Origin of the sequence: Actinomadura parmotrematis, assembly GCF_019458805.1 — a bacterium.
Taxonomy (GTDB): Bacteria; Actinomycetota; Actinomycetes; order Streptosporangiales; family Streptosporangiaceae; genus Spirillospora; species Spirillospora parmotrematis.
Genome location: NZ_JAIBOA010000001.1, coordinates 168662 through 396439, shown reverse-complemented (window position 1 = coordinate 396439; position 227778 = coordinate 168662). Strand labels below are relative to the sequence as shown.

The 227778-nt window shown below is 75.7% G+C and carries 205 protein-coding genes and 1 riboswitch (2 of these 206 only partly in view); of the genes, 70 read left to right on the top strand and 135 right to left on the bottom strand.

Annotated elements, in window-relative coordinates; genetic code table 11:
- From gltB to K1Y72_RS01725, 16 genes are all read right to left on the bottom strand, one after another.
- On the bottom strand, positions 1–4156 hold the 5' portion of the coding sequence (gene gltB / locus K1Y72_RS01800) for a glutamate synthase large subunit (protein ID WP_220162514.1). 401 nt of this gene lie to the left of the window's left edge; only the first 4156 of its 4557 coding nucleotides appear in the window; the start codon lies at positions 4154–4156; the stop codon falls past the left edge of the window.
- Between the two features lie 261 nt (positions 4157–4417).
- Entirely contained in the window at positions 4418–5323 is a 906-nt protein-coding gene (locus K1Y72_RS01795) for a hypothetical protein (protein WP_220162512.1), read from the bottom strand.
- 11 nt (positions 5324–5334) lie between these two features.
- Complete coding sequence (locus tag K1Y72_RS01790) at positions 5335–6111, bottom strand: hypothetical protein (RefSeq protein ID WP_220162511.1); 777 nt, start codon at positions 6109–6111, stop codon at positions 5335–5337.
- A gap of 56 nt (positions 6112–6167) precedes the next feature.
- Positions 6168–7400, bottom strand: a complete 1233-nt coding sequence (gene lgt / locus K1Y72_RS01785) for a prolipoprotein diacylglyceryl transferase (RefSeq protein ID WP_220162509.1) — start codon at positions 7398–7400, stop codon at positions 6168–6170.
- A gap of 43 nt (positions 7401–7443) precedes the next feature.
- Positions 7444–8223: a DsbA family protein gene (locus tag K1Y72_RS01780; protein ID WP_220162507.1), complete on the bottom strand. Its 780-nt coding sequence runs from the start codon at positions 8221–8223 to the stop codon at positions 7444–7446.
- A 185-nt stretch (positions 8224–8408) separates the two neighbouring features.
- Positions 8409–9221: a DsbA family protein gene (locus K1Y72_RS01775; RefSeq protein ID WP_220162505.1), complete on the bottom strand. Its 813-nt coding sequence runs from the start codon at positions 9219–9221 to the stop codon at positions 8409–8411.
- 34 nt (positions 9222–9255) lie between these two features.
- Positions 9256–9918, bottom strand: coding sequence for a MauE/DoxX family redox-associated membrane protein (locus tag K1Y72_RS01770; protein ID WP_308286836.1), 663 nt, complete (start codon positions 9916–9918; stop codon positions 9256–9258).
- A 130-nt stretch (positions 9919–10048) separates the two neighbouring features.
- Positions 10049–10861, bottom strand: coding sequence for a tryptophan synthase subunit alpha (gene trpA, locus K1Y72_RS01765; RefSeq protein WP_220162503.1), 813 nt, complete (start codon positions 10859–10861; stop codon positions 10049–10051).
- Entirely contained in the window at positions 10858–12096 is a 1239-nt protein-coding gene (gene trpB / locus K1Y72_RS01760; protein WP_220162502.1) for a tryptophan synthase subunit beta, read from the bottom strand. Before trpB ends, trpA begins: the two co-directional genes overlap by 4 nt.
- 127 nt (positions 12097–12223) lie before the next feature.
- Entirely contained in the window at positions 12224–13030 is an 807-nt protein-coding gene (gene trpC / locus K1Y72_RS01755) for an indole-3-glycerol phosphate synthase TrpC (RefSeq protein WP_220162500.1), read from the bottom strand.
- Between the two features lie 118 nt (positions 13031–13148).
- Positions 13149–13604, bottom strand: coding sequence for a DUF2752 domain-containing protein (locus tag K1Y72_RS01750; protein WP_220162499.1), 456 nt, complete (start codon positions 13602–13604; stop codon positions 13149–13151).
- A gap of 63 nt (positions 13605–13667) precedes the next feature.
- Positions 13668–14321, bottom strand: coding sequence for a winged helix-turn-helix transcriptional regulator (locus K1Y72_RS01745; protein ID WP_220162498.1), 654 nt, complete (start codon positions 14319–14321; stop codon positions 13668–13670).
- Positions 14318–14926, bottom strand: a complete 609-nt coding sequence (locus K1Y72_RS01740) for a Trp biosynthesis-associated membrane protein (RefSeq protein WP_220162497.1) — start codon at positions 14924–14926, stop codon at positions 14318–14320. Before K1Y72_RS01740 ends, K1Y72_RS01745 begins: the two co-directional genes overlap by 4 nt.
- Positions 14923–15306, bottom strand: coding sequence for a phosphoribosyl-AMP cyclohydrolase (gene hisI / locus K1Y72_RS01735; RefSeq protein ID WP_220162496.1), 384 nt, complete (start codon positions 15304–15306; stop codon positions 14923–14925). Before hisI ends, K1Y72_RS01740 begins: the two co-directional genes overlap by 4 nt.
- Before the next feature lie 79 nt (positions 15307–15385).
- Positions 15386–15592, bottom strand: coding sequence for a cold-shock protein (locus tag K1Y72_RS01730; protein ID WP_030144886.1), 207 nt, complete (start codon positions 15590–15592; stop codon positions 15386–15388).
- 240 nt (positions 15593–15832) lie between these two features.
- Positions 15833–16486 (bottom strand): TIGR03085 family metal-binding protein, encoded by a 654-nt coding sequence (locus tag K1Y72_RS01725; protein ID WP_220162495.1) that lies wholly within the window; start codon positions 16484–16486, stop codon positions 15833–15835.
- Between the two features lie 137 nt (positions 16487–16623).
- Between K1Y72_RS01725 and K1Y72_RS01720 the strand changes: the two genes are divergently transcribed.
- The 9 genes from K1Y72_RS01720 (at position 16624) to K1Y72_RS37520 (ending at position 26041) form a co-directional block, all read left to right on the top strand.
- Positions 16624–18477: an ABC transporter ATP-binding protein gene (locus K1Y72_RS01720; RefSeq protein ID WP_220162494.1), complete on the top strand. Its 1854-nt coding sequence runs from the start codon at positions 16624–16626 to the stop codon at positions 18475–18477.
- A complete protein-coding gene (locus K1Y72_RS01715; RefSeq protein ID WP_220162493.1) occupies positions 18474–20255 on the top strand; it encodes an ABC transporter ATP-binding protein in 1782 nt (593 codons plus the stop codon). The genes K1Y72_RS01720 and K1Y72_RS01715 overlap by 4 nt, the downstream gene beginning before the upstream one ends.
- Positions 20256–20365: 110 nt before the next feature.
- Positions 20366–21598, top strand: coding sequence for a hypothetical protein (locus K1Y72_RS01710; protein ID WP_220162492.1), 1233 nt, complete (start codon positions 20366–20368; stop codon positions 21596–21598).
- A 101-nt stretch (positions 21599–21699) separates the two neighbouring features.
- Positions 21700–22080: a hypothetical protein gene (locus K1Y72_RS01705; RefSeq protein ID WP_220162491.1), complete on the top strand. Its 381-nt coding sequence runs from the start codon at positions 21700–21702 to the stop codon at positions 22078–22080.
- Positions 22081–22216: 136 nt separating this feature from the next.
- The gene (locus tag K1Y72_RS01700; RefSeq protein ID WP_220162490.1) at positions 22217–22549 is read left to right on the top strand and encodes a hypothetical protein; all 333 of its coding nucleotides are present in this window, start codon (positions 22217–22219) and stop codon (positions 22547–22549) included.
- A 42-nt stretch (positions 22550–22591) separates the two neighbouring features.
- The gene (locus K1Y72_RS01695; RefSeq protein ID WP_220162489.1) at positions 22592–23764 is read left to right on the top strand and encodes a winged helix DNA-binding domain-containing protein; all 1173 of its coding nucleotides are present in this window, start codon (positions 22592–22594) and stop codon (positions 23762–23764) included.
- A 17-nt stretch (positions 23765–23781) separates the two neighbouring features.
- Positions 23782–24933, top strand: a complete 1152-nt coding sequence (locus K1Y72_RS01690; RefSeq protein WP_220162488.1) for an acyl-CoA dehydrogenase family protein — start codon at positions 23782–23784, stop codon at positions 24931–24933.
- A 38-nt stretch (positions 24934–24971) separates the two neighbouring features.
- On the top strand, positions 24972–25583 hold the full coding sequence (locus K1Y72_RS01685; RefSeq protein ID WP_220162487.1) for a hypothetical protein: 612 nt from the start codon (positions 24972–24974) through the stop codon (positions 25581–25583).
- 134 nt (positions 25584–25717) lie between these two features.
- Positions 25718–26041 carry a GNAT family N-acetyltransferase gene (locus tag K1Y72_RS37520; RefSeq protein ID WP_372452811.1) on the top strand — a complete coding sequence of 108 codons (324 nt, stop codon included), beginning with the start codon at positions 25718–25720 and terminating at the stop codon, positions 26039–26041.
- Between the two features lie 218 nt (positions 26042–26259).
- On the opposite strand, the gene K1Y72_RS01675 is transcribed toward K1Y72_RS37520, so the two are convergent.
- Complete coding sequence (locus K1Y72_RS01675) at positions 26260–26925, bottom strand: hypothetical protein (protein WP_220162485.1); 666 nt, start codon at positions 26923–26925, stop codon at positions 26260–26262.
- A gap of 253 nt (positions 26926–27178) precedes the next feature.
- Between K1Y72_RS01675 and K1Y72_RS01670 the strand changes: the two genes are divergently transcribed.
- The 4 genes from K1Y72_RS01670 to K1Y72_RS01655 all read left to right on the top strand — a co-directional run bounded on the left by K1Y72_RS01670 (position 27179) and on the right by K1Y72_RS01655 (position 29720).
- On the top strand, positions 27179–28351 hold the full coding sequence (locus K1Y72_RS01670) for a Fic family protein (RefSeq protein ID WP_220162484.1): 1173 nt from the start codon (positions 27179–27181) through the stop codon (positions 28349–28351).
- Between the two features lie 88 nt (positions 28352–28439).
- Positions 28440–28973 (top strand): hypothetical protein, encoded by a 534-nt coding sequence (locus K1Y72_RS01665; RefSeq protein ID WP_220162483.1) that lies wholly within the window; start codon positions 28440–28442, stop codon positions 28971–28973.
- A gap of 138 nt (positions 28974–29111) precedes the next feature.
- The gene (locus tag K1Y72_RS01660) at positions 29112–29282 is read left to right on the top strand and encodes a hypothetical protein (protein ID WP_220162482.1); all 171 of its coding nucleotides are present in this window, start codon (positions 29112–29114) and stop codon (positions 29280–29282) included.
- A gap of 207 nt (positions 29283–29489) precedes the next feature.
- The gene (locus tag K1Y72_RS01655; protein ID WP_220162481.1) at positions 29490–29720 is read left to right on the top strand and encodes a hypothetical protein; all 231 of its coding nucleotides are present in this window, start codon (positions 29490–29492) and stop codon (positions 29718–29720) included.
- Positions 29721–29943: 223 nt separating this feature from the next.
- On the opposite strand, the gene K1Y72_RS01650 is transcribed toward K1Y72_RS01655, so the two are convergent.
- Positions 29944–30408 carry a MarR family winged helix-turn-helix transcriptional regulator gene (locus K1Y72_RS01650; RefSeq protein ID WP_220162480.1) on the bottom strand — a complete coding sequence of 155 codons (465 nt, stop codon included), beginning with the start codon at positions 30406–30408 and terminating at the stop codon, positions 29944–29946.
- An 84-nt stretch (positions 30409–30492) separates the two neighbouring features.
- On the opposite strand from K1Y72_RS01650, the gene K1Y72_RS01645 reads away from it, so the two are divergent.
- The 5 genes from K1Y72_RS01645 (at position 30493) to K1Y72_RS01625 (ending at position 35166) form a co-directional block, all read left to right on the top strand.
- Positions 30493–30906: an organic hydroperoxide resistance protein gene (locus K1Y72_RS01645; RefSeq protein WP_220162885.1), complete on the top strand. Its 414-nt coding sequence runs from the start codon at positions 30493–30495 to the stop codon at positions 30904–30906.
- 63 nt (positions 30907–30969) lie between these two features.
- Positions 30970–32094, top strand: a complete 1125-nt coding sequence (locus K1Y72_RS01640; RefSeq protein ID WP_220162479.1) for an acyl-CoA dehydrogenase family protein — start codon at positions 30970–30972, stop codon at positions 32092–32094.
- On the top strand, positions 32095–33003 hold the full coding sequence (locus K1Y72_RS01635; RefSeq protein WP_220162478.1) for an acyl-CoA dehydrogenase family protein: 909 nt from the start codon (positions 32095–32097) through the stop codon (positions 33001–33003).
- 46 nt (positions 33004–33049) lie between these two features.
- A complete protein-coding gene (locus K1Y72_RS01630; protein WP_220162475.1) occupies positions 33050–34759 on the top strand; it encodes a CocE/NonD family hydrolase in 1710 nt (569 codons plus the stop codon).
- Positions 34756–35166: a PPOX class F420-dependent oxidoreductase gene (locus tag K1Y72_RS01625; RefSeq protein WP_220162473.1), complete on the top strand. Its 411-nt coding sequence runs from the start codon at positions 34756–34758 to the stop codon at positions 35164–35166. Before K1Y72_RS01630 ends, K1Y72_RS01625 begins: the two co-directional genes overlap by 4 nt.
- A gap of 28 nt (positions 35167–35194) precedes the next feature.
- On the opposite strand, the gene hisF is transcribed toward K1Y72_RS01625, so the two are convergent.
- The 8 genes from hisF to K1Y72_RS01585 form a co-directional block, all read right to left on the bottom strand.
- On the bottom strand, positions 35195–35956 hold the full coding sequence (hisF, locus tag K1Y72_RS01620; protein ID WP_220162471.1) for an imidazole glycerol phosphate synthase subunit HisF: 762 nt from the start codon (positions 35954–35956) through the stop codon (positions 35195–35197).
- Positions 35953–36681: a bifunctional 1-(5-phosphoribosyl)-5-((5-phosphoribosylamino)methylideneamino)imidazole-4-carboxamide isomerase/phosphoribosylanthranilate isomerase PriA gene (priA, locus tag K1Y72_RS01615; protein ID WP_220162469.1), complete on the bottom strand. Its 729-nt coding sequence runs from the start codon at positions 36679–36681 to the stop codon at positions 35953–35955. The genes hisF and priA overlap by 4 nt, the downstream gene beginning before the upstream one ends.
- A gap of 34 nt (positions 36682–36715) precedes the next feature.
- Positions 36716–37360 carry an imidazole glycerol phosphate synthase subunit HisH gene (gene hisH, locus K1Y72_RS01610; RefSeq protein ID WP_308286834.1) on the bottom strand — a complete coding sequence of 215 codons (645 nt, stop codon included), beginning with the start codon at positions 37358–37360 and terminating at the stop codon, positions 36716–36718.
- Positions 37357–37527 (bottom strand): CG2302 family histidine operon protein, encoded by a 171-nt coding sequence (locus K1Y72_RS01605; protein ID WP_220162466.1) that lies wholly within the window; start codon positions 37525–37527, stop codon positions 37357–37359. Before K1Y72_RS01605 ends, hisH begins: the two co-directional genes overlap by 4 nt.
- A gap of 2 nt (positions 37528–37529) precedes the next feature.
- Positions 37530–38123 carry an imidazoleglycerol-phosphate dehydratase HisB gene (gene hisB / locus K1Y72_RS01600; RefSeq protein ID WP_220162464.1) on the bottom strand — a complete coding sequence of 198 codons (594 nt, stop codon included), beginning with the start codon at positions 38121–38123 and terminating at the stop codon, positions 37530–37532.
- Positions 38120–39211, bottom strand: a complete 1092-nt coding sequence (locus K1Y72_RS01595) for a histidinol-phosphate transaminase (protein WP_220162462.1) — start codon at positions 39209–39211, stop codon at positions 38120–38122. The genes hisB and K1Y72_RS01595 overlap by 4 nt, the downstream gene beginning before the upstream one ends.
- A complete protein-coding gene (gene hisD / locus K1Y72_RS01590) occupies positions 39208–40515 on the bottom strand; it encodes a histidinol dehydrogenase (protein WP_220162461.1) in 1308 nt (435 codons plus the stop codon). The genes K1Y72_RS01595 and hisD overlap by 4 nt, the downstream gene beginning before the upstream one ends.
- 110 nt (positions 40516–40625) lie before the next feature.
- Positions 40626–40781 carry a hypothetical protein gene (locus K1Y72_RS01585; protein WP_220162460.1) on the bottom strand — a complete coding sequence of 52 codons (156 nt, stop codon included), beginning with the start codon at positions 40779–40781 and terminating at the stop codon, positions 40626–40628.
- A 259-nt stretch (positions 40782–41040) separates the two neighbouring features.
- On the opposite strand from K1Y72_RS01585, the gene K1Y72_RS01580 reads away from it, so the two are divergent.
- Positions 41041–41703, top strand: a complete 663-nt coding sequence (locus K1Y72_RS01580; RefSeq protein ID WP_220162459.1) for an LON peptidase substrate-binding domain-containing protein — start codon at positions 41041–41043, stop codon at positions 41701–41703.
- A gap of 22 nt (positions 41704–41725) precedes the next feature.
- Positions 41726–42223, top strand: coding sequence for a Cys-tRNA(Pro) deacylase (ybaK, locus tag K1Y72_RS01575; RefSeq protein ID WP_220162458.1), 498 nt, complete (start codon positions 41726–41728; stop codon positions 42221–42223).
- Here ybaK and K1Y72_RS01570 read toward each other — a convergent pair.
- Positions 42107–42685 (bottom strand): hypothetical protein, encoded by a 579-nt coding sequence (locus K1Y72_RS01570; protein WP_220162457.1) that lies wholly within the window; start codon positions 42683–42685, stop codon positions 42107–42109. The genes ybaK and K1Y72_RS01570 overlap by 117 nt on opposite strands.
- Positions 42686–42839: 154 nt before the next feature.
- On the opposite strand from K1Y72_RS01570, the gene K1Y72_RS01565 reads away from it, so the two are divergent.
- Positions 42840–43562, top strand: coding sequence for a DUF6882 domain-containing protein (locus K1Y72_RS01565; RefSeq protein ID WP_220162456.1), 723 nt, complete (start codon positions 42840–42842; stop codon positions 43560–43562).
- 87 nt (positions 43563–43649) lie between these two features.
- Here the strand turns inward: K1Y72_RS01565 and K1Y72_RS01560 are convergent, their stop codons facing one another.
- Positions 43650–44828, bottom strand: a complete 1179-nt coding sequence (locus K1Y72_RS01560; RefSeq protein ID WP_220162455.1) for an AI-2E family transporter — start codon at positions 44826–44828, stop codon at positions 43650–43652.
- Between the two features lie 109 nt (positions 44829–44937).
- Here K1Y72_RS01560 and K1Y72_RS01555 point away from each other — a divergent pair, with 109 nt between their 5' ends.
- Both K1Y72_RS01555 and K1Y72_RS01550 read left to right on the top strand, forming a co-directional pair.
- Positions 44938–45378, top strand: a complete 441-nt coding sequence (locus K1Y72_RS01555; RefSeq protein ID WP_220162453.1) for a GNAT family N-acetyltransferase — start codon at positions 44938–44940, stop codon at positions 45376–45378.
- 55 nt (positions 45379–45433) lie between these two features.
- Entirely contained in the window at positions 45434–45802 is a 369-nt protein-coding gene (locus K1Y72_RS01550) for a chorismate mutase (RefSeq protein ID WP_220162451.1), read from the top strand.
- Here the strand turns inward: K1Y72_RS01550 and K1Y72_RS01545 are convergent.
- From K1Y72_RS01545 to K1Y72_RS35870, 4 genes are all read right to left on the bottom strand, one after another.
- On the bottom strand, positions 45750–47282 hold the full coding sequence (locus K1Y72_RS01545; protein WP_220162450.1) for an amino acid permease: 1533 nt from the start codon (positions 47280–47282) through the stop codon (positions 45750–45752). The two genes, K1Y72_RS01550 and K1Y72_RS01545, sit on opposite strands and share 53 nt — an antisense overlap.
- Positions 47283–47368: 86 nt before the next feature.
- Positions 47369–48298, bottom strand: coding sequence for an RluA family pseudouridine synthase (locus K1Y72_RS01540; RefSeq protein WP_220162449.1), 930 nt, complete (start codon positions 48296–48298; stop codon positions 47369–47371).
- On the bottom strand, positions 48298–48900 hold the full coding sequence (lspA, locus tag K1Y72_RS01535) for a signal peptidase II (RefSeq protein WP_220162448.1): 603 nt from the start codon (positions 48898–48900) through the stop codon (positions 48298–48300). The genes K1Y72_RS01540 and lspA overlap by 1 nt, the downstream gene beginning before the upstream one ends.
- 59 nt (positions 48901–48959) lie before the next feature.
- The gene (locus tag K1Y72_RS35870; protein WP_258571816.1) at positions 48960–49340 is read right to left on the bottom strand and encodes a TraR/DksA family transcriptional regulator; all 381 of its coding nucleotides are present in this window, start codon (positions 49338–49340) and stop codon (positions 48960–48962) included.
- 843 nt (positions 49341–50183) lie between these two features.
- On the opposite strand from K1Y72_RS35870, the gene ileS reads away from it, so the two are divergent.
- Both ileS and K1Y72_RS01520 read left to right on the top strand, forming a co-directional pair.
- On the top strand, positions 50184–53363 hold the full coding sequence (ileS, locus tag K1Y72_RS01525) for an isoleucine--tRNA ligase (protein ID WP_220162446.1): 3180 nt from the start codon (positions 50184–50186) through the stop codon (positions 53361–53363).
- A 91-nt stretch (positions 53364–53454) separates the two neighbouring features.
- The gene (locus tag K1Y72_RS01520; RefSeq protein ID WP_308286833.1) at positions 53455–54240 is read left to right on the top strand and encodes a DUF1707 SHOCT-like domain-containing protein; all 786 of its coding nucleotides are present in this window, start codon (positions 53455–53457) and stop codon (positions 54238–54240) included.
- Positions 54241–54278: 38 nt separating this feature from the next.
- On the opposite strand, the gene K1Y72_RS01515 is transcribed toward K1Y72_RS01520, so the two are convergent.
- The 19 genes from K1Y72_RS01515 to mraZ form a co-directional block, all read right to left on the bottom strand.
- On the bottom strand, positions 54279–55730 hold the full coding sequence (locus K1Y72_RS01515; RefSeq protein ID WP_220162445.1) for a hypothetical protein: 1452 nt from the start codon (positions 55728–55730) through the stop codon (positions 54279–54281).
- Positions 55731–55880: 150 nt separating this feature from the next.
- Entirely contained in the window at positions 55881–56801 is a 921-nt protein-coding gene (locus K1Y72_RS01510; protein WP_220162444.1) for a DivIVA domain-containing protein, read from the bottom strand.
- Between the two features lie 58 nt (positions 56802–56859).
- Positions 56860–57144 (bottom strand): YggT family protein, encoded by a 285-nt coding sequence (locus K1Y72_RS01505; RefSeq protein WP_220162442.1) that lies wholly within the window; start codon positions 57142–57144, stop codon positions 56860–56862.
- Between the two features lie 22 nt (positions 57145–57166).
- Entirely contained in the window at positions 57167–57712 is a 546-nt protein-coding gene (locus tag K1Y72_RS01500; RefSeq protein ID WP_220162440.1) for a cell division protein SepF, read from the bottom strand.
- 117 nt (positions 57713–57829) lie between these two features.
- Entirely contained in the window at positions 57830–58567 is a 738-nt protein-coding gene (locus tag K1Y72_RS01495; protein ID WP_220162438.1) for a YggS family pyridoxal phosphate-dependent enzyme, read from the bottom strand.
- Positions 58564–59301 (bottom strand): peptidoglycan editing factor PgeF, encoded by a 738-nt coding sequence (pgeF, locus tag K1Y72_RS01490; protein ID WP_220162436.1) that lies wholly within the window; start codon positions 59299–59301, stop codon positions 58564–58566. The genes K1Y72_RS01495 and pgeF overlap by 4 nt, the downstream gene beginning before the upstream one ends.
- On the bottom strand, positions 59298–60713 hold the full coding sequence (ftsZ, locus tag K1Y72_RS01485) for a cell division protein FtsZ (protein ID WP_220162434.1): 1416 nt from the start codon (positions 60711–60713) through the stop codon (positions 59298–59300). Before ftsZ ends, pgeF begins: the two co-directional genes overlap by 4 nt.
- Positions 60714–61102: 389 nt before the next feature.
- Complete coding sequence (locus K1Y72_RS01480) at positions 61103–61864, bottom strand: cell division protein FtsQ/DivIB (RefSeq protein ID WP_220162432.1); 762 nt, start codon at positions 61862–61864, stop codon at positions 61103–61105.
- A gap of 102 nt (positions 61865–61966) precedes the next feature.
- Positions 61967–63367 carry a UDP-N-acetylmuramate--L-alanine ligase gene (gene murC / locus K1Y72_RS01475; RefSeq protein WP_220162431.1) on the bottom strand — a complete coding sequence of 467 codons (1401 nt, stop codon included), beginning with the start codon at positions 63365–63367 and terminating at the stop codon, positions 61967–61969.
- Positions 63364–64464: an undecaprenyldiphospho-muramoylpentapeptide beta-N-acetylglucosaminyltransferase gene (gene murG / locus K1Y72_RS01470; protein ID WP_220162430.1), complete on the bottom strand. Its 1101-nt coding sequence runs from the start codon at positions 64462–64464 to the stop codon at positions 63364–63366. The genes murC and murG overlap by 4 nt, the downstream gene beginning before the upstream one ends.
- Before the next feature lie 39 nt (positions 64465–64503).
- Positions 64504–65760: a putative lipid II flippase FtsW gene (gene ftsW / locus K1Y72_RS01465; protein ID WP_220162429.1), complete on the bottom strand. Its 1257-nt coding sequence runs from the start codon at positions 65758–65760 to the stop codon at positions 64504–64506.
- Positions 65761–65771: 11 nt separating this feature from the next.
- Positions 65772–67172: a UDP-N-acetylmuramoyl-L-alanine--D-glutamate ligase gene (gene murD / locus K1Y72_RS01460; RefSeq protein WP_220162428.1), complete on the bottom strand. Its 1401-nt coding sequence runs from the start codon at positions 67170–67172 to the stop codon at positions 65772–65774.
- The gene (gene mraY, locus K1Y72_RS01455) at positions 67154–68215 is read right to left on the bottom strand and encodes a phospho-N-acetylmuramoyl-pentapeptide-transferase (protein ID WP_220162427.1); all 1062 of its coding nucleotides are present in this window, start codon (positions 68213–68215) and stop codon (positions 67154–67156) included. The genes murD and mraY overlap by 19 nt, the downstream gene beginning before the upstream one ends.
- A complete protein-coding gene (locus K1Y72_RS01450; protein WP_220162426.1) occupies positions 68212–69624 on the bottom strand; it encodes a UDP-N-acetylmuramoyl-tripeptide--D-alanyl-D-alanine ligase in 1413 nt (470 codons plus the stop codon). Before K1Y72_RS01450 ends, mraY begins: the two co-directional genes overlap by 4 nt.
- Positions 69621–71168, bottom strand: coding sequence for a UDP-N-acetylmuramoyl-L-alanyl-D-glutamate--2,6-diaminopimelate ligase (locus K1Y72_RS01445; RefSeq protein ID WP_220162425.1), 1548 nt, complete (start codon positions 71166–71168; stop codon positions 69621–69623). The genes K1Y72_RS01450 and K1Y72_RS01445 overlap by 4 nt, the downstream gene beginning before the upstream one ends.
- 81 nt (positions 71169–71249) lie before the next feature.
- A complete protein-coding gene (locus tag K1Y72_RS01440; RefSeq protein WP_258571812.1) occupies positions 71250–72968 on the bottom strand; it encodes a peptidoglycan D,D-transpeptidase FtsI family protein in 1719 nt (572 codons plus the stop codon).
- 382 nt (positions 72969–73350) lie between these two features.
- Positions 73351–74070 (bottom strand): cell division protein FtsL, encoded by a 720-nt coding sequence (gene ftsL, locus K1Y72_RS01435; RefSeq protein WP_220162421.1) that lies wholly within the window; start codon positions 74068–74070, stop codon positions 73351–73353.
- Entirely contained in the window at positions 74067–75119 is a 1053-nt protein-coding gene (gene rsmH / locus K1Y72_RS01430; RefSeq protein WP_220162419.1) for a 16S rRNA (cytosine(1402)-N(4))-methyltransferase RsmH, read from the bottom strand. Before rsmH ends, ftsL begins: the two co-directional genes overlap by 4 nt.
- A gap of 244 nt (positions 75120–75363) precedes the next feature.
- A complete protein-coding gene (gene mraZ, locus K1Y72_RS01425; RefSeq protein ID WP_220162417.1) occupies positions 75364–75795 on the bottom strand; it encodes a division/cell wall cluster transcriptional repressor MraZ in 432 nt (143 codons plus the stop codon).
- 543 nt (positions 75796–76338) lie between these two features.
- Between mraZ and K1Y72_RS01420 the strand changes: the two genes are divergently transcribed.
- The 3 genes from K1Y72_RS01420 to K1Y72_RS01410 are packed head-to-tail and all read left to right on the top strand — an operon-like array spanning position 76339 to position 81081.
- Complete coding sequence (locus K1Y72_RS01420; RefSeq protein WP_220162880.1) at positions 76339–77283, top strand: AAA family ATPase; 945 nt, start codon at positions 76339–76341, stop codon at positions 77281–77283.
- Between the two features lie 10 nt (positions 77284–77293).
- Positions 77294–78553 carry a DUF58 domain-containing protein gene (locus K1Y72_RS01415; RefSeq protein ID WP_220162415.1) on the top strand — a complete coding sequence of 420 codons (1260 nt, stop codon included), beginning with the start codon at positions 77294–77296 and terminating at the stop codon, positions 78551–78553.
- On the top strand, positions 78550–81081 hold the full coding sequence (locus tag K1Y72_RS01410; RefSeq protein WP_258571740.1) for a transglutaminase TgpA family protein: 2532 nt from the start codon (positions 78550–78552) through the stop codon (positions 81079–81081). Before K1Y72_RS01415 ends, K1Y72_RS01410 begins: the two co-directional genes overlap by 4 nt.
- Positions 81082–81774: 693 nt before the next feature.
- Here the strand turns inward: K1Y72_RS01410 and K1Y72_RS01405 are convergent.
- The 6 genes from K1Y72_RS01405 to K1Y72_RS01380 all read right to left on the bottom strand — a co-directional run bounded on the left by K1Y72_RS01405 (position 81775) and on the right by K1Y72_RS01380 (position 86659).
- Positions 81775–82185 carry an SCO2097 family morphological protein gene (locus K1Y72_RS01405; protein WP_220162413.1) on the bottom strand — a complete coding sequence of 137 codons (411 nt, stop codon included), beginning with the start codon at positions 82183–82185 and terminating at the stop codon, positions 81775–81777.
- 134 nt (positions 82186–82319) lie between these two features.
- Positions 82320–83597: a DNA polymerase IV gene (locus K1Y72_RS01400; RefSeq protein WP_220162411.1), complete on the bottom strand. Its 1278-nt coding sequence runs from the start codon at positions 83595–83597 to the stop codon at positions 82320–82322.
- The gene (locus K1Y72_RS01395) at positions 83594–84376 is read right to left on the bottom strand and encodes a class I SAM-dependent methyltransferase (protein ID WP_258571739.1); all 783 of its coding nucleotides are present in this window, start codon (positions 84374–84376) and stop codon (positions 83594–83596) included. Before K1Y72_RS01395 ends, K1Y72_RS01400 begins: the two co-directional genes overlap by 4 nt.
- A 66-nt stretch (positions 84377–84442) precedes the next feature.
- Positions 84443–84859, bottom strand: a complete 417-nt coding sequence (nusB, locus tag K1Y72_RS01390) for a transcription antitermination factor NusB (RefSeq protein ID WP_220162409.1) — start codon at positions 84857–84859, stop codon at positions 84443–84445.
- Positions 84860–84977: 118 nt separating this feature from the next.
- Entirely contained in the window at positions 84978–85535 is a 558-nt protein-coding gene (gene efp / locus K1Y72_RS01385) for an elongation factor P (RefSeq protein WP_220162407.1), read from the bottom strand.
- A gap of 44 nt (positions 85536–85579) precedes the next feature.
- Positions 85580–86659, bottom strand: a complete 1080-nt coding sequence (locus K1Y72_RS01380) for a M24 family metallopeptidase (protein WP_220162405.1) — start codon at positions 86657–86659, stop codon at positions 85580–85582.
- A gap of 153 nt (positions 86660–86812) precedes the next feature.
- Here K1Y72_RS01380 and K1Y72_RS01375 point away from each other — a divergent pair, with 153 nt between their 5' ends.
- Positions 86813–88300: a flavin monoamine oxidase family protein gene (locus K1Y72_RS01375; protein WP_258571738.1), complete on the top strand. Its 1488-nt coding sequence runs from the start codon at positions 86813–86815 to the stop codon at positions 88298–88300.
- A gap of 81 nt (positions 88301–88381) precedes the next feature.
- Here K1Y72_RS01375 and K1Y72_RS01370 read toward each other — a convergent pair whose 3' ends face one another.
- The 3 genes from K1Y72_RS01370 to K1Y72_RS01360 all read right to left on the bottom strand — a co-directional run bounded on the left by K1Y72_RS01370 (position 88382) and on the right by K1Y72_RS01360 (position 90663).
- Positions 88382–89428: an LLM class F420-dependent oxidoreductase gene (locus K1Y72_RS01370; protein ID WP_220162403.1), complete on the bottom strand. Its 1047-nt coding sequence runs from the start codon at positions 89426–89428 to the stop codon at positions 88382–88384.
- A 78-nt stretch (positions 89429–89506) separates the two neighbouring features.
- Complete coding sequence (locus K1Y72_RS01365) at positions 89507–90172, bottom strand: enoyl-CoA hydratase-related protein (protein ID WP_220162401.1); 666 nt, start codon at positions 90170–90172, stop codon at positions 89507–89509.
- A 35-nt stretch (positions 90173–90207) separates the two neighbouring features.
- Positions 90208–90663: a PaaI family thioesterase gene (locus tag K1Y72_RS01360; protein WP_308286832.1), complete on the bottom strand. Its 456-nt coding sequence runs from the start codon at positions 90661–90663 to the stop codon at positions 90208–90210.
- Between the two features lie 99 nt (positions 90664–90762).
- On the opposite strand from K1Y72_RS01360, the gene K1Y72_RS01355 reads away from it, so the two are divergent.
- Positions 90763–91335: a TetR/AcrR family transcriptional regulator gene (locus K1Y72_RS01355; protein ID WP_220162397.1), complete on the top strand. Its 573-nt coding sequence runs from the start codon at positions 90763–90765 to the stop codon at positions 91333–91335.
- A 12-nt stretch (positions 91336–91347) separates the two neighbouring features.
- On the opposite strand, the gene aroQ is transcribed toward K1Y72_RS01355, so the two are convergent.
- From aroQ to K1Y72_RS01305, 10 genes are all read right to left on the bottom strand, one after another.
- Positions 91348–91803: a type II 3-dehydroquinate dehydratase gene (gene aroQ / locus K1Y72_RS01350; RefSeq protein ID WP_220162395.1), complete on the bottom strand. Its 456-nt coding sequence runs from the start codon at positions 91801–91803 to the stop codon at positions 91348–91350.
- Between the two features lie 115 nt (positions 91804–91918).
- Positions 91919–92995, bottom strand: a complete 1077-nt coding sequence (gene aroB / locus K1Y72_RS01345) for a 3-dehydroquinate synthase (protein WP_220162393.1) — start codon at positions 92993–92995, stop codon at positions 91919–91921.
- On the bottom strand, positions 92992–93498 hold the full coding sequence (locus K1Y72_RS01340) for a shikimate kinase (protein ID WP_220162392.1): 507 nt from the start codon (positions 93496–93498) through the stop codon (positions 92992–92994). The genes aroB and K1Y72_RS01340 overlap by 4 nt, the downstream gene beginning before the upstream one ends.
- On the bottom strand, positions 93495–94673 hold the full coding sequence (aroC, locus tag K1Y72_RS01335) for a chorismate synthase (protein ID WP_220162391.1): 1179 nt from the start codon (positions 94671–94673) through the stop codon (positions 93495–93497). Before aroC ends, K1Y72_RS01340 begins: the two co-directional genes overlap by 4 nt.
- Before the next feature lie 77 nt (positions 94674–94750).
- Positions 94751–95098, bottom strand: a complete 348-nt coding sequence (gene mnhG / locus K1Y72_RS01330) for a monovalent cation/H(+) antiporter subunit G (protein WP_220162390.1) — start codon at positions 95096–95098, stop codon at positions 94751–94753.
- Complete coding sequence (locus tag K1Y72_RS01325) at positions 95095–95367, bottom strand: MrpF/PhaF family protein (protein WP_308286848.1); 273 nt, start codon at positions 95365–95367, stop codon at positions 95095–95097. The genes mnhG and K1Y72_RS01325 overlap by 4 nt, the downstream gene beginning before the upstream one ends.
- Before the next feature lie 5 nt (positions 95368–95372).
- Positions 95373–95939: a Na+/H+ antiporter subunit E gene (locus K1Y72_RS01320; RefSeq protein WP_220162388.1), complete on the bottom strand. Its 567-nt coding sequence runs from the start codon at positions 95937–95939 to the stop codon at positions 95373–95375.
- The gene (locus K1Y72_RS01315) at positions 95940–97538 is read right to left on the bottom strand and encodes a Na+/H+ antiporter subunit D (RefSeq protein WP_220162387.1); all 1599 of its coding nucleotides are present in this window, start codon (positions 97536–97538) and stop codon (positions 95940–95942) included.
- A complete protein-coding gene (locus K1Y72_RS01310) occupies positions 97535–98086 on the bottom strand; it encodes a Na(+)/H(+) antiporter subunit C (RefSeq protein ID WP_220162386.1) in 552 nt (183 codons plus the stop codon). Before K1Y72_RS01310 ends, K1Y72_RS01315 begins: the two co-directional genes overlap by 4 nt.
- The gene (locus K1Y72_RS01305) at positions 98083–100932 is read right to left on the bottom strand and encodes a Na+/H+ antiporter subunit A (protein WP_220162384.1); all 2850 of its coding nucleotides are present in this window, start codon (positions 100930–100932) and stop codon (positions 98083–98085) included. The genes K1Y72_RS01310 and K1Y72_RS01305 overlap by 4 nt, the downstream gene beginning before the upstream one ends.
- 104 nt (positions 100933–101036) lie before the next feature.
- Here K1Y72_RS01305 and K1Y72_RS01300 point away from each other — a divergent pair, with 104 nt between their 5' ends.
- Complete coding sequence (locus K1Y72_RS01300) at positions 101037–102062, top strand: DUF2332 domain-containing protein (RefSeq protein WP_220162382.1); 1026 nt, start codon at positions 101037–101039, stop codon at positions 102060–102062.
- Positions 102063–102095: 33 nt separating this feature from the next.
- The gene (locus K1Y72_RS01295; RefSeq protein ID WP_220162380.1) at positions 102096–102848 is read left to right on the top strand and encodes an SCO6745 family protein; all 753 of its coding nucleotides are present in this window, start codon (positions 102096–102098) and stop codon (positions 102846–102848) included.
- Here the strand turns inward: K1Y72_RS01295 and K1Y72_RS01290 are convergent.
- On the bottom strand, positions 102845–103540 hold the full coding sequence (locus tag K1Y72_RS01290; protein ID WP_220162378.1) for an SseB family protein: 696 nt from the start codon (positions 103538–103540) through the stop codon (positions 102845–102847). The two genes, K1Y72_RS01295 and K1Y72_RS01290, sit on opposite strands and share 4 nt — an antisense overlap.
- A gap of 162 nt (positions 103541–103702) precedes the next feature.
- Between K1Y72_RS01290 and K1Y72_RS01285 the strand changes: the two genes are divergently transcribed.
- Entirely contained in the window at positions 103703–104098 is a 396-nt protein-coding gene (locus tag K1Y72_RS01285) for a hypothetical protein (RefSeq protein ID WP_220162375.1), read from the top strand.
- On the opposite strand, the gene K1Y72_RS01280 is transcribed toward K1Y72_RS01285, so the two are convergent.
- Positions 104095–105261: a pyridoxal phosphate-dependent aminotransferase gene (locus tag K1Y72_RS01280; protein WP_220162373.1), complete on the bottom strand. Its 1167-nt coding sequence runs from the start codon at positions 105259–105261 to the stop codon at positions 104095–104097. The two genes, K1Y72_RS01285 and K1Y72_RS01280, sit on opposite strands and share 4 nt — an antisense overlap.
- 34 nt (positions 105262–105295) lie before the next feature.
- Here K1Y72_RS01280 and K1Y72_RS01275 point away from each other — a divergent pair, with 34 nt between their 5' ends.
- Positions 105296–106087 (top strand): carbon-nitrogen hydrolase family protein, encoded by a 792-nt coding sequence (locus tag K1Y72_RS01275; RefSeq protein WP_220162371.1) that lies wholly within the window; start codon positions 105296–105298, stop codon positions 106085–106087.
- 19 nt (positions 106088–106106) lie between these two features.
- On the opposite strand, the gene K1Y72_RS01270 is transcribed toward K1Y72_RS01275, so the two are convergent.
- The gene (locus tag K1Y72_RS01270) at positions 106107–106742 is read right to left on the bottom strand and encodes an NAD(P)-dependent oxidoreductase (RefSeq protein ID WP_220162369.1); all 636 of its coding nucleotides are present in this window, start codon (positions 106740–106742) and stop codon (positions 106107–106109) included.
- An 82-nt stretch (positions 106743–106824) separates the two neighbouring features.
- On the opposite strand from K1Y72_RS01270, the gene K1Y72_RS01265 reads away from it, so the two are divergent.
- Positions 106825–107445: a TetR/AcrR family transcriptional regulator gene (locus tag K1Y72_RS01265; protein WP_220162367.1), complete on the top strand. Its 621-nt coding sequence runs from the start codon at positions 106825–106827 to the stop codon at positions 107443–107445.
- A gap of 36 nt (positions 107446–107481) precedes the next feature.
- Entirely contained in the window at positions 107482–107880 is a 399-nt protein-coding gene (locus K1Y72_RS01260; RefSeq protein ID WP_220162365.1) for a hypothetical protein, read from the top strand.
- A 21-nt stretch (positions 107881–107901) separates the two neighbouring features.
- On the opposite strand, the gene K1Y72_RS01255 is transcribed toward K1Y72_RS01260, so the two are convergent.
- From K1Y72_RS01255 to K1Y72_RS01245, 3 genes are read right to left on the bottom strand one after another with little or no spacing between them, the layout of a single operon-like run.
- On the bottom strand, positions 107902–109164 hold the full coding sequence (locus K1Y72_RS01255) for a YncE family protein (protein WP_220162362.1): 1263 nt from the start codon (positions 109162–109164) through the stop codon (positions 107902–107904).
- 9 nt (positions 109165–109173) lie between these two features.
- Positions 109174–110568, bottom strand: a complete 1395-nt coding sequence (locus K1Y72_RS01250; protein ID WP_220162360.1) for an acyl-CoA synthetase — start codon at positions 110566–110568, stop codon at positions 109174–109176.
- Positions 110568–111728 (bottom strand): CaiB/BaiF CoA transferase family protein, encoded by a 1161-nt coding sequence (locus K1Y72_RS01245; RefSeq protein ID WP_220162358.1) that lies wholly within the window; start codon positions 111726–111728, stop codon positions 110568–110570. Before K1Y72_RS01245 ends, K1Y72_RS01250 begins: the two co-directional genes overlap by 1 nt.
- A 684-nt stretch (positions 111729–112412) precedes the next feature.
- Here K1Y72_RS01245 and K1Y72_RS01240 point away from each other — a divergent pair.
- From K1Y72_RS01240 to K1Y72_RS01220, 5 genes are all read left to right on the top strand, one after another.
- On the top strand, positions 112413–112787 hold the full coding sequence (locus tag K1Y72_RS01240) for an FKBP-type peptidyl-prolyl cis-trans isomerase (protein ID WP_220162872.1): 375 nt from the start codon (positions 112413–112415) through the stop codon (positions 112785–112787).
- A 98-nt stretch (positions 112788–112885) separates the two neighbouring features.
- Complete coding sequence (locus tag K1Y72_RS01235) at positions 112886–113914, top strand: ABC transporter ATP-binding protein (protein WP_220162356.1); 1029 nt, start codon at positions 112886–112888, stop codon at positions 113912–113914.
- Positions 113911–114744: an ABC transporter permease gene (locus K1Y72_RS01230; RefSeq protein WP_220162354.1), complete on the top strand. Its 834-nt coding sequence runs from the start codon at positions 113911–113913 to the stop codon at positions 114742–114744. Before K1Y72_RS01235 ends, K1Y72_RS01230 begins: the two co-directional genes overlap by 4 nt.
- Positions 114745–114748: 4 nt before the next feature.
- Positions 114749–115387 (top strand): Pr6Pr family membrane protein, encoded by a 639-nt coding sequence (locus K1Y72_RS01225; RefSeq protein WP_220162352.1) that lies wholly within the window; start codon positions 114749–114751, stop codon positions 115385–115387.
- Positions 115388–115535: 148 nt separating this feature from the next.
- Positions 115536–116876, top strand: a complete 1341-nt coding sequence (locus K1Y72_RS01220; protein WP_220162350.1) for a cation:proton antiporter — start codon at positions 115536–115538, stop codon at positions 116874–116876.
- A 46-nt stretch (positions 116877–116922) separates the two neighbouring features.
- On the opposite strand, the gene K1Y72_RS01215 is transcribed toward K1Y72_RS01220, so the two are convergent.
- From K1Y72_RS01215 to K1Y72_RS01155, 13 genes are all read right to left on the bottom strand, one after another.
- On the bottom strand, positions 116923–117606 hold the full coding sequence (locus K1Y72_RS01215; protein WP_220162348.1) for a hypothetical protein: 684 nt from the start codon (positions 117604–117606) through the stop codon (positions 116923–116925).
- Between the two features lie 151 nt (positions 117607–117757).
- Entirely contained in the window at positions 117758–118591 is an 834-nt protein-coding gene (locus K1Y72_RS01210) for an ABC transporter ATP-binding protein (RefSeq protein ID WP_372452810.1), read from the bottom strand.
- Positions 118584–119633 carry a FecCD family ABC transporter permease gene (locus K1Y72_RS01205; RefSeq protein ID WP_220162346.1) on the bottom strand — a complete coding sequence of 350 codons (1050 nt, stop codon included), beginning with the start codon at positions 119631–119633 and terminating at the stop codon, positions 118584–118586. The genes K1Y72_RS01210 and K1Y72_RS01205 overlap by 8 nt, the downstream gene beginning before the upstream one ends.
- Positions 119630–120652 (bottom strand): FecCD family ABC transporter permease, encoded by a 1023-nt coding sequence (locus tag K1Y72_RS01200; RefSeq protein ID WP_220162344.1) that lies wholly within the window; start codon positions 120650–120652, stop codon positions 119630–119632. Before K1Y72_RS01200 ends, K1Y72_RS01205 begins: the two co-directional genes overlap by 4 nt.
- Positions 120652–121473 carry a siderophore-interacting protein gene (locus K1Y72_RS01195; RefSeq protein ID WP_220162342.1) on the bottom strand — a complete coding sequence of 274 codons (822 nt, stop codon included), beginning with the start codon at positions 121471–121473 and terminating at the stop codon, positions 120652–120654. Before K1Y72_RS01195 ends, K1Y72_RS01200 begins: the two co-directional genes overlap by 1 nt.
- A 2-nt stretch (positions 121474–121475) precedes the next feature.
- Entirely contained in the window at positions 121476–123212 is a 1737-nt protein-coding gene (locus K1Y72_RS01190; RefSeq protein WP_220162340.1) for an ABC transporter ATP-binding protein, read from the bottom strand.
- Positions 123205–124863 carry an ABC transporter transmembrane domain-containing protein gene (locus K1Y72_RS01185; protein WP_220162338.1) on the bottom strand — a complete coding sequence of 553 codons (1659 nt, stop codon included), beginning with the start codon at positions 124861–124863 and terminating at the stop codon, positions 123205–123207. Before K1Y72_RS01185 ends, K1Y72_RS01190 begins: the two co-directional genes overlap by 8 nt.
- Complete coding sequence (locus K1Y72_RS01180; RefSeq protein WP_220162336.1) at positions 124860–125066, bottom strand: MbtH family protein; 207 nt, start codon at positions 125064–125066, stop codon at positions 124860–124862. The genes K1Y72_RS01185 and K1Y72_RS01180 overlap by 4 nt, the downstream gene beginning before the upstream one ends.
- The gene (locus K1Y72_RS01175; RefSeq protein ID WP_220162334.1) at positions 125063–134983 is read right to left on the bottom strand and encodes a non-ribosomal peptide synthetase; all 9921 of its coding nucleotides are present in this window, start codon (positions 134981–134983) and stop codon (positions 125063–125065) included. The genes K1Y72_RS01180 and K1Y72_RS01175 overlap by 4 nt, the downstream gene beginning before the upstream one ends.
- Positions 134980–147138 (bottom strand): non-ribosomal peptide synthetase, encoded by a 12159-nt coding sequence (locus K1Y72_RS01170; RefSeq protein ID WP_220162332.1) that lies wholly within the window; start codon positions 147136–147138, stop codon positions 134980–134982. The genes K1Y72_RS01175 and K1Y72_RS01170 overlap by 4 nt, the downstream gene beginning before the upstream one ends.
- Before the next feature lie 79 nt (positions 147139–147217).
- Entirely contained in the window at positions 147218–148171 is a 954-nt protein-coding gene (locus K1Y72_RS01165) for an ABC transporter substrate-binding protein (protein ID WP_220162329.1), read from the bottom strand.
- Positions 148172–148195: 24 nt separating this feature from the next.
- On the bottom strand, positions 148196–149695 hold the full coding sequence (locus K1Y72_RS01160) for a tryptophan 7-halogenase (RefSeq protein WP_220162327.1): 1500 nt from the start codon (positions 149693–149695) through the stop codon (positions 148196–148198).
- 40 nt (positions 149696–149735) lie between these two features.
- On the bottom strand, positions 149736–149966 hold the full coding sequence (locus K1Y72_RS01155; protein WP_220162325.1) for a phosphopantetheine-binding protein: 231 nt from the start codon (positions 149964–149966) through the stop codon (positions 149736–149738).
- A 546-nt stretch (positions 149967–150512) separates the two neighbouring features.
- On the opposite strand from K1Y72_RS01155, the gene K1Y72_RS01150 reads away from it, so the two are divergent.
- A complete protein-coding gene (locus tag K1Y72_RS01150; protein WP_220162323.1) occupies positions 150513–151343 on the top strand; it encodes a polysaccharide deacetylase family protein in 831 nt (276 codons plus the stop codon).
- On the opposite strand, the gene K1Y72_RS01145 is transcribed toward K1Y72_RS01150, so the two are convergent.
- Together K1Y72_RS01145 and K1Y72_RS01140 are read right to left on the bottom strand one after the other, a co-directional pair.
- Entirely contained in the window at positions 151304–152770 is a 1467-nt protein-coding gene (locus K1Y72_RS01145; RefSeq protein ID WP_220162321.1) for a uracil-xanthine permease family protein, read from the bottom strand. The two genes, K1Y72_RS01150 and K1Y72_RS01145, sit on opposite strands and share 40 nt — an antisense overlap.
- A gap of 150 nt (positions 152771–152920) precedes the next feature.
- The gene (locus K1Y72_RS01140; RefSeq protein WP_220162319.1) at positions 152921–154609 is read right to left on the bottom strand and encodes a PucR family transcriptional regulator; all 1689 of its coding nucleotides are present in this window, start codon (positions 154607–154609) and stop codon (positions 152921–152923) included.
- 186 nt (positions 154610–154795) lie between these two features.
- Between K1Y72_RS01140 and K1Y72_RS01135 the strand changes: the two genes are divergently transcribed.
- Together K1Y72_RS01135 and K1Y72_RS01130 are read left to right on the top strand one after the other, a co-directional pair.
- Complete coding sequence (locus K1Y72_RS01135) at positions 154796–155725, top strand: oxamate carbamoyltransferase subunit AllH family protein (RefSeq protein ID WP_220162317.1); 930 nt, start codon at positions 154796–154798, stop codon at positions 155723–155725.
- Between the two features lie 85 nt (positions 155726–155810).
- Entirely contained in the window at positions 155811–157028 is a 1218-nt protein-coding gene (locus K1Y72_RS01130; RefSeq protein ID WP_220162314.1) for a DUF6986 family protein, read from the top strand.
- A 20-nt stretch (positions 157029–157048) separates the two neighbouring features.
- On the opposite strand, the gene K1Y72_RS01125 is transcribed toward K1Y72_RS01130, so the two are convergent.
- Genes K1Y72_RS01125 through K1Y72_RS01110 form a run of 4 tightly spaced genes read right to left on the bottom strand, consistent with a single transcriptional unit; the run spans position 157049 to position 160806 of the window.
- Positions 157049–157636, bottom strand: coding sequence for a nucleotidyltransferase family protein (locus K1Y72_RS01125; RefSeq protein ID WP_220162312.1), 588 nt, complete (start codon positions 157634–157636; stop codon positions 157049–157051).
- A gap of 9 nt (positions 157637–157645) precedes the next feature.
- Positions 157646–158785, bottom strand: a complete 1140-nt coding sequence (locus tag K1Y72_RS01120; protein ID WP_220162310.1) for an XdhC family protein — start codon at positions 158783–158785, stop codon at positions 157646–157648.
- The gene (locus tag K1Y72_RS01115) at positions 158778–159875 is read right to left on the bottom strand and encodes a vWA domain-containing protein (protein ID WP_308286831.1); all 1098 of its coding nucleotides are present in this window, start codon (positions 159873–159875) and stop codon (positions 158778–158780) included. Before K1Y72_RS01115 ends, K1Y72_RS01120 begins: the two co-directional genes overlap by 8 nt.
- A gap of 4 nt (positions 159876–159879) precedes the next feature.
- The gene (locus K1Y72_RS01110) at positions 159880–160806 is read right to left on the bottom strand and encodes an AAA family ATPase (protein WP_372452817.1); all 927 of its coding nucleotides are present in this window, start codon (positions 160804–160806) and stop codon (positions 159880–159882) included.
- Between the two features lie 91 nt (positions 160807–160897).
- Here K1Y72_RS01110 and K1Y72_RS01105 point away from each other — a divergent pair, with 91 nt between their 5' ends.
- The 6 genes from K1Y72_RS01105 (at position 160898) to K1Y72_RS01080 (ending at position 166560) form a co-directional block, all read left to right on the top strand.
- The gene (locus K1Y72_RS01105) at positions 160898–162139 is read left to right on the top strand and encodes a sulfite oxidase (RefSeq protein WP_220162308.1); all 1242 of its coding nucleotides are present in this window, start codon (positions 160898–160900) and stop codon (positions 162137–162139) included.
- A 13-nt stretch (positions 162140–162152) separates the two neighbouring features.
- Entirely contained in the window at positions 162153–163553 is a 1401-nt protein-coding gene (locus K1Y72_RS01100) for a selenium-binding protein SBP56-related protein (RefSeq protein WP_220162307.1), read from the top strand.
- Between the two features lie 4 nt (positions 163554–163557).
- Positions 163558–164193, top strand: coding sequence for a hypothetical protein (locus tag K1Y72_RS01095; RefSeq protein ID WP_220162306.1), 636 nt, complete (start codon positions 163558–163560; stop codon positions 164191–164193).
- Between the two features lie 82 nt (positions 164194–164275).
- Positions 164276–165202 (top strand): D-alanyl-D-alanine carboxypeptidase family protein, encoded by a 927-nt coding sequence (locus K1Y72_RS01090; protein ID WP_220162305.1) that lies wholly within the window; start codon positions 164276–164278, stop codon positions 165200–165202.
- 99 nt (positions 165203–165301) lie between these two features.
- Positions 165302–166195: a D-alanyl-D-alanine carboxypeptidase family protein gene (locus K1Y72_RS01085; RefSeq protein WP_258571736.1), complete on the top strand. Its 894-nt coding sequence runs from the start codon at positions 165302–165304 to the stop codon at positions 166193–166195.
- Positions 166195–166560, top strand: coding sequence for a hypothetical protein (locus tag K1Y72_RS01080; protein ID WP_220162304.1), 366 nt, complete (start codon positions 166195–166197; stop codon positions 166558–166560). Before K1Y72_RS01085 ends, K1Y72_RS01080 begins: the two co-directional genes overlap by 1 nt.
- Before the next feature lie 21 nt (positions 166561–166581).
- On the opposite strand, the gene K1Y72_RS01075 is transcribed toward K1Y72_RS01080, so the two are convergent.
- The 15 genes from K1Y72_RS01075 to K1Y72_RS01005 all read right to left on the bottom strand — a co-directional run bounded on the left by K1Y72_RS01075 (position 166582) and on the right by K1Y72_RS01005 (position 182573).
- A complete protein-coding gene (locus K1Y72_RS01075) occupies positions 166582–167169 on the bottom strand; it encodes a Uma2 family endonuclease (RefSeq protein WP_258571735.1) in 588 nt (195 codons plus the stop codon).
- A gap of 284 nt (positions 167170–167453) precedes the next feature.
- Entirely contained in the window at positions 167454–169031 is a 1578-nt protein-coding gene (locus K1Y72_RS01070; RefSeq protein WP_308286830.1) for an MDR family MFS transporter, read from the bottom strand.
- 174 nt (positions 169032–169205) lie between these two features.
- A complete protein-coding gene (locus tag K1Y72_RS01065; protein ID WP_258571734.1) occupies positions 169206–169652 on the bottom strand; it encodes a PH domain-containing protein in 447 nt (148 codons plus the stop codon).
- Positions 169645–170520 carry an ATP phosphoribosyltransferase gene (gene hisG / locus K1Y72_RS01060; protein WP_220162302.1) on the bottom strand — a complete coding sequence of 292 codons (876 nt, stop codon included), beginning with the start codon at positions 170518–170520 and terminating at the stop codon, positions 169645–169647. Before hisG ends, K1Y72_RS01065 begins: the two co-directional genes overlap by 8 nt.
- 50 nt (positions 170521–170570) lie before the next feature.
- Positions 170571–171083, bottom strand: coding sequence for a 6,7-dimethyl-8-ribityllumazine synthase (ribH, locus tag K1Y72_RS01055; protein WP_220162301.1), 513 nt, complete (start codon positions 171081–171083; stop codon positions 170571–170573).
- Positions 171084–172319, bottom strand: a complete 1236-nt coding sequence (locus K1Y72_RS01050; protein WP_258571793.1) for a bifunctional 3,4-dihydroxy-2-butanone-4-phosphate synthase/GTP cyclohydrolase II — start codon at positions 172317–172319, stop codon at positions 171084–171086.
- Between the two features lie 32 nt (positions 172320–172351).
- Entirely contained in the window at positions 172352–172999 is a 648-nt protein-coding gene (locus tag K1Y72_RS01045; protein WP_220162299.1) for a nicotinamide mononucleotide transporter family protein, read from the bottom strand.
- Positions 172996–173604, bottom strand: coding sequence for a riboflavin synthase (locus K1Y72_RS01040; RefSeq protein WP_220162297.1), 609 nt, complete (start codon positions 173602–173604; stop codon positions 172996–172998). The genes K1Y72_RS01045 and K1Y72_RS01040 overlap by 4 nt, the downstream gene beginning before the upstream one ends.
- A gap of 99 nt (positions 173605–173703) precedes the next feature.
- A riboswitch (FMN riboswitch) is annotated at positions 173704–173834 on the bottom strand.
- Between the two features lie 139 nt (positions 173835–173973).
- Positions 173974–174657, bottom strand: coding sequence for a ribulose-phosphate 3-epimerase (gene rpe, locus K1Y72_RS01035; RefSeq protein WP_220162295.1), 684 nt, complete (start codon positions 174655–174657; stop codon positions 173974–173976).
- A gap of 11 nt (positions 174658–174668) precedes the next feature.
- A complete protein-coding gene (locus K1Y72_RS01030; RefSeq protein ID WP_220162293.1) occupies positions 174669–175616 on the bottom strand; it encodes a phosphatase PAP2 family protein in 948 nt (315 codons plus the stop codon).
- Between the two features lie 116 nt (positions 175617–175732).
- A complete protein-coding gene (locus K1Y72_RS01025) occupies positions 175733–177148 on the bottom strand; it encodes an RsmB/NOP family class I SAM-dependent RNA methyltransferase (RefSeq protein WP_220162291.1) in 1416 nt (471 codons plus the stop codon).
- The gene (fmt, locus tag K1Y72_RS01020; RefSeq protein WP_220162289.1) at positions 177148–178074 is read right to left on the bottom strand and encodes a methionyl-tRNA formyltransferase; all 927 of its coding nucleotides are present in this window, start codon (positions 178072–178074) and stop codon (positions 177148–177150) included. The genes K1Y72_RS01025 and fmt overlap by 1 nt, the downstream gene beginning before the upstream one ends.
- Positions 178075–178620 (bottom strand): peptide deformylase, encoded by a 546-nt coding sequence (gene def / locus K1Y72_RS01015; protein WP_220162287.1) that lies wholly within the window; start codon positions 178618–178620, stop codon positions 178075–178077.
- Positions 178621–178662: 42 nt separating this feature from the next.
- The gene (locus K1Y72_RS01010) at positions 178663–180471 is read right to left on the bottom strand and encodes a hypothetical protein (RefSeq protein ID WP_220162285.1); all 1809 of its coding nucleotides are present in this window, start codon (positions 180469–180471) and stop codon (positions 178663–178665) included.
- A gap of 17 nt (positions 180472–180488) precedes the next feature.
- Positions 180489–182573, bottom strand: a complete 2085-nt coding sequence (locus K1Y72_RS01005) for a primosomal protein N' (RefSeq protein WP_220162283.1) — start codon at positions 182571–182573, stop codon at positions 180489–180491.
- Between the two features lie 135 nt (positions 182574–182708).
- Between K1Y72_RS01005 and K1Y72_RS01000 the strand changes: the two genes are divergently transcribed.
- A complete protein-coding gene (locus K1Y72_RS01000) occupies positions 182709–184415 on the top strand; it encodes a DUF8823 domain-containing protein (protein ID WP_308286829.1) in 1707 nt (568 codons plus the stop codon).
- A 72-nt stretch (positions 184416–184487) separates the two neighbouring features.
- On the opposite strand, the gene metK is transcribed toward K1Y72_RS01000, so the two are convergent.
- The 13 genes from metK to pyrR all read right to left on the bottom strand — a co-directional run bounded on the left by metK (position 184488) and on the right by pyrR (position 198854).
- Positions 184488–185693 (bottom strand): methionine adenosyltransferase, encoded by a 1206-nt coding sequence (metK, locus tag K1Y72_RS00995; protein ID WP_220162281.1) that lies wholly within the window; start codon positions 185691–185693, stop codon positions 184488–184490.
- A gap of 192 nt (positions 185694–185885) precedes the next feature.
- Complete coding sequence (gene coaBC / locus K1Y72_RS00990; RefSeq protein WP_220162279.1) at positions 185886–187166, bottom strand: bifunctional phosphopantothenoylcysteine decarboxylase/phosphopantothenate--cysteine ligase CoaBC; 1281 nt, start codon at positions 187164–187166, stop codon at positions 185886–185888.
- A gap of 65 nt (positions 187167–187231) precedes the next feature.
- Positions 187232–187489, bottom strand: a complete 258-nt coding sequence (rpoZ, locus tag K1Y72_RS00985; RefSeq protein WP_220162277.1) for a DNA-directed RNA polymerase subunit omega — start codon at positions 187487–187489, stop codon at positions 187232–187234.
- A 21-nt stretch (positions 187490–187510) separates the two neighbouring features.
- Positions 187511–188110, bottom strand: a complete 600-nt coding sequence (gene gmk / locus K1Y72_RS00980) for a guanylate kinase (RefSeq protein ID WP_220162275.1) — start codon at positions 188108–188110, stop codon at positions 187511–187513.
- Positions 188111–188204: 94 nt separating this feature from the next.
- Positions 188205–188531, bottom strand: coding sequence for an integration host factor, actinobacterial type (gene mihF, locus K1Y72_RS00975; protein WP_220162274.1), 327 nt, complete (start codon positions 188529–188531; stop codon positions 188205–188207).
- Positions 188532–188775: 244 nt separating this feature from the next.
- The gene (gene pyrF / locus K1Y72_RS00970; protein ID WP_220162272.1) at positions 188776–189555 is read right to left on the bottom strand and encodes an orotidine-5'-phosphate decarboxylase; all 780 of its coding nucleotides are present in this window, start codon (positions 189553–189555) and stop codon (positions 188776–188778) included.
- A complete protein-coding gene (locus K1Y72_RS00965; RefSeq protein WP_220162270.1) occupies positions 189552–190664 on the bottom strand; it encodes a dihydroorotate dehydrogenase in 1113 nt (370 codons plus the stop codon). Before K1Y72_RS00965 ends, pyrF begins: the two co-directional genes overlap by 4 nt.
- Complete coding sequence (locus K1Y72_RS00960) at positions 190661–191551, bottom strand: iron-sulfur cluster-binding protein (RefSeq protein ID WP_220162268.1); 891 nt, start codon at positions 191549–191551, stop codon at positions 190661–190663. The genes K1Y72_RS00965 and K1Y72_RS00960 overlap by 4 nt, the downstream gene beginning before the upstream one ends.
- Positions 191552–191612: 61 nt before the next feature.
- Positions 191613–194951, bottom strand: a complete 3339-nt coding sequence (gene carB, locus K1Y72_RS00955; protein ID WP_220162266.1) for a carbamoyl-phosphate synthase large subunit — start codon at positions 194949–194951, stop codon at positions 191613–191615.
- Positions 194951–196075: a glutamine-hydrolyzing carbamoyl-phosphate synthase small subunit gene (gene carA, locus K1Y72_RS00950; RefSeq protein WP_220162264.1), complete on the bottom strand. Its 1125-nt coding sequence runs from the start codon at positions 196073–196075 to the stop codon at positions 194951–194953. The genes carB and carA overlap by 1 nt, the downstream gene beginning before the upstream one ends.
- A complete protein-coding gene (locus K1Y72_RS00945) occupies positions 196072–197358 on the bottom strand; it encodes a dihydroorotase (RefSeq protein WP_220162262.1) in 1287 nt (428 codons plus the stop codon). The genes carA and K1Y72_RS00945 overlap by 4 nt, the downstream gene beginning before the upstream one ends.
- A complete protein-coding gene (locus tag K1Y72_RS00940; protein WP_220162260.1) occupies positions 197355–198296 on the bottom strand; it encodes an aspartate carbamoyltransferase catalytic subunit in 942 nt (313 codons plus the stop codon). Before K1Y72_RS00940 ends, K1Y72_RS00945 begins: the two co-directional genes overlap by 4 nt.
- Positions 198297–198854 (bottom strand): bifunctional pyr operon transcriptional regulator/uracil phosphoribosyltransferase PyrR, encoded by a 558-nt coding sequence (gene pyrR / locus K1Y72_RS00935; RefSeq protein WP_220162860.1) that lies wholly within the window; start codon positions 198852–198854, stop codon positions 198297–198299. It abuts the gene before it with no gap.
- A gap of 450 nt (positions 198855–199304) precedes the next feature.
- On the opposite strand from pyrR, the gene bldD reads away from it, so the two are divergent.
- A complete protein-coding gene (bldD, locus tag K1Y72_RS00930; RefSeq protein ID WP_220162258.1) occupies positions 199305–199799 on the top strand; it encodes a transcriptional regulator BldD in 495 nt (164 codons plus the stop codon).
- An 85-nt stretch (positions 199800–199884) separates the two neighbouring features.
- Here the strand turns inward: bldD and K1Y72_RS00925 are convergent, their stop codons facing one another.
- Together K1Y72_RS00925 and K1Y72_RS00920 are read right to left on the bottom strand one after the other, a co-directional pair.
- Complete coding sequence (locus tag K1Y72_RS00925; RefSeq protein WP_220162256.1) at positions 199885–200922, bottom strand: lysylphosphatidylglycerol synthase transmembrane domain-containing protein; 1038 nt, start codon at positions 200920–200922, stop codon at positions 199885–199887.
- 190 nt (positions 200923–201112) lie between these two features.
- Positions 201113–201616 carry an SAV_6107 family HEPN domain-containing protein gene (locus K1Y72_RS00920; protein WP_220162254.1) on the bottom strand — a complete coding sequence of 168 codons (504 nt, stop codon included), beginning with the start codon at positions 201614–201616 and terminating at the stop codon, positions 201113–201115.
- Positions 201617–201972: 356 nt separating this feature from the next.
- Between K1Y72_RS00920 and K1Y72_RS00915 the strand changes: the two genes are divergently transcribed.
- The 5 genes from K1Y72_RS00915 (at position 201973) to K1Y72_RS00895 (ending at position 204785) form a co-directional block, all read left to right on the top strand.
- A complete protein-coding gene (locus tag K1Y72_RS00915; RefSeq protein WP_220162252.1) occupies positions 201973–202437 on the top strand; it encodes a YbaK/EbsC family protein in 465 nt (154 codons plus the stop codon).
- Between the two features lie 128 nt (positions 202438–202565).
- Complete coding sequence (locus K1Y72_RS00910; protein WP_220162250.1) at positions 202566–202922, top strand: arsenate reductase family protein; 357 nt, start codon at positions 202566–202568, stop codon at positions 202920–202922.
- Positions 202923–202970: 48 nt separating this feature from the next.
- Positions 202971–203822 carry a hypothetical protein gene (locus tag K1Y72_RS00905; RefSeq protein ID WP_220162248.1) on the top strand — a complete coding sequence of 284 codons (852 nt, stop codon included), beginning with the start codon at positions 202971–202973 and terminating at the stop codon, positions 203820–203822.
- Between the two features lie 2 nt (positions 203823–203824).
- Positions 203825–204157, top strand: a complete 333-nt coding sequence (locus K1Y72_RS00900) for a hypothetical protein (protein ID WP_220162246.1) — start codon at positions 203825–203827, stop codon at positions 204155–204157.
- Positions 204158–204167: 10 nt separating this feature from the next.
- A complete protein-coding gene (locus tag K1Y72_RS00895) occupies positions 204168–204785 on the top strand; it encodes a GNAT family N-acetyltransferase (RefSeq protein ID WP_308286828.1) in 618 nt (205 codons plus the stop codon).
- Here K1Y72_RS00895 and metF read toward each other — a convergent pair.
- Complete coding sequence (gene metF / locus K1Y72_RS00890) at positions 204707–205657, bottom strand: methylenetetrahydrofolate reductase [NAD(P)H] (RefSeq protein WP_220162244.1); 951 nt, start codon at positions 205655–205657, stop codon at positions 204707–204709. The genes K1Y72_RS00895 and metF overlap by 79 nt on opposite strands.
- Before the next feature lie 151 nt (positions 205658–205808).
- Between metF and K1Y72_RS00885 the strand changes: the two genes are divergently transcribed.
- The 4 genes from K1Y72_RS00885 (at position 205809) to K1Y72_RS00870 (ending at position 210605) form a co-directional block, all read left to right on the top strand.
- A complete protein-coding gene (locus tag K1Y72_RS00885; RefSeq protein WP_220162242.1) occupies positions 205809–206864 on the top strand; it encodes a polyprenyl synthetase family protein in 1056 nt (351 codons plus the stop codon).
- Between the two features lie 105 nt (positions 206865–206969).
- Positions 206970–207506: a carboxymuconolactone decarboxylase family protein gene (locus K1Y72_RS00880; RefSeq protein WP_220162240.1), complete on the top strand. Its 537-nt coding sequence runs from the start codon at positions 206970–206972 to the stop codon at positions 207504–207506.
- Positions 207503–209644: a beta-glucosidase family protein gene (locus K1Y72_RS00875; protein WP_220162238.1), complete on the top strand. Its 2142-nt coding sequence runs from the start codon at positions 207503–207505 to the stop codon at positions 209642–209644. The genes K1Y72_RS00880 and K1Y72_RS00875 overlap by 4 nt, the downstream gene beginning before the upstream one ends.
- Positions 209645–209795: 151 nt before the next feature.
- Positions 209796–210605 carry a protein kinase domain-containing protein gene (locus K1Y72_RS00870; RefSeq protein ID WP_258571733.1) on the top strand — a complete coding sequence of 270 codons (810 nt, stop codon included), beginning with the start codon at positions 209796–209798 and terminating at the stop codon, positions 210603–210605.
- Positions 210606–210636: 31 nt separating this feature from the next.
- Here the strand turns inward: K1Y72_RS00870 and K1Y72_RS00865 are convergent, their stop codons facing one another.
- From K1Y72_RS00865 to K1Y72_RS00850, 4 genes are all read right to left on the bottom strand, one after another.
- On the bottom strand, positions 210637–210804 hold the full coding sequence (locus K1Y72_RS00865; RefSeq protein ID WP_220162236.1) for a hypothetical protein: 168 nt from the start codon (positions 210802–210804) through the stop codon (positions 210637–210639).
- Positions 210801–211478, bottom strand: coding sequence for a thiamine phosphate synthase (gene thiE, locus K1Y72_RS00860; RefSeq protein WP_220162234.1), 678 nt, complete (start codon positions 211476–211478; stop codon positions 210801–210803). Before thiE ends, K1Y72_RS00865 begins: the two co-directional genes overlap by 4 nt.
- A gap of 160 nt (positions 211479–211638) precedes the next feature.
- Entirely contained in the window at positions 211639–212013 is a 375-nt protein-coding gene (locus K1Y72_RS00855; RefSeq protein WP_220162855.1) for an Rv2175c family DNA-binding protein, read from the bottom strand.
- 47 nt (positions 212014–212060) lie between these two features.
- Positions 212061–213260, bottom strand: coding sequence for an NAD(P)/FAD-dependent oxidoreductase (locus tag K1Y72_RS00850; RefSeq protein WP_220162232.1), 1200 nt, complete (start codon positions 213258–213260; stop codon positions 212061–212063).
- Positions 213261–213448: 188 nt separating this feature from the next.
- Between K1Y72_RS00850 and thiO the strand changes: the two genes are divergently transcribed.
- The 6 genes from thiO to K1Y72_RS00820 all read left to right on the top strand — a co-directional run bounded on the left by thiO (position 213449) and on the right by K1Y72_RS00820 (position 219545).
- Positions 213449–214576: a glycine oxidase ThiO gene (gene thiO / locus K1Y72_RS00845; RefSeq protein WP_308286827.1), complete on the top strand. Its 1128-nt coding sequence runs from the start codon at positions 213449–213451 to the stop codon at positions 214574–214576.
- Positions 214573–214773, top strand: a complete 201-nt coding sequence (thiS, locus tag K1Y72_RS00840; protein WP_220162228.1) for a sulfur carrier protein ThiS — start codon at positions 214573–214575, stop codon at positions 214771–214773. The genes thiO and thiS overlap by 4 nt, the downstream gene beginning before the upstream one ends.
- Entirely contained in the window at positions 214770–215567 is a 798-nt protein-coding gene (locus K1Y72_RS00835) for a thiazole synthase (protein ID WP_220162226.1), read from the top strand. Before thiS ends, K1Y72_RS00835 begins: the two co-directional genes overlap by 4 nt.
- Before the next feature lie 111 nt (positions 215568–215678).
- Positions 215679–216662, top strand: coding sequence for a DMT family transporter (locus tag K1Y72_RS00830; RefSeq protein WP_220162224.1), 984 nt, complete (start codon positions 215679–215681; stop codon positions 216660–216662).
- Positions 216663–216672: 10 nt separating this feature from the next.
- A complete protein-coding gene (gene pknB / locus K1Y72_RS00825; protein WP_220162222.1) occupies positions 216673–218619 on the top strand; it encodes a Stk1 family PASTA domain-containing Ser/Thr kinase in 1947 nt (648 codons plus the stop codon).
- Positions 218620–218684: 65 nt separating this feature from the next.
- A complete protein-coding gene (locus tag K1Y72_RS00820) occupies positions 218685–219545 on the top strand; it encodes a deoxyribonuclease IV (protein ID WP_220162220.1) in 861 nt (286 codons plus the stop codon).
- Between the two features lie 367 nt (positions 219546–219912).
- Here K1Y72_RS00820 and K1Y72_RS00815 read toward each other — a convergent pair whose 3' ends face one another.
- The 5 genes from K1Y72_RS00815 to K1Y72_RS00795 form a co-directional block, all read right to left on the bottom strand.
- Entirely contained in the window at positions 219913–221643 is a 1731-nt protein-coding gene (locus K1Y72_RS00815) for a sodium/solute symporter (protein WP_220162218.1), read from the bottom strand.
- Positions 221640–222053 carry a hypothetical protein gene (locus K1Y72_RS00810; RefSeq protein ID WP_220162216.1) on the bottom strand — a complete coding sequence of 138 codons (414 nt, stop codon included), beginning with the start codon at positions 222051–222053 and terminating at the stop codon, positions 221640–221642. Before K1Y72_RS00810 ends, K1Y72_RS00815 begins: the two co-directional genes overlap by 4 nt.
- The gene (locus K1Y72_RS00805; RefSeq protein ID WP_220162214.1) at positions 222046–222897 is read right to left on the bottom strand and encodes a LytR/AlgR family response regulator transcription factor; all 852 of its coding nucleotides are present in this window, start codon (positions 222895–222897) and stop codon (positions 222046–222048) included. The genes K1Y72_RS00810 and K1Y72_RS00805 overlap by 8 nt, the downstream gene beginning before the upstream one ends.
- 103 nt (positions 222898–223000) lie before the next feature.
- Positions 223001–224302 carry a sensor histidine kinase gene (locus K1Y72_RS00800; protein ID WP_220162212.1) on the bottom strand — a complete coding sequence of 434 codons (1302 nt, stop codon included), beginning with the start codon at positions 224300–224302 and terminating at the stop codon, positions 223001–223003.
- An 80-nt stretch (positions 224303–224382) separates the two neighbouring features.
- The gene (locus tag K1Y72_RS00795) at positions 224383–225006 is read right to left on the bottom strand and encodes a sulfite oxidase-like oxidoreductase (RefSeq protein WP_220162210.1); all 624 of its coding nucleotides are present in this window, start codon (positions 225004–225006) and stop codon (positions 224383–224385) included.
- Positions 225007–225244: 238 nt separating this feature from the next.
- On the opposite strand from K1Y72_RS00795, the gene aroF reads away from it, so the two are divergent.
- The 3 genes from aroF to K1Y72_RS00780 form a co-directional block, all read left to right on the top strand.
- Positions 225245–226297, top strand: coding sequence for a 3-deoxy-7-phosphoheptulonate synthase (gene aroF, locus K1Y72_RS00790; protein ID WP_220162207.1), 1053 nt, complete (start codon positions 225245–225247; stop codon positions 226295–226297).
- Positions 226298–226489: 192 nt separating this feature from the next.
- Positions 226490–227416, top strand: a complete 927-nt coding sequence (locus K1Y72_RS00785) for an EamA family transporter (protein ID WP_258571776.1) — start codon at positions 226490–226492, stop codon at positions 227414–227416.
- 54 nt (positions 227417–227470) lie between these two features.
- Positions 227471–227778, top strand: partial view of a DUF5954 family protein gene (locus K1Y72_RS00780; protein ID WP_220162203.1) — the 5' end (the start) only. Its footprint extends 595 nt past the window's final position; 308 of the gene's 903 nt are visible here — the first part of the coding sequence; it begins with the start codon at positions 227471–227473; its stop codon lies off the right edge, out of view.

The following is a 227778-nucleotide window of genomic DNA, read 5'->3' as shown; positions in this document are numbered from 1 at the left end:
CGCCGGAGTTGCGGACGCAGAACCGCTCGCCGACGACGCCGGAGGCGAACAGCTCGCCGGAGGTGGCGCCGTACAGGATGACGTTGCCGCCGATGATCTGCTCGTCGGCGGCGAAGGCCGCGCGGTCCTGCGGGCGGACGGTGAGGCGGCCGCCGGACAGGCCCTTGCCGACGTAGTCGTTGGCGTCGCCGACGAGGCGGAGGGTGATGCCGCGGGGCAGGAACGCGCCGAAGGAGTTGCCCGCCGAGCCGGTGAAGGTGACGTCGATGGTGTCGTCGGGCAGGCCCTCGCCGCCCCACTTGCTGGTGAGGCGGTGGCCGAGCATCGTGCCGACGGTGCGGTTGACGTTGCGGATCGGCAGGTCGAGCGTGACCTTGTCGCCGAAGGCGAGGGCGCCCTCGGCGAGCTGGATGAGGGTGTTGTCCAGGGCCTTGTCCAGGCCGTGGTCCTGGCCGGTGGTGCGGCGCAGCGCGGCGCCGTCGGCGACGGCGGGGCGGGCCAGGATCGGGGCGAGGTCGAGGCCGGCGGCCTTCCAGTGGTCGACGGCCCTGCGGGCGTCGATCATCTCGACGTGGCCGACGGCCTCCTCCAGCGAGCGGAACCCGAGGGCCGCCAGGTACTCGCGGACCTCCTCGGCGATGAACTCGAAGAAGTTGACGACGAACTCGGGCTTGCCGGCGAACCGCTCGCGCAGCACCGGGTTCTGGGTGGCGACGCCGACGGGGCAGGTGTCGAGGTGGCAGACGCGCATCATGATGCAGCCCGACACGACCAGCGGCGCGGTCGCGAAGCCGAACTCCTCGGCGCCGAGGAGCGCGGCGATGACGACGTCGCGGCCGGTCTTCATCTGCCCGTCGGCCTGCACGACGATGCGGTCGCGCAGCCCGTTCAGCAGCAGCGTCTGCTGGGTCTCGGCGAGGCCGAGCTCCCAGGGGGCGCCGGCGTGCTTGAGGGAGGTGAGCGGGGACGCGCCGGTGCCGCCGTCGTGGCCGGAGATCAGGACGACGTCGGCGTGGGCCTTGGAGACGCCGGCGGCGACGGTGCCGACGCCGACCTCGGCGACGAGCTTGACGTGGACGCGCGCCGCGGGGTTGGCGTTCTTCAGGTCGTGGATGAGCTGGGCGAGGTCCTCGATCGAGTAGATGTCGTGGTGGGGCGGCGGCGAGATGAGGCCGACGCCGGGCGTGGAGTGGCGGGTCTTGGCCACCCACGGGTACACCTTGTGGCCGGGGAGCTGGCCGCCCTCGCCGGGCTTGGCGCCCTGCGCCATCTTGATCTGGATGTCGTCGGCGTTGGTGAGGTACTCGGAGGTGACGCCGAACCGGCCGGAGGCGACCTGCTTGATCGCCGAGCGGCGCAGGTCGCCGTTCTCGTCGGGGGTGAAGCGCCGCGGGTCCTCGCCGCCCTCGCCGGTGTTGGACTTGCCGCCGAGGCGGTTCATCGCGATGGCGAGGGTCTCGTGGGCCTCGGCGGAGATGGAGCCGTAGGACATCGCGCCGGTGGAGAACCGCTTGACGATGTCGGCGACCGGCTCGACCTCCTCGATGGGGACCGGGGGCCGCTCGCCGGCGCGCAGCTCGAACAGGCCGCGCAGCGTCATGAGCCGCTCGGCCTGGGAGTCGACCCGCGCGGTGTACTCCTTGAAGATCTCGTAGCGGCGGGTGCGGGTGGCGTGCTGGAGCTTGAACACCGTGTCGGGGTTGAACAGGTGCAGCTCGCCCTCGCGGCGCCACTGGTACTCGCCGCCGACCTCCAGGGTGCGGTGCGCGGCGTCGTTGCCGTTGGCGGGGTAGGCGCGGCGGTGCCGGGCGGCGGCCTCGGCGGCGAGGACGTCGTAGCCGACGCCGCCGAGCCGGGAGGCGGTGCCGGTGAAGTGGCGCGCCACGACCTCGTCGCCGAGGCCGATCGCCTCGAAGATCTGCGCGCCGGTGTAGGACGCCACGGTGGACACGCCGATCTTCGACATGACCTTCAGGACGCCCTTGCCGTACGCCTTGACCAGGTTGCGGACGCCCTTGGCGGGGTCCAGGTCGCCGATCACGCCGGTGCGGATCAGGTCCTCGACGGTCTCGATCGCCAGGTAGGGGTTGATCGCCGAGGCGCCGTAGCCGACGAGCAGCGCCATGTGGTGCGCCTCGCGGGCCTCGGCGGTCTCGATGACCAGGCCGACGCGGGTGCGGGTCTTCTCCCGGATGAGGTGGTGGTGCACGGCGCCGGTGAGGAGCAGCGAGGGGATCGGGGCCTTCAGCGGGTCCGAGCCGCGGTCGCTCAGCACGATGATGCGGGCGCCGGCGGAGATGACCCGCGACACCTCGGCGCAGATCTCCTCCAGGCGGGCGGCGAGGGCGGCGCCGCCGCCGGCGACGTCGTACAGGCCGTGCACGACGTGGGCCTGCAGGTGCGGCAGGGAGCCCTCGTCGTTGATGTGGATGATCTTGGAGAGCTCGTCGTTGTCCAGGATCGGCGTGGGCAGCACCAGCCGCCGGCAGGAGTCGGGGCCCGGCTCCAGCAGGTTGCCCTCGGGGCCGAGGGTCGACTGCAGGCTGGTCACCAGCTCCTCGCGGATGGCGTCCAGCGGCGGGTTGGTGACCTGCGCGAATAGCTGCTTGAAGTAGTCGAACAGCAGCCGGGGCCGCTCCGACAGCACCGCGATGGGGGTGTCGGTGCCCATCGACCCGATCGGCTCGGCGCCGGTCCGGGCCATGGGGGTGAGGATGATGCGCTGCTCCTCCAGGGTGTACCCGAAGGTCTGCTGGCGCTTCACCAGCGTCTCGTGGGTCGGGACCTCGCGCTCGCGCTGCGGCAGCTCCTCGAACCGGACGAGGCCCTCGTGCAGCCACTCGCCGTAGGGGTGCTCGGCGGCGAGCTCCGCCTTGACCTCGTCGTCCTCGACGATGCGGCCGGCCGCGGTGTCCACCAGGAAGATCTTGCCAGGCTGCAGGCGGCCCTTGCGGACGACCTTGTCGACCGGGATGTCCAGGACGCCGGCCTCGCTGGCGAGGACGACGAAGCCGTCGTCGGTGACCCAGTACCGGCCGGGGCGCAGGCCGTTGCGGTCCAGCACGGCGCCGACGACGGTGCCGTCGGTGAAGGTGACGCTGGCGGGCCCGTCCCAGGCCTCCATGAGGGTGGAGTGGAACTCGTAGAAGGCCCGGCGCGCCGGGTCCATCTCGGTGTGGTTCTCCCACGCCTCGGGGATCATCATCAGGACGGCGTGCGGCAGCGACCGGCCGCCGAGGTGCAGCAGCTCCAGGCACTCGTCGAAGGAGGCGGTGTCGCTCGCCTCGATGTCGATGACGGGGAAGATGCGCGCCAGGTCGCCGGGGATGAGGTCGGACTTCAGCAGCGCCTCGCGGGCCCGCATCCAGTTCCGGTTGCCCTTGACGGTGTTGATCTCGCCGTTGTGGGCGATGAACCGGTAGGGGTGCGCCAGCTCCCACGCCGGGAAGGTGTTGGTGGAGAACCGCGAGTGCACGAGCGCGATCGCGCTGGTGAAGCGCGGGTCGGACAGGTCGGGGAAGAAGGGCTCCAGCTGCGGGGTCGTCAGCATGCCCTTGTAGACGAGGGTCCGGCTCGACAGGCTCGGGAAGTAGACCTTGACGTCCTGCTCGGCGCGCTCGCGCATGCAGAACACCGCGCGGTCCAGCTCCAGGCCGGTCTTGCCGGTGTGCAGGCCGCGGGCGGCGGGGGCGACGAAGAACTGCGCGAAGTAGGGCATCGCGCGGCGGGCGGCGGGGCCCGCGAAGTTGGTGTCGACCGGCAGCCGGCGCCAGCCGAGCGGGACGAGGCCCTCCTCGGCGCAGAGCTTCTCCACGTGCGCGACCGCGGCGGCGCGCTCCTCGACGTCGGTCGGCAGGAACGCCAGGCCGGCGGCGTAGGACCCGGCCGCGGGCAGCTCGAAGCCGCAGACCTCGCGGAAGAAGGCGTCGGGGATCTGGACGAGGATGCCGACGCCGTCGCCGTCGTCCGGCTCCGCGCCCACGGCGCCGCGGTGGTCCAGGTTCTTCAGGACCGTCAGCGCGTTCTGGACGATGTCGTGGCTCTTGCGGCCGTGCATGTCGGCGACCATGCCGACACCGCAGGCGTCGTGCTCGTTCGCCGGGTCGTAGAGCCCCTGGTTCTGAGGCAGGCCCGGCGTGAGGGCAGCAGCAGCCATCAACCCTCCCGTCGTCGTCGTGTCACTGCTTCGATGTCAGTGCAGTCCGGGACGACTTTGGCCCTGCTGCGGTGTCATGACATTACATCACTGCCGGGATCATGCCCGACTCGACCAGATCGCGAAACTCAACCGCGTGGGCATCTTCGCCGGACGCGAGCGAACGGTACAGACCATCATAACGGGCCTATCGAACCCCGAAACGGCCCCGACCTGGTGATCAACGTCACCGGGGGGCGGGGTTTGGGCGCCGGCCGGGCGCTACTCGGCGGCGGCCGCGGCCCGGCCGAGCACCGCCGGGGGCTTGCCGCCCTCGATCAGCAGCGACAGCAGGGTGTCGTCGGTCGCGGTGCCCTTCCCGTCGGTGCGCGCCGCCCACACCAGCACCGCGTAGTGGCCCATCGCGAGGCCGCGGGCGGTGCTGAAGCCCTGCCCGAAGCGGTCCAGCGGGGCGGCGGCGGGCAGCGGCAGCATGAACCCGCCGCCGTCGCCCTGCAGCGACCCGACGAGGCCGCCGGCGGCGTCCGCCGAGTCCAGGTTGAACACCCCGACCTCCAGCGCGTACCCGGCGCGGGTGTCGGCGAACAGGCCGCGCGCGGCCTGCGTGCAGCCGGCCCGCGCCAGCCGCGCCCCGACCTCCCCGCCCCACACCGCGCGCGTGCAGTCGGCGTCCAGGCGCTGCTGCTTCAGGGCGAGGCGGGCCCGCCCGGCGGTGATCGTGCGGGCGTCCTCGGGGAACAGCTCCGCGGCGGTCAGCGGAGCCTTGTCGGTGGCGCGCCGCGCGATCGCCGCGAACGCCTTGGTCGACGGCGAGCTGGAGTAGGTCTCGGGTGAGGGGCCGTTCGCGGCCGCGTGGCCGCCGGAGGGCGCCTTGACGGTGCGGTGCCCGGTACGGTCGTCGCCCAGCAGCAGCACCGCCCCGGCGGCCGCCGCCACGAGCACCAGCACGAGGGCCGCCAGGTAGTACGGCCGCGCGCCGGGACGGCGGCGCCCGCGAGCGGGGGCGGGCGGCGCCGGCGTCGCGGCGGGGCGCGGGGCCGGGCGGGCGGAACGGCCGCGCCCCGGCGGGACGCGCCGGGCGGCGGGGCGGGCGGCGGAGCGGCCGCCCGACCGGCGCCCGCGGCCGTCGCGGACCGCCGGCGCCCGCCGCGGCTCTCGGGGATCCACGGCGGTGCCGCCTACCGGGCGGCCATCTGGAGCCGCGCCCACACGAAGTCGGCGGGGTTCTCGATCGGCAGGCTCGCCTTGATCGCCTCGTTCAGGTTGGCGGGGTTCGCGCCGCCCGCCCGCTGCACCCAGCTGACCACCGCGTAGTGCCCGAACGTGCGGGCGTAGGCGGCGCTGAAGCCCTTGGCGAACGCCGGCGCGCCCGCGGCCTGCAGCGGCAGCACGAACCCGGCGCCGGTCGCCGGGTCCAGCGTCCGCAGGATCTGCTGGACGCCCGCCTGGTCGGCCATGTTCAGCACCGCGAACTGGCCGATGTAGCGGCCGTCGGCGCTGACGTAGGCGCCGCGCCCGACCTGCGTGCAGCCGTACTTCGCGAGCTCGCCCTGCAGCCGGGCGCCCCAGGTCGCCGCCTTGCAGTCGCCCGACACCTGCGAGCCCTTCAGCGCGTAGGTGTACCCGCCGCCCTTCAGGGTCCTGGCGTCGGCGCCGAACACCTCGTCGGCGGTGAACGGGCGGGCGTCGGCCGACCGCTTGGCGATCTTGCCGAGGCCCTGCCCGTCGTAGTCGGGGGTGTAGGCGACCGGCAGCAGCCGCGCGCCGTTGGACGGCGCGTCCGCCGCGCTCTTCTCGTCGTCGCCGCCCGCCAGCAGGACGGCGGCCACCGCCGCCACCAGCACCACGACCAGCACGGCCGCGCCGATCAGCAGCTTGGGGCCGGGCCCCCTGCGGGAGCGGCCGCCGCCTGCGGCCGGGGGCCGGGGCCTACCCGTGTCACGCGCCTCGATCACAGCCGGGAGCTTATCGGGCCCCGCCGCCGCCCCGCGCCCAAACGGACGTTTCGTCACTATTCACTGGCGGGTGCGGCGGTACGCGGCTTCGGGCCGGCGTCATCCTCGACGGGCTTCACCACGGGCTCGCCGGCGGGCTCGTCCGGGGTCTCGGCGGCGGGCTCGGCGGGGGTCTCGTCCGCCGGCTCCTCAGCGGCGGGAGCGTCCTCCGCAGGGGCGTCCCCGGCGGGCTCCCGCGGCTCGGAGACGGGTTCGGCGGGCTCCGCCGCACCGCCGGCCCCAGCGGCCTCCTCGGCCTGCGCCACGGGCTCCTCAGCGGGCTCGGCGGGCCCCTCCCCCGTCTCGTCGCCGGTGTCGTCGCCGGTGTCGTCGCCGGTGTCGTCGCCCGCGTCCGTCCCGGCGGCCTCGGCGGCGGCCGCCTCGGCGACGGGCTCGTCCACCGGGACGCCCTGGCCGACGTTCTCCGGGCCCGTCCTGTCGCGCGCCCAGTACAGGTAGGCCACCGCGCCGATGAACACCACCAGGCACGTCCAGTCGTTCAGGCGCAGCCCGAGGATGTGGTGGGCGTCGTCGATGCGCAGCCACTCGATCCAGGCGCGGCCGACGGTGTAGGCGGCGACGTAGAGCGCGAACGCGCGGCCGTGGGTGAGCTTGTAGCGGCGGTCGGCCCACAGCACCAGCAGGGCGACGCCGAGGCACCACAGCGACTCGTACAGGAACGTCGGGTGGTAGGTGGCGACGTCGGCGTAGCGGGGGTCGGGCGCGCCGCTCGGCAGCGCCGGCCGGTGACTGGAGTCGATCTTCAGGGCCCAGAAGGCGTCCAGCGGGCGCCCGTACAGCTCCTGGTTCCAGTAGTTGCCCCACCGGCCGACGGCCTGGCCGAGCGCGATGCCGGGCGCGATCGCGTCGCCGAGCGCGAGCACCGACACCCCGTGCCGGCGGCAGCCGATGACGGCGCCGACCGCGCCGAGCACGACCGCGCCCCAGATCCCGAGGCCGCCCTCCCAGATCTTCAGCGCGTTGACCGGGTCGCGGCCCGCGCCGAAGTAGCGCTGGTAGTCGGTGATGACGTGGTACAGGCGGCCGCCGACCAGGCCGAACGGCACCGCCCACACCGCGACGTCGATGATCACGCCGGGGTTGCCGCCCTTGGCGGCCCAGCGCCGCTCGCCGAGCCAGACCGCGAGGACGATACCGATGATGATCATGATGGCGTAGGCCCGGATGGGGACCGGTCCGAGGTGCCAGACGCCCTGGGAGGGACTGGGGATGAAGGCCTGCGGCTGCATGAGCGATGAGGTTAGCGCGTCCGGGCCGCCGCCGGGACCGCCGTCAGCGCGCCCGCCGGACCGCCTCGCGCAGCGCGTCCGGGTCCAGGAGCCGGTCCTGCAGGTCCAGCGGCTTGCCGTCCAGGACGACGGTCGGGGTGCCGGTCACCCCGCGGTCCCGCTCCGCGTAGGCGGTCATGGCCGCGACCTGGGCGCTCTTGGCGTCGGTCCGCACGCAGGCGGCGAAGTCCTCGCCGGTGATGCCGGCCTGCCGCCCCCACGCGACGAGGTCGTCGGCCGCGAAACCCTTGTCGCCCTCGTCGGGCTGGTGGGCGTAGAGGGCGTCGTGGTAGGCCACCCAGTGCTCGGCGGGCGCGCAGAGCGCGGCGTTGGCGGCGCGGTGGCTGTTGGACGACAGCGGCTCGCGCTGCGCCCCCTGGAACAGCTGGAACGGCCGGTAGACGACGCGGGCCTCGCCCTTGGCGGCCATCTCCTTGATGGCCGGGCCGGAGGCGTGCTCGACCTCCTTGCAGATCGGGCACTGGAAGTCCTCGAAGATCTCCAGCACGGGCCGGGTGACGCCCGCCTTCGCCATCAGCACCGACCCGTCGCCCTGCCGCGACACCGGCGCGAGCGCCCCGGTGTAGGCGGGCGCCTCGTCGTCGCCGCCGCTGCGGGCGACCACGACGGCGAGCACCGCGACGGCGGCGACCGCGACGGCCCCGACCCCCACGACGATCCCCCTGGTACGGCGCTTGTCCGCGCGCTCCTGCCGCGCCCGCGTCTCCGCGAGCCGCTCGCGCGCGTCCGTACCGCCGTCCGTGCCGCCCTGCCTCTCGGCCATCTGGACCCCCCGATCCGGGTGGGCGCCGCGCCCACCCCGGGAGACGCTACTGGCGGCGTCCACCAGAACCGGTCGGCTGCGGGCGAAGAGAAGGGAAAGGACGAGGGCGCGGCCCCCCTGCGGGGACCGCGCCCTCACCGGCGCCGCCGGCGGCCGGTCAGGCCGCCGCCGTCACTTCCGCGCCGTCACTTCTTCGCCGTGGCCGACGCCGACGGGCTCGCGCTCGGGCTGGCGCTGGAGGGGCCGGAGGCCGCCGCCAGCAGGGCGCGCTCCAGCGCGCTCGGCTCGAACATGGTGTTCTGGCTGATCGGCTCGCCGTTCACCAGCATCGACGGGGTGCCGGCCTGCTGGCCGTACTTGGCCGACAGCAGCTTCAGGCCCTCGGTGGTGTTCTTCTGCACCTGCGGCGCGAACGCCTGGTCGGTCACGCACTTGTCGTAGGTGCCGGTGATGCCGGCCTTCTTCCCGAAGCCCTTCAGGTCGTCGAGGGTGAGCGCCGTCCGCTCGTCCGGCTGCTCCTTGTAGGCCACGTCGTGGAACTGGGTGAACCTGCCGAGGTCGGCGGCGCACTTGGCGGCGGCGCCGGCGCGCACCGAGCCCTGCTGGTTCACGAAGCCGAGCACGTGGTACACGACCTTGATCTTGCCCTGGCCGGCCAGCTTCTTGACCGTGGCGCCGGACTTCTCCTCGAACTCCTTGCAGATCGGGCACTGGAAGTCCTCGTAGAGGTCCACCGTCGGCCCGGTCGCGGTGGGCTGCGCCATCGTGACGGTGCCGTCGGCGGCGACCGTGGTCGGCGCGAGGGGGCCGGTGTAGCCGGACGCGGCGCTGTCGTCCTTGTTCTTGAACAGCACCGCCCCGGCGACGACGACCGCGATCACCACGACGGCGGCGACCCCGACCAGCAGGGTGCGGGTGCGCTTCTGCTTGGCGGCCTGGCGCTTGCGCTCCTCGGCCAGCCGCTCCCGGGCGGTCCGCTCCCGCGCGGCCTTGCTCATGTCCATCGCTCCTTATAGGGGGTCGGTCCTCGCGTCAGTCCTCGTGGAGGCCGAGGACCCGGTCCACCGCGAACCTGCCAGGGGGGAACGCCGCGATCCACGCCGCGAGGGCGAGGAAGCCGGTGTCGCGCAGGATCTCACCAAGATAGTGGGGGTTCGCGGCCGCCCCGCCACCGCCGAAGCAGCCGCAGTCGATCTTCAGGCCGCGCACCCACGCCTGCGCGATGCCCACGATGAAGACCACCATGAGCAGCGCCGACAGGGCGCCGGTGACCCGGGTGGCGAACCCCGCGACCAGCAGCGCGGCCAGCACGATCTCCAGGATCGGCAGCGCGCTGCCGACGACCGACGCGGCGCCGTCGGGCATCACGTCGTAGCCCTTGACCGCGATCTTCTGCAGCGCGGCCGGCTCGTCGATCTTGGCCAGGCCGGCCCAGCCGAGCACGACCGCGAGGCCCGCCCGCGCCGCCGTGGTGATCCACGGGTCGCGCAGCCGCGCGCGGGCGGCGTACAGCAGCACCGCGACGATGCCGAGGCCGCCGGCGACGCCGATCCACTCCTGGTCGATCTTGGCGTAGGCGGTCCAGGCGAGCATGACCGCGAGGCCCAGGGCCACCGCGGCCACGATCCAGGGCAGGCCGCCCCGGGCCGGGCCGGACGGCCCGCCCGGAGCCGTCGTCGCCTTCTCGGTAAGCACCGGTAACCTCACATCCTCGCTGGTCGTGGGGGCCGCGCGGACGGCCGCCGCGCCCACCCTAGGGGGTCGCGGATAAGCGGGCCGTCAGAACGCGGCCCCCATCCTGTCACGAGTGCGGGCCCGGGAGGGCTCACCGGCCGGAGCGGACCCCGGCGGCGAGGTCGGCGGTGAGCTCGCGCAGGTCGGCGAGGCCCTCCTCCAGCGTCGACCCGTCCAGCAGCCGGCGGACGAACGCCGACCCGACGATGACGCCGTCGGCGAACCCGGCGACCTCGGCGGCCTGCCGGCCGTCGCCGACGCCGAGGCCGAGGCCGACGGGCAGGTCGCGGCCCTGCGCGGCGATCGCGGCCCGCGTGCGCTCGACCAGCCGCGGCGCGCCGGTGTCCACGGCGGTGCGGGCGCCGGTGACGCCCATCAGCGACGCCGCGTACACGAACCCCCGGCTCAGCCTGGTGATCTTGTCGATGCGCTCGTCGGTGGAGCTCAGCGCGACCAGGAACACCCGGTCCAGGTCGTGGGCGTCGGACGCCTCCACCCAGGGCCCGGCCTCCTCGGGGGTGAGGTCGGGGGTGATGAGGCCGCTGCCGCCCGCCGACGCCAGGTCGCGGGCGAACGCTTCCACGCCGTAGCGGTCGACGGGGTTCCAGTAGGTCATCACCAGGGCGGGGACGCCGGTCGCGGCGACCGCCTCCACGGCGGCGAACACGTCGGCGACGCGGGCGCCGCCGACCAGGGCGTGGTGGACGGCGTCCTGGATGGTGGGGCCGTCCATCATCGGGTCGGAGTAGGGCAGCCCGATCTCGATGACGTCGCAGCCGGCCTCCACCATCGCGGTGACGGCGCGGATCCCGCCCTCCCGGGAGGGGAACGCGGCCGGCAGGTAGCCGACGAGCGCCGCGCGGTCCTCGGCGCGGGCCTTGTCGAACGCGGTCTGGACGGTCATGCGGACGCCTCCCCGGCGGGCATGAGGCCGAAGTACTCGGCGGCGGTGTGCATGTCCTTGTCGCCGCGGCCCGACAGGCAGACCACGACGACGGCGTCCGGGCCGAGCTCGCGGCCGACCTTGAGCGCGCCGGCCAGGGCGTGCGCGGACTCGATCGCCGGGATGACGCCCTCGGTGCGGCAGAGCAGCGCGAACGCCTCCATCGCCTCGGCGTCGGTGATCGGCGCGTAGACGGCGCGGCCGCTGTCGTGCAGCCAGGAGTGCTCGGGGCCGACGCCGGGGTAGTCCAGGCCCGCCGAGATCGAGTGCGACTCGATGGTCTGGCCCTCGGCGTCCTGCAGCAGGTAGGTGCGCATGCCGTGGATGACGCCGACCGAGCCGCCGGTGATGGTCGCGGCGTGCCGGCCGGTCTCGATGCCGTCGCCGGCCGCCTCGAAGCCGTACAGGCCGACGCCCTCGTCGGGGACGAAGGCGTGGAAGGCGCCCATGGAGTTGGAGCCGCCGCCGACGCAGGCGACGACGGCGTCGGGCAGCCGCCCGGTGAGCTCCAGCACCTGGGCGCGGGCCTCCACGCCGATGACGCGCTGCAGGTCGCGGACCATCGTCGGGAACGGGTGCGGGCCCATCGTGGAGCCGACGCAGTAGTGGGTGTGGTCGACGGTGGCGACCCAGTCGCGGAACGCCTCGTTGCAGGCGTCCTTGAGGGTGCGGCTGCCGGTGCCGACGGGCACGACCGCGGCGCCGAGCATCCGCATCCGCGCCACGTTCAGGGCCTGGCGCTCGGTGTCGAGCTCGCCCATGAACACCGTGCACTCCAGGCCGAGGAGCGCGGCGGCGGTGGCGGTCGCGACGCCGTGCTGGCCGGCGCCGGTCTCGGCGATGAGGCGCCGCTTGCCCATGCGGCGGGCGAGCAGCGCCTGCCCCAGCACGTTGTTGATCTTGTGGGAGCCGGTGTGGTTGAGGTCCTCGCGCTTCAGCAGGACGCGGGCGCCGCCCGCGTGCTCGGCGAAGCGCTTGGCCTCGGTCAGCAGGCTCGGGCGGCCGGCGTAGTTCGCCAGCAGGTCGTTCAGCTCGCCGGTGAAGGCGGGGTCGGCCATGGCGGCGGCGAACTCGCGCTCCAGCTCGGCGAGCGCGGCCATGAGGGCCTCGGGGGCGAAGCGCCCCCCGTAGATGCCGAAGTGCCCTTCGGAGTCGGGCAGGGGCGTGGACGTACCACGCGCGGCGTCGATGGTCATGGGAGAGCTCGTCCTGTTCTAGGAGAGGGCTTATCCGGTCAGTGAGACGTCGGACAAGCGCGCCATCGTTCGCGCAATGGTTCCATCAGCATGGCCGCACCTTACCGGTCCCGCCGCGTGCGCGGCGTCATTTGCCCTGGCGGAGGGCGGGGTGGGCGCCCGCGGCGACCAGGTCGGCGACGGCGGTCCGCGGGTCCTTGCCGATCACCAGGGACTCCCCGACCAGCACCGCGTCGGCGCCCGCCGAGGCGTAGGCGAGCAGGTCGTGCGGGCCGCGCACGCCGGACTCGGCGACGCTCACCACGTCCTTGGGGACGAGCGGGGCGAGGCGCGCGAAGGTGTCGCGGTCGACCTTGAGGGTCTTCAGGTCGCGGGCGTTGATCCCGACGACCCTGGCGCCGGCGGCGACCGCGCGCTCGACCTCCTCCTCGGTGTGCGCCTCCACCAGCGGCAGCAGGCCGATCGACTCGGCCCGCTCCACCAGCGACACCAGGGCGTCCTGGTCGAGGGCGGCGACGATGAGCAGGGCGAGGTCGGCGCCGTACGCGCGGGCCTCCCACAGCTGGTAGGAGGTGACGATGAAGTCCTTGCGCAGCACCGCGATGTCGACGCTGGCGCGGACGGCGGCCAGGTCGTCCAGGCTGCCGCCGAAGCGGCGCCGCTCGGTCAGCACGCTGATGACCTTGGCGCCGCCGGCCGCGTAGTCGCGGGCGAGCGCGGCCGGGTCGGCGATGGCGGCGAGCGCGCCCTTGGAGGGGCTGCTGCGCTTCACCTCGGCGATGACGCCGACGCCGAGGCCGCGCAGCGCGGCGAGCGCGTCGCGCGGCGGCGCCGCGGCGGCGGCCCGCTCCTTGAGGGCCTCCAGCGGCACCTCTCGCTGCCTTTCGGCGAGATCGGCCCGCACGCCTTCGATGATCTCGTCGAGCACACTCACGCGGTCGGCCCCCTGTGTCAACGTCGGCCGGATCTGCGGTCGATCCGTGGTCCCGATGCTATCGGCACCCGCGGCGCGCCCTCCCCACCGGACCGGCGACAGGCCCGGACATACCAGGTCAGGGTGCCAGGACATGGGCGAACGGCAGATTGCGCACGATCCCGAAGACGGCGACGGCGGCGAGGACGGCCCAGGCGACCCAGGGCCGGAACAGCCGGGACCGCATCGGGCGGTCGCGCGCCGCCAGCCACGTCCACCGCGCCCACAGGTAGACCGGCAGCGCCAGCAGCACGAGCAGCAGCGGGTTGGAGCCGAGCGCGGCGCCGGGATGCCCGTTGACCAGGGAGTTCACCATGCGCAGGCCGCCGCACCCCGGGCAGTACCAGCCGGTGACCGCGAGGAAGGGGCAGGTCGGGTAGTGGCCGGGCTCGTGCGGGTCGACCAGCCCGACGACGGCGGTCGCGGCCGCGAGCGCCGCCGCGGCGGCGGCCGGGCCGGCGAGGGCGCGCGCCCGGCCACGTCCGGCCATCCCGGACGCGGCGGCGGGCTCGGCGGGCGCGGGCGCTCGGGTCATACCGCCAGCGTAGACGAGGCGCGGCCGCCGCCCGCGGACGGCGGGCCGGTCGGGGGCCCGGGGTCAGGCGTCGAGGACGTAGCCGACGCCGCGCACGGTGCGGATCGGGCTGTCGCCGCCGAGCTTGGCGCGCAGCTGCGCGACGTGCACGTCCACGGTGCGGCTCCCGGCCCCCGTGCCCGGCCCCCACGCGCCCGCCAGGAGCTGCTCGCGGGTGAAGACGCGGCCGGGGTTGCCCATGAGGAACTCCAGCAGGTCGAACTCGGTGCCGGTGAGGGCGACCGGCGCGTCGCGCAGGCGGGCGGCGCGGCCCGCCGGGTCCAGCACGACCGCGCCCGCGCGCAGCGGCCCGGCGCCGGGACCGCCGTCGCCGCGCACCGCGAGCAGCACCGCCGCGACGAGGTCGCGGGGACCGAAGGGGCGCGCCACCCGGAACGGGGCGCGGGGGGCGTCCTCGGGACGGGCGGCGACCGCGACGACGGGCGCGGGCCGGGCGGCCTCGGCGACCCGCCGGTACAGGTCGGCGGGCAGCGGCGCGGTGGACAGGTCCAGGACGACGGCGGCGGGGCGGAGCCGGGCGGCGGCCGCGGCGGCCCGCCCGGGATCGGCCTCGATCTCCACCTCCAGGCCCTCGCGGGCCAGGTAGCGGCGGGCCAGCTCGGCGACGGCCGCCTCGTGCTCGGCGATCAGGACGAGCCCGCCCCCGCCGCCGCTCACCGGCGGGGCTCGGCGGGCCGGTCGTGGTCGGTCGGGTCCTCGCCGCGGTCCAGGGACTTCCAGAGGCCCGCCGCGTCGTCCGCGGGCGCGGCGGGCGCGGACGCCGCGGCGGGCGCCGTCTCGCGCTCGTAGCGGGCGGACATGCCGGGCCAGCGGGCGCCGCGCACCAGGACGACCAGGCCCGCGGCGGCCAGCAGGACGCCGCCGGTGACCGACACCATCCACCACAGGTTCACGTCCATCTGCGGGGACGCGCCGAGCTTCAGCAGCGCGCGCTTGTCGCCCGCGACGTCCACCACGTGGGAGCGCTGCACGCTGACGACGGTGCCGTAGACGATGCCGGCGCCGAACGCCGCGATGAGGGCGCCGACGGCCTGCCGGACGCGGCCGCGGGTGGCGAACAGCGCGGCGAGGCCGGCGAGCCCGGCCCAGCCGAGCGCGGACGCGGTGCCGCCGAGGTCGCGGCCGGTGACGCTCTCGGTGAAGGGGGTGATGGCGCCGGCCGCGCGGACCGTCGCCCACACCCGGCCGGCGGCGAGCAGGGCGAGCCCGGCGCCCGCCGCGCAGGCCAGCGCGGTGAGGCCGCGCTCGCGGGCGGGGGTCATGACGACTGCTTCGGGCGCTCTCCGGCGACCGCGTCCAGCACGTCGGCGTCCCAGCAGGTGCGGTCGCCGGTGTGGCAGGCCGCGCCCACCTGGTCGACCTTGACCAGGATCGCGTCGGCGTCGCAGTCCAGCGCGACCGACTTCACCCACTGCTGGTGCCCGGAGGTCTCGCCCTTCACCCAGTACTCGCGGCGGCTGCGCGACCAGTAGGTGCAGCGGCCGGTGGTGAGGGTGCGGTGCAGCGCCTCGTCGTCCATGTAGCCGAGCATGAGCACCTCGCCGGTGTCGTACTGCTGGCAGATGGCGGGGACGAGGCCGTCGGCGTCCCGCTTGAGGCGGGCGGCGATCGTGGGGTCCAGGTCGGACGGGCGAGCGGGCATGCCCCCATTGTGCCGCCCGGGCGGACACGAAAGGACCCGCACCCCGGGTAGGGCGCGGGTCCTGCCGTACGACTGGGTCTTACAGGGGGACGACCTGGTCGGCCTGCGGGCCCCGGTTGCCCTGCGTCACCTCGAACTGGACGCGCTGATTCTCGTCCAGGCTGCGGTAACCCGACGACTGGATCGCCGAGTAGTGCACGAAGACGTCCGGCCCGCCGCCGTCCACGGCGATGAAGCCGAAGCCCTTCTCGGCGTTGAACCACTTCACGGTGCCCTGCTGGGGCATGTCTTTCTCCTTGCGGCAAAACATGGACCCACACCTCGCGGGTCCGGCCGGTCACGGCGGAACGCCCTCGCCCCCCGTACGGTCCCGGAAAAGCCAAAACGCCCGCTGCCATCAGTCCGCGGGCGTCCGTACAAACGATCGAGAACCACGACTGCAACCGACGGCCCCACAGTATCACCGGTTCCGGCTAAAGCGGAGGAGCCGCAAGCCCGATCATTCCCCGCCGCGAGAAGTGGCCGGTTAAAGACTCCAACCGCTCTCGTCCAGGGTCTTGACAGCCGCCGTCGCGCCGGTGATCTGAACGCGCGCGACATCGGTGCGGCCGAGCGTCCAGAGGACCAGTTCGCCGACCGGGCCGTGCACGCGAGCCCCGCCCGCGGAGCGCCTCCCGCCGCCCGTGACGCGCGCCGCGCGGCCGTCGGGGCGCACCAGGGTGAGTTCCACCGGAACTTTTCTCAGGACAAAACGGGCAATTTTTATCCGCCGCCACAGCGTTTCCTCCAGGGCGGCGCCGAGCTCGCGCGGCTCCCAGTCCGGACGGGCGCGCCGGACGTCCTCGTGATGCACAAAGAACTCGACACCGTTGGCGTTTTCGTCCACGCCGGGAAGGGCGTACGGCGAGAACTTCGGCGGACCCCCGCGAAACAGCGCGACGAGCTCGGCGAAGGTGCGCTCGCGCAGCGTCCGGCGCCGCACGAACTCGGTGTAGAAGGCGAGCGGCGGCAGGAGTATTCCCGGTCCGGCGTCCAGGCGCCGCTCCCGGGCGACCAGGTGGGCGGCGAGGTCGGCAGCCGTCCAGCCCGCGCAGCCGGTGGGCGCGTCCGGGCCGGCCTGCTCCAGGGCGTCGCTCAGCGCCGCGCGCTCGGCCCGGACCGGATCGCTCGAAGGGCTCATCCCGGGATCGTAGGCGGCGGCCGGGCGGCCGGGAATAGCGGGCCCGCGCCGATGGTAGGCATAAACCGGACCGTCCGCCCGAGACGCCCCGAAGGCGGACACGCCGGTCCCGTCATCGTCGAGCGAGGAGCAGCACCGTGCCAGCAGACCCCCCGTCAGGCCCCTCAGCAGGCCCTCCACGGGTGAACCCGCACGTCCTGAGGGAGGGGGCGGGGGTCCTCGCGGTCGCGATCCGCGCCGAACCCCGCGTCTTCGCCGTGTCCGTGCTCGGGAGCGCCCTGTACGCCGCGACGACGGTCGGCACCGCCGCCGTCCTCGGCCGGGTGACCGAGCAGGTCGTGCTGCCCGCCTTCCGCGAGGGCCGCACCACCGCCGGGGCGCTGACCGGGGCGGCCGCCGCGATCCTCGGCGTCGCCTTCCTCAAGGCGCTCGGCGTCGCGGGCCGCCGCTTCTACGCCGGGCTCATGCAGTACCGGATGCAGGCCGCCTACCGGCGCGCGGTCACCCGCCAGTACCTGCGGCTGCCGCTCGCCTGGCACCACCGCCACCCGACCGGGCAGCTGCTGTCCAACGCCAACGCCGACGTCGAGGCGGCCTGGGCGCCGCTCGCGCCGCTGCCGATGGCGGTCGGCGTGGTGTTCATGCTGGTCATCGCCGCCCTGTCGATCCTGCTGACCGACGTGACGGTCGCCCTCGTCGGGTTCCTGGTCTTCCCCGCCATCGCCCTGCTGAACGTCGCCTACCAGCGGCGCCTCGCGCCCGTCGCGACCCGCGCGCAGCAGCTGCGCGCCGAGGTCAGCGAGGTCGCGCACGAGAGCTTCGAGGGCGGCCTGGTCGTGAAGACCCTCGGCCGCGAGCAGGCCGAGACCGAGCGGTTCGCCGCGGCCGCGGACGCGCTGCGCGACGCCAACATCGCCGTCGGCCGCATCCGCGGCCTGTTCGACCCGATCCTGGAGGCGCTGCCGAACCTCGGCGTCCTCGCGGTGCTGCTCATCGGGTCGATGCGGCTGCAGTCGGGCGCCATGGACGCCGGCGACCTCGTGCACGTCGCCTACCTGTTCACGCTGCTGGCCTGGCCGATCCGCGCCCTCGGCTGGGTGCTGGCCGAGGTGCCGCGCAGCGTCGTCGGCTGGCGCCGGGTGCGCGGCGTCCTGGACGCGGGCGGCTCCCTGCCGTTCGGCGACGCCGAGCTGCCCGCCGAGGGCGCCGCGGGCCTGGAGGTCCGCGCGGTCCGCTTCGGCTACGAGGACGGCCGGCACGTCCTGCACGACGTGTCGTTCGCCACCGGGCCCGGCCGCACCGTCGCGGTCGTCGGCCCGACCGGCGCCGGCAAGTCCACCCTGACGAACCTGCTAGTGCGGCTGGTGGACCCCGCCGACGGGTCGGTGCTGCTGGACGGCGTGGACGCCCGCGACGTGCGGCGCGGCGGCGTCGCCGCGACCGCCGCGCTCGTCCCCCAGCAGACGTTCCTGTTCGACGACACCGTGCGCGGCAACGTCACCCTCGGCCTCGACCTGCCCGACGAGCGGGTCTGGGAGGCGCTCCGCCTCGCCCAGGCCGAGGGGTTCGTCGCGGCGCTGCCGACCGGGCTGGACACCCGCGTCGGCGAGCGCGGCACCACCCTGTCGGGCGGGCAGCGCCAGCGCCTCGCGCTCGCCCGCGCGCTGGTCCGCCGCCCCCGCCTGCTGATCATGGACGACGCGACGTCGGCGGTGGACCCGCAGATCGAGGCGCGCATCCTCGCCGGGCTGCGCGAGTCGGGCGCGGGCGCGACCGTCCTCGTCGTCGCCTACCGCAAGGCGACCATCGCGCTCGCCGACGAGGTCGTCTACCTGGAGCACGGCCGCGTCGCCGCGCGCGGCACCCACGCCGAGCTGCTGGAGCGCTCGGCGGGCTACCGCAACCTCGTCAACGCCTACGAGGAGGCCGAGGCCCTCGACGGCGGCGGTCTGGACGACGTCCTGGACACCGGTGAGGAGGCGCTGCGATGACGGCGCTCAGCGAGACCGCGGCGCGCGAGGGCGCGCTCAGCACCCTGCGGCGCGGGCTGCGCCTGTCCCCCGAGTTCCGGGCCGGGCTCGCCGGGACGCTCGCGCTCGCGCTCGTCGCGACGGCCGGGCGGGTCGTCGTCCCGGTCGCGGTCCAGCAGACCCTGGACAAGGGCATCGGCGCGGACGGCCGCTACGACATCGCCTTCATCCGCGGCGCCGTCGCGCTCTGCGCCCTCGCGGTGCTGGCCACCGCGGTCTGCGCCTACCTGATGAACGTCCGCCTCTACAAGACCACCGAGGGCGGCCTCGCCAACCTGCGGGTGCGGGCGTTCCGGCACGTGCACGACCTGTCGATGCTCACCCAGAGCGGCGAGCGGCGCGGCGCCCTGGTGTCCCGGGTGACCGGCGACGTGGACCAGATCAGCCAGTTCATGCAGTGGGGCGGGCTGATGATGATCGTCTCCTGCGGGCAGCTGGTCGTGGCGAGCGTGCTGATGGCGGTCTACTCCTGGGAGCTCACCCTGCTGGTGTGGGCGGCGTTCCTGCCGCTGGCGTTCGTGCTGCGCCGCTTCCAGCGGGTGGTGTCGGCCGCCTACACGCGGGTCCGCGAGCGCACCGGCGACCTGCTCGCCGTCGTCAGCGAGTCGGTCGTCGGCGCCCCGGTGATCCGCTCCCACGCGGCCGAGGAGCGCACCGCCGCGCGGGTGGACCGCACCGTGGAGGAGACGCGGCGGGCGCAGACCCGCGCGCAGGGCCTCGTCGCGCTGACGTTCCCCTCCAGCGAGCTGGTCGCCGCGCTCGCCACCGCCGCCGTCGTCGTCGCCGGGACGCTCCTCGGCGTCGGCGGGCGGCTCAGCGCGGGCGAGCTGGTGGCGTTCCTGTTCCTGGTGACGCTGTTCGTCAGCCCGATGCAGACCGCCACCGAGGTGCTGAACGACGCCCAGAACGCCATCGCCGGCTGGCGGCGCGTCCTCGGCGTCCTGGACACCGAGCCCGACGTCGCCGACCCCGGCGCGGACGGCGCGGTGCTGCCGCGCGGCCCGATCGAGGTGGAGTTCGCCGGCGTCGGCTTCGCCTACCCCGGCGGGCCGCCGGTGCTGCACGACGTCGACGCGCGCATCGCGCCGCGCACCCGCGTCGCGATCGTCGGCGAGACCGGGTCGGGCAAGACGACCTTCGCCAAGCTGCTGACCCGCCTGATGGACCCGACGTCGGGGCGGGTGCTGGTGGACGGCGTGCCGCTGGACCGCGTCCGGTTCTCCTCGCTGCGCGAGCGGATCGTCATGGTCCCCCAGGACGGGTTCCTGTTCGACGCGAGCCTCGGCGACAACATCCGCTACGGGCGGCCGTCCGCGTCCGACGCCGACCTGCGCCTCGCCCTCACCGAGCTCGGCCTCGCCGACTGGCTGGAGGGGCTGCCCGCCGGGCTGGACACCCCGGTCGGGCAGCGCGGCGAGTCGCTGTCGGCGGGCGAGCGGCAGCTCGTCGCGCTCGCCCGCGCCTACCTCGCCGCGCCCGACCTGCTGGTGCTGGACGAGGCGACGTCGGCGGTCGACCCGGCGACCGAGGTGCGGCTCCAGCGCGCCCTGGACGGGGTGACGCGCGGCCGCACCGCGCTCTCGATCGCGCACCGGATGTCGACGGCCGAGGCCGCCGACGAGGTGATCGTGTTCGACGCGGGCCGCATCGTGCAGCGCGGCCCGCACGCCGAGCTGCTGCGGCAGGGCGGGGTGTACGGCGACCTGCACGCGTCCTGGATCGCGCAGCGGGCGATCTGACCGGCCGGGCCGAGCACCCCTCTCCCGATGATCGACTTCGCAGGTCAGGGGTAAAGCACTTGCCCGTAATCTGGTCCAGTGCGCATTCTGCAGAGGTGAGCATTGATGTCGTGAGGGAAGCGGCGGGCACGCTGCACGGTCAGCTGCAGCGTGGCCTCGGCCGGGCGGCCCGGCGGGCCGCCGACCGGCCGGGCGCCGGAGAGTACGTGTACGACTGCGTGCGGCGCGATCCGCGCTGGGACGTCCGGTGCGAGTCGCGGTCGCTCTACTACGCCCGCTTGATGGTCGACCTGGAGCTGCCGGTCGGGCCGGTGGCCGACCACCTGTTCGCGCCCGCGGACGCCACCGACGAGGACGACGGCCGGGTGGCGCTCGCGCTCGGGGTGCTCGGCGACCTCGTCCGGCTGAGCCGCCGCGAGGCGGGGGCGGTGCTGCGCGAGTACGCCGAGGACGGCATGCACTGGTTCGACGCCCTGTACGCGCTGGCGTGGGCGGGGGACGCGTCGCTGACCGGCGGCCTGGAGGACCTGGTGACCGCCTACTGCGACGACTCCGCGCTGGCCTTCCTGGTCGCCGGCCCGCGCAATCCGGTGATCGACGGCTGGGCGGCGCGGCAGCCGCGGATCGCCGAGGCGGCGCGCCGCCACCGCGAGCGCGAGCGACCGCCGAGGCCCGCCGCGCGGGCCGCCGAGCGGTCGGAACCGGACCTGGCCGAGCTGCTGGCGCTGGCGCGGGGCCGCGACGACGCCGCCATGTCGGCGATCTTCGAGCTGGGGCGGCGGAGATCGCCGGAGCTGCTGGACCTCGCCGTGCCGCTCGCCGCCGGCGAGGCCCGCTGGCGCAGCGTGCTGCGCAAGGCGCTCGGGCTGTACGGGGCGGACGCGCTGCCGCGGGCCCGCACCTGGGTCGCGGGCGGCGGCGCGCTCGCGGAGCTCGGGCGCGAGGTGATCGCCGCCCACGGGACGCGCGCCGACATCCCCGTCCTCATGGACACGCTGAACCGCGCTTTGGACGACCGCGACTGGCACCGCGCCGCCGACCCCATCGCGGGCCTCGGCCGGCTGCGGGCCGGGGAGGCCGTCCCGCTGCTGAAGGCCGCTTGGACCGAGACGCCCTACTCCTACCTGCGGCCGCGCGTGCTGGCCGCGCTGACGCGCACCGCGCCGCACACCGCCGAGACGTTCTGCACCGAGGCCCTGTGGGACTGCGAGGAGGAGGCGCGGCTCGTCGCCGCCCGCTCGGCGCCGCTCACCGAGGACACCTCCGTCCGCCTGCAGCGCCTGGAGCACGACGCCGCCGAGACGCCCGGCGTGCGCGCTGCGGCGGGAGCCCGGCCCGTGTGAGCCCGCCCGTGTGAACCGGTCCGTGTAGCGCGCCCGTTTGAACCCGGTGGCGGCGCCGCGCCGTACCCCCGTCCGAATCTCCCCCGGCGAGAGGACGGGCCATGCTTGATCTGAGAGCCGCGCTGTTCGGGACCGCCGTGCTGGCGCTCGCGGCGGGCTGCGGAGGCGCCGCCGGCATGACGCACGCGGCGGCCGAGCCCGCCACCATCGAGCAGCTCGCCGCCAGGACGGGGTGCTCGCTGTCGGGCACCCGCAGCGCCGAGGAGCTGCGGCAGGGCGCCTGCCAGACCGCCCGGGGCCGCTACACCCTGGTCGGGTTCAGCAGCGGCGAGGGGCGGCGGCAGTGGCTGGAGGAGGCCCGCCCGTGGGGCGGGTCCTACCTGGTCGGGCCGAACTGGGTCGCGGTCGGCACCCAGCCGGTGCTGCAGGCCCTGAAGAAGGACCTCGGCGGCGACATCCTCGACGGCGAGATGCACCACTGACGCCCCCGCGCGCCCCTTCTCGCGCCCCCTCCGCCGCGCGGCGGGGGCGGGTCGCCCTGCGGGATGACGGCGGGCGCCGCGAGACCCGCCGCGCGGATGGGGCGCCGGGCCGCCCGGCGTCCCTAGACTCCCGGGCATGACCATCTCGACGCCCCGCCGGCTGGCCGTCCTCGCCCTCGCCCTCCTGCCGCTCTCGGCGGCCGCCGCGTGCGGGGGCGAGCACAGCTCGACGCGGTGCGGCGGGAACGCCTGCACGGTGACCTTCGACCGGGGCGTGGACGCCAGCGCGTCCATCCTCGGGGTGAAGGCCGAGCTCGTCGGCGTGCAGAACCAGACCGTCACCGTCAGGATCGCCGGGCAGCGGGTGGACGTGCCGGTCGGCGCCTCCGAGGAGGTCGCGGGGTTCGGCGTGGCGGCCCAGTCGGTCACCAAGGACCACGTCGTGGTCCGTATCACCGCGCCGAACTGAGCCGTCGGCCGGAATGTCGTACCCGCGCCGTAGGCTGCGCGCATGCGCGACATCGGCGCCGCGGAGCGGCGCGCCCGGCTGGCCCGGCGGCACCGCCTGGACGCCGCCGGGCGCACGGAGGACGTTCTCGCCATCGTCCGGTCGCTGGTGGTGCTGCACGCCACCGACCCGGCGTCGGTCTACCTCAGCGCCGCCGCGCGCGGCGTCACCGCGCCCGGCGCGGTCGGCGCGGCGCTCTACGACGACCGGACGCTGCTGCGCCTGCTGGCGATGCGCCGCACCATGTTCGTCGCGCCGCTGGAGCTCGTCCCGGCGCTGCAGGCGTCGTGCGCCGACGACCTCGCCGCTGTGCAGCGCCGCACGTACGCCCGCATGATCGAGCGCGGCAGCGAGCTCACCGGCGCCGAGTCCTGGCTCGCCGAGGTCGAGGCCGAGACGCACGACGCGCTGCTGGAGCTCGGCGAGGCGACCGGCGCGCAGCTGTCGGCGGCCGTGCCGCGCCTGCGCACCCGGGTCGACCCGGCGCCCGGCAAGCCCTACTCCCGGCCGACGAACGTCACCACGTGGGTGCTCGTCGTGCTCGGCGCCGCCGGGCACATCGTGCGGGGCCGCCCGAACGGCGGGTGGACGAGCAGCCAGTACCGGTGGGCGCCGGTCGAGAAGTGGCTGCCCGGCGGCGTCCCGCGCGTCCCGGCGGCGCGGGCCCGCGCCGACCTCGTCGCCGCCTACCTGCGCGCGTTCGGCCCCGCCTCGCCCGCCGACGTCAAGTGGTGGACGGGCTGGACGGCCGCGCGGGTCGCCGCCGCGCTGGAACCGCTGGACACCGCCGAGGTCGCCATGGACGGCGCGCCCGGCCTCGTCCTCGCCGACGATCTGGGCCCGGTGGCGCCGCCCGCCCCGGCGGCGGCGCTGCTGCCCGCCCTGGACCCCACCCCGATGGGCTGGCAGGAGCGCGGCTGGTTCCTCGGCCCGCACCGCGAGGCGCTGTTCGACCGCAACGGCAACGTCGGCCCGACCGTCTGGTGGGACGGCCGCGTCGTCGGCGGCTGGGCGCAGCGCCCCGACGGCGAGGTGCGCGTCCGCCTGCTGGAGGACGCCGGCGCCGAGGCCGCCGCCGCGATCGACGCCGAGGCCGCCCGCATCGCCGCGTTCTGCGGGGACGTGCGGGCCGTCCCGCGCTTCCGGACCCCGCTGGAGCGCGAGCTGTCCGGCTGATCGGCGAAGATGGGGGCATGCCCGCAGATCGCATGCTTCCCACCCCCGAAGCCGAAGAGCTCGTCGCCCTGACCCGCGACATCGTCCGCAAGGAGCTGGCGCCCCGCGCCGCCGAGGCCGAGGAGAACGCGGCCTTCCCCCGCGAGGTGTTCCGGCTGCTCGGCCGGTCCGGGCTGCTCGGCCTGCCCTACCCCGAGGAGCACGGCGGCGGCGGCCAGCCCTACGAGGTCTACCTCCAGGTGCTGGAGGAGATCGCGGCGGCGTGGGCGTCGGTCGCGGTCGGCGTCAGCGTGCACACCCTCGCCTGCTTCCCGCTGTTCACCTACGGCACCGCCGAGCAGAAGGAGCTGCTGCCGGACATGCTCGGCGGCGAGCTGCTCGGCGGCTACGCCCTGTCGGAGGCGCAGGCCGGGTCGGACGCCGCCGCGCTCGCCACCAGGGCCGTCCGCGACGGCGACGCCTACCGGATCACCGGCACCAAGATGTGGATCACCCACGGCGGCGAGGCCGACTTCTACGTGCTGTTCGCCCGCACCTCCGGCGACGGCGGGCGCGGCATCTCCTGCTTCCTCACCGAGGGCGCCATGGACGGCCTGTCGTTCGGGCCGCCCGAGCGCAAGATGGGTCTCACCGGCTCCACCACCGCGCAGCTCCACTTCGACGGCGCGCTCGTCCCGGCGTCGCGGCGCCTGGCCGAGGAGGGCCGCGGCTTCCCGATCGCGCTGTCGGCCCTGGACTCCGGCCGCCTCGGCATCGCCGCCTGCGCCGTCGGCCTCGCCCAGGGCGCCCTCGACCAGGCCGTCGCCCACGCCGCCGACCGCCGCCAGTTCGGCCGCCCGATCATCGACAACCAGGGCCTGCAGTTCCTGCTCGCCGACATGGCCGCCGCCGTCGACGGCGCCCGCGCCGCCTACCTGGACGCCGCCCGCCGCAAGGACCGCGGCCTGCCGTTCGCGCGGCAGGCGTCGGTCGCCAAGCTCCTCGCCACCGACGCGGCGATGAAGGTGACCACCGATGCCGTCCAGGTCCTCGGCGGCTACGGCTACACGCGCGACTTCCCCGTCGAGCGGTACATGCGCGAGGCGAAGGTCATGCAGATCTTCGAGGGCACCAACCAGATCCAGCGCATGGTCATCGCCCGCCACCTCGCCAAGTCCGCCACCGCCTGACGCCCGAAACCGGTTGACCGCGCTGGGACGATACCGGCATGGGTACCGACATCCACGGCGTCCTCGAATGCCGCCGCCCGTACGGCGCGGAGCCCCGGCCCTGGCTCCCCGCCATCGACCTCGGCCTCCTCTACGGGGACCGCGACTACGACGCCTTCGGGTGCCTGTTCGGCGTGCGCAACTACGCCTCGTTCCGGCCGCTCGCGGCGTACCGGGGGCTCCCGGGCGACGTCTCCGACGCCGTCCGGGAGGCCGCCGCGGACGAGGACGCGCACGGCCGCACGTGGATCTCCTGGGCCGAGGTGGCGGCGGTGGACTGGGACGAGCCCGCCGAGGAGGCCGACCTGCGCCTGCACCAGTACCGGCCCGGCCCCGACGGCGCGCTCGCCTACCAGGGCAAGAGCCTGTGGTCGGCGGGCCTCGCCGAGGCGGCCGGCGTCTCCTTGCGGGACGTCCACGGCGGCGTCGCGTGGGAGGAGGGCCGGGAGTACACCGACGGGACCACCGTCTTCCGCGCCGAGCGGATGCTGCGCCGGCACGCGGTGCCGCCGGACGGCGCGTGGCGGGCCGTCTGGACGGTCCTGGAGGTCCTCGCCGGGCGCGGCGGGAGCCCCGACGACGCGCGCCTCGTCGTCTGGTTCGACTCCTAGACGCCCCCTACAGGGCGAGGGGGCCGAGTTCGGTCACGACCTCGGTAAAGGGGCCGGCGGCGTCGTTCGCGGCGTCGGCGCGCCGGACGAGCGCCCAGCGGGCCAGGGGCGCGTCGCCGATCGGCACGTAGGCGATGCCGGGCCGGTTGCAGGTGCACGTCCACCCGGCCCACCGGGGCCGCGGCGCCGGCGGGCGGCTGGCGGCCGCCCTGGCCGCCGAGGCCCGCGACCGCGCCCCGCCCGGCGTCGTCGTCGCCGTGCCGGCGGCGGGACCGGGGACGCCCTCCGCGCGCGGCGCGGCCTCACCCGCGTCCGCACGCTGCACCATCTGCTGCTGTCGCTGCGCGAGCCGGGCCCCCGCCTGCTGGAGGACCTGGCCGCCTCCGAGCATCCCGGCTACCGGACGGCCGGCTGGATCGCGCCGCCCGGCCGCGCCGTCCCCGGGGACGTGCTGCTGACCGTCGCCGCCGAGCACGGGCGCGGGGTCGTCGGCTGCACCGAGGTCGTGGTCCCGGGGAGCGGCGGTCCCCGGCGCGGCCGGCCGGCGGAGGGCCTCGGGCCCGACCCGTGGGTGAAGGCGGCGATGCTGCGGCTGATCCACGAACGGTGCCCGGGGGTGCGGCTGCACCACCGCGTCAACGAGTACCGCCTCGACGTCGCCGGGCCGGCGGGGCGGTCAGCGCGGCGCGGCCTCGTCGCGGCCGCGGCGGGAGCCGGCGTAGGCCAGGGACCGGATCGTGCGTAGCGGCGGAGCCGGGTGCAACTCCGGCAGGCTGTTGAGCTGCGGATCGTAGGAGTCCGGGCGCTCCCCCTCCGCCGGGCGCAGCACCCGCAGGAGGCCGAGGTTCCGCCAGCGCCCGAGGGCGCCCGCGCCGACGAGGACGAAGTCCACCGGCGCCTCCGCCACGCAGGCGTCCAGGCCGGCGGCGGTGGCGGGCGCCCTCCTCGCGTCCACCGGGACCAGGCCCAAGACCTGCGTGATGCCGCCGACGCGGTAGGGCACGAGGGTGCTGTAGAAGCCGCGCGTGTAGAACGCCCGGGGCACCGGCAGGTGCCGCAGGCCCAAGGGGCGCGCGGACGAGGCGAACAGCAGGTCGACCGTGCCCCGCCCGGTCTCCACCCGCAGCGCGAGACCGAGGACGTCGGGCAGGGCACCGGGCGTGGAGGCGCCCTTGGACACCCGCACGACCACCTCGCGCGGGCCGTCGCCGCCGATGCCCGCGACGGCGTCGCTCGTCCGGAGCGTCGCGGCGTAGGTGCGCCCGCGCGGATGCAGCACCCGCCGCCCGCCGCGCAGCCGCGCGCCCCTCTCGAACAGCGCGACGACGGACTCTTTCAGCACGATGCCCCTCCCTCATGGCCGCAGGAACCACCGCCTACCCTCGTTCTCCGCGCTAATTCGGTTGTGCGTGCGACGTGCGGAAGTCCAGGCTGGCCCGATGGCGTACGATCTGTCTCCCGTCGGTCTGACCTGGGACGAGGTCGATCCGGGGCGTCATCCCTTCGATGGCGCGTCGGCACGGCAGGTGGTGAACGCGCTCGGCACCGCCCAACGGATTCCGCTCCGGCCCGACGCCTCCGTCCCGGACACGGCGATGAGCGCGTGGACGCAGAACGTGGCCGAGCCCTGGGCCGATGCCATGTCGTACGCCCTCGCGCACCGCTACGGTCGGTGGGCGCTGGGCTGGCGCTGGGCGCTCGGCGAGGGCGACTTCGACGGTGGCCCGGTCGGGAGCTGGTGCTGCCCGAGCCATTCGGTCACCACGACGGAGGAGACGCTCGACCGTGTCGTCGCGGCGCTGCTCGAATGGCGCGGATGGCTGGAGTCCCTCGCCGGGTGGTTCGCGGTGCACCCCCTGGAAGCGGACGCGCTCGACGATCGGCGCGTCCTGTGGGAGCGCACCGCCCGGTGCCTGATCCTGCACGTGGCCGACCGCACCGGCTGTGACAGCGGCTGGTACGGGCACTGCCGCCAGGTGCTCACCTGGTTCCTCGACAGTCGCGGGGTCGCGCCCGGCACGGCGCGGGAGCTGGTCGACCGGGCGATCGGCGGGCGCTTCGAGAGCTGGGTCGCCCCCGACACGGCCGTCGTGGACGGCGTCGCCGAACGGCTCGCGCTGTCGCTCCGCCCCGCCGACCTGGCGGACCGTCCCGCCGCTCCCCCACCGGACCATCTGGAGTGCTGGCTCGCCGTCCGCGCGACCGTCCCCTGGCACACCTGCCCGGACGGGAGCAGCGGCGGACCCGCCGGCCCGCCGCGCGACGGCGCGGTGGAGGACGTCCGCGCCTTCGACGCCGCCATCGACCCCGCCCGCGCCCGCGGGCTCCTCGCCGCCCTCGGACTGGTGCGGGCCGACGCGGCGCGCGGCGCGGCGCTCGACGTCGACCTGCTCCGCGGGTGGCAGCGGCACGTCCTCGGCGCACTGCGACCGCCGCCGTTCCGCACCCTGCCCGCCTTCGCCAAGCAGGGCCGGGAGCGCTACGGCATCGCCCCGGACACCCGCGACCGCCTCGACGCCTGCCTCGCCGAAAGCGCCGGGCCCCTCCTCCCCCTGCCCGCCCGCGCGGCCCGCGCCCACCTCGACGTCTGCTTCTTCCACCCCTTCGACGACGGCAACGCCCGCGCCGCCTTCCTCGCGCTCGTCTTCGTCCTCGCCCGCGAAGGCGTCGCCCTCCGCGAGACCGGCCTCCTGCGCCGCATCGCCTTGAGCGCCGACTCTCCCGAGGACGCCCTGACCCTCGCCCGGCTCATCTCCCACTGCCTCTGAAGGGAGCGCAGGGCGGGCGGTTGATCGGGGAGGAAACGGGCACGGGACGGGGTCCGGGCCGTCCGTCCTCGCGATCGTTGGAGTCCACGTGCGCTGGTTCACCCCCCTCGGCAAGGTGCTCGCCCTCGGGGCGGTGGGGCTGTCGCTCGGCGGCGCCGCCGGGTGCGGGGCGGGTGAGGACGCGACGGCGGCGACGGCGCCGGCGGGCGCGGTGCCCGCGGCCGCCGCGAGGGGCGCCGTGCTCGGGCCGGACGGGCTCGGCGCGCTGCGGCTCGGGATGAGCGTGCGGGACGCCGAGGGCACCGGCCTCATCCGGGTGACGGGCGCCGAGGGCGGCTGCACCGACTTCGAGCCCGCCCGGCGCGGGGCCGGCGGCTTCGCCTCGGCCCGGTACGGCGTGGAGTACCTCGGCGCCGACGCCGGGGTGCGGACGCCGCAGGGCGTCGCGATCGGCTCGCCGCGCTCGGCGGTCGCCCGGGCCTACCCGCGGCTGACGGCCGCGGCGGACGACGTCGCCGCCGCCGTCCCGGGCAACCCGAGGGCGCGCTACGTCTTCTCCTTCGACGGCGGCGCGGTCTCCAGCATCGTGCTCGCCCTCGCCACGAGCGCCTGCGCCGCCTGACGCGGGCGGCCGTTCGGACCGCCGGGCGCGCGTTCGGGACCGTTCCGAACGGTGAAAGGCCTGGTCGAACGGGGGCCGAGGGGCTGGAGTTGCTCCTGAGCGGCTCCGGTGGCGGAGCCCGAGACCAGGAGGGCCTCGATGTCCACGACCCTGTCGCGCAGGACGACGTTCGCCGCGTCGGCGGCGGCGCTGGCGTTCGGCACCGTGCTCGGTGCGCCGGCCGCGCACGCGGCGCCGGCCGCGCCGACGGCGCCGGTCGCGCCGGTCAACCCCGGCCCGCCGGAGCCGGGCGACTGCCCGAAGGGCTAGGCCGAGGCGCTCGCCTACAGCGGGTGGGCGGGCGCCCCCGGCGGCGGCACCCAGACCGGCACGATCAAGGCGTACTGGGAGGTCGTCGGCGTCGGCTGCTTCAAGCGCACCGCCAAGACCAAGGCCAAGGTCACCTTCGCGTGGGGCGGCCCGAAGCTCTACAGCGCGTCCTTCGCCTACCAGCTCTACGACTGCAAGACCGGCAGGGTGCCGGCCGGGCTCACCAAGTACATGACCTACCCGAAGGGGACCTCCAAGGGCGGCTCCAGCGCGAAGAAGACCTTCACCGTGACCAGCGGCCACAAGTACCGGATGCGGATCTACGGCGACGGCCAGTTCAAGCGGGCCTCCAACGGCGGGCAGGGCCTCCTCGGCTACTTCGCCCGCCACTCCCCGAAGAGCATCAAGGACTGGTACGCCTGGACCGGCTGCCACTGATCGGCGCCCGGCCAGGCGGCGCCCGGGAGGGCGAACGCCTGGCCGGGGCCGGGGACGGCAGGGTGCGGCGGGACAGGGCCGTGGCCAGGGCGGCGGAGCGCAGGTCGCCGCCGGGGAGGCGCTCGATGCGGCGGAAGGTCGGGCCGCTGCGCTCGCGCAGCCGGGCGAGCGCCGCCGCGAGCGCCCCGGCGGGGTCGCCGATCGCGGCGCCGGGCTCCGCCTCCTACGGGCGCCGGGCGGCCGTGTCGAGGGCGGCGGTGAGGTCGTCGAGGGTGCGGCGCAGCTCGATCAGTTCGGCGGCGCCGAGGCCGGTCGCCTCCATGATGCGGTGCGGGACGGCGCCGGCGCGCTCGCGCAGGGCCGCGCCGGCGTCCGTCGGGGCGACCGTCACCGAGCGCTCGTCGCGGGGGTCGCGGGCGCGGCGGACGAGGCCCGCGGCCTCCAGGCGCTTCAGCAGCGGCGACAGGGTGCCCGAGTCCAGGCGGAGGGCGCGGCCGAGCTCCTTGACGGTGAGGGCGCCGCGCTCCCAGAGCGCCAGCATCACCAGGTACTGCGGGTAGGTGAGGCCGAGCTCGCGCAGCAGGGGGCGGTAGGCGGCGTCGAAGGCGCGCGCGGTCGCGTGCAGGGAGAAGCAGACCTGGAGGTCGAGCTTCAGCAGGTCGGCGGCGTCGGCGGCGGTGCGGTCCATGCCGCCATCCTACCTTTGGTTGTACACAACTGAATTGTGCTACGTTGAATGGACCGGATCATCCCCGCCGCGCAGGAGGCTCCCATGGACGCCCTGTACACCGCCGTCGCCACCGCCAACGGCCGCGAGGGCCGCGCCGTCAGCTCCGACGGCCGCCTCGACGTGACGCTCGCGCCGCCGCGCGAGATGGGCGGCTCGGGCGAGGGCACCAACCCCGAGCAGCTCTTCGCCGCCGGCTACGCCGCCTGCTTCGCCAGCGCCCTGTCGGCCGTCGCCCGCCAGACCGGCACCGACGTGCGCGACGTGTCGGTGACCGCCGAGGTCGGCATCGGCGGCGACGTGAAGGCCGGCTTCGGGCTCGCCGTCGCGCTCCGCGTCGAGCTGCCCGACGCCCTCCAGGACGGCACCGGCAAGGACCTCGTCGAGAAGGCCCACCAGGTCTGCCCCTACTCCAACGCCACCCGCGGCAACGTCCCCGTCGACCTCGTCATCGAGTAAGGGGCCGCCGGCGCCCCGGCGGGCGCGGGCGGATAGCCTCCTTGCGATCGCGAGGAGGCGCCCGTGGCCGCACTGCCGGAGCTGGAACCGGGGACGCTTCCGCCCGAGGCCGCCGCGCTGCGCGCCGAGGTGCGGGCGTTCCTGGCCGCGGCGGACTTCGAGCCGCGCGCCGACTGCTGGCTCACCGGCGCCGACCCCGCCTTCAGCCGCGCCCTCGGCGCCCGCGGCTGGCTCGGCATGACGCTGCCCGCCCGCTACGGCGGGCACGGCCGCTCCCCGCTGGAGCGGTTCGTCGTCGTGGAGGAGCTGCTCGCCGCCGGCGCGCCGGTCGGCGCGCACTGGATCGCCGACCGGCAGATCGGGCCGAGCCTGCTCCACCACGGCTCGGAGGAGCAGAAGCGCCGCTTCCTCCCGGCGATCGCGCGCGGCGAGTGCTTCTTCGCGATCGGCATGAGCGAGCCCGACGCCGGGTCCGACCTGGCCTCCGTCCGCACCCGCGCCGAGCGCGACGGCGACGGCTGGCGCCTCACCGGCACCAAGGTCTGGACGAGCGGCGCGCACCTCGCGCACGCGATCTGCGTCCTGGCCCGCAGCGAGCCCGGCTCCGAGCGGCACGCCGGGCTCACCCAGTTCCTCGTCCCGCTGCCCGCCGACGGCGTGACGGTCCGCCCGATCCTTTCGCTGTCGGGCGACCACCACTTCAACGAGGTCGTGCTCGACGGCGCCCGCGTCCCGGACGCGCTGGTCCTCGGCGCCCCCGGCAACGGCTGGGCGCAGGTCACCGCCGAGCTCGCCTACGAGCGGAGCGGCCCCGAGCGCGTCCTCAGCACCTTCCCGCTGCTGCGCCTCGCGCACGAGCGCGGCGCGCTGCCCGCCGCCGCGCTCGGCCGCCTCGCCGCCCGCCTCTGGGCGCTGCGGCAGGCGTCCCTCGGCGTCGCCGCCGCCTTGGACGCCGGCCGCACCCCGGCCGCGGAGGCGGCCCTGGTCAAGGATCTCGGCACCCGCTTCGAGTCCGAGATCACCGCCGCCGTCCGCGAGCACGCCGGGATCGAGCCCGACCCCGGCTCCCCCGACCCGCTCGCCCGCGCCCTCGCCCAGGCGGTCGTGCAGGCGCCCGGCTTCACGCTGCGCGGCGGGACCAGCGAGATCCTGCGCGGCATCGTCGCGCGCGGCCTGGGAGTGCGCTGAATGGACGACCTGCTCGCCGCCACCGCCGACCGCATCTTCGCCGGAGGCGGTGACGTGTGGGCCGCCCTCACCGCCGCCGGGCTCACCACCGTCGGCGTCCCCGAGGACGCCGGGGGCAGCGGCGGCACCCTGGAGGACGCCGCGGCCGTCCTCCGCACCGCCGGGTACCGGGCCGCCGCCGTCCCGCTCGCCGAGACCGGCTGGCTCGCCGGGCGGCTCCTCGCCGAGGCGGGCCTGCCCCTGCCGGACGGTCCGCTCACCGCCGCCGCCGCGGACGACCTGGCCCGCGTCCCCTGGGCCCGCGACGCCCGCGGCATCGCCGTCGTGAACGGCGACCGCCTCGACTACTACGAGCGCGGCCGGTTCGACGCCGCCCCCGGCGCGAACCTGGCGGGCGAGCCCCGCGACCGCGTCGTCCTCGGCCCCGAACCGACCGCGTCCGGCCCCTGCACCGCCGACCTGCGGACGCGCGGCGCCCTCGCGCGCGCCGTCCAGCTCACCGGCGCCCTGCGCCGCGCGCTGGACCTCACGGTCCGCTACGCGGGCGAGCGCGAGCAGTTCGGCCGCCCGCTCGGCCGCTTCCAGGCCGTCCAGCAGGCCGTCGCCGAGCTGGCGGGCGAGGCGGTCGTCGCCGACGTCGCGGTCCGCGCCGCCGTCCGCGCGCCGGACGACCCGGTCGCCGTCGCCGCCGCCAAGGCGAACGCCTCGCGCGCCGCCGGGACCGCCGCCGCCATCGCCCACCAGGTCCACGGCGCCCTCGGCGTCACCGCCGAGCACCCCCTGCACACGGTCACGCTGCGCCTCTGGTCGTGGCGCGAGGAATACGGCAGCGAGCACGCCTGGGCCGCCGAGCTGGGCGGACGCGCCACCGCGGCGTCCCCCCTCTGGCCGTTCCTGATCGGGGCGTGAGCGGCTACCGTGACCACCTGGCAGTAACCCCCGTCCGGGAGACCGCATGGCCCTCAGGAACCGCCTGCCCGTGCCCGCCCCGCTGCGCCGCCGACTCCCCCGCTACACCGTCGAGCGCGACCTGCCGGTCCCCATGCCGGACGGCACGACGCTGCTCGCCGACCTCTACAGCCCCGCCGGCGCGCGCCGCCCGCCGCCGACGATCCTCGTCCGCACCCCCTACGGGCGGCGCGGCCCGGCGGCGGTCCTGAACGGCCTGCCGTTCGTGCCGTTCGGGTTCCGGCTCCTCGTGCAGAGCGCCCGCGGCACCTTCGGGTCCGGCGGCGCGTTCGACCCGCTCGGCGACGAGCGCGACGACGGCCTCGCCACCGTCGCCTGGATGAAGGACCAGCCCTGGTTCGGCGGGACGTTCGGCACCTACGGCGCCAGCTACCTCGGCTACTCCGCCTGGGCGCTCGCCGCCGAGGCCGGCCCCGCCCTCCGGGCCATGTCGCTGCAGATCACCGCGTCGTCGTTCCGCGACGCCGCCTACGTCGGCGGCTCGTTCGCGCTGGAGTCCACCCTCACCTGGACCGACCTCACCCACCGCCAGCAGCAGCCGTTGGGGATGCTGACCGGCCCGCTCCTGTCGCGCCGCCGCGCCGTGCGCGCCGCGGCGTCCGGGCGGCCGCTGCCGGAGCTGGACGTGGCGGCGGGCGGCGTCCCGATGCGCTTCTACCAGGACCTCATCGCCCACCACGGGACGGATCCGGGCGCCCCCTCCGCCTACTGGGACCGGCGCGACTTCAGCGCCACCGTCGGGAGCGTCGAGGCGCCCGTCGCGCTCCTCGGCGGCTGGTACGACATCTTCCTGCCCTGGCTGGTCAAGGACTACCTGGCGCTCCGCGCCGCCGGGCACGCCCCGCAGCTCACCATCGGCCCCTGGTGGCACACCGACGCCCGCCACGCCCTGGTGTCGTTCCGCGAGTCGCTCGCCTGGTTCCGCGCCCACCTGCGCGGCGACCCGTCCGGCCTGCGCCCCGACCCCGTCCGCGTCTACGTGACCGGCGCCCGCGAGTGGCGCGACTACCGCGACTGGCCGCCGCCCGGCACCCGCTACGAGCGCCGGCACCTGCACGCCGGCGGCGGCCTCGGCGCCGCCGGCCCGCAGGAGCACCCGCCGTCGCGCTACCGCTACGACCCGCGCCGCCCGACGCCCGCGCTCGGCGGCCCGACGCTGCTCGGCAGCTCCCGGCCGGTCGACAACCGGCCGCTGGAGCGCCGCGACGACGTGCTGGTGTTCTCCTCCCCCGCGCTGGACCGCGCCGTCGACGTCGTCGGCCCCGTGCGGGCCGAGCTGTACGTGCGCTCCAGCCGCCCGGCCGCCGACTTCGTCGTGCGGCTCTGCGACGTCGCGCCCGACGGGACGTCCCGCAACGTCTGCGAGGGCGGCCTCCGGCTCGCGCCCGCCGGCGGCGAGGTACGGCGCGTCCTGGTCGACCTCTGGCCGGCCGGGCACCGGTTCCGGCCCGGCCACCGCATCCGCGTGCACGTGACGAGCGGCGCCTACCCCAAGGTCGCCGCCAACCCCGGCACCGGCGCGCCCCTCGCCGCCGCCGGCGCGATGGTCGACGCCGAGCAGGAGCTGTACCACGACCCCGCGCACCCCTCGGCGATCCTGCTGCCGATCGCCGACCGCACCCCCGAGCACGTCGTCGCCGACCCCGCCGCGGAGTTGACCTCAAGCGCGGTCGAGGATCCAGGATGGCAGGCATGAGCCTCACCGACACCGAACTCGCCTACCTGCGCACCCAGCGCCTCGGCCGCCTCGCCACCGTCGCCGCCGGCGGCGACCCGCAGAACAACCCCGTCGGGTTCCGCTACGACGCCGCGCACGGCACCATCGACATCTACGGCTGGAACATGGCCGCGAGCCGCAAGTTCCGCAACGTCCAGGGCAACCCGCGTGTCGCGTTCGTCGTCGACGACATCGCCTCCGTCGACCCCTGGACGGTGCGCGGCGTCGAGATCCGCGGCCGCGCCGAGGCCGTCGCCGGACACGCGCCGTCCGACGGGCACCTGAGCGGCGACGTCATCCGCGTCCACCCCGAGACGGTGTTCTCCTGGGGCATCGACCCCGACGCGAAGGGCATGACGAGGCGCGTCGTGGAGCCCGCCGGCTAGAGCACCGGCGGGCCCCGTCACGGGCGCGTCACCGGACGACGTTGCCCGCCGCGCGCAGGGCGTCCTTGACCTCGCCGATCTGCACCTCGCCGAAGTGGAACACGCTGGCGGCGAGCACCGCGTCCGCGCCCGTCGCGACGGCGGGCGCGAAGTCGCCGACGGCGCCCGCCCCGCCCGAGGCGATCACCGGGACGGTCACCGCCGCGCGGACCTGCCGCAGCATCTCCAGGTCGAAGCCGTTCTTGGTGCCGTCGGCGTCCATGGAGTTCAGCAGGATCTCGCCGGCGCCGAGCTCCTGCCCGCGCGCCGCCCACGCGACCGCGTCGATGCCGGTGCCCTTGCGGCCGCCGTGCGTGGTGACCTCGTAGCCGGACGCGGTGCCCGGCGCGCGCCGCGCGTCGACCGACAGCACCACGCACTGCGACCCGTAGCGGTGCGCGGCCTCGCGCAGGAACTCCGGGCGGGCGATCGCCGCGGTGTTGATCGACACCTTGTCGGCGCCGGCCCGCAGCAGCCGGTCGACGTCCTGCACGGTGCGGACGCCGCCGCCGACGGTCAGCGGGATGAACACCTGCTCGGCGGTGCGGCGCACCACTTCGTAGGTGGTGGACCGGTCGCCGGAGGAGGCGGTGATGTCCAGGAACGTCAGCTCGTCGGCGCCCTCGGCGTCGTAGCGGCGGGCCAGCTCGACGGGGTCGCCGGCGTCGCGCAGGTTCGCGAAGTTGACGCCCTTGACGACCCGCCCGGCGTCGACGTCCAGGCAGGGGATGACGCGGACCGCGACCGTCACGACGCCGCCCGCACGGCGGCGAGCGCCTCTTCCAGGGTGAACGCCTGCGCGTACAGGGCCTTGCCGACGATCGCGCCCTCCACGCCGTCGCCGGTGAGGGCGGCGAGGTCGCGCAGGTCCCGCAGCGACGACACCCCGCCCGAGGCGATGACGGGCTTGTCGGTGCGGGCGCACACCTGCTTCAGCAGGTCGGTGTTCGGGCCGCGCAGCGTGCCGTCCTTGGTGACGTCGGTGACGACGTAGCGGGGGCAGCCGTCGGCCTCCAGCCGGTCCAGCACCTCCCACAGGTCGCCGCCCTCCTCGGTCCAGCCGCGGGCGGCGAGGGTGGTGCCGCGCACGTCCAGGCCGACGGCGATCCGGTCCCCGTACTCGGCGATGATCTTGCGGCACCAGGCCGGGTCCTCCAGCGCCGCGGTGCCGATGTTGACGCGGGCGCAGCCGGTCGCGAGCGCCGCCTCCAGGGACGCGTCGTCGCGGATGCCGCCGGACAGCTCCACCTTCACGTCGAGGCGGCCGGTCACCTCGCGCAGCAGCTCGCGGTTGGAGCCGCGGCCGAACGCCGCGTCCAGGTCGACCAGGTGGATCCACTCGGCCCCCGCCGACTGCCAGGCGAGGGCCGCCTCCAGCGGCGCGCCGTAGCCGGTCTCGGTGCCCGCCTCGCCCTGCACCAGGCGGACGGCCTGGCCGTCGGCGACGTCGACGGCGGGAAGGAGCGTGAGCGTCATGGGGTCGTGGTCCTCGTTTCTCGGAGTCGGGCGGCTAGGAGAGGGTGGACAGCCAGTTCTTCCACAGCTGGGCGCCGGCGTCGCCGGACTTCTCGGGATGGAACTGGGTCGCGGTCAGCGGGCCGTTCTCCACGGCCGCGACGAACCGGTCGCCGTGCTCGGCCCAGGTGACGAGCGGCGGCGCGAAGTGGCCGGCCGGGTCGGGCTCCAGCTCCCAGCGCCGCACCCCGTAGGAGTGCACGAAGTAGAAGCGGGCGCCGGCGTCCAGGCCCGCGAACAGGGCGCTGCCCCGCGGGGCGTCCACGGTGTTCCACCCCATGTGCGGCAGGACGGGCGCGTCGAGGGACTCCACGGTGCCCGGCCACTCGTCGCAGCCCTCGGTGGTGACGCCGTGCTCGACGCCCTTGGCGAACAGGATCTGCATGCCGACGCAGACCCCGATGACCGGGCGGCCCCCGGCGAGCCGGCGGCCGATGATCTGCTCGCCGCGGATGGCGCGCAGCCCCGCCATGCAGGCCGCGAACGCGCCGACGCCCGGCACGACCAGGCCGTCGGCGCCCAGCGCGGCGTCCCAGTCGGAGGTCACGGTGACCCGCGCGCCCTGGCGGGCCACGGCCCGCTCGACCGAGCGCAGGTTCCCCGACCCGTAGTCCAGCACGACGATGTCCTTGGTGCTCACTGCCACATCACTCCTCCGGCGAAGGCGAGCGCCGCCAGTACCAGCACGATGACCGCCCCCGCCTTCAGGCCCTGCCGCAGCAGGCTGAAGACGCCCGCGAGCAGGAACAGGCCGAGGCCGAACAGCGCGATGCCGGCGTAGGTCAGGTGCAGACCCGCCACGTCCACGGCTACAGGGCCCCCTTGGTGGAGGGGATGCCGTGGACCTTCGGGTCGAAGGCGACCGCGTCGCGCAGCGCCCGCGCCAGCGCCTTGAACTGCGCCTCGACGATGTGGTGGGCGTTGCGGCCGTAGGGCACGTGGACGTGCAGTGCGACCTGGGCGTTGGCGACGAACGACTCGAAGATGTGCCGGGTCATCGTCACGTCGTAGTCCGGGCCGATCATCGGGGCCATGCCGTCGGGCTCGCGGTGCACCAGGTAGGGGCGGCCCGACACGTCCACGGTGACCTGCGCGAGCGCCTCGTCCAGCGGGATCGAGGCGTCGGCGAAGCGGCGGATGCCGGCCTTGTCGCCGAGCGCCCGCCGGAACGCCTGGCCGAGCGCGATCGCGGTGTCCTCGATCGTGTGGTGGCTGTCGATGTGCAGGTCGCCGTCGGTCTTGACGGTCAGGTCGAACGCGCCGTGCTTGCCGAGCTGGGCCAGCATGTGGTCGTAGAACCCGACGCCGGTCGCGACGTCCACGGTCCCGGTGCCGTCGAGGTCGATCTCGACGAGGACGCTGGTCTCCTTGGTGGCGCGCTCGACGCGCCCTTTCCGGCTCACGACAGGGTCTCCTTCAGCGCGGTGCGGAACGCGTTCATCTCTTCGGGGGTGCCGACGCTCACCCGCAACCATGCGGGCGGCCCGACCTCGCGGATCAGCACGCCGCGGTCCAGCAGGCCCTGCCAGACGCGGCGCCGGTCGGGGAACCGCCCGAACAGCACGAAGTTGGCGTCGGAGTCCGCGACGTCCAGGCCCTCGCCGCGCAGCCAGGCGACGAGCCCGTCGCGCTCGCGGCGCAGCGCGTCGACGGTGCCGAGCAGCTCGGCGCCGTGCGCGAGGGCGGTGCGCGCCACCGCCTGGGTGACGGCCGACAGGTGGTAGGGCAGCCGCACGAGCAGCAGCGCCTCGATCACCGCCGGGTCGGCGGCGAGGTAGCCGAGGCGGGTGCCGGCCATCGCGAACGCCTTGGACATCGTGCGGGTGACGATGAGGCGCGGGTGCCCGTCCAGCAGCGTCAGCGCCGACGGCGTGCCGGCCCGGCGGAACTCGGCGTACGCCTCGTCCACCACGACCATGCCGGGCGCGGCGTCCAGGACGGCGGCGAGCACGGCGGGGTCCAGGGCGGTGCCCGTCGGGTTGTTGGGCGAGGTGAGGAACACGACGTCGGGCCGGTGCTCGGCGATCGCGGCGGCGGCCGCGCCCGGGTCGACGCCGAAGTCGTCGTCGCGGGCGGCGTTCACCCAGCGCGTCCCCGACACCCCGGTGATGATCGGGTGCATCGAGTAGGACGGCTCGAAGCCGAGCGCGGTGCGGCCCGGCCCGCCGAACGCCTGGAGGATCTGCTGGAGGACCTCGTTGGAGCCGTTCGCCGCCCACACCCGGTCGACGTCCAGGCCGAGGCCCGGAGTATCGGAGTCGAGGAACGCCGCGAGGTCGGCGCGCAGCGCGACCGCGTCGCGGTCGGGGTAGCGGTTCAGCGACCCCGCGACGCCCGCGGCGGCCTCCCCGATCGCCTTCACCAGCGCCTCGGACGGCGGGTAGGGGTTCTCGTTGGTGTTCAGCGCGTACGGCACGTCCAACTGCGGCGCACCGTAAGGCCTCTTGCCCCGCAGGTCGTCCCTGATGGGCAACTCGTCGAGGGTCGTCACGAGGGGATCTCCCAGTCGAAGCGGGCCTTCAGGGCGGCGCCGTGGGCGGGGAGGTCCTCGGCCTCGGCGAGGGTGACGACGCGGGCGGTGGCGTTGGCCAGGGCATTGCGGTCGTAGGCGACGACGTGGATGCCGCGCAGGAACGACTGGACCGACAGGCCCGAGGAGTGGCAGGCGCAGCCGCCGGTCGGCAGCACGTGGTTGGAGCCCGCCAGGTAGTCGCCGAGCGAGACCGGCGCGTGCGGCCCGACGAAGATCGCGCCGGCGTTGCGGACGCGGGCCGCGACGGCCCCGGCGTCGGCGGTCTGGACCTCCAGGTGCTCGGCGGCGTAGGCGTCCACGACCGCGAGGCCGGCGTCCACGTCGTCGACCAGCACGATGCCGGACTGGCGGCCGGCGAGCGCGGCGGTGACGCGCTCGGTGTGCTTGGTGCGGGCGACCTGGGCGCGCAGCTCGGCCTCGACGGCGTCCGCGAGGTCCGCCGAATCGGTGACGAGGACGGCGGCGGCGAGGACGTCGTGCTCGGCCTGGCTGATGAGGTCGGCGGCGACGTGCACGGGGTCGGCGGTCGCGTCGGCGAGGATCGCGATCTCGGTCGGGCCGGCCTCGGAGTCGATGCCGATGACGCCCTTCAGCAGCCGCTTGGCGGCGGCGACGTAGATGTTGCCGGGGCCGGTGACCAGGTCGGCGCGCGGGCACTCGGCGGTGCCGTAGGCGAACATCGCGACCGCCTGGGCGCCGCCGGCGGCGTACACCTCGTCGACGCCGAGCAGCGCGCACGCGGCGAGGATCGCCGGGTGGGGGCGGCCGCCGAACTCCTTCTGCGGGGGCGAGGTCACCGCGAGCGAGCCGACGCCGGCCTCCTGCGCGGGCACCACGTTCATGACCACGCTGGAGGGGTAGACGGCGTTGCCGCCCGGCACGTACAGGCCGACGCGGCCGACCGGCACCCACCGCTCGGTGACGGTGCCGCCGGGCACGACCCGCGTGGTGGTGTCGGTGCGGCGCTGGTCGCGGTGGACCAGGCGGGCGCGGCGGATCGCCTCCTCCAGCGCGTCGCGGACGGCCGGGTCGAGCGCGGCGAGCGCCTCCGCGACCGCCTCCGCGGGGACGCGGGCGGACTCCAGGTCGACGCCGTCGAACCGCTCGGTGTGCTCCCGTACCGCCGCCGAGCCCCGATGGCGCACGTCCTCGCAGATGGGCCGCACCTTCTCCAGGGCGGCCTCGACGTCGAAGTCGGCGCGGGGCAGCGTTGCGCGCAGGTCGCCCGGGAGCGAGCCGCGCAGGTCGATACGGGAAATCACCCGGCCAGTCTACGGAGTGCCGCCGCCGGGCGCGCATCGTCTCACCTCGCGAGACGTCCGCGCGCCGCGCCGCCCGGGGCCGGGCGGCGGGGCCGCGCGGTCGGACGCGGTCAGACGCGGTCGGCGACGCGCGGCATCGGCGGCAGGTCGCCCGCCGGCTCGTCGAGGTAGCGGGTGTCCCAGCGGCGCGGGCACGCGACGATCCAGCCGAGCACGAAGCCGACGACCAGGCTGGCCGCGCCGAGAATGATCAGATTGAGCCACATCCGGACGGTTCTCCAGGGTCTGTCCAGGGGGCGCACCCCCTGGGGATCGTTCGAACGTAGCGCCGCGGGCGCCGCCGCGTCCGCCGGACCCGCCGGACCGGCACCGGACTGACCCAGGGTGACCAGGCACGACATGGCCCGGGTGGGATCCGCCCTGCCCCGAACGGGCGGGGTGAGATTCTCACGACTCGCCCCATCGGGCACTAGAATGGCGGAACCAGGCAGTGCACGATCATCGAGACCAGGTGAGGGGCCCCCGATGACCGAGCGGCTCGCGCTCTTCCCCCTCGGCACGGTGCTGTTCCCGGGCGCGACGCTGCCGCTGCACCTGTTCGAGGAGCGCTACCGGCTGCTCGCCCGCGACCTGCTGGCGCGGCCCGAGCCCCGCCGCTTCGGGGTGGTCGGCATCGAGCTCGGCCACGAGGTCGGCCCGGGGTCCGCGCAGCGGCTCGCCGAGGTCGGGTGCGTCGCCGAGGTGCGCCGCATCTCCCCGCACCCCGACGGCCGGTTCGACCTCGTCGCGGTCGGCGGCGCCCGGTTCCGGGTGAAGCGGTTCGACCGCTCCCTGCCCTACCTGCGCGGCGACGTGGAGCTGCTGCCCGAGCGGCCCGGCCCGGCCGCCGAGCCGCTCGCCGAGGCCGTCCGCGCCCTGTTCGCGCGCTACCTGAAGCGCCTCGCCGCCGCCGGCGCCCGGCTCGCCGAGCCGCCGCCGCTGCCCGCCGACCCGGTCGCGCTGTCGTACACGATCGCGGCGGCCGCCGTCCTCGACCCGCCCGACAAGCAGCGCCTGCTCGCCGCCGAGGACGCCGGCCGGCGCCTCCGCGCCGAGCTCGCCCTGCTGCACCGCGAGGCGCGGCTGCTGTCGGTGCTGCCGACCGTGCCCGCCGGGCAGTTCCTGGACGGCGGCGTCACGCCGAACTGACCGGCACGGCAGACTGGCCCCCATGAGCTCAGGCAAGGGCAAGGGCGGCAAGGGCACCCCGGCGACGCTCGCCGCCGCGAAGGCGGGCGTCGCCTTCACCCTGCACCCCTACGAGGCCGACCCGGCCGCCGAGTCCTACGGGCGGGCCGCCGCCGACGCGCTCGGCGTCCCCCACGAGCGGCTGTTCAAGACGCTGCTCGCCGAGGTCGACGGGAACCTCACCGTCGCGGTCGTGCCGGTGTCGGCGACGCTGGACCTGAAGGCGCTCGCCGCCGCGGCGGGCGGCAAGCGGGCGCAGATGGCCGAGCCGGCCGACGCCGAGCGCGCCACCGGCTACGTCGTCGGCGGGATCAGCCCGCTCGGGCAGCGCCGCCGGCTGCCAACGGTGCTGGACGCCTCGGCGTCAGGGTTCGCGACGGTCTACGTCTCCGCCGGACGGCGCGGCCTCCAGATCGAGCTCGCCCCCGCCGACCTCGCCCGCCTCACCGCCGCGGCCGAGGCGCCCATCGCCCGCCGGTAGCCGCTTGACCAGCAGCTCCAGCAGCGCGTAGGCGGCGACGGCGAGCAGCGGCCAGAACACCAGCACGCCGGTGGCGCCGAGCGTGGCCGGGCCGGTGACGGTGCGGCCGTCGGCGGCGGTGCGGACCGCGTGTTGGAAGGCGCCGAGGCCGATCTGGTGGCCGGTGCGCCAGGCGAGCAGCGCGGCGGCGGTGCCGCCGGTGGCGAGGCCCGCGACGAGCGGGACGTCGTTGCCGCGGCCGCCGAACAGGTAGGCGGCGCCGCCGCAGGCGAGCCCGGCGAGGGCGGTGATGAGCGCGAAGCGGCCGTCCACCCCGATCGGGCCCTGTCCCTCGGGATCGGCGAGCAGCGCGCGGTGCTGCAGGACGACGTAGTGGACGTGCGGGCTGACCTGGTGCCAGAGCAGCCCGGCGAGCGGTCCGAGCACCGCGAGCGCCGCCGTGGCGACCGCCCAGGTCCGCAAGGCCCTCCCGGCCGGTCCCCGCACCTCGTACGCTCCTAGTGGACGTCCTTCACCGACAGCGGAAGCCTAACCTGCCCGGCTCCATCGATCGACTACCGACGGGTGGTCGGATTCGGCCCCCGACCCGCCGATTTCTTGGGATAATGTGCCCGACATGTCCGGATTCAGCCCCGCGTTCGAACGCCTCGGCGCCGCGCTCGCCGCGGTCGTCCTCCAGCAGCAGGAGACTCTGGCCGAGTTCCTGCCGCGCGAGGACTGGAGCGCCGACCTCACCGCGCGCACCTACGCCAGCGGCGGCGTCACGGTGCGGGTGTCGCTGCTCGGCAGCTACGCGGCGCGCGAGCGGACGTGGCTGTGGGGCTGGGCCAACCCGCAGTTCGGCGAGCGGCACCCCGCCGTCCTGCCGACGCTCGGCATCCGGACCCTCGGCGAGCGCCTCGGCGTCACCGAGTTCGTCACCCCCGAGGTCGACCTCGGCTGGTACGCCGGCCCGGCGGGCCACGGCGGCGAGCTGATCGCGATGGCGGCCGGCGGCGTCCTCGGCGGGGGCGGCTACATCGGCGCCGGCTACGACGGCGGCTCGGCCTACCTGCACGTCGACGACCCGCAGGCGCCGCCCGCCCGCTGGGATCCCGTCCCGGTGCCCCGGCTGCTCGCCGCGGCCGCCGGCCTGTTCCCCCGCGACCCGCGCCTCACCCTCGCCGGGCTGCTCAGCCACCACCGCGTCCCCTACCGCGAGGGCGACGGGTACATCGAGGCGGCGCCGCGGGACGGCGGCACCGTCCGCGCCGACTTCGACGGCCTCGGCCGCTTCGCCGGCTGGGACGCCGCCCTGCGCAGCCCCGGCCCGGGCGCCCCCGTCCCGGCCCGTCCCTGACCGGGCGAGCCGACCACCCGGTCATCCCTCGTCGAGATGCGGCGTGTCGGGCACTTTCGATCTTGAAAGTGCCCGACACGCCGCATCTCAACTTTCGGTGACCGGGTGGTCGCGGTCGGGCGGGGGCGCGGCCGGGTCCTCGGCCGGGGTGTCCCGGTCGGTGCCGCGCAGGGCGGGCCAGGCCCGGTAGACGACGGCGACGAGGGGGACGGCGCCCGCCGCGCCCGGGATGCCGCCGAGGACGCCGCCGACGGTGATCGCGATGATGATCGCCAGCGGGTGCAGGCGGACCCAGCGGCCGACGACCAGGGGCTGCAGCAGGTGGCTCTCCAGCTGGTGCTCCACGATCAGCACGCCGAGGAAGATCAGCGCCGCCGTCCCGCCCTGCGCGCCGAAGGTGACCGCGACGGCGAGCGCGCCGCCGACCAGGATGCCGACGATCGGGATGAAGCTCCCGATGAAGATCACCACGGCCAGCGGGGCGACCAGCGGGACGCCGAGGACCGCCAGCACGATCGCCAGCACCACGGCGTGGATCGCCGCGACCAGCACCGTGCCGTGCACGTACTGCGAGAGCGTCTCCCAGGCGGCGCGCCCGGCGCGGTCGACGCGGGCGCGGTGGCGGCCGGTGCCGCCGATCGTCCAGGCCCAGATGCGGGCCCCGTCCTTCAGCAGGAAGAACGTGACGAACAGGACGAACACCGCGGCGGCCAGCACCTCGGCGGTGAGGGTGCCCGCCTGCAGGGCGGTGCTGGCGAGCTTGCCGCGCCGGTCCTCCAGGTACTTCACGGCCTCGTTCAGCGAGTTCTCGATCTGCGAGTGCTCGATGTGCAGCGGCCCGGTCTCCAGCCAGTGCTGCATCTCGCGCGCGGTGACCTGCACCTCCGAGGCGAGCTTGGGGAACTCGGCGTTGGCCTGCACGCCGACGTAGGTGCCGATGCCGCCGAGGACGGTGAGCGCGAACAGCAGCGTGACCCAGGTCGCCGCGAGCGGCGGCAGCCCGTGCCGCTCCAGCCGGGCGGTGAGCGGGCGGAGCAGCGCGCAGAGGAACAGCGCGATCGCGCACGACAGCACGACGACGCTGAGCGTCGCCATGAGCTGGACGAGGAAGTAGCCGACGACGCCGATCGCGATCAGCCGCCACGACCACGCCGCGGTGACCGCGAGCAGCGGCGGGACGGCGGGCTCGCGGCCGCCGCCCTCGCGGCCGCCGTCCTCGCGCGCGCCGTCCGCGCTCGCACCGTGCTTGCGCAGGTCCACCACCATCGGCCCACCCGTCGTTCGAGGTAGCGCGTCCCTACCCGGCCACCGCGAACTATGCGCGGGCCGGGGCCCGCGGTCAACCGCCGCCCCGGGCCCGTGGTAGGACCGGGGCATGGACACCGAGGTCGCGTCCGCCGCCACCGCGGCGGACCTGGAGCAGGCGCGGGCCGTCCGGCTGCGCGTCTTCGTCGAGGAGCAGGGCGTCCCGCTGGACCTGGAGCTGGACGAGCACGACGCGGCCGCCGACCACTTCGTCGCCCGCGCGGCCGGCCGCACCGTCGGGACCGCCCGGCTGCTCGCGGACGGCGAGGGCGTCCTCGGCCGGCTCGCGGTGCTGCCCGAGGCGCGCGGGACGGGGCTCGGCGCGGCGCTGGTGCGGGCGGTCGAGGACCGGGCCCGCGCGCGCGGGCTGCCGGCGCTCCGGCTGCACGCCCAGACGTCGGCGCGGGGCTTCTACGAGCGGCTCGGGTACGCCGCGTTCGGCCCGGTCGAGGACGAGGCGGGCATCCCGCACATCTGGATGCGCAAGGACCTCCGGCGTCCCGCATCGTGAGACGCGCGTCCCGAGGATCAGCGGCGGCGGCGCGGGCCCGGATAGGGTCGCACGCATGGGACGTCGCTCTTTCGGCTATCCGCGGCCGGCTCCGGACGAGCCGGCCGACGCCGACGTGCTGCGGGTGCTACTCGCCCGCCCCGGCGCGCTGGCGTCGGTCGGGGACGCGCGCGCCGCGATCGACGCGATCGACGCGGCGCTCGCCGTGCTGCTGGAGCGCCGCGCCGAGATCGCCGTCGTCGTGCAGCGGCTGAAGCCGGTCGGCGGGTTCGCCGGGCGGAGCGCCGAGCGGGAGGCGCAGATCGTGGCCGCGATGGCCGCCCGCGCGCCCGCGCTCGGCGCCGCGCGCCTCGCCCGGGTGATGGACGCCGTCATCGAGGCGGGTCTTGAGGTCGCCGAGGAGCGGCGGTCCGCCGGGGCCTGACGTACCGCCAGCCGCCCCAGAGCGCGGCGGCGAGCACCGGGACGGCGTACACCGCCCACCGCTGGTCGGCGTCGAAGCCCATCAGCACGACGACGAGCACGAGGAACGCCAGCGTCGCGTAGTTGGTGTAGGGCGAGCCCGGCATCCGGTAGGACGGCCGCTCGACCTCGCCGCGCTCGGCCGCCCGCCGGAACCGGACCTGGGCGTACAGCAGCGTCGCCCAGGTGGTGAGGACGCCGAGCGAGGCGATCGAGGTGGCGATCTCGAACGCCTTGTGCGGCACGAACACGTTCAGCACGACGCCCGCGACGTACACGACCGAGGTGAACAGGATGCCGCCGTAGGGCACGTGGTGCGAGCTCATCCGGCCGACGAACGCCGGCGCCTCGCGGCGCTGCGACAGCGACCGCAGGATGCGCCCCGTCGAGTACAGGCCCGAGTTGGTCGACGACAGCGCCGCCGTCAGCACCACCAGGTTCATGACGCCGCCGACGGCGGGCACCCCGAGCGCGGCGAACACCGTCACGAACGGGCTCTCGTCGGGGGTGTAGACCGTCCACGGCAGCACCACCACGAGCAGGAACACCGCGCCGACGTAGAACAGCGCGATGCGCCAGACGACGCCGTTGATCGCGCCGGGCAGCACCTCGCGGGGGTTCTCGGCCTCGCCCGCCGAGATGCCGACCATCTCGATCGCGGCGTAGGCGAAGATCACGCCCTGCAGGCTGAGCAGGACCGCCCACCAGCCCTGGGGGAAGAACCCGCCGTAGTCGACCAGGTTGGCGAACTCGGCGCGGTGGCCGCCGACCTCGGCGTGGGTGGTGACGAGCACGATCCCGACGACCAGGAACGCCACGATCGCGACGACCTTGACGAGCGCGAACCAGAACTCCAGCTCGCCGAACAGCCGCACCGACACCAGGTTGACGGTGAGCAGCACCGCGAGCGCGAGGAGCGCCGACAGCCACTGCGGGAAGCCCGGCGCCCAGTAGTGCACGTAGATGCCGATCGCGGTGATCTCCGCGACGCCGGTCATCGCCCAGTTCAGCCAGTACATCCAGCCGCTGGCGAAGCCCGCCCACTCGCCGACGAAGTCGCGCGCGTAGGTGACGAAGCTGCCCGCCGTCGGCTTGTACAGCACCAGCTCGCCGAGCGCCCGCATGACGAACAGCGCCGCGACGCCCGCCGCCAGGTAGGCCAGCACGAGGCCGGGACCGGTCTGGGCGAGCCGCTGGGAGGTGCCGAGGAACAGGCCGACGCCGATCGCGCCGCCCATCGCGATCATCTGGATGTGGCGGGGTTTCAGCGACTGGCGGTAGCCCTCGTCCTCGCCGGCGCCGGAGTCGGGCGCCCCGCCGAGCCCGGCGCGCGAGGCGCGGGCCGCGTCGAGCGCCGCCAGCGCCTCGGCGCGCGCCACGCCGGCCGCGTCGCGGGCGGCGTCCCGCGCCGCCCTCCGCTCCGGCCGCTCGGCCTCGTCCATGCCCACCCCCGTGCCGTCCGGCTACCTGTGGCAGCCATTCGATCACGTCGGGTGGGCGGCGCCCGGCGGCGACGTTCAAGCCGGGGTCAGGACTCGGCGGCCACGATCTCCAGGGCGCGGGCCAGGTCGTCGGGGTAGGCGCTCTCGAACCGCACCCACTCCCCCGTCCCCGGGTGCTCGAACCCGAGCCGGACGGCGTGCAGCCACTGGCGCTTCAGGCCGAGGCGGGCGGCGAGCGTCGGGTCGGCGCCGTAGGCCATGTCGCCGGCGATGGGGTGGCGGATCGCCGACATGTGGACGCGGATCTGATGGGTGCGGCCGGTCTCCAGGTCGACGTCCAGCAGCGTCGCGGCGCGGAACGCCTCGACGGTGTCGTAGTGGGTGACCGACGGCTTGCCGCCCGCCACCACCGCGAACCGGCCGTCGCCCGCCGGGTGCCGGTCGATGGGGGCGTCGACGGTGCCGCGGAACGGGTCGGGGTGGCCCTGCACGAGCGCCTGGTAGCGCTTCTCGATGCGGCGCTCCTTGAAGGCGCGCTTCAGCCGCGAGTACGCGGTCTCGCTCTTGGCGACGACCATCGCGCCGGTGGTGTTGGCGTCCAGCCGGTGCACGATGCCCTGCCGCTCGGACGCGCCGCTCGTCGCGACGGTGTGCCCGGCGCCGAGCAGGCCGCCGAGGACGGTCGGGCCGGTCCAGCCGGTCGTCGGGTGGGCGGCGACGCCGACCGGCTTGTCGACCACCACGATGTCGTCGTCCTCGTAGAGGATGCCCATGCCGGGGACGGCCTCGGGGACCGGCGCGGGCGCCGCGGGCGGCGGCGGGAGGGTGACCTCCAGCCAGGCGCCGGCGTGCAGCCGGTCGGACTTGGCGACCTCCCGGCCGTCCAGCAGGACGTCGCCGGCCGCGATGATGTCGGCCGCGCGGCCGCGCGACAGCCCGAACAGCCGCGACAGGGCCGCGTCGGCGCGCTCGCCCTCCAGGCCGTCGGGGACCGGCAGCGACCGGACGTCGGCCATCAGGACCGCTCCTCGGGGACGTCGGCCTGCGTCTCCGGGGCCTTCACGGGGGCCTCGGCGGCCGCGGCGGGCGCGGGGGCCGCGGCGTCGCCGCCGGCCTCCGCCTCGGCCTCGACGTCCACCGCCGAGTCCTTGTCGTCGCTCAGCCGGGTGCCGTCGATCTGCAGGCCGCGGGAGGCGAGCAGCACGGCGAGGACGCCGCCGCACACGATCGCCGAGTCGGCCAGGTTGAACACCGGCCAGTGCGGCAGCTCGATCCAGTCCACGACGTGGCCCTGGAAGCGGGCCGGGCCGCGGAAGATCCGGTCGATGAGGTTGCCGATCGCGCCGCCGAGCAGCAGCCCGAGGCAGACCGCCCACGGGAGGCTGCGCAGGTTGCGGGCGGTGCGCACGATCGCCACCACCACGCCGAACGCGATCACGGTGAAGATCAGCGTGTAGCCGGTGCCGATCGAGAAGGCGGCGCCGCTGTTGCGCGTCTCGCGCAGCGTCAGCAGGCCGCCGAGCAGCTCGATCGGGTCCTCGCCCTGCAGCGTGGCCACCACGATCATCTTGGAGACGACGTCGAGGGCGAGCGCGGCGACCGCGACCGCCGCCAGCACGCCGACGCGACGCGGCCGGGGCGAGCCGGCCGCGTCCTTGCCTGGGTTCGTTGAGTCGCTCAGCGACGTTCCTCGCGTTGTTTGCATGTCACGCACATCGTCGCACGGGGGAACGCCTGGAGGCGCGCCTTGCCGATCGGCTTGGCGCACGACTCGCAGATCCCGTACGTGCCCGCGTCCATCCGCTGGACGGCCCGCTCGTTCTGTGCGATGAGGTCACGCGCATTGTAGGTCATCGACAGCTCGTGCTCGCGCGCGTAGGTGTTGGCGCCGACGTCGGCCTGGTCGTCGCCCGCGCCGTCGGTGCCGTCGTTGTCGGCGATCTGGCTGGCGGCGGCGGCCACCTCGGCGGTGAGCTGCGCGATCTGGTCCTGGAGGGCGGAGCGGACCTCGGCGAGCTCGGCGTCGGTCCAGCGGTCCTCGCCCTCGCGGACCGGCAGCGTCCCGGCCGCCGCGGCCTCGGCGGCGCGGGGGGCGGTGCGGGCCCGCGGCGGCTTCGCGGCGGCCTTGACGGCCGGCTTGGCCGCGGTTTTCGCGGCGGTCTTGGCGGTGGTCTTGGCGGTGGCCGTGGGCTTGGCCGCGGTCTTGGCGGTGGCCTTCGACGCGGTCCTGGCGGCGGGCTTCGCGGCCGACTTGGCGGCCTTCGGCGCGGCCTTGGTCGCCTCGGCGGCGGGCTCGGCGGCAGGCTTGCGCCCGGCCGTGCGCGGCCGCGCCACGGCCTCCGCCTCGCCGATCTCCTCTACGGGCAGTGCGACCAACGTGATCCCCCCTCGCTCCGGCACGGCCCGTCTGCACGGCGTGCTGCCGGCCCCCGGCCGGCCTCTCCCTGGCATTGCTACACGCCGCATATGCCCGGTCACCCGTCTCGCAGAAACCCGGCGCGGGCGGGAATCTGTGTTTGTGACCCCCGTCACTTCGCGGGGTTGCCAAGGGCCGGTAATGGGAATGGGTTCTGCCCTCGGGTGCGTTACAGTCGTGCAGCACAGCCATGTCGGCAGGCCCTGACGGGGACACCTGCCGCCGCGAGCGGCCATGAGCGACCCGGGGACGGTGCGAGCCCGGGGGCGAGCCCGGCGGTCCCGATCACCCCTGAGCCGCCGGAGGAACCGCCCGGACGCCCCGCGTCCCGGCGCAGTAGAACCGGCAGCCGCGGCTGAACGAAGCGGGCCGCCCCCGGCGACGGGGCGCGGTCAAGGAGGGTGGTACCGCGGGGCCCCGCACGGGCGCCTCGTCCCTCCGGTCCACGTGTTGTCCCCACGCGTCGATCCGGAGGTCCGACCGCCGTGACCCGTCAGTTCCGGCCCCTGCCCGCGCAGGTCGATCTGCCCGCCCTGGAGCGGGACACGCTGCGCCGCTGGCAGGAGGACGATGTCTTCGCCCGGTCCCTGGAGCGCACCGCGCAGGGACCGCGCTGGATCTTCTACGAGGGTCCGCCCACCGCCAACGGCATGCCCGGCGTGCACCACGTCGAGGCCCGCGTCTTCAAGGACGTCTTCCCCCGCTTCAAGACCATGCAGGGCTACCACGTGCCCCGCAAGGCCGGCTGGGACTGCCACGGCCTGCCCGTCGAGGTCGCGGTCGAGAAGGAGCTCGGGCTGTCCGGCAAGAAGGACATCGAGGTCTACGGCATCGCCGAGTTCAACGACCGCTGCCGCGAGTCGGTGCAGCGGCACGTGGACGCCTTCGAGGACATGACCGAGCGGATGGGCTACTGGGTCGACATGTCCCAGGCGTACCGCACCATGGACCCCGACTACGTCGAGGCCGTCTGGTGGTCGCTGAAGGTCGTCTTCGACAAGGGCCTGCTGTTCCGCGACTTCCGCATCACCCCCTACTGCCCGCGCTGCGGCACCGGCCTGTCCGACCACGAGCTCGGCCAGCCCGGCGGCTACGAGACGGTGACCAGCCCGTCGGTGCACGTGCGGATGCCCGTCACCGCCGGGCCGCTCGCCGAGCTCGGCGCGTCCCTGCTCATCTGGACGACGACGCCGTGGACCCTCGTGTCCAACACCGCCGTCGCCGTCCACCCCGACGTCACCTACGTCGCGGCCCGGCCCGCCGGGTCCGAGGAGGTCCTCGTCGTCGCCGAGCCGCTGCTGGAGCAGGCCCTCGGCGAGGGCGCCGAGGTGCTCGCCTCCTGCACCGGCCGCGAGCTGGAGCGCACCCCCTACGCGCGGCCGTTCGACCTCGTCGAGATCCCCGGCGCGCACTTCGTCGTGCTCGGCGACTACGTCACCGTCGAGGACGGCACCGGCCTCGTCCACCAGGCGCCCGCCTTCGGCGCCGACGACATGAGCGTCTGCAAGAACTACGGGCTGCCCGTCGTCAACCCGATCGGCCCCGACGGGCGGTTCCTGCGGACCGTCCCGATGGTCGGCAACCGGTTCTTCAAGGACGCCGACGAGGACCTGACCGACGACCTGCGCGCCCGCGGCCTGCTCTACCGGGGCGGCCACTTCGAGCACAGCTACCCGCACTGCTGGCGCTGCCACACCCCGCTGCTCTACTACGCGCTCCCGGCCTGGTACATCCGCACCACCGAGATCAAGCAGCGGCTGCTGGAGGAGAACGCCCGGACGAACTGGTTCCCCGAGAACGTCAAGGAGGGCCGGTACGGGGAGTGGCTGCGCAACAACGTCGACTGGTCGCTGTCGCGCAGCCGCTACTGGGGGACGCCGCTGCCGCTGTGGGTGTGCGCGGAGAACGACGAGCACCTCACCTGCGTCGGCTCCCTCGCCGAGCTCGGCGACCTCGCCGGGCGCGACCTGTCCAAGCTCGACCCGCACCGCCCCTACGTCGACGACGTCACGCTGCCCTGCCGGGAGTGCGGCGGCGAGGCGCGGCGCGTGCCCGACGTCATCGACGCCTGGTACGACTCGGGGTCCATGCCGTTCGCGCAGTGGGGCGCCCCGCACCGCAACGAGGACGTGTTCGAGGCGTCCTACCCGGCGCAGTACATCTGCGAGGCGCAGGACCAGACGCGCGGCTGGTTCTACTCGCTGATGGCCGTCGGCACGCTGGTGTTCGACCGCTCGGCCTACGAGAACGTGCTCTGCCTCGGCCTGATCCTCGCCGAGGACGGCCGCAAGATGAGCAAGCACCTCGGCAACGTGCTCCGCCCGATCCCGCTGATGGACGAGCACGGCGCCGACGCGCTGCGCTGGTACATGCTGGCGAGCGGCCTGCCGTGGGCGTCGCGCCGCGTCGGCCACAACGCCCTGGAAGAGATCGTCCGCAAGGTCCTGCTGACCTACTGGAACACCGCCTCGTTCTTCGTCCTCTACGCGAACGCGGCAGAGGCCCAAGGAGGCGCCTGGACGCCGGACCGGCTCGCCGAGGCGCCGGCGCCCGCCGACCGGCCGCTGCTGGACCGCTGGGCGCTCGCCGAGCTGCACCGCACCGTCGCCGAGGTCACCTCCGCCCTGGAGGAGTTCGACACCGCCCGCGCGGGCCGCCGCCTCACCGAGTTCGTCGACGACCTGTCCAACTGGTACGTGCGGCGCTCGCGCCGCCGGTTCTGGCAGGGCCCCGAGACGCCCGAGGGCGCGTCGGCGTTCGCGACGCTGTACGAGTGCCTGGAGACCCTCACCCGGCTGATGGCGCCGATGGTGCCGTTCGTCACCGACCACCTGTGGGACGTCCTGCGCCCCGAGGACGGGCCGGCGTCGGTGCACCTCGCCGACTGGCCGAAGGTCGACGAGGCGCTGCTGGACGCCGACCTGACCGCGCGGATGGCGCTCGTGCGGCGCCTGGTCGAGCTCGGCCGGTCGGCGCGCGCCGCGAGCTCGGTGCGCACCCGCCAGCCGCTCGGCCGCGCCCTGGTCGGCGCGCCCGGCTGGGCCGCGCTGCCCGCCGAGCTGCGCGACCAGCTCGCCGACGAGCTGAACGTGCAGGGCTTCGAGGAGCTGGCGTCGGTCGGCGGCGACCTGGTCGAGTACGAGGTCAAGCCGAACTTCCGCGAGCTCGGCAAGCGGTTCGGCAAGGACACCCCGAAGGTCGCCAAGGCCGTCACCTCCGCCGACGCCGCCGCGCTCGTCGCCGCCCTGCGCGGCGCCGGGGCGTCCGTGGCGGCCGAGGGCGTCGGGACGGTCGAGCTCGCCGCCGGCGAGGTGATCGTCACCGAGCGGCCGCGCAGCGGCTGGGCGGTGGAGAGCGCCGCCGGCGAGACCGTCGCGCTCGACCTGGAGCTGACGCCCGAGCTGCGCCGCGGCGGGCTCGTCCGCGAGGTCGTCCGCCTCGTCCAGGACGCCCGCAAGGCCGCGGGCCTGGAGGTCACCGACCGGATCGAGCTGTGGTGGGAGACCGCCGGCGACGACCTCGCCGCCGCGCTCCGCGCCCACGAGGCCGAGATCGGCGCCGAGGTGCTCGCCGTCGCGGTCCGCGAGGGCCGCCCGGACGCCGACCTCCCGCGGCGCTTCGACGAGGGCCTCGCCCTCGGCTTCTGGCTGGACCGCGCGGGCTGACCGCGGCCGGCCGCGGCCGGACCCCTTCGGGCGGGCATCGACCCGCCCGAAGGGGTTCAACGCGACACATCGTGTTTGCCATGATGGGCGGGTGACCGAACCCGAAGACTCCCCCGCCGCCGGCGCGACGCCGCCGGCGGGCCCCGCCCCCGCGCCCGCCGAGGTCGCCGTCCCCACCGGCCGCTCCGCGCTGCGCGCCTCCGACGCCGACCGCGACCGGGTCGCCGAGCGGCTCCGCGAGGCCCTCGCCGAGGGCCGCATCACCCCGGGCGAGCACGCCGAGCGCATCGACGCCGTCTACCAGGCGCGCACCTACGCCGACCTCGAACCCGTCCTCGCCGACCTGCCCGACGAGCACGGCGCGACGCCGCCCGCGCCCGGCATCTCGCTGCGCAAGGACACCGCGCTGCCGGTGCCGGACGGCCGGTCCGCCACCATCGTGGCGATCTTCGGCGGGGCGTCCCGCAAGGGCCGCTGGCTGGCCGAGCCGAGCACCCACGTCGCCTGCGTCTTCGGCGGCGTCGAGCTGGACTTCCGGCAGGCGGTGCTGTCGCAGCGCGAGGTGACCGTCAACGTCACCTGCATCTTCGGCGGCGTCGACATCACCGTCCCGCCCGGCGTGCGGATCGTCAACAACGTCGCCGCGGTGTTCGGCGGCGTGGACGCCCCCGGCGGCGGGGACGTCGCCGCCGACGCCCCCGTGATCAAACTCACCGGGCTGGCGCTGTTCGGCGGCGTCTCGGTGCGGGTCCGCGAGCCCGGCGACAAGAACCGCCAGGACATCGCCCGCGAGCGCCACGACCGCCGCCACGAGCTGCACGCCGAGCGCCGCGAGCTCCGCGACCGCCGGCGCGAGGAGCGCCGGCGCCGCGACTGACGCGCGCCGGCCCGGCGGGCGCCGGCCGCGGCGCCGGGTCAGACGGACGCCCGGTCGGGCTGGCAGACGAGGCAGGGCGTGCAGCCGCGGGACTTGGCCTCCGAGCGCGGCAGCGACTCCAGGTCGTCGGCCTCGTCGCCGATGTCGTCGATCAGCACGCAGTCGGTGCGGTGGTAGCGCTTGGTGCCGCTGATGATCCGGACCTGCGTGTCGTCGCCCGCGTCGCCCGCGGGCTCCTCACGGGCTTCGGCGGCGGCGTCGTCGGCGTCGTCCTCGGGGGCGTCCGGGCGCTCGTCCTGCGGGACGTCGCCGGACTCGCGCGGGCGCGGGGCGCTCGGCACGATCTCCAGCTCGTCGGGGGCCTCGTCCTCGACCGGGGCGGGCTCGGGCGCGGGCGTGCGCTCGGGGACCGCCGGGCCGGGGGCCGGCCAGGCGGACGGCAGCGACGTCGCCGTGGACGGGGACGGCGCCGGGAAACCCGGGTCCTCGGCGGCCTCGTCGGCGGGCGCCGGCTCGGGCGCGGGCTCGTCGAGCGGCGCGGACGGCAGGTCGGTGCGGCCGTGGCGGCGGGAGAACGCCTCGGTCGGGTTCAGCGCCGACAGCGCGTCACCGGCGGGCTCGGGGTCCGCGAGCGGATCCCGCACCGGCTCCGGGGAGAGGGACGGCGCGGGCTCGGGCGCCGGGAAGGCGCCGCCGAGCGGGTCGGAGGTGTCGCGGGCCGCGGTGCGGCCGCTCGCGGGCGCGTCCCCGGTCGCGCCCTTGGCCGTGCCCTCGGTCTTGTCCTCGGTCGTGCGCTCGCCCGTGTCCTCGGTCTTGTCCCTGGCCGGGCCGCCGATCGTGTCCCTGGCCACGCCGTTCGCGGCCGTCGCGCCGGACGCGGCGGGCTTCGCGGCGCCGCTGGAGCGCTCCTCCGCCGGGGCCGCCGGCACCGACACCGCGGCGCGCGCCGCCAGGGCGGTGTCGGGCAGGCAGGCGGTGCAGGGGCTGAAGCCCTCTTCCCGCGCCTCGACGTAGGTGAGCTCCTCGGTCTCGCGGCCGGCGAGCTGGCGGCAGGTGTCGAGGTGGTAGCGCTTGCGCCCGCGGACCACGAACACCAGGGCGTCCTCGGGCACCTCCAGCTGCTGCTGGGGGATCTCGACGTCGTCGTCGGGGGGCAGGGCCAGCGGCGCCGTCGCGGGGACGGCGGGGGCCGTCGCCGCCTTCACGGCCGCGGCGTTCCGCTCCTTGGCCTTGCCGGCCTTCGCGGCCTTCTTGCGCTCCTTGCGGCTGCGCTTCGGGGTCGCCGCACCGGTCCCCCACAGCTCCTTGCGGCGCAGGAACACCCCGATCAGCAGGCAGAGGGCGGACACCGCGCTGACCGCGATCGAAATGTAGATCACGTACAGCGCGTCCACCCCGAAGACCTGGGCGCTGTCCCCGTTCCCGGCCACGATGCCCGCCACCAGCAGGGCGATGGCCAGCACGACTAGTACGCCACTCAGGATGATCACTGGGTCGCTCTCCCTCTACAGGCACGCAACCCGGGCCGTCGTCCCCGGCCCGGGAGGTCGCCGCCGACGTTCCGAAACGTCGCCGGGATGGCGCTGCGGGCCATCCACGGCGCGGCGATCGGGGAAACCCTACCGCCTGCGGCGGCGCCCCTAGCGCCTCTCGTGCGGCGGGTTGTCGCCGCCGGAGTGGAAGGCGCCGGTCGCCGAGTGCTGCACCTGCTGGGCGTGCTGGGCGGGCTCGGGGGCCGTCGGGAAGGGGTTGGCGCCGGTCTGCCCGGAGCCCTGCGCGCCGTTGCGGGTGTCGACGTGCGGGGGGATCGCGGCCTGGGGGCCGGTCGGCTGGCCGACCGGGACGCCGCCGCCGGGGGCGACGGGGAAGGCGCCGCTCTCGGTGCCCGCGGCGTCGAGGTCGCGCAGCTGGCCCTCCAGGTAGACCTTCAGGCGGCTGCGGTACTCGCGCTCGAACGCGCGCAGGTTGTCGACCTCGCGCTCCAGCTCCTCGCGCTGCTGCACGAGCGAGCCCATGACCTGGCGGTGGCGCTCCTGGGCGTCGCGGTCCAGCGCCTCGGCGCGGCCGCGGGCCTCGCTGACGATCTGGTCGGACTGCCGGCGGGCCTTGCCGAGGATCTCCTCGGCCTCGCGGCGGGCGCGGCCGAGCGTCTCGTCGGCCTCCCGGCGGGCGTCGGCGATCGCCTGGTCGGCGGTCTGCTGCGCCAGCGCGAGAACGCGCGCGGCGGTGTCCATGTTGTCCTCGCCGGACGGCGCGGCCGCCATGCCGAGGCCGCCGAGGGCCGGCTCGGGCTCGGGCTGCGGGACGGGCTCGGGGCGCGGCGGCTCGGGCATCTTGGCCATCTCGGGCTTCGGCTCCACGATGGGGGCGGCCATCGCCGGCACCTTGCCGCGCAGGCACTCGGCCAGCTTGGCGCGCAGCTCCTCGTTCTCCTGGATGAGGCGGTCGAGCTCGGACTCGACCTCGTCGAGGAACGCGTCCACCTCCTCCTCGTCGTAGCCCGGCCTCAGCCGGGTCGTGCTGAACTGCTTGTTCCGCACATCGGCGGGCGTGAGCGGCATGTTCGTCTCCTTGGCGCGCTTGGAGTCTGTCCCAAAGGACCGTAGCCGATCAAATCCGTCACAGGCTCTGGACGAATTTGATCATGATCCAGACCACAAGGATGAGGAATGCGAAGCTGAGGTCCAATGCCACGTTACCCAGCCTGATGGGCGGGATGAAACGTCTGAGGAGTTTCAGTGGCGGATCGGTCACCGTGTAGACGGCCTCCGCGATCACCAGCACCACGCCGCTCGGACGCCAGTCACGGGCGAACGACTGCAGGATGTCGAGCAGGAGCCTCCCGATGAGGAACAGGAGGAAGAGGTACAGCAGTGCGACCAGCACCGAACCAACGATCGTCACGGACTTCTCTCACATGTGGCTGTCAGCTTTGGTTGAAGAACCCACGTTCTGCCATCCGGGCCTTGTCCTCGGCCGTCACCTCCACGTTGGCGGGCGACAGCAGGAACACCTTGTTGGTAACACGCTCGATGCTGCCGTGCAGCCCGAACACCAGACCCGCCGCGAAGTCGACGAGGCGCTTGGCGTCGCTGTCGACCATCTCGGTCAGGTTCATGATCACGGGCGTGCCCTCCCGGAAGTGCTCCCCGATGGTCCTGGCTTCGTTGTAGGTCCTCGGGTGCAGCGTAGTGATGCGCGCGAGATCGGTGGTACCGGACTCGTAGAGCGCGACCGAGCGCCGCTCCGGCGCGGCCGGCCCGTGGTGGTCGCGGTCGCGGTCGGGGGCCTCCTCGACTCGGGTAGGCTGACCGCCGGATTCGTCCTCGCGGCGGCGCCCCTGCCCGGGGTCGGCCTCGTCGTCGTAGACCTCGTACTCTTCGTAGTCGTCGTACTTGCCGTACTTGTCGTCGTACCGGTCGTCCTCCACAAGGCCGAGGTAGACCGCCATCTTGCGCATCGCGCTGGCCATACGCCCCTCCGTCGTCTTGTGGCCCCGGCACCGTGGTCCCGGTGCCGCCGACAGACCGCCGCGTCTGCTGTTCTGCTCTTCGGCACCCGCCGTTTCGGCAGGTACCACTGCGGGACATTACCTGACGATTGCCCGTCGGCCGCCGAGCAACGCCGTACCGACACGCACGTGTGTCGCGCCACATGCGATCGCCTGCTCCAGATCGCCGCTCATCCCGGCCGAAACCGTGCCCGCCCCGGGATGGTCGTCCCTGGTCCGGGCCGCGATCTCGGCGAGCCGCTCGAACGCGGCCGCCGGATCGGCGCCGAGCGGCGCCACCGCCATCACGCCGCCGAGCCGGAGGCCCGGCGCGCCGGCGACGAGGTCGGCGAGGGCCGGGACGTCGCCGGGCGCGGCCCCGCCGCGGCCCTCTCCGCCGTCCAGCGCGACCTGCACGAGGCAGCCGAGCGTGCGGCCGGCGCGCTCGGCGGCCGCTGACAGCGCGGTCACCAGGCGGGGCCGGTCGACCGACTGGACGACGTCCGCGTAGGACGCCACCGACCGTACCTTGTTGGTCTGCAGCTGTCCGACGAAATGCCAGGTCAGCGGGAGTCCGGCGGTGGCGGCGGCCTTGGGGGCCGCCTCCTGGTCGCGGTTCTCGGCGACGTCGGTGAGGCCGAGTCCGGCCAGCAGCCGCACGTCCGAGGCCGGCCGGGTCTTGGTGACCGCGATGAGGGTCACCGCGTCGGCGGGGCGGCCGGCCGCCGCGCACGCGGCGGCGATGCGGCCGCGCACCTCGGCGAGGTTCGCGGCGAGCTCCGCCCCGCGGTCCGCCCCGCCCGTGCCGTCCTCGCCCGTGCCGCTCGCATCGGTCACGCGGCGTCCTCGCGGAGCCAGACGTAGCCGGCGAACCGGCCGGTGCGGCCGTCGCGGCGGTAGGAGTACAGGTCGGGGGTCTCGATGGTGCAGCGCAGGTCGATCCGGACGTCGCGGACGCCGGCGCGGGCGAGCTGCCCGGCGATCCCGGCGCGGATGTCCAGGCCCGGGGTGCCCCGGCGGGTCGTCGCGCGGGTCTCGGGGACGAGCGCGGCGACCTCCTCGCGCATCGCCTCGGGGACCTCGTAGCAGGAGCCGCAGGCGGCCGGGCCGATCGCGGCGGCGATGCGCGCGGGGTCGGCGCCGAGCGCGGCCATCCGCTCGACCAGGGCGGGCACGACGCCCGCCGCCGTGCCGGGGCGCCCCGAGTGGGCGGCGCCGACGACGCGGGCGACCGGGTCGGCCAGCAGCACCGGCGCGCAGTCGGCGACGAGCACGGCGAGCGCCACCCCGGGCGCCGCCGTCACGACCGCGTCCACGCCGGGCGCCTCCCCCGCGAAGGGGGCGTCCACCTCGGCGACGTCCGCGCCGTGCACCTGGCGCATCCAGACGGTGCGGCCGGGGTCGACGCCGAGCGCCGCCGCGGCCCGCGCGCGGTTGCCCGCGACGGCGGCGGGGTCGTCGCCGACCGCGCCGCCGAGGTTCAGCCCCGTGTAGGGCGCCCCGCTCACCCCGCCGGCGCGCCCGGTGAACCCGGCGCCGACGCCGGCCCCGAGCGCGACAGCGGTGATCACTTGAGGAAGTCGGGGACGTCGAGGTCGTCGTCCTCGTCGAACACGACGGGGCGGCGGCGCTGCCCGGACGGGGCCGGGCCCGACTCGTTCTCGCCGGCGTGCACCCGGGTGGGCGACGGGTCGGCGGACGGGCGCGGCGCCGGCGGGCGCGGGGCGCTCTCGGCGGCCGGCTCGGCCGCCGGGGCGGGCCGCTCGGACCGCGGCTCGGGCCGCGGCCGGTCCTCCTCGCGGGCGGCGGGCGCCGGGGCGGGCCGCTCGGGCTCGGGGCGCGGCGCCGGCCGCTCGGCCGGCGCGGGCGCCGCGGCGGCCTGCGCCACCGACGGCTGCGCGGGCGGCGGCGTCACCGGCTCGCTCCGCCCGATCCGGCTCGGGATCGGGTTCGGCGCCGGCGGGGCGGGCGGGGTGGGGCGGGGCGGCGGCGCGGGAAGCCTCTTGCTCTCGGGCTCCGTTGCCGCCTTGTTAGGGCGGAGCTCATCGAACCCCGCAGCGATCACGGTGACCCGGACCTCGTCGCCGAGCGCGTCGTCGATGACCGCGCCGAAGATGATGTTGGCGTCCGGCGCGGCCGCGTTGGACACCAGCTGCGCCGCCTCGTTGATCTCGAACAGGCCGAGGTCGGAGCCGCCGGAGATGGACAGCAGCACGCCGTGCGCGCCGTCGATGCTGGCCTCCAGCAGCGGGCTGGAGATCGCCATCTCGGCCGCCGCGACGCTGCGGTCGTCGCCGCGCGCCGAGCCGATGCCCATGAGGGCCGAGCCGGCCCCGGACATGACCGACTTCACGTCGGCGAAGTCCAGGTTGATCAGGCCCGGGGTGGTGATGAGGTCGGTGATGCCCTGGACACCGGACAGGAGCACCTGGTCGGCGGCCTTGAAGGCGTCCAGCACGCTGACCTGCCGGTCGGAGATCGACAGCAGCCGGTCGTTGGGGATCACGATGAGGGTGTCGACCTCGTCGCGCAGCGTCTCGATGCCGGCCTCGGCCTGCATCGCGCGGCGCTTGCCCTCGAAGCTGAACGGGCGGGTGACCACGCCGATGGTGAGCGCGCCGAGCGAGCGGGCGATGTTCGCCACGACGGGCGCGCCGCCGGTGCCGGTCCCACCCCCCTCGCCGGCGGTCACGAACACCATGTCGGCGCCTTTCAGGACCTCCTCGATCTCCTCCCGGTGGTCCTCGGCGGCCTTGCGGCCCACGTCCGGGTTCGCGCCGGCGCCGAGGCCCCGGGTGAGCTCGCGGCCCACATCGAGCTTGACATCGGCGTCACTCATCAGCAGCGCCTGGGCGTCCGTGTTGATCGCGATGAACTCGACGCCCTTGAGTCCCTCTTCGATCATCCGGTTGACGGCGTTGACGCCGCCGCCGCCGATCCCGACGACTTTGATGACCGCGAGGTAATTCTGCGGTGCTGCCACGACGGAGGGGCCTTTCCGCTCTATCCGACCGCGCCGGCGGCCGGGTGGCCGTCCCTCGCGCGGTACTGCTGTCGGTGTTGTGGTGGCGGGTGCGGGACGCCGGCCGGTCGGCCGCCGAACCCTCACCCTCGACTTGAGGCTTACAGTTATGTCAACCTGAGGACTGATACGGACAGTAGGGCGGGCTTACCGCCAGGGTCAACTAACCCCCGGCCAACCGGTCCGGCGTGTCGCGCACGCCCGGACCCGCCCGGGGCCTCGCGGACGCGCACCCGCGGGTGCGCCGCCCGGCCCCCCGGTCCCCTGCGACCGGTCAACTGTGCCCCATCGGGCGCCGTTAATCGCTCCGACACACGGGGGCGGCGGCAGTCGTCCGCGCCGTTCCAAGGTCAACTCGTGGTGACGACGTCGGGAGAGCTCACGTCGATGGTGCGGGCACCCCGGCCTGCGGTGGTGTGTTCGAGTCCGTCCACCAGACGGGCCTTCTCGGCGGTGCGCTCGGGCGCGCCCCATACGACCGTGAGGCCCGACTTCAGCCGCAGCGTCACCGATTCGGGGCTCGGCACCGTCACCTCGGCCAGCCGGCGGCGGAGCCCGTCCGGCAGGTCCCCCACCACCTTCAGCGCCGCGAGCGTGCCCGGGTCGCCGGGCCCGGGGGCGGTCGCGGTGAGCAGCGGCAGCCCGGCGGGCGGGGCCGCGCCGTCGGCGACGGTGACGCCCTCGGCGTCCAGCCGGTAGTAGCGGCCGCCGCGCTGCACGGCGACGACGGGGACGCGCTCGCGCACCACGATCCGCACCGTGTCCGGCCAGGCGCGCTCGACCTCGACGCCGCGGACCTCGCGGACCTTGCGGACCCGGTCGCGGACCGCGCCGGTGTCCAGCCGCACCATCGGGACGCCGAGCCGGATCCCGGCGGCGGCCGCGATCCGGTCCTGCGGCGCCAGGTGCGCGCCGACGACCCGCACGTGCCGCACGACGAGCAGCCGCGACCCGAGCAGCGCCCAGGACGCGGCGCCGAGCACGGCCGCGGCCAGCAGCAGGACGAACAGCGCCCGCCAGCGGCCGCCCCCGCGGCGCCCCGGCGGGCTCCCCGCGCCGCGCTCCCGCCGCGCCGCCGTACCGCTCCGCCGGTCGATCCCCGCCTCCGTCATCCCCCCAGGATGGCGTGCGACGGCCCCGGCGGGCGGCTGCACACGCCCACCGGGGCCGAAATCGGTGCCGGACCGGACGGATCCGGCCCGCGCGCAAGACGGCTAGGACGCCGCGAGCCGCTCCAGGATGAGCGGGGCGAGCCGCGTCACGTCGCCCGCGCCGAGCGTGATGACCACGTCGCCGGGCCGGGCGAGGCCGGCGACCGCGTCCGGGACGTCGTCGCCGGACGGCACGTAGGCGGTCGCGGTGCCGGCCGGCACCGCGTCCGCGACGAGCGCGCCGGTGACGCCGGGCTCGGGGTCCTCGCGGGCGCCGTAGACGTCCAGCACGACGGCGACCTCCGCCGCGCCGAGGGCCGCGCCGAACTCGGCGGCGAAGAAGCGGGTGCGGCTGTACAGGTGCGGCTGGAACACCGCGACGATCCGGCCGCCGCCCTTCTCCGCCAGGTAGTCGCGGGTGGCGGCGAGGTCGGCGGCCAGCTCCGTCGGGTGGTGGGCGTAGCTGTCGAACACCTCGACGCCGCCCGCCTCGCCCTTGCGCTCCAGCCGCCGCATCGCCCCGCCGAAGGCCGCGAGGCCCGCCAGGACCGCGCCGGCGTCGGCGCCCAGCTCGCGGGCCACCGCGATGGCCGCCGCCGCGTTCAGCGCGTAGTGGCGGCCGGGGACGGCCAGCCGGACCGGCCCGGCGCCCGTCACCTCGAACTCCGAGCCGAGGCCGCGCGGGGTGAACCCGGTGACCCGCAGGTCGGCGTCCGGCGCCTCCCCGTAGGTCACCACCCGCAGCCCGCGGCCGCGCGCGTGCCCGGCCAGCTCGCGGACGACCGGGTCGTCCGCGCAGGCCACGAGGGTGCCGCCGGCCTCGACGCGGTCGACGAACGCCGCGAAGTTCTCCTTGACCTTCTCGAAGCCGCCGTAGTTGTCCAGGTGGTCGGCCTCGACGTTGGTGACGACCGCGATCGCCGGGGTGTAGCGCAGGAACGAGCCGTCGGACTCGTCGGCCTCGGCGACGAACACCGGGCCCGCGCCCTCGTCGGCGCCGAGCCCGGTCGTGACGAGCTGCCCGCCGATGCAGTAGGACGGGTCGGCGCCCGCCCGCTGGAGCGCGACCGTCAGCATCGACGTCGTCGTCGTCTTGCCGTGCGTGCCGGCGACCGCGACCGCGCGCCGCCCGGCCATCAGCGCGGCGAGCGCCTCGGACCGGTGCAGCACCCGCAGCCCGCGGGCGCGCGCGGCGGCGAGCTCGGGGTTGCTCTCGCGGATCGCGGTGGACACGACCACGGTGTCGGCGTCGCCGAGGTAGGCCGCGTCGTGGCCGACGTGCACCTTGGCGCCGAGGTCGGCGAGCTGGCCGAGCAGCTCGGACTCCTTGGCGTCGCTGCCCGACACCGCGATCCCGCGCTTCAGCATGATGCGCGCGATGCCGGACATGCCGGCGCCGCCGATCGCGATGAAGTGGACGCGGCCGAGCTCGGCCGCCGGCACGGTCCCGCCGCCCGCGCTCATCGGGCCGACGACCCGGCCGCGCGGACCACGTCGTACACCATCCGGGCGAGCGCGACGTCGGCGTCGCGGCGCCCCATCCGCCCGGCGGCCTCCGACATCCGCGCCACCCGGTTCGGGTCGCGCAGCACCGGCAGCAGCTCGCGGGCGATCCACTCGGCCGACAGCTCGGCGTTGTCGACCAGCATCCCGCCGCCCGCCGCCACGATCGGCTCGGCGTTCAGCCGCTGCTCGCCGTTGCCGATCGGCAGCGGCACGTACACCGCGGGCAGCGCGACGGCGGCGAGCTCGGCGCAGGTCATCGCGCCCGCCCGGCACATCGCCATGTCGGCGGCGGCGTAGGCCAGGTCCATCCGGTCGCAGTAGGGGATGGTGACGTACTGCGGGCCGCCCGGCGGCGCCGGCTCGGGCTGCTCGGTGTTCTTCGGGCCGACGATGTGCAGCACCTGGATGCCGGCCTGCCGGAAGTAGGGCGCGGCGGCGACCGCGGCCTGGTTCAGCGACCGGGCGCCCTGCGACCCGCCGAAGATCAGCAGCGTGGGCAGGTCGGGCAGCAGCCCGAAGTACGAGCGCGCCTTGTCGCCGAGGGCGAGCCGGTCCAGCGTCGCGATCTCGCGGCGCAGCGGGATGCCGACGAACCGGGCGTGCGGCAGCGGCGAGTCGTGGTGGGAGACCGCGACGTGCTCGGTGAAGCGCGAGCCGAGCTTGTTGGCGAGGCCCGGCTTGGGGTTGGCCTCGTGCACGATGATCGGCACGTGCCGCTTGCGGGCGGCCAGGTAGCCGGGCGTCGCGACGTAGCCGCCGAACCCGACCAGCACGTCGGCGCGGGCGGTGTCCAGCACCGACGCCGCGGCGTTGATGGCGCCGCGCAGCCGGCCGGGGACCGTCAGCAGCTGAGGGGTCAGGGTGCGCGGCAGCGGCACCGGCGGGATGAGCGCCAGCTCGTAGCCGCGGGCCGGCACGAGGCGCGTCTCCAGGCCGCGCTCGGTGCCGAGACAGGTGATGCCCACGTTCGGGTCGTTGCGGCGCAGCGCGTCGGCGAGGGCCAGCGCGGGCTCGATGTGTCCGGCGGTGCCGCCGCCGGCCAGGACAACCCTCATGCTCTTCGACAACTCCTCAGCATGTGCTTGCAGAACGATCTATCGCCGTGCCAGGCCCAGCCAGCTTAGGCCCCGCGCCACCGGTCCGGGACCGCGCGCGGCGAGCGCCTGCCGGGCGCCCGGCTCGCGCTTGGCGAAGGCCAGCAGCATGCCGAGCGCGAACAGGGTCGGGATGAGGGCCGAGCCGCCGTAGGAGACGAGCGGCAGCGGGATGCCCGTGATGGGGAACACCGCGATCACCGCCCCGATGTTGACGATCGCCTGGACGAGCAGCCAGGCCGTGCAGCCCGCCGCCGCCATCCGGGCGAACGGGTCGCGCACCCGCCGGGCGATGCGGAGGCCCGCGTAGGCGAGCATGCCGAACAGGGCGAGCACCACGAGCGTACCGACGAGCCCGAACTCCTCGCCGACGATGGCGAAGATGAAGTCGGTCTCGGCGTGCGGCAGGAAGTCCCACTTGGCGCGGCCCTCCCCGAGGCCGGTGCCGAACCAGCCGCCGGAGGCGAGCGCGTAGAGGCCCTGCGTGCCCTGGTAGTTGGTGGTGAGGCGGTTCGCCGTCGGGTCCAGGAAGCCGGTGAGGCGCTGCATCCGGTAGGGCTCGACGATGATGAGGATCGACACCAGCAGCGTGACGAGCCCGGCGATGCCGACGAACAGCCGGCCCGGCGCGCCGACCACCCACAGCAGCGCCAGGAAGATCGTCAGCAGCACCAGGGTGGTGCCGAGGTCGTTGCCGAGCATGACCAGCAGCACGAGCAGGCCGGCGCCGGGCAGCAGCGGCACGAGCAGCGGCCGCCACTCGGTGAGCTGCCCGAACCGCTCCTTGCGGGCCAGCAGGTCGGCGCCCCACAGGACGAGGGCGAGCTTGGCGGGCTCGGACGGCTGGATCTGGATGGGGCCGAGCGCGATCCAGCGGGTCGCCCCGTTCACCGAGCGGCCGAGGCCCGGCACGAGCACGAGCACGAGGGTGACGAACGCCACCAGCAGCAGCGGGTAGGCCAGCGCCCGGAACGTCTTCACCGGCAGCCGCGACGCCAGCCACATGCCGGCGAGGCCGAGCACCATCCAGACCGCCTGCTTCTGGAACAGCGTGTAGGCCGACCCGGTCTCTTGGAGCTGCTTGACGCTGGACGCCGACAGCACCATCGTCAGCCCGAGCGCCAGCAGCATGACCGAGCAGCCGAGCACCAGGTAGTAGGAGGTGAGCGGCCGGTCCAGCAGGCCGACGGCCGCCGCGACCTGCTCGCGCGGGCCGGTCCGCTCCCGGCCCCGCTCCTCCGCGGGAAGCGCGCTCATCCCGGCGCCCGCTAGCGGGTTCCGCCGAGCCGCCGCACCGCCGCGGCGAACGCGTCGCCGCGGGCCCCGTAGCTGGTGAACATGTCGAACGACGCCCCGGCGGGTGCCAGGAGCACCGTGTCCCCCGGCCGGGCGAGCCCTGCTGCTGCGATCACGACGCGGTCCATCGCTCCAGTGTCGGTGCCCGGCTCGTCCACGACCGGGACATCCGGGGCGTGTCGCGCGAGCGACGCGGCGATCCGCGCCCGGTCGGCGCCGAGCAGCACCACGGCGCGCAGCCGGCCGGCCACCGAGCGCACCAGCTCGTCGACGTCGGCGCCCTTCAGCTGCCCGCCGGCGATCCACACCGCCGACTCGCAGGCCGCCAGCGACGACGCCGCGGCGTGCGGGTTGGTGGCCTTGGAGTCGTCCACGTACCGGACGCCGTCGACGTCGGCGACGTGCGCGATGCGGTGCGGGTCGGGCACGAAGGCCCGCAGCCCCGCCCCGACGGCCTCGGGCGCCACGCCGAAGGCGCGGGCGAGGGCGGCGGCGGCGAGGGCGTTGGCGACGTTGTGGGGCGCGAACGGGCGCACGTCCGACAGCGCGCCGAGCTCGACGGCCGTCGTCCGCGGGTCCTCGGTGAACGCGCGGTCCACCAGCAGGTCCTCCACGACGCCGAGCCGGCCGGGCGCGGGGGTGGCGAGGGTGAAGCCGACCGCGCCGGGCGGGGCGAGCGCGGCGGCGGCCGGGTCGTCGGCGTTCACCACCGCGACCGTGCCCGGCGCGAAGATCTTCGCTTTGGCGGCCCCGTAGGCGTCCATCGAGCCGTGCCAGTCGAGGTGGTCGGGCGCCAGGTTCAGCACCGCCGCCGCTCGCGGCACCACGCTGGACGACCAGTGCAGCTGGTAGCTGGACAGCTCGACGGCGAGCACGTCGTGGCCCTCCAGCACCGTCTCCACGATGGGGGTGCCGACGTTGCCGGCGGCGACCGCGTCGAGCCCGGCGGCGGCGAGGATCGCCGTCAGCATCCGCACCACCGTCGTCTTGCCGTTGGTGCCGGTGAGCGCGAGCCACGGCGCGGCGTCCGGGCCGCGCAGCCGCCACGCCAGCTCGACCTCGCCGTAGATCTCGATGCCGGCCGCGGCCGCCGCGAGCGGCAGCGGGGCGTCCGGCCGGTACCCCGGCGACACCACGACCAGCTCGACGCCCTCGGGGAGGGTGTCCCCGTCGCCGAGCCGGACGTGCACCCCGCGCGCCTCCAGCTTCCCGGCGTGCTCGCGGAGGCCGTCGTCGTCGCGGCCGTCGACGACGGTGACGCGCGCGCCCCGGTCGGCGAGGACGCGGGCGGCCGCCCGTCCGGAGAGGCCGATGCCGGCCACGCAGACCCGGCGGCCCGCCCACTGCTCGCCCGTCACTTCTTGGGCATCCATTCCAGGTAGAAGAGGCCGAGCCCGATGCCGGTGAACAGCGCCGACATCAGCCAGAACCGGACGACGATCGTCGTCTCGGCCCAGCCCGACAGCTCGAAGTGGTGCTGGAGCGGCGCCATCTTGAACACCCGCTTGCCGGTCATCTTGAACCCGCCCACCTGGATGATCACCGACAGGGTGATCATGACGATGAGGCCGCACAGGATGGCCAGCAGGAACTGGGTGCGGGTGAGGATGGCGAGGCCGACCAGCACGCCGCCGAGCGCGAGCGACCCGGTGTCGCCCATGAAGATCTTGGCGGGCGGGGCGTTCCACCACAGGAACCCGAACACGCCGCCGAGGACGGCCGCCGCGACGACCGCGAGGTCCAGGGGGTCGCGGACGCTGTAGCAGTTGGGGGCGAGGGCGAAGTCGTAGCAGCTGTTGCGCAGCTGCCAGTTGCCGATGATGACGTAGGCGGCGAGCACCATGCCGGCCGGGCCGGCGGCGAGGCCGTCCAGGCCGTCGGTCAGGTTCACGCCGTTGGACATCGCGGCGATGAGCAGCAGCGCCCAGATCACGAAGATGGGGGCGCCGATCGAGGGGCCGAAGTCGCGGAGGAAGGACAGGTGCGGGGAGGCGGGGGTGATGTCGTAGCCGTTGGGGAAGTTCAGCGAGCCGATCGCGAAGATCACGCCGACCAGCACGATGCCGATCATCTTGGCGCCGCTGCGCAGGCCGAGGCTGCGCTGCTTGAACACCTTGATGTAGTCGTCCACGAACCCGACGAAGCCGAGCCCGGTCATCAGGAACAGCACCAGCAGGCCCGACACCGTGGGGGCGGTGCCGGTCACCAGGTGCGCCACCGCGTACCCGAGCAGCGACCCGACGATGAAGACGGTGCCGCCCATCGTCGGGGTGCCGCGCTTGGTCGCGTGCGCCTTCGGGCCCTCGTCGCGGATCATCTGGCCGTAGCCGAGCCGGTTGACGATGCGGATCCACACCGGGGTGCCGACCATGCCGATGATGAGGGCCACGCCGGCGGCGATCAGGATGTTGGTCATCGGACCCGGCCCCCGTTCGGCGCCCCGCCGTCCGGGGCGGCGAGCAGCCGCTCGGCGACCCGCTCCAGGCCCGCGACGCGGGACCCCTTCACCAGCACGACGTCCCGCGGCCGCAACCGCTCGCTGAGCGCGGCCACCGCCGCGCCGACGTCATCCACCTGTACGCACTCTCCCGTCCATGACGCCACCTGCCCGGCCCCTGCGGCCATGGCGGCGGCGGCCTCGCCGACCGTGACGAGCCCCGCGACGCCGCTCCGCGCGACGTGGCGGCCGATCTCGGCGTGCCCGTCGGCGGAGCCGGCGCCGAGCTCGGCCATCTCGCCGAGCACCGCGAAGGCCCGCCGGCCGCGGGCGATGTGCCCGAGCGTGTCGATGGCGGCCTTCATCGACTCGGGGTTGGCGTTGTAGGCGTCGTTGACCACCGTCACCCCGTCGGGGCGCTCGGTGACCTCCATCCGCCAGCGGCTGGCCGGCACCGCCGCGGCCAGCGCCTCGGCGATCATACGGGTCTCCAGGCCCGCCGCGCGGCCGACCGCCGCGGCCGCCAGGGCGTTGGCGACGGCGTGCGCGCCGAGCAGGCGGAGCGCGACCGGGGCCCGCCCCTCGGGGGTGACCAGCGTGAACCGGGCCCGGCCGGCGTCGTCCAGCGTCTCGTCCTCGGCCCGCACCGCCGCGTCGGGGGACCGCCCGAACGTGACGACGTCCGCGGCCGTGCGGGCCGCCATCGCGCGCACCAGCGGGTCGTCGGCGTTGAGGATCGCGGTGCCGCCGCTCGGCAGCGCCTCGACCAGCTCGCCCTTGGCGCGGGCGATCATCTCCTTGCCGCCGAACTCGCCGATGTGGGCGGTGCCGACGTTCAGCACCACGCCGACGCGCGGCCGGGCGATGCCCGCCAGGTAGGCGATGTGGCCGACGCCGCGGGCGCCCATCTCCAGCACCAGGTGCCGGGTGCCGGCGTCGGCGCGCAGGGCGGTGAGCGGCATGCCGATCTCGTTGTTGAACGATCCGGCGGGCCAGACGGCCGGGCCCGCCCGGCTCACCACCTGCGCGATGAGGTCCTTGGTGGAGGTCTTGCCGGCCGAGCCGGTGACGCCGACGACGGTGGTGCCGGGCAGCCGCCCGAGGACGCCGCGGGCGAGCCGCCCGAGCGCCTCCTGGACGTCGCCGACGACGACCGCCGGGCCGTCCAGCGGCCGCTCGGCGAGCACCGCGGCGGCGCCGGCGGCGAACGCGGCGGCCGCGTAGTCGTGGCCGTCCGCGTGCTCGCCGCGCAGCGCGACGAACAGCGCGCCGGGCTCGACCGCCCGCGAGTCGATGACCGCGGGGCCGGAGACGACGGTCTCGGCGTCGCCGCCGTGCACGGCGCCCCCGGTGAACTCCGCGATCGCCGACAGTGGAAGTGGGATCACGCCTGCGTCCCGTCCCCTCTCACATCCGTTGACACGGCGGCGCGGCGGCGCAGCTCCCCCCGGACGACCTCGCGGTCGTCGAACGGCAGCACCTCGCCGGCCACGTACTGTCCCTGCTCGTGCCCCTTGCCCGCGACGACCACGACGTCCCCGCGGGAGGCCCGGCCGACGGCGAGGCCGATCGCGGCGGCCCGGTCGGGCTCGACCACGACGTGCGCCCGCTCGGCCTGCGGGACCTTCAGCCCGCCCTCGACCATAGCGGCGAGGATCGCGAGGGGATCCTCCGACCTCGGGTTGTCGTTGGTGAAGTACGCCCGGTCGGCGAGGCGCGCCGCGGCCTCCCCCATCAGGGGGCGCTTGCCGCGGTCGCGGTCGCCGCCGCAGCCGAGGACGACCACCAGGTCGCCCTCGGTGACCGGCCGCAGCGCCGACAGCACCGCCTCGACCGCGCCGGGCTTGTGCGAGTAGTCGACGAGCGTCACGAAGTCCTGGCCCTCGTCGACCCGCTCCAGCCGGCCGGGCACCCCGGCGAGCGAGCCGACGCCCGCGACGGCCGTCTGCAGCGCGATGCCGGCCTCCACCAGCGCCACGATCGCGCCGAGCGCGTTGGCGACGTTGAACGGGCCGGCCAGCCGGACCGAGGCGTCGGCCTCGATGCCGCCCGGCCCGACGACCCGGAACACGCTGCCGTCGGCGCCGAGCCGCACGTCCTCGGCCCGCCAGTCGGCCGCCGCGTCGCCGGCCGCCGAGAACGTCGTCACCGGCACCGTGGCGATCTCCAGGAGCTCGCGGCCGTGGTGGTCGTCGAGGTTGACGACGCCGACGCGCGTGTACTCCGGCGTGAACAGGCGGGCCTTCGCCAGGAAGTAGTCCTGCATCGTCGGGTGGTAGTCCAGGTGGTCCTGGGACAGGTTGCTGAAGATCGAGACGTCGTAGCGGGCGCCGCCCACCCGGCCCTGCACGAGGGCGTGGCTGGACACCTCCATCGCCGCGGCGCCGACGCCCTGCTCGCGCATCATCGCGAACAGCGCGTGCAGGTCGGTCGCCTCGGGCGTGGTGAGCGCGCTCGGCACCCGGCGGTCGCCGATGCGCATCTCCACCGTGCCGATCACCCCGGTGCGGCCGCCGGCGGCGCGCAGCCCGGCCTCCAGCAGGTACACGGTGGTGGTCTTGCCGGAGGTGCCGGTGACGCCGATCAGCGTCAGGTCCTCCACCGGGTCGCCGTACACCCACGACGCGGCGCGCCCGAGCAGCGCCCGGACGTCCTCGGTGAACAGCACCGGCAGGCCGGTGACGGCCGCCTCCTCCAGCCCGGCGGGGTCGGTGAGGATCGCCGCCGCGCCCGCCGCGGCGGCCTGCGCCGCGAAGCGCGCGCCGTGCGTCCTGGTCCCCGGCAGCGCCGCGTACACGTCGCCCTCCCGCACCGCCCGCGAGTCGTGCGTGATGCCGCTGACGAGCACGCCCCCGGGATCGCCGGAGACGGCGGCGCCGAGCAGGGCCGCCAGCTCCGGCAGGGGCCGGGGCCGGGTGGACGTCGGGCGCATGGCGTTTCTTTCGGGACGAGCGGAAGGGATCGGCTGAGGCGCGGATGCTGGGCTCACGGCGACGTAGATTACTCGTTACGGTCAGTCCCGCGCGTAGATCTGGACGGCCGGCGCCTTGCTTCCGGTGGGCGGCACTTTACGGGTCGCGAGCGCCGACGTCATCACGTCCTTGAACACCGGCGCGGCGATGTCCCCGCCGAGGTGGCTGCCCTTCGTCGGGTGCTGCAGCACGACCTGCACGACGAGCTGCGGGTCGTCGGCGGGCGCGAACCCGGCGAACGACGACGTCCAGCCGCCGCCCTTGTAGCAGCCGCAGGACGGGTTGACGATCTCGGCGGTGCCGGTCTTGCCCGCGACGCGGTAGCCCTCGATCCGCGCCTTCGGGGCGGTGCCCTCGACGGTCGCCACGCCCTCCAGCATGTCGCTGATCTGGCGCGCCGTCGCCGCGCTGACGACGCGCCGGCTCGCGGGCGCCTTGGCGGGCGTGAACGCGCCGTCCTCGGAGACGGTGCCGGCGACCAGGGTCGGCGCGACCCGCACGCCGCCGTTGGCGATCGTGGCGTACACGCTGGCCATCTGGACGGCGTTGACCGACACCGACTGGCCGAACGCGATCGGGTAGCGGTCGGTGCCCGACCACTTCGACGGCGCGTTCAGCAGGCCGGGCGTTTCGCCGGGCAGGCCGATTCCGGTCTTCTGGCCGAAACCGAAGTCGCGCAGGAACCGGTACAGCGTGTCCTGGGTGATGGTCTTGCTCGCCATGATGGTGCCGACGTTGCTGGACTTGGCGAGCACGCCCGCGAACGTCAGCCGCTCGGGCGCGTGCGGGTGCGAGTCGTGGAAGGTGCGTGGGCCCTCGACGATGTGGTCGCGGACGAGGAACGGCGTGGCGGGCGTGACGCCGCCCTTCTCCAGCACCGCCGCCGCGGTGAGGACCTTGCCGGTGCTGCCCGGCTCGTACGCCTCCTGCACGACGGGGCTGCCCCACGTCGCCGAGTTCGAGCGGCCGTACTGGTTCGGGTCGTAGCCGGGCGCGGTGGCGAGGGCGAGGAGCTGCCCGTTGCGCGGGTCCATGACGATGACGCTGCCGCTGCGCGCCCCGGTCGCCTTCACCTGCTTGGCGATGGCCTGCTCGGCCTTGTACTGGATGTCGCGCATCAGGGTGAGGCGGACGCCGCGGCCGGGCACCGACGGCTTGGTCTGGTCCTCGCCCATCGGGATCTGCTGCCCGTCGGGGCTGATCTCCACGCGCTGCGAGCCGCTGCGGCCCGCGAGCAGCTTGTCCATGGAGCTCTCCAGCCCGGCGCCGCCCTCCCCGGCGGCGTTGACGAACCCGACGACGCCCGCGGCGAGCGACCCCGCCGGGTACACCCGCCGGTACTCGGGCTCGACGCCGATGCCGGTGAACTTCAGCCCCATGACGAGGCGCGCCTGGTCGGGGCGGACGCCGTGGGCGAGGACCTCGTACTGGGACTTCGGCTCCGACACCGCGCGCAGCACGAACGCCGGTTCCAGGCCGAGCATCGGCGCGAGCGCGTCCACGATGGCCTGCCGCTTCGCCGGCTTGATCACGCTCGGGTCGGCGTAGACGCCGCGCGCCTCGACCGTCATCGCGAGCGCGTTGCCCTGCGCGTCGGTGATGTCGCCGCGGACGGCGGGCAGCGTGATCTCGCGCAGCCGCTGCTTGCGGGCCTCCTCGCTGTACTGGCCGGACTCGATGGTCTGGAGCTGGACGAGGCGGCCGGCGAACAGCGACAGCACGAACGCGATCGCGAGGAGCGTCACGTTGAGCCGCTTCATGGGGTCGCGGCGCCGGAACGGGACGCGCGGCCGCGGCGGGCGGCGCGGCGGCGCGGGGCGCGCCGCCGGGCGCGTCGCGGTGCGGGTGCCGCCCTGCGGCGGGCGCGGCGCGCCCTTGGCCGATCCGCGCGGCGGGGGCACGGCGCCGGAGCGCGCCGGGCGGCCCTGCCGCCGCGCGGCCGGGCCGCCCGGGGACCGGGAGGAGGTGCCGCCACTGGGGCGCCCGGGCGCGCGCGCCGCGCCCGGGCCGCTGAGGTCCTCCCGGCCCGCCGAGCCCTTGCGGCCGCGGCCGCCCGGCGGCCCCGCCGGACGCTTGGTCACGCCGCCTCCCCCGTCACCGCGCCCGCCGCCGCGTTCGCCCTGCTCGCTCCCACCGGGCCGGTCACGGGGTGCCGGCCCCCGCTCCGCCGCCCGGGACGGCCGGGACGCCGTCGCCCGGCACGATCGCGCCGGGGATGCCGAGCACGCCCGCCGCGCCGGCCGACGCCGCCGCGGCGTTCGGCACCGGCCGGACCGGGCCGCCGATCGCGCGGTTGCCGGCGCCGTCCCAGAAGGCGAGCCGGTCGGGCTTGGTCATGCCGAGGGCCCGCGCCTTCTGGTCGAGGCGGCCGGGCGCCTCCTCCCGCGCGATCTCCTCCTGGAGGCCCTGCTTCTGCTGGCCGAGCAGCTTGTTGTTCTGCTGGAGGCGGCTGAGGGTGAAGGCGTCCTCGGCGAGGACGGTGTTCAGCAGCAGGAGGCTCACCAGCGCGCCGCCGAGCAGCGCGATGATGAGCAGCACGAACGGCGCGCGCGGCGGCGCGCCGTGCCGCATCCGGCCGGCGGCCGGAGCCGCCGCCCGCGCCTTCCCGCTCGCGGCCGGGCCGGGCCGGGCCTTCTTCGCCGATGCCGTGGCCGCGGCCTTGGCCGGCGGCTTCTCGGCCGCCGCCTTGGCCGGTGCCGTCCTCGCCGGTGCCCGCTTGGCCGGCGCCTTCTCGGCGGGCGGCTTCGGGGCCGCGCCGGTCCGCGCCCGCGGCGCGGCGCCGCGGGCGCGCTGCGCGGCGCCGGACCGGCCGCCCTGCACCGTGCCCGCGCCCTTGGACCCCGGCGCCTTCGCCGTCGTCATGTCGCCTCCCGGACGCGCTCGGCGGCGCGGAGCCGCACCGATCCGGCCCGTGGGTTGGTCGTGGTCTCGTCTTCGGTGGGCAGCTCGGCCCCCCGCACGAGCAGCCGCAGGTACGGCGCGTGCTCGGGCAGCGGGACGGGCAGTCCGGGCGGGGTCGTGTCGGCCGCGAGGGCGGCCAGCTCCTGCTTGGTGATGCGGTCCTCCAGCGAGTGGTAGGACAGCACCACGAGGCGGCCGCCGACGGGGAGCGCGTCCAGCGCGGCGGGCAGCGCCCGCCGCCAGATCTCCAGCTCGCCGTTCACCTCGATGCGCAGCGCCTGGAAGGTGCGCTTGGCGGGGTTGCCGCCGGTGCGGCGCGTCGCGGCGGGGATCGCGGTGCGCACCAGCTCGGCGAGGCGGAGGGTGGAGGTGAGCGGGGCGCGCTCGCGCTCGCGGGCGATCGCGCCGGCGATCCGCTGCGCGAAGCGCTCCTCGCCGTACTCGCGGAGCACCCGGGCGATCTCGCCGGGCGGGTAGGTGTTGACGACGTCGGCCGCGGTGAGCGGCTGGGTGCGGTCCATCCGCATGTCCAGCGGCGCGTCGTAGGAGTAGGCGAAGCCGCGGTCGCCCTCGTCGAGCTGCGGGGAGGAGACGCCGAGGTCGAACAGCGCGGCGTCGACGCGGTCCACGCCGAGGCGGGCGAGCACGTCGGTCACCTCGTCGTACACGGCGTGCACGAGGGTGACGCGGTCGCCGAAGGGGGCGAGGCGCCGCGCGGAGCGCTCCAGCGCGGTGGTGTCGCGGTCGAGGCCGACGAGGCGCAGCGTGGGGTGCGCGGCGAGCATCGCGGCGGCGTGGCCGCCCATGCCGAGGGTGCCGTCGAGGTAGACGGGGGCGCGTCCGGTGACGCGGTCGACCGCGGGGCCGAGCAGCTCCAGGACGCGGTCCAGCAGGACGGGCACGTGCAGCCCGGTCCCCTCGGGACCGGCCGCGCCGCCGTCCGGCGGGCCGTCGTACGGGCCGTCGTGCGCGCCGGCGCGGTCGCGCCCGGCGTGGTCGCCCACGGTCATGGTTCACCCCCTTGCAACGCCACAGTGCTCGCGGTATGCGTGGCATCGCCGGATCCGCGCGCGTCCCCGGCGCGGCCGGCGGCCTCGCCCGGCCAGGTCCCCATCCGCTGCCCGCAGGAAGTGCTCCGCGTACGCGACGCGGGGGGTCGCCGTCTGGCACCGGGGAAGCTGCGCCAGAGGGCTCGGAGAGCGGCTGGAGACCTGGCCGAACGTGGGCCGGGGCCGGTCACTGCCGGCCGGTGGTTCACAGGATCCCGGGCAACACCTCCTCGGAGACGTCGGCGAACGCCGGCTCCTCCTGCTCGAGGTAGACCTCCCAGGCCCGGGAGTCCCAGATCTCCAGACGGGTGTTGGCCCCGATGACGGTGCAGTCGCGCCGCAGGCCCGCGTAGGCGCGCAGCGGCGCGGGGATCGTGATGCGGCCCTGCTTGTCGGGGACCTCGTCGGAGGCGGAGGCGAAGAAGACGCGGCTGTAGGCGCGCACCGCCCGTTCGGTGACGGGGGCCGTGCGCAGGGCCTCGGTGATGCGCTGGAACTCCGCCATGGGGAAGACGTACAGGCAGCGCTCCTGGCCCTTCGTGATCACCAAGCCCCCCGACAGCTCCTCGCGATACTTCGCCGGCAGGAACAGTCGTCCCTTGTCGTCGAGGCGCGGGGTATGGGTGCCGAGGAACACATGACCCACCTCCCGCGCCGCGGGGGCGCCGCTGCTCCCCCACGGCGCCCCACTCTACTCCACTCTTCCCCACCGTCAACCAGGAAAACCCGGCGCGCCGGACGTGATCGTCCGCGTTTTCGCAGGTCAGAACGGGTGGTGCGGAGTGGGGTTGATCGCGGGGCGCGCCGCGTGCCGCGGCCGGCCCGCCGGGCGCCCGCCGCCGGGCCGTCCCGTGCGCCGTCCCGCCGGTCCCGGGCGGGACGGCGGCGGGCGCCCGCGTACAGCACAATGGGCTCCCGTTCCCCTTGAACATCACAACGGGAGCCGCGACGACGTACTGTCTGTTGGGGTAGGGCGCGCGGGCAGCGCGCACGGGGCGGGGCGCGCAGGCGCCCCCCGGCGCGCCGCGTCCCGCCGGGGCGACCGGCCGGTGGCGGACCGGACGGCTGAGGAGGGTTGCTGGTGGCAGTTGGCACGCACGGCGGCGGCGAGCCGTACACCGAGACCGGGCGTCTCCCGGCTCCGCGCGGCCCCGAGCCGGGCGCGGAGCGCCCCGCCGGGCTGGCCGGGCTCGCGGAGGTCGCGGGCGCCGTCCGGGAGGCGGTCGAGTCGGTCATCGAGGGCAAGCCCCGGGTGGTGCGCCTCGCGCTCGCGGTGCTGCTCGCCGAGGGGCACCTGCTCATCGAGGACGTGCCCGGCGTCGGCAAGACGATGCTGGCCAAGGCCCTCGCCCGGTCCATCGACTGCTCGGTGCGGCGCGTGCAGTTCACCCCCGACCTGCTGCCGAGCGACATCACCGGCGTGAGCGCCTACAATCAGGAGCTGCGCGAGTTCGAGTTCAAGCCGGGGCCGGTCTTCGCCAACCTGGTCGTCGGCGACGAGATCAACCGGGCGTCCCCGAAGACGCAGTCGGCGCTGCTGGAGTGCATGGAGGAGCGCCAGGTCACCGTGGACGGCGTCACCTACCCGCTGGACGGGCCGTTCATGGTGATCGCCACCCAGAACCCGGTCGAGATGGAGGGGACCTACCCGCTGCCCGAGGCGCAGCGCGACCGGTTCACCGCGCGCATCTCGATGGGCTACCCCGACCCGGCCGCCGAGCTGGAGATGCTCGACGCGCACGGCAGCTCGTCCCCGCTGGACGACCTGCGGCCGGTCGCGCACGCCGGCGACGTCCGCGACCTCGCCCAGGTGGTGCGCGAGCAGCACGTCGCCCCCGCCGTCCGCCAGTACGCGATCGAGCTGGTCACCGCGACCCGCAAGCACCCCGAGCTGCGGCTCGGCGCCTCCCCCCGCGCGACGCTGCACCTGGTGCGGGCGGCGCGGGCGTGGGCGGCGCTCGGCGGCCGCGACTACGTGCGCCCCGACGACCTGAAGGAGCTGGCCGTCCCCGTCCTCGCCCACCGCCTGCTGCCGACCGCCGAGGCGCAGGTGGAGCGGCGGCGCCCCGAGCAGGTGGTGACCGAGCTCGTCAACCGGCTGCCCCTGCCCTCCCCCAGGAAGTGACCCCCCGCCCGTGAGAAGAGCGCTGGCCGGCCTGACCACCCGCGGCCGGTCGTTCGTGGCCGCCGGCTGCACCGCGATCGTGTGCGCCGTCGTCCTCGGCGAGCGCGACCTGCTGCGCGCGGGCGTGCTGGTGCTGGCGCTGCCGCTGCTCTGCACGCTCGCGGTGTCGCGGACGCGCTACCGGCTCGCCTGCGCCCGCCGGCTGGAGCCGTCGCGGCTGCCGGTCGGCCACGAGTCGCGGGTGGACCTGCGGCTGGAGAACGTGTCGCGGCTGCCGAGCGGCCTGCTGATGGTGGAGGACAAGGTCCCCTACACCCTCGGCGGCCGGGCCCGGTTCGTGCTGGACCGGATCGAGCCGCGCGGGTCGCGCGAGCTGGCCTACCGGATCCGCTCGGACGTGCGCGGCCGGTTCCGCGTCGGGCCGCTCGTCGTGCGCCTCACCGACCCGTTCGGGATGGTGGAGCTGGTCCGCTCGTTCAGCCTGTCGGACACCCTGACGGTGACGCCGCCGATCGTCGCGCTGCCGGCGAGCCGCCTCAGCGGCGCCTGGACCGGCGGCGGCGACAGCGTCGCGCGGACGGTGGCGAGCGCCGGCGAGGACGACATCGCGCCCCGCGAGTACCGGCACGGCGACGACCTGCGGCGGGTGCACTGGCGCTCGACGGCGCGGCGCGGCGAGCTCATGGTGCGGCGCGAGGAGCAGCACTGGCAGAGCAGCGGGACGCTGCTGCTCGACACCCGGCGCGGCGCGCACTCGGGCGAGGGGCCCGGCTCGTCCTTCGAGCAGGCCGTCGCGGTCGTCGCGTCGGTCGGGGTGCACCTCGGCCGGGCCGGGATGGGGCTCCGCTACGTCACCGACGCGGGCGAGGCGGTCGCGGCGTCCCGCGAGTTCGAGGGCGCCTTCGAGGGGCAGCTCCTCGACGCGCTCGCGGTGGTGCGGCCGGGCGCCGGCCGCGCCCTCACCCCCGGCCTCGCCGCGCTCCGCTCCGGCGGGTCGGGGGGCCGTGACGGCGACGGCCTGGTCGTCGCGGTGTTCGGCGCGCTCACCGCCGAGGAGGCGCGGGCGGTCGCGGCGGCGCGGCGCGGCACCGCCACGTACGTGGCGGTGCTGGTGCGCACCGTCGGCGGCGGCGGCGCGGCGGACGAGCGGGCCCGGATGCTGCGCGCCGGCGGGTGGCGGGTGCTGGCGGTGGACTCGGCCGCGCAGCTCGCCGGGGCGTGGGCGCTGGCCGAGCAGGCCGGCGAGGATCTGTCCAGGGACGGGGCATGAGGATCCAGTTGACGATCATGGCGGGGCTGGCCACGCTGGCCGGCTCCGCGGGCCTCTACCCGCTGTTCGGCGGGCGGTCCTGGTTCTGGGCGGGCGCCGGCGCGGTCGTCATGGTCGCGCTCGGCGGCGTGCTCGCCCGCCGGCTGCGGCTGCCCGCCGCGCTCGGCGCGGCGTGCGGCCTCGCCGCGCTGCTGCTCTACCTGACGGTCGCGTTCACCCGCGACGAGGCGCTGCTCTGGATCGTCCCGACGCCGGCGTCGCTGGCCCGGCTCACCGACCTCATCGGCGCCGGCTGGGACGCGGCGAACCGGTACGCCGCGCCCGTCCCGCTCGCCCCCGGCATCAAGGTGCTGTCCACCATCGGCATCGGCCTCGTCGCGGTGATCGTGGACGTGCTCGCGGTGCGGCTGCGCCGGGCCGCGCCCGCCGGGCTGCCGCTGCTCGCGCTCTACAGCGTGCCCGCGGCGGTGCGGCAGGACAGCGTGCACTGGGCGATCTTCGGGATCGGCGCGACCGGCTACCTGGCGCTGCTCATGGCCGACGCCCGCGACCGGGTGGGCGGCTGGGGCCGGCTCGTCCGCACCCCGCGCTGGAGCGAGGACGAGCCGCTCGTCCCGGGCGGCCCCGGCCTCGGCGGGGGCGACGGCCGGGCGGAGGAGCACGGCGAGCGGCCCGACGGCGCCGCGCTCGCGGCGACCGGGCGGCGGATCGGCGCGGGCGCCATCGCCGTCGCGGTGCTCGTGCCGCTCGCGGTTCCCGGCATCCACCCGCGCGGCGCGCTCGGCCTGCACGGCGCGCGCGGCGGGTCGCAGACCGTGACCACGCCCGACCCGCTGGTCAGCCTGCGGCGCGAGCTGACCAAGACCGACGGCGCGGTGGTGCTGACCTACACCACCGACGACCCCTCCCCCGACTACCTGCGGCTGTACGCCCTGGACCGCTTCGACGACGACCGGTGGACGTTCACCCGGATGCAGAGCTCGGACCGGGACCGCATCACCGGCCGGGACCTGCCGCCCGCGCCCGGCCTCGGCGGCGTCGCCACCCGGCGCGCCGACAGCCGGATCGCCGTCCGCTCCGAGGTCGCCGACATGCGGTTCCTGCCGCTGCCCTACGCCCCCGCCAGCATCTCGATCAAGGGCGACTGGCGGCTCGACCCCGAGTCGATGATGGTCTACTCGCTGAAGGGCACCGCGGCGGGCCGCACGTACGGGGTGCGGAGCGTGCGGGCCGAGCCGTCGGTCGCCGCGCTGGAGACCGGCGGCGCCTACCCGACCGACATCGTGACCCGCTACACCGGCTACCCGCGCAACGTCCCGGCCAGGATCCGCGAGCTGGCCGAGGACGTCACCGCGGGCGCGCGGACCGCGTACGCGCAGGCCGTCGCCCTGCAGCGCTGGTTCACCGTGACCGGCGGCTTCCACTACGACCTCACCGCGACGTCGCCGCGGCGCGGCGACGACCTGGCCGACTTCCTGCTGGTCTCCAAGCGCGGCTACTGCGAGCAGTTCGCGGCGTCGATGGCGCTGATGGCGCGGATCCTCGGGATCCCCGCGCGGGTCGGGCTGGGCTTCACCGCCGGGACCGAGTCGAGCCCCGGCCACTACACCGTCCGCTCCCGCGACTCGCACGCCTGGCCCGAGCTGTACTTCGTCGGCACCGGCTGGGTGCGGTTCGAGCCGACGCCCTCGGGCGCGGCCGGGCAGGGCACCGCGAGCACGCCCTCCTACTCGCTGCCCGACGCCGCGGGCGGCGCGTCGGGGGGCGCCGACGGGGCGCTGCCGAGCGCGTCCCCGTCGGCGGCGGGGCAGCCGTCCGCCGCCGCCACCGAGGGCGCCGACCGGCACCGCAACGACGAGGGCGAGCAGGCCGCCCCCGACCAGGGCGACCGGAACTCCGGCCACCCCGCCGCGTGGCCGGCGGTGCTGGTGCTGCTGGCGCTGCTGCTCCTCGCGCCGATGGTCGCGCGGGCGGTCATCCGGCGGCGGCGCTGGGCGGCGACGGCGCCGCCCGAGCCGCCGCGCCCGTCCGGCGGCCCCTGGAAGCGGCCCGCTGAGGAGCCGCCGGCGCGGCGGCCCGGCGGGCCGGGCGGCGCCGCGCACGTGGCCTGGCGGGAGATGCGCGCCGACGCGCTGGACCACGGCCTGCCCTGGCAGCCGAGCGACACGCCGCGCGCGACCGCGATCCGGCTCGCCGAGGAGCTGGACATGGACGCCGGCAGCGCCGCCGCGCTGCGGCGGATCGCCCGCGCCGAGGAGGAGGCCCGCTACTCGGCGACGGCGGCCCCGCCGTCGCCGGAGCGGCTCCGCGCGGACGTGCGGACGGTGCGCGCGGCGTTCGCGGCGGGAGTGACGCGGCGGGCGCGCTGGCGGGCGCGGGTCCTGCCGCCGTCCACGGTGGACAGCGCGACCGCGGCGGCGCGCGGCGCGTCCGAGCGGCTCCTCGCGGCCCTCACGCGCGTCACCGCGAAGGCCGACAAGCTCAACCAGGCCGTCCTCCACCGCACCCGCCGCCGCCCCCGCCCCTAACCCCTCCTTCACAACGCGCGCCCCCCACCCCGCATGACCACCCGGTCACCGAAGGTTGAGATGCGGCGTGTTGGCCCCTGGGAGCGCTCCCATACCCCAACACGCCGCATCTCAACGAACACTGACCAGATGGTCACAGACATGCGAAGCCGTCCACCCCAACATGACCACCTGGTCACCACTCGTTGAGATGCGGCGTGTTGGGCACTTTGAAGATCAAAAGTGCCCAACACGCCGCATCTCAACTTTCGGCGACCGGGTGGTCATGCGGGCCAAGGGAGCGCAGGGCGGGACGGAGCGGAGCGGGGCGGAGCGGGGCGGAGCGGGGCGGAGCGGGGCGGAGCGGGGCGGAGCGGGGCGGGGCGGAGCGGGGCGGAGCGGGGCGAGGAAGAGCGAGGTGGGAGGGAGCCGAGCGGGCGAAAAGCGGGCGGGCGAAAAGCGGGCGAGGGAAGGGCGCGCGGGAGAAGGGCGCGCGGGGGAAGAGCGCACCGGGGAAGAGCGGGCGGGAGAAGAGCGCACCGGGGAAGAGCGCGCGGGGGGAGGGCGCGCGGGAGAAGGGCGCGCGGGGGGGGAGAGTGGGAGGGGGGAGAGTGGAGCGCCCTGCGGGGCAGGGCGCTCGGGGGGTGCGGGAGGCGTGCGGGGGTTGGGGAGGGGGCGCGGGCCGCGGGGGTCGCGCTCAGTCCCCGGGTGGGATCACTCGCCTTCGGCTCGGCGGCGCCAGCGTTCCTCCATGCGGTCCATGAAGCGGGCCTTCGGCGCGCTCCTGGCGGAGCGGCGGGACCGGCGGGAGCGGCCGCGGCGGGCCGGCGTGGTGCCGATGCCCGTCATGCGCTTCCAGCTCGTGACGGCCCAGACGCAGCAGGCCACCATGAGCAGGAACCCGGCCACGCTGACGGCGATCGTCACCGCCCCGGCGTTGATCACCAGGCCGGCCATCAGCGCGCAGACGCCCACCACGAAGCCGAGGGCGGCCTTGACGATGCGCCGCTTGTAGTGCACCTGCGGATTGGTGGAGCGCACCGCGTGCGCGAATTTCGGGTCCTCCGCGTACAACGACTGCTCGATCTGGTCGAGCATGCGCTGCTCGTGATCAGAGAGCGGCACGGCGCCTCCCAACGACAGCCCCGCGACGGGGAATCCGATGCGGAACGGAAGCCTCAACGGTGATATGCCCAGAATACGAGCCCGCGCGGGCCCGCGAAAGCAAACGGCCGACCGCGGTCCAGTTGCCGGTCATCTCACCGTCCTCGTTCTCCGTCCTGCGGCCCCGGCGCCGCCCGGTCGCCGGGAAGGTCCTTGCGGACCAGCGCGGCCGGGCGGATCGTCCCGGGACCGAACCGGCCCACCACCTGGTCCACCGCCCGCTCGGCCTCGCGCCAGCCGGTCTCCGGCTCGTCGAGGGCGAGCTGGCGGGTGGCCGTGTCGGCGGGTTCCAGATTCTCCACCCGTACCCCGACCAGACGGAGTCGTACCCGCTCCAGGCCGGACGCCTCGTACAGCTCGCACGCTGTGACATAGATCACACGGGCGAGGTCGGTCGGATCGCGCAGGGTGCGCGATCGGGTGATGGTCCTGAATTCCGCCGTCCGTAGTTTGACGCTCACCGTCCGCCCGGAGTTCCCGCCCGCCCGCAGCCGGGCGCCGACCCGCTCGGCCAGCCGCAGCAGCTCGCGGCGGATCACCTGCGGGTCGTCGATGTCGGTGGCGAAGGTCTCCTCGGCGCCGATGCTCTTGTCGGCGCTCTCGGGCTCGACGGCGCGCGGGTCGCGGCCCCACGACAGCTCGTGCAGGTGGGCGCCGAGGGCGTTGCCGAGCTCGCGCCGCAGCGTCGGCAGGGGGGTCGCGGCGAGCTGCCCGACGGTGCGCAGCCCGAGGCGCGCGAGCGTCTGCTCGGTGCGCTCGCCGACGCCCCACAGGGACGCGACGGGCAGCGGGTGCAGGAAGTCCAGGACGCCGTCCGCGGGGACGACCAGCAGCCCGTCGGGCTTGCAGCGGGTGGAGGCCATCTTGGCGACGAACTTGGTGCTCGCGACGCCGACCGAGCAGGTGATGCCCTGCTGGTCGCGGACCTGCGCGCGGATCCGGGCGGCGATCCCGGCGGGGCGGCCGAGGCGGCGGAGGGCGCCCGCCACGTCCAGGAACGCCTCGTCCAGCGACAGCGGCTCGACCAGCGGGGTGACCGACCGCAGGATCTCGAAGACCGCCGCCGACGCCTCCCGGTAGCGGTCGTGGCGGCCGGGCAGCACCACGGCCTGCGGGCAGAGGCGGCGGGCGCGCGTCATCGGCATGGCCGAGTGGACGCCGTACCGGCGCGCCTCGTAGGACGCCGCCGCCACGACCCCGCGCGGGCCGGCGCCGCCGACGACGACGGGGCGGCCGCGCAGCTCGGGGCGCTCCAGCAGCTCGACGCTGACGAAGAAGGCGTCCATGTCGACGTGCAGGATCGCGCAGCCGGTGTCGTCGGCGGGCGGCCCCGGCTGGGGGCCCGGCCGGTGCAGCTGCTGCTTGCGGCTCACGGCCGCTCGGCCACCAGGTGCAGCTGGGCGGCGAGCTCGCGCAGCACCGGGTGCACCGCGGCGGCCGACTCCAGCGCGAGGAGCGCGTCCGCCGAGGCGGCGTCGGCGTCGAGCGGGCCGGCCGGCACGAGGTCGGTGAAGATCCGCACGCCGTGCACCTCGACCGGCTTCAGGCCGGCGCCGGACGCCAGCCCGGCGAGGTCCTCGCGGGTGTGGTAGCGGCGCGGGGCGCGCTCCTGGGGGGCCGCGCCCTCGGCGGTGCCCGCCAGCGTGCGCAGGGCGTCGTCGAAGTGGCCGGCGAGGGCGCGCTGCACGACGGCGCCGAACCGGCCGGCCGACAGGACGCTGACCGACCCGCCGGGGCGGACGGTCGCGGCCATCGCGGCGAGCACGGCGGCCGGGTCGTCGACGTACTCCAGCACCCGGTGGCAGAGCACCAGGTCGGCGGAGCCCTCGCCGGCGAGTCCGGGGGCGTCGACGGCGTCGCCCTGCACCGCGCGGACCCGCACGCCGGCGTCGGCGGCGCGGCGCTCCAGGGCGGCGAGGGCGTCGGGGTTGGCGTCGACGACGGTGACGCGGTGGCCGAGGCGGGCGAGCGGCACGGCGAAGCCGCCGGTGCCGCCGCCCACGTCCACCACGTCCCGCGGGCCCCCGTCGGGGGCGACGCGGTCCACGAGGGCGCGCAGCGCGTCCCACAGGACGGCGCTGCGCACCCGGCTGCCGCCTCGGACGCGCTTTCCCTGCTCGGCGGCCACGGCCATCCCCTCGACGTCGCTCATGTGCGCCTTACCCTAGACGCTCGCACCGACGGAACGCCCGTCCGCCCTGCCCGGGGCGGGCCGCGGCTACAGCGTCAGGGACGGCTTGAGCTGCTGGAGGCGGGCCAGCAGGCCGTTGACGAAGCGCGGGGACTCGTCGGTGGACAGCTCGGTGGCGAGCTTCACCGCCTCGCTCACCGCCGCCCCGTCGGGCACGTCGTCGAGCCAGAGCAGCTCGTAGACGCCCATCCGCAGGATGTTGCGGTCGACCGCGGGCATCCGGTCGAGCGTCCAGCCGGTCGCGTAGGTGGCGAGCAGCTCGTCGATGCGCTCGCGGTGCTCCTGCACGCCCTCGACGATCCGGACGGCGTGGTCGTAGGCGGCGAGCTCGTCCTGGTTCGGGCGGCCGCGCTGGGCCAGCACGTCGGCCGGCCGCTCCTCGCGCAGCTCGGCCGCGAACAGGATGTCCAGCGCCAGCTTCCGCGCCTTGGTTCTCGCCGCCATTATCGGACTCCGTCCGATGGCTCGCCGCCCGGGGAGCACGACGGCTTCCCTCGTCGCTCCGGTCGCAGGCTCCCTGCGCTTCTCGGTCCAGCCGCCGCGCGGCGGCTCGCGGCGGCCATCAGCCGCGGCCGAGGTACTCGCCGGAGCGGGTGTCGACCTTGACCTTCTCGCCGGTGGTGATGAACAGCGGCACCGCGATCTGGGCGCCGGTCTCCAGGGTGGCGGGCTTGCTGCCGCCGGTGGAGCGGTCGCCCTGCAGGCCCGGCTCGGTCTCGGTGATCTCCAGGACGACGGCGGCGGGCAGCTCGACGTAGAGGGGGTTCTCCTCGTTGAAGGCGATGACCGCGGTCTGCTCGGGGAGCAGGTAGTCCGCGGCGCCGCCGACGACGGTCGCCGGGATGTGCGGCTGGTCGTAGGTCTCGGTGTCCATGAAGACGAAGTCGTCGCCCTCGCGGTAGAGGTACTGCATGTCGCGCTTGTCGACGCTCGCCACCTCGACCTTGGTGCCGGCGTTGAAGGTCTTGTCCACGACCTTGCCGGAGAGGATGTTCTTCAGCTTGGTGCGGACGAACGCGCCGCCCTTGCCGGGCTTGACGTGCTGGAACTCCAGGACGGTCCAGAGCTGACCCTCCATGTTCAGCGTCATGCCGTTCTTCAGGTCGTTCGTCGTCGCCACTGCGTTGTACTCCCGGTCGCGGTGCCGCCCGTCGGCCTTGCGGCTCAGAGGACGAGCAGGTCCTTGGTGGTCTGGGTGAGGATCTCGGCCCCGCCGTCGCGGACGACGAGGGTGTCCTCGATGCGGACGCCGCCCCGCCCGGCCAGGTACACGCCCGGCTCGGCGGTGATCGGAACCCGATCCATCAGCTTACCGGTCTCGTCGTACCCCATGAGCGGAGCCTCGTGGATCTCGAGGCCGACGCCGTGCCCGAGGCCGTGCCCGAAGTGCTCGCCGTGCCCGGCGGCGGCGATGACGTCGCGGGCGGCGGCGTCCACCGCGACGGTGTCGGCGCCGGGGACGGCGGCGGCGATGCCGGCGAGCTGGGCGCGCAGGACCAGGTCGTAGACCTCGCGCTGCCACGCCGCGGGCTCGCCGACGGCGACGGTGCGGGTCATGTCGGCGTGGTAGCCGCCGTAGCGGGCGCCGAAGTCGAGGGTGACGAGCTCGCCCGCGCCGATCGGGCGCTCGCTCGGGTGGTGGTGCGGGACGGCACCGTTCGGGCCGGCCGCGACGATCGACTCGAAGGCTAGGCCCTGCGCGCCGAAGTCGACCATGAAGCGCTCCAGCGCGACGGCCACCGCGCGCTCGGTGACGCCCGGCTCGATCAGGGGCAGCACGGCGGCGAAGGCGCGGTCGGTGATGGCGCACGCCTCGGCCAGCAGGGCGATCTCCTGCTCGTCCTTGACCAGCCGCTCCTCCTCGACCAGGTGGCCGGCGGGCGCGAAGGCGACGCCGCCGTCCTGGGCGGTGAGCTCGGCGTGCCGCTCGACGGTGAGGTCGTGGGCCTCGAAGCCGAGGCGCTCCAGGCCGGCGTCCGCGGCGAGCGCCGCGAGGGCGGCGGCGGTGCCGCGCTCGACGACGACCTCCAGCTCGGGCGCGACCTGCGCGGCCATGCCGGCGTAGCGGCTGTCGGTGGCGAGGACGGCCGGCCCCTCGGCGCGCACGAGCAGCGCCGCGTTGGAACTGTCCAGGCCGGTCAGGTAGCGGACGTTGATCAGCCGCGTGACCAGCAGGGCGTCCAGGCCCCGGTCCCCGAGGCGCGCCGCGAGACGCGCGCGCCGCTCGATGTGCTGCTCCCCCATGGGCGCGACTGTAGCCGACGGGCGCGGGCCGGCCGGCCGGCGGGCGTCTCGGAGCGGTCACGAACGCGAAGAAGTCTCGACTTTTCCGGTCCGCAGTCGCCATTCTTGATCTCCCGACCCCCCGCCGTCCCGACCCCCCAGGAGGGCAGCACCTTGACCTCGCTCAGCCGCCGCAGGCTGCTCGGCACCGGCGCGCTCACCGCCGCCGGCGCGGCCGGCGCCGCCGCCACCACCGCCCTCGCCGCCCGCCCGGCGCGCGCCGACACCGCCGAGACCGCGGACGTGGTGATCGTCGGGGCCGGGCTGTCGGGGCTCGCGGCGGCCCGCGACCTGGTCGCGGCCGGGAAGTCGGTCATCGTTCTGGAGGCGCGCGAGCGGGCCGGCGGGCGCGTCTACGGGATGCCGCTCGGCGACGGCACGACGAGCGAGGGCGGCGCGGAGTTCATCGGCCCGACCCAGGACCGCATCGCCGCGCTCGCCGCCGACGTCGGCGTGGCGACCTTCCCGACCTACAACACCGGCAAGAACGTCTACATCCGCAACGGGTCGCGGTCGCTGTACGCCACCGACGGGGTGCTCGGCGCGGTGCCGCCGGACTGGGGCGTGCTGGACCTGGAGATCGCGCTGCAGAAGCTCGGCTCGATGGCCAAGTCCACGCCGGTGGGCGAGCCCTGGAAGGCCGACAAGGCCGAGGAGTGGGACAGCCAGACCTTCTACACCTGGTCGCGGTCCAACTCCCTGAGCTCGGGCGCCCGCTTCCTGATGGACGCCTTCATCAGCTCGACGCTGTCGATGCGCTCGCGCGACGTGTCGCTGCTCTACGTCCTCAACTACATCGCCTCGGCGGGCAACGCGGCCAACCCCGGCAGCGTGGACCGGCTCATCGACACCAAGAACGGCGGCCAGGAGTCGCGGTTCGTCGGCGGCTCGCAGGAGGTGCCGCTCCGGCTCGCGGCGCGCCTGGCCGACCGCATCCGCTACAACGCGCCGGTCCGGCGGATCGACACGACCGCCTCCGGCGTCACCGTCACCGCCGACGGCGTCACGGTGAACGCCAAGCGCGTCGTGGTGGCGATGTCCCCGGCCATCGCCGGCAGGATCGACTTCACGCCGGCGCTGCCCGCCGCGCGCGCCCAGCTCATGCAGCGCTTCCCGATGGGCTCGATCGCCAAGTTCGTCGCGGTCTACGACACGCCCTTCTGGCGGGCCGACGGCCTCACCGGCCAGGCGCTGTCCGACAGCGGCGCGATCGACGCGACCTTCGACAACAGCCCGCCGGACGGCTCGCGCGGCATCCTCATGGGCTTCATGAACCAGACCAACATCCGCAAGCTGGACGGGGCGTCCGCCGACGAGGTCCGCGCCGCCGGCCTGGCCTCGTTCACCGCGATGTTCGGCGCCAAGGCCGGGACGCCGGTCCGCACCGCGTTCCAGCGCTGGGACAACGAGATGTGGAGCGGCGGCGGCCCGGTCGGCGCCACCCCGCCCGGCGTGCTGGTCGACTTCGGTCCCGCGCTGCGCGCCCCGTGCGGCCCGATCCACTGGGCGGGCACCGAGACCTCGGACTACTGGACCGGCTACATGGACGGCGCGGTGCGCTCGGGCGAGCGCGTCGCCAGAGAGGTCGCGGCGGCACTCTAGCCGCGCGCGAACGCGCGAAGGCCCGCTCCGGACGGTCCCGGGGCGGGCCTTCGCATGGGCGCGCGGGGCGCGGGGCGGCGCCTACAGGTCGGCGGCCATGGCCTTGACCTGCTCGATCAGGGCGAGGCGGCTCTTGTGGTCGCCGGCGATCGGGTTCACGTTGAGCGTGGTGACGCCGGACTCCTTCATCGCGGCGAGGCGCTCGCGGACGTGGCCCTCGGAGCCGATGAGCGACATCTTCTCCAGGAGCTCCTGGGGGACCTTGGCGGCGGCCTCGTCCTTCTTGCCGGCCAGGTAGAGGTCCTGGATCTCCTCGGCCTCCTTCTCCCAGCCGTAGCGGCGGCAGAGGTCGTTGTAGAAGTTCTTGCCCTTGGCACCCATGCCGCCGATGTAGAGGGCGGCCATGGGGCGGCCGAACTCCAGGTAGCCCTGGACGTCGTCGCCGATGGCGAGGGCGGCCTGGCCGACCACGTCCAGCTCCCCGAGCGAGGGGTCGCGCTTGGCCTTGCCGGCGGCCAGGGACGCGCCCCAGACGTCGGCGGCCTTCTCCGGCAGGTAGAAGATCGGCTCCCAGCCGTTGGCGATCTCGGCGGTCATCTGCACGTTCTTCGGGCCGATCGCGGCGACCAGCACCGGGATGTCGGCGCGCACCGGGTGGTTGATGATCTTCAGCGGCTTGCCGAGGCCGGTGCCCTGCCCCGCGGGCAGCGGCATGCTGTAGTGCTTGCCCTCGTGCTGGAGCCGCTCGCGGCGCCATACCTTGCGGCAGATCTCGATGACCTCGCGGGTGCGGCCGAGCGGGGCGGTGTAGGGCACGCCGTGGAAGCCCTCGATGACCTGCGGGCCGGAGGCGCCGATGCCGAGGGTGAACCGGCCGTCGGAGACGAAGTCCAGGCCCGCGGCGGTCATCGCCAGCAGGGTCGGGGTCCGCGAGTAGATCGGCAGGATGCCCGAGGCGATCTCCAGCCGCTCGGTCTTCGCCGCGATGTAGCCCATCTGGCTGACCGCGTCGAAGCTGTACGCCTCGGCGACGTACACGACGTCCAGCCCGGCCTTCTCGAAGTCGCCGAGCTCGGCGACGGTCTCCTTGAAGCCGCCCGAGTAGTTCAGGGCCATGCCGATGCGCATCCCGCATCCCTTCCTAAACCGAATCCGATTCCAGTGAGGGTAACCCACCGCCGGCGCGGGCCCCGGCCCGCGGGCGGGTCAGAAGAAGACCGGGCCGCGCAGCGCGTCGAGGACCGGGACGTACATGTCCGAGCGGATCTTGCCGACCACCTTGCCGTTCTTCGGCGCGAGCGCCGCGGCGAGCTCCAGCGCCTTCGGCAGCACCGCGTCCTCGGGGACGGCGTGCTGGACGATCCCGGCCGCCGCCGCGTCCTCGGCGGTGTACCGGCGGCCGGTGATCATCGCCTCGTGCGCGACGGCGGCGCTCAGCCGGCCCTGGATCAGCGCGCTCATCCCGGGCGTGAAGCTCATCCCGAGGTCCACCTCGGGCAGGCAGAAGTAGCCGCGGCCGGTGCGCATCACCGCGGCGTCGTGGGCGAGGGCCAGCATGCCGCCGCCCGCGAAGGCGTGCCCGTTCAGCGCCGCGACCGTCGGCACCGGCAGCGTCAGCAGCCGCGCGTACAGGGCGTTGACGCTGTGCAGGTACTCCTCGAAGCGGTCCTTGTTGGCGCCGAGCCAGTCCAGGTCCAGGCCGTTGGAGTAGAACTTGCCGGTGCCGGTGGTGACCAGCGCGGCCGGGCCCTCCGCCCGCTCCACCTCGTCCAGCGCGACGCCGACGGCGTCCAGGAAGTCGGGGTGGAAGCGGTTCTCGCCGCTGTCGAAGCGGAGCACGAACACGTCGCCGTCGCGCTTGAAGTCGATCACGCTGTCTCCTCGTCCGAAGGTCTGCACTCCCGACCCTACTGACCGGTAGGGGGCGCGAAGACCATGCAGGTCGCCGTGCCGTGCGCGACGAGCCGCCCGTCCTGGTCGGTGATGCGGCCCTCGCAGGTCGCGACCCGGCGCCCCATGTGCACCGTGGTGCCCTCGCAGCGCAGCCGGCCGCCCTGGATCGGCACCGCGCGGACGAAGTTGACCTTGAGTTCCAGCGTGGTGTAGCCGGCGCCCTCGGGCAGCGAGGTGTGCACCGCGCAGCTCATCGCCGAGTCCAGCAGCGTCGACAGGACGCCCCCGTGCACCGTGCCGAGCGGGTTGCCGAAGCGCGGGCTCGGCTCCAGCCCGAACACCGCCCGGCCGACCTCCAGCGACTCGGCGGTCATGCCGAGCAGCGCGCCGATGCCGGCCCCGCCGTCCGCGCCCGCCGCGATGGCCGCGCGGAGCTGCTCCAGCCCCGGCGTCGTCCGCTCGTCCCGCACGATGCCCCTCCTCGGTATGACGACCGTCATAAGCCAGGGTCGCTATGACGTCCGTCATGGTCAACCCGAGGTCCTTATGATGAATGTCATAATCGGGTCATGGGGACCGACAGCCGGGAACGCATGGTGCGCAGCGCCGCCTACCTCTTCCGCGAGCGCGGGTACTCGGGGACGGGCTTCCGCGACGTCATCGCGCACAGCGGCGCGCCGCGCGGGTCGATCTACCACCACTTCCCCGGCGGCAAGGCGCAGCTCGCCGAGGAGGCGGTCCGCTACGCCGGGGAGTTCCTGAACGCCGGCATCGAGGCCGCCACCCAGGGCGAGGACGCCGCGTCGGCGGTGGAGGCGTTCGTCGGCTGGTGGCGGCAGGTGCTGATCAAGTCCGAGTACCGGGCGGGCTGCCCGGTCGTGGCGGTGACGGTCGAGGCGCACGACGACGCGCCGCAGCTCGCCGCCGTCGCGGCGGCGGCGTTCGACCGCTGGCAGGACACCCTGGCGACCGGCCTCGGCAACGCGGGCGTCTCCGACGAGCGGGCCGGCCGGCTCGCCCGGCTCATCGTGGCGGCCGTGGAGGGCGCGACGATCCTCTGCCGCGCGCACCGCGACGTCGCCCCGCTCGACGAGGTGGTCGCCGAGCTGAAGGAGATGACCCGGCTCGCCGCCGCGCCCTGACGGCCGCGGGCGTCAGGCGCCGGCGCGCTCCTGCTCGGCGAGGATCTCGGCGACGGCCTGCAGCGCCAGCACGTACGACATCGTCCCGAACCCCGCGACGGTGCCGGTCGCGACCGAGGCGACCACCGAGGTGTGCCGGAACTCCTCGCGGGCGGCGGGGTTGCTGATGTGCACCTCGACGAGCGGCGCGGTGCGCTGCGCGAGCGCGTCGTGCAGCGCGTAGGAGTAGTGCGTGAACGCCGCCGGGTTCAGCACGATCGGGGTCCGCTCGTCGGCGGCCTCGTGCACCCAGCGGACGAGCTGCGCCTCGTCGTCGGTCTGGCGGACCTCGACCGCCAGACCGAGCCGCTGCCCGGTCTCGCGGCAGAGCGCCTCCAGGTCGGCGAACGTCGTCGCCCCGTAGATCTCCGGCTCCCGCGTCCCCAGCCGCCGCAGGTTCGGCCCGTTCAACACCAATACCCTGCTCATTGCCTCGCCTCCGCTCGGCGGCGCGGCCGCTCCAACGCGGCGGCTTCCCTCGTCGCTCCGGTCGCAGGCTCCCTGCGCTCCTCAGTCCAGCCGCCGCGCGGCCGCGCGTGTCCGCTCACCGGGCGACCTCCTGGTAGGCGGCTTCGAGGAGCTTCTCGTCGGGGCCCTCCAGGCGGCCGGGCTCGCCGACGGCGTCGAGGACGATGAAGCGGAGCGTCGCGCCGCGCGACTTCTTGTCGATGCTCATGGTGGCGCGCAGCTCGGGCCACGCCCCGCCGGGGTAGGACACCGGCAGGCCGACCGAGGCCAGGACGGCGCGGTGCCGGTCGACGGCGCTCTGCGGGAGGCGCCCGGCGAGGCGGGCGAGCTCGGCCGCGTAGACCATGCCGATGGCGACGGCGTACCCGTGCCGGAAGCGGTACTCCTCGGCCTTCTCGATGGCGTGCGCGAGGGTGTGGCCGTAGTTGAGGATCTCGCGGAGGCCGGCCTCCTTGAGGTCGGCGCCGACGACGTCGGCCTTCACCCGCACGGCCCGCTCGATCAGCTCGCGGGTGTGCGGGCCGTCGGGGCGGGCGGCGCCGTCGGGGTCGTCCTCGACCAGCTCCAGGATGCGCGGGTCGGCGATGAACCCGGCCTTGACGACCTCGGCGAGGCCGCTGACGTAGTCGGCGCGGTCCATCGTGACGAGGGTGGCGAGGTCGCAGACCACCCCGGCCGGCGGGTGGAACGCGCCGACGAGGTTCTTGCCCTCGGGGATGTCGATGCCGGTCTTGCCGCCGACGGCGGCGTCCACCATGGCGAGCAGCGTCGTCGGCACGAGCACCGCGCGGATCCCGCGCAGGTAGGACGCGGCGGCGAAGCCGGCGAGGTCGGTGGCGGCGCCGCCGCCGACGCCGACGACGGCGTCGGTGCGGGTGAGGCCGAGCCGCGCGAACCGCGACCAGAGGCCGGCGAGCACCGCGACGTCCTTGGCCGCCTCACCGTCGGGGACCGGCACGGCGTGCACCGCGTACCCGGCCTCCTCCAGCGCGTGCACGACGGGCCCGGAGATCGCGGTGAGCCTCGCGGCGTGCACGACGGCGACGGTGCGGGCCTTCGGCCCGACCATGCCGGGCAGCGCGCCGAGCACGCCGGTGCCGATGACGACGTCGTAGGGGTCGGCGCCGCCGACGGTGATCGTCGCGGCGCTCACCGCAGGCCCGCCGCGATCTCGTCGGCGATGTCGGCGGGCTCGCGCCCGTCGGTCGCCACGTGCACGACGCCGAGCCGCTCGTAGACCGGCAGCCGCTCCTCCAGCAGCCTGCGCAGCTGCGAGCGCGGGTTCAGCACCAGCAGCGGCCGCGCCGAGGCCAGGCCGACGCGCTTCACCGCCTCCGACAGCCCCACCTGGAGGTAGACGACGTGGTGGCCGCCCGCCAGGAGCTCCTGGGTCTCGGCGGCGAGCACGGCGCCGCCGCCGAGGGCGAGGACGCCGTCGTGCTCGGCGAGGGCGGCGGCGACGGCGGCGCGCTCCAGCTCGCGGAAGCGCTCCTCGCCGTCGTCGATGAAGATCTCGCCGATGGGCTTGCCGGCGGCGGCCTCGGCGTCGGCGTCGGTGTCGCGCAGCGCGACGCCGAGGCGCTCGGCGAGCGCGGCGCCGACGGTGGACTTGCCGGAGCCGGGCGGGCCGATGAGCACGACCAGGGGGCGGGTCACTTGATCTCCAGTCCGGACAGGTAGCCGCGGGCGTTGCGGGCGGTCTCCTCGACCGCGTCGCCGCCGAACTTCTCCAGCGCCGCGTCGGCGAGGACGAGCGCGACCATCGCCTCGGCGACCACGCCGGCGGCCGGGACGGCGGTGACGTCGCTGCGCTGGTTGATGGCCTTGGCGGGCCCGCCCGTCCGCACGTCGATGGTGTCCAGGCGGCGCGGCACCGTCGAGATCGGCTTCATGGCGGCGCTGACGCGCAGCACCTCGCCGGTCGTCATGCCGCCCTCGACGCCGCCGGCCCGGTTGGTGCGGCGGCGGACGCCCTCGGGCGTGGCGTCGATCTCGTCGTGGGCGCGCGAGCCGGGGCGGGCGGCGGTGGCGAAGCCGTCGCCGACCGCGACGCCCTTGATCGCCTGGATGCCCATGAGGACGCCGGCGAGGCGCGCGTCCAGGCGGCGGTCCCAGTGGACGTGCGAGCCGAGGCCGGGCGGCAGGCCGTAGGCGAGCACCTCGACGACGCCGCCGATGGTGTCGCCGGCCTTCTTCAGGTCGTCGACGTGGGCGACCATCGCGGCGGAGGTCGCGGCGTCGAAGCAGCGGACCGGGCTCGCGTCGACGGCGGCGAGGTCGTCCGGGCCGGGCAGGGCGCCCTCGGGCGCGGTGATCTCGCCGAGGGCGGTGACGTGGCTGAGGACGGTGACGCCGAGCGCCTGCTCCAGGAACGCCTTCGCGACGGTGCCGAGGGCGACGCGGGCGGCGGTCTCGCGGGCGCTGGCGCGCTCCAGGACCGGCCGGGCGTCGTCGAAGCCGTACTTCTGCATGCCGACGAGGTCGGCGTGGCCGGGCCGCGGCTGCGACAGCGGCGCGTTGCGGGCCTGGGCGGCGAGGACGCCCGCGTCCACGGGGTCGGCCGACATGACCGTCTCCCACTTGGGCCACTCGGTGTTGCCGATCTCGATCGCGACCGGGCCGCCGAGCGTCCGCCCGTGCCGGACGCCGCCGAGGATCGTCACCTCGTCCTGCTCGAACTTCATCCGGGCGCCCCGCCCGTGCCCGAGCCGCCGGCGGCGCAGCTCCTCGGCGATGTCGGCCGAGGTGACGCGCACGCCGGCGGGAAGGCCCTCCACGATCGCGGTGAGGGCCGGGCCATGGGACTCCCCCGCGGTCAACCAGCGCAGCATGGGGTCGATCCTATTGACTCGGGGCGCCCGGGCGTGCACGGGTCTCGCCACCTGAGACCGGCGCGCCGCGCCCGGCGTCAGTCCGCGGCCGCGTCGAGGGCTTCGGCCAGCTCGTCGACGTAGAGGTCCTCGGAGCGCACCTGCCCGGTGCGGTAGGCGGCGCGTCCCACCAGGTGGGCGGCGACCGGGACGGTGGTGAGCTGGAGCAGCGCGATCAGCACCAGCGTGGTGATCACCTCGCCGGTGGGGAAGCGGATGCCGACCGCGACGAGCACCAGCAGCAGCCCGACCGACTGCGGCTTGGTCGCGGCGTGCATCCGGGTGAGCAGGTCGGGCAGCCGCAGCAGGCCGAGCCCGGCGCCGATGGAGGCGCTCGCGCCGACCAGCAGGAAGGCGGCGATCGGGAGCTGGGCGGCGAGGCTCATCGCTCGTCCTCCGCGGCGTCGTCGTCGCGGTGGACGAGGAAGCGGGCGATGCCGGCCGAGCCGGTGAACCCGACGACCGACAGCGCGAGCATGGTGGGCAGCACCCACGGGTCGTCGGCGCCGATCGCCTCGACGCCGAGCGCGGCCAGGATGATCGCCACGAGCACGTCCAGGGCGACCGCCCGGTCCAGCATGGACGGCCCGCGCACCAGGCGGGCCAGGGTGAGGGCGGCGGCGACGGCGAGCGCCGCCCCGACCACCGCCGGCACGACCGTCAAGGATTCGTTCCCCCTTCGATGAGCGCGCGGTCCTCGCGGGTGCCGAAGGCGCGGACGACGCGGGCCTCCTGGTCCAGGACGAGGCGGCGGACGGACTCGACGCCGGCGTCGTCGGCGGCGCCGAGCGCGTGCAGGAACAGCGTCCCGGTCTGCCGCCGGACGTCCACCACCAGCGCGCCGGGCAGCGCCGACAGGGCGATGGAGGTGGCGGTGAGGATGAAGTCCGAGTGCGTGCGCAGGGTGACCGCGACGACGGAGTTGGCGCGCCGCTGGAGCCCGGTGTCGAACGCCTGGAGGGCGAGCGGCCCGGCGGCGCGCGCCATGTCGTAGGCGAACCGGCCGGCGAACCGGGCGAACCCGGCCGGGTGGAAGCGGAGGCCCGGGTCGAGCGGCGGGAAGGGGAACACGACGACGAGGACGAGCGCGGCCGCGATCCCCGACAGCACGTTCGCGACCGAGAACCGGTCCCCCATGAGCAGCCAGATCAGGGTGAGCCAGGCGACGAGCGGGAGCTGCACCGTCCGACCCGCGACGCGCACGCTGTAGCGCGGCCGTTCCTCCATCTAGAACCCTCCCGGGGCGTGCGCGGCGACGGCCCGGACGTACCCGGCGGGCCGCAGCAGCTCGGCGGCGGTGCGGTCGGCGAGGGCGATCAGGGGGCCGCCGCCGACGGTGTAGGCGAGGCTGAGCGCGACCATCGCGACGGTCGCGCCGACCATGGCGGGCGGCAGCGACGCGGTGACGGCGGCGGGCGGGTCCTCCTCGTCGCCGTCCCCGCCGGGCCGCGCGGCGCGCTCCTCGCCGTGGCGGCCGCCGCCGTCGGCGGCCGTCCCGGCCGGGGTGCACGGCGCCCGCCAGAACGCCTGGTTCCAGACCTTCACCAGGGCGTACAGGGTGAGCAGGCTGGTGACGACGGCGCCGCCGACCAGCACGTACGCGAGCGGCCCGCCGTCGGCGAGGCCCGCCTGGAGGAGGCCGAGCTTGCCGACGAACCCCGACATCGGGGGGATGCCGCCGAGGTTCATCGCCGGGACGAAGAACAGCAGCCCGACGAGCGGCGCGGTGCGGGCGAGGCCGCCGAGCCGGTCCAGGGACGTGCCGCCGCCGCGCCGCTCGATGAGGCCGGTGACGAGGAACAGCGTCGTCTGGATGGTGATGTGGTGCAGGACGTAGAAGACGGTGGCGGCGAGCGCCGCCGCCGAGTCCAGCGCCACCCCGAAGATCATGTAGCCGATGTGGCTGACCAGGGTGAACGACAGCAGCCGCTTGATGTCGACCTGCACCATCGCGCCGAGGATGCCGACGACCATGCTGGCGAGCGCGACCGCCATGAGCAGCGCGCGGGTCTGGCCGCCGGGGAACAGCAGCGTCTCGGTGCGGATCACCCCGTAGACGCCGATCTTGGTGAGCAGGCCGGCGAAGACGGCGGTGACGGGGGCGGGCGCGGTCGGGTAGGAGTCGGGCAGCCACATCGACAGCGGGAACGCGGCGGCCTTCACCCCGAACACCGTCAGCAGCATCAGCTCGGCGAGGTGCGCGACGCCGGGCGGCAGCGCGGCGAGGCGCCCGGCGAGCTGGGCCATGTTGACGGTGCCGGTCGCGCCGTAGACGACGGCGATGGCGACGAGGAACAGCATCGACGACAGCAGCGCGACGATGATGTAGGTGGTGCCGGACCGGATCCGGGCCGGGGTGCCGCCGAGGGTGATCATCACGTAGCTGGCCATCAGCATGATCTCGAAGCCGACGAACAGGTTGAACAGGTCGCCGGCGAGGTAGCTGTCGTTGACGCCGGCGACCAGCAGCAGGTAGCTCGGGTGGAACACCGACAGCGGGGTGCCGGGGGCCTGGTCGGCGACGTCCTGGGCGATGGCGTACACCATCACGCAGAGGATGACCGCGGCCGACACCGTCAGCATGACCGCGGACAGGCGGTCGGCGACCAGGGTGATGCCGATCGGCGGCGCCCAGCCGCCGAGCTGGTCGAGCTGCGGGCCGTCCCGGTCGGCCGCCGCGAGCAGCGCGACCGCGACGCCGAGGACGGCGGCGAGGACGCCGAGGCTGATGGCGCGCTGCAGGCCGGGCCGCCGCGGCCCGAGGACGATCTTGACGCCGGCGGCGGCCATCGGCAGCAGCACCGGCAGCGGGAGCAGGTGGTTCATGGGGCCTCGTCCTGTCGGTCGCCGGGGCCGGGATCGGGCTCCTCGATGCGGGCGGGGTCGTCGATGGCGCGGCGGCGGCGCTCGGCGCGGATGTCGCGGCGGAGCGCCGCGCGGGCGGCGCGGACCTGCCGGCGCTGCTCGCGCCGCCAGGCGCGGAACCGCCGCCGCTGCGCCCGCACCTCGGCGCGCAGCTCGTGGTCGCCGCGCGTCAGGCGGCGGTCCTCGACGTCGTCGCGGACCTCGTCGTCGCCGCTCAGCCGGCCGCTGCGGTAGCCGATGGCGAGGACGAACGCGGCGGAGGCGAGCGCGATGACGATGGCGGTGAGGACGAGCGCCTGCGGCAGCGGGTCGCTGACGGGGCGGCCGGCGCCGTCCAGGATCGGCGCGCGCCCGGCGGGGCCGCCGCTGCCGAGGATGAGCAGGTTCACGCCGTTGCCGAGGACGAGGACGCCGACGACGAGCCGCGACAGGCTGCGCTCCAGCAGCATCGCGACGCCGCAGGCGACGAGGACGCCGCCGCTGACGGCGAGGACCGCCGAGGTCGTCACGCGGCGGCCCCCGTCCCGGTCTGGCGGTCGGCCTCGGCGCCGAGCGCGGTGAGGACGTCGAGGACGAGGCCGACGACGATGAGGTAGACGCCGATGTCGAACAGCAGCGCGGTGTTGAAGTGGATCGCGCCGAGCAGCGGCGGGTGCGGCTCCCACACGGCGCTCTGCAGGACCGCGTCGCCCCACACCAGGCCGCCGAAGGCGGTGCCGGTGGAGACGACGAGGCCGAGGCCGAGGAGCGTCCCGACGTTGACGGGGGCGGCCTCGGCGAGCTCGAACGGGCCGCCCGCCAGGTAGCGGATGACCAGGGCGAGGCCCGCGACGATGCCGCCGGCGAACCCGCCGCCGGGCGCCGAGTGGGCGGTGAACAGCAGGTAGAGGGAGAGCAGCAGCACGGTGTGGAAGATCAGCCGGGCCACCACCTCGAAGATGATCGAGCGGCGCTCGGCGGCGAGCGTCGGCCCGGCGGCGAGCCAGGTCCGCTCCCGGCGGCCCGCCCCGTCCGGGGGCGCCGCGGCGTCCACGTCGGCGAGGCCGCTCACCGACCAGACGGTGGCGCCCGCGCCGGCCTCGGCGCGCTGCGGCACCCGGGCGCGGCGGCGCGCGAACACCAGGCTCGTCACGCCGAGGGCGGCGAGCGCGATGACGCTGCTCTCCCCCAGGGTGTCCCAGGCCCGCAGGTCCACCAGCGTGGTCGCGACGATGTTGGTCGCGCCGGTCTCGCGGGTCGCCGCCGCGTACCCCCCGCTGATCGGCGCCGCCTGCCGGGCGTGCGCGGCGAGCAGCGTCGCGGCGGTCGCGGTGACGCCGGCGAGCGCGCCGATGGTGACGTGCAGGACGCGCCGCGCGGGGGGCCGCGTCGGCGGGAACCCGACCGGCAGCGTCCGCAGCACCAGGACGAACACGATGACGCTGGTCGACTCGACGAGGAACTGGGTGAGGGCGATGTCGGGGGCGCCCTGCAGCACGAACAGCGTCGCGACGCCGTAGCCGGACGCGCCCGAGAGCACGACCGTCTGCGCCCGGTTGCGGGCGCGGACGGCGGCGAGCGCGGCGAGGACGGTGAGGAGCGCGGTGACGCCCTGCGCGGGCCCGTCCCAGAGCCGCCAGGTGTCGGGGCCGCCGACGGGCGTGGCGAGGGCGAGGCCCGTGCCGGTCATCGCGGCGGCGGCGAGCGCGATGATGCCGAGGTAGCCGGGCAGCGATCCGCGCTGCACCGCCCCGGTGACCTGGACGGCGGCGTCGTTCAGGGCGTCCATCACCGACCGGTAGACGGCCGCGGGCTCGAACAGGGTGAGGCGCTCCAGCCGGGCGACGGAGCGGCGGGCGAGGAACAGCGCGGCGCCGAGGGTGAGCGACGCGGCGGTGAGCAGCAGCGCGAGGCCGAAGCCGTGCCAGGCCGACAGGTGGTAGCCGCCGCCGGTCTCGGGGTAGGCGGCGACCTCGCGGGCGATGGCGGCGTCCATCGGCCCGACGAGCAGGCCGGTGAGGACGCCGGCGGCGGCGAGGGCGGCCGGGGCGGCGAGCGCGAGCGCGCCGGGCGGGTGGTCCAGCGTCGCGGTGCCGCCGGGGCGGTTCGCGAAGGCGCCCCACAGGTAGCGCAGGCTGTAGGCGGCGGTGAACGCCGAGCCGAGGACGACGGTGGCGAGGACGACCGGGTCGCCGTGCAGGAACGCCTCGTAGGCGGCCTCCTTGCCGGCGAACCCCAGGGTCGTCGGCAGGCCCGCCATGGACGCGGCGGCGACGCAGGCGACCGCGCAGAGCGCCGGGGAGGAGCGGGCGACGCCGGTGAGGTCGCGCAGGTCGCGGGTGCCGGCGCCGTGGTCGATGAGGCCGACGACCATGAACAGCGCGGCCTTGAACAGGGCGTGCGCGAACAGCAGCGTGACGCCGGCGAGGGCGGCGGTGCGGCCGCCCGCGCCCGCCAGCACCATCATGAAGCCGAGCTGGCTCACCGTCCCGTAGGCCAGCACCCGCTTCAGGTCGGTCTCGCGCAGCGCCCGCCAGCCGGCGAGGATCATCGTGGCGCCGCCGAGGCCGACGACGGCGGGCTTCCAGACGGGGGCGTCGGCGAACGCGGGGGTGAACCGCAGCACCAGGTAGACGCCCGCCTTCACCATCGCGGCGGCGTGCAGGAACGCGCTGACGGGCGTCGGCGCGGCCATCGCGCCCGGCAGCCACACCCCGAACGGCAGGATCGCCGACTTCGACAGCGCGCCGGTGAGGACGAGGGCGAGCGCGACGCCCGCGGCCGTCCCGTGCGGCGGGCGGGCGAGGAGCTCCGACAGGCGGGAGGTCCCGGCGGCCTGCTGGAGCATGACCAGGCCGACGAGCATCGCGAGGCCGCCGAAGGTGGTGACGACGATCGCCTGCGTCGCCGCCCACCGGGCCTGCCGCTTCCCGGCGTCGAACCCGACCATGAGGTAGGACAGGACGGTGGTGAGCTCCCAGAAGACGTAGAGCATCATCAGGTCGTCGGACCAGACGAGGCCGAGCATCGCCGCGGCGAACAGCAGGAGCTGGCAGGCGAGGCCGCCGAGGCGCGGGTCGCCGTCGTCGAAGTAGCGGGCGCAGTAGGCGATGATGAGCGCGCCGACGCCGCCGACGACGACCGTCATCATCCAGCCGAGCGCGTCCGCGCGGAGCGCGACCTCCACGTGCAGGCCCGGCATCCACGCGAAGCCCTCGGTGCGCGGCGCGGCGCCCGAGAACCAGGGCGGGACCGCCCAGAGCGCCGCCGCCGCGGGGACGAGCGCGAGGGCGCCGAAGGCGCGCCGCCCCGCCCGGCCGACCAGCCAGGGGGCGAGCACGGCGGCCCCGCAGTGCAGGGCGATCAACAGCAGCATGGCGCCTTCGACCTCGAACGACTCGTGCGCGCAACGCTAGGCGGCGGCCGCGGGCGGGGGCCCCGCCACGCCGCCGCCTTACCGAAATAAGGGATCATGCAGGCGTGGCCTCTCCCCTGCCCTCGCCGTCCGCCCTGCTCCGCGAGCAGGCCCGCGCCTGCGCCGTCCTCGGCTCGCCCCTGTACGCGGAGCTGCTGGACCGCGCCGCCGATGACGCCGAGATCTGCGCGCTGCTGGACGGCGCCGATCTCAGCGTCCCGGCGCTCCGCCTGCTCGGGACGGTCCACCGGATCGTCCTGGAGGGCCGCGCCCCCGGGCTCGCCGCGCACTACCCGACGGCGGGCGGCGCCGCCGGCCCGGCGGGCGCCTGGCCCGCGTTCCGCGCGACGGCGCTCGCGCACGCGGACGAGGTGCGGGCGGGCCTCGCCGTCGCGCCGCAGACCAACGAGGTCGGCCGGGCCGCCGCGCTGACCGCCGGGCTGCTGGAGACGGCGCGGCTCACCGGCCTGCCGGTGCGGCTGCTGGAGATCGGCGCGAGCGCCGGCCTCAACCTGCGCGCCGACCGGTTCCGCTACACCTTCCCGGGCGGCTCCCACGGCCCGGCGGACTCCCCCGTCGTGCTGGCGGGCGCCTGGCGGGGGCCCGCGCTGCCGCCCGTGGACGCCCCGCTGGAGATCGCCGAGCGGTCCGGCTGCGACCTCGCGCCGGTCGACCCGGCCGACCGGGTGACGCTGCTGTCCTACGTCTGGCCCGACCAGGCGGAGCGGGTGGCGCGGCTCGACGCCGCCCGCGCCGTCGCGCTGGAGGTGCCCGCCGAGGTCGTGCGGGCGGGCGCGGCGGAGTTCCTGCGCGGCCTGGAGCCGCGCGCGGGCGCCGTCACCGTCGTCTGGCACTCGGTCATGTGGCAGTACCTGCCCGCCGCCGAGCGCGCCGGCGTGGCGGAGGCCGTCGCGGGCGCGGCGGCCCTCGCGGCCCGGGACGCGTCGGTCGCGCACCTGGCGTTCGAGCCGGCCGACGAGACCGACGCGCAGGTCCCGCCGGTGCTGTCCCTCCGCCTGTGGCCGCACGCCCCCGCCCGCCGCGTCCTCGCGGACGCGCCGCCCCACGGGCTGCCCACCGCCTGGCGCTAGAATGCCGTTCGGTCAAGCGAGAGGACGGTCGGCATGGCGGAGATCGCGGCGGCGGTGGCGCTCCCGGTGGGGCGGCTGGGCGGAGCGTTCATGATCTCCCGGGAGGCCCGGGCGTTCGGCGACGCGCTCCGCCTCACCGGCTGGGCGCCCTACTTCCGGGGCCGCTTCGGCGTCCTCGGCGACGTCGACGCCGACGTCGTCGCGTCGGCGGCGGGCTTCTTCCCCGCCGGCGTCGTCCGGGCCGCCTGGGAGGCGGGCGCCGGCGTCCCGGCGGCGGAGGCCGCGGCGCGCTACGCCGTCGCCGCCCAGGAGTACGGGCGCCGGACGCTGGCGGACTTCGCCGGCGCGGAACGCCTCGCCGAGCTCCTCCAGCGCGTCGTGGACGGCGCCGGCGTGCTCGGCGCGCCGGTGTTCGCCGGCTGGCGGGCGGTCCCGCTGCCCGAGGACGCCCCGGCCCGCGCCGTCCAGCTCGCCCACGTCCTCCGCGAGCTGCGCGGCGGCCTGCACATCGCGGCGGTGCTGGCGAGCGGGCAGTCCCCGCTGGAGGCGATCCTCACGGGCCGTTCGCCGCTGCTGCCCTCCGGCGAGCCGAACGCCGAGTTCTTCGGCTGGCCGCGCCCCTACCCCGCGCCGACCGACGAGGACCGCCGCCGCCACGCCGACGCCGAGCGCCTGACCGACGCGCTGATGGCCCCCGCCTTCGCCGTCCTGGACAAGGCCGAGGGCGAGGAGCTGACCGCCCTCGTCACCGAGGCCGAGCACCTCGCCCTCGGCGGCGGCGCCTAGCGGCGGACGAGGTTCAGCTCGACGCCGCCGACGATGCGGCCGCGCAGGACCTCGGCCAGGCGGTCGGAGACGCGCTGGACGGTGGCGCGCTCGTCGTGGCCGGGCACGACCGCGAACCGGACGGCGAGCTCGGCGGACACGCCCCGGTCGAGGCGGACGCCGGTGACGCTCGGGTCGGAGCCGAACGCGGCCTCGATGGCGGCGAGCATCTCGGGGTCCTCGTGCGGCGGCGGGACGGGCCGGCCCTCGGCGAGCAGGTGCAGGCGGAGGCCGTCGACGGCGAACGGGACGGGCCCGGCGACGTCCACGACCAGGGCCTGCGCGTCCTCGTCGAGGGCGGCCTGGCACGCCTGCCGCGTCCGCACCGCGACGGGGCGGGCGTCGGCGCGCCAGGCGCGCATCGCGTTCATGGTGGTGAAGCCGAGCACGCCGCGGCGGCCGTCGGCGCCGGTCAGCGTCGGCACGGCCATGTCGCTGGACTTCTCGCGGCGCAGCTCGCCCGGCGCGACCTCCTCCTCCTCGGTGAGGACGGCGACGACCGGGACCAGCAGCCGGGCGTGCTGCAGGGCGTGCAGCACCGGGTACTCCCCGGAGCGGCCCTCCGCGTAGCCCGCCAGCGCCTCGGCCAGCCGCGGGTCGGCGGCCCCGTCGTCGGTGGGGAACTGCGGTTGGGGAATGGTCTTTCCGGACACGCGACGAGGCTATAGCCTCCCCCGACCGCCGCGGGCGACTACTTCGTCACGGAGCGCGAACCGTGACCTCCGGCGGCCGGGCGGGCCGGCGGCGCCGGACCGGAACGGCCGCGCCGTTTACACTTCCGAGCACGAAAGATCCGATTTTTCCCCGGAGGCCCCGTGAAGCCGTCCCCCGTGCCGTCCGACCGGCAGGCGCGCGCCGCCTGGCGGGCCCTGCCCCGGGCCACCCGCCGGGAGATGCTGGCCGCCGAGGAGCCCTGGCCCGACCGGGACGCCGCCGGCGCGGGCGTCGCCTACGCGCGGATGATGCTGGCCCGCTCGCCGCGCCGGCACTCTCTCATCCCGGCCGCCGCGACGCTCGCGATCGTCGTGGTCGGGACGCTGGTCGTGCAGCTCACCGGCGGCGGCAGCGAGATGGCGCGGCTCGCGCCGGTGCTGCTGGCGTGCGCGGTGCTGGTGTGGTCGCGCAACCGGCTGAGCGCCTACCTGCACGCCCTGGACCGGCTGGCGCGCCTGAACGCCGCGCCCGCCAAGGCCCCCGCCGAGCCGGTCTAGCCGCCGAGGGCCGTCAGGCGGCGGACGGCCTCGTCGATGACCTCGTCCTTCTTGCAGAACGCGAACCGGACGAAGTGCGCGCCCGCCTCGGGCCGCTGGTAGAACACCTGTGTCGGGATCGCGACGACGCCCGCCCGCTCGGGCAGCGCCCGCGCCAGCTCCATGCCGTCGGCGAAGCCGAGCGGCCGGATGTCGGCCTGCACGAAGTAGGTGCCCTGCGGCCGGTGGACGGTGAACCCGGCGGCCTCCAGGCCGGTGACGAGCCGGTCGCGCTTGCCCTCCAGGGAGGCGCGCAGGTCCGCGACCCACGGCAGCTCGTTGCGGAGCGCGTAGGCCGCGGCGTGCTGCCAGGGCCCGCCGGTGGCGTAGGTGACGAACTGCTTGACGGTCTGCACCGCCCGCACGTGCGCGGCCGGGCCGGTGACCCAGCCGGTCTTCCAGCCGGTGACCGAGAAGGTCTTGCCGACCGACGACACCGTCACCGTCCGCTCCCGCATCCCCGGCAGGGTCGCGAGCGGGACGTGCTCGGCGCCGTCGTAGGTGAGGTACTCGTAGACCTCGTCGGTGACGGCGGTGAGGTCGTGCTCGCGGCAGACGTCCGCGATCGTCTCCAGCTCGGCGCGGGTGAAGACGGTGCCCGCCGGGTTGTGCGGCGAGTTCACCAGGATCAGCCGGGTGCGGGGGCCGACGGCGGCGCGCAGCTCGCCCGGGTCGAAGGTGAAGCGGCCGTCCACCGGGCGCAGCAGCACCGGGCGCAGCGTCGCGCCCGCGAGCGCGACGGTCGCGGCGTAGGAGTCGTAGGTCGGCTCGAACGCGATCACCTCGTCGCCCGGTCCGGCGAGCGCCATGACGGACGCGGCGACGCCCTCGGTCGCGCCGACGGTGACGTACACCTCGGCCGCGGGGTCGTAGTCCAGGCCGTAGCGGGCCTTCCTCTGCTCGGCGACGGCCTCGCGCAGCTCGGGCAGGCCGGGGCCGGGCGGGTACTGGTTGCCGCCGCCGCGGATCGCCTCGACGGCCGCCTCCAGCATGGCGGGCGGCCCGTCGGTGTCGGGGAACCCCTGGCCGAGGTTGATCGCGCCGGTGGCGGCGGCGAGCGCCGACATCTCCGCGAAGATCGTCGTCCCGAAGCCCTGCATGCGCGATACGAGCGGTTCCGTCACGGCCCCACCCTAGCCAGGCGTGCAGAATGGGGGCATGCGCGTGGCACTGTGTCAGATCGAGGTCGGCGACGACCCGAAGGAGAACCTCGACCGGATGCGCGGGGCGCTCGCCGCCGCGCCGGACGCCGACCTCGCGGTGTTCCCCGAGGCGTCGCAGGTCCGGTTCGGCAACGAGCTCGCCGGCTTCGCCGAGCCCCTCGACGGCCCATTCGTCACCGCGCTGCGCGAGGCGGCCCGCGCGCACGGCACCGCCGTGATCGCCGGGGTGTTCGAGCCGGCCGGCGGCGGCCGCGTGCACAACACCGTCGTCGGGATCGAGGCCGACGGGACGCTCGCCGGCTCCTACCGCAAGCTGCACCTGTTCGACGCGTTCGGCGACCGCGAGTCCGAGCACGTCGCGCCCGGCGACCGGCCGGTCGTCCTCGACCTCGCCGGCACCCGCATCGGCATCGTGACCTGCTACGACGTGCGCTTCCCCGAGCTGGCGCGGCGGCTGGTCGACGACGGCGCGCAGATCCTGGCGGTCCCGGCGGCCTGGGCGCAGGGGGTGTTCAAGGAGGAGCACTGGACGACGCTGGTGCGGGCCCGCGCGATCGAGAACACCACCTGGGTGGTCGCGGTCGACAAGGCCCCCGACGCCTCCCGGCCGCCGCGCGGCGCGCCCGGCGGCGTCGGGCGCAGCCTGCTGGTCGACCCGATGGGCGCGGTGCTCGCCGATCTCGGGCCGTTCCCCGGGGTCCGGGTCGCCGAGCTGGACCCCGGGGTCACCGGCCGCGTCCGCGAGCGCCTGCCGTCGCTGGCGCACCGCCGCCGCGACGTCCTCTGACGCGGCGCGGTCCCGCGCGTCAGTCGGCGATGCCGACGGCCTTGCGGTGCGTGCCGGTGTTGCCGACGAAGTCCAGCAGGGCGGTCGCCACGTCCGCGCGGGCGATGCTGCGGCCGCCGCGCACGAGGCCGCCGACGGCGCTGCGGTAGGCGCCCTTGCCGGGCCGGTCCAGCAGGCGCGGCGGGCGGACGATCGTCCAGTCCAGGTCCGAGCGGCGGACGATCTCCTCTCCCTCGGCCAGGTCCAGGAAGTTGTCCCGCAGGATCCGCTGGAGCAGCGGCTTGACGGCGTACCGGGTGAAGGGCCCGTCGGCGGGGTCGTCGACCGCGCCCGCCGCGCCGACCAGCAGCAGCCGCCGGACGCCCGCGGCGGTCATGGCGGCGACCTCGCTGCGCGCGCCGTCGGCCTGGATCGTGTCCGGGCCGCGGGTGCGGGTGCCGAGCGCGCTGATGACGGCGTCGCGGCCCTTGACCAGCGGCGCGAGGGCGTCGGGGTCCAGGACGTCGGCGCGCACCACCTCGGCGCGCTCGCGCAGGCCGGCGGGCAGGCCGTCCGGGTCGCGGACGGCGGCGGTGACCTCGTGGCCCCGTTCGAGCGCCTGCCGCACGACCTCCTTGCCGATGCCGCCGGTCGCGCCGATCACGGTCAGTCGCATGGGATTCCTCCGTCCAGGGGTGTGTGAGTCTTCACTAACCCCTAGGGTGGGTGAGTACTCACCCACCCGTCAAGAGGGAACGATGAACGCACGCGAGCGCATCCTCGACGCGGCCGCCGAGATCATGCGGGGGCAGGGCGCGGCCCGCGCCACCACCAAGGAGATCGCCCGCGCCGCCGGCTACTCCGAGGCGCTGCTCTACAAGCACTTCCGCGACAAGAACGAGCTGCTGCTCAAGGTACTGAAGGAGCGGATGCCGCCGATGGGCGCCGCGCTCGTGCCCGGCGAGGGCACCGTCCGCGCCAACCTGGTCGCCACGGCCCGCGACGGGCTGCGGTTCTACCGGGAGAGCTTCCCGATGATGGCCTCGATGGCCTCGCAGCCCGCGCTCATGGCCGCGACCCGCGACGGGATGCGCTCCTACGGCGCCGGGCCGCACGAGCCCGTGCGGCGCCTCGCCGCCTACCTGGAGGCCGAGCGGGACCTCGGCCGGGTCGCGGCGGGCGCCGACCCGGCGGCGGCCGCCGCGCTGCTCCTCGGCGCCTGCTTCCAGCAGGGGTTCCTCGCCTACGTCGCCGAGGACCCGCCCGCGTCCGAGGAGGCCGCCGCCGCGCTCGTCGCGCCGCTGCTGCCCGCCCTGCTCCCGCCGGGCGCGACGCGCGGCCCGCACGATGACCCGCCGCCCGGCGGTGACTCTCGGTAACCTCGGCTCACCGACGAGGAAGGGACCGCGACGACGATGCACGCCCGCTCCGAAGGTGCCGACGCCACCGTTGACCCCGGCACGGGAGACGGCCCGCCGCCCGGCACGCCCGTCCTGGAGTACCGGGGCGACCCGGCCCTGGTGTGCGGTTTCGTCGCGGCGGAGGCCGCCCGGCACGGCGTCATCGGCAACAGCGCCGCGCTGCTGGTCATCGCCGCCGGGGACGTGGCGGCCGGGCTCGGCACCGCCGGCCGGGGCGCGACGGTGCGGGTGTGGCCGCAGCGGACGGGGCCGCGGCGCGCGGCGCTCGTCTGCCGGTTCCAGGCGCCGGCCGGGCGGGCCGTGCCGGCCCAGCGGCCGCCGGCGCACCGCCTCGGCGGCCGCGTCCAGGTGACGTGCGCGGGCCCGGTCACCACCCTGCGCCTGCCGCTCTGACGCCGCCCCGCCGGGGCCGTGTCAGCCGGTGGGCCAGCGGACGAGCTCGCCGTCCACGACGGCGGCGAGCTCCCCGGCGCCGCGGTGGTGCCAGGACGGGACGAAGCCGGGCACCGCCCCGGTGCGCTCGCCGGTGTAGGGATCCCAGACCTCCAGGCCGCCCGGCGCCGCCGCGTACAGCCGCCGGTCGTCGGCGAACAGCCGGCCGCGCGGCCCGGGGAAGGCGAGCGCCTCGTCGCCGGTGACGGTGTCGAAGACCCGGACGCCGTCCAGCATGGCGATCTCGTCCTCGCCGATCCCCCACACCGCGAGCAGGTCGCCGGCGATCCACGCCATCGGGACGTTCCACAGGTAGTGGCGCCGGCAGAGGCGCCGCAGGGAGGCGCCGTCCTCGGGCTCGCCGGGGTGGCCGTCCAGCCAGCGCTCCAGGTCCCAGGCGGCGACGACGCCGACCGGCGCCCACACCCAGCCGTCGTCGGCGACGCGGCGGCCGTCCGGGGAGACGTGCAGGGCGCCGTGGAAGTAGTCGAGCCCGCCGCCCGCGCGGTCGGTGAGGGGCGCGCCGGTCGCGGCGTCGGCGGCGTCCAGGCGGTTCCAGGCGGTGCGGTGCAGCACGACGGTGCGGCCCGCGTGCTCGGCGAACGCGAGCGAGAACGGCACCGTCTCGGGGCGGTGGTCGCCGCCGTCCAGGGTGAGGGTGACGGCGTTGGTGGCGAGGTCGACGACGGCGCCGTGCCGCCCGTGGTCGTTGACGACGGCGGCGAACGCGCCGTCGGCCGAGGCGTGCAGGGCGCGGCGCAGCGCGTGCCCGGCCCACGGCTTGCGGTCCGGCTCGGCGGGGACGGGGTCGGTGCCGACGACGCGCTGCTCGCCGGTGCCGGCGTCGAACCGCACGATCTCGCCCGCGGCGGTGAGGAGCAGCCACTGCGAGCCGGGCGCGGCGGCGATCGGGGCGACGTCCACCGGGACGCCGAGCGCGCCGGGCAGCGGGGTGCGGACGAGGCCGGCGGCCACCGGCTCGGGCCGCTCGCGGACGCCGGGCTCGCCGCGCCAGCCGACGAGCGCGCCGCCCTCCCCGTCGACCCGGTCGACGCAGCCCTCGCACGCCTCCAGCAGCACCGGGTCGCCGGCCTCGTCGCACGCCGGGCAGCACAGGTCGTACTCCAGCCCGCGCCCGCGCAGCAGCCGCAGGTGGTCCTGCTCGTCGCCCTTCGGGCCGAGCAGGTGGCGGCACAGCCGGATGTCGCCGGCATGCGCCACATGACCGCACGCGTGAACGTCCACGCGACGACCTTAACCGAGCCGGGTTTTCACCACCTTGCCCATCGCGTTCCGCGGCAGCGATTCCACCAGGTGGACGGTGCGGGGGCGCTTGTGCGCCGACAGGGAGGCGGCGACGAAGGCGATGAGCTGGGCCTCGGTGGCGCCGTCGGCGACGACGTAGGCGGTGACCTGCTCGCCGAGGTCGGCGTGCGGGGTGCCGATGACGGCGGCCTCGCGGACGGCGGGATGGGCGAGCAGCGCGTTCTCGACCTCGCCCGCGCCGATCCGGTAGCCGCCGCTCTTGATGAGGTCGGTGGAGGCGCGGCCGACGATGCGGTGCCAGCCGTCGGCGCCGATCACGGCGATGTCGCCGGTGCGGAACCAGCCGTCGGGGGTGAACGCCTGGGCGGTCGCCTCGGGCCGGTTCAGGTAGCCGTCGAACAGCATCGGCGCCCGGACCTGGAGCTCGCCGGGCGTCTCGCCGTCGTGCGCGGCGGGCGTCCCGTCCTCGGCGGCGAGGCGGGTGCGGACGCCGGGCAGCGGGAGGCCGACGTGCCCGGCGCGGCGCTCGCCGCCGGCGCGGGTGCTGACGGTGATGAGCGTCTCGGTCATGCCGTAGCGCTCGATCGGGCTCTGCCCGGTGAGCTCGGCGAGGCGCTCGAACACCGGGACGGGCAGCGGCGCGCTGCCCGACACCAGCAGCCGGGCCGAGCGGAGCGCCCGCGCGGTCCCGGGTTCGGCGGCGACCCGCGACCAGACGGTCGGGACGCCGAAGTACAGCGAGCCGCCCGCCGCCGCGTACGCCTCGGGGCGCGGCCGGACGGTGTGCACCAGCGGCGACCCGACCCGCAGCGGGCCGAGGACGCCGAGGACGAGGCCGTGCACGTGGAACAGCGGCAGCCCGTGCACGACGGTGTCGCCGGGCGTCCACGCCCACGCCTCGGCGAGCGCGTCGAGGCCGGCGGCGACGGCGCCGCGCGAGAGGAGCACGCCCTTCGGCGCGCCGGTGGTGCCCGAGGTGTAGAGGACGAACGCGGTCGCGTCCGCGGGCGGCTCGGCGTGCGCGAGCGCGCCGTCGCGGGGCAGCGCGTCGACCGGGACGAGCGGCGGCTCGCCGTCGGCGGGCTCGTGCGCGCCGCGGGCGGCGAGCACCAGGCGGGCGCCGGAGTCGCCGAGGATGTGGGCGCGCTCGGCGGGGCCGGAGTCGGGCGGCAGCGGCACCACCGGCACGCCGGCGAGCAGGCCGCCGAGAACGGCGGCGATCGTCTCCGGCGAGGCGGTCGCGTGCACCGCGACGGCGGGCGCGCCCTGGATCTCGGCGGCGACCGCCGACGCCCAGCGCAGCAGCTCGCCGCGCGACAGGCCGCGCTCGCCGACGCGCACCGCGTTCGGCAGGTCGGCGCCGGTGCCTCCGAGCAGCTCCATCAGTGGTCCCCGTCCCGCTCGTCCGGCTCGTCCAGCCAGGCCATGATGGCGTCCCCGTGCTCGCCGAGGCGCGGCGGGGCGGTGTGGGCGCGCGGCGGCGCGCCGTCGAAGCGGAGCGGCGGGCCGGGCAGCTCGACGCGGCCGAGGTCGGGGTGCTCGACCTCGACGACGAGGCCCTGCGAGCGGGTCTGCGCCCACTCGTACACCTCGCCGACCGTCCGGATCGTCCCGGCCGGCACGCCCGCCTCCGCGAGCCGGGCGAGCCACTCGGCGCGGGTGCCGGCGGCGAGGGCCCGCTCGATGTCGGCGGCGAGCTCGGCGCGGCGCTCCGTCCGGTCGGGGATCGTGGCGTAGCGGGGGTCGCCCGGGTCCAGGCCGACGAGCGGGGCGAAGCGGCGCCAGAGGTCCTGGTTGGCGACGCCGATCTGCAGGGCGCCGTCGGCGCAGGCGAACGTGCCGTAGGGGGCGAGCGAGGGGTGGTCGTTGCCGACGGGCTCGGGGTCGTCCTTGGCGACGGTCCAGCGGGTGCCCTGGAACATGTGGGCGGCGACGACCGAGGCGAGCAGCGACGTCCGCACGACGGTGCCGCGGCCGGTGCGCTCGCGCTCGTAGAGGGCGGCGAGCACGCCGGCGACGCCGTTGTGGGCGGCCAGGATGTCGGCGATGGACAGCCCGACCTTGCTCGGCGCCCCGGGCGGCCCGGTCACCGCCATGATCCCGGCCTCGGCCTGCACGATGGCGTCGTAGCCGGGGCGGCCGCCCTCGGGGCCGTCGTGCCCGAACCCGGTGATGGACAGCACGACGAGGCGGGGGTTCAGCTCGCGCAGCCGGGCGGTGCCGAGCCCGAGGCGGTCCATGACGCCGGTGCGGAAGTTCTCCACCAGCACGTCGGCGCGCCGGACGAGCCGCTCCAGCACCGCGCGGCCGGCGTCCGCCTTCAGGTCGAGCTCGATCGACTCCTTGTTGCGGTTGACCGACAGGTAGTAGGTGCTGACGCCGTCGACGAACGGCGGCCCCCAGCCGCGCGTCTCGTCGCCGGTCCCGGGCCGCTCGACCTTGATCACGCGGGCGCCGAGGTCGGCGAGCGCCATGGTGGCCTGCGGCCCGGCGACGACCCGGCTGAGGTCGACCACCACCACGCCTTCGAGCGGACCGGGCATGTCGGGGGCTCCTTCCGGCGGTTCCGCTGGAAGTATGCCGGGGTGCCCGCCGCCTCCCCCACCTGGCCCGCCCTCGCCGCCCGCGCCCTCGCCCGGCCGCCGTCGGTCGGGCCGGTCCGGCTGGTCGCGGTGGACGGGCCGAGCGGCGCGGGCAAGTCGACGCTCGCGGCGCGCCTCGCCGCCGCGCTCGGCGGCGCCCCGCTCGTCGGCGCCGACGACTTCCCGGTGCCGTGGGACGCCGACCCGCTCGCCTGGTGGGCGCCGTTCCGCGCCGCCGTCCTGGACCCGCTCGCCGCCGGGCGGCCCGGCCGGCTGCGCCGCTACGACTGGCGGAGCGGCGCCCACGGGCCGGCGGAGGAGGTCCCGCCGGCGCCGGCGCTCGTCGTCGAGGGGGTCGGCGCGGCCTGGCGGGGGTCGCCGGCGGCGCTGCGGATCTGGGTGGACGCGCCGCGCGCCGTCCGCCGCGCCCGCGCGCTCGCCCGCGACGGCGCCGCCCACGCGGCGGCGTGGGACGCCTGGGCCGGGCGCGAGGCCGCGCACTTCGCCGCCGACCGCACCCGCGACCGCGCCGACGTCCTGCTGGACGGCACCGCCCTTCCCGGCGGCACCGCCCTTCGGGACCCGGCGGGATGTGCCAAGCTGGACGCCGTCCGAACCGCCGACACCAGCATGGAGAACCGCAGCATGGCGCTTGAACGGCCTGAGATCGACTTCCCCGAGGGCCAGCCGTCCCCCTACCTCGACATCACCGACCTCACCGTCGGCGACGGCGCGGAGGCCACCAAGGGCTCCACCGTCTCGGTGCACTACGTCGGGGTCTCCTTCTCCACCGGCGAGGAGTTCGACGCGTCCTGGAACCGCGGCGAGGCGTTCGCCTTCCCGCTCGGCGCCGGCCGCGTCATCAAGGGCTGGGACATGGGCGTGGAGGGCATGAAGGTGGGCGGCCGCCGCAAGCTGGTCATCCCGCCGCACCTGGCCTACGGCGACCGCAGCCCGAGCCCGGCGATCAAGCCCGGCGAGACGCTGATCTTCGTGGTGGACCTGCTCGGCGTGAGCTAGCGTCCACGCGCGTCAAGGGCGGGCAAACGGAGGCCGAAATCCCCTCCGCTTGCCCGCCCGGCCGTTTCCCCGGGCGGCCGCGTCGGTATCGGTCGTACATGATCCAGGCGCGCGGGCTCACCAAGAGGTACGGACACCGGACCGCCGTCGACCACGCCGACTTCACCGTGCGGCCCGGCCACGTCACCGGCTTCCTCGGCCCGAACGGCGCCGGCAAGTCGACCACGATGCGGATGATCCTCGGCCTGGACCGGCCCACCTCCGGCGACGTCACCGTCGGCGGGCGCCGCTACCCCGAGCTCGGCGCGCCGCTCCGCGAGGTCGGGGCGCTGCTGGACGCCAAGGCCGTCCACCCGGGCCGGAGCGCCCGCAACCACCTGCGCTGCCTGGCGCAGAGCAACGGCATCCCCGAGCGGCGGGTGGACGAGGTCCTCGCCCTGGTCGGGCTGGAGAGCGTCGCGGGCAAGCCCTCGCGCGGGTTCTCGCTCGGCATGGGCCAGCGCCTCGGCATCGCCGCCGCGCTGCTCGGCGACCCGCCGGTGCTGATGTTCGACGAGCCGGTGAACGGCCTGGACCCCGAGGGCATCCTGTGGATCCGCAACCTGATGCGGAACCTGGCCGCCGAGGGCCGCACGGTGTTCGTGTCCAGCCACCTCATGTCGGAGATGGCACTGACCGCCGACCACCTCGTCGTCATCGGCCGCGGCCGGATCCTCGCCGACACCGGGATGCGCGACTTCATCGACGCCAACGCCACCAGCCACGTGCTGGTGCGCACCCCGCAGGCCGGGCACCTCGGGCCGCTGCTCGCCGCCCGCGACTGGCGGGTGGAGGTCGAGGCCGACCAGGCGCTCCGCGTCTACGGCGCGAGCGCGGACCAGATCGGCGACGTCGCCGCCGACCACGGGTTCCGGCTGCACGAGCTGTCGCCCGTGCAGCCGTCGCTGGAGGAGGCGTTCATGCAGCTCACCGGCGACACCGTCGAGTACCACGCGGGCGGCCCGGCGCGGCCCGCCGCCGGTTCCGGGGACGGCCCACCGGCGGCGGGCGGCGGCCTGCCGCAGGCGCCGCCACCGCCCCCGCCGACGATCGGGGACGACCTGCACGGAGGAGGGCACCGCGCATGAGCACCGCGACCACCGCCACCGCGGGCACCGCCGAGCCGGATCCGGGGCGGCCGCGCGCGTCCTTCGCCGACGTGCTCCGCTCGGAGTGGACGAAGATCATCACGGTGCCGTCCACGTTCTGGACGCTGCTCGCCGGCTCCCTCGTCGTCATCGGCTTCTCGGTGCTGTGGGCGTTCGCGTTCACCAGCACCTATGACCAGCTCTCGCCCGACGCCCGCGCCGACGTCGCCCCGACCTCGCCCATGCAGATCGCGTTCTACTTCGGCATGGTGATCTTCGGGGTGCTGGGGGTGCTCGTCGTCACCGCCGAGTACACGACCGGGATGATGCGCACCTCGCTCACCGCCGTCCCGCGCCGTCCGGTGTACCTGGCGGCCAAGGCGCTGGTGCTCGGCGGGGTGGTGCTGGTCGTCGGGGAGGCCGTGTCGTTCCTGTCGTTCTTCCTCAGCCAGGCGGTGCTGGCGACCAAGGACATCAGCGGCTCGCTCGGCGACCCCGGCGTGCTGCGCGCCGTGGCGGGCGGCGGCGTCTACCTGGCGCTGATCGCGCTGATGGCGCTCGGCATCGGCGTCATCGTCCGGCACACCGCGGGCGCGGTCGTCGTGGTGTTCATCGTGCTGTTCGTCCTCGGCATCGTCGGCGGGTTCCTGCCGGGGCAGTGGGGCGAGACGGTCGCGAAGTACCTGCCGTCGAACGCCGGCAGCGCGATCCTGGTGCCGGTCGAGCAGTCGGGGGTGCTGCCGCCCTGGCAGGGCCTCGCGGTGTTCGCGCTCTACACCGCCGTCGTCTGCGCCGCCGCCCTGGCGGTCTTCCAGTCCCGGGACGCCTGAGCGGATGCGGGGCCTCGTCACCGCCTGGCGGGCCGGCTGCGGCCTCCTCGCCCTCGGGACGGTCGCGGTCGCCTACGCCTTCCGCAGGCCGGGCCTCGACGCGGTGGACTTCTGGAGCTACTGGACCAACCTCAGCAACTGCCTCGGCGGCCTGGTGCTGCTCGCGGGCGCGCTGCCGGGACGGCGCGGCGGCGCGGCCCTGGACCGGCTGCGCGGCGCCGCCGCCCTCTACCTGGCGATCACCGGCGTCGTGTACGCGCTGCTGCTCGGCGGCGAGGTCGCCAACTGGCCGGGCTGGGTGCAGCACCGCCTCATGCCCGTGGCCCTGCCGCTCGACTGGCTGCTGTTCACCCCGGTCCGGCGGCTGCCGCCCTGGCGGACGCTGCTGGCGTGGCTGGCGGTGCCGCTCGGCTACCTCGGCTACGTGCTGGCGCACGGCGCGCGGACGCGCTGGTACCCCTACCCGTTCCTGAACGCCGACCGGTACGGCTACCCGGCCGTCGCGGGGTACGCGCTGCTGCTCGCCGGGATCTTCACGGCGGCGGCCGCGGCGCTGCTGGTCTGGGCGGACCTGCGGCGGCGCCTGCTGCGGCTCGGGAAGCGGCTCGCCGGGGTGCCGTCCTGGGTCCGCGAGACGTCCTGACGGGCGGGCCGCCGGCACCCCACCCTTGTTAGGTTAGGCATACCTAAGTTACCGTTCGGGGTGTTCGAGGACCGTCCTACCCGACGGGCCGCCGGCGGCGGCGCAGGCCGGCGCGGCCGGCCGCCCGGGAACCCCGAGGTGATGAGCAGTGCCCGCCTCCCCCCTGTCGGCCGACTACCGGCCGATCGCCAACCTCGACCCGCACCACCTGGAGGTGTTCCTGCTCCAGGTCGGCGGCCTGCTGCTGCTGGCGTTCGCGCTCGGCCGGATCGCCGTCCGGCTCGGGCTTCCCCCGATCGTCGGCGAGCTGACGGCGGGCGTGCTCGCCGGGCCGTCGGTGCTCGGCCACCTGCTGCCGGGGTTCAGCGGCTGGATCCTGCCGCACGAGGTCGAGCAGATGCACCTGCTGGACGCCGTCGGGCAGCTCGGCGTGCTGCTCCTCGTCGGGCTCACCGGCGCGCATCTGGACCTCGGCCTGGTGCGGCGGCGCGGCGCGACCGCGGCGCGGGTGAGCGGGTTCGGGATCGTCGTGCCGCTCGCGCTCGGCGTCGCCTGCGGGCTGCTGCTGCCCGCGACGCTCGTCCCGGACGGCGTCGACCGGGGCACGTTCGCGCTGTTCCTCGGCGTCGCGCTCGGCATCAGCGCCATCCCCGTCATCGCCAAGACCCTCCTCGAACTGCGCATGCTGCACCGCGACGTCGGGCAGCTCACCCTCTGCGCCGTCACCATCGACGACCTGATCGGCTGGATCCTGCTGTCGGTCGTGTCGGCGATGGCGACGACCGGCGTCCAGACCGGCGGGGTGCTCTGGGCCGTCGCCAAGGTCGCGCTCGTGCTCGCCCTCGCGCTGCTCGCCGGGCCGCTCGCCCGCCGGGCGTTCCGCACGGTCCGCCCGCGGCTCGGCGACGCCGCCTGCTCGGCGATCGTGGTCGGGCTCGTCCTGCTCGCCGCCGCCGGGACGCAGGCGCTCGGGCTGGAGGCGGTGTTCGGCGCGTTCCTCGCCGGCGTCGTGCTCGGCGGCCCCGACGGGGTCGGCCGGATGCCCGCGCTGGACGCGGCCGTCATGAACGTGCTCGCGCCGGTGTTCTTCGTGACGGCGGGCCTCCGCATGGACCTCACCGCGCTCGCCCGCCCCGTCGTCCTGCTCGCCGCGGCGGTGCTGCTGGCGTCGGCGATCGCCGGCAAGTTCGCCGGCGCCTACGCCGGGGCGCGGCTCAGCCGGCTCGGGCACTGGGAGGGCCTCGCGCTCGGCGCCGGGATGAACGCGCGCGGCGTCATCGAGGTGGTCATCGCGATGGTGGGGCTCCGGCTCGGCGTGCTGCCGCCGGAGATGTACACCGTGATCGTGCTGATCGCGGTGGTCACGTCGGTGATGGCGCCGCCGGTCCTGCGCCGCTCGATGGCGCACCTGGAGGAGTCCGACGAGGAGCGCGAGCGCGGCCGTCCCGCCGCGGTCCGCGAGCCCGCCGGGACGGCCTCCCCCGCCTGACGGGCGGCGGCCCCGGGGAGGCGGCGGGCCTCCCCGGGGCGCCCGGTCAGGCGGTGGTGCGGGTGATGGTGACGGCGGAGTCCAGCGTGAACCCGCCGGTGAAGGTGAGCGTCCCGCCGGTGGTCACCCCGGGGCAGCCGACCGAGCCGTCGGCGTTGGTGTTGGTGTAGGCGTGGGCGACCGCGCCGGTGTACTTCAGGACGCGGGTGCCGTTGGTGTACGTGGCGGTGATCTTGTCGAAGTCGAAGCGGCAGTCGTCGGCGAGGAAGGAGATGCCGATGGGGACGCTCTTCTTGCCGATCAGGCTGGTGGTGCCGGTCGCCGCGTCGTAGCCGGTCGGGCTGTAGTAGACGACGCCGATACTGGCGATGGTGCCGCCGAGGAGCATGCCCTGCTCGCCGTTGGGGCCCTTGCACGCCGTCGCGCTGGTCGCGGCCGTGTAGTCGGCCTTGGCGAGCAGCGGGGACGCGGCGGTGGACGTCACGGAGGCCAGCGTGCCCTGCTGGTACGCCTCCGCGCAGGTGAAGATCGTCTTGCCGGCGGCGTTCCTGGCGGTGAGGCCGGCGGTCGTGGTCGAGGCGTAGCGGCCGTCGGCGGCGGGGTTGACGACCTTCCAGGTCGTCGTGGCGGCGTGCGCGGCCGGGGCGGCGAGCGCGAGCGGCGCGGCGGCGGCCGCCGCCAGGGCGAGGGCGCGGGTCGGGGCGGGCGGGCGCGCAGGGGTGGGGCGCATGGCGAACCTCCTCGGCCCGCGGGGCGGGCGCGTCAGGGAAGATCAACTGGCCGGACCGCGCCAACCTAGCCCGGCCCGCCCCACAAGATCAACAACTTGCTTGCGGACGCAACCTTCCTTGCGCCCGCCCCTCCCCCGCTCCCCGCCCGGCTCAGGTGCCGGTGGCGTGCCGGACGTGGCGGCGCGACAGCGGCACGACCAGCGGCGTCCCGGTGACGGGGTCGGGGACGACCTCGCAGGGCAGCCCGAACACCGCCTCGATCAGCTCGGGCGTCGCGACGTCGGCGGGCGGGCCCTGCGCGACGACCGCGCCGTCGCGCATCGCGACCAGGTGGGTGGCGTAGCGGCAGGCGTGGTTCAGGTCGTGCAGGACGGCGACGAGCGTGCGGTCGCGGTCCTCGTGCAGCCCGGCGCAGAGGTCGAGCACGTCGATCTGGTGGGCGATGTCGAGGAACGTCGTCGGCTCGTCCAGCAGCAGGATCGGGGTCTCCTGCGCCAGCACCATCGCGAGCCACACCCGCTGGCGCTGACCGCCCGACAGCTCGTCCACGGGACGCTCGGCGAGCGCGGCGGTGTCGGTGGCGGCGAGGGCGCGGGCGACGGCGTCCTCGTCCTCGGCGGTCCAGCCGCGCAGCGGGCGGCGGTGCGGGTGGCGGCCGCGCGACACCAGGTCGGCGACGGTGATCGCCTCGGGGGTGACCGGCTGCTGGGCGAGCAGCCCGAGGGTGCGGGCGACCTGCTTGGACGGCAGCCGGGCGATGTCGGCGCCGTCCAGCAGGACGGTCCCGGCGCGGCGCGCGAGGACGCGGGCCAGGGTGTGCAGCAGCGTGGACTTGCCGCAGGCGTTCGGGCCGACGATCACGGTGAACGAGCCGTCGGGGATCTCCAGGTCGAGTCCCTCGATGACGGTCCGCCCGCCGTGGCCGGCCGCCAGGTCGCGGGCGGCGAGCCGGGTGCGCGGCGCGGGCGGGTGCGGGTCAGGCACGTCCGGCCCTCCATTCGGTGAGCATGAGCCAGCCCAGGTAGACGCCGCCGACGAAGCCGGTCATGACGCCGACGGGCAGCTGGGTGGGGGCGATCAGCCGCTGCGCGGCGATGTCGCTGGCGGACAGCAGGACCGCGCCCATGAGGGCGGCGGCCGGCAGGTTCGGGCCGGGGGCCCGGGTGAGGCGCTTGGCGAGCTGCGGCGCGGCGAGCGCGATGAAGGCGACGGGCCCGGCGGTCGCGGTGGCGGCGGCGGTGAGCGCCACCCCGACCGCCATGATCGCCAGGCGGGACCGCTCGACCCGCACGCCGAGGGCGCCCGCCGTCGGGTCGCCGAGCTCCAGCATCCGCAGGTCGCGGGCGAGCAGCGCCGCGCACGGCAGCAGCAGCGCCAGCACGGCGAGGAGCGGCCGGAGGCTCTCCCAGCCGCGCGCGTTCAGGCTGCCGACGAGCCACGCCGACGCGCTCTGCGCCGCGTTCACCTCGGCGCGGCTGAGCAGGAAGGCGTTCAGCGCCTCCAGCATGGCGCTGATGCCGATGCCGACGAGGACGAGCCGGAGGCCGTGCACGCCGTCGCGGAACGCCAGCAGGTAGACCGCGAGGGCGGTGAGCAGGCCGCCGCCGACGGCGCCGCAGGCGATCTGCAGGGCGCCGCCGCCGAACAGCAGGATCGCCACGATGCCGCCGGACGCCGACCCGACGGTGAACCCGACGATGTCGGGGCTGCCGAGCGGGTTGCGGGTGATGCTCTGGAAGATGGCGCCGCCGAGGGCGAGGGCGGCGCCGACGGCGCAGCCGGCCAGCACGCGCGGGAGCCGCAGGTCCATGACGATGAACCCGGCGCCGGGCGGGCCGCCGCCGAACAGCGTCGCGACGACCTGGCCGGGGCTGAGCGCGAAGTCGCCGATCCCGAGCGCCGCCACCACGACGCCGGCGAGGACGGCGGCGAGCAGCGCCGTCACGGCGGCCGGGCGGGCGCGCGGCCGCGCCGGGCGGCGCCGGACGGGCGCGGGCGCGGCGGGGGCGGGGGCCGGGGCGGTCACAGCTCGGCCACCTTGCGCCGCCGCACCAGCAGGATGAACACCGGCGCGCCGACGAACGCGGTGACGACGCCGGCCTCCAGCTCGCCGGGCCGGGCGACGACGCGGCCGGCGACGTCGGCGGCGAGCAGCACGACGGGCGCGAGCAGCATCGACACCGGCAGCACCCACCGCTGGTCGGGGCCGGTGAACAGGCGGACGGCGTGCGGCACCATCAGCCCGACGAAGGTGATCGGGCCGATCGCGGCGGTGGCGGCGCCGCAGAGCACCGTCACCGCGACGAGCGTGGCGAACCGGACGCGGCCGGGGTTCACGCCGAGGGCGCGGCCCGCCTCGTCGCCGAGGGCGAGCGCGTTCAGCCGGGCGCTCAGCGACACCCCGACGACGGCGGCGGCCGCGATGAACGGCGCGACGATCGCGACCTCGCGGCCGTTCGCGGCGGCGAGCGACCCGACCGTCCAGAACCGCAGCCGGTTCGCCGAGTCGTTGTCGACGAGGGTGAGGGCGGCGGTGAGGGAGGCCAGCACCGCCGACGTCGCCATCCCGGCGAGGACGAGGCGGACGGGGGTGGCGCGGCGGGCCCCGCCGCCGCGCCCGAGCGCGTACACGATCGCGGTGGCCAGGGCGGCGCCGGCGAACGCGAACCAGAGCGTGGAGCCGGCGCCGGCGGCGGGCAGCACCGTCCCGGCGGCGACGACGGCGGCCGCGGCGCCGGCGTTCACGCCGAGCAGCCCGGGGTCGGCGAGCGGGTTGCGGCTGAGCGCCTGCATGAGCGCGCCGGCGAGGCCGAGCGCGGCGCCCGCCGCGACGCCGAGCAGGGTGCGCGGCACGCGCCGGTCCCACACCACCAGGGCGTCGTCGGAGCCGTCGCGGTGCAGCAGCACCCGCCAGACCTCGCCGGGCGCGATGCCCTTGGCGCCGACGGCGAGGCTGAGCAGCGCGACGGCCCCGAGGAGCGCCGTGAGGACGGCGACCGCCGCGAGGCCGCCCCTGTTGCGGCCCCTGGCAAGGGTCGTGCGCATCAGTCCAGGCCGTCGTGGTGGTCGTGGTCGGCGACGCCGGCCTTCCAGTAGCCGTCGATGTCGGCCTGCTCCTTGGGCAGGCCGATCTCGTTGCGGACGAAGCGGCGGATCGGCTTCAGCGTGGTCGCCTCGGCGCCGAACCAGGCGTAGCCGTCGCCGGCGGGCGGGCGGAAGCCGCGGACGGCCTCCTCCAGGGCGCCGCTCCGCCCGGCGCGGGCGCCGTCCCGGTGCACCCAGGTGAGGGTGACGTCGGCGTCGCTGCGCAGCTCCTGCTCCTCCTGCGGGCCGGCGACCTCGGCGAACGCGAACGCCGGGACGCCGGCGGGCAGCGCCTCCAGCCAGCGGCCGAGGGCGGGCAGGCCGGTCTCGTCGCAGCCGAGCAGGTACCAGTCCCACACGTAGGGGACGATCTCCGAGCCGCGCGGGCCGAGCACGCCGACGAGGTCGCCGGGCGCCGCCTTCGCCGCGAACGAGGAGCCGGGGCCGTCGCCGTGCAGGACCATGTCGACGTCGAGTTCCTGCGCGTCCGGCCGGTGGTAGCGGACGGTGTAGTCGCGCATGATCGGCTCGGGGGCGCCGGGGAGCGGGTCCTCCAGGCTGTCGGCGCGGATGCGGGGCGGGACGGGCACGGGGTCGTCGCCCTGCGCGAAGTACAGCTTGACGTGGTCGGCGGGCGCCATCTCGTGGAACCCGTCGAGGGCGGGGCCGCCGAGGGTGACGCGGACCATCGCGGGCGTGAGCCGCTCGACCCGCCTGACCTCGGTCAGCCGCGGCGTGAGCGGGTGCTCGACGATGCGGACGCGCCGGTCGGTGAGGGGCATGTTCAGGGCCTTTCGGTGGTGGGTGCCGGCCGCGCGCCCGCGGCCGCCGCTTCGGTGGTGGTGCCGTCCGCGACGCGGACGGTGCGCGCGAGCAGCTCGACGGTCGCCGGCCGGTGCGCGATGACGACGAGGGTCCGCTCGGCGCACAGCTCGCCGATGGCCCGCTCGACCCAGCCCGCGGTGGCGGGGTCGATGTCGGCGGTCGCCTCGTCCAGGACGAGCACGGCGGGGTCGATGAGGGCGGCGCGGGCGAGGCCGATGAGCTGCCGCTCGCCGGCCGACAGGCGCTCGCCGCGGACGCCGACGCCGGTGTCCAGGCCGTCCGGCAGGCCGTCGGCCCAGGCGCGCAGCCCGAGCCGGTCGACGGCGGCGGCGATCTCGGCGCGTCCCGGGGAGCCCGGCACGAGCGCGAGGTTGTCGGCCACGCTGCCGGTGACGATGTGGACCTCCTGCGGGACGAGCGCGATGAGCCGGCTGAGGACGGGGCCGGGCAGCTCTCGCAGGTCGGTCCCGCAGTAGGTGATCCGGCCCGTGTCGGGCCGGTAGAGGCCCGCGAGGAGCTTGCCGAGGGTCGTCTTGCCCGATCCGGTGACGCCGACGACGGCGACGCGGTCGCCGGGCGCGAACGCGAGGTCCACCCCGCGCAGCACCGGCGTGCCGTCCAGGTACCCGAAGGCGACGCCCTCGGCGCGCAGCTCGCCGCGCGGCGGCGGGTCGGCGTCGGCCGCCGCGCCCGCGTCGGCGCGGTGCGCGCCGGGCGATTCCAGCAGGTCCAGGAGGCGGGCGAGGCCGGTGCGGGCGGTCTGGAGCTCGCCGATGAGCTGGGAGCCGTCGCCGAGGCCCTCGAAGAGGGTGCGGCTGGCCAGCACGAACACCACGACGGCGCCGATGCCGAGGCTGCCCTGCGCGGCGAGCCAGGCGCCGAGGCCGAGCAGCACGGCGAGGGCGGCGCCCTCGATGAGGCTGACGACCTCGATGCTCACCTCGACGCGCGCGGTGCGGCGGGCGGCGGCGACGACGGCGCGGTTCTCGCGGCGGACCCGGCCGAGCCAGGCCGGCAGGGCGCCGCTGGTCTGGAGCAGCTCGCGGGCGGTGAGCGTCTCGGTGAGGGTGGCGGCGACGGTCGCCTCGGCGGCGGCCTGCCCGCCGAACGCCTCCTCGGCGCCGCGCCGGAAGGAGCGGAGCGCGAGCAGCGCGGGCGGCACGAACACGACGGCGACGACGAGGGTGAGCAGCCACGAGTAGGCGACGAGCGTCACCGCGGTCAGCAGCAGCGTCGCGGAGATGACGACGAGGTTCGGCAGGTCGCGGCGGACGAACAGGGCGAGCTCGGCGACCTCGCCGGTGGTGCGGCGCAGCAGGTCGCCGGTGCGGTGGGCCTCCAGGAACCGCAGCGGCGCGTGCGCGAGGCGCTCCACGGCCCGCTCGCGCAGGTCGCGGACGACGCGCTCGCCGGCGCGCATCAGCAGCAGCTCGCTCCAGCGGGCGAGGCCGATCTGCGCGACGACGGCGACCGCGAGCGCGATGACGGTGGCGGTGAGGGCGCCGCGGTCGCGGGCGACGATGGCGTCGGCGGCGCGGCCGACGAGCGGCGGCAGCGCGGCGACGGTCGCGGCGCAGGCCAGCACGACCAGCAGCGTCCCGGCGAGCGCGGCCCGGTGCGGCCGCAGGTAGGGCAGGACGCGCCGGAAGACGTGCTTCTCGGGCGCCTGCTCGGCGAGCATGACGGTCTCAGCCATCGCCGTCCCCGTCCCGTCCGGCCGGGGCCAGTTCGACGACGCGGTCGGCGGCGGCCATGACGGCGGCGCGGTGCGTGACGAACACGACCGAGGTGCCGGGGGCGCGGCGCGCGAGCCGGTCCAGGATGCGCTGCTCGGTGCCGGGGTCCAGGGCGGAGGTGACGTCGTCCAGCAGCAGCACGCCGCCGTCGCGGCCGCCGGCGTGCAGCAGGGCGCGGGCGAGCGCGAGGCGCTGCACCTGCCCGCCCGACAGGCCGGATCCGCCCTCGCCGAGCTCGGTGCCGTAGCCGCCGGGCAGGGCGGTGACGTCGTCGTGGACGCAGGCGTCCCGGCAGGCCGCCTCCAGGGCGCCGTCGTCCGCGTCGCGGCCGAGGCGCAGGTTGTCGGCGACGGTCCCCGACAGCAGGACGGGCCGCTGCGGGACGGTGACGACGGTCTCGCGGAGGCCCGCCAGGCCGAGGCGCCGCACGTCGGTGCCGGCCCAGGTGACGGCGCCCTCGGCGGGGTCGTCGAGACGGGCGAGGAGGCGCAGCAGGGTGGACTTGCCGGCGCCGGTCGGGCCGGTGACCGCGACGAACTCGCCGGGCGCGACCGCCAGGTCGAACGGGCCGAGCGGGTCGCGGCCGTCGCGGTGCACGGCGGCGCCCGACACCGCGAGCGTCCCGCCCGCGGCGGCCGGCTCGGGGTCGGCGGGGTCGGCGACGGTGGGCTCCAGCGCGAGGATCTCCTCGACGCGGCGGGCCGACACGGCGGCGTTGCCGCGGTCGACGAGCCGGTCGACCAGGACGGTCACCGCGAGGGTGAAGGTGCCCATCCAGACGGTGAACGCGACGAGGCCGCCGACGGTGATGTCGCCGTTCAGGGCGGCGTAGCCGCCGAACGCGACGCCGGCGGCGACGGCGAGGCGCGGCACGGCCGGGCCGAGCGCCGCCCACGCCGACTGGATGCGGGCGACGGCGCCGGTGAGTTCGGCGACGTCGGCGCTGTGCGCGTGGTGGCGCTCCAGCAGGACGGGCGCGCCGCCGATGCCGCGCACCGCCGCGCCCGCCGACAGCAGGTCCTCGACGGCGTCGGCGCGGGCGGCGTGCGCCTCGGCGAGCCGGTCCCCGGCCCGCTCGTAGGGGCCGGGGAACACCAGGTTCACCACCGCCAGCAGCGGGATCATCGCGACGGTGACGAGCAGCAGCGCGGGGTCGAGCGCGGCGACGCCGGGCAGCACGATCGCGAACGTGGCGGCGATGACGGCCCAGACGGGCAGCCCGTACACCCACATGCGGATCTGGTCGATGTCGCGGGTGGCGCGCATCGACAGGTCGCCGTGCCCGTAGCCGGCGAGCGCGGCGCGGTCGAGGCGCGCCAGGTGCGCGGTGAGGCGCTCGCGGAGGGCGGCGCCGGTGCGGGCCTCGGCCATCCGGGCCTGCCACTGCCAGGCGGCGAGCGCGGCGAACTGGACGACGGCGAGGCCGGCGGCGGCGAGCGCCCACCGCAGCGTCGCGCCCCGGTCCCCGGCGACGATGCCGTCGTCCAGGGCGCGCTGCACGCACCAGGGGATGGCGAGCAGCGTCACCTGCCGGACGAGGCCGCCCGCGGTCGCGGCCGACACCGGCCGCCACTGGTCGCGGACGCAGGAGCGCAGCAGGCCGGCGCTCACACCCGATCCCGCTGGAGGCTGCGCGGCCGCAGGTCGGTCCAGGCGCGCTCGACGTGGTCGAGGCACTCGGCGCGCCCGGCGGGGCCGTGCACGACGGCCCAGCCGGCGGGGACGTCGGCGAAGTAGGGCCACAGCGAGTGCTGGCCCTCGTCGTTGGCGACGACGAGGAAGGTGCCGTCGGGGTCGTCGAACGGGTTGCTCATCGGTGTCCTCCGGAGTGGGCGGCGAGGTGGTCGGCGACGACGGCGCCGATCGCGGCCAGCGGGCCGGCGTCGAGCATGTCGTCGTGGGCGCAGTCGACCGGGTGGACGCGGACGTCCCCGGTGACGTGCGGGCCCCACAGGGCGGGGTCGAGGGCGGCGTCGGCGGTCGCGGTGAAGCAGACGGCGGAGCCGTCGAGCACGCCGAGGTCCAGCGGCAGCGTGACCGACTCGTGGACGGTGCCGGCGATGCGGCGCAGCGTCGCCGCGTCGAACGACGACAGCGGCCCGTCGCCGGCGGCGAGGGTCGCGACCGCCTCGTCCAGGGTGGCGGCGGTGGCGCCGGGGTGGCCGGTGACGCGCAGCAGGAACGTCGCGGCGTCGGCCTCGGTGACGCCGGCGGGGTCGGTCTCGTCGCGCGGGTAGGCGTCCAGCAGGGCGAGCAGCGCGACCTCGCGGCCGGCGTCCTGGAGGGCGGTGGCGGTCGCGTGGGCGAGCTGCCCGCCGTAGGACCAGCCGAGCAGCCGGACCGGCCCCTCGGGCTGGACGGCCCGCACGCGCGCCGCGTAGTGGCGGCCGAGGTCGGCGATCGAGGCGGCCGGGACGTGCGCGCCGCCGAGGCGCGGCGCCTGGAGCCCGTACAGCGGCACGTCGGCGGGCAGGTGCTCGGCGAGCCCGGCGTAGTTCCAGCTCAGCCCGGTCGTGGCGGGCAGGCAGAACAGCGGGACGCCGTCGCCGGGCCGCAGCGTGAGGACCGGGTCGAACGGGCCGGTGCCGGTCCCGGCGTCGGGGGGCGCGCCCGCGGCGACCTCGGCGAGCGCGGCGACGGTCGGGGCGGTCAGCACCTCGCTCACCGCGATGCGGACGCCGAGCACCGTCCGCACCCGGCCGACGAGCCGCATCGCCAGCAGCGAGTGGCCGCCGAGGGCGAAGAAGTCGTCGTCGACGCCGACCTCGGGGACGCCGAGGACGTCGGCGAACACCGCGCAGAGCGTCGCCTCCAGCGGGGTGCGCGGCGGCCGGGACGCGGCGACCGGCTCGGGGTCGGGCAGCGCGCGGCGGTCGAGCTTGCCGTTGACGGTGAGCGGCAGGCGCGGCAGCACCGCGTAGGCGCCCGGCACCATGTGCCGGGGCAGCCGGACGGCGAGCGCGGCGCGGACGGCGGCCGGGTCGACGTCCGCGCCCGCGGCGGGCACCAGGTAGGCGACGAGGCGCTTCAGGCCGCGGTGCTCGCCCGCGACGACGGCCGCCTGCGCGATCTCGGGCCGGGCGGCGAGGGCGCTCTCGATCTCGCCGAGCTCCACCCGGTACCCGTTGATCTTCACCTGGTCGTCGGTGCGGCCGAGGTAGTCCAGGAGGCCGTCGTTCCGCCAGCGGACGAGGTCGCCGGTGCGGTACATCCGCTCCCCCGGCGCCCCGAAGGGGTTGGCGACGAACCGCTCGGCGGTGAGGGCGGGGCGGTCGAGGTAGCCGCGCGCCATGCCGACGCCCGCGATGTACAGCTCGCCGGGCACGCCGACGGGGACCTGCCGCATCCGCTCGTCCAGGACGTGCGCCCTGGTGTTCCAGATCGGCCGCCCGACGGTGGACGTGGCGCTGTCGGTCGTGCCGCCGCCGAGCGTGTTGATCGTGTACTCGGTCGGGCCGTACAGGTTGTAGCCGAGGACCCGGTCCGTGTCGCGGAGCGCCGTCCACAGCTTCTCGGGGACGGCCTCGCCGCCGAGCAGCACGAGCGGCGGGCGCGGATCGTCGAGGAGGCCGCGGTCCAGCAGCTCGCCCGCGTAGGAGGGGGTGACGTTGATGACGTCGATGCGGTGGCCGCGCAGGTAGCGGATGAGGTCGTCGGGGTCGCGGCGCAGTTCTTCGCCGAGCACGTGGACCTCGTGGCCCTCGATGAGCCAGAGGAGTTCCTCCCACGACATGTCGAAGGAGAACGAGACGGTGTGCGCGATGCGGAGCCGACGACCGTTCTCGGCCTCGATCACCGGCGCGAAGATCGCCTCCCGGTGGTTGAACTGCATGTTCGTCAAGCCCCGGTAGGGCGTGACGACACCCTTGGGGCGACCGGTCGAACCCGAGGTGTAGATCACGTACGCCGGACGGTCCAGACCGACCGGGGCGATGCGCTCGGCGTCGGTGACGGTGTCGCCGGACAGAGCGGCCAGTTCCTCGACGGTGGCGGGCGCGTCCAGGACGACCGTCATGGCGGCGTCGGGGAGCACGCTGGCCAGAGCCTCGGTGGTGAGCAGGCAGAGCGGGCGGGCGTCGTCCATCATGAACGCCAGCCGCTCGGCCGGATAGTCGAGCTCCAACGGCAGGTACGCGGCGCCCGTCTGGAGGACGGCGAACAGGGCCGCGACCATGTCCGCCGAACGCGGCAACCCCAGCGCGACCACCGTCTCAGGACCGGCGCCCCGCGCGATCAGCAGCCGCGCCAGCCGGTTCACCCGCGCCGACAGCTCCGCATACGACACCCGCTCATCACCGAACACCAGCGCCGTCGCCTCCGGCGACCGTCCCGCCCGCTCCTCCAGCAGATCCGCGACCGTCACGTCCGGAACCTCGCGCTCGGTGGCGTTCCAGCCCGCGATGAGCGCGGACTCGGCGCCGGTGAGCAGGTCGACGTCGCCGATGGGACGGTCGGGGTCGGCGGTGACCTGGTCGAGGAGGGCCTCCAGGCGGGCGAGCAGCAGCTCGGCGGTGGAGGCGTCGAACAGGTCCGCGGCGTATTCGAGGGCGAACTCCATGCCATCGGCGCCCGCGTACTCGATGACGTTGAGGTCGAGGTCGAACTTGGCGGCGCCGGTGCCGAACGGCTCGGGCCGGGTCTCCAGACCGAGCAGGCTGTCGTTGCCGCCCGAGAGGTTCTGGTAGCCGAGCATCACCTGGAACAGCGGGTGCCGGGCGAGCGACCGGGGCGGGTTCAGCACCTCGACGAGGCGCTCGAACGGCATCTCGGCGTTGGCGTACGCGGCGAGGTCGAACCGCTTCACGCGGTCGACCAGCTCGGCGAACGTCGGGTCGCCGGCGGCGTCGACGCGGAGCACCAGGGTGTTGACGAAGAACCCGACGAGGCCCTGGAGGGCGTCGTCGTCGCGGCCGGCCGAGGGGCTGCCGAGCGGGATGTCGTCGCCGGCGCCGAGGCGGTGCAGCAGGGCGCCGAGGGCGGCCTGCATGACCATGAAGGTGGTGGCGCCGGTCGCCGCCGCCGTCGCGCGGATCCGGGCGACGAGCGGTTCGGGCAGGACGCGCTCCACGGTGTCGCCCCGGTAGCTGGCGACGGCGGGCCGGGGCCGGTCGGTCGGCAGCGCGAGCTCCTCGGGGAGCCCGGCGAGGGCGTCCTTCCAGAACGCGGCCTGGCGGCCGAGGAGGCTGCCCGGGTCGGCGGGGTCGCCGAGGACGTCGGCCTGCCAGAGCGCGTAGTCGGCGTACTGGACGGGCAGCGGCTCCCAGGCGGGGGCGCGCCCGGCGGTGCGGGCGCGGTAGGCGTCGCCGAGGTCGCCGATGAACGGCCGGATCGACCACTCGTCGCCGACGATGTGGTGGAACAGGAACACGACGACCTGGTGGCCGGGGCCGAGCCGCAGCACGCGGGTGCGCAGCGGCGCCTCGGCGTCGAGCGCGAACGCGTACCGCGCGGCGGCGTCCACCTCCGCGCCGAGCCGCTCCTCGGTGACGTCGGCGACCTCCAGGACGGGCGGGGCGTCGGCGGGGTCGAGGATGCGCTGGTAGGCGCGGCCGTCCTCCTCGGCGAACACCGTGCGGAGGCTCTCGTGGCGGGCCGTGACGTCGCCGAGCGCGGCGCGCAGCGCGTCCAGGTCCAGGTCCCCGCGGACGCGGAGGGCGAGCGGGATGTTGTACGCGGCGGTGCGGCCTTCGAGCTGGTGCAGGAACCACAGGCGGCGCTGCGCGTACGACAGCGGGACGCGGGACGGCCGGGCGCGCGGGGCGAGCGCGGGCCGCTCGGCGCCCGCGCCGGTTCCGGCGGCGGCCGCGGCGCGGGCGGCGAGCCCGGCGGGGGTGCGCTCCTCGAACAGGTCGCGGATGGCGAGGTGGACGCCGAGCGCGGCGCGGGCGCGCGAGATGAGGCGGGTGGCGAGCAGCGAGTGGCCGCCGAGGGCGAAGAAGTCGTCGTCGGCGCCGACTTCGGGGACGCCGAGGACCTCGGCGGCGAGCACGCAGAGGACCTCCTCCTCCGGCGTCGCGGGGGCGCGGCCGCCGGTGACGGCGCCCGCGTCGGGGGCGGGCAGGGCGCGCCGGTCGAGCTTGCCGTTGGTGGTGAGCGGCAGCCGGTCCAGCAGCATGACCGCGGCGGGCACCATGTGGTCGGGCAGCGCGGCGCGCAGCCGGTCGCGGAGCAGCGCGGGCAGCGTCCCGGCGGCGCGGGACCGGCCCGGCGCGCTCGCGAGCACCGGCGGCGCGGCGGCCGGGCGGACGCCGCCGAGAGCGCCGCCGCCCGCCGGCAGGAACAGCGCGTCCACGGTGTCGTCGGCGTCGCCCCAGGTCACGACGGTGCGGAGGCCGAGGCGGTCGCCGAGGGCGTGCAGGTCCTCGGGGTCGACGCCGCCGGGCGCGGCGAGCGCGCGGAGCGCGGCGGCGGCCGTCACGTCGTCGGCGAGGGCGCGCCGGGCGGCGCTCTCCCCCACCATGCGGGCGTTCGGGACGTTGCGGACCCGGACCGGGGCGCCGTCCGCGAGCCGGGCGGCGAGGCCGTCCAGGTCGCGGACGTCGGCGCCCCAGCGGAGCGCGGGCAGCCCGGACGCGTCGGTGACGGGGCCGGTGTGCAGGACGGCGTCGAAGCGGTGCCGCGTCAGCTCGTTGTGCGCGCGGCCGCGCCGCACCCGCACGTCGACGCCGGTGACGCCGGGCAGGGCGAGGGCCTCGGGCAGCGCCGGATCGACCAGCAGCTCCTTCTCCAGCAGCAGGGCGCGGTCGGCGGCGGCGCGGAGTGCGGGGGCGTCCGCGGCGGCGTCGGCCCCGGTGAGCTGGATCGCGGTCTGGAAGGCGCGGGCGCCGCGCAGGTTGCGCAGGTCGCCGACGAACAGCGAGCCGCCGGGCGCGAGCAGTTCCAGCGCGCCGCGCAGCACGCCGGCGAGGTAGGCGGCGCTCGGGAAGTACTGCGCGACGGAGTTGAGGACGATCGTGTCGAAGTGGCCGCGGGGCAGGCCGGACAGGTCGTGCGCGGGCTGCGCCCGCAGCGTGACGCGCCCGGCGAGCGCCGGCTCGGCGGCGACCTGGCCGCGCAGCGTGTCGATGAGCGGCGCGGACAGGTCGGTCGCCCAGTAGTCGTCGGCGTCCGGGGCGAGCCGCGACATGAGCAGGCCGGTGCCGACGCCGATCTCCAGGACGCGGCGGGGCGCCAGCGCGCGGACGGCGTCGAGGGTGGTGTCCCGCCACTCGCGCATCTCCTCCGCCGGGAGGGGCGCGCCGTCGTAGCTGGAGGTCCAGCCGACGAAGTCGGCGCCGAACGCGGCGGCGGGGCCCTGCGCGTACTGGGCGTCGTAGACCTCGCGCCACTCGCCGACCTGGTCGAGGTCGGCGGTCCCGCCGCTCTCGGCGAGGGCCGGGACGACGTACCCGACGAGCTGCTTCGTCTCGCCGGTGTCGCGGACGACGACGGCGGCCTGCGCCACCTCGGGGTTGCGGGCGAGGGCGTCCTCGATCTCGCCGAGCTCGACCCGGTAGCCGCGGATCTTGATCTGGTCGTCGGTGCGGCCGAGGTAGTCCAGGAGGCCGTCGTTCCGCCATCGGACGAGGTCGCCGGTGCGGTACATCCGCTCCCCCGGCGCCCCGAAGGGGTTGGCGACGAACCGTTCGGCGGTGAGGGCGGGGCGGTCGAGGTAGCCGCGCGCCATGCCGACGCCCGCGATGTACAGCTCACCGGGCACGCCGACCGGGACGGGCCGCAGCCAGGAGTCGAGCACGAGGGCCTTGGTGTTCCAGATCGGCCGGCCGACGGTCGAGGTCGCGCTGTCGGTCGTGCCGCCGCCCAGGGTGTTGATCGTGTACTCGGTCGGGCCGTACAGGTTGTAGCCGAGCACGCCCTCGGTCTCGCGGAGGGTCGTCCAGAGCTGCTCGGGGACGGCCTCGCCGCCGAGCAGCACGAGCGGCGGGCGGTGCCGGGCGGCGTCCAGCAGGCCGAAGTCGATGAGCTCCTGGGCGTAGGAGGGGGTGACGTTGACGACGTCGATGCGGTGCACGGCGAGGTAGCCGGTCAGCGCGTCGGCGTCGCGGCGCGCCTCCTCGTCCAGGACGTGGACCTCATGGCCCTCGATGAGCCAGAGCAGTTCCTCCCATGACATGTCGAAGGAGAACGACACGGTGTGGGCGATGCGCAGGCGGCGCCCGGCCTCGGCCTCGATCACCGGCGCGAAGATCGCCTCCCGGTGGTTGAACTGCATGTTCGTCAAGCCCCGGTAGGGCGTGACGACACCCTTGGGGCGACCGGTCGAACCCGAGGTGTAGATCACGTACGCCGGACGGTCCAGACCGACCGGGGCGATGCGCTCGGCGTCGGTGACGGTGTCGCCGGACAGAGCGGCCAGTTCCTCGACGGTGGCGGGCGCGTCCAGGACGACCGTCATGGCGGCGTCGGGGAGCACGCTGGCCAGAGCCTCGGTGGTGAGCAGGCAGAGCGGGCGGGCGTCGTCCATCATGAACGCCAGCCGCTCGGCCGGGTAGTCGAGTTCCAGGGGCAGGTACGCGGCGCCCGTCTGCAACACTGCGAACAGGGCCGCGACCATGTCCGCCGAACGCGGCAACCCCAGCGCGACCACCGTCTCAGGACCGGCGCCCCGCGCGATCAGCAGCCGCGCCAGCCGGTTCACCCGCGCCGACAGCTCCGCATACGACACCCGCTCATCACCGAACACCAGCGCCGTCGCCTCCGGCGACCGTCCCGCCCGCTCCTCCAGCAGATCCGCGACCGTCACGTCCGGAACCTCGCGCTCGGTGGCGTTCCAGCGCTCCAGGACGGTGGCGCGCTCGTCGGCCGACAGCAGGTCCAGGGCGGCGAGCGGCGTGGCGGGCGCGGCGACGAGCTGTTCGAGCAGGGCGACGACGCGGGCCGAGAGGGCCTCGACGTCCGCGCGTTCGTAGACGTCGCGCCGGTACTTCCACTCGAACGACAGCTCGCGGCCGCCGTCGGCGGTGTTGGTGGTGAACGACAGCGGGAAGTGGGTGGCGTCGAGGGTGTCGACCTCGTCGATGCCGAAGTGCGCGGCGAGGCGGTCGCGGGCGGTCATGTCGGCCGGGGTGTTGCGGACCACCTGGAGGGTGTCGAACAGCAGCGGCAGCCCGGCGGCGCGCTGGATGTCGGCGAGGCCGACGTGGTGGTGCGGCAGCAGCGCGGCCTGATCGGCCTGGAACCGGGTCAGGAACTCCACGAGCGGCTCGTCGGGGCGCAGCCGGACGCGGACCGGGACGGTGTTGAGGAACAGGCCGATGGTGCCGGCGATGCCGGGGATCTCGGCGGGGCGGCCGGAGACCGTCGCGCCGTACACGACGTCGTCGCGGCCGGTGAGGGAGGCGAGCAGCAGGCTCCACACGCCGCTGACCAGGGTGTTGAGGGTGAGGCCGTGGCGGCGGCCGAGGGCGCCGAGCGCGGCGGCGAGGCCGGCGCCGACGGGGGTGAGGACCATGCCGGGCAGGGCGCCGCCGCGGGCGGTGTGGCCGGGCGCGACGAGCGTCGGCTCGGTGACGCCGTCGAGGGCGGCGGCCCAGGCGCGGGCGCTGTCGGCGGCGTCGCGGCCCTCCAGCCACTCCAGGTAGCGGCGGAACGGAACGGCGCCGGGAACGGCGTCGGGCTCGTGCGCGAGGCCGAGGATCTCCTGCACGACGAGGCTGGACGACCAGCCGTCCCACAGCAGCGTGTGGTGGGTGATGAGGATGCGCTGCCGGTCGTCGGCGAGCCGCACGGCCGTCATGCGGACGAGCGGCGGCGCGGCGAGGTCGAACCGCTCGTCCCGGTCGGCGTCCATGAGGGCGTCGAGGGCTTCGGGGCCCTGCCCGCGCAGGTCGACCTCGCGGAACGGCATCGGCATGGGCGGCGCGACGACCTGGACGGGCCGGGTGAGGCCGTCCTGCACGAACCCGGCGCGCAGGTTGGCGTGCCGGGCGAGCAGGGCGTCCCCGGCGGCGCGGAGCGCGGCGGCGTCGAGGGGGCGGCGGACGTCCACGACGAGCTGGGTGATGTAGAGGTCGCGGCCGGAGGTGTCGTAGGTCGACTCGAACAGCAGGCCCGCCTGGAGCGGGGACAGCGGCAGGACGTCCTCGGCGTCGGCGCGGAGCAGCGCCCGTTCGGCGCCGGTCAGCTCCACGAGCGGCCGGTCCTGCGCGGCGTCCGCGCCCGAAGGCGCGTCCATGGGGGCGACGGCGGCGGCGAGGGCGGCGGCGGTCCGCAGCTCGAAGACCTGGCGGGCGGTCATGTCCAGGCCGGCGGCGCGGGCCCGCCCGACCAGGGTGATCGACACGATGCTGTCGCCGCCTAGGGCGAAGAAGTCGTCGTCGGCGCCGATCTCCGGCAGGTCGAGGACGTCGGCGAACAGGCCGGCGAGGAGCGCCTCGGCGCCCTCGGCGGGCGTCCGGTAGGGCGCGGGGCCGCCGGCGGGGGCGGCGGGCGGCGGCGCGGGCGGCAGCGCGCCGTCGAGGGCGGGCGCGTCGGGGACCTGGGCCGTGGGGTCGGCGGCGAACCGCTCCAGCAGCGACGCGAGGCGCTCGGCGACGCGCGCGGCGAGCGGCCCGTCGACGGCGCCGGTGCGGTGCGCGAGGACCAGGTCGAGGGTGCCCCGGCCGGGCTGCGCGGTGAGGGTGAGCGGGAAGTGGGTGGCGTCGCGGGCGCCGAGGCCGGTGACGGCGAGGCCGCCCGCGGCGAGCGCGGACGCGTCGCCCTGGTAGTTCTCGAAGGCCAGCAGCGTGTCGAACAGCGGCCCGGTGCCGGGGACGCCGGCGAGGCGGCGAATGTCGGCGAGCCCCAGGTGGTGGTGGTCCAGGAGGCGGACCTGCTCGTCCTGGACGGCGCGTGCGAGATCGGCGAAGGTGTCGCCGGCCTCGGCGGGCCGCACCCGGACGGGCACGGTGTTGACGAACAGGCCGACCATGTCCTCGACGCCGTCGAGGTCGGCGGGCCGCCCGGCGACGGTGGCGCCGAACACGACGTCGCGGGCGCCGGTGAGGGCGCCGACGGTGAGGCCCCAGGCGGCCTGGAGCACCGAGTTGACGGTGACGCCGGCGCGGGCGGCCGCGGCGGTGAGCGCGGCGGCGGTGCCGTCCGCGAGCGGGACGGGCAGCTCGCGCAGGTCGCCGCCCGCGCCCGCCGGGTCGGCGAGGACCGGGCCGGGCAGGCCGCGCAGCGCCTCGCGCCACGCCTGCCCGGCCTTGGCCTGGTCCTGCGCGGCGAGCCACACCAGGTAGTCGCGGAACGGGCGGGACGGGGGCGGCGGCGTCCCGTCGTAGCAGGCGAACAGCTCGCGCAGCAGGACCGGCATGGACCAGCCGTCGAGGAGCAGATGGTGGGCGGTCACCACGAGGCGGTGCCGGGCGGCGTCCGCCGAGGCGAGCGCGAACCGGACCAGCGGCGGGTCGCCGACCTCGAACGGCACCGCCCACTCGCGCTCCAGGACGGCGTCGAGGTCGGCCTCCTCCGTCGCGGTGAACGGCGTCGCGGTGTCGGCGGGGACGAACTGGACGGGCTCGTCGAGGTCCTCGAACCAGAAGCCCGCGCGCAGGTTGGGGTGGCGGCGCAGGACGTGCGCGACGGCGTCGCGGAGGCGCGGCGCGTCCACCTCGCCCGCGAGGTCCAGGTGGGCCTGCACGGTGTAGACGTCGCGCTCGGCGTCGTCGTACAGCGCGTGGAACAGCAGGCCGCGCTGCAGCGGCGACAGCGGGTAGACGTCTTCCAGCGCGGATCCGGTGTCGGTCACGTGCGTCGGCTCCTCAGCAGGGATTCCAGCCGGTCGATCTGCCGCTGCCCGAGCGACACCATCGGCAGGTCGGACGGGGTGCGGCCGCCGGCGGCGGGGTCGGCGGCGTGCCGGGCCAGGGCGGCGAGCGCGTCCCGCCAGCCCGCGGCGAGGCGTTCGGCGGCGGCGCGGTCCAGCAGGCCGGACGGCCAGGTCAGCTCCAGGCGGAGGCCGCCGCCCGCCGGGGCGGCGGCGTCGATCTCCAGCGCGTAGCGGGCGGGCAGGGCGGGGTCGGGCGCGGCGGACAGGGCGGCGGACTCGGCGGCGTGCGGCCAGTGGGCGCCCGTGCCGTCCCCGTCCCCGTCGCCGGTGGCGTCGGCGACGCGGCCCCGGTAGTTGAACAGGACCTGCGGGCGGGCGGCGCCCGCGAGCTCGGCGGCGGCCGCCGCGTTCAGGTGCCGCAGCAGGCCGTACCCGAAGCCCTGGTCGGGGGCACTGCGGACCTGCTCCTTCACCGTCTTCAGCAGGTCGCCGGTGGCGCGGCCGCCGCGCCCGGCGGCGTCGAGGTCGACGCCGTCCAGGTCGAGGCGGACGGGGTGCACGCTGGTGAACCAGCCGGCGGTGCCCGACGGGTCGGTGCCGTCGAGGGGGTGGCGGCCGTGGCCCTCGCGGTCGACCAGCAGCGCGGCCGGCGCGCCGCCGCGCTCGGCGGCGCGCCAGCGGACGGCGGCGAGGGCGAGCCCGGCGAGCAGGACGTCCTCGGCGCCGCAGCGGTAGGCGCGCGGCAGGTCGTCGAGGAGCCGCGCGGCCCGGTCGGCGGGGACGGTGACGGTGAGGCTCTCCTGCGTCGCGGCGGTGTCGCGCGCGGGGTCGGGCAGGCGCTCGGTGAGCGGCGCGTCGGGGGCGGCGAGGCCCTTCCAGTAGGGCAGCTCGGCGAGGCGGGCGCCGTCGTGGGCCTCGGCGAGGAGCCGGTGCGCCCAGGCCCGCAGCGACGTGCCGGCGGCGGGCGGTTCGGGGACGCGGCCGGACGCCGCCGCCTCCCAGGCGGCGCGCAGGTCCGGCAGCAGCGTCCGCCACGACACGCCGTCCACGGCGAGGTGGTGCGCGCAGAGCAGCAGCCGCCCGGCGGTGTCCTGACCGGCGTCGAACCAGACGGCTTGCAGGAGCGTCCCGGCGTCGGGGTCCAGGCGCCCGGCGGCGGCCTCGGACTCGGCGGCGACGAGCGCGTCGAGGTCGCCGCCGGTCGCGTCGACCCGCCGGACCTCGGCGGGGACGGTGCCGCGCTCGGCGACGGCGAGCGCCCACACGCCGCTGGAGCGGTCGAGGCGGAGCCGCAGCGCGTCGTGGTGGTCGACGAGGCTCTGCACGGCGCGGGTCAGCGACGCGAGGTCGGCGCGCATCGGGGTGCGCAGCAGCACCGACTGGTGGAAGCGGCCGATCGGGCCGTCCGCGCCCGCGAGGCCGGCGAACCAGTGCATCGCGGGCAGCGGCGGCAGCGGGCCGGTCGGGGCGAGCGCCGCGCCGTCGCCGGTGCGGGCCTCCTCCTGCCGGGCGACCGCCGCGAGCGCGGCGGGCGTGCGGTGCTGGAACACCTCCTGCGGCGTCACCTTCAGCCCGGCCTTGCGGGCGCGGGCGACGACCTGGATCGACAGGATGCTGTCGCCGCCGAGGGCGAAGAAGTCCTGGCCGGCGTCCACGCCGTCGAGGGCGAGCACCTCGGCGAACACCCCTGCCATCAGCGCCGTCCGGTCGGGCGGCGCGGGCGCCGCGACGGGCGGGGGCGGGGGCGGGGCCGCCGCCGGGCGGGCGCGGGTGGGGCGGGCCGGGGCGGGCAGGGCCTTGCGGTCCAGCTTCCCGCTACTGGTGAGGGGGAACTCGGGCAGCCCGACGAAGTCGTCGGGGATCATGTGCGCGGGCAGCACGGCGGCGAGCGCGGTGCGCAGCGCGCCGGTGTCGGCCCCGCCTTCGCCCGCCGCGACGACGTAGGCGGTGAGGCGGCCGCTGCCGGGCCGGTCGTGGCGGACGAGGACGGCGGCGTCGGCCACCTCGGGCAGCGCGCGCAGCGCCGCCTCGATCTCGCCCGGCTCGATGCGGAGGCCCCGCAGCTTCACCTGGTGGTCGGTGCGGCCCAGGTAGACGAGCCGCCCCGCGGCGTCCCAGCGGACCAGGTCGCCGGTGCGGTACATGCGCTCCCCCGGCGCGCCGAAGGGGTTCGCGACGAACCGCTCGGCGGTGAGGCCGGGGCGGCCGAGGTAGCAGCGGGCGAGCTGGACGCCCGCCAGGTACAGCTCGCCGGGGACGCCGACGGGCACCGGCCGCAGCCGCGCGTCGAGGACGTGCACGCGGGTGTTCCAGACCGGCGCGCCGATCGGAACGGCCGCCGCGCCCGGCTCGTAGGTCCAGTGCGTGACGTCGACGGCGGCCTCGGTCGGCCCGTACAGGTTGTGCAGCGGCACCGGCAGCAGCGCGTGCAGCCCGGCGGCGGTGTCGGCGGGCAGCGCCTCGCCGCTCGTGAACACGCGGCGCAGGCTGCGGCAGCGCGGCACGCCGGGGTCGGTGAGGAACGCCTTCAGCATCGACGGCACGAAGTGCAGCGTGGTGACGGCCCGGTCGCGGATCAGGCCGGTCAGGTAGGCGGGGTCGCGGTGCCCGCCCGGCTCGGCGAGCACCACCGACGCGCCCTCGCAGAGCGCCCAGAAGAACTCCCACACCGAGACGTCGAACGTCGCGGGCGTCTTCTGCAGGATCCGGTCGTCGGCGCGCAGCCCGTAGGCGCCCTGCATCCAGGCGAGCCGGTTCACGATGGCGCGGTGCGGGACGACGACGCCCTTCGGGCGGCCCGTCGACCCCGACGTGAAGATCACGTAGGCGGCGTCGTCCGGGGCGGCCCGCCCGGTCGCGGGCGCGGCGGGCGTCCCCTCGGAGACGAGCAGGCCGGGCGTGCCGGACGGCGCGAAGCCCTCCGGGGCGTCCGCCTCGCCGGTGAGGAGCGCGGCGGCGCCCGCGTCGGCGAGCATCCCGGCGCGGCGCGCGGCCGGGTCTTCGGGATCCAGCGGCAGGTAGGCGGCGCCCGCCTTCAGGACCGCGACGAGCGCGACCATGAGGTCGAGCGAGCGCGGCAGCGCGACGCCGACGATCGCGCCGGGTCCGGCGCCGCGCGCGCGCAGCTCGGCGGCGAGGGCATCGGCGCGGGCGTGCAGCTCGGCGTAGGTGAGGGTCGCGTCCTCGAACAGGACGGCGACGGCGTCCGGGGTGGCGGCGGCCTGCGCCTCCAGCCGGTCGGTGAGCGTCCCGGCGGGGACGTCGCGGGCGGTGGCGTTCCAGGCGCCGGTGATCGCGTCGCGCTCGGCGGGCAGCAGCGCGTCGGCGCCCGCCAGGGGCTCGTCCGGGGCGGCCAGGAGGCGCCCGGCGAGGGTCGCGAAGCGGTCGGCGAGGGTGCGGGCGGTCGCCTCGTCGAACCGGGACTCCGCGTAGATCAGGGTGAGGCCGGTGGCGTCGTCGGCCTCGCGGAGCGCGAACGCCAGGTCGAAGCGGGCGGTGGCGAAGGTGTCGTCCTCCAGCCGGGTGCGCTGCCCGAACAGGTCGGCGGGGGCGCCGGTGTCGCGGTGGTGCAGCACCATCACCTGGAACAGCGGGTGCCGGCCGGGCGCCCGGTCGGGCGCGGCGATCTCCACGAGCCGCTCGAACGGCAGGTCGCGGTGGTCCAGCAGCGCGAGCTGCTCGTCGCGGACCCGCGCGACGAGGTCGGCGAAAGGAGCGTCCTCGTCGGGGCGGGCGCGCAGCACCAGCGTGTTGACGAACAGACCGGCGACGTCGTCCAGGGCCGGGTCCGTGCGGCCCGACACCGGGACGCCGAGCGGGATGTCCGCGCCGCCGCCGAGGCGGCCGAGCAGGACGGCGGTGACGGCCTGCCACACCATGAACGGGGTCGCGCCGGTGGCGCGGGCCAGCCGGGCGGCGCCCCGGTGCAGCGCGTCCGGGAGCGCGATCCGGACGGCGGCGCCCGACGGGTCGGGCGTCGCGGGGCGCGGCCGGTCGGCGGGCAGCGCGATCTCCTCGGGGAGCCCGGCGAGGCGCTTCCGCCAGAACCCCTCCTGCCGCGCGGCCTCGGGGCCGGACAGCAGCTCCTGCTGCCAGAGCGTGTAGTCGCGGTAGGTGACGGGCGGCTGCGCGAGGGCCGGTTCCCGGCCGGCGGCGCGGGCGCGGTAGGCGGCGTCCAGGTCGCGCAGCAGCACGGCCTGCGACCACTCGTCGCCCGCGATGTGGTGGACCGCCACCGACAGCAGCCTGGCGCCCGCGCCGAGCCGGTACAGCACGGCCCGCACGGGCGGCTCGTCGGCGAGCCGGAACCGGGTCCGCTCGGCCTCGGCGAGCAGCGCCGGGACGTCGCCGGGCGCGGCGTCCGCGACGCCGAGCGGCGGCCCGGACGGCAGGACCCGCTGGCAGGGGACGCCGTCCACGTCGGGGTAGACGGTCCGCAGCGCCTCGTGGCGGGCGAGCAGGTCGTCCCAGGCGGCGCGGAGCGCGGCCTCGTCCAGGTCCCCGTCGATGCGGACGGCGAACGGGATCGCGTACCCGGCGGCCTCGTCGCCGAGCCGGTCGAGGAACCAGAGGCGGGCCTGCGCGGCCGACAGCGGCACCCGCGCGGGCAGGTCCCGCGCCGGAGCGAGCGCCGGGCGCCCGGACGGCGCGGCGGCGCGGCGGACGAGGCCCGCCGGGGTCGGCGCCTCGAACAGGTCGCGGATCGCGAGGTCGGCGCCGAGCAGGGCGCGGACGCGCGCGACGAGGCGGGTGGCGAGCAGCGAGTGCCCGCCGAGGTCGAAGAAGTCGCCGTCGGGCCCGACCGGGACGCCGAGCACGTCGGTGAACGCCGACGCCACCAGCTCCTCGCGCACGTCCCGGGCCGCCCGCCCGGCGGGCGCGCCGCCCGGGAGGCCGGCGGGCTCGGGCAGCGCGGCCCGGTCGAGCTTGCCGCTGACGTTCAGCGGCAGCTCCGCGAGCACGACGACGGCGGCGGGCACCAGGTGCGCGGGCAGCGCGGCGGCGAGCGCCTCGCGCAGCGCCGCCCCGTCCAGGGCGCCGCCCGGCGCGGGCACGGCGTAGCCGACGAGCCGCCCGTCGCGGGCGACCACGGCGGCGCGGGCGACGCCGGGCAGCGCGGCGAGCGCGGCCCGCACCTCGCCCGGCTCCACCCGGAACCCGCGGATCTTGAGCTGGTCGTCGGTGCGGCCGAGGAAGTCCAGGGCGCCGCCGGGCAGCCGCCGGACGAGGTCCCCGGTCCGGTACATGCGCTCCCCCGGCGCGCCGGACGGGTGCGCGACGAACCGCTCGGCGGTGAGGGCGGGGCGCCCGAGGTAGCCGCGCGCCAGGCCGTCGCCCGCCAGGTACAGCTCGCCGGGGACGCCGTCGGGGACGGGCCGCAGCAGCGCGTCGAGGACGAGGGCGCGGGTCCGCGCGATCGGGCGGCCGACGAGCGGCTCCGCCGAGTCGGCGAGGTCGGCGCCGAGCGCGTCCACGGTGTACTCGGTCGGGCCGTAGAAGTTGTGGCCCTGGACGCCGCCCGCGTCGCGCAGGCGCGTCCAGACGGCATCGGCGACGGCCTCGCCGCCGAGGAGCAGCAGCCGCGGCGGCGCCTTCTCCAGCAGGCCCCAGGCGAACAGCTCGGCCGCGAACGAGGGGGTGACGTCGAGGGTGTCGATGCCGTGCTCGGCGCAGGCGGCGACGACGGCCTGCGGGTCGCGGCGGGTGAGGTCGTCGAACAGGTGCAGCTCGTGGCCGCCGATCAGCCAGAGGAGCTGCTCCCAGGAGGAGTCGAAGGAGAACGAGGCGGTGTGCCCGGCGCGCAGCCGCCGCCCGCCCGCCGCCTCGACGGCGCGGGCGAACACCGTGCGGGTGTGGTGCGCCAGCATCGCGGCGAGGCCGCGGTGCTCGACGAGCACGCCCTTCGGGCGGCCGGTCGAGCCGGAGGTGTAGATGACGTAGGCGAGCCGCCCCGCGCCCGGCGCGGTGCGCGGGTGCGGCGCCGCTGCGGCGATGTCGGCGGCGCGGGCCGCCACGTCCACGGACGGGACGCCGAGGCCGGCGCCGCCGGAGACGACGGCGCAGACCGGCGCGGCGTCCTCGACGGTCGCGCGGAGCCGCGCCGCCGGGTGGTCCAGGTCGAGGGGCAGGTAGGCGGCGCCGGTCTTCAGCACCGCGAACAGCGCGACGACGAGGTCGGCGGTGCGCGGCAGCGCGAGCGCGACGATGCGCTCCGGCCCGGCGCCCTCGGCGGCGAGGACGGCGGCGAGCCGCGCGGCCCGCTCGTCCAGCTCGGCGAAGGTGAGCCGCTCGGTCCCGGCGACGACGGCCGTGGCGTCCGGCGTCGCGTCGGCCTGCCGGTGGAAGGCGGTCAGCACGTCGGGGACGTCGCCGTCGAGGGCCGGGCCGTCCAGGCCGGGGGCGTTCCGCTCGGCCTTCGTGCGCAGGTCGACGCGGGCGGCGGTGAGGCCGTCGTCGGCGAGGAGCTGCGCGACGACCGACAGCGTCCGCTCGGCGATCGCCTCGGCGGCGCCCTCGGGCAGCAGGTCGGGCCGGTACTCCAGGACCAGGCGCGGGTCGGCGCCGGGCAGCACCATCAGCGCGAGCGGGTAATGGGTGTAGCCGCGGTTGCCGACGCCGGTGACGCGCGGGCCGCCCGCGCCCGCCGCGTCGTCCTCCGACGGGTAGTTCTCGAAGACCAGCAGGGTGTCGAAGAGCGCGCCGCCGGTCCCGGCCGCCGCCTGGATCTCGGCGAGGCCGAGGTAGGCGTGGTCCAGGAGCGCGGCCTGCTCGGACTGCAGGCGGGCGAGGGCGGCGGGCAGCGGCAGCGCCGGGTCGAGGCGCACCCGCACCGGCACGGTGTTGCTGAACAGGCCGACCATGTCCTCCACGCCGTCGAGCTCGGCGGGGCGGCCGGACACGGTGGTGCCGAACACCACGTCGTCGCGGCCGGTGAGGCCGCCGAGGACGAGCGCCCACACGCCCTGGAGCACGGTGTTCAGGGTGAGGCCGTGGCGGCGCGCGTAGGCGGCGAGGTCGGCGCCGGGCAGCGGGACGGCGAGGTCGGCGGGGCGGGCGGGCGCGGAGCGTCCGGCGTCCGGGGCGAGCAACGTCGCGCCGTCCACGCCGGCGAGGGCGCCGCGCCAGGCGTCGCGCATGGCCTCGGTGTCGCGGCCGGCGAGCCACCGCAGGTAGCGGCGGTAAGGGGTGGCGGCGGGCAGGGGCGCGCCCCGGTAGGCGGCCATGAGCTCGCGCAGGAACGTCGGCGTGGACCAGCCGTCCATGATCAGGTGGTGGCTGGCGACCAGCAGCCGGTGCGCGTCCGGGCCGGTGCGGACCAGCAGGCAGCGCAGCAGCGGCGGCCGCTCGGGGTCGAAGCGGTGGGCCAGCTCCTCGTCGGCGAGGGCGGCGAGCCGGGCGTCCAGCTCCGCGCCGGCCAGGTGGGACAGGTCGGTCTCGCGCCAGTCCGGGGCGGACGCGGCGGGCACCAGTTGCAGCGGCCGGTCGAGGCCCGCGTGCACGAACCCGGCGCGCAGCCCGTCGTGGCGGGCGAGCAGCGCCGCGACGGCCGCCCGCAGCGCGGCGGCGTCGAGGTCGCCCTCCAGGTCGAGGTGGACGAGGGAGGTGTAGACGTCGGCCTCGTCGGGGGCGAACCCGGCGTGGAAGAGCAGGCCCTCCTGGAGGGGCGAGAGCGGCAGGACGTCCTCGGTGCCGGGGAAGCGGGCGAGGAGCGCGTCCAGCTCGGCGCGGCCGAGCCCGGCGAGCGGCACGTCGGACGGGGTGAGGCCGCCCGCGCCGCCGGTGGCGGCGTGCCGGGACACGCCCTCCAGGGCCTCCTGCCACGCGCCGGCGAGCGCGGCCACGGCGGCCTCGTCCAGCACGCCGGGCGCCCACGTCCAGTGCGCGTCGAGGACGGTGCCGTCCGGGGTACGCCGGGCGAACACGTTGATCTCCAGGGCGTGCGCCATCGGCATGGCGGGGTCGGTGCGGACGGTGAAGGCGTCCTCGTCCCCCGCCGGCTCCCAGAGCCCTTCGCCGCCGCCGAAGCGGCCGAGGTAGTTGAACAGGATCTGCGGCGCGGTCCCGCCGCGCGGGGCGCCGACGCCGCCGCCGGGCAGCGCGCGCAGCAGCTCCTTGACGCGCTTGACCGCCTCGCCCGCGCCCGGTCCCCCGGCGAGCGCGGCGGCGGCGTCGATGCCGCCGAGCTCCAGCCGTACGGGGTACTCGGCCGTGAGCCAGCCGACGGTGCGGCCGAGGTCGGCGGGGCGGCCCCCGCCGAAGGTCCCCTCGCGGCCGTGGCCCTCGGCCTGGACGCCGAAGTCGGCGTGGCCGGTGCGGGCGGCGACGGCGAGGCCGAGCCCGGCGAGCAGGACGTCCTGCACGCCCGCGCGCAGCCGGGACGGCACGTCGCCGAGCAGCCCGGCGGTGAGCGCGGCGGGCAGGGCGCGGCGCAGCGTCCGCGACGCGGCGAGGGTGTCGGCCGCCGGGTCGAGGGGGCGGCCGCCGAGGGGGCGCGGGGCGCCGCCGCGCATCCGCTCCCAGAACGCGGCCGCGTCGTCGCGGTGGTCGTCGTCGCGGTGGGCGGCGAGCCGCTCCGACCACGCCGTCAGGGACGTGCCGTTGCGCGGCAGGGTGATGGAGCCGCCGGCCTGCTCCCATGCTTCCGCGAGGTCGGGCAGCAGGACGCGCCAGGACACGCCGTCCACGGCCAGGTGGTGGATCGCCAGGGCGAGCCGCCCGGGGGCGTCGGGCCCGGCGTCGCTCCACACGGCCTGCACGACGACGCCCGCGGCGGGGTCGAGGCGGTCGGCGGCGGCGTCGAGCTCGGCGGCCAGGTCGGCGTCCGCGCCGACGCGGCGGAGCACGTCGGCGGCGGCGACCGCCCCGGCGGGCGCGATCTCGGCGTCCCAGCCCTCGGACACCGTGAGGCGGAGCGCGCCGTGGTGGTCAAGGACGGCCTGGAGGGCGGCGGTGAGGCGGCCGGGGCCGTCCATCGGCGGGACGGGCACGACGACCGACTGACTGTAGCGGCCGATCGGGCCGCCGAGGCCGCGCAGCCACTCGGCCATCGGCCAGAGCGGCAGCGGCCCCGCCTCGGGCCCGCCCTCCCGCTCGTCCCCGGTCTCCGACGCGGCGAGCGCGACGGCGGCGGCGGTGCGGTGGTCGAACACGTCGCGGGCGGCGAAGGCCAGGCCGCGGCGGCGGCCCCGGGTGGCGGCCTGGATGGCGGAGATGCTGTCGCCGCCGAGCGCGAAGAAGTCGTCGTCGGCGCCGACCGAGGCGAGGCCGAGGACGGCCGCGAACACCTCGCAGAGCACCTCCTCGCGGGCGGTGCGGGCGGCGCGGCCGGTCGCGGCGAACTCCGGCGCGGGCAGCGCGGCGCGGTCGACCTTCCCGGCGGCGGTGAGCGGCAGCGCGTCCAGCACGACGACGGCGGCCGGGACCAGCGACGCGGGCAGCGTCCCGGCGAGCCGGGCCCGCAGCGCGGCGCCGTCCAGGGCCTCCCCCGGCGCGGGCACGGCGTAGGCGACGAGCCGCCCGTCGAAGGCGACCGCGAGGGAGCGGGCGACGCCCGGCTCGGCGGTGAGCGCGGCCTCCACCTCGCCGGGCTCCACCCGGTGCCCGCGGATCTTCACCTGATGGTCGGCACGGCCGAGGAACTCCAGCGTCCCCCCGGCGGTGCGGCGGACGAGGTCCCCGGTGCGGTACATCCGCTCCCCCGGCGCCCCGGCCGGGTCGGCGACGAACCGTTCGGCGGTGAGGCCGGGCCGGTCGCGGTAGCCGCGGGCCAGGCCGGGCCCCGACAGGTACAGCTCACCGACGCCGCCCGCCGGGACGGGCCGCAGCGCCGCGTCGAGCACCTGGACGCGGGTCCCGGCGATCGGCGCGCCGATGGACGGCCGCTCGTGGTCGGCGGCGCGGGCGCCGAGCGCGTCCACGGTGTACTCGGTCGGGCCGTAGTAGTTGGCGACGGTGAGGCCGGGGACGCCGCGCAGCCGCGTCCAGAGCGCGGCGGGCGCGGCGTCGCCGCCGAGCATGAGCAGCCGGGGCCGCCGTGCCGGGTCGTCGAGGAGCCCGGCGTCCAGCAGCTCGGCCGCCATCGCCGGGGTGACGTCGAAGGCGCCGTACCCGCGGGCGGCGAGGACGAGCGGCTCGCGGCGCTCGTCGTCGCCGACGAGGTGCAGCTCGTGCCCGGCGAACAGGAACAGCAGCGCGTCCCAGGAGGAGTCGAAGGTGAACGAGAAGGTGTGCGCGACCTTCAGCGGCGCCCCGTCCGGCGACGCCCACGCCATCGTCGTGGCGCGGTGGTGCGCGAACAGGTTCGCGAGGCCCCGGTGCGCGACCTCGACGCCCTTCGGGCGGCCGGTCGAGCCGGAGGTGTAGATGACGTAGGCGAGCGCGTCCGGGCCGGGGGCGTCCGGCAGCGGGGCGGTGTCGTGCCCGCCGGCCTCGCCGGGCGCGACGACGGGCGCGTCCTCGGGCAGCGGGAACGAGCCGTCGGAGACGACGCACACCGGGCCGGTGCCCGCGAGCAGCTCGGCGATACGGGCGGCGGGCTGGTCGGCGTCGAGCGCCAGGTAGGCGGCGCCGGACTTCAGCACGGCGAGGAGCGCGACGACGAGGTCGGCGGTGCGGGGCAGCGCGAGCGCGACGATCCGCTCCGGCCCGGCGCCGCGCTCGCGCAGCAGCCGCGCGAGGCGGTTGGCGCGGGCGTCCAGCTCGGCGAAGGTCAGCGACCCGGCGGCGGTGACGAGCGCGGTCGCGTCCGGGGTGCGGGCGGCCTGCCGCTCCAGCACGCGGGTCAGCGGCTCGGTGAACGGCCCGGCGTCCGGGCCGGCGAGCGGCGCCCGCTCGGCCGGGGGCGCGGTGTCGAGGCGGCCGAGGGGCTCGTCCGCGCGGGCCGCGAAGTCGTGCAGGAACGCCAGGAACCGGTCGCGGTGGGCGCGCAGCCCGGCGGGCGTGTGGGCGTCCGGATTGGCGTCGAACTCGAACGACAGCTCGCCGGCGCGCTGGTAGACGCTGATCTCCAGGTCGTCGACGGGGCCGGCGGCGAGGTTGACGGCGGTGCCGGTCGCGTCGCCGAACCGCAGCCGGTAGTCGAACGGCTTGATGTTCAGGGTCGGGCCGGTGAGGGGGCGGCCGGTGCCGACGAGGCCGAGGTCGCGCTGCAGGTCCTCGCTGCGGTACCGCTGGTGGGAGCGCGCGAGCGCGATCTGCCGGCCCGTCTCGGCGGCCAGCCCGGCGGGCGTCGCGCCCGGCCGCACCGGCACGACGACGGGCAGGACGTTGACCATCATCGCGGGCACCCGCGCGGCGGTCGTGCCGACGCGGCCCATGAACGGCATCCCGAGGACGACGTCGGCGGCGCCGGTGGCGCGGTGCGCGTAGGCGGCGAACGCGGCGGCGACGACGTCGGCCCACGTCGTGCGGCTCGCCTTGGCGGCCGCCTGCACGGCCTCGCTGGTCTCCGGCGGCGCGTCGGCGCGCTCGCGCAGGAACGTCGCGGCGGCCGGGCGCGGCGCCGCGGCGAACGGCACCGGGTCGGCGGCGCCGCGGTAGGCGGTCCAGAACGCGCGGTCGGCGGCCTGCTGCTCCGACCCGGCGTAGGCGGCCTCGTCGTCCAGCAGCGGCGCGAGCGGCCGGAACGGGGACGGCGGCGCGTCCGCGCCGGTCACGGCCGCAGTGTAGAGCTCGGCGGCGCGGCGGGCGAGCAGCGTCACCGAGTACCCGTCGATGAGCAGGTGGTGGTAGCGCTGGAACCACAGGTGCTCGCCGTCGCCGAGGACGAACAGCGCCTGGGTGCCGAGCCGGTCGCCGGCGAGGTCGGCGGGGACGGCGAGGTCGGCGCGCATGCGGGCGTGCGCGGCCGCGGCCGGGTCGGGCTCGCCGCGCAGGTCGACGACGTCGACCCGCCACGGGCGGGCCGCGCCGGGGACCTGGCGCGGGCCGCCGGGGCCGTCGGCGAAGCGGACGCCGAGCGCGTCCGCCTCGCCGAGGGCGCCCTCGACGGCCGCGCCGAACGCCGCGACGTCCAGCGGCCCCGTCACCTCCACGTACTGGCTGACGTTGAAGCCCGGGTGGTCGGGGTCGATGCGCTGGGCGTACCAGACACCTTCCTGGGCTCCGGTCAGGGGGAGGGGGCGTGCGCCGGACATCACGGCCTTTCTGTGCGGGGGTCGGCCCGCCCCGTGGCGGGGCGGGCCGGGCCGCCGGCGGTGCGCCGGCGGCGGTCGGTCAGCCGAGGCCCTGGAGGATCTTCTCGATCTGGTCGAGGACGGCCGACATCGTGCTGTAGCGGTCGGCGTAGCTGTAGTCGATGCCGTGGACCTGGCCGGTCCTGGCGGCCTTCAGCAGCTTCCACTGCGGGGTGGCGAGCATCTTGTCGACCTCGGGCGTGAACTTGCCGCCCGAGTTGCCGATGAGCACCACGTCCGCGTCGGACAGGACCGACAGCTTCTCCTGCGAGTACTCGTTCTCGTGCGTGTCGGTCTTGTCGGACTCCTTGGCGAAGCCGGCGCCGAGGCCGTTCAGCACCTGCCCCATCCACGAGGTGCGGGTGTCGATGTAGAACTTGCCCTCGCCGTAGGTGCTGACGATGGTGAACTTCTTCTGCAGCGCCGTCGCGTACTTGCCCTTGACCTCGGCGAGCCGCTTCTCGTAGGCGGCCTTCAGCTCCTTGGTCTTGGCCTCGCGGCCGACCGCGGCGGCGATCTTCTCGGCCGAGCCGACCAGCTCGCTCGGCTTGGTCACCTCGAAGTACAGCGTCGGCGCGATCTTGGTGAGCTTGTCGATCGGCCAGCCGAAGTCGGCGCCCTCGACGATGATGAGGTCGGGCTGGAGCGCGGCCACCTTCTCCAGGTTGATCTGGTCGCCGGCGCCGATCTCGGGGATCTTGGCGCCCTGCGCCTGCTGCGCGGGCACCAGGTCCAGCGGCTCCTCGATCTTGGTGGTGCCGACCGGGACGACGCCGACGTCCAGCAGCGCGCCGGTGGCGTAGTTGATCCCGACGACCTTCTTGGGGTTCGCCGGCACGGTGACGGAACCGTTGGTGGCCTGCACGGTGCGGCTGGTCGCGCTCGGCGCGGGCGCGGCCGCGTCCTTGGCGTCGTCGCCGCAGCCGGTGAGGGACAGGGCGCCGACGGCGAGCGCGGCGACGAGGAGCCGCGAGCGGCCGAAGAGGGGGTTCATGGTCTGGTTCTCCTGGGGGCGGGGTCAGGCGGGTTCGGTCCACCCCAGGCCGTCGGCCGTGGGGACGAGGCCGCCGGGGAGCAGGGGCGCCTCCCGGGTGGCGGAGCCGAGGACACCGCGTCGCTGGATCTCGTTCATCTCGTGCATGACGTCGCCGACGACCGGGACGCCGAACAGGTGGTTCATCCGCTCGCCCGAAGCGGTGGTCATGTCCCCCGTGGCCTCGACCGCCTCCGACAGGGACCGGGCGGAGGCCCCGAACCGGTCCACCATCTCCGCGGGGGCGGTGAGGGCGGTCTCGCCCGACGCCACGCCGCCGACGAGCGTCACGAACGCCTCCATCGCGGTCGTGTCGAAGGCGGTGACCTTCTTGGCCTTCCAGAAGTAGCCGTCCTCGTTCCCCTGCATGTCGTAGAAGGAGCTGAGGAACTCGTAGAAGACCTTGTACTCGCGGCGGTAGCGGCCCTCGAACTCGCCGAAGGCGCGCTCCTCGTCCAGCTCGCCGCCGAGCACGGAGTTGACGGCGCGGGCCGCCAGGAGCCCGGCGTAGGTGGCCAGGTGCACGCCGGTGGAGAACACCGGGTCGATGAAGCAGGCCGCGTCGCCGACGAGGGCCATGCCGGGCCGCCAGAACCGGGTGTTGGCGTAGGAGTAGTCCTTGCGGACGCGCAGCTCGCCGTAGGTGCCCTCGGTGACGCGGGCGGCGTCCGGGCCGAGCAGGTCGCGGACGATCTCGCAGCGGTCGAGGAAGCCGCGCAGCGCCTTCTCCCGCGCCGCCTGGTCGCCCTGGATCTCCTGCGCGCGGGTGGCGCTGATGACGGCGCCGACGCTGGTCAGGGTGTCGCTGAGCGGGATGTACCAGATCCAGCCCTCGTCGAACGCGGCGCACAGGATGTTGCCGGCGTCGGGCGCGGGCAGCCGGCCGCCGCCCTCGAAGTAGCCGAACAGCGCCAGGTTGCGGAAGTGCTCGGAGTAGACGCGCTCGCCGCCGACGGCGGCGCTGATGCGGGTCCGGTTGCCCGAGGCGTCGATGACGTACCGCGCGGACACCTCGTGGACCTCGCCGTCCGCGTCGGTGTAGCGGACGCCGGTGACCTGCCCGCCGTCCTCGACGACCTCGCCCACCGCGGCGTTCTCGCGGACCTCCACGCCCTTGGCGGCGGCGTTGCGCAGCAGGATCTCGTCGAACTTCATGCGCTCGACCTGGTAGGCGTAGGAGGTCGGGCCGGAGATCTCCGGCGACAGCGCGAACAGGAAGTTCCACGGCACCGGGTTGGTGCCCCAGCGGAAGCTGCCGCCGCGCTTGCGGGTGAAGGCGGCGCGCTCCATCTCCTCCTCGACGCCGAGCAGCCGGCAGATGCCGTGCACGGTCGCCGGGAGCAGCGACTCGCCGATCTGGTAGCGCGGGAAGGTCTCCTTCTCCAGCAGCAGGACGCGGTGGCCGCGCCGGGCCACCAGCGTGGCCGCCGTCGATCCGCCGGGACCGCCGCCGACCACGACGACGTCGAAGCTCTCGTTCTTCACCTGGGGGGCTCCTCGGGGTGTGACGCGGGGGTCGGGGGTGTCAGCGGCCGAGCAGGGCGACCCACTCGGCCACCGTCGGTCCCTCGGCCAGGTCCACGAAGGTGACGTCGGCCCCGTCGGCGCGCCAGCGCTCGACCAGCGTCATCATCCGGATCGAGTCCATGCCCTGGTCGATGAGCCGGAGGTCCTCGTCGAGCTCGCCCGGGGGAACGCTCAGCACGTCCGCCACATCGGCGCGGACGCGGTCCGCGGTGAGCGGGGTCCGCTCCATGACGTCACCTCTCAGGGGATCAGATTAGGTAAGGCTTACCTAAGATCCCGTCGCCGTCCACCCGCTGTCAAGCTCGCCCGGTAGTGATCAGAGTCGCCTCCGCCGATACTGGACGCTTCCCGCAACATAGGCAAGCCTTGCCTAACAAATCCCCAAGACGGCCCGCGCCCCCAGCCGCTCTGCGAACGGCCGCCCCATCGCCCGTGACCGGCCGGTCATCGTTGGCGGCGGGGCGGGGTGGCCGTCGCTCGACCGGCGGCACGGGTGCGCGCGGCGAAGGTCCGGGTCGGTTCTGCGGGCGGGCCGCGCGGGGCCGGGGGTTCGCCGGCCCGCCGCGAACGGCTTCGGGTGCGGCGGGCGTGGTGGTGGCGGCGGGTGGGACATGCGCGCTTCGGCGGGAAATATTGGGCGGGCGCGGCATTCCACCACGAGGGCCTCGTTCATGGTCAGATATCCCTGGCGCGGGTGCGAACCCGGCGTGCTCGGGCCGCGTCAACGGATGCGGCGGGTGCGTGACGATCGATGCGAGCGGGGAAGAAGAGGCCGATGCGAGGGAAGATGCCCGTGGTCGCCACGGTGGCGGCCGGCGTGCTCGGGGTGGCGGCGGCGGCCGTGCCGGCGGTCGGGGCGCAGGCCGAGGACACCGGGCCGTCCATGGCCGCGCAGCTCGGCGCGGTGCTCGCCGACCAGGCGTGGGCGAGGCCGAAGCCGGGGTCGTGGACGCCGCCGAAGGCCGCCCCCGACGGGCTGCCGGTGGTCATCAACAGCATCGACACCACCGACAAGGTCGTCTTCCTCACCATCGACGACGGCTACGAGTACGACAACGACTTCGTCAACCTGGTGCGCCGCGAGAAGGTGCCGATCCTCACCTTCCTCACCACCACCTACACGCGCGGCGAGGGCCAGTACTTCTGGGCGATGCGCAACGCCGGATCGAAGATCGAGAACCACACGATCTCGCACCCGAACATGCCGACGCTGTCCCTGGCGGGGCAGCAGCACGAGATCTGCGGCGCGTCCGACACCATCGCCGCCCAGTACGGGTACCGGCCGCAGATCTTCCGGCCGCCGTTCGGCGCCTACAACACCGCGACGCGGCAGGCCGCCAAGGCGTGCGGCATCAAGTCGATCCTCATCTGGTCGGCGGAGTTCTACAACGGCACGACGGGGCCGGGCGTCGGCTACAACGGGTTCGCGCGGGGCACCGGATCCGGCAAGGGGTTCCAGCCCGGCGACATCGTGCTCATGCACTACCGCAAGGGCCTCGCCCAGCAGTTCCAGACGATCCTCGGCTGGATCCGCCAGCAGGGCTTCCGCCCGGCCGCCGTGCAGAACTACATCCCCGCCTCCCTCGGCGGCGACGCGCCCGGCTGATCGGGGGCGGGGCCGCCGTCGCGCTCGCCCGGCGCGATGATGCCGCCGCCCTGCCCGGTGCGCGGCCCGCCGAGGGCGTTCAGCACGTGGTAGAAGAGCAGCACGGCGATGGTGCCGAGCGCGATCCCGCCGAGCGGGAAGTCGTCGGTGATGTCCAGCGTGGTGTTGCCGATCGCCAGGATGATCGCGGCGGCGACCGGCACCAGGTTGACCGGGTCGCCGAAGTCCACCCGGCTCTCGATCCAGATCTTGGCGCCGAGCAGGCCGATCATGCCGTAGAGCACGACGGTGATGCCGCCGAGGACGCCGCCGGGCGTCGCGGCGACGAGCGCGCCGAACTTCGGGCAGAGCCCGAACAGGATCGCCACGAGCGCCGCGACGTAGTAGGCCGCCGTCGAGTAGATGCGGGTGGCGGCCATGACGCCGATGTTCTCGGCGTAGGTGGTGGTCGGCGCGCCGCCGACCGCGCTCGCGAGGACGGTCGTCGCGCCGTCGGCGGCGATGGCGCGGCCGAGCACCGGGTCCAGGTCGGTGCGGGTCATCGCCGCGACGGCCTTCACGTGCCCGGTGTTCTCGGCGATGAGCGCGATGACCGGCGGCAGCGCGAGCAGGATCGCCGAGGTCGTGAAGCCCGGCGCGTGCAGGGTCGGGAACCCGAACCAGTCGGCGGCCTTCACCGCCGACAGGTCGATGCGGTCGTGCGGGAACGCCGTCGCGACGCAGTACGGGCCCTCCTTCGGGCACGCCTTCCCGGCGGCGTCCAGCAGGTTCTGCCCCGGCAGCACCGACGTCACCTTGCCGGCCGTCGCGTCCAGCAGCCAGGAGAGCAGGAACCCGAAGACGAGCGCGAGCAGCACCGAGATCCGCGCCCAGAACCCGCGCAGCAGCACCGAGGCGAGCACCGCGAAGCAGAGCGTGGCGAGCGCGACCCACTGGTCCTGCGGCCAGTAGGTGTCGGCGACGACCGGCGCCAGGTTGAAGCCGATCAGCATGACGACCGCGCCGGTCACCACCGGCGGGAACACCCGCTGCACGACCGCGCCGCCGAGGACGTGCACGACGACGCCGACGAGGAACAGCACCGCGCCCGACACCAGGATCGCGCCGGTGACCGTCGCGGTGTCGCCGCCGCCCGCGCGGATCGCCGCCGCGGCGCCGACGAACGAGGCGCTGGAGCCGAGGTAGCTCGGCACCTTGCCCTGCACCACCAGCAGGAACAGGACCGTCGCGACCCCCGACATCATGATCGCCAGGTTGGGGTCCAGCCCCATCAGCAGCGGGAACACGAAGGTCGCGCCGAACATGGCGACGACGTGCTGCGCGCCGATGCCGACCGTGCGCGGCCAGCTCAGCCGCTCGTCGGGCCGGACGACCTCGCCGGGCGGCGGCGTCTTCCCGTCGCCGTGCAGCTTCCAGCCGATGACCATGCGGGTGCTCCTTCGTCACGCGGCCCTCGCCCCCTGCGGGCAAGGGTGACCTACCCCGTCGGGCGGCCACCGGCATCATCCGCCGCGCCCGCGGCGCACCTTTGGGCGCCCCCTGTGAGGATGATCACCAGCGGTTGACCCGGCCGCGCCTCAGATCCCCCGCATCCGCAGCACGTGCAGCGCGAGGGTCAGGTTGAGGCGCAGGTGGGCGTCCTCGGTGAAGGGCCCGAGCAGCCGCTCCAGCTTCCCGATGCGGTAGCGCAGCGTGTTGTAGTGGAAGTGCAGGCGGCGCGCCGTCTCGGCGACGTTGAGGTTGGTCTCCAGCAGGACGCCGAGGGTGCGGCGCAGGTCGACCAGCTCCGGCTCGTCGTCGCCGGCGAGCGCGCCGAGCGTCTCGCGGACGAAGGCGTGCAGCTCGGCCGGGTCCGACACCAGGCTGAGCAGCCGGTACACGCCGAGCTGGTCGAAGTGGGCGCGGGCGCCGTCGCCGTGGAGCTGCCGGCCGACGCGCACCGCCTTCGCCGCCTGCTCGTACGCCTCGGGCAGCGCCGACGGCCCGGGCGCCGGCCGGCTGATGCCGGTGGAGAAGGTGCGGCGGCCCGCCGGGTGCTCGGCGAACAGCGCCGCCGCCTCGCGGGCGACGGCCTGCGCGGGGCCGCCGTCCGCCGCCCCCGCGCCGTCCCCGCCGCGCCCGCCGTCCCCGGCGACGACCGCGACGACCTCGTGCGCGAAGCTCACCACCGCCGCGCCCGGGTCGTGGCGGCGGGCGGCGGTCGTCCAGGCGGCGGCGAGCCGCTCCTGCGCGGCGCGCTCCTCGGGGCCGCGCCCGCCCTCGCCGCCCGTGCCGGGCGCCGCGCCCGCCCGGCCGTCCAGCTCGGCGACGACCGCGACGACCGGCCGGTCGAGGTCCCAGCCGAACCCGGCGCAGTGCGCGACGATCCGGTCGGCGCCGCCGGCCCGCCCCGACAGCACGTCGCGCAGGAAGTCGGCCCGGTACTTGCTCTCCACCGCCGCGACGGCCTGCTGCTTGGTGACCACGAGCGCGGCGACGAGCGCGGCGCGCTCCAGGATGGACTGGTCGGCCGGGCCGAGGGCGCCCGGCGGCCCGTAGGCGATGATGCGGCCGTGGTCGAAGCCGCCCGCGACGACCGGCACGGCGAGGAACCCCGCCTCGGGCTCGCCGGCCCGGCCGCGGCGCATCGCCTCGACGTGCTCGGCGGGGCCCGCGCCCGCCAGCGTCCGGCGCTCGGCGTCCAGCACGACGACGGCGACCTCCAGCAGCAGCGCGACCTCGTCCACGATCTCCTGCAGCCCGCCGCCGCACAGCACGATCTGCACGAGCGCGCGGTGCACCTCCTCGGTGCGGGCGAGCACCGCCGCCTGCCGGTTCAGGATGTCGGTGAGGACCTGGTTCAGGATGTCGTCGAAGCCGACGTCGTCGGGCAGCAGGATGACGGGGAAGCCGCGCCGGTCGGCCTCGGCGAGCATCGCGTCGGGCAGCGCGTCCAGGTAGCGGCCGAGCTTGACGGCGAGCGCGGCGAGGCCGCGCTCGTCCAGGCCGGCGACCAGGCCGGGCAGCGACTGCGGGGTGCCGCGCAGCGGGTAGCCGGTGGTGAGCAGCAGCTCGTTGGGCTTCACCCAGGCCAGGACGTCGGGGACCTCCATGACGTTCAGCCGCTGCACGACGCGGCCGAGCCCGGCCCGCCCGGCGACCAGCCGGGCGCCGTGCAGGGTGGACGCGCCGAGGACCTCGGCGACCGGCAGGCCGTGGGTGAGGGTGCCGGTGCTGGCGAGCCGCAGGGCCGGTGGGCCCTGATCCGCCGCGGGGGTGTGGTTCATGCCAGGGGTCACCTCGCTCTTGGTGGACATCGCCCCGATTCACCCGATCGCTACCGCTTTATGATCAACATTGACAAGTCGAGCCAACGAAGACAACCGGTCTTGGCAGGTTTTTCCATACGACCCGCCGCCGGACGCGTCTACCGTCCTGCCAGAGGCCCCGGTTCCCCGGCCCCCTGGAGGATCATGACCGCCCTCGCCCGCCATCCCGTCCGGCCGCGCACCGGCCGCCCCGCCCCCGCGGGCGCGGCGAGCCTCGCCCTCCGCGAGGCGCTGTCCGGCGCGCCCCGCACGGCGCGCGTGCTCGCGGTGTTCCCCGCCGCCGTCTACCTGGAGCTGCGCGACGCCCCCGAGCCCCGCGTGCTCGCCGTCGTGGCGAGCGACGCCGCCCGGCCGCCGAACGCGGTCGTCGTCGCGGCGGGCCGCCGCGACCGGCCCTTCCGGCACGCCGCCGAGGGCGGCGAGGCGCGGATCGGCGACGGGCGCGTGGAGGCGGGCGCCCTGCACGTGCGGGTCCGCCGCTGGTGGGATCCGCGGCCCGCGCTCGGCGCGCCCGATGCGGCGGCGCCCGGCGCGGAGGTTCTCAGGCAGGGCACGGCCGAGCTCGCGCGCGAGCTGGACGGCGTCGCGACCGGCCTCGCCGGCCACCCCGATCCGGCGCTGCTCGCCGCCCGCTGCGCCGCCGGGGACCTCGCGGGCGCCGTCGAGGCGGCCGAGCGGATCGTCGGCCTCGGCCCAGGCCTCACCCCGGCCGGTGACGACATCATCGCCGGGCTGCTCATCGCGCTCCGCGCCGCCGGCGGCGCGCTCGGCGCGGCCGGGGCGCGCGCGGTGTGGCTCGCCGACTGGCTCGGCGCCGCGGTCACCGCCGACGCCGGCACCCGCACGACCCCGCTCGCCGCGACGCTGCTGCACTGCGCCGCCGAGGGCGGCGCGGGCGCCGAGGTCGCGGGCGTCCTCCGCGGCGCCGTCCGGCTCGGCCCGCTCGCCCCCGCCGTGCGGCGGCTGCTCGCCGTCGGCCACACCTCGGGCGCCGACCTCGCGCACGGCGTGCTCGCCGGCTGCCGGGCCGCGCTCGCGCTCGGCGCCCGCACCGAGCACTGGGCGCCCGCCTGACCCGCGGCCCTCCCCCGCACTGGCCGCAACGGGCCTGTGATACGGCCGATGCCCAATCCGTCCCGACATGCGAGATCATGGCGGGGTGAACCTGAGCGTCTCCTCGATCGACGACCTGTCCGCACGCATCGCCGCCGTCCGCGACGAGCACGCCGAGCACTTCCCGGGCCCGGCGACCGGGCGCCAGCCGGTGCACACCGTGTACGTCCCGGCCGACCGCTTCTCCGCGTCCACGGCCTCCGACTTCGGCGCCGAGGCCCTCCGCCTGCTCAACACCCACACGCCGGGCGCGGGCTCGTTCGGCACCGCGTTCGGCCTGGAGCCGGAGATCTCCGCGCTGGTGCGCGAGCGCGTCGCGGCCAAGCTGTCGGCCGAGCCGCTGGAGGACGTGCGGATCGACTTCGAGGACGGCTACGGCGTCCGCTCCGACGCCGAGGAGGACGAGCACGTCGCGCAGGTCGTGCAGGCCGTCGCGACCGCCTACGAGGCCAAGTCGCTGCCGCACTACTGGGGCCTCCGCGTCAAGTCGTTCGCCGACGGCGGGCACGAGCGCTCGATGCGCACCCTGGACGCCTTCCTCACCGCGCTCCGCGACCGCCTCGGCCGCCTGCCCGGCGGCTTCACCATCACCTTCCCCAAGGTGGTCATGGCCGGGCACGTCGCGCTCTTCACGGAGTACCTGGACCGGCTGGAGGAGGCGCTCGGCCTGCCGGCCAAGATCCTGCGGTTCGAGGTGCAGGTCGAGACGACCGAGTCGGTCATCGACCACGAGGGCCGGATCGGGCTGCGCGGCATCGTGGACGCCGCGGGCGGCCGGATGGCGGCGGCGCACTTCGGGGTGTTCGACTACACCGCCGCCTGCGGCCTGCCGCCCGCCGAGCAGCGCCTCGACCACCCGGCCTGCGACTTCGCCCGGAACGTCATGCAGGTGACGCTCGCCGGCACCGGCGTCCGCCTGTCGGACGGCTCCACCAACGTCGTCCCCCGCAACGACGGCCCCGACGAGGTCAACGCCGCCTGGGCGGTGCACGCCGCGCACGTCCGGCACTCCCTCGCGCACGGCTTCTACCAGGGCTGGGACCTGCACCCGGCGCACCTGCCGAGCCGCTACGCGGCCGTCTACGGCTTCCACCTGACGGGCGTGGACGAGGTCATCGGCCGCGTCCGGGCCTGGCACGAGCAGGCCGCGGGCGACGGCGGCGTCATGGACGAGCCCGCGACCGTCAAGGCCCTCACCGCCCGCCTGCGCCGCGCCGTCGACTGCGGCGCCCTCGACGAGTCCGTCCTGCCCCCCGGCGCCTGACCCGTCAGCGCCCCGGCCGCTCAGCCCTCGCGCTCGTAGGCGGCGAGGTCGGCGAGGGTGTCGATGTCGTCGGGCGCGGCGACGTCGTCGCACGGCACCGGCGTGACGAGCTCGGGATGCGCGCGCAGGAACGCCCGGGCCCCCACGTCGCCCTCTGCGGCCTCGGCGACGGCGGTGAAATGCTCGGCGGCGATCAGCACCGGGTTGCGGGGCGCGCCGCCGTAGGTGGCGACGGCGACGCGCGCGCCGTCCTCGAACGCGGCGACGAGCCGGCGGACGGCGGCGGGGGTGACGCGCGGCTGGTCGACGAGCGCGACGACGACGGCCGGGCACCCGTGCGGCAGCGCGGCCAGGCCCGCCCGCAGCGACGACCCCATGCCGGTGCGCCACGCGTCGTTGGGGACGACGACGGCGCCGAACAGCTCGACGGTGACCGCGCCCGACACCACCAGGACGGGCGCGCAGCCGCCCTCGTGCAGCGTCCGCACGCCGCGGTCGACCAGGCGCTCCCCGCCCACCTCCAGCAGGGCCTTCGGCCGCCCGAGCCGGCTCCCCTCCCCCGCCGCGAGCAGCAGGCCGGCCGGCGGGTGCGCGGGATGCGGGATCATCGCGCGAGCCTAGCCGCCCGGACGGCGCCCGGCGGGCGGATCGGCGTGGATGCGGCCGCCCGTGTCGGTCAGCGGGCGGCCGCTGCCGCCCCAGCGGAGCTGGACGAGCTCGGCGGCGATCGACACCGCCGTCTCCTCGGGGGTGCGGGCGCCGAGGTCCAGGCCGATCGGCGACCGCAGCCGCGCCAGCTCGCCCGCCGACAGGCCGGCCTCGCGCAGGCGGGCGAGGCGGTCGTCGTGGGTGCGGCGCGAGCCCATCGCGCCGACGTACCCGGCGGGCGTGCGGAGCGCGACCTCCAGCAGCGGCACGTCGAACTTGGGGTCGTGGGTGAGGACGCAGATCGCGGTCCGCTCGTCCACCTCGGCCTCGCCGAGGAACTTGTGCGGCCACTTCACCACGACCTCGTCGGCGTCGGGGAACCGCTTGGCGGTCGCGAACACCGGCCGGGCGTCGCAGACGGTGACGTGGTAGCCGAGGAACTTGCCGACGCGGGCCACGGCGGCGGCGAAGTCGATCGCGCCGAACACCAGCAGGCGCGGCGGCGGCGCGAAGGCGTGCACGAACACCGTGAGGTCGTCGCGGCGCCGCTCGCCCTCGGGGCCGTAGTGGCGGGCGCCGGTGAGGCCCTGCGCGAGCATGCCGCGCGCGTCGTCGTCGACCGCCGCGTCCAGGCGGGCGGCGTGCGGCGCGCCGGGGGCGAGGCTGCCGGCGGCGCGGTCGCCCCAGACGACGCGGCGCGCCCCGAGGCGCCCCGGGCCGCCGATGACGGTGGCGACGGCGACCGGCTCGCGCTCCTCGATCGACCGGGCGACGGCGGGGAACTCGGGGAAGGTCGCCGGGCCGACCGGCTCGACGAGGACGTCCAGGATCCCGCCGCAGGTCAGGCCGACGGCGAACGCGTCGTCGTCGCTCACCCCGTAGCGCTGCACGACCGGCTCGCCCGACTCCAGCACCGTGCGGGCCAGCTCGTAGACGGCGCCCTCCACGCAGCCGCCGGACACGCTGCCGGCGGCCTCGCCGTCCGCCGACACCGCCATCGCGGCGCCGGGCGGGCGGGGCGCGCTGCGGAAGGTGTTCACCACGGTGGCGAGGCCGAACGGCCGCCCGGCCGCGTACCAGCCGGTGATCTCCGCCAGCACGTCACGCACGGGCCCCTCCGATGATCTGCGCGAGCCGTTCCAGGGCACCCAGGCTGTGCCCGCTCGTGAAGACATCAACGTACGGCAGCGCCGCGGCCATCCCGGCCGTCAGGGGCTCGTACCCGGGGCGCGCCCGGTGCGGGTTGGCCCACACCACCCGGTGCGCCAGCCGGTGCAGCCGCGCCATCTGCGCGCCGAGCAGCGCCGCGTCGCCGCGCTCCCAGCCGTCGGAGGCGAGGACGACGGTCGCGCCGCGGGCGAGGCCGCGCTGCCCGAACCGGTCGAGGAACTCCTTCAGCTCCGCGCCGAGGCGGGTGCCGCCGCTCCAGTCGGGGATCGCCGCCGCGGCCGCCGCCATCGCCGCGTCGGCGTCGCGGTGCCGCAGCTCGCGGGTGAGGCGGGTGAGGCGCGTCCCGGCGCTGAACACCTCGACCGCGCGGCCGCCCGAGCGGGCCGCGGCGTGCGCGAAGCGCAGCAGCGCGTCGGCGTAGGGCCGCATCGAGCCGCTGACGTCCACCAGCAGCACCACGCGGCGCGGCCGGACGCGCGGCGCGCGGTGCAGCAGCACGGCGGTCTCGCCGCCGCGCCGCAGCGTCTCGCGGACGGTGCGGGCCGGGTCCAGGCGGCCCCGCGCCGCGGGCGCGAGGCGGCGCGAGCGGCGCAGGTCGGGGGACGCCGACAGGGCGGCGATGAGCCGGTTCACCTCGGCGCGCTCGGCGGCCGTGAGGCGCGCGACGTCCCGGTCCCGCAGCACCTCGACGGCGCTTGCGGTCGCGGCCCGCGCGTCGCCCTCCGCCCCGCCGGGCGCCCCGCCCGCCGGGACCGCCGCCGCGCGCCGCACCGCGACGGCCGGCGGGCGCGGCGCGAGGCGCGGGGCCTCGCCGGCGAAGTAGGCGGCGAAGCAGCGGTCGTAGCGGGCGAGGTCGTCCGGTCCCGCGCACAGGGTGAGCCGCCCCGCCCAGTAGACGCCGGCGGGGTCGAGGACGTCGAGGTGGCCGAGCGCGGCGAGCATCGCGTGCACCCGCTCGGGATCGGCGGGGACGCCGGCCGCGCGCAGCGTCCGCGCGAACCCCACCATCGTCTCGGTCGCCCCCCGCACCCGCTCAGCCCCCGTCCAGCAGCGCGGCGAGGCCGTCCGCGACGACGCGCCGCTGGTCCTCGCGGTACTTCAGGACGGCGCCGAGGGTGAGCGCGGCGGTGTCGGGGTCCAGGTCGCGGGCGCCGAGCGCGAGGAGCGCCTCGGTCCAGTCCAGCGACTCGGCGACGCCGGGCGGCTTCAGCAGGTCGGCCTCGCGCAGGCGCTGCGCGGCGCGGGCGACGCGCCCGGCGAGCCGCTCGGTGGCGGCGGGCAGCCGGCGCCGGATGACGGCGACCTCCCGGTCGAAGGTCGGGTGGTCGAGCCAGTGGTAGAGGCAGCGGCGCTTCAGCGCGTCGTGCACCTCGCGGGTGCGGTTGGAGGTGACGACGACGGCGGGCGGCCGCTCGGCGCGGATCGTGCCGAGCTCAGGCACCGTGATCGTGAAGTCGCTCAGCACCTCCAGCAGGAACGCCTCGAACTCGTCGTCGGCGCGGTCGACCTCGTCGACCAGCAGCACGCTCGGCGAGGTCTCCAGGGCCCGCAGCAGCGGGCGCGCGAGCAGGAACCGGCGGTCGTACAGCTCGCCCTCCAGGCGCGCCACGTCGCGCTCCCCGGCGGCCTCGGCGGCGCGCAGGTGCAGGAGCTGGCGCGGGAAGTCCCAGTCGTAGAGGGCCCGCGAGGCGTCCAGCCCCTCATGGCACTGCAACCGGATGAGCGGCGCGCCGAGCACCCGCGCGAGCGTCTTGGCGAGCTCGGTCTTGCCGACGCCCGCCTCGCCCTCCAGGAACAGCGGGCGGCCCATGCGGAGCGCGAGGAAGCAGGCGGTGGCGAGGCCCGGGTCGGCGAGGTAGCCGGCCGCGTCCAGCAGGTCCGCGAGCGCGGCCGGCGAGGCGGGGACCTGATCCGCGGCCGGGTCGGCGGACGGGTCGGTCGCGGGAGCGGCCGCCGGGATGTGCGTCACCCGACCACCCTAGCCCGCGGAAAGCAGGCTAATTCAGTAGGGAAAGTTGACTTTCGGTCACCGGCTCAGCACCATCAGGGCCATGAACGGCCACCCGACCGACGCAACGGTCCACGAGCTGTCCCGCCGGCGCCTGCTGCGCCTGACGGCCGGCGCGGGCGCCGCCGCGCTCGGCGCCCGCCCCCTCCTCGCCGGAACGGCCGCCGCCGACCCGGCCCCCGCCCCCTCGCCCGTCCCCGGCATCGTCAAGCCGCTGCCGCCCGAGCTCTTCATCCCCCAGGGCACCAACGCCGAGATGCGCTGGGAGGCCATGGCGGGCCAGGGCTACTACACCCCCATCGACCGGTTCTTCGTCCGCAACCACACCGCCACGCCGACCATCGACGCCCGCACCTGGCGCCTCAAGCTGTGGGGCGACGGCCTCCGCCGCTCCCCCGCCGAGGACGCGCCGGTCGAGTTCTCCTACGCCGCCCTGCGCGCGCTGCCCTCGCACACCATCGCCGCGTCCATCGAGTGCACCGGCAACGGCCGCAGCCTCTACACGACCCAGCAGGGCCAGACGGTGTCGGGCACCGCGTGGAAGCTCGGCGCGGTCGGCGTCGCGCGCTGGCGCGGCGTCCGCCTGTCCACCCTGTTGGAACGTGCCGGGCTGCTCAAGGACGCGGTGGACGTCATGCCGCGCGGCCTGGACGCCGAGTGGGTGGACAAGGGGCGGAACCTCGGGCACGTGCGGCGGCCGCTGCCGATCGCCAAGGCCCTGGACGACGTCCTCGTCGCCTACGAGATGAACGGCCGCCCGCTGCCGCCCGACCACGGCTTCCCCGCCCGCCTCGTCGTCCCGTCCTGGGTCGGCATCGCCTCCATCAAGTGGCTCGGCGACATCCAGGTGTCCCGCGAGCCGCTGTCGTCGCCCTGGAACACCTCCTACTACCGGTTCTTCGGGCCCGACTACCCGCCCGAGGGCAGCGCGCCGCTCACGCGGATGAACGTCAAGAGCGCGTTCGAGCTGCCCTGGGACGGCACCGTCCAGGCCCGCGACGCGCGCGTCCTGCACGGCCGGTCCTGGTCGGGCGGCGGCCGGGTGCGGCGCGTCGACGTCAGCGCCGACGGCGGCGCGACCTGGCGGCGCGCCCGCCTGCACGGCCCGGCCGCCGAGCACGGCTGGGTGCGCTGGGCGGCGCCCTGGCACCCGGCGGCCGGCCGGCACGAGCTGCTCGCCCGCGCCACCGACGCCACCGGCGCCGTCCAGCCGGACGCCGCCCCCTACAACACGCTCGGCTACCTGTTCGGCGCCGTCGCGCGCCACCCGATCACGGTTCAGTGAGGAGCCTCCCCCCATGGCGCTCTGGAAGCCCGACCCGACGTTCTACCCCTCGCCGCGCGACGCCCTGGCGGCGCCGCCGGAGAAGCTCGCCTACGTCGCGGCGTTCGACCGCGCCGCCGCCAAGCCCGACGCCATCGCCGTCCTGGACGTCGATCCGGACTCGGCGTCCTACGGCGGCGTCGTCGGCTGGTCGGAGCTGCCGAACCTCGGCGACGAGCTGCACCACTTCGGGTGGAACGCCTGCAGCAGCGCGCTCTGCCCCGGGTCGCCGCACCCGCACGTCGAGCGCCGCTACCTGATCGTGCCGGGCCTCCGCTCCTCGCGGATCCACGTCCTGGACACCAAGGACGACCCGGCGAACCCGCGGCTCGTCAAGACCATCGAGGCCGAGGACCTGGCCCGACGCGCCGGGTACTCGCGCCCGCACACCGTCCACTGCGGGCCGGAAGGGCTGTACGTGACGGCGCTCGGCGGGGCGGACGGCCGGGAAGGTCCCGGTGGGATCGCGCTGCTGGACCACACCTCGTTCGAGGTGCTCGGGCAGTGGGAGGTCGAGCGCGGGCCGCAGTTCTTCGCCTACGACGCCTGGTGGCACATCGCGCACGACGTCCTCGTCAGCTCCGAGTGGGGCACCCCCTCGATGATCGAGGACGGCGTGGTCGGCGAGCTGCTGCTCGGCCGCAAGTACGGGCACAAGCTGCACTTCTGGGACCTGCGGAAGCGCAAGCACGTCCAGGAGGTCGACCTCGGCGACGAGCACCAGATGGCGCTGGAGCTCCGGCCCGCGCACGACCCGACCAAGCAGTACGGGTTCGCGGGCGTCGTCGTCAGCGTCGAGGACCTGTCGGCGTCGGTCTGGCTCTGGCACCGCGACGGCGACGCCTGGGCCGCGACGAAGGTCATCACGATCCCGGCGGAACCCGCGGACGCCGCCTCGCTGCCGCCGGTGATCGCGCCGTTCGGGGCCGTCCCGCCGCTCGTCACCGACATCGACCTGTCGGTCGACGACCGGTGGCTGTACGTCTCGTGCTGGGGCACCGGCGAGCTGAAGCGCTACGACGTCGGCGACCCGTTCCACCCCGTCGAGGCCGGCTCGGTGCGCATCGGCGGCATCGTGAACCGGACGCCGCACCCGGCGGCGCCGGACGAGCCGCTCGCGGGCGGCCCGCAGATGGTCGAGGTCAGCCGCGACGGCCGCCGCGTCTACGTCACCAACTCCCTCTACGGCGCGTGGGACGACCAGTTCTACCCCGACGGCGTCGGCGCCTGGATGGCCAAGCTCGACTCCACCGAGGACGGCTTCGCCTTCGACACGCGGTTCTTCCCGCACGGCGACGACTTCCGCGGCCTGCGCCCGCACCAGACCCGCTTGCAGGGCGGCGACGCGTCCTCCGACTCCTACTGCTACCCGTGACCCGGTGAAGGACGGGTCGCTCGCCGCCCTCGTCGCGCTCGGCGCCTTCCACGGCCTGAACCCGGCGATGGGCTGGCTGTTCGCGGTCGCCCGGGGACTGCAGGAGCGCAGCCGCGCGCCCGTCCTGCAGTCGCTCCCGGCGATCGCGGCCGGGCACGCCGCGTCGGTCGGCGCCGTCGCGCTGCTGGTGACGCTCACCCGCTCGGTCGTCGCGACGCGGGCCGTGGCGATCGGCGGGGGCGTCCTGCTCGTCGCGTTCGGGCTCTGGCGGCTGCTGTCGCAGCGGCACTTCCGCTGGGTCGGCATGAGGATCTCGCTCTGGCAGCTCGCCGGCTGGTCGTTCCTGATGTCGTCGGCGCACGGCGCGGGCCTCATGCTGCTGCCGGTGCTGAACGCCGGGGCCGCGCCGGTCGCCGGCCACGACCACGGCCTCGCCGCCGGGACGGGGAGCGCGGTGTCGGCGGCGGTGTTCGTCACCGCCGTGCACACCCTGGCGATGTTCGCGGTCGCGGGCGCCGTCGCCGTCCTCGTCTACGAGATCGTCGGGCTCGCGGTGCTCCGCCGCGCCTGGTTCAACCTCGACCGGGTGTGGGCGGTCGCGCTCGTCGGCGCCGGCGCGGTCACTTTGATCACGGCTTGATCGGAACCGGTTGTGGGCACGGCCCCGCACTGGCACCCTCGTTCCACCACGAATGTGGTCTATGCGCCTTATGTGAACGGGGATGCCCTTGCCCACCATCGCCCGCCGGGCCGGCCGGGTGGCCGTCGCCGGCGCCGTGACGCTGCCGCTCGTCGCCGTGCCCGCCCTCGCCGCGGACGCCGCGGCGGCCGGGCCGTCCGGCGTCAACGCCAAGTCGGCCATCCTCTTCGACAGCGGCACCAGGAAGGTGAAGTGGGGCCGCGCCGTCGACACCAAGCGGCCGATCGGCAGCATCACCAAGCTGATGACGGCCGTCGTGGTGGTGCGCGCCGGCGGCCTCGACCGCAAGATCACCGTCAAGCAGAAGTACATCGACTACGCCGTCCGGCACGGCGGCAGCATGGCCAAGCTGCGGGCCGGCGACAAGCTGACCGCCCGCCAGCTCCTGAACGGCCTGCTGCTGCCGTCGGGCTGCGACGCCGCCTACGCGCTCGCCGACGTGTACGGGCCGGGCTGGCGCGGGTTCGTCGCCAAGATGAACAAGGCCGCCGCGGCGCTCAAGATGACGCGCACGCACTACGCCAACTTCGACGGGCTGCCCTGGCCGTCGGACACCGCGACGTACTCCACCGCCCGCGACCTCACGCGGCTCGGGTACTACGCGATGACCAAGGCCGACATCCGCGCCGTCGTCGCCCGCCGCACCTACACGCTGCCGTCGGGCGGCGGCCACCACGCCTACTCGTGGCTGACCACCAACCGGCTGATCGGCTCCTACAAGGGCGCGATCGGCGTGAAGACCGGCCACACCAACGCCTCCGGGTACTCGCTGCTGTTCTCGGCCAAGCGCGGCTCCAAGACCTACCTCGGCGTGGTGCTGAACAGCTCCACCACCTCCGAGGCCGCCCGGTTCACCGACGCCGCCAAGGTCCTGAACTGGGGCTTCGGGGTGAAGGCGGCCGCCGCGTACACGCCGCCGGCCGTCGTGTCCGGCGCCAACGTCGACTGACCCGCCGTCCCCCCGCCGGGCGCCCGCGACCTTTCCCGAACCGGTTGCGGGCGCCCGCCGCCGTTGCGATGCTGCAAGCCGTCCAGAACGGAGGGTGACATGCGGTACCTCTGGGTCATGGTGGCCGTGTCCTCGGCCCTCCCCCTCGCGGCCGCCCCGCCGGCCGCCGCCACGACGCCCCCGGCCGTCCCCGCCGCCGGGCCGGCAGGCGTCAAGGCCCGTACCGCGCTGCTCGCCGACGGCGCCGGCCGCGTCCGCTGGGCGCGCGGCGCCGACACCCGCTACCCGATCGCGAGCGTCACCAAGGTCATGACGGCGCTGGTCGTCGTCCGCGCCGGCGACCTGGACCGCACCATCACCGTCAAGCGCTCCTACGTGGACTACGGCGTCCGGCACGGCGCGAGCATGGCGGGCCTCCGCGCCGGCGACCGCCTCACGGCGCGCCGGCTGCTGTACGCGATGCTGCTGCCGTCGGGCTCGGACGCCGCCTACGCGCTCGCCGACTCCTACGGGCCCGGCTGGCCGAGGTTCGTCGCCAAGATGAACCGGACCGCCAGGTCCCTCGGCATGAGCAACACCCGCTACGACAACTTCGACGGGCTGCCCTGGCCGGCGCGGACCGCCGACTCCTCCACGCCGCGCGACCTCGTCCGCCTGGCCCGGACCGCCCTGCGCTACCCGGCGCTCCGCCGCCCCGTCACCGCCCGCACCCACCGCCTCGCCAAGACCCGCGCCCACCGCGCCTACACCTGGACCAACACCAACCAGATGCTCGGCTCCTACCGGGGCGCCGCGGGCGTCAAGACGGGCTTCACCGACGCGGCGGGCTACTGCCTGCTGTTCACCGCCGCCCGCGGACGGCGTACGCTGATCGGCGCGGCCCTCGGCGCCCCCACGTCCGCGGACCGCTTCGACGACGCCGCCCGGATGCTCAACTGGGGCTTCGGCGTCCCCACCGACTCGCTCCTGCGGACCACGGAGTCACGCGACTGATGCGCACCGCCCTCGCCCCCCTGCTCCTGCTCGCCGCCGCCCTCCCCCTCGCCGCCTGCGGCGGGGGCGGCGACCCGAAGAAGGACGCCCGCCCGTCCGGCGCGACCCCCTTCACCGGCACCTGGCGCTCCGCCGCCGGCGGCGACGTCGGCAACGGCGGCACCGTCCTCACCGTCGACGCCGCCGGCGCCCTCACCTTCAAGACCAGCCTCGACTGCACCGGCAAGGTCGCCAAGGCCGCCGCGGACTACCGCTTCACCTTCGACTGCGGCACCTCCAAGTTCGACGGCACCGCCCCGGCCCCGAAGTCCGGCGCCTTCACCATGACCTGGACCGACGGCGACACCAGCGAGTTCCGCGCCTAGCCCTCCCGCCGGCGGCGTTCCTCACCGTGCCCGGCGCCCGACGCGGCTGAGATCGACGTCGATCGCGAACGGAACCGCGAGCTTGAGCCGTTCGTGGTGAATACCGGTGAGCGCATACCGCCCGCTCTCCAGATCGCGCTCGTACACGTACACCACAGTGCCCGAATCGCTCCGCTCCACCCGCCAGAAGTGCCTGATGCCGGCCTTGGCGTACTTCAGCGGCTTGGTCTCCCGGTCCCGATCTTTAGAATCCGGCGAGACCGCCTCGACCGCGAGCACCACGTCTTCCGGCAGATAGTAGGTGGACGGGTCGCCCCGCTCGTACGCGTCTACGGTGACCACCAGAACGTCCGGCTCCGGCATCTGACGTTTGGCGAGCCGTACCGCCATCTCGCGTTCGGTGCGCAGATCATCGGGAGCCTGCCGGTCGAGCTCGGCACGCAGCAAGTCGATCACTCTGGCGTGCCATTTCTCCTGCGGGCTCACGAAGACGAGGCTCCCGTCGATCAGCTCCGTGTGCCGGGGCAGACCGCGCATGGCGAGAAAGTCATCGGCGGTGAAGCCGCCCGGCGGGGGGATGACCCAGTCTGGCAGCGACGAGGCGTCCATGTGGTGACTTTCTGCTGAGAGCACCCTTCGGAGTGTAATCGACGGGCGCTCGGTCTATGCACTCAGTGCATCAAGTACATCAGGCCGGGAACCTGAAATCACCCGCCCGCGCAGGGCGAGGAAGTGGTCTGCGGTGAGGCCGGCGGAGGGTTGTTCCATGCGCAGTGGCTTTCTGTTGGTGGCATCTTTCGCAGTGTAGTTACGAGGGCTGCGGCGGCGGGTGCTCTTCCTGGGGAACGGCCCGAGCGCCCCTCCGGGGCCGGAGGGGCGCTCGGGCGGGGGCGTCAGGAGTGGTCGTTGGCTTCTACGGCGGCTTCGAGGGGTTGTTCGGCGGCCGGGGCGGCCGGGGTGTGGGACGTCTCCTGGGGGCTGCCGTGCAGGGGCTCCTCCTTGAGGAACCAGGCGCCGACGAAGGCCAGGACCATGAACGGGGTGGCGTAGAGGAACACGTCGGTGAGGGCGCCGGCGAAGGCCGACAGGACGCCGTCGCGGATCTGCGCCGGGAGCCGGTCGATGATCTCGCGGGAGATGGAGGAGGTGGACGGCATCCGGACGCCCGCCGGGACGACGTCGCGCAGCTCGGCGGCGAGGCGGTTGTTGAAGATGGCGCCGAACACCGCGACGCCGAACGAGGCGCCGACCTGGCGGGAGAACGTCACCGTGGAGGTCGCGCTGCCGAGGTCCTTGCGGTCGACGGTGTTCTGCACCGCGAGCACGACGGTCTGCATGACCAGGCCGAGGCCCGCGCCGAGCACCACCATGTAGGCGCTGGAGGCGAGGCGCGAGGTGTGCACGTCCATCGAGGCGAGCAGGCCCATGCCGCCGGTCGCGATCGCGGTACCGATGATCGGGAACAGCTTGTAGCGGCCGGTGGCGCTGGTGATGCGGCCCGCGGTGATGCTGGTGGCGAGCATCCCGACCATCAGGGGCAGCACGAGGAAGCCCGAGTTGGTGGCGCTCGCGCCCGACACGATCTGCAGGAACAGCGGCAGGAACGCCATGCAGCCGAACATCCCGAACCCGACGAGGAAGCTGATGCCGCTCGCGACGCCGAAGGTGCGGCGGCGGAACAGCCGCAGCGGGATGATCGGCTCGGCGGCGCGGGTCTCGGCGACCGCGAACAGCGCGATCAGCAGGACGCCGCCGGCGCCGAGGCCGATGATGACCGGGGAGTCCCAGTCGTACTGGGTGCCGCCCCAGCTCGTGAACAGGGTGACGCAGGCGACGCCGGCGGCGATGAGCGCCGCGCCGAGGTAGTCGATCCGCGGGTGCCCGCCGGGCCGGTGCAGCTTCAGCCCGAACACCGCGACGGCGAGCGCGGCGAGGCCGATCGGCAGGTTGATGTAGAAGATCCAGCGCCAGGTGAGGTGGTCGGAGAAGAAGCCGCCGACGAGCGGCCCGGCGACGGAGGCGAGCGCGAAGACCGCGCCGAACACGCCCTGGTAGCGGCCCCGGTCGCGGAGCGGCACCACGTCGGCAATGATCGACATGGCGGACAGCATCAGCCCGCCGCCGCCGAGGCCCTGCACCGCGCGGAACAGGATGAGCTGCGTCATCGACTGGGCCATGCCGCAGAGCACGGACCCGATGATGAACACCACGATCACGAACACGAACACCGGCTTGCGCCCGTACTGGTCGCCGAGCTTGCCGTAGAGCGGCATCGCCACGGTGGACGCCAGCAGGTAGGCGGTCACCACCCAGGAGATGTGCTCCAGGCCGTTCAGGTCGCGGACGATGGTCGGCAGCGCCGTCGAGACGATCATCTGGTCGAGCGCGGCGAGCAGCATGCCGAGCATGAGCCCGCCCAGGATGATCCTGGTCTGGCGCTTGCCGAACTGCGGCGTTTCCGGGGGATTCACGGAGCTCCATTCTGCTGGTGCGAGACCCCTGAAATCTGTATGGCACATACAAGAGGCGGACGTACCGTACATCTGCAGAGTGCAGCTATCAACCGGAATTCAGCAACCGGGACGAACGGCGCAAATATCTACAATTGTCGTTAAAGCCGACGGGAGACTTTCCTGCCCGCGCCGCTAGTGGCGCTCGGGCGCCTCGCCGCGCTCGCGCAGCGTGGCGCGGAGCTCGGCGAGCTGGCGGGCGGCCAGCTCCCGCTCGGAGCCCTGGATGCCCATCGCGCCGACGGACGTGCCGTCGGCGAGGTCGAGCGTCGGCCACGGGTCGCCGGCGTTCATCTGCGCGTCCAGCACCTCGGCCCAGGCGAACCGGCGGGTGCGGAAGGCGTTCACGACGGTGAGGCCGGTCTCCGCCGCGACCACGCGGCAGCGCGCCAGCATGTGCAGGATCCAGGCGACGAACAGCCCGAACAGCACCATCAGCACCCGGTCGAACAGCTGGAACTGGGGCGCCACCACGACGGCGAGCACGATCATGCCGAGCACGATCACGCCCGCCGTCGCGTAGGCCACGAGCCGGGTGACGCGCGGGCGCCACACGGCCGGCAGGGCGGGTGCGTCAGTCAACGATCTTGGCGATCGGGATCTCGAGGATGTCGTGCGCGCCGGCCTGCTTCAGCGCCGGGATGAGCGTGTTGACGCCGCGCTTGGCGACCACGCTCTCCACCGCGCTGGACGCGCCGCCGGCGAGGGCGGTCACGGTCGGCGAGGCCATCGCCGGCATGATCTCCAGGACGGCCGGCAGGTCCTCCTGCGCGACGTTCAGCTTCAGCAGGACGTTGCCGCGCGCGCGGATCGCGCCCTGCAGCAGCAGCGCGACGTCCTCCATCGCGGCCCGCTTCGCCGGGTCCTCGTAGGCCGCGCGGTTGGCGACGAGCTCGGTGTAGCTGGTCAGCAGCGTGTCGAGGATGCGCAGGCCGTTCTTGCGGAGCGAGGAGCCGGTCTCGGTGAGGTCGACGATCGCGTCCACGATGTCGGGGACCTTGGCCTCGGTGGCGCCGTAGGACGGGACGACCCGCGCCTTCACGCCGTGCCGCTCCAGGAACCGCTCGGTCATCGCCGGGAACTCGGTGGAGATCCGCACGCCCTCGGGCAGGTCGGACACCTGCTGCCAGGGGGCGTCCTGCGGCACCGCCATGATGACGCGGACCGGGTTGGAGGTCGCCTTGGAGTACTGCAGCTCGCCGAGGCTGACGACGTCGGCGTCGGTCTCGGTGATCCAGTCGCGGCCGGTGATGCCGAGGTCGAACAGCCCCTGCTCCAGGTAGGTCGGGATCTCCTGGGGGCGCAGGACGCGGACGCGGTCGATGCGCGGGTCGTCGATGGAGGCGCGGTAGTCGCGGTCCGAGGTGCGCCGGACGGTGAGGTCGGCGGCGTCGAACAGCGCCAGCGTCGCCTTCTCCAGGGACCCCTTGGGCAGCACGAGAGAGAGCACGGAAGAACCTTTCGGGAAGGGAAGACTGTCGGGTCGGTCCGGGACGAGCGTCAGGAGCCCAGATGCTCCGCGCCGTGCCCGGCGTGCCCGTGATGCCGCAGCCCTCGCAGGGTCAGTGCCGTGTCGAGTGCGGCCACCGTCGCCTCCCACCCCTTGTCCTCCGAGCTGCCGGGCAGCCCGCTGCGGTCCAGTGCCTGCTCAATGGTGTCACATGTGAGGACCCCGTTGCCCACCGGAGTCGATTCGTCCAGGGCGACGCGCGTCACGCCGGCGGTCACCGCGTCGCACACGTAGTCGAAATGGGCGGTCTCACCCCGGATGACCGCGCCGAGGACGACGACGGCGTCCAGCTCGCGGGCGAGCTGCTGCGCGACGACGGGCAGCTCCAGCGCGCCCGCGACGCGCGCCACGACGGGCTCGTCGACGCCGCACGCCTTGGCGGCGGCGAGCGCGCGCTCCAGCAGCGGGCCGGTGATGCCGTCGTGCCAGCGGGTGCAGACGATGCCGAGGCCGAGGCCGGCGGCATCGACGGCGGTGTCCTCCGGGCGTCCCGCGCCGCTCATCTACAGCCCCTCGATCAGGTGTCCGAGACGGTCCCGCTTGACCGTCAGGTAGCGCCGGTTGTGCTCGGTGAGCAGCGTCGGCACGGCCTCGCGGCCGAGGACCGCGAGCCCGAAGCCGGCGAGGCCCGCGAGCTTGGCCGGGTTGTTGGTGAGCACCCGGATCGAGCGGACGCCGAGGTCGAGCAGCATGTGCGCGGCGAGCGAGTACTCGCGCGCGTCGACCGGCAGGCCCTGCTCCAGGTTCGCGTCCACCGTATCGGCGCCCCGGTCCTGGAGCGCGTAGGCGCGCAGCTTGCCGACCAGCCCGATGCCGCGGCCCTCGTGGCCGCGCAGGTAGACGATGACGCCGCGGCCGCCCGCCGCGATCCGCTCCATGGCGGCGTCGAGCTGGGTGCCGCAGTCGCAGCGCTCGGAGTGCAGCACGTCGCCGGTGAGGCACTCGGAGTGCACCCGCACCGGGACGTCCTCGCCGTCGCCGAGGTCGCCGTAGACGAGCGCGACGTGCTCGCCGCCGTCCATGCTCGCGAACCCGACGGCGCGCCACGTCCCGAACCGGTTGGGGATGCGGGTCTCCACCTCGCGGGTGACGAGGCGCTCGGTGCGCTTGCGGTACTCCACCAGCTGCTCGATGGAGATCAGCTTGAGGCCGTGCTCCTTGGCGAACACCTGCAGCTCGGGCAGCCGGGCCATGGTGCCGTCGTCGTTGACGACCTCGGCGAGGACGCCGGCGGGCGCGAGCCCGGCGAGGCGGGCGAGGTCCACCGCGGCCTCGGTGTGGCCGCGGCGGACGAGGACGCCGCCCTCGCGGTAGCGCAGCGGGAAGATGTGGCCGGGCCGCACCAGCTCGGCGGGCAGCGACGCCGGGTCGGCGAGGGTCAGGATCGTGGCGGCGCGGTCGGCCGCGGAGATGCCGGTGGACACGCCCTGCGCCGCGTCCACGCTGACGGTGTAGGCGGTGCGCAGCCGCTCGCCGTTCTGCGCGGTCATCAGCGGGATCTGCAGGCGGTCGAGGTCGGCGCCCTCCATCGGGACGCAGATGACGCCGCTCGTGTGGCGGACCGTGAAGGCCAGCAGCTCGGGGGTCGCGGCCGAGGCGGCGAAGATGATGTCGCCCTCGTTCTCGCGGTCCTCGTCGTCGACGACCACGACGGGCCGGCCCGCCGCGATGTCGGCGAGCGCGTCCTCCACCGGGTCGAAGATGCCGCCGGCCGTTCCGCCGTCCGCCGTGCCGTCCATGGTCGCTCCGTTCACCGTGTCGTCGCCGCCGCTCATGCGGTCACCGCCCTACTCGGAGTGTCGTGGGTGTTGCGGTCGCGGGACTCGCGCAGCCAGTTGCGGAAGCCCACCATGACCATGACGAAGAAGATCCCGTAGACCGCCGCCGAGACGTACAGCCCCGACTTCAGCGCGAGCGGGACGCCGACCAGGTCCACCAGCACCCAGATGATCCAGAAGTCGACCAGGGCGCGGCTCTGCGCGAACGTCGCGGCCGCGCTGCCGACGAAGATGTAGGCGTTCGCCCACGGCGACCAGGCGATCTTCAGCCAGTCCAGGTGCAGGAAGAGCTGGGCGACGAGGACGGTGCCGGCGGCGAGCGCCACGAGCAGCACGATCCGCTCGCGGGCGGTGGCCTGCCGGACCGCGATGCCGCTCTCCTCGCGCCGCCCGCGCGTCCAGGCGATCCAGCCGTAGACGGCGAGGACGCAGAACAGCACCTGCTTCAGGCCGTTGCCGGGGGCGTGGGCGTGCAGCGAGGCGGCGAACAGCAGCGCCGCGCCGGCGAGCTGCACCGGCCACGTCCACAGCGTCTTGTACATGGCGAGCACGACGACGGCCAGCGACAGGACGTTGCCGACGAGGTCGGTCCACAGGATGTGCTCGCCGAAGAGCGTGAAGCTCGCGTTCAGCCAGCTCATGCCCGCTCCTCCCGGATCCGGTCGCCGAGCATCCGCTCGACGTACTTGGCGACGACGTCGACCTCCAGGTTCACCGGGTCGCCCGGCTGCTTGCGGCCGAGCGTGGTGAGCTCCAGCGTGGTCGGGATGAGCGAGACGCTGAACCGGTCGGCGTCCGCGCGGACCACGGTGAGGCTGATGCCGTCGACGGTGATCGAGCCCTTGTCGACCACGTAGCGGGCGAGGTGCGGGGGGAGGCCGATGGTGACCACGTCCCACTTCTCGCCGGGCTCGCGGGAGACGATCGCGCCGACGCCGTCGACGTGGCCCTGCACGAGGTGCCCGCCGAGGCGGTCCGCGAGCCGGACGGGGCGCTCCAGGTTGACCCGGGAGCCGGGGACGAGGGCGCCGAGGCTGGACCGGTCGAGGGTCTCGCGCATCACGTCGGCGGTGAAGGCGCCGTCCTTGTGCTCCACCACGGTGAGGCAGACGCCGTTGACCGCGATGGACGCGCCGTGCACGGCGTCCTCGGTGACCAGCGGACCGCGGACGGTCAGGCGGGCCGAGTCGGCCAGCGACTCGACGGCCTCGATCTCGCCGAGCTCCTCGACGATGCCGGTGAACATCTCTCCCGGGCCTCCTGCATCTAAGGGCGAGGCTCCGGGGGTGTGTTCACGGGTGCGGACGGACGCCGCAGGCGGACGCCATGCCAGGGCATGGGCGTCCCGCGCGCTGCCTCCCATCCGGACTTTCACCGTCGGTCCCGGAATTCCACCGGATCAACCGGCCGATGGATCCGGCCGGGTCGCGGACTGTCACCGCCGGTTCGGAATTGCACCGACCCCGGAGCACGCGTTGCACTACTTGGCAACCAGTGTGCCACGTCCGGCATTCCCGGGGCCGTGTGAGAATCGCCACGGCCACAGTCGGCCAACCAAGCGCTCGCTCGGTTACCGCGGAGTGCGAACGTCCGGCGGCCGTCGCGGTGCGGCCGCCTACTCGGCCCAGCCGGCGGCGTCGGTGGCCCGCTGGGCCTGGGCGCGGAGGCGGCGGACGGCCTCGGCCGGGTCGTCGGCGTTGTAGACGGCGCTGCCCGCCACGAACACGTCGGCGCCGGCCTCGGCGCAGCGCTCGATCGTCTCGGCGCTGACGCCGCCGTCGACCTGGAGCCAGACCGGCAGGTCGCGGCCCCGGATCAGCTCGCGGGCGCGCCGCACCTTCGGCAGCACGACGTCGAGGAACTTCTGCCCGCCGAACCCCGGCTCGACCGTCATGAGCAGCAGCATGTCGATCTCGCCGAGCAGGTCGGCGAAGCCCTCGACCGGCGTCGCCGGGTTGACGCCGAGCCCGGCGCGCGCACCGGCGGACCGGATCGCGCGCAGCGTCCGGATCGGCGCCCCGGCGGCCTCGGCGTGGATGGTGACGCTGCCCGCGCCGGCCTCGGCGTACTGCGGCGCCCACCGGTCCGGGTCCTCGATCATCAGGTGGCAGTCCAGCGGGATCGCGCTGGTCTTCAGCAGCGCCTGGACGACCGGCAGGCCGAGGGTGAGGTTGGGCACGAAGTGGTTGTCCATCACGTCGACGTGCACCCAGTCGGCGTCGCTCGCGATGCGTGCGACGTCGGCGCCCAGGTCGGCGAAGTCGGCGGACAGGATGCTGGGTGAGATCTGCGGAGCCATGAGGTCCGATCCTACGGGCGGGCCCCGGCCCGGACCTCACCCGGCCGGGTGATCGCGGGGGTGGGGCGGCCGGCGAGGCGCAGCGCGACGAACGCCTCGGGCGCTCCGGCCACCGCCCAGAGGCCGAGCAGCGCCTGCACGACGTACGCGGCCACCGCGTGCGACCCGAAGAACAGCCCGACGGTGTAGATCACCAGCAGCCCGGCGGCGCCGGCGGGGACGCGCGCCGCGCGCCGCCACGGCTCCCCCGCCGCGCTCACCCCGCCGCGGTGCGCGACGAGCGACAGGCCCGCGAGCACGCCGAGCAGCAGGCCCGCCGCGCCCGCCCCGGCGGCGAGGTCCACCGGCTGCGCGCTCCCGCCCGCCGCGGTGATCGCCCGGACCCAGGCCGCCGGCCAGCGCCAGCCGCCGAGGGCGCTGAACGCCGCCCAGGCCAGGCCGAGCGCCGCCAGCGACACCGCCGCCGACAGCGCGAGCTGCACCGGCAGCGGGCGGCTCCGCCACCACGGCACCGCCATCGGCTCCAGGCCGAGGGCGGCGGTGAGCAGCACCGCGCCGACGGCCCAGCCCGCCAGCACCTGTCCCACCGAGTGCACGTGCAGGTAGATCCGCGACAGGCCGATCAGCACCGCGACCGCGGCGGCCGCCGCCCAGAGCAGCCGGCGGCGCGTCCGGCTCGCCGCGAACCCCCAGGCCACCACGGCGTTCTGGGCGTGCCCCGACGGCATCCCGAACGAGTCGTAGGCCGCGCCCGGCGCGAGCGACGGATCGGTCCAGAACGGGCGCGGCGCGTGGAACAGCAGCTTCAGCACGCCGTTCACGGCGGAGCTGGCGGCGAGCAGCACCGCCGCGCGCGCCGCCGACCGGGGGTCCAGGCACCAGTAGACGACCACCAGCACGGGCACGTAGAACGCCGCGCTGCCGATGAACGACATGGCGTGCATGAAGCCGGTGAGCACGGGTCTCCCTCGGATGCGTTCGGGCGGCCGGGTGACCCCCGACGCTAGGGGGCCACGCCTGGCCAACGTCCGAGTGACACGTAAAGTATCCCGGCCCCGCCCGCCTCGGTCGCGCCTCAGTCGCGGCGGAGCAGCGCCAGGAACATCGCGTCGGTGCCGTGCCGGTGCGGCCAGAGCTGCGCGAACTCGCCGTCGCCGGCCCCGGTGAGGCCGGGCGCGACCGCGCGGAGCGCCGCCGGGGCGTCCAGCCGCGCCACGTCCGTGCGGCCCCGCAGCGCGTCGTCGACGACGCGCGTCTCGGCCAGGTGCGGCGAGCAGGTGACGTAGGCGAGCACCCCGCCGGGGCGCAGCGCCTCCAGCGCCGAGGCGAGCAGCGCCCGCTGCAGCGGGCCGAGCTCGGCGACCGCCTCCGGGCCGCGCCGCCAGCGCGCCTCGGGCCGCCGCCGCAGCGCGCCCAGCCCGGTGCACGGCGCGTCCAGCATGATGCGGTCGAAGGTGCCGGGCCGCCACGGCGGGACGGTGCCGTCGGCCGCGACCACGCCGGTCCGGGCGTCCACCGCGCGCCGCACGAGGCCCGCGCGGTGCGGCTGCACGTCGGCGGCGAGCAGCCGGGCGCCGCGCCCGGCCGCGAGCGCCGACAGCAGCCCTGCCTTGCCGCCGGGACCGGCGCACACGTCGAGCCAGCGCTCGTCCCGGCCGTCCAGCGGGGCGGCGGCGAGCGCCGCCGCGACGAGCTGGCTGCCCTCGTCCTGGACGGCGGCGCGGCCGTCGCGGACGGCCGGGATCGCACCCGGGTCGCCCTCGTCCAGCAGCGCGCCGTAGGGCGACAGGGGCGCGGGCTCGGCGCCCGCCTCCAGCAGCTCGGCGACGGTGGCGCGGCCCGGCCGGGCGACGAGCGTGACGCGCGGCCGGGCGTTGTCGGCGGCGAGCAGGTCGGCGATCTCGCCGCGGTCGGGGCCGAGCGCGTCGCGCAGCGCCGACACGATCCACTTGGGGTGGCTGTAGGCCACCGACAGCCGGGTCGTGGCGTCGGCGCCCTCGGGCGCGACGATCGCCAGCCAGCCGTCCAGGTCGCGGGTGGTGACCTTGCGGAGCACCGCGTTGGCGAACTTGGACTGGCCGGGCCCGGCGACCGAGCGGGCGAGGTCGACGGCCGTGCCGACGGCGGCGTGCGGCGGGATGCGGGTGGCGAGCACCTGGTGCGCGCCGAGCCGCAGCACGTCCAGCAGCGGGCCGTCGATGCGGCGCAGCTCGCGGTCGCTGCAGAGCGCCAGGATCGCGTCGTAGGTGCCGCGGCCGCGCAGCGTGCCGTAGGTGAGCTCGGTGGCGAGCGCGGCGTCGCGGCCGGTGAGGCCGCGGTCGCGCAGCCGCGCGGGCAGCAGCAGGTTGGCGTAGGCGTCGCGGGTCTCCACGGCGCGGATCACGTCGAAGGCGGTGCGGCGGACCAGGTCCTGCGGGCGGCCGGTGCTGCGCGGCCCGCCGGGGCGGCGGTTGTCGTCGCGGCGGGGATGGCGGTTGCGGGCGGGCGGCATCAGGCGAGCACCTCCCCGGCGCCGAGGTCCAGGCCGCGCGCCCAGTCGGCGGCGGCCATCGGCTTCTTGCCCTGCGGCTGCACGTCGCCGAGCGCGACCGGCGCGGACGCGGTGCCGACGAGGACCCGCCTCCGCTCGGGGCGCAGCTCGCCGGGCGCGAGCCGCGGCTCCTCGGGCGCCGGGCGGACCGGGCCGAGCTTCAGCCGCGCGTCGCGGAACGTCGTCCACGCGCCGGGCGCGGGCGTGCAGGCCCGCACCAGGCGGTCGACGCGCTGCGCGGGCGCCGTCCAGTCCACCCGCGCGTCCTCGACGCTGATCTTGGGGGCGAGGGAGACGCCCTCGGCGGGCTGCGGCCGGGCCTCCAGCACGCCCGCCTCGATCCCGTCCATGGTGTCCACCAGCAGCCGGGCGCCCGCGACCGACAGGCGCTCCAGCAGGTCGCCGGAGGTGTCGGACGGCAGGATCGGCTCGGTCAGCACCCCGTACACCGGCCCGGTGTCGAGACCCTCCTCGATCTGGAACGTGGCGGCGCCGGTCATGTCGTCGCCGTGCAGGACGGCGTGCTGGACGGGCGCCGCGCCCCGCCAGGCGGGCAGCAGCGAGAAGTGCAGGTTCACCCAGCCGTGCGCGGGGACGTCGAGCGCGGCGCGCGGCAGCAGCGCCCCGTAGGCGACGACGGGGCAGCAGTCCGGCGCGATCTCGGCGAGCCGCTCCAGGAACTCGGGGTCGCGGGCCTTGGCGGGCTTCAGCACCTCGATGCCCGCCTCGGCCGCGATCTCGGCGACGGGGCTCGCGACGAGCCGCCGCCCGCGCCCGGCGGGCGCGTCGGGCCGGGTGACGACCGCCACCACCTCGTGCGACGACGCCAGCAGCGCCCGCAGCGGCGGCACTGCGGCTTCGGGAGTACCTGCAAAGACGAGCCTCACTCAGATCGCCTTCCCGAAGGTGCGGTGCGGCGACGCCTTCACCTGGGGCGCCGGGTCGCCGAACCACTCGGCCTCGCGGACGGCCTTCATCGCGGCCTTGCGCTGCTCGGGGTCCATCCGGTCGATGAAGAGGATCCCGTCCAGGTGGTCGGTCTCGTGCTGCACGCAGCGGGCCAGCAGGTGCGTGCCCTCCAGCGTGATCGGCTCGCCGTGCATGTTGAAGCCCTTGGCGACGACGCCGACCGACCGCGGCGTCGGGAACGCCAGGCCCGGCAGCGACAGGCACCCCTCGTCGCCGGTCTCCTGCTCCTCGGTGAGGTCCAGGGTCGGGTTCACCACGTGCCCGAGGACGTCGTCGACGTAGTAGGTGAACACCCGCAGGCCGACGCCGAGCTGCGGCGCGGCGAGGCCGGCGCCCGGGGCGTCCACCATCGTGTCGGTGAGGTCCTTGACCAGGTTCCGCAGCTCCTTGTCGAAGTCCGTCACCGGCTCGGCGGGCGTGCGGAGGACGGGGTCGCCGAACAGGCGGATGGGCTTGACGGCCAACAGGGGCTCCGATCGGGGTGCGGCGGGCGCGGGTGTACCAGTCTACGAACCGCCGGCGGGCCCCTGGGCCGAACGGGCCTTGTAGGCGGCGGTGCGGGCGGCCTTGGCGATCTCGCGGTCGGGGTGGTGGGCGCCGAGCGCGTCCAGCACCTCCGTGGTGCCCGGGTGGTCGGCCCGCCAGATGTCGCTCACCATCGCGGCCGGGTCGGCGTCCGCGGGGACGCCGGCGAGCGCCGCGCGGACCGCCGCGTCCGGCTCGGCGGTCTCCAGCATCCCGGCCAGGGTGTCGACGAACACCCACAGGTACTCGTCGCGCGACAGCGCGAAGCCGTCGTGGCCGTGCGCGGTGAGCCAGAGCGCCGCGTAGGGGCGGCAGAGCGGCTCGCCCGCGGCGGCCCGCACCACCGGCGCGGCCTCGTCGCCGATGCGGCCGAGGACCCCGGCGGCCAGGTTGCGGGCGCCGGGCCCGCCGCTCCGCATGACCTCCAGCAGGTCGGCGGCGGCGTCCTTGGCGGCGTGCCGGGCCAGCCAGCCGTCGATCTCCTCGCCGGCGGTGTCCGCGCGGTGCCAGGCCAGGCCCGCGACCAGGTCGGCGGCCGAGGCGCCCGCCAGCTCCCCGACGAGCGGCGCGGCGAACCCGTCGGCGCGCAGCAGCTCGCGGACGCCCCACACCCCGAGCGGGGTGAGCTCCAGGCCGTCCCCGGCGCCCTCCCGCACGACGCCCCAGGCGAGCAGGTCGGCGATCTCCAGCCGCAGCGCGTCCCGGACGGCGCCCTCCAGCGCGCGGGCGTCGGACACCTCGTAGCCGTCGCCGATGTGCTCCAGCAGCGCGTCGCCGAGCTCGGCGGCGGGCGCCGGCGCGTCCTGCTCGTACAGGTGGATGAGGACGCCGGTCAGCTCGTTCTGCACCAGCTCCACGGCGTCCAGGCCGTCGTCGGCGGCGTGCTCGGGGACGGCGGCGGCGTCGAACAGCCGCAGCCAGACGTGCAGCACGTCGGCGTCCGCGCCGCCGTCCAGGTCGGCGAGGGCGCCGCCGGGGCGGGCCCGCCGGCCGGTGACGGCGATCACGTCGGCCTCCACCGCCGCCCACCAGAGCCGGTCGATCTCCGGCAGGTCGGCCTGCTCGGCCGGGTCCCCCTCGGCGCGGGGCGTGGCGATGCCGAGGTCGGCGGCGGCCGCGGCGGCGTCCGCGCCGGTCAGCTCGTCGTACTCGGTGACCGCCCGCTCCCCCGTCCAGGCGGCGAGCGCGCGGGCCTGCGCGGTCAGGCCGGACGCGCGGGCGGCGGCGGCGAGCTCGGCCTCGGGCGCCAGCCGGACGGGCGGCACCGCGAGCTGCTCGACCTGCCGCAGGTAGGCGTCGGTGCGCTCGAACCGCTCCTGCTCGGGCAGCGCGTCGAAGGCGGCGAGCCAGCGCTCGGCGGCGGCCGGGTCGGCGGGGTCGACGCCGTCGTCGCGCATCAGCCCGGTCAGCACCTCGGCGGCGGCGCGCCGCTCGGTGCTGTCGGCGGCCTCGACGGCGGCGGCGAACTCCGGCTCCAGCCGGCCGAGCTCGGCGGTGAGGGCGGCGCCGTCGGCGACGCCGCGCTCGGCGAGGAAGGCGATGAGGTGCCGCACGGTGGCCACGATCGCGGGGACCTCGTCGGCGTCGGCGACGACGGCGGCGGGGAAGACCTCCAGCAGCAGCCCGCGCAGCGCGCCCGCGTCCAGGTCCTCGGGGCCGCGCAGGCCGAGCTCCTCGTCGGCGAGCTCCAGCAGGAGGCGCACGCCCTGCGCGTCGGCGGTGTCGTCGTCGCGTCCGTCCGCCCACTGCCCGAAGCCGGCGGCGGTGCTGTCTACCCAAGTGTTGGCCACTGGGCAGAGCCTAGCCGTCAGATCAGTTCCAGGGGATCGATCTGCACCCGGACGGCCTCGGCGGCCTTGCGGGCGCTGCGCACGCCCTGCGCCGCCCGCAGGGCCTGCGCGAGGTCCCCGGCGGCCGGGCGCGGCACCCGGACGAGGGCCCGCTCGCGCGCCTCCTCGGGCGCGCCGACCGGGACCGGGCCGAGCACCTCGGCGCCCGCGGGCAGCCGGGCGTCCTCCAGCAGCTCGCGGATCGCCGCCGGCGACGCCGTCAGCGACGCCATCCGCGCGGCGGGCGGGAACCCGACCTCGCGCCGCTCGGCGAGCTCGCGCTCGGCGTAGGTGACGGGATCCCAGCGGACGAGGGCCTGCACGGCGGGCAGCGCGGCGTCGGCGCCGACGACGACGGCCCCGCCGGGCCGCACCAGCGCGGCGGCGTTCATCCAGCGGCGCAGCGTCTCCTCGCCCGCCCGCAGGTCGGCGCGGCCGAGCAGCACCCAGCCGTCGAGCAGCAGCGCGGCGGTGTAGCCGCCGTCGGCGACCGGCTCGGCGCCCGGCGTGGACACCACCAGGGCCCGCCCGGCGGCGATCCGGTCCAGGACGCCGTCGCGGCCGGACGTGCGGACCGCGACGCCGGGGAACGCCCGGCCGAGCTCCTCGGCGGTGCGGCGCGCGCCCACGACGACGGCCCGGAGGTGGAAGTGGCCGCACTCGGGGCAGTGCCAGTCGCCGGCGATCCGCCCGCACCAGCGGCAGTAGGGCGCCGCGTGCGCCGATCGCAGCGCGAGCGGCCCCTGGCAGGCGCCGCAGCGCGCCGGGGTGCGGCAGCGCCCGCAGGCCAGGCCCGGCAGGTAGCCGCGGCGCGGCACCTGCACGAGGACGGGCCCTTCGGCGAGCGCCCGGCGCGCCGTCTCGAACGCCAGGCCGGGCAGCCGGGCGGCCTGCGCGGCGGCGTCCCGGGCGAGCTGGGCGTCGTCGCCGGTCGGCCGGACGCGCGGCATGCGGTCGCGGACGGTGAGCCGGCCCGCGGCCAGCGCGTGCGCCCAGCCGGTCTCGACGAGCTGGGTGGCGTCGGTGGTGCGGGTGAACCCGCCGAACAGCGCGGCGGCGCCCGTGCGGTGCGCGCGGAGCGCCAGCACCTCGCGCGGGTGCGGGTAGGGGGCGTGCGGCTCGGCGTGGACGTCGTCGCCGTCGTCCCACAGCACCACCAGCCCGAGGCCCGCCACCGGCGCGAACATCGCGGCGCGGGTGCCGACGGCGGCGCGCACGGTGCCGCGCCGCACCGCGAGCCAGCTCCGGTACCGCTCGGACGGCCCGGCCTCGGCGGTCAGCGCGACGTGGCGCCCCGGGCCGAGCTCGGCGGCGAGGGCGGCGTCCAGGCGGGCGACGTCGCGGCCGTCGGCGACCACGACGAGCGCGCCGCGCCCGGCGGCGAGGGCGACCGCGACGGCCCGCGCGACCGCGGCCGTGCGGTCCTCCATGCCGGGCAGCGCCGTCCACACCGCCCGCGGCGCGCGGCCCGCGCCGAGCGCGGCGAGGAACGACGGCCCGGCCGGGTAGTCCGCCCAGGGGCCGGGGCCGCCGGGCGCGAGCGGACCCTGCGGCGGCGCGGGCGGCTCCTCGGCCTCGACCCGGGCGTGCCGGGGCGGCACGGCGAGCCGGACGACGTCGGCGAACGTCCCGGCGTACCGGTCGGCGACCTCCCGCACCAGCGCGGCGATCTCCGGCGCGAGGACGGGCTCGGGCGAGGTGACGCGCTCCAGGTAGGCCAGGCGGCCGGTGTGCGCGCTCTCGGCGGCGCGCTCCAGCAGGAACCCGTCGACGAGCTGCCCGGCGAAGCGGACCCGGACGCGGCAGCCCGGCACGGCGGAGGCGTCCAGCGTGTCGGGGACGAGGTAGTCGAAGGGCCGGTCCAGGTGCGGCAGCGGGATGTCGACGGCGACCCGCGCCACCGGGAGTTCGCCCGCCGGCCGCTTGGCCCCCTTCTTCTTCGCGCCCGCCGCGCTCCCGCCGGGCGGTAGGCTTCGCCCGGTCCGGGCCCCCCTCCCCGCGGGCACCCGCGGGATCTCGCCCAGGCCCGGGATCAGCTCCGCTCCCCCGCCGTCGTTCGTCACGTCCCCGTCCTACCAGATCAGGGACGGGCCGGCGCCCGCGCGGGCGGTGCGCGAAATTGCTTCCCGCGGAGGTTCAGTGGATCATTTCCCGATGTCCTCCGCGTCCGTTCCGTCCCCCGAGCGCATGCAGGCACCGTGACGACCGCGCAGACCCCGCCCTCCGAAGGCGACACGATCGATACGCCACCGCCCGCGCGGCCCGGCCCGCTCGCCGCCGCCGCGCGGTTCGCCCGCCGGTCGCCGCTGCTGCGGCCGCTGACGCGGCCCCCCATCCTCGCCGCCACGCTGCTGTCGGCGGCGCTGCACGCCGTCTGGGCGCTGTTCCTGGCCCGCGACGGCGGCGACCTCGCCGCCCAGTCGGCCTGGACCTACTTCGTCGGGCGGCACCCCGGCGCCGCCTACAACCTGTCCTGGTACGGCGGCGTGCACCCGGCGTCCTACAGCGTCCTGTCGCCCTACGTGATGTCGTGGTTCGGCATCCGTACCGTCGCGGTGATCGCGGGCACGCTGTCGGCGACGATGCTGGCGCGGCTGCTCGTCCACCTGCGGGTGCCGGCGCTGATGCCCGCCGCCCTGTGGGGCGCGCTCGCGACCTGGTGCAACGCCGCGTCCGGCCGCGTCACCTTCGGGCTCGGCCTGGTGTTCGCGCTCGCGGCCGTGCAGATGGCGTTCACCGTCCGGGGCACCCCGCCGCTCCGCGCGGCCGGCATGTTCGGCCTCAGCCTCCTCGCGACGCTCGCCAGCCCCGTCGCGGGCCTGTTCATCATGGTCGTCGCGGCCGCGCTGTTCCTCACCGGGCGGCGCCGCGCCGGCCTGATGCTGGCGCTCGCGCCGCCGCTCGTCGTCGGCGTCACCACGGTGCTGTTCCCCTTCACCGGCGTGCAGCCGATCGGGTTCGCCACCGTCGTCCTGCCCGCGATCACCAGCGTGGTCGCGGTGCTGCTCTGCGCGCCCCGCGAGTGGACGGTGGTGCGCGTCGGCGCCGGCGTCTACCTGCTCGGCATCGCGCTGACCTGGCTGGTCCCGAGCCCGATCGGCAGCAACGTCGAGCGGCTGTCGCTGCTGTTCGGCGGCGTGGTGCTGCTCACCGCCGTCGCCCGCACCCACCACCTCGCCAAGCTCGGCGTGCTCTGCGCCGCGTTCATCGTCACCGGCGCGTGGATGGTCGTGAAGCCCGTCGACGACGTGATCCACACCCGGCCCGCGAACGTCACCGCCGCCAACTCCGGCGGCCTGAAGGCCGAGCTGGACCGGCTCGGCGCGCGCCGCACCCGCATCGAGGTCGTCCCCCTGCGCTCGCACTGGGAGTCCGCCGGCCTCACCCGCCACTACATCCTGGCCCGCGGCTGGAACCGGCAGGTGGACGCCGAGCGGCACGCCCTGTTCTACGAGGACGGCGCCCTCACGCCCGCCTCCTACCACGCCTGGCTGCGCAAGTGGTCCGTCGGGTTCGTGGTGCTGCCCGAGCAGGAGGTCGAGAAGGCCGGCAAGGACGAGGCCGCGCTCATCGAGCGGGGCCAGCCCTACCTGCGGCCGGTCTGGTCCGACGACTACTGGCGCCTCTACCGCGTCGCCGACCCGGTGCCGCTGGTCGCCCTGCCGTCCACCGTCGCGCGCGTGGACGCCGCCGAGCTCGCCGTGGACGTCCCCGCCGCCGGCGTGACGACGCTGCGGATCGCCTGGTCGCCGTGGCTGAACGTGCGCGGCGGCGGGACCGCCGGCCACGGCTGCCTGGAGCGCGACGGCGACTTCGTCCGGCTGCACGCCCCCGGCCCCGGCCGCTACACCGTCAGCGCCCGCTACGGCGCGCCCCGCGGCACGCCCTGCCCGCCCGCCCGCTGACGCCGGGACGCGAGAGGCCCCGGGGACGCCGTCCCCGGGGCCTCTCGCACGTGCGGCTCTTGCGGGCGGCGCCTACAGGCCGGCGGCCTGCGCGAGGGTGGTCGCGCGGTCGGTGGACTCCCAGGAGAAGTCCGGCTCCGGGCGGCCGAAGTGGCCGTAGGCGGCGGTCTGGGAGTAGATCGGGCGGAGCAGGTCCAGGTCCCGGACGATCGCGGCCGGGCGCAGGTCGAACACCTGGAGCACGGCGGCCTGGATCTTGTCGACGGGCAGCTTCTCGGTGCCGAAGGTCTCCACGAACACGCCCACCGGGTGCGCCTTGCCGATCGCGTAGGCGACCTGCACCTCGGCGCGGTCGGCGAGGCCGGCCGCGACGATGTTCTTGGCGACCCAGCGCATCGCGTAGGCGGCCGAGCGGTCCACCTTGGACGGGTCCTTGCCGGAGAAGGCGCCGCCGCCGTGGCGGGCCATGCCGCCGTAGGTGTCCACGATGATCTTGCGGCCGGTGAGGCCGGCGTCGCCCATCGGGCCGCCGATCTCGAAGCGGCCCGTCGGGTTCACCAGCAGCCGGTAGCCGTCGGTGTCGAGGTCGAACTCGGCGAGCACCGGGTCGACGACGTGCTCCTTGACGTCGGGGGCGAGCAGCTCCAGCAGGTCGATGTCGGGCGCGTGCTGCGACGACACCACGACGGTGTCCAGCCGGACCGCCTTCGCGCCGTCGTACTCGATGGTGACCTGGGTCTTGCCGTCGGGCCGCAGGTAGGGCACGGTGCCGCTCTTGCGGACCGCCGACAGCCGGTGCGACAGCTTGTGCGCGAGCAGGATCGGCAGCGGCATGAGCTCGGGCGTCTCGTTGGTGGCGTACCCGAACATCAGGCCCTGGTCGCCGGCGCCCTGGCGGTCCAGGTCGTCGCCCTGCTTGTCGCGGTCGTCGCCGTCGCGGGTCTCGTAGGCGTCGTCGACGCCCTGCGCGATGTCGGGCGACTGCGCGCCGATCGACACCGACACGCCGCAGGAGTTGCCGTCGAAGCCCTTCTTCGACGAGTCGTAGCCGATCTCCAGGATCTTCTCCCGGATGACGCCGGGGATGTCCACGTAGGTCTCGGTGGTGACCTCGCCGGCCACGTGCACCTGACCGGTGGTGATCATGGTTTCGACGGCGACCCGGCTGCGCGGGTCGTCCTTGAGCATCGCGTCGAGGATGGCGTCGCTGATCTGGTCAGCGATCTTGTCCGGGTGTCCCTCGGTGACCGATTCCGAGGTGAACAGGCGGCGAGACACGTGCGTGAACTCCTTGCAGCGGCTGCTGACTGACGTCGCAGAGCGGATGGGTTATTCGGCGTGGCGGGAACCGCCGGCTCCCGCCGGGCCCGCGCCGGGTTTCCGGCGGAGTCTATCGGGATAGCCCGCGCCGATCGCCAGACGCGCAGGTCACGGTACTCCGGTCGGGCGCCCGGGGCACGGCCGCCCGGATCAGGGGGCGGCGGGGCCGCGGGCGCCCTCGGGACAGGACCCGCCGGGCGGGGCGAGGCGGGCGGCGACCAGGTCCCAGACGACGTCGGCGAGCGCCTCCTTGGCGCCGCGCGGCACCTCGGTCGGCGCCGCGCCGTCGGCGGCGAGGATCACGGCCTCGTTGTCGGGGCGGCCGAAGGTGAGGTCGGCCCCGACCCGGTTCACGACCAGCAGGTCGCAGCCCTTGCGGGCGAGCTTGGCGCGCCCGTTGGCGAGCACGTCGTCGGTCTCGGCGGCGAAGCCGACGACGACCTGCCCGCCGCGCGGGCGGGCGGCGAGCTCGGCCAGGATGTCGGGGTTCTGCACCAGCGCGATCGGCGCGGGCCCGGCCCCCGGCTCCTTCTTGATCTTGGAGTTCCGGTAGCCGGCCGGCCGGAAGTCGGCGACGGCGGCGGCCATGACCACCGCGTCGGCGGCGCCGCCGGGGCCTTGGGCCGCCTCCAGGACGGCCTTGCGCATGTCCTCGGCGGACTCGACCGCGACGACGCCGATCCCGGCCGGGTCGGGCAGGGCGACGTTGGCGGCGACGAGGGTGACGCGGGCGCCGCGGGCGGCGGCGGTGCGGGCGAGGGCGTAGCCCTGCAGCCCCGACGAGCGGTTGCCGAGGAAGCGGACGGGGTCGAGCGCCTCGCGGGTGCCGCCCGCCGACACGACGACGCGGCGGCCGGCGAGGTCGCGCGGCAGGTCGCCGCGGGCGAGGACGCGGCGGGCGACCTCGAACAGCTCGGCCGGGTCGGGCAGCCGGCCCTTGCCGGTGTCGGCGCCGGTGAGGCGGCCGGACGCGGGCTCGACGACGAGCGCGCCGCGCGCCCGCAGCGTCGCGACGTTGGCCCGCGTCGCCGGGTGCTCCCACATCTCGGTGTGCATCGCCGGTGCGAACACCACGGGGCAGCGCGCGGTGAGCAGGGTGTTGGTGAGCAGGTCGTCGGCGAGGCCGGCGGCGGCCTTCGCGAGGGTGTTGGCGGTCGCGGGCGCCACGAGCACCAGGTCGGCGTCCTGGCCGAGCCGGACGTGCGGGACCTCGGCGACGTCCTCGAACACCGCGGTGCGCACGGGGTGGCCGGACAGGGCGGCCCAGGTGGGCTCGCCGACGAAGCGCAGGGCCTCGGCCGTCGGCACGACGCGCACGTCGTGGCCGGACTCGGTGAGGCGCCGCAGCAGCTCGCACGCCTTGTAGGCGGCGATGCCCCCGCTGACGCCGAGGACGACGCGGGGCCCGGTGGTGCCGGTGCTGGTGCTCATGGGGTGCTGACGAGGATCGCCTTCCCGGGGCTGCCCGGAGGCGCGGCCCCCGGGCGACCGGCGGGTCAGCCCTCGACGGGCTCGGCGTGCAGGAGGCCCTCGCGCGTCTCGCGGAGCGCGATGGACAGCGGCTTCTCCTGGACCTGGGTCTCGACCAGCGGGCCGACGTACTCCAGCAGGCCCTCGCCGAGCTGCGCGTAGTAGGCGTTGATCTGCCGGGCGCGCTTGGCGGCGATGCTCACGAGGCCGTACTTGGTGTCGACGACCTCCAGCAGCTCGTCGATCGACGGGTTGGTGATGCCCTCATTGCTGGTGGCTGCCACGCGGTGGCCTTCCCCTAGGCGTTACTGGCGAACAGCCATCAAGGCTACCAGCTCGCCGCACACGTCCTGGACGGACGTGTTGACGAGGGTGACGTCGAACTCCTTCTCGGCCGCGAGCTCGACGCGGGCGGCGGCGAGGCGCCGCTCGATCACCTCGGGCGGCTCGGTACCGCGCCCGGTGAGCCGGCGGACCAGCTCGTCCCAGGACGGCGGCGCGAGGAACACCAGCCGCGCCTCGGGCATGGTGTCGCGGATCTGGCGGGCGCCCTGCAGGTCGATCTCCAGCAGGACCGGCTCGCCGCGGTCGAGCCTCTCTTGGACGGGCCGTCGCGGGGTCCCGTAGCGGTTCCCCGCGAACTCGGCCCATTCCAGGAGCTGGCCCTCATCGACGAGCCGGTCGAAACCGGCGTCGTCGACGAAGAAGTACTGCACACCGTCTTTCTCTCCCGGCCGGGGGGACCGGGTGGTCACCGAGACCGACAGCCACACCTCGGGGTGGGCGAGCCGGATCTCGGCGACGACCGTGCTCTTGCCGACGCCTGACGGGCCGGAGAGAACCGTCAGCCGCCGGGCAAGGGGATGGTGCTGGTGGAGCTCGGTGGAGCCGCCCGGTGCAGTCATGGGTGCGCCGGAACTGAACGGGATGGAGCCGGGGCCGGGCAGCGCCGGGCCGGCCGCGACGGTCTCACCGTGGCGCCCGTTCGCGGGTCGGGGGCTAGCGATTTGCACCGCCGCCGAACTCGCGCTCCAGGGAGGCGCGCTGGTTAGCGCCGAGGCCCCGCACGCGGCGGGACTCGGCGATGCCGAGGCGCTCCATGATCTGCTTCGCACGGACCTTGCCCACACCGGGCAGGGACTCGAGGAGGGCCGACACCTTCATCTTGCCGATGACGTCGTCGGCCTGACCCTCCTTGAGGACCTCGGCGAGCGAGGTCCCCCCGTGCTTGAGCCGGTTCTTAACCTCGGCACGCTCCTTGCGGGCCTTGGCAGCCTTCTCCAGGGCTGCGGCGCGCTGTTCGGGGGTTAGGGGCGGAAGAGCCACGCCGGGTCACCTCAGGTTTCCACTCGACGGAGTCGGACGGGACGGGAAACTAGCGAGTTCACGCCCCATAAGGCAACGTGAAGTGCCGTTTAGCCCGCCACAAAATCACGAAAATCACTCCTTGCGGTGTCCTGAATACAGAGTGTACCCAACTCGGCGCCTTCCGGCGGGCGCACCGCGTCCTTGCTGGGACTTTCGCACGGCGGCGGAAAAGCGTCTCCGCGCCCCCCGAACGTGTGATCGATCACCCTTCGGCGGGGGCGCCCGCGGGGGCGCTCCGGGACGCCTCGGGGGACCTCCCGGCGGCCTCCTCGGCGGGCGCCCCGCCGGCCGTGCGGCGGAGCGCGGAGGCGATGCCGGCGGCGGCCGCGCCGGGGTCGGCGGCACCGGTGATCGGGCGGCCGATCACGAGCAGGTCCGCACCCGCCGCGAGCGCCTGCTCGGGCGTCGCCACCCGCGCCTGGTCCTGGAGGTCGGCGCCCGCGGGGCGGACGCCGGGGGTGATGAGCGTGACGTCCGGGCCGACCTCGGCGCGCACCAGCGCGGCCTCCTGCGGCGAGCAGACGAGCGCCTGCGCGCCCGCGCCGACGGCGAGGGCGGCGAGGCGCCGCACCGCGTCCGAGGCCGGCCCGGCGAGCCCGATGCCGGCGAGGTCGGCGTCGCCGAGCGAGGTGAGCACCGTCACCGCGGCGATCCTGGTGCCGGGGGCGGCCCGCACCGCCGCCTCGATCATCGCGGGGCCGCCGGCGGCGTGCACGGTCAGGTAGGCGGGCTTCAGCCGCGCCACGGCGCGCGCGGCGCCCGCCACGGTCGCCGGGATGTCGTGCAGCTTCAGGTCGAGGAACACCTGCACCCGGCTGGCGCCGCGGACGCTCGCGACGACGTCGGGGCCGTAGCGCAGGTACAGCTCCAGGCCGACCTTGACGGTCGACACGTGCGGGGTGACCAGGGACGCCCAGCGGGCCGCCGTCTCCAGGTCGGGCGCGTCCAGGGCGACGGCGATGGGGGCGGGTCCAGCGGTCACGGGGTCCTCTCCTTCACTTCCGCGGCCGGGGCGGGCGCGGGGTCCGGCTCCGCGGGCCGCCCGGACGCCGCGGGCGCCTCGGCGGCCTCCCGGGCGGGGGGCACCGCCGCGGGCGCGGTCTGGGGCGCTGTGTGGGGCGGGGGCGGCGTCGCGGGGCGCACCTGGGGCGGCGCGTGGCCCGCCGGGCGGTGCGCGAGGCCGACGGCGTCGGCGAGCCGCTCGATCCTGCGGGCGGCGAGCGCCTCGTCGAGCTCGCGGGCGATGCGCGGCACCGCGCCCGGGTCGTGGAACAGCGTGGTGCCGACGGCGACCGCGCTCGCGCCCGCCAGGACGTACTCCAGCGCGTCCAGCCCGGTCGCGACGCCGCCGCAGCCGATGATCGGGGTGCGCGGCAGCGCGGCGTGCACCTGGTAGACGCAGCGCAGCGCGATCGGGCGGATCGCCGGCCCCGACAGCCCGCCGGACACGCCGGTGACGGCGGGCCGCAGGGTGCGGTGGTCGATCGCCATCCCCTCCACCGTGTTGATCAGCGTGAGGGCGTCGGCGCCCGCGTCCACGCAGGCCAGCGCGATGGTGACGATGTCGGTGACGTCCGGCGTCAGCTTGGCGATCACCGGGACGCCGGCCGGCGCGGCGCCGCGCACGGCGCGCACCACGGCCGCGGCGGCGCCCGGGTGCCAGGCGAACATGCGGCCGCGGTCGGCGACGTTCGGGCAGGCCACGTTGACCTCGATCGCGGCGACGCCCGGCTCGCCGCTCAGCCGCGCGGCGAGCTCGGCGAACTCCTCGGCGCTGTTGCCGGCGACCGACACCACGACGGGCACGCCCTGCTCGGCGAGCCAGGGCAGCTCGTGCTCCAGGAAGCCCTCGACGCCCGGCCCCGGCAGCCCCATCGCGGTGAGGATCCCCGAGGGCGTCTCGGCGACGCGCGGCGTCGGGCGGCCCGCGCGCGGCCGCGCCATCACCGAGGTGGTGACGAACGCGCCGAGCCGCGTCAGCTCGCAGAACTGGGCCAGCTCGCGGCCGGTGCCGCCGCAGCCCGAGGCCGTCAGCACCGGGCTCGCCAGCTCCAGCCCGGCGATCTTCGTCTTGAGCCGTTGGGAGTTCATCGGGCCCTTCCCCCTTCGGGGACGCCGAGGACGCGCGGGGCGCCGAGGGCGTCGAACGGGATGGTGCCGAGGTCGCCCCAGCGGACGCGGTCGCCGCGCAGCACCGGGCCGTCGGCGCAGGCGCGCACCATGCGGGTGACGCCGTCCTCGCCGTGCAGCGGCAGCACACAGGTCATGCACACACCGATACCGCAGGCGCCGGTCCGCTGCAGGAACTCCTCCAGGCAGACCTGGGACGGCAGCCCGAACTCGCCGGCGACGCGGGTGATGGAGCGCAGCAGGTCGGTCGGACCGCAGCCGTAGACGACCTCGGCGCCGGTGTCGGCGATGACGCGCGGCATCGCCGCGCCGACGGTGCCCCGCTCCCCCATCGAGCCGTCCTCGGTGGTGACGGCGGCGCTGTCGCCGATGCGGTGCGCCATCCGGGAGCCGAACACCTGCTTGCCGGTGCGGCCGCCGAGCAGGAAGTGCACCTGGCAGCCGCGCCGGTGCAGGGTGTCGGCGAGCGCGAACAGCGCCGCGCCGCCGGGGCCGCCGCCGACCAGCAGGCAGGTGACGGGGTCGCGGGGCAGCCGGAACGGGCGGCCGAGCGGCCCGATCACGTCCACCTTGTCGCGGGACCGCAGGCCCGCGAGCCAGGCGGTGCCGGGCTCGGTGTCGGCGAAGACGACCTCGACGGTCCCCCCGTAGTCCGACTTGACCTCGTACACCCCGAAGCAGCGGCGGACCAGCCGGCCCGTGTGCTCGCCGCCGACGGCGAGCGCCACGAACTGCCCGGGCCGGAACCGCTCGGCGATCGCCGGCGCCACCAGCGTCATCGCGTGGTAGTCCTGCACCTGGCGGACCGTCAGGACCGTCGCCGACGTCTGCACCGGTGTGTCGGACACCCGTCTCCCTCTCCTCGTTCGTGTACCGGGCGGCGGCCGCGCGGCCGCCGCCCGGCGGGCGTCAGCCCTGCCCGAGGACGCCGTGCGCGCCGCGCAGCCGCTCGGCGTGCTCCTGAAGGGAGCGGACGCCGACCAGCCCCGCCGCGATCGCCTCGATGCCCTGCACGGCCGCGGCGAGGCCCTGCACGGTGGTGACGCACGGCACGCCGCGCAGCACCGCCGCGGTGCGGATCTCGTAGCCGTCCAGGCGGGGCCCCGCCTGTCCGGGGCTGCCGAACGGAGTATTGACGATGAGGTCCACCTCACCGTCGAGGACGCGCCGCACGATGCTGGGCTCGTCGCTCGATCCGGCCCCGGCGCTGTGCTTGCGCACGATCTTGGCATGCACGCCGTTGCGCCGCAGGACCTCGGCGGTCCCTTCCGTGGCAAGAATCTCAAAGCCCAGGTCAGCAAGGCGCTTCACCGGGAACACCATGTGCCGCTTGTCCCGGTTCGCCACCGACACGAACACCCGGCCCTTGGTCGGCAGCGCGCCGTAGGCGGCCTGCTGCGACTTGGCGTAGGCGGTGCCGAAGACCTCGTCGATGCCCATGACCTCGCCGGTGGAGCGCATCTCCGGGCCGAGGACGGTGTCGACGAACTGGCCGTTCTTGTCGCGGAACCGGTCGAAGGGCAGCACCGCCTCCTTGACCGCGATCGGCGCGTCGAGCGGCAGCGAGCCGCCGTCGCCCGACGCCGGCAGCAGGCCCTCGGCGCGCAGCTCGGCGACGGTCGTGCCGAGCATGACGCGGGCGGCGGCCTTGGCGAGCTGCACCGCGGTCGCCTTGGACACGAACGGCACCGTGCGGGACGCGCGCGGGTTGGCCTCCAGCACGTACAGCACGCCCGCCGACAGGGCGTACTGGACGTTCATGAGGCCGCGCACGCCGATGCCGCGGGCGAGGGCCTCGGTGGCCTCGCGGATGCGGTGCAGGTCGTCGTGCCCGAGGGTGATCGGCGGGAGCGCGCAGGCCGAGTCGCCGGAGTGGATGCCGGCCTCCTCGATGTGCTCCATGACGCCGCCGAGGTAGAGCTCCTCGCCGTCGAACAGCGCGTCGACGTCGATCTCGATGGCCTCGTCGAGGAACCGGTCGACCAGCACGGGGTGGTCGGGGCTCGCCTCGGTCGCCTTGGCCATGTACGACTCCAGCGCGCCGTCGTCGTACACGATCTCCATGCCGCGGCCGCCGAGCACGTAGGACGGGCGGACCAGCACCGGGTAGCCGATCTCGGCGGCGATCTCGCGGGCGTCCTCGTAGGACGTGGCGGTGCCGTGCTTCGGCGCGAGCAGCCCGGCGCGGTGCAGGACGCGGCCGAACGCGCCGCGGTCCTCGGCCAGGTGGATGCTCTCGGGGCTGGTGCCGACGATCGGGACGCCGGCGGCCTTCAGCTTGCGGGCGAGGCCGAGCGGGGTCTGCCCGCCGAGCTGGACGATGACGCCGGCGAGCGTCCCGGCGCGCTGCTCGGCGTGCACCACCTCCAGGACGTCCTCCAGGGTGAGCGGCTCGAAGTAGAGCCGGTCGGAGGTGTCGTAGTCGGTGGACACGGTCTCGGGGTTGCAGTTGACCATGACGGTCTCGTAGCCGGCGTCCGCCAGCGCGAACGAGGCGTGCACGCACGAGTAGTCGAACTCCACGCCCTGCCCGATGCGGTTCGGCCCCGACCCGAGGATGATCACCTTGGGCCGCTCGCCCGGCGGGACCTCGGTCTCCACGTCGTAGGCCGAGTACAGGTAGGGCGTGCGCGCCTCGAACTCGGCGGCGCAGGTGTCGACCGTCAGGTAGACGGGGCGGATGCCGAGGGCGTGCCGCAGCTCGCGGACGACCTCCTCCGACAGGCCGCGCAGCTCGCCGATCTGGGCGTCGGAGAAGCCGTGCCGCTTGGCGCGCAGCAGCTTGTCGCCGGTGAGCGCGTCCTCGGCGGTGCGGATCTCCTCGGCGATCTCGTTGAGGCCGGCGATCTGGTCGACGAACCAGGGGTCGATGCCGGTCGCGTCGTGGACCTGCTGCACGGTGGCGCCGGCGGCGAGGGCCCGCTGGACGTCGCGGATGCGGCCGTCGTGCGGGGCGCTCGCCGACTCCAGCAGCGCCGCCGGGTCGGCCGGGACGTCGGCCCAGGAGAAGACCGTGCCCTTCTGCTCCAGGGAGCGCAGGGCCTTCTGGAGCGCCTCGGTGAAGTTGCGGCCGATGGCCATGGCCTCGCCGACCGACTTCATGTGGGTGGTGAGGGTGCCGTCGGCGCCGGGGAACTTCTCGAACGCGAACCGGGGCACCTTCACCACGACGTAGTCGAGGGTCGGCTCGAACGACGCCGGGGTCTCGGCGGTGATGTCGTTCGGGATCTCGTCGAGGGTGTAGCCGATGGCCAGCTTCGCGGCGATCTTGGCGATGGGGAAGCCGGTGGCCTTGGACGCCAGCGCCGAGGAGCGCGACACCCGCGGGTTCATCTCGATGACGATCATGCGGCCGGTGCCGGGTTCGACGGCGAACTGGATGTTGCAGCCGCCGGTGTCGACGCCGACCTCGCGGATGACCGCGATCGCGACGTCGCGCATGTTCTGGTACTCGCGGTCGGTGAGCGTCATCGCGGGCGCCACCGTGATGGAGTCGCCGGTGTGGGTGCCCATCGGGTCGAGGTTCTCGATGGAGCACACGATGACGACGTTGTCGGCGCGGTCGCGCATGACCTCCAGCTCGTACTCCTTCCAGCCGAGGATGGACTCCTCCAGGAGCACCTCGCTGGTCGGGGACGCGTCGAGGCCGGCGCCGGCGATGCGGCGCAGGTCGGTCTCGTCGTGGGCGAAGCCGGACCCGGCGCCGCCCATGGTGAACGAGGGCCGCACGACCAGCGGGTAGCCGAGCTCGCCGGCCGCGGCGAGGCACTCGTCCATGGTGTGGGCGATGAGCGAGCGCGCCGAGGCGGCGTTCAGGCCCTGCTCGGCGGCGACCTTGGCGACGACGCCCTTGAACCGCTCGCGGTTCTCGCCGGCCTGGATCGCCTCCACGTCGGCGCCGATCAGCTCGACGCCGTACCGCTCCAGCACGCCGCTCTCGTAGAGCGCGATGGCGGTGTTGAGGGCCGTCTGGCCGCCCAGGGTGGGCAGCAGCGCGTCCGGCCGCTCCTTGGCGATGATCTTCTCGACGACCGCGGGGGTGATCGGCTCGACGTAGGTGGCGTCGGCGATGTCGGGGTCGGTCATGATCGTGGCGGGGTTGCTGTTGACCAGCGTCACCCGCAGGCCCTCGGCGCGCAGCACCCGGCACGCCTGGGTGCCGGAGTAGTCGAACTCGGCCGCCTGGCCGATCACGATCGGCCCGGAGCCGATCACCAGGACGCTGCTCAGGTCTTCACGGCGCGGCATTACTTGCCCGACCCTTCCATCAGCTCGCAGAAACGGTCGAACAGGCCGGTCGCGTCATGTGGGCCGGCCGCGGCCTCGGGGTGGTACTGGACGCTGAAGGCGGGCCGGTCGAGGAGACGGAGGCCCTCCACGCAGTCGTCGTTGAGGTTGACGTGGCTGACCTCGGCGCGCCCGTAGGGGGTGTCGAAGGGCGCGTCCGTCGGGGCGTCCACGGCGAACCCGTGGTTGTGCGCGGACACGTCGACCTTGCCGGTGGCGCGGTCCCGCACCGGCTGGTTGATGCCGCGGTGCCCGAACCGCATCTTGTAGGTGCCGAGGCCGAGCGCGCGGCCGAAGAGCTGGTTGCCGAAGCAGATGCCGAAGAACGGCGTGCCGGCGTCCAGCACGCCGCGCAGCGCCTCGACGGGGCCCTCGGTGGCCGCCGGGTCGCCGGGACCGTTGGAGAAGAACACCCCGTCGGGCTCCAGCGCGAGGATGTCCGCCGCGGTGGCGGTCGCGGGCAGCACGTGCACCTCGCAGCCGCGCTCGGCCATCCGGTGCGGCGTCATCGCCTTGATGCCGAGGTCGACGGCCGCGACGGTGAAGCGCTTGGCCCCGATCGCCGGGACGACGTAGGGCTCCTTGGTCGCGACCTCGGCGGCGAGGTCGGCGCCCTCCATCGCGGGGGCGGCCCGCACCTTGGCGAGCAGCTCGGCCTCCGGCGCCGCGGCGGCGGCGCCGGAGAAGATCCCCGCGCGCATCGCGCCGCGGTCGCGCAGGTGCCGGGTGAGCGCCCGGGTGCCGGGCATCGCGATCCCGACGACGCCCTGCGCGCGCAGCGCCGCGCCGAGCGACCCCGTCGCGCGCCAGCTCGACGCCACGCGGGCGGGCTCGCGGACGACGTACCCGGCGACCTGGATGCGGGCCGACTCGGGGTCCTCGTCGTTGACGCCGGTGTTGCCGATGTGCGGCGCGGTCATCGCGACGATCTGGCGGGCGTAGGAGGGGTCGGTGAGGGTCTCCTGGTAGCCGGTCATCCCGGTGTTGAAGACGATCTCGCCGACGGTCCCCCCCTCCGCCCCGTAAGCGGCGCCCTGGAAGGCGCGTCCGTCCTCAAGGATCAGTATCGCGGGGGGTGGTGTCACTGAAGCTTCCCTTCGAGGACGGTCGGCTCGCCGCGCAGGAACGTCGCGACGACCCTGCCGGGCAGGTCCAAGCCCGCGAACGGGGTGTTGCGGCTCTTGGAGGTCATCGAGGTCGGGTCCACCCGGCGGCGCGGCGCCGGGTCGTACAGCGTGATGTTGGCGGGGGAGCCGGCCTCCAGCGGGCGGCCCTGCCCGCTCAGGCGGCCGATGCGCGCGGGCGCGAACGACATGCGGTCGGCGACGCCCGCCCAGTCCAGCAGGTCGGTCTCGACCATGGCCTCCTGGACGACCGACAGCGCCGTCTCCAGGCCGATCATGCCCATGGCCGCGACCGCCCACTCGGTCTCCTTGGCCTCCACCGGGTGCGGCGCGTGGTCGGTGGCGACGCAGTCGATGGTGCCGTCGGCGAGGGCGTGGCGGAGCGCGGTGACGTCGTCGGCGGTGCGCAGCGGCGGGTTGACCTTGTAGATCGGGTCGTAGGTGCGCGCCGCGGCGTCGGTCAGCAGCAGGTGGTGCGGGGTGACCTCGGCGGTCACCTGGCAGCCCTTGCTCTTGGCCCAGCGGATGATGTCGATCGACCCGGCCGTCGACACGTGGCAGACGTGCAGCCGCGACCCGACGTGCTGGGCGAGCAGCACGTCCCGGGCGATGATCGCCTCCTCGGCGACCGCGGGCCAGCCGCGCAGGCCGAGCGCGGCCGACATCTCGCCCTCGTTGAGCTGCGCGCCCTCGGTGAGGCGCGGCTCCTGGGCGTGCTGGGCGACCACGCCGTCGAACGCCTTCACGTATTCCAGGGCGCGGCGCATGATGACCGCGTCGGACACGCAGTGGCCGTCGTCGGAGAACACCCGCACGCGCGCGGCCGAGTCGGCCATCGCGCCGAGCTCGGCGAGCTGCTCGCCGGCGATGCCGCGGGTGACGGCGCCGACCGGGTGCACGTCGCAGTACCCGGCCTCGCGGCCGAGCCGCCACACCTGCTCGACGACGCCGGCGGTGTCGGCGACCGGGTCGGTGTTGGCCATCGCGTGCACCGCGGTGTAGCCGCCCTTGGCGGCGGCGCGGGTGCCCGACTCCACCGTCTCGGCGTCCTCGCGGCCCGGCTCGCGCAGGTGGGTGTGCAGGTCGACCAGGCCGGGCAGCGCGACGAGGCCCGCCGCGTCCACGACCCGCGCGCCCGCCGCGTCCAGGCCGGTGCCGACCTCGGCGATGCGGCCGTCGCGGACCAGCAGGTCGGCGGGGTCGCCGCCGAGGACGCGGGCGCCCTTGATGAGGTGGTCGGTCACTGGGACACCTCCGTGCCGATGGCGGGCTCGGAGCCGCCGAGGAGCAGGTACAGGACGGCCATGCGGGCGCTCACGCCGTTGGCGACCTGCTCGACGATCGTCGAGCGGGCCGAGTCGGCGACCTCCGCGGCGATCTCCACGCCGCGGTTCATCGGGCCGGGGTGCATGACGATGGCGTGCTCGGGCAGCGCCGCCATGCGCGCGGCGTCCAGCCCGTAGCGGCGCGAGTACTCGCGGACCGTCGGGAAGTAGGCGGCGTTCATGCGCTCCTGCTGGACGCGCAGCATCATGACGACGTCGCTCTTCGGCAGCACCGCGTCCAGGTCGTAGGACACCTGGCAGGGCCAGGTGTCGACCGCGACGGGGAACAGCGTCGGCGGCGCGACCAGGGTGACGTCGGCGCCGAGGGTGTCCAGCAGCAGCACGTTGGAGCGCGCGACGCGGCTGTGCAGCACGTCGCCCACGATCGTGATCTTGCGGCCCTCCAGGTCGCCGAGGCGGCGGCGCATGGTGAAGGCGTCGAGCAGCGCCTGCGTCGGGTGCTCGTGGGTGCCGTCGCCGGCGTTGACGACGCTGCCCCGCACCCAGTTGGCGAGCCGGTAGGGCGCGCCGGACGCGCCGTGCCGGATGACGACGCCGTCGGCGCCCATCGCCTCCAGGGTGAGCGCGGTGTCCTTCAGCGACTCGCCCTTGGACACGCTGGAGCCCTTGGCGGAGAAGTTGATGACGTCGGCCGACAGGCGCTTGGCGGCGGCCTCGAAGGAGATGCGGGTGCGGGTGGAGTCCTCGAAGAACAGGTTCACCACGGTGCGGCCGCGCAGCGTCGGCAGCTTCTTGATGGACCGGCCGGCGATCTGGGCGAGCTCCTCGGCCGTGTCGAGGACGAGCAGCGCGTCGTCCCGGGACAGGTCCGCCGCCGAGATGAGGTGGCGCTTCACTTACTTCTCCCCCTTCGGACCGAGCAGGACCGCGTCCCGGCCGTCGTTCTCGGCCAGCAGGACCTTGACGGTCTCGCGCATCGAGGTGGGCAGGTTCTTGCCCACGTAGTCGGCGCGGATGGGCAGCTCGCGGTGGCCGCGGTCGACCAGGACGGCGAGCTGGACGGCGCGCGGGCGGCCGAGGTCGTTCAGCGCGTCCAGGGCGGCGCGCACGGTGCGGCCCGAGAACAGCACGTCGTCGACCAGCACCACGACCCGGCCGTCGACGCCGTCGGCGGGCAGCTCGGTGCGGCCGAGGGCGCGGGCGGGCTTCATGCGCAGGTCGTCGCGGTACATCGTCACGTCCAGCGAGCCCCAGGGCACCGGGTGGCCCTCGACCTCGCGCAGCGCGCCCGCCAGCCGCTCGGCCAGCGTCACGCCGCGGGTCTGGATGCCGAGCAGGACGACGTCGCGCCCGCCCTTCGTGCGTTCCAGGATCTCGTGCGCGATGCGGGTCAGCGCGCGGCGGATGTCGGGACCCTCCAGAACGGCCTTGGGCCGGGGGTCACCGTCCGCCACGCCCGCGCCGGCCGGGTCCTCCGGCCTGAGGGCAGCGTTCACCACCGAAACCTCCTTTCCCGCCTCTCCGGACGGGTCTTAAAGGACGCCTTGTCCCCTTCACCGTAGCAGTCCCGCCCGACTGCCCCGCATCCGGTGCGCGCCCATCGCCCCTGGTGAGAGGGGTCACACCCGGCCCGCCGGGCGGAGCCGGGACGGGTCCGGCAACGCCCTGTCACGACGCGCCTGCGGGGGTTGTGCTCGATCCGGACGGCCCGGATCGAGACCTGCGGATTCGACCGGTTTTTTCCAATCGGCTTGACCTGGGGCCGTCACCGTTTTACCGTCACTGTCCGTAACCATCCCTGGAGACGGACCGTCGGGGCCGGAACGCCCCGCCGACCCGCCTCCGCCCGGCCGTCCGGCCGGGGGGCCCGTGAACGACGACCGAGTGAGCCTGGGGGCCGCACAATGCCGTCTGAATACGCTAAGGCTCTCGGCGCGCGCCTGCGCGCCATCCGTACCCAGCAGGGCCTCTCCCTGCACGGTGTGGAGGAGAAGTCCCGCGGCCGCTGGAAGGCCGTCGTCGTGGGTTCGTACGAGCGGGGCGACCGCGCCGTCACCGTTCAGAAGCTGGCCGAGCTCGCCGATTTCTACGGCGTGCCGGTCTCCGAGCTGCTGCCCGGCGGAGCCGCGCCGAGCCCGCTCGGGCCCACGCCCAAGCTCGTCATCGACCTTGAGCGACTGCAGCAGCTTCCGAAGGACAAGGCCGGTCCTCTCGCCCGCTACGCCGCGACGATCCAGACCCAGCGGGGCGACTACAACGGAAAGGTCCTGTCCATCCGGCAGGAGGACCTGCGTTCCCTCGCCGTGATCTACGACAAGTCCCCGACCGAGCTGACCGAGGAGCTCATCGGCTGGGGCGTGCTCGACCCGGAGGCGCGCCGCGCCGTCGAGTCCTTCTGATTCCCTTCCCTTCTCACGCGCGGGGCCGTCCCGCGGGCGCATCCCGCCCGCGGGGCGGCCCCCGCGCCGTTGCGGGCCCCGGGGGCTAGACGGCGCGGCGGCGCGAGAGCCAGGCGAAGGCGGCGACGCCCGGCGGCAGCAGCGTCCAGAACGTCAGCAGGCGGTAGCCGAGGGCGGCGCCGAGCGCCGGGCCCGCCGGGACGCCGCCGAGGACCAGCCCGGCCGTCATGACCACCTCGGTGGAGCCGACGCCGTTCGGCGCGGGCACGAGCGCCGCCAGCGTGATCAGCAGGACGTACACCGCGACCGTCGTGCCGTATCCGAGCCCGACGCCGAGGCCGTGCAGCATCGCGTACAGGACGAGGGCGTTCAGCGGCGTCAGCGCCGCCACACCGAGCCAGAGGCACGCCGCCCGCCCCGGGTGTGCGGCGACGTCCCGGACGGCGCGTACGTCGGTCCTGGCGCGTTCCCGGGCCGTCCACGACATGGTCCGCAGCCGCGCGGCGCCGTTCCGGCGGGCGAGCCAGTACATGAGCGCCGCGCCGGCGGCGAGGAGCGCGAGCCCGGCGAGCAGCGCGGCGGGCCCGGTCCAGGCGCCGAGCCGGTCCCCCGCGCCGGGCGGCCGCCAGTCCCGCCAGCGGGCGGCGGAGCGGCGCCACTCCGCGGGCGCGGCCGGCAGCAGCGCGAGCAGGTAGCCGGCGCGCACGATCCCGCCCGCGAGGCCCATCAGCAGGAACGCCCCGACGATCTCGCCCGCGCCGAGGCCCTGCTTGCGCAGGAAGCGGACGTAGACGGTCCCGCCCGCGCCCGGCACGAGGCCGACACCGCAGAGGGCGAGCTGCACGCCGAGGAGGCGGCCGGGGCGCGGCACGGCCCGCATGGACCCGTACTGGACGGCGAGCGCGGCGAGGAAGGTGGCCAGGTTGGCGGCGACGGCGACCGCCACCCAGCCGGGGTCGGCCCGCGCCAGACTCCGCACGCCCGAGGCGACCGTGCCGCGCTCGGCGACCGCGAGCGCCGCCGTCAGCGCGATGACGAGGGCGGTCAGGGCCAGCCGGACGGCCGTCGCCCGCCGGGAGGCGCGTCCGCGCGCGGGGCGTCCGGCGCCGGCGGTGAGGTCCACGAGCGATGAACGCGCCGGGCCCGCCCCGCGTTCCGCGCGCCGTCCGCCGCCGGGGGAAGGGCCGCCGCCGGAGGGGTGCTCGGGGGAGGGCACCGGCTCCGGCGGCGGCGCGCGGCGGGCGCGGCGGCCGGGGTGGGAGGGCCGCCGCGCCGGCCTCGGGAGGTCGGCCGTCGCCGGTGGGGAGGCGGCGTCAGCCCGCTCGGACGTCGGTGGCCTGGAGGGGCGTGGCGGGCAGGGTGGGCTGGCTGGTGACGCCGAGGGTGTCCTCGACGAGGGTGACGAAGATGTCGGCGTCGTGCAGCAGTTCGTCGGCCTCGCGCGCGGTGACGGCGCGGGGCAGGCCGGCCTCGGCGGCGGCGCGCTTGTCGGCGCCGGCGGCGAAGAACGCGGCCCATTCGCGCAGCGCGGGCTCGGCCTCCGGCAGCAGCACCCACACGCTGCGCGGGCGGCCGCGGCGCGGCGCGTCGACGGGACCCTTGGAGCTCAGCACCGCCGCCGCCGCGCGCAGCGCGGCCAGGTGGGCGCACACGTAGCGGACGCTCGGCGAGGTCGCCTCGGCGGCCTCCGCGAGCTCCATGCGGGCGTTGCGGAGCTGGCCCACCGCGGTGCGGGCCGGCCGGGGGGCCGGGTGCGAGCGGGGGCGCGGGCTCGGCGCGGCGTCGTGCCCGCCGGGCCCGGTCATCGTTCCGGACATGGTCCTCCCTTCCGGGGCTCGGGCCGGGGCCGGGCGGAGAGCTTCCCCTCACCCCGCCCGGCCGTCCGTCCCGCCGTTGCCGTCGCGCACCCGGCCGCGGCGTGGACGTCGCCCTGATGCGGGCCGCGAGTCCCGCATCACGTCGAACATAAGTTCGACGCCTTCACAGTAAAGCGCCCCGGTGCCGTTTCGTCAATGCGTTCGAACACGTGCCGCCACCCTGGGCGATCACGAAGGTGATCGCCCTGGTCAGGTGCCGTCACCAGGAGAACAGGCGGGTCCGACATTTCATGCCCGGGGCCCGCGACCTGCGAAGGGGAGGCCGGGCGGGGGCGGCGCGCCCTAGGGTGGGCGCCATGCATCCCAACGTCGAACGGGTGACCGCCGCGCTGCGCGCCGCGGGCGTCCCCGGCGAGATCGTCGAGCTGCCCGGGGCCGCCCCGACCGCGCAGCGCGCCGCCGAGATGGTCGGCTGCGAGGTCGGCGCCATCGCCAACAGCCTGATCTTCGACGCCGACGGGGCGCCGCTGCTCGTCCTCACCAGCGGCGCGCACCGGGTGGACACCGCCCGGGTCGCCGCGCTGGTCGGCGCCGCGAAGGTCGAGCGGGCGACGCCGGACTTCGTGCGCGCCGCGACCGGCCAGGCGATCGGGGGCGTCGCCCCGGTCGGGCACCCGGCCCCCGTCCGCACCCTGGTGGACGTCTGGCTGGACCGGCACGCCGAGGTCTGGGCCGCGGGCGGTGTCCCGCACACCGTCTTCCCGACCACCTACGGTGAGCTGCTGAAGATGACCGGCGGCACGCCGGCCGAGGTGGAGTGAACGGAGTGAGGCGATGAGTACCGAGCCGCCGCGCGTCGGCTGGACTGAGGAACGCAGGGAGCCTGCGACCGGAGTGACGAGGGAAGCCGGCGCGTGAAGCGGCGGCTCGCGCCGAACGGAGTGAGGCGATGAGTACGGAGCTCTGGCACAATCCGCGCTGTTCCAAGAGCAGGGCGGCCAAGGCGGCCCTGGACGGGGCGGGGGCGGCCTACACCGAGCGGCGCTACCTGGACGATCCGCCGACGGCGGCCGAGCTGGACGCGGTGCTGGCCAAGGCGGGGCTGGAGCCGTGGGAGGCGGCGCGGCTGGGCGAGACCGTGGCCAAGGAGCTGGACCTTCGTCACCTGGAGCACGACCGGGCGAGGTGGCTGGAGGTCATGGCCGCCCATCCGGTGCTGATCCAGCGCCCGATCGTGGTGTCCGGGGGCTCCGCGGTCGTCGCCCGCGACGCCGATTCGATCGGGCGCGCACTCGACAGCGCGTGAGACGAGTGTGATTCTGGGGAGTCGACCGTACCGACTTGCGGAGGCGCGATGAGCGCGGAGATGCGCACCGGCCCGGCCGCCCGCGACGCCCAGTTCCGGGGCATCGACCCGGACGCGCTGCACGCCCTGGTCAAGCAGGTCACCGACGCCGGCACCGCGATCCGCGGCTGGCTCTCCGCGCACCGGCCGCCGCCCGGCGTGCCCGAGACGGGCTACCGCCGGGCCGACGAGGTCGCCGGGTGGACGATCGAGCAGCTCGGAATGCTGAGCCGCCGCTACAACTACGCGATCACCCATCCCGACAGGGGCGGCGGCGTCACGCCGCCGCCCGCGTCCCCCGCCCCCGGCTCGGGCGCCGACCAGAACTCCGGCGGCACCGGCGGCACCGGCGCGCCGAAGGCGAGCGCGCCGCGCGTCCCCCGGCGGACCGCGCCGGAGCCGACGCCGCGCGGCGCGGGCGACATCGGCAACTTCCCCACCCAGCGGGCCGCCGCCAAGGCCGCCCGCACCGACGCGCTCGCCGTGCAGGCGGCCGTCGGCGACCGCAAGGCGGTCCCGGCGGACGTGTGGAAGCACCTGGCCGCCAACTCCGACGACCCCGACTACACCACCGCCCTGTACGAGCGGCTCGGCCCGGCGGGCGTCGCCGACCTGCTGGCCGCCGCGCACGGGGACGAGGCGAAACTGAAGGCCGTCCGCGAGGCGCTCGGCGTCGCCAGCCACCACGCGACGATGGACGTGAAGTGGCTGCGCACCTTCCTGGACGAGGCCGACCGCGCCGGGGTGCGGCCCGTCGCGGTGCAGGTGGTGACGGGCGCGGAGGTGAGCGCCCGCACGCGCGAGGCGATCGCGAGACTGGACCTGCGGGCGGGCGCCCCGGCCGCGCCGAAGGAGAGCTGACCATGGCCGCTCCGCCGCCGCCCGGCAGCCTGCCGCCGCCGTTCGACGTCGCGTCGAGCGCGACGCTGGCGCCGACCGAGCAGCCGAACCCCGACTACCGGCGCCTCTTCCAGTCCTACGCCGACGCCTACAACAGCATCGACCGGCTGCGGCAGGCCCTGGACCCGGCGATGAAGACGATGGGCGGCACCGACGCCTGGCTCGGCCCGGAGGCGCGCGCGTGGAACGGGCGGCTGGAGTCGGCGCGCGGCGACCTGCGCAAGGCCGCCGACCAGATCCTCTGGGACATCTACGACCGGCTGTCGGCGACCCGGCGGACCATCCCGCGGGTCTAACCTCTACTGCGTGAGGGAGCCGAAGCTGCGCGAGATCGACGGGCGCGCCTTCCTGCGCCGCCTGCACCCGATGGTGCAGGTGTACGCGGAGGCGATGAGCCCACCCTACGAGCAGCTGCCGGGCCGGCACACGATCATGGCGCGGCACACCGCCCACCCGCGGTTCCGGGCGATGGTCGCCGAGCGGCCGCGGCCGGTGCCGGGCCTGCCCGGGGCGGTGCGCGGCTTCGCCTACGGGTTCCACGGCGAGCGCGGCCAGTGGTGGCACGACGTGGTGTACGAGGCGCTCGTCCGGGAGGGCGGTCCCGCGCACGCCGCGCACTGGATGGACGACTCGTTCGAGGTGGCCGAGCTGCACGTGCACCCCGACGCGCAGGGCCGGGGCCTCGGCCGCGGGCTGCTGTCGTCGCTCTGCGCGGGCCGCACCGAGCGCACGGTGGTGCTGTCGACGCTGGACGGCGAGCGGGAGACGCCGGCCCGCCGCCTCTACCGGTCGGTCGGCATGGTCGACCTGCTGACGGCGTTCGACTTCCCCGGGGGCGGGCCGCGCTACGCGGTCATGGGCGGCGCGCTGCCGCTCAGCGAGCCGCTCGCCGAGTACCGGCGGCCGGCGTCCAGCAACTCGTAGACCTCGCGGGTGGCGGTCGAGGAGTTGAAGGTGACGAAGTGGACGCCGGGGGCGTCCTGGTCCAGCAGCTCCTGGCAGACCTCGGCGGCGTGCTCGATGCCGAGGCGGCGGACGGCCTCGGGGTCGTGCGCGACGGCCTCGAACCGGGCCCGGACCTCGGGCGGGAACGGCGCGCCCGACAGCTGCTCGGACCGCTCGATCGTGCTCATCTTGGTGACCGGCATGATGCCCGGCAGGATCGGGGTGTCGCAGCCCGCCGCGGCGACCCGGTCGCGCAGCGCGAAGTAGTCCTCGGCGCGGAAGAACATCTGGGTGATGGCGTAGTCGGCGCCCGCCCGGCACTTCTCGACGAAGTAGCGGGTGTCCTCCTCGATGGTGGCCGACCGCGGGTGCTTGTAGGGGAAGGCCGCCACGCCGACGCAGAAGTCGCCGTAGGAGCGGATCATCCGGACCAGCTCGGCGGCGTACTCGACGCCCTCGGCGTGCTTGACCCACTCGCCCGTCGGGTCGCCGGGCGGGTCGCCGCGCAGGGCGAGGACGTTGCGGACGCCGGCCGCGGCGAACCGGCCGATGAGGTTGCGCAGCTCGGCCTGCGAGTGGTTCACGGCGGTGAAGTGCGCGACGGGGGTGAGGGTGGTGTCGGTGGCGATGCGCTCGACGATGTCGACGGTGGTGTCGCGGGAGCTGCCGCCCGCGCCGTAGGTGACCGACACGAACGTGGGGTGCAGCGACTCCAGCTCGCGGATGGCCCGCCAGAGGCTCCGCTCGCCCTTGGCCGACTTCGGCGGCATGAACTCGAACGAGAAGGAGCGCCCGCCGCCGGCGAGCAGATCGCGGATGGTGGGGGCGCGGTCGGGCCGGACGTGTCGCATTCCGCCAGCCTACAGAACGGCCGCGGGCGGCGTTCCGGGGCGTGACGCCCGGCGCGCACCCCCGGAACTGAGTCACGTTTCACACATTTTCCGCCTTCCCGCACCCCCTCCCGTCTCCCGCCCGCCGGAAGCGGATGCATAAGATCACGCCATGGTGAAGAGCGGTGTGCGCAAGGAGATCGACGAGGCCCTGCTCGGGTTCGTCGACCGGCAGCGTCCCGGGCTGCTCTCCATCGGCGCCGACCTCGCGCCGTTGCTCGCGGCGCTGGACGCCCTGCTGTCGGGCGGCAAGCGGCTGCGCCCGGCGTTCTGCTACTGGGGCTGGCGCGCGGCGGGCGGGGTGGACGACGGGGCCGGCATCCTGGACGCCGCCGCGTCCCTGGAGCTGCTGCAGGCGAGCGCGCTCGTCCACGACGACGTGATGGACTCCAGCGACACCCGCCGGGGCCAGCCCTCGGTGCACCGGCGCCTGGAGGCGATGGCCCGCGATGCGGGCTGGCCCGGCGCCGCCGCCCCGTTCGGGGAGGGCGCCGCGGTGCTGCTCGGCGACCTCTGCCTGTCGTGGTCGGGCGAGATGTTCGAGCGGAGCGGCCTGGAGCCGGGCCTGCTCGCGCTCGGCCGGCCCGTCTACGACCTGATGCGCACCGAGGTCATGTGCGGCCAGTACCTGGACCTGCTGGAGGGCGTGCGCGGGCGGGGCACCGTCGAGGCCGCGCTGCGGGTGGTGGAGTACAAGAGCGCCAAGTACACGATCGAGCGGCCCCTGCACCTCGGGGCGGCGCTGGCGGGCGCGGGCGCCGGGGTGGTGGAGGCGCTGCGCGCCTACGGCCTGCCGCTCGGCATCGCCTTCCAGCTCCGCGACGACGTGCTCGGCGTCTTCGGCGACCCGGCCGCGACCGGCAAGCCCGCCGGCGACGATCTGCGCGAGGGCAAGCGGACCGTGCTCGTCGCGCTCACCCTGGAACGTGCCGACGCGGCGGGCGCCGCGCTGCTGGAGCGCCGCCTCGGCGATCCCGGCCTGGACGCCGCCGGCGTCGCCGAGCTGCGCGAGGTCATCGCCGACAGCGGCGGCCTGGCCGGCTGCGAGGCGATGATCGAGCGGTACACCGCGCAGGCCGCCGCGGCCCTCGCCGCCGCGCCGATCGCCGCCGACGCGCGCGGCGCGCTGGAGGAGCTCGCCGTCGCGGCGACCGCGCGCCTGTCCTGACGCCCTCACCCGGGCCGGGGCGCGGGACCGGGAAAGTGGCACGTTCCGGCCACCGGTGCGCGCGGGACTAGCACTGTGACACCAATTGGTGGCAGAAATGGCGCCATGGCCGACGAAGAACTGCCCGTGCCGCGCGTCCCGCCGCTCCCGGAGGACCGGTGGGACGACGTCCTGAAGGCGGTGGTCGCGTCCACCGGCCCCCTCAACGTCTTCACCACCCTGGCCCGCCACCCCGACCTGTTCGCGTCCTGGATCGGGCTCGGGTCGCGGCTGCTCATGCGGGGCACCCTGGACGCGCGGGTCCGCGAGATCGCGATCCTGCGCACCGCGCACCACCGCTCCTGCGAGTACGAGTGGCTGCACCACCGGCGCCTCGGCCTGGAGGCCGGGCTCGCCGAGGCGGAGATCGGCGCCCTGCGCCTGGACGCCGCCGCGCACGGCTGGGCGCCCGCCGACCGCGCCGTCGTGGACGCCGCCGACGAGCTGCACGCGACCGGAACGCTCTCGGACGGCGCCTGGCGGGCCCTCGCCGGGCGGTTCGACGAGCGCGGGCTGATCGAGCTGGTCATGCTCGTCGGGCACTACCACATGGTCGCGTTCGCGCTGAACGCGCTGCGCGTCCAGCCCGAGGAGGAGGAGTGAGGGCACGGCGCCGCCGGGCCGCCGCCGGGGCCGCCGCGCTCGCCGCCGTCCTCGCGCCCGCCGTCCCCGCCTCCGCCCCGGCGGCGGGCGCGGCGGCGTCGCGCTGCGGCGACGTCGCCGCGCGCCCCTGGTGCCGCGCCTCCCTCTCCCCCGACGCGCGCGCCGCCCTGCTGCTCCCCCGCATGACGGTGGACGAGCGGATCGGGCTGCTGGCGTCCGACGACCCGCTCGGCGGGCCGCTCGGCGGCTTCATCGAGACCGCGCACGCCGACACCGGCAACGGCGTCCCGCGCCTCGGGATCCCGCCGCTCTACATGGCCGACGGGCCGGCCGGCATCCGGCAGGGCAAGGGCACCGCGCTGCCCGCGCCGATCGCGCTGGCCGCCGGGTTCGACGACGCGTCCGCGCGGCTCTACGGCGCCACCGCGGCCTGGGAGGCCCGGCACCGCGGCAACGACCTGATCTTCGGCCCGTCGGTGGACGTGCTGCGCGCCCCGCGCAATGGCCGCTCCTTCGAGGCGTTCGGCGAGGACCCCTACCTGTCGGCCGCGCTCGGCGCGTCCTGGGTCCGCGGCGCGCAGGGCCAGGGCGTCATGGCGTCGGTGAAGCACCTCGCCGTCTACACCCAGGAGGGGTCGCGGCAGTCGCTGGACTCCCGGGTGGACGAGCGGACGCTCCGCGAGGTGTACCTCGTGCCGTTCGAGGCAGCGGTGAAGACCGGCGGCGCCGCCACCGTCATGTGCGGGTTCGGCAAGCTGAACGGCCGCTGGGCCTGCCAGGACGGCGGCGTCCTGAACACCGTGCTGCGCGAGGAGTGGGGGTTCAAGGGGCTGGTCGCCTCCGACCACACCGCCGTGCAGGACGGCGCGGGCGCCGCCAACGGCGGCCTCGACCTGGAACTGCCGATCGGCCTCAAGTACAACGCCCTGATGCTGGGGAACGCGGTGCGGGCCGGGCAGGTCGCGCAGGCCACCCTGGACGCCCGCACCCGCACGGTGCTGCGCACGATGTTCGCCGCCGGGCTGTTCGACCGGCCCGCCTACGCCAACGACCTCACCTCGATCGGCCGGACCGCGAGCGAGGACGCCGCGCGGCGGGTCGAGGAGGGCGGCATCACGCTGCTGAAGAACGCCGGCGTGCTGCCGCTGGGGGCGCCGAAGTCGATCGCGCTGGTCGGCGCCGCCGCCGAGGGCAACCCGAGCGGCTTCGGCTCCTCGCAGGTGCAGCCGTTCTCCTCGGTCACCCCGCGCGCCGCGATCACCGCGCGCGCCGGGGCCGGCGCCGCCGTCACCTACAACGACGGGCGCGACGTCCGCGCGGCCGCCGACGCGGCCCGCCGGGCCGACGTCGCGATCGTGTTCGCCACCGACAGCGAGGGCGAGTTCTTCGACCGCTCGTGCCTCACCCTCAACTGCGGCGACCCGCTCCGCGGCGACCAGGACGGCCTCATCGCCGCCGTCGCCGCGGCCAACCCGCGCACCGTCGTCGTCCTGGAGACCGGCGGACCGGTCCTCACCCCCTGGGCCGGGCGGGCCGCCGCGGTCGTCGAGGGCTGGTACCCCGGGCAGCAGGGCGGCACCGCGCTCGCCCGCGTGCTGTACGGGGACGCCGACCCCGGCGGGCGGCTCCCGGTGACCTTCCCGGCCGCCGAGGCCGACGCCCCCGCCGTCCCCGCCGCCGGGAGGACCGCGACGTTCGCCGAGGGCGTGTTCGTCGGCTACCGCCACTACGACCGGGCGAAGGTCGCGCCGGCGTTCCCGTTCGGGCACGGCCTGTCGTACACGACGTTCGGCTACCGCGGCCTCAGCGTGAGCGCGTCCCGGGTGCGGGTGACGGTCACCAACACCGGGACGCGCACCGGCGCGGCCGTCCCGCAGCTCTACCTCGGGCTGCCCGCGCCGGACGCGGCCACGCCGCAGCCGCCGCGCCAGCTCCGCGGCTACACCAAGGTCGTCCTCGCGCCGGGCCAGAGCGCCGTCGTCACCTTCCCGCTGACGGCCCGGTCGCTGTCGTACTGGGACGTCCGCGCGGACGCCTGGAAGGTCGCCAAGGGCTGCTACCGGGCCGAGGTGGGCGACTCCTCGCGCGCCATCGCCCTGTCGGGCCGCTTCGCTCAGGGCGGCGCGACCTGCCACTGAACCGGAATGGCCGGATCCGGCCATGTTCGCCCAGGGCGGGCGGTTTGGATTTTCCCGCCCCGGGCAAACATCCCGGTTTCTCTGCCATTTCGCGCCGGTACACGGTAGAACTGAGGAAATCTTCGTCCGTCCCCGCCGAGTCGGAGTCCTCTTGCCGCACCATCCCCCCGACGGGCGGACGCGCCCGCACGCGCAGCGCCCCCTGTCCGCCCGCTCCGACCACGGCCGCCCGCGCCCCGCCCACCCGGCGGGCCCGCACGCGGCCGTGCCCCGCCCCCGCGACGGCGGCGCGCCCGCCCTGGACCGCCGCCGCCTGGCCGACGGCCCGGCGCCCGGCAGCGCGACGCTGCAGGACGTGGTCGCCGGGCAGGGCCCGCTGTCCGGACCGCGCCTGGACGAGGTCGCGCTGCACACCGCCGCGGCGCTCGCCGCGCTGCACCGCGCCGGCGAGACCCACCACGACCTGGCGCCCGCGACCGTCCTGCTCGGCCCCGACGGCGCCAAGGTCGTGCACGCCGGCGGCGCCGCGCGCGTCTGCGAGGGCGCCGCGTTCGGCACCGGGCCGCACCGCGGTCCGGCCTACCTCGCGCCCGAGCAGATCGAGGACGAGCCGGCCGGCGCGCCCGCCGACGTGTTCGCCTGGGGCGCGACCCTGGTCTACGCCGCGACGGGACGGCCGCCGTTCGGCGCCGGCCCCGACCCGGCGGTGCGGCGCCGGGTCGCCACCCGCCGGCCCGACCTCGGCGAACTGGAGGGACCGCTCCGTGAACTCCTCGCGCGCTGCCTGGACAAGGACCCCGCCGCCCGGCCCACCGCCCGGCAGCTCGTGCGGGCGCTCCGCGACGGGCGGGAGCCGGTGACCCGCCAGGGCCCGAAGCGGATCCCGCGCTACCGCCGGCGGATGATGGTCGCGCTCGCGCTCGTCATCGCCGCGGGCTTCCTGCTCGGCGTGCTCATCTGAGGCGCGGGCGCCCGCGCGGGCGCCCGCCCGCTCACCAGTGCGGCGGGCGCTCCGCGGTGAGGCGGTCGTCGTCGTCCTCGGCGGCCGATCCGCGCCAGTCGCCCCAGCCGACGTCGGTGTCGTCGCCGGTCTGGTCGGGCAGGATCTCCAGGTCGTCGTCCAGGTCCACCGGACGCTCGTCGTCGGGTCGCTCGGTCATGGCGCCCATTCTCCCAGCCGCGCGGCGAGGTCCGCGGCGGCGGCCCGCGGGTCGGCCGCCCCGGTGATCGCCCGCACCACCACGGCGCGGCGCGCGCCGGCCGCCAGCACCTCGCCCAGGGTGGCGGCGTCGATCCCGCCGATGGCGAACCAGGGGCGGGCCGGCGCCTGCGCGGCGACGTGCTCCAGCAGCTCCGGGCCGGGCGCCGCGCGGCCCGGCTTGGTCGGCGTCGGCCAGACCGGCCCGGCGCAGAAGTAGTCCACGCCCGGCTCGGCGGCGGCCGCGTCGGCCTGCTCGGCCGAGTGCGTGGACCGCCCGATCAGCATGTCGCCGCCGACGATGGCGCGGGCCGCCGCGACGGGCAGGTCGTCCTGGCCGAGGTGCAGCACGTCGGCCTGCACGGCGTGCGCGACGTCGGCGCGGTCGTTGACGGCGAGCAGCGCGCCGTGCCGGTCGCACGCCGCGCGGAACACCTCCAGGTGGGCGATCTCCCGGCGGGCCTCCAGGCCCTTCTGCCGCAGCTGCACCACGTCCACGCCGCCGGCGAGGGCGGCGTCGAGGAAGGCGGGCAGGTCGCCCTGGCGCTCCCGGGCGTCGGTGCAGAGGTAGAGGCGGGCGCGGTCGAGGCGGGCGCGCAGCGCGACGGCGCGCTCGCCGGGGAGGTCCCTGGGCACGGCGGCCTTTCGGGTCGGGAACGGCGGCGGGACCCGCCCGGCGTGCCGGACGGGTCCCGCAATCCTGTCATGGGAGGCCGCGGCCCCCGCGGGGGGCCGGGCGGGGCCCCGGAGGGCCGTGCTCAGCGCCCTCGGGCCGGAAGGCCGGTCGGAGGGCCGGTCAGAAGGCCATCGCCTGGGCGCGGCGGCGCACCTCGGTGCCGCGGTTCTCGGCGAGCGCCTGCACCGGCGTGCCGGGCAGCGTGTCGTCGGGGGTGAACAGCCAGCGCAGCGTCTCCTGGTCATCGAAGCCCGCGTCGGCGAGCAGCGTCAGCGTGCCGGGCAGCCCCTTGATCACCTCGCCGTCCCGGATGAAGGCGGCGGGGACGGCGGGGGCGCCGTCGCGGCGGACGGCCAGCAGCTTGCGCTCGGCGAGCAGCTGCTTGGTGCGTCCGGACTTGGTTCCGAGGCGCTCGGTGGCCTCCTTGAGGGAGAGCCAGTCGCCGACGAGGGCGTCGGTGCGGGGGTCGAGAGCGCCGTCCACGGTTGCGTGCATCTGCGTCACGCCCCCTTGCTACCACGCCTGGAGATCGCCCAAACCCGTCAGTCGCGCACCGCCTGCCGCACCGGCACCTGCGGATCGGCGATCCGGGCGGGGTCGACGGGGGTGCCGGCGGCGATGATCCGGCGGCCCTGGACGAGGTCGCGCGGCCTGCCCACGGTGAGGATCGCGTCGAGCCGGTCGCCGGTGAGCCACACCACGGCCCACGTGCCGTCGGCGGGGTCGCCGCGGCGCACCATGCGCTGGGCGTGCGCGTGGCTGCCGGCGTACTGGATCATGCGGCCGAACTGCTCGGACCAGAAGTAGGGGGCGGCGTCGTAGGCGGCGTCCTGGCCGAGCAGGGTCGCGGCGGCGACGTCGGGGGCGTTCAGCGCGGTGTCCCAGTGCTCGACCAGCAGGCGGCGCCCGTAGCGCTCGGACCACCAGGCGGCGCAGTCGCCGACGGCGACGACGTCGGGGCGCGGGACGCCGCCGGCCGCCGTGCGGAAGGCGGCGTCGGTGAGCACGCCGCGCTCGACGTCCAGGCCCGATCCGGCGAGCCAGCCGGTCTCGGGGCGCACCCCGACGCCGACGACGATCTCGTCGGCGTCGATCCGGGCGCCGCCCGCGAGGGCCAGGTGGTCGTGCTCGACGGCGGCGACCTTCACGCCGGTGACCAGCTCCACGCCCGCCTCGGCGTACCAGGGCGCGGTGAGCGCGCCGAGCTCGGGGCCGAGCGCGTTGGCGAGGGGGGTGTCGGCGGCCTCGACGACGGTGACGCGGCAGCCCTTCTTGGCGGCGGTGGTGGCGACCTCGGCGCCGATCCAGCCGGCGCCGACGATGACGACCCGCGCGCCCTCGGTGAGGCGGCCGCGCAGCGCCCGCGCGTCGTCGATGGTGCGCAGCACGTGCTGGTGCCCGTCGCCGGGGAGCGTGACGGGCGTCGCGCCCGTCGCGATGACCAGGCCGTCGAACGGCAGGTCGCCCGCCGTGGACGCCACGACGCCGCCGCGCTCGGCCAGCGCGAGGCCGGTCGCGCTCTCGCCGAGCAGCAGCCCGGCGTCCAGCGCGTCCCAGTCGGCGTCCACCGTCGTGTCGTCGCTCTCGCCCGCGAGCACCGCCTTGGAGAGCGGCGGCCGGTCGTACGGCCGGTGCCGCTCGGCCGACAGCAGCGTCAGCGCCCCCCGGTAGCCCCTGGCCCGGAGGGCCTCCACCGCACGCACCCCGGCCAGACCGCCGCCGGCCACGATCACCCTGTCCATGGGAGGCACCCTAACCGGCCGGCCGGGGAGATATATAGACGGGTGTCCAGACAGGTGACCACTGCCGGACGCCGTTAGGGTGAGAACCGGACATACCGCGGGAGTCCGGGCGACCGGGCTGAGAGGGCGCCTGCCACGGGCGCCGACCGCCAGACCTGATCCGGATCATGCCGGCGAAGGGAGCGCGCGTGGAGATCGCCGTCATCGGCGCCGGGGTGGTCGGGCTCGCCACCGCCTGGCGGGCCGCCGCCCGGGGCGCCCGGGTCACCCTGGTCGACCCGCGCCCGGGGAGCGGCGCCACGTCCGTCGCCGCGGGGATGCTCGCGCCGGTCGGCGAGCTGGCCTACGGCGAGGAGGACCTGCTCCGCCTCGGCCTGGCCTCGCGCGACCGCTACCCCGGCTTCGTCGCCGAGCTGGAGGAGCTGACCGGCCGCGCGACCGGGTTCCGCTCCGACGGCATCCTCCAGGTCGCCTTCGACGCCGACGACCTGCGCGCCCTGGCGGACCTCCGCCGCTTCCAGGAGTCGCTCGGCCTCCCGGCCGAGGCGCTGACCGGACGCGAGGCCCGCCGCCTGGAGCCGATGCTCGCCCCCGGCGTGCGCGGCGGCCTGCTCGCCCCCGGCGACGGCTCCATCGACCCGCGCCGCCTCGCCCCCGCCCTGCTGGCGGCCGCCGAGAAGGCCGGCGCCGTCCTCGTGCGCGAGCGCGCGGCCGCCGTCCTGGTGGAACGCGACACCGCCGTCGGCGTCCGCCTGGAGGGCGGCGGCGAGATCCGCGCCGACCAGGTGCTGCTCGCCGCCGGCGCCTGGTCGGGGGACGTGGCGGGCGTCCCGGACGGCGTCGTCCCCCCGGTCCGGCCGGTCAAGGGGCAGGTGCTGCGGCTGCGCGCCCGCGGCCCGGTCCCCTTCCTCGGCCGCACCACCCGCGGCCTCGTCCGCGGCTCCCCGGTCTACCTGGTGCCGCGCGCCGACGGCGAGATCGTCGTCGGCGCCACCCAGGAGGAGCTGGGCTTCGACACCCGCGTCACCGCGGGCGGCCTCTGGGAGCTGCTGCGCGACGCCCGCGAGCTGCTGCCCGGCGTCACCGAGCTGGAGTTCGCCGAGGTCACCGCCGGGCTGCGGCCCGGCTCCCCCGACAACGCGCCCGTCATGGGCCGCAGCGCGCTGCCCGGCCTGGTGCTCGGCACCGGCCACTTCCGCAACGGCGTGCTGCTCGCGCCGGTCAGCGCCGACGTCCTGGCGTCGGTCCTGCTGGACGGCGAGGTGCCCGGCGTCGGGCGCCCCTTCACCCCCGACCGCTTCGAGGTGGGCAGATGAGAGTGACCGTGAACGGCGAGGCCCGCGAGCTGCCGGACGGGACGACGGTGGCCGACGCCGTCGCCGCCGTCACCCCGGCGGCGTCCGGCGTGGCCGCCGCGCTGAACGACGAGGTGGTGCGCCGGGCGGCCTGGGCCGCCACCCCGCTCGCCGACGCCGACCGGCTGGAAGTGCTGACCGCCGTGCAGGGAGGATGACCGTGACCACCACCGACGGGGCCGCCGGCGACGCGCTCGTCATCGCGGGCGAGGCGATCGCCTCGCGGCTCATCATGGGCACCGGCGGCGCGCCCAGCATGCGCGTGCTCGGCGAGGCGCTCGACGCGTCCGGCACCGCGCTCACCACCGTCGCGATGCGCCGGGTCGACCCGGCCGCCCGCGGCTCGGTCCTCGACGTGCTGCGCGAGCGCGGTATCCGGGTGCTGCCGAACACCGCCGGCTGCTTCACCGCCGGCGAGGCCGTGCTGACGGCCGAGCTCGCCCGCGAGGCCCTCGGCACCGCGTGGGTGAAGCTGGAGGTCATCGCCGACGAGCGCACCCTGCTGCCCGACCCGATCGAGCTGGTGGACGCCGCCGAGCGGCTCGTCGCCGACGGCTTCACCGTGCTGCCCTACACCAGCGACGACCCGGTGCTCGCGCGGCGCCTGGAGCAGATCGGGTGCGCGGCGGTCATGCCGCTCGGCTCCCCCATCGGGTCGGGCCTCGGCATCCGCAACCCGCACAACATCGAGCTGATCGTGGAGGCGGCGGGCGTCCCGGTGATCCTGGACGCCGGGCTCGGCACCGCGTCCGACGCGGCGCTGGCGATGGAGCTCGGCTGCGACGCGGTGCTGCTCGCGACCGCCGTCACCCGCGCCCAGGACCCGGCGCTGATGGCCGCCGCGATGCGGCACGCCGTCGAGGCGGGGCGGCTCGCCCGCCGCGCCGGGCGGATCCCGGAGCGCCGCTACGCGCAGGCGTCGTCGCCGTTCGAGGGGATCAGCGGTTCCTGAAGAATCGCTTAACGATCCTCTGTAGGAATAATCGGTGGACCTGAACGGTCGGGGCGGTGAGACTGGGACGGTTCGACGGCCGTCGAACCGTCCCGATCCTAAGGTCCCCGCATGAGCGCAACCGAGCCGCCGGACACCGAACCCGCGCCCCCCGCCGCCGCCCGCCCCCTGGACCGCCGCGCGGTCGCCGCCGCGTCGGTGACGGTGGTGTTCTGGGCGTCGGCGTTCGTCGCGATCCGGAGCGCGGGGACCGACCTCAGCCCCGGCGCCCTCGCGCTCGGCCGGATGCTGGCCGGCACCCTCACCCTCGGCGTGTTCTGCCTGGTGCGCCGCCAGGGCCTCCCGCCGCGCGCCGCCTGGCCCGGCATCGCCGTGTCGGGGGTGCTCTGGTTCGGCCTCTACATGATCGCGCTGAACTGGGGCGAGCGGAAGGTGGACGCCGGCACCGCCGCGCTCGTCGTCAACATCGGCCCGATCCTCATCGCGCTGCTCGGCGGCTGGCTGCTGAAGGAGGGCTTCCCGCCGCGCCTGCTCGCTGGGATGGCCGTCTCGTTCGCGGGCGCCGCCGTCGTCGGCGTGTCCATGTCGGACGGCGGCGGGTCCTCCCTCGCCGGCGTGCTCCTCTGCCTCCTCGCCGCCGTCACCTACGCGGCGGGCGTGGTGAGCCAGAAGCCCGCGCTGCGGCACGCGTCCGCGCTCCAGGCCACCACCTGGGGCTGCGCGATCGGCACCGCCTGCTGCCTGCCGTTCGCCGGCCGGCTCGTCACCGAGGCCCGGGACGCCTCCTGGGGCGCCCTCGCCTGCATGCTCTACCTCGGCGTGTTCCCGACCGCCGTCGCCTTCACCACCTGGGCCTACGCGCTGGCCCGCACGTCCGCCGGGCGGATGGGCGCCACCACCTACGCCGCGCCCGCCCTCGTCGTCGTCCTGTCGTGGCTGCTGCTCGGCGAGGTCCCCGCCCTGCTCACCCTCGCCGGCGGCGTCCTCTGCCTCGGCGGCGTCGCGGTGTCCCGCAGCAGGGCGCGGCGCCCCGCGGCGCGACCCGCCGCGACCTCATACTCGGGACTGATGGGCTCCACGGCAAAAGACCCTTAAACTCGCTCTGATGGACACGACGGTTGCGGATCCCCTCGTCGGGCGCGTGCTCGACGGGCGCTACCGCATTGAGTCCCGGATCGCCCGCGGCGGCATGGCCACCGTCTACACGGCCCGCGACATCAGGCTCGACCGCGAGATCGCGATCAAGGTGATGCACGGCCACCTGGCGGCCGACGAGGACTTCGTGCGGCGCTTCATCGGCGAGGCCAAGGCCGCCGCCGCCCTCTCCCACCCCAACGTCGTCGCGGTGTACGACCAGCGCACCGACGGCGAGCACGTCTTCCTGGTGATGGAGTACGTCCCCGGCCGCACCCTGCGCGACCTGCTCACCGAGCGCGGCCGGCTCGGCCCGCGCGCCGCGCTGGAGATCATGCAGCCGGTGCTCGCCGCGCTCGGCGCCGCGCACCGGGCCGGCCTGGTGCACCGCGACGTCAAGCCGGAGAACGTGCTGATCACCGCGGACGGCCAGGTCAAGGTCGCCGACTTCGGCCTGGCCCGCGCCGAGTCCGACTCCAAGATGACCAAGACCGGGCTCATCATCGGCACCGTCGGCTACCTGGCGCCCGAGCAGGTGCTCGCCGGCGACGTCGACATCCGCTCGGACGTGTACGCCGCCGGCGTCATGCTGTTCGAGCTGCTCACCGGCCGCCAGCCGCACCAGGGCGACTCGGCCCTGTCGGTCGCCTACAAGCACGTCAACGAGACGGTCCCGGCGCCGTCCACCGCCGTCCCCGGGCTGCCGCCGCAGGTGGACGCCCTGGTGACCCGCGCCACCGCGCACGACCCGGCGCGCCGCCCGCAGGACGCGAACCGGTACCTGGCGGCCGTCGCCGAGGTCTACAACGGCCTGCCGCGCGACTTCGACCAGCGCCTCGCCGCGCAGGCCGCGCAGCCCCGCAACGTCACCGCCGTCCTGGAGAGCCCGCCCGCGGCGCCGCCCGCCGGCGGCACCCGCGTCATGGACCGCGGCGCCGCCCCGGGCGGCCCCGGCCCCTACGGCGACGTGCCGCCGCCCGAGCGCACCGCCGCCGACCGCTTCATCGGCGCGATCACCGGCAAGTACGTGCTCATCGCGATCGGCGCGATCGCCGCCGTCATCCTCGGCTGGGCCGTCTGGTACCAGACCTCCGGGCAGTACGAGCACGTCCCCGACCGGATCGTCGGCACCAGGCTGGCGGCCGCGACCAAGACGCTGCAGGACAAGGGCCTGGTCGTGCGGCGCGGCACCTCGGTGTACAGCGACCGGGCGCCGAAGGGCACCGTCGCGCGCACCGACCCGCCGCCCGGCACCCGCGTCGCCAAGGGCGCCACGATCACGCTGGTCCCGTCCCGGGGCCGCACCCCCGTCGCCGTCCCCGACGTCGCGGGCAAGACCGAGGCCGAGGCGCGGCAGGCGCTGAAGGACAAGGGGTTCAGCGTCGGGGACGTCAGCCGGCAGGGCTCCCAGACGGTCGACAAGGACAAGGTCGTGCGGACCCGGCCGGCGGCCGGCGCGAAGCAGTCGCCCGACGAGCCGGTCGACCTGGTGGTCAGCACCGGCATGTCGATGCCGGACCTGCGCGGCATGAACGCCGACACCGCCGCCGACAAGCTGCGCGCCATGGGCCTCGACCTGAAGATCACCAAGCGGGACGACTCCGCGCAGCCGCCGGACACGGTGCTGGAGCAGTCGCCCGCGCCCGGCACCGGGGTGTCCGGCGGCGACGAGGTGAGCCTCGTCGTCAACAAGAAGGACTGCCTGATCGGCGACTTCTTCTGCAAGGACTCCTCCGACCAGAACAAGATCCCCGTTCCGGGCGTCCTCGGGCAGCCGATCGACCAGGCCGTCCAGGCGATCCAGAACTCCGGCTTCACGGTGAAGGTCCGCACCAACATCGGCGGCAAGGTCGTCGGCCAGCTCCCGCTGCCGGGCACCACCGCCGACCGCGGCTCGGAGATCACCATCTGGGGCTGACGCCCGGCGCGCACCCGCCCGGACCGGCCGGCGATGTCACCGGTCCGGGCTAGGCTCGGGCACCTATGAGCTCCTCTTCCACGAGCCCCATCGGGGGGCATGTGCTCGTGTCCGGCGGCCTCGCCACCGGCGGGCTGAAGTACGCCGCGCGGATCGGCGCCGAGGCGATCCAGGTGTTCGTGGCGAACCCGCGCGGCTGGGCGCTGCCCGAGGGCAGGGCCGCCGAGGACGCGCGGCTCCGCGACCAGGACGAGATCCCCGTCTTCGTGCACTCCCCCTACCTGGTGAACTTCGGCACGCCGAGCGAGGCGACGCTGGAGAAGTCGCTGGCGTCGGTCCGGCACTCGCTGGACCGGGGCCGCGCGATCGGCGCCCGCGGCGTCGTCGTGCACACCGGATCGGCGGTCAGCCAGTCCTACGACGCGGCGATGAAGCAGATCCACGAGCACGTCCTGCCGCTCCTCGACGAGATCCCGGACGACGGCCCGGACCTGCTGCTGGAGCCCATGGCCGGGCAGGGCGCGATGCTCTGCGCGAAGGCCCGCGACCTCGGCGCCTACTTCGCGGCGCTGGAGCACCACCCGCGCCTCGGCGTCTGCCTGGACACCTGCCACGCCTTCGCCGCCGGCCACGACCTCGCCGCGCCCGGCGGCGTCGACGCGACGCTGCGCGAGCTGGTGGACACCGTCGGCACCGGCCGGCTCAAGCTGGTGCACGCCAACGACTCCAAGGACGTCTGCGGGTCCTGCAAGGACCGGCACGAGAACATCGGCGCCGGCCACATCGGCGAGGCGCCGTTCGCCGAGCTGCTGCGCCACCCCGAGGCGGCGGGCGTGCCGTTCATCATCGAGACGCCCGGCCGCGAGGAGGGCGGCGAGCCGCACCGCCGGGACATCGAGACGCTGAAGCGCCTCCGCGACGCCTGACCGGGCGCGCCGGGCGCCCAAGGCGCTCCGGGCGCGAAAAGGACCCGGGCACCGCTGGACAACCCCCCGACTGTCCAGCGGCACCCGGGCCGCGGGCCGTCGGATCCCACCCCCCCGGTACGGGATCCGACAGCGCTGATCCTGCGTGCGAACCTCCGCTCGCCGGATCTCCAGTGTTGTCTTGTGGCGGGGTCTCCCCCGCGGGTCCTGCGGTGCGGCCGCCTGCGCCGACACCAAGAACACTAATGGTGTTCTCGCTCGTTCCGGGGCTGCGGAAACCCTCGACTCGGTAAACGGTCAGTAGTCAGCGCTATACGCTGCGTAGCCGAACGACGAGCGGCGGATCCGGCGCGACGAGCGGTCGCGGTCAGCGGATGACGATCTCCTCGGGCAGGTGCAGCCGCGCCATCGCGCGGTCCGCGCGGCGCGGCACGGCGTGCGGCGTGAGCAGCGACACCCCGGCCATCACCGCGACCGCGACCGGCGCGACGACGAGCGCGGGCTGCGCGATGACCGCGCCGGACCAGCCCTGCCGCTCCGCCCCGAGCAGCCACGCCACGCCCGCGCCGACGGCGAGGCCGCCGCCGGTGAGCAGCCCGGCCGCCGCGCCCGCCGGGGTGAGCCGCCGCCACCAGATGCCGAGCACCAGCAGCGGGCAGAGCGAGCAGGCCGACACCGTCAGCGCGAGCGTGACGAGGCCCGCCGCGCCCTGCGGGCCGATCTTCGACGCGACGGTGAGCGGCACCGCGAGCGCGAACACCGCCCCGGCCCGGAACGAGGCGACCCGCGCGCCGCCGCTCCGCCGGCCGAGCGCCTGCGCGGCCGTCCCGGCGATCGCGACGACCACGCCGCAGGAGGTGGAGATGAACGCCGCGAACGCGCCCGCCGCGACGAGCCCGGTGAGCACCGCGCCCCCCGCGCCCGGCGCGAGCCGCTGCGGCAGCATGAGGATGGTCGCGTCGGTGTCGCCCGTCATCAGCAGCTCGGGCGTGTAGACGCGGCCGAGCGTCCCGTACAGCGCCGGGAACACGTAGAACAGCGACAGCAGCGCCGGCACCATCGCCGCCGTGCGGCGCGCCCCCCGCCCGTCGGTGTTGGTGTAGAAGCGCATGAGGATGTGCGGCAGCCCGACGGTGCCGAGCAGCACGCCGAGCAGCGCCGAGTACGTGGCGTACAGGCCGTGCTCCTGCCCGCGCGCGTTCGGGATCGCCCAGGTGCTGCCCTTCTGCACCGGCAGCCGGTCGATGTGCGGCACGGCCGCGCCCGCGGGGAACACGAGGCGCGCGTCCCGGCCGACGGTGTGCCACCCCGCGCCGAGGACGAGCCGCCCGCCGCCGTGCGCCGCGCCGTCCACCACGCCGCTCGCGGCGACGGCGACCGGCGCGGGCACCCGCACCCGCACCGGGTTCGGGACGGCGACGGCGGTCGCCCGCGCGAACCGCGGGACGCGGTCCTCGGTCGGGTCGCCGCCGCCGTCCAGGTGCCAGATCGTCAGCAGCACGACGGCCGGGACCGCGATCGCGACGAGCTTCACCCAGAACTGCACGGCCTGCACCGCGGTGATGCTGCGCATCCCGCCCGACAGCACCAGCGCCAGCGACGTCCCGACCACCACCGCCCAGCCGGCCCACACCGGCGCGCCGGTGAGCACCCGCAGCGTCACGCCCGCGCCCTCGAACTGCGGCAGCAGGTAGAACCAGCCGATGACGCACACGCACGCCGACACGATGCGGCGCACCGCGGCCGACCCGAGCCGCCACTCGGCGAAGTCGGAGATGCTGTAGGCGCCCGAGCGGCGGAGCGGCGCGGTGACGAACGCGACGAGCAGCACGTACCCGGCGGTCGCGCCGATCGGCAGCCACAGCATGTCGGCGCCGTAGGCGAGGACGAGCCCGGCGGTGCCGAGGAACGCCGCCGCCGAGATGTACTCGCTGCTGATCGCCGAGGCGTTCCAGAGCGGGCTCACCCCGCGCGAGGCGACCAGGAAGTCGGTGGTGGTCGCCACCCCGCGGCCGCGGCCGTGGCCGCCCACCACCGCGATCATGCCGAGCACCGCCACCAGCGCGGTGAGCGCGGCGGCGACCGCGAAGACGATCACGAGCGGTCCACCAGCGCGGCGAACTCGGCCTCGATCCGCTCGGCCTGCCGGACGTGCCGGGCGGCGACCGCGATCCACACCGGCTGCACGGCGAGCGCGAGCAGCAGCCAGGGCAGCGGCACGCCGAGCAGCCGGCGGCGGCCGAGCACCGGCTCCCAGACGAGCAGCGCCGGCAGCACCGCGAGGACGGCCGCGACCGTGCCGCCCGCGAGGAGCGCGCAGCGCAGCTGGGCGCGGATCAGGGTGCGCGCGAACACCGCGCCGAGCTCGGTCTGCTCGTCCAGGTCGTGGGCGAGGCTCCAGCCGTGCCCGCCGGTCCGCGCCCGCACGGCGGCGCGCTCGCTGCAGGCGCGCTCGGTGCGCGGGCTGGTCACCAGCACGCGCCGCGTCCCGCCGCCGTCCTCAGTCATCCGCGCCGTCCGCGCCGTCGATGCCGTCCGCGCCGTCGGCGCCCGGGTCGGCGCCGGTGATGCCGGCGTGCCGGAACCGGCGCACCAGCAGGTCGCGGACCTGGCGGGTGTGCCGCCGGCTCACCGGCAGCAGCTCCTGACCGACCTGCACGGCGGCACGGCCGCCGTCGAACCGCAGCTCGCTGATGTGGGCGCACGCCACCAGCGTGCTGCGGTGGATGCGGATGAACCCGGCGGCCTCCCAGCGGCGCTCCAGCGCGGCGAGCGGCATCCGCACCAGGTAGCTGGCCTCGCCGGTGTGCAGCCGCACGTAGTCGCCGTGCGCCTCGACGTGGGTGACGGCGCTGCGCGCCACCAGGCGGGTGCGGCCGGCCAGCTCGACCGGGACCATCTCGTCGGCGGACGCCTCGCCCGTGCCGCCGCCCGTGCCCCCGACCGCGCCGCCGGGCGCCTCGCCGGGGCCGCGCAGCACCGCCTCCTCGACGCGGCGGACGGCCTCGGCGAGCCGCTCGGCGCGCACCGGCTTCAGCAGGTAGTCGAGGGCGCCGAGCTCGTAGGCCGCCACCGCGCAGTCGTCGTGCGCGGTGACGAACACGACGGCGGGCTGGGCGGTGAAGCCGGTGAGCAGCCGCCCGAAGTCCAGGCCGTCCAGGCCCGGCATCCGGATGTCGAGGAACACCGCGTCCAGCCGCTCGCCCGCCACCAGCATCCGGCTGAGGCTGCGCAGCGCCTCGGCCGCGTCGTTGGCGCCGCTGACCCGCTCGATCCGCGGATCCTCGCGCAGCAGGTAGGACAGCTCTTCCAGAGCGGGCATCTCGTCATCGACGGCCAGGACGCGCAGCATGGGACGACTCTTCACCCATGACGCTGCGTGCGCAATCGGTTCCGCAATGTAAAGGTAAAGTCGACGTTCACAGTCAGGGCCGCGGCCCCGGCCGGGGAGGGGCCTAGTCGGGGAAGACGCCCGGCCGGTACTTGGGCACCCGCAGGTTCACCCGGGTGCCGGCGTCGACGGCCGTCTCCACGGTGAGGCCGTACTCGTCGCCGTAGACCTGCCGCATGCGCTCGTCCACGTTGGCGAGGCCGATGCCGGCGCCCGCGCCGCTCCGGCGCTCGCGCCCGGCGGGCCCGGCGCCGCGCGCGAGCACCTCGCGCAGCCGGTCGGGATCCATGCCGACGCCGTCGTCCTCGACGCTGATGGCGGCCTCGGCGCCGGAGTCGCGGGCGACGATCCGGATGTGGAAGCGGGCGCGGGTGCCGCCCATGCCGTGCTTGATGGCGTTCTCCACGAGCGGCTGCAGCGACAGGAACGGCACCGCGACCGGCAGCACCTCGGGCGCGACCTCGACGCTGAACTGGAGCCGCTCGCCGAACCGGGCGCGCTCCAGCAGCAGGTAGCGGTCGATGGAGCGCAGCTCGTCGGCGAGGGTGGTGAAGTCGCGGGGGTTGCGGAAGGAGTAGCGGGCGAAGTCGGCGAAGTCGAGGAGCAGCTCGCGGGCGCGCACCGGGTCGGTCCGCACGAACGAGGCGATCGTGGTGAGCGAGTTGTAGACGAAGTGCGGCGAGATCTGGGCGCGCAGCGCGCGCATCTCGGCCTCGGCGAGGCGGGCCCGCGAGGAGTCCAGCTCGGCGAGCTCCAGCTGCCCGGCCACCCAGCGGGCGACCTCGCCGACGGCCCGCACCCGCGCCGCCGACGCGGCCGGGACGTAGGCGGCGAGGGCGCCCTCGACCCGGCCGTCCACGGTGATCGGCGCGATCATCGCGACCCGCACCCGGCAGAGCGGCACCTCGCAGTCCAGCAGCTCGGGCGCGACGACCCGCGGGCGGCCCGACACCAGCACCGGGCGGGCGTGGAAGAGCGCGTCGGCGGCGTGCAGGTGCGCGCCCGCGCCGTCCCACACCAGCAGCCGGCCCGGCCCGTCGGCGCCGCCGGCGAGCCGGTCGGCCCGGTCGCCGGCGCCGTCCTCGCCGCCCTCGTCCTCGCGGGCCGACAGCAGCGCGATCGCGTCGGCGCCGAGCAGGACGCGCAGGTGCCGGGCGGCCTTGCGGGCCGACTCGCGGTCCAGCCCGGAGCGGAGCGAGGGCGAGGCCCGGGAGATGGTGTGCAGGGTCGCGAAGGTCGCCTCGTCGGCCAGGGTGCCGAAGCCGCGCCGGCGCACGCGCAGCCGGCGGCGCAGGGCGTCGGCGGCGAGCGCGGTGCCGGTGAGCGCGGCGCAGCACGCCACGTCGAGCACGGAGGGTGAGACCATGGGAACCGAAGGTAACGCCCGTCCGCCCCCCGCGGCGGGCGAATCCGGCGGCCGCCGGCGCGGGCGGGCGGCGCGGCCGGTCAGAGCGGGGGCGACTCGCCCTCTTCCTCCTGGTACGAGTAGCGCTGCTCGCGCCAGGGGTCGGCGACGTTGTGGTAGCCGCGCTCCTCCCAGAACCCGCGCCGGTCCTTGACCAGGTACTCGATCGCCCGCACCCACTTCACGCTCTTCCAGGCGTACAGGTGCGGCACGACCATGCGGGTCGGGAAGCCGTGGTCGGGGGTGAGGCGCTCGCCGTCGCGGTGGGTGGCGAGCATCGCGCCGTCGGCGAGGAAGTCGGCCATCCGGATGTTGGCGCTGTAGCCGTAGTCGGCCCACACCATGACGTGCGTGACGTCGGGGGCGGGCGGCGCCAGCTCGACCAGCGACGCCCCGGCGACGCCCTCCCACAGGTTGTCCGGGATGGTGAACTTGGTGACGCAGTGGAAGTCGGCGACCGCCCGCGTGCGCGGCAGCGCGTCGAACTCCTCCCAGCCCCACCGGTACATGCCGCCGGTGGCGGTGGCGCCGAACACGCGCAGGTCCCAGTCCTTGGGACGGAACTTCGGCACCGGGCCGTAGTGCAGCACGGGCCAGCCGCGCGGCACGTACTGCCCCGGGGGCAGGGACCGGTCGGCGTCGTCGTGCTCTTCGGGCTCGGACATGACGCGGCCATCCTGCCATCCGGCGTGAGCTGAGCCATACCGGCCCCCTTCGCGCGGACCGGTCCCGCGATGGGCTACCCTCGGGGACATGCGCAACGTCGTGTACTTCTTTTGGTATGACCGGCCCGGGAGGCCGGTCTGCCAGACGCTGCGCTGACAGACCACGAGCAGGAGCCCCGGGCCGGTATCGGCCCGGGGCTCCTGTCGTTCCAGGGGTAATTCGAGGAGAGGCAGCATCATGGTCGTCGTCATGGCCCCGGGGGCCACCGAAGCGGATATCGAGGGCGTCGTCTCACTGGTCGAGACGGCGGGCGGGTCCGCGTTCGTCAGCCGGGGCGTGGAGCGCACCATCGTCGGGCTCGTCGGGGACGTCGCCCAGTTCGGCGCGCTGAACCTGCGCGGCATGCGCGGCGTCAGCGACGTCGTCCGCATCTCGGTGCCCTACAAGCTGGTCAGCCGGGAGAACCACGCCGAGCGCTCGGTCGTCCGCGTCGGCGGCGTGCCGGTCGGCCCCGGCACGATGACGCTGATCGCGGGCCCGTGCGCGGTGGAGACGCCCGAGCAGACGCTGCAGGCCGCGCAGATGGCGCAGGCCGCGGGCGCGACGCTGCTGCGCGGCGGCGCGTTCAAGCCGCGCAGCTCGCCGTACGCTTTCCAGGGCCTCGGCGAGGCGGGCCTCCGCATCCTCGCCGACGTGCGCGCCGAGACCGGCATGCCGATCGTCACCGAGGTCGTGGACGCCGCCGACGTCGAGCTCGTCGCCTCCTACGCCGACATGCTGCAGATCGGCACCCGCAACGCGCAGAACTTCGCGCTGCTGCAGGCGGCCGGCGAGGCGGGCAAGCCGGTCATGCTGAAGCGCGGCATGAACGGCACCATCGAGGAGTGGCTGATGGCGGCCGAGTACATCGCCCAGCGCGGCAACCTCGACATCGTCCTCTGCGAGCGCGGCATCCGCACCTTCGAGACCGCCACCCGCAACACCCTGGACATCTCGGCGGTGCCGGTCGCGCAGCGGCTCTCGCACCTGCCGGTGATCGTGGACCCGTCGCACTCGGGCGGCCGCCGCGACCTGGTGCTGCCGCTCACCCGCGCGGCCATCGCGGTCGGCGCCGACGGCGTCATCATCGACGTGCACCCGCACCCCGAGACGGCGCTCTGCGACGGCCCGCAGGCGCTGGTGAACGGCGACCTGCGCGAGCTCGCCAAGGTCGTGCGGGCGCTGCCGCCGCTGGTCGGCCGCACCCTGGCCACCGCGCCGGACGGCGCGCGGGACGGCGTCCCTGCCTGACGCGGGCGGCTGTTAGAGTCGCGCCGTGGACTACTGGACCCCGAACTGCGGCCCGCCCCGCTCCTGACCGGAGCGCGGCGAGCTTTCCGACGACGGCCGGACCCGGCGCCTCGCGCCCGGTCCCGCTGATCCCTGCGCTCCGGACTCGGACCACCCCTTCCGTTCCGAAGCTCCAGGAGCAGTTCCGTGTCCATGCGCACCCTCGCGCGCGGCGCCTCCCGCGCCCGCGCCACCACCTCGATCCGGCGCCCCGCCGGCGGCGCCGACGTCCTCGCCGCGGCGTGCCTGTGGGGCACCACCGGGACCGTCCGCACCTTCGCGCCGGCCGCGGGCAGCGTGTCCGTCGCCGCCGTGCGGATCGTCATCGGCGGCGTGCTGCTGCTCGCCCTCGCCGCGTGCACCGCGCGCGGCGGGGGTCTCCGCCGGCTCGCCGCGCGGCGCCGCGACCTGCCGCTCGTCGCGCTCGGCGCGGTCATGATCGCGGTCTACCAGGCGGCGTTCTTCGCCGCCGCCGCCCGGACCGGCGTCGCGGTCGGGACGGTCGTCACCATCGGCAGCGCCCCGGCGTTCACCGGGGTGCTCGGCCTGCTCGCCCGGCAGGCGCCGGTCACCGCGCGCTGGGCCGCGGCGACGGCCGGCGCGGTCGCCGGCTGCGCGCTGCTCGCCGGCGGCGGCCAGGGTGCCGGCACCGACCCGCTCGGCGTCGGCCTCGCCCTGCTGTCGGGCCTGTCGTACGCGGTGTACGCCACCGTCGCGGCGGCGCTGATCGGGGGCGGCGAGGACGACCGCGCCGTCGTCGGGGCGCTGTTCGGCGCCGCGGCCGTGCTGTTCGTGCCGGTGCTGGCGGTCGCCCCGCCGGCGTGGGCGCTGACGGGCGCGGGCGCGCTCGTCGCGCTCTACCTCGGCGGTGTCGCGACCGGCGGCGCCTACCTGCTGTTCGGCCGCGGCCTCCGCACGGTGAGCGCCGCGACCGCGACGACGCTGACGCTCGCCGAGCCCGCCGTCGCGGCGGTCCTCGGCACGGCGGTGCTGCACGAGCGGCTCGGCGCCGCCGCGCTCGCCGGGCTCGCCCTGCTGGCGGCGAGCCTGGTGGCGCTGGTCGTCCCGGCCCGGCGGTGACGAATTGGTCTGAACCACTCGCCAGACCCCGTCCCGGCGGGGATGATGCTCGGCATGACGACGGGCGATGGCGACGCCGGCGGGCGTCTGTTCCCCGAGGGGCTGGACGGGGTGGACCCGGTGGCGGCGGTGGTGCTGGCCGACGCGGTCCGCTCCATCGCCGCCCACCCCGACCTGGTCGCGGTCGGCACCCTGTTCACCGCGGCCGAGCGCGTCGGCGACGGCTGGCAGGTCCGCTGCGGCGCCGACCCGATCCCGCAGGGCGCCCGCGAGCTGCTGGCCGACCTGCTGGCCGAGCGCGCCGCCGCCGCGGGCCCGCTCGCCGCGCGCGGCCTGCGGGCGGCGGCGCACGCGGTGGTGGA

Excerpts from the sequence above, each read along its gene's own strand:
- lgt (WP_220162509.1), bottom strand. The coding sequence starts at position 7,400 with ATGCAGCCGCAGGCCTTCATCCCCAGTCCCTCCCAGGGCGTCTGGCAC.
- K1Y72_RS01780 (WP_220162507.1), bottom strand. The coding sequence starts at position 8,223 with ATGGCCGAGAGGCAGGGCGGCACGGACGGCGGTACGGACGCGCGCGAG.
- K1Y72_RS01775 (WP_220162505.1), bottom strand. The coding sequence starts at position 9,221 with ATGAGCAAGGCCGCGCGGGAGCGGACCGCCCGGGAGCGGCTGGCCGAG.
- trpA (WP_220162503.1), bottom strand. The coding sequence starts at position 10,861 with ATGACCGTCCAGACCGCGTTCGACAAGGCCCGCGCCGAGGACCGCGCG.
- trpB (WP_220162502.1), bottom strand. The coding sequence starts at position 12,096 with ATGACCATCGACGCCGCGCGTGGTACGTCCACGCCCCTGCCCGACTCC.
- K1Y72_RS01750 (WP_220162499.1), bottom strand. The coding sequence starts at position 13,604 with ATGACCCGAGCGCCCGCGCCCGCCGAGCCCGCCGCCGCGTCCGGGATG.
- K1Y72_RS01740 (WP_220162497.1), bottom strand. The coding sequence starts at position 14,926 with ATGACCCCCGCCCGCGAGCGCGGCCTCACCGCGCTGGCCTGCGCGGCG.
- hisI (WP_220162496.1), bottom strand. The coding sequence starts at position 15,306 with ATGCCCGCTCGCCCGTCCGACCTGGACCCCACGATCGCCGCCCGCCTC.
- K1Y72_RS01730 (WP_030144886.1), bottom strand. The coding sequence starts at position 15,592 with ATGCCCCAGCAGGGCACCGTGAAGTGGTTCAACGCCGAGAAGGGCTTC.
- K1Y72_RS01725 (WP_220162495.1), bottom strand. The coding sequence starts at position 16,486 with ATGAGCCCTTCGAGCGATCCGGTCCGGGCCGAGCGCGCGGCGCTGAGC.
- K1Y72_RS01715 (WP_220162493.1), top strand. The coding sequence starts at position 18,474 with ATGACGGCGCTCAGCGAGACCGCGGCGCGCGAGGGCGCGCTCAGCACC.
- K1Y72_RS01705 (WP_220162491.1), top strand. The coding sequence starts at position 21,700 with ATGCTTGATCTGAGAGCCGCGCTGTTCGGGACCGCCGTGCTGGCGCTC.
- K1Y72_RS01700 (WP_220162490.1), top strand. The coding sequence starts at position 22,217 with ATGACCATCTCGACGCCCCGCCGGCTGGCCGTCCTCGCCCTCGCCCTC.
- K1Y72_RS01695 (WP_220162489.1), top strand. The coding sequence starts at position 22,592 with ATGCGCGACATCGGCGCCGCGGAGCGGCGCGCCCGGCTGGCCCGGCGG.
- K1Y72_RS01690 (WP_220162488.1), top strand. The coding sequence starts at position 23,782 with ATGCCCGCAGATCGCATGCTTCCCACCCCCGAAGCCGAAGAGCTCGTC.
- K1Y72_RS01685 (WP_220162487.1), top strand. The coding sequence starts at position 24,972 with ATGGGTACCGACATCCACGGCGTCCTCGAATGCCGCCGCCCGTACGGC.
- K1Y72_RS37520 (WP_372452811.1), top strand. The coding sequence starts at position 25,718 with ATGCCGGGCCGGTTGCAGGTGCACGTCCACCCGGCCCACCGGGGCCGC.
- K1Y72_RS01670 (WP_220162484.1), top strand. The coding sequence starts at position 27,179 with ATGAGCGCGTGGACGCAGAACGTGGCCGAGCCCTGGGCCGATGCCATG.
- K1Y72_RS01660 (WP_220162482.1), top strand. The coding sequence starts at position 29,112 with ATGTCCACGACCCTGTCGCGCAGGACGACGTTCGCCGCGTCGGCGGCG.
- K1Y72_RS01650 (WP_220162480.1), bottom strand. The coding sequence starts at position 30,408 with ATGGACCGCACCGCCGCCGACGCCGCCGACCTGCTGAAGCTCGACCTC.
- K1Y72_RS01645 (WP_220162885.1), top strand. The coding sequence starts at position 30,493 with ATGGACGCCCTGTACACCGCCGTCGCCACCGCCAACGGCCGCGAGGGC.
- K1Y72_RS01635 (WP_220162478.1), top strand. The coding sequence starts at position 32,095 with ATGGACGACCTGCTCGCCGCCACCGCCGACCGCATCTTCGCCGGAGGC.
- K1Y72_RS01630 (WP_220162475.1), top strand. The coding sequence starts at position 33,050 with ATGGCCCTCAGGAACCGCCTGCCCGTGCCCGCCCCGCTGCGCCGCCGA.
- K1Y72_RS01625 (WP_220162473.1), top strand. The coding sequence starts at position 34,756 with ATGAGCCTCACCGACACCGAACTCGCCTACCTGCGCACCCAGCGCCTC.
- priA (WP_220162469.1), bottom strand. The coding sequence starts at position 36,681 with ATGACGCTCACGCTCCTTCCCGCCGTCGACGTCGCCGACGGCCAGGCC.
- K1Y72_RS01585 (WP_220162460.1), bottom strand. The coding sequence starts at position 40,781 with ATGTGGCTCAATCTGATCATTCTCGGCGCGGCCAGCCTGGTCGTCGGC.
- K1Y72_RS01580 (WP_220162459.1), top strand. The coding sequence starts at position 41,041 with ATGACCGAGCGGCTCGCGCTCTTCCCCCTCGGCACGGTGCTGTTCCCG.
- ybaK (WP_220162458.1), top strand. The coding sequence starts at position 41,726 with ATGAGCTCAGGCAAGGGCAAGGGCGGCAAGGGCACCCCGGCGACGCTC.
- K1Y72_RS01565 (WP_220162456.1), top strand. The coding sequence starts at position 42,840 with ATGTCCGGATTCAGCCCCGCGTTCGAACGCCTCGGCGCCGCGCTCGCC.
- K1Y72_RS01560 (WP_220162455.1), bottom strand. The coding sequence starts at position 44,828 with ATGGTGGTGGACCTGCGCAAGCACGGTGCGAGCGCGGACGGCGCGCGC.
- K1Y72_RS01555 (WP_220162453.1), top strand. The coding sequence starts at position 44,938 with ATGGACACCGAGGTCGCGTCCGCCGCCACCGCGGCGGACCTGGAGCAG.
- K1Y72_RS01550 (WP_220162451.1), top strand. The coding sequence starts at position 45,434 with ATGGGACGTCGCTCTTTCGGCTATCCGCGGCCGGCTCCGGACGAGCCG.
- K1Y72_RS01545 (WP_220162450.1), bottom strand. The coding sequence starts at position 47,282 with ATGGACGAGGCCGAGCGGCCGGAGCGGAGGGCGGCGCGGGACGCCGCC.
- K1Y72_RS01540 (WP_220162449.1), bottom strand. The coding sequence starts at position 48,298 with ATGGCCGACGTCCGGTCGCTGCCGGTCCCCGACGGCCTGGAGGGCGAG.
- K1Y72_RS01510 (WP_220162444.1), bottom strand. The coding sequence starts at position 56,801 with ATGCCGCTCACGCCCGCCGATGTGCGGAACAAGCAGTTCAGCACGACC.
- K1Y72_RS01500 (WP_220162440.1), bottom strand. The coding sequence starts at position 57,712 with ATGGCCAGCGCGATGCGCAAGATGGCGGTCTACCTCGGCCTTGTGGAG.
- K1Y72_RS01480 (WP_220162432.1), bottom strand. The coding sequence starts at position 61,864 with ATGACGGAGGCGGGGATCGACCGGCGGAGCGGTACGGCGGCGCGGCGG.
- murC (WP_220162431.1), bottom strand. The coding sequence starts at position 63,367 with ATGAGCGCGGGCGGCGGGACCGTGCCGGCGGCCGAGCTCGGCCGCGTC.
- murG (WP_220162430.1), bottom strand. The coding sequence starts at position 64,464 with ATGAGGGTTGTCCTGGCCGGCGGCGGCACCGCCGGACACATCGAGCCC.
- ftsW (WP_220162429.1), bottom strand. The coding sequence starts at position 65,760 with ATGAGCGCGCTTCCCGCGGAGGAGCGGGGCCGGGAGCGGACCGGCCCG.
- murD (WP_220162428.1), bottom strand. The coding sequence starts at position 67,172 with ATGGATGCCCAAGAAGTGACGGGCGAGCAGTGGGCGGGCCGCCGGGTC.
- mraY (WP_220162427.1), bottom strand. The coding sequence starts at position 68,215 with ATGACCAACATCCTGATCGCCGCCGGCGTGGCCCTCATCATCGGCATG.
- K1Y72_RS01445 (WP_220162425.1), bottom strand. The coding sequence starts at position 71,168 with ATGCGCCCGACGTCCACCCGGCCCCGGCCCCTGCCGGAGCTGGCGGCC.
- K1Y72_RS01440 (WP_258571812.1), bottom strand. The coding sequence starts at position 72,968 with ATGAAGCGGCTCAACGTGACGCTCCTCGCGATCGCGTTCGTGCTGTCG.
- ftsL (WP_220162421.1), bottom strand. The coding sequence starts at position 74,070 with ATGACGACGGCGAAGGCGCCGGGGTCCAAGGGCGCGGGCACGGTGCAG.
- rsmH (WP_220162419.1), bottom strand. The coding sequence starts at position 75,119 with ATGACCGTGGGCGACCACGCCGGGCGCGACCGCGCCGGCGCGCACGAC.
- K1Y72_RS01410 (WP_258571740.1), top strand. The coding sequence starts at position 78,550 with ATGAGGATCCAGTTGACGATCATGGCGGGGCTGGCCACGCTGGCCGGC.
- K1Y72_RS01395 (WP_258571739.1), bottom strand. The coding sequence starts at position 84,376 with ATGAGCGACGTCGAGGGGATGGCCGTGGCCGCCGAGCAGGGAAAGCGC.
- nusB (WP_220162409.1), bottom strand. The coding sequence starts at position 84,859 with ATGGCGGCGAGAACCAAGGCGCGGAAGCTGGCGCTGGACATCCTGTTC.
- K1Y72_RS01380 (WP_220162405.1), bottom strand. The coding sequence starts at position 86,659 with ATGGGGGAGCAGCACATCGAGCGGCGCGCGCGTCTCGCGGCGCGCCTC.
- K1Y72_RS01370 (WP_220162403.1), bottom strand. The coding sequence starts at position 89,428 with ATGCGCATCGGCATGGCCCTGAACTACTCGGGCGGCTTCAAGGAGACC.
- K1Y72_RS01355 (WP_220162397.1), top strand. The coding sequence starts at position 90,763 with ATGGGGACCGACAGCCGGGAACGCATGGTGCGCAGCGCCGCCTACCTC.
- aroQ (WP_220162395.1), bottom strand. The coding sequence starts at position 91,803 with ATGAGCAGGGTATTGGTGTTGAACGGGCCGAACCTGCGGCGGCTGGGG.
- aroC (WP_220162391.1), bottom strand. The coding sequence starts at position 94,673 with ATGCTGCGCTGGTTGACCGCGGGGGAGTCCCATGGCCCGGCCCTCACC.
- mnhG (WP_220162390.1), bottom strand. The coding sequence starts at position 95,098 with ATGAGCCTCGCCGCCCAGCTCCCGATCGCCGCCTTCCTGCTGGTCGGC.
- K1Y72_RS01320 (WP_220162388.1), bottom strand. The coding sequence starts at position 95,939 with ATGGAGGAACGGCCGCGCTACAGCGTGCGCGTCGCGGGTCGGACGGTG.
- K1Y72_RS01315 (WP_220162387.1), bottom strand. The coding sequence starts at position 97,538 with ATGAACCACCTGCTCCCGCTGCCGGTGCTGCTGCCGATGGCCGCCGCC.
- K1Y72_RS01305 (WP_220162384.1), bottom strand. The coding sequence starts at position 100,932 with ATGCTGCTGTTGATCGCCCTGCACTGCGGGGCCGCCGTGCTCGCCCCC.
- K1Y72_RS01295 (WP_220162380.1), top strand. The coding sequence starts at position 102,096 with ATGGCGGAGATCGCGGCGGCGGTGGCGCTCCCGGTGGGGCGGCTGGGC.
- K1Y72_RS01275 (WP_220162371.1), top strand. The coding sequence starts at position 105,296 with ATGCGCGTGGCACTGTGTCAGATCGAGGTCGGCGACGACCCGAAGGAG.
- K1Y72_RS01270 (WP_220162369.1), bottom strand. The coding sequence starts at position 106,742 with ATGCGACTGACCGTGATCGGCGCGACCGGCGGCATCGGCAAGGAGGTC.
- K1Y72_RS01265 (WP_220162367.1), top strand. The coding sequence starts at position 106,825 with ATGAACGCACGCGAGCGCATCCTCGACGCGGCCGCCGAGATCATGCGG.
- K1Y72_RS01260 (WP_220162365.1), top strand. The coding sequence starts at position 107,482 with ATGCACGCCCGCTCCGAAGGTGCCGACGCCACCGTTGACCCCGGCACG.
- K1Y72_RS01250 (WP_220162360.1), bottom strand. The coding sequence starts at position 110,568 with ATGGAGCTGCTCGGAGGCACCGGCGCCGACCTGCCGAACGCGGTGCGC.
- K1Y72_RS01245 (WP_220162358.1), bottom strand. The coding sequence starts at position 111,728 with ATGCCCGGTCCGCTCGAAGGCGTGGTGGTGGTCGACCTCAGCCGGGTC.
- K1Y72_RS01240 (WP_220162872.1), top strand. The coding sequence starts at position 112,413 with ATGGCGCTTGAACGGCCTGAGATCGACTTCCCCGAGGGCCAGCCGTCC.
- K1Y72_RS01235 (WP_220162356.1), top strand. The coding sequence starts at position 112,886 with ATGATCCAGGCGCGCGGGCTCACCAAGAGGTACGGACACCGGACCGCC.
- K1Y72_RS01230 (WP_220162354.1), top strand. The coding sequence starts at position 113,911 with ATGAGCACCGCGACCACCGCCACCGCGGGCACCGCCGAGCCGGATCCG.
- K1Y72_RS01225 (WP_220162352.1), top strand. The coding sequence starts at position 114,749 with ATGCGGGGCCTCGTCACCGCCTGGCGGGCCGGCTGCGGCCTCCTCGCC.
- K1Y72_RS01215 (WP_220162348.1), bottom strand. The coding sequence starts at position 117,606 with ATGCGCCCCACCCCTGCGCGCCCGCCCGCCCCGACCCGCGCCCTCGCC.
- K1Y72_RS01200 (WP_220162344.1), bottom strand. The coding sequence starts at position 120,652 with ATGCGCACGACCCTTGCCAGGGGCCGCAACAGGGGCGGCCTCGCGGCG.
- K1Y72_RS01195 (WP_220162342.1), bottom strand. The coding sequence starts at position 121,473 with ATGCCCCTCACCGACCGGCGCGTCCGCATCGTCGAGCACCCGCTCACG.
- K1Y72_RS01190 (WP_220162340.1), bottom strand. The coding sequence starts at position 123,212 with ATGGCTGAGACCGTCATGCTCGCCGAGCAGGCGCCCGAGAAGCACGTC.
- K1Y72_RS01180 (WP_220162336.1), bottom strand. The coding sequence starts at position 125,066 with ATGAGCAACCCGTTCGACGACCCCGACGGCACCTTCCTCGTCGTCGCC.
- K1Y72_RS01170 (WP_220162332.1), bottom strand. The coding sequence starts at position 147,138 with ATGTCCGGCGCACGCCCCCTCCCCCTGACCGGAGCCCAGGAAGGTGTC.
- K1Y72_RS01165 (WP_220162329.1), bottom strand. The coding sequence starts at position 148,171 with ATGAACCCCCTCTTCGGCCGCTCGCGGCTCCTCGTCGCCGCGCTCGCC.
- K1Y72_RS01155 (WP_220162325.1), bottom strand. The coding sequence starts at position 149,966 with ATGGAGCGGACCCCGCTCACCGCGGACCGCGTCCGCGCCGATGTGGCG.
- K1Y72_RS01150 (WP_220162323.1), top strand. The coding sequence starts at position 150,513 with ATGCGAGGGAAGATGCCCGTGGTCGCCACGGTGGCGGCCGGCGTGCTC.
- K1Y72_RS01145 (WP_220162321.1), bottom strand. The coding sequence starts at position 152,770 with ATGGTCATCGGCTGGAAGCTGCACGGCGACGGGAAGACGCCGCCGCCC.
- K1Y72_RS01140 (WP_220162319.1), bottom strand. The coding sequence starts at position 154,609 with ATGAACCACACCCCCGCGGCGGATCAGGGCCCACCGGCCCTGCGGCTC.
- K1Y72_RS01135 (WP_220162317.1), top strand. The coding sequence starts at position 154,796 with ATGACCGCCCTCGCCCGCCATCCCGTCCGGCCGCGCACCGGCCGCCCC.
- K1Y72_RS01125 (WP_220162312.1), bottom strand. The coding sequence starts at position 157,636 with ATGATCCCGCATCCCGCGCACCCGCCGGCCGGCCTGCTGCTCGCGGCG.
- K1Y72_RS01105 (WP_220162308.1), top strand. The coding sequence starts at position 160,898 with ATGAACGGCCACCCGACCGACGCAACGGTCCACGAGCTGTCCCGCCGG.
- K1Y72_RS01100 (WP_220162307.1), top strand. The coding sequence starts at position 162,153 with ATGGCGCTCTGGAAGCCCGACCCGACGTTCTACCCCTCGCCGCGCGAC.
- K1Y72_RS01090 (WP_220162305.1), top strand. The coding sequence starts at position 164,276 with ATGCCCTTGCCCACCATCGCCCGCCGGGCCGGCCGGGTGGCCGTCGCC.
- K1Y72_RS01085 (WP_258571736.1), top strand. The coding sequence starts at position 165,302 with ATGCGGTACCTCTGGGTCATGGTGGCCGTGTCCTCGGCCCTCCCCCTC.
- K1Y72_RS01080 (WP_220162304.1), top strand. The coding sequence starts at position 166,195 with ATGCGCACCGCCCTCGCCCCCCTGCTCCTGCTCGCCGCCGCCCTCCCC.
- K1Y72_RS01075 (WP_258571735.1), bottom strand. The coding sequence starts at position 167,169 with ATGGACGCCTCGTCGCTGCCAGACTGGGTCATCCCCCCGCCGGGCGGC.
- ribH (WP_220162301.1), bottom strand. The coding sequence starts at position 171,083 with ATGAGCGGCGCGGGACGCCCGGAGGACACCGCCGTCGATGCCGCCGGC.
- K1Y72_RS01050 (WP_258571793.1), bottom strand. The coding sequence starts at position 172,319 with ATGGACGGCACGGCGGACGGCGGAACGGCCGGCGGCATCTTCGACCCG.
- K1Y72_RS01045 (WP_220162299.1), bottom strand. The coding sequence starts at position 172,999 with ATGAGCTGGCTGAACGCGAGCTTCACGCTCTTCGGCGAGCACATCCTG.
- K1Y72_RS01040 (WP_220162297.1), bottom strand. The coding sequence starts at position 173,604 with ATGTTCACCGGCATCGTCGAGGAGCTCGGCGAGATCGAGGCCGTCGAG.
- rpe (WP_220162295.1), bottom strand. The coding sequence starts at position 174,657 with ATGGCTCCGCAGATCTCACCCAGCATCCTGTCCGCCGACTTCGCCGAC.
- K1Y72_RS01025 (WP_220162291.1), bottom strand. The coding sequence starts at position 177,148 with ATGCCGCCCGCCCGCAACCGCCATCCCCGCCGCGACGACAACCGCCGC.
- coaBC (WP_220162279.1), bottom strand. The coding sequence starts at position 187,166 with ATGAGCACCAGCACCGGCACCACCGGGCCCCGCGTCGTCCTCGGCGTC.
- gmk (WP_220162275.1), bottom strand. The coding sequence starts at position 188,110 with ATGACTGCACCGGGCGGCTCCACCGAGCTCCACCAGCACCATCCCCTT.
- K1Y72_RS00965 (WP_220162270.1), bottom strand. The coding sequence starts at position 190,664 with ATGAACTCCCAACGGCTCAAGACGAAGATCGCCGGGCTGGAGCTGGCG.
- carB (WP_220162266.1), bottom strand. The coding sequence starts at position 194,951 with ATGCCGCGCCGTGAAGACCTGAGCAGCGTCCTGGTGATCGGCTCCGGG.
- bldD (WP_220162258.1), top strand. The coding sequence starts at position 199,305 with ATGCCGTCTGAATACGCTAAGGCTCTCGGCGCGCGCCTGCGCGCCATC.
- K1Y72_RS00920 (WP_220162254.1), bottom strand. The coding sequence starts at position 201,616 with ATGTCCGGAACGATGACCGGGCCCGGCGGGCACGACGCCGCGCCGAGC.
- K1Y72_RS00915 (WP_220162252.1), top strand. The coding sequence starts at position 201,973 with ATGCATCCCAACGTCGAACGGGTGACCGCCGCGCTGCGCGCCGCGGGC.
- K1Y72_RS00910 (WP_220162250.1), top strand. The coding sequence starts at position 202,566 with ATGAGTACGGAGCTCTGGCACAATCCGCGCTGTTCCAAGAGCAGGGCG.
- K1Y72_RS00905 (WP_220162248.1), top strand. The coding sequence starts at position 202,971 with ATGAGCGCGGAGATGCGCACCGGCCCGGCCGCCCGCGACGCCCAGTTC.
- K1Y72_RS00900 (WP_220162246.1), top strand. The coding sequence starts at position 203,825 with ATGGCCGCTCCGCCGCCGCCCGGCAGCCTGCCGCCGCCGTTCGACGTC.
- metF (WP_220162244.1), bottom strand. The coding sequence starts at position 205,657 with ATGCGACACGTCCGGCCCGACCGCGCCCCCACCATCCGCGATCTGCTC.
- K1Y72_RS00885 (WP_220162242.1), top strand. The coding sequence starts at position 205,809 with ATGGTGAAGAGCGGTGTGCGCAAGGAGATCGACGAGGCCCTGCTCGGG.
- K1Y72_RS00880 (WP_220162240.1), top strand. The coding sequence starts at position 206,970 with ATGGCCGACGAAGAACTGCCCGTGCCGCGCGTCCCGCCGCTCCCGGAG.
- K1Y72_RS00865 (WP_220162236.1), bottom strand. The coding sequence starts at position 210,804 with ATGACCGAGCGACCCGACGACGAGCGTCCGGTGGACCTGGACGACGAC.
- K1Y72_RS00855 (WP_220162855.1), bottom strand. The coding sequence starts at position 212,013 with ATGCACGCAACCGTGGACGGCGCTCTCGACCCCCGCACCGACGCCCTC.
- K1Y72_RS00850 (WP_220162232.1), bottom strand. The coding sequence starts at position 213,260 with ATGGACAGGGTGATCGTGGCCGGCGGCGGTCTGGCCGGGGTGCGTGCG.
- thiS (WP_220162228.1), top strand. The coding sequence starts at position 214,573 with ATGAGAGTGACCGTGAACGGCGAGGCCCGCGAGCTGCCGGACGGGACG.
- K1Y72_RS00835 (WP_220162226.1), top strand. The coding sequence starts at position 214,770 with ATGACCGTGACCACCACCGACGGGGCCGCCGGCGACGCGCTCGTCATC.
- K1Y72_RS00830 (WP_220162224.1), top strand. The coding sequence starts at position 215,679 with ATGAGCGCAACCGAGCCGCCGGACACCGAACCCGCGCCCCCCGCCGCC.
- pknB (WP_220162222.1), top strand. The coding sequence starts at position 216,673 with ATGGACACGACGGTTGCGGATCCCCTCGTCGGGCGCGTGCTCGACGGG.
- K1Y72_RS00820 (WP_220162220.1), top strand. The coding sequence starts at position 218,685 with ATGAGCTCCTCTTCCACGAGCCCCATCGGGGGGCATGTGCTCGTGTCC.
- K1Y72_RS00810 (WP_220162216.1), bottom strand. The coding sequence starts at position 222,053 with ATGACTGAGGACGGCGGCGGGACGCGGCGCGTGCTGGTGACCAGCCCG.
- K1Y72_RS00805 (WP_220162214.1), bottom strand. The coding sequence starts at position 222,897 with ATGCTGCGCGTCCTGGCCGTCGATGACGAGATGCCCGCTCTGGAAGAG.
- K1Y72_RS00800 (WP_220162212.1), bottom strand. The coding sequence starts at position 224,302 with ATGGTCTCACCCTCCGTGCTCGACGTGGCGTGCTGCGCCGCGCTCACC.
- K1Y72_RS00795 (WP_220162210.1), bottom strand. The coding sequence starts at position 225,006 with ATGTCCGAGCCCGAAGAGCACGACGACGCCGACCGGTCCCTGCCCCCG.
- aroF (WP_220162207.1), top strand. The coding sequence starts at position 225,245 with ATGGTCGTCGTCATGGCCCCGGGGGCCACCGAAGCGGATATCGAGGGC.
- K1Y72_RS00785 (WP_258571776.1), top strand. The coding sequence starts at position 226,490 with ATGCGCACCCTCGCGCGCGGCGCCTCCCGCGCCCGCGCCACCACCTCG.